Raw genomic sequence first — 230686 nt, 5'->3', positions numbered from 1 at the left:
GCTGAATTGGCGCGTGGTTTTGGTTCTTTGCATATTCATCCGATCTATCCATCGGTAGACAATGTTCCTGAAATCATTGTGCTCGATAGCTGGAAACAGGATTTGCGTGACAATGAACTCTGGCACACTGATGTGACTTTTAGCCAGAAACCGCCATTGGGCTGTGTATTGCAAGCCATCAAGATTCCACCTGTAGGCGGTGATACCCTGTGGTCGAGCGGCGCGGCGGCATTTGCTGCCTTGGATCAAGACTTGCAGCAAAAGTTAAAAGGTTTAACCGCAACCCATGACATCCGTCAGTCTTTCCCGATTGAACGTTTTGCGCATAATGATGTTGAACGTCAAAAACTGGAAGAAACCTTTAAGCGTAATCCTCCTGTTGTTCATCCTGTGGTGAGAACGCATCCGGTCACGGGGCAACCGATTTTGTTTGTGAGTGAAGGTTTTACTACCCGTATCAATGAGTTGGATGAAACTGAAAGCACTGAATTGCTACAGTATTTATTTGCGCATGCCACCAATGAGCAGTTCCATTTGCGTTGGCAGTGGCAGGCAGGCGATGTGGCGATTTGGGATAATCGTTGTACACAGCATAAGGCTTTATTTGATTATGGTGATGCGCATCGGATTATGCATCGTGCCACGATTAACGGTGATGTACCATTTTATCAGGCAGCGAGTTAAGGTTTGATTTAGATGAGAAAGCTTGGGTAAAATCCTGAGCTTTTTTATTCTTGGGGCTGAGGTTATTTCCAGTATTTGATACTCGGTAATCTCATCCACAACCTGCGTGGTTTTTATAAAGTATAGTTTCTGCGAAAGATTTAAAAAGATTACAAGAAGTGGACAGGTTTTGTGGATGAGGATGCTTTTGGTTACTTTGGGCGAAACCAAAGTAACTCCAGTTGAAGGCTTATCCTTAAATTGGATGAGAGCACGGCACGACTCCGTTAAAGCCTATCCTTCAATAAATAACGGTCTTTAGTGGCTGATTTCACAGGTCTGCTTGTAAACCGAAGGCGCTTGTCCGGTCCAGCGTTTAAAGGCACGTCGGAATTCACGTAATTCGCTAAAACCCAGTTGCAGGCTAATCTCACTCATCGACAGGTTCTGTTCAATAAGTTGCTTGGCCTTGCGTTCCAGTACATTTTGCCGGATTTGTTGAAAACTCAAGCCCTCTGCTAATAATTGCCGTCGTAAATGGCGTTCGCTGATCCGTAAATGTTCGGCAGCGTGTTGCATCTCAAAACGCTCAGGTAAATGCTGTTCAATCAAATGATCAAGTAAATGCACATAGCCAACCTGATTGAGTCGGTCGATTTCTTTTAGGGCTTGTTCGCAGATCTGGATGGCAGTTGCATAGTTAGCGGGGCTGTAATTTTTTAAGCTGCGTTGCAACAGGCGGTGACTAAAACGCATGACATTTTTATCACGGTTAAACTGGATGGGGCAGCCAAACAGATCGTGATATTGTTGTTGATAGTCGCTTGGGAAATAGCTGAGTTCAAGGCTGATGACATCCTCATGATCGCCCAGCATCGCGTTTAAACAGGTGATGATACTGCTAAATAATTCATCATAGAAAAAGGCTTTGAGTGCATTACAGGAGTAGGATTCAGTGACTTCCAATTCACAAAGATCAGCGTGGATAGAAAAGTCGATATTCAAGACACTGCCAGAAATCCGATGGTAGCGCAGTGCAATGTCCAAAGCATCTGCCACGGTTTTACAGGACTGCATGGCAAAGCCCAAAATTCCCATCGAAATCAGACCTTCACTACTGCCAAGTTTTAAACCGAGGTCGGGTTGCTGATAGGCTGCAATGGCTTGCCGAACCACATCACAAAGCTGGGTGAAACGAACTACCCCTTGGGTTTGCTGTATTTGTACAGCGTCTAAACCTGAATTCTCAAACCATGCAGCATAATCCCACTGTTGCTGCTCTGCATAATGGATCAGGCTCGCCAGAATGGTGGGTAGAATAAACTGTTGTTGCTCATTTTTATCGCTGCTGTGTATAGGCATAAGTCCGTTTAGCCCCCCAAAGAAAAGTGTCTTTAACCCTGTTGGGTATCGCATAATTTTGATTAACTTTCAACATGCTTTAAGACAGTTAGAAAAAGAATCGAAAGGAAGTTGTAATGTATCAGGTGGGTTGGGACAAGCAGAAAATCAAAATCACAGCCAAAGGCTATGCCATGTTTGGTTATGGACAATGGTCACATCGGGCCTATGAGCAGCGCACAGCTTTATTTGCCAGAAGTGTCAGTATTGTCGATCAACAACGTAACCGATTAGTCATCTGTTGTTTGGACGTAGGTTGTATTACCCATGCCATACGCAGCCAAACGGTAGCGCGACTCACGCAAATCCTAGGCTCACAATTTGATGAAAATCAACTGCTTCTCATGGCAACTCATACCCATTCTGGTCCTGGCGGTTGTGGCTATGAAGCTTTATACAATATGCCGACCCCTGGTTTTGTACCTGAACATTTAAACGCAATAGTAGAGGCGATTGTACAGAGTATTCAAAATGCAATTGCATCTGAACAAGATACCGAGATTTTTTTAGCGACTCAGCATTTCCCGGAACAGACAGCTGTGGCATGGAATCGTTCAATCAAAGCCTATAATCGTAATCCAGAAGTTCAGTCACGGACCGAAGCTGAAACGCATTTGGCCTTGAATCGTGAAATGCAGTTGATTGGTTTCTATCGGGAACAAAAACTACAGTCCTTTATTTCCTTATTTGGAGTCCATGCAACCTGTTTGGGAAATTCTTTAAAGGCCTATGATGGCGATAATAAAGGTTATGCAGCCGCATTTTCCGAGCAGGCTTTAACTGAGCAAGGGATTCAAAATCCAGTCACGATTTTTGCTCAGGCAACTGCAGGGGATGTATCACCGCATTTTCATGGCAAAGACCAACTCAAGATTCGCAAAAAGATCAAAGGCGAGCAGGAATATCAGTACGCGCAACAAAATGGTCGTTATCAAAGTGAACTGGCTCTGAATGGCTTACAGCAGAATATCCCTAAAAATTTGCAAAAAGTTGAAGGCAAGATCGATGCTGTTTTGTCCTATGTCGATCTGAGTAATATTGAAATTCCAGATGAGTTCGCAGCGGGGCAAAAGCATGCCAAGACCAGTCAGCCTTGTCACGGTACCGCATTTTTTGCAGGTACGCCTGTCGATGGCTTAGGGGCGCCCAAACCCTTAATTATGGGGATGCAGTTTTTAGCCGATCAATTTCGCAAACAGAAAACCAGGTATTCCAATGCAGCTGATTTTGTAGCGTATCAGCAACTGTATGCCTCTCAAGGGCCGAAACAGATTGTACTGGAAGCGGGTGCCAAAAAGATTTTAGGTCAACCGATTGGTTTTCCGCCCGGTATTCTTGATCCGTTGATAGCAGAAATGAATCGACAAGTGAAAGCTGGGGCGATTCAGCACAGCCCTTTAGTTCCAAGTGTAGTTCCCTTACAGATCGTGCGATTAGGTCAATTGGCTTTGATTTGTTGTCCAGGAGAATTTACCACCATCGCAGGACAGCGTGTGGTTGATACGGTTAAACAGACGCTTGCCGCACAGGCTTCAATTGAAAGCGTCTGGTTAGCATCCTACTGCAATGATTATATGGGCTATGTCACCACCTATGAAGAATACCAAACGCAAGCCTATGAAGGGGGACACACCTTATTTGGTCAATGGACACTGGCTGCCTGTCAGAGCAAATTCAAAGCATTAGCAGAACAATTAGGATTAGAAAAAAACAAACGTCATTACGATGAAATGACAAGACCACAATCGATTCCAGCACAGGAACTCGCAAAACGCAGCAATCATGGCAATGTAAAAACTGCCGTTAGCCAGGGAGAGGCAGTATGAGTAATCTAAAACAAGGCATCTGGTCAAACTGGTCCGGTTTTCAACAATCCGAACCGCAACAGGTTTTGCACCCTGCCAATATTCAAGAACTACAGAGCATCGTTGCTCAGCAACAAAAAATACGGGTAGTGGGTGCAGGACATTCTTTTACGCCGTTGGTGTGTACTGATGCCACCTTATTGTCTTTGGATCAGATTGCAGGCATTGCATCGACGGATCTTGAACGATGCCAGAGTAGTATTTATGCGGGGACCCGTTTATATGATCTAGATCAGCACCTCCAGCAGCAATCGATTAATCAGGCCTTGATGAATCAGGGTGATATTGATCAGCAAAGTCTTGCGGGAGCTGTCTCTACGGGCACACATGGCACAGGTGCAGATTTACATTGTATTTCGGCCTATGTTGAAGCTTTTGAGTTATTGACGGCTTCTGGTGAAATCCTGCAATGTAGCCGCACAGAGCATCCTGAAATCTTTGCCGCAGGACGAGTGTCTTTGGGGAGTTTGGGCATCCTGACTCAGATTACCATGCAGAATCGCCCGCGCTATAAACTGAAAGAGCATATTCAATTGTGTCCGGTAGAAGACATGATGCAGCATATTCAGCAATGGAAGCAGCAGCATCGGCATATCGAATGTTTTGTGTTTTCCCATGAAAAGCAGTTGATGCTAAAAACCTTGAATGAGACCGATGAAGCGGTTTTGCCGCGTAAGGAAAATTTCCCGTCTGACGATACGCTACTGACCCTTTGTTCCGAGTTAACCAGAAGCTTTCCTGCACTGAATCCGTATTTACAGAAGCTATTAGGTATTTTTGTTAAACCGACCACCTATGTGGATTGGTCGAGTAAAATCTTTCCAACGCCGCGTAATACCAAGTTCAATGAAATGGAGTATCAGATTCCTGTTGATCGCGGAATTGAATGTCTGGATGAAATACTGCATGCCTTAAGAAAATATAAAGTGGCTACCTTTTTTCCACTCGAATTTCGCGTTGTGAAAGGGGATGATATCTGGCTCAGTCCCTTTTATCAGCAAGATTCCATTTCAATTTCAGTGCATCAATATCACAAACAAGACCCGAAGTTGATTTTTGAGGTGGTTGAGCCGATTTTGCAGAAATATCGGGGTCGTCCGCATTGGGGGAAAATGCATACCCTGACAGCGGCTCAATTACGGACTTTATATCCAAAGTGGAATGATTTTATGGCGTTGCGTCAGCAGCTTGACCCGGAAGCCAAGTTTTTAAATCCCTATCTGGAAAAGCTGTTTTTAGGTTAAATCGAATGTTTATGAGTTGAAAGTGCTTAACGGCGTTATATCGGGCTTGCATCCAATTAAGGGTTAAGCTTTTAGCTGAAGTTACCTTGTTTTCACCCTGAGCAGCGTTTCAAGCCTCGTAAGATGTATTTTTCTTGCGCTTTGCCAAAGCTTTAGCCGCTTTGGCTTGCTCAGGTTGTAGATGACTTTTTCGCGTATCAAATTACATGTAAATTTTCTTGGATTGAAAAAGGTATAGCCATGTTGGATCATTATTTTAAACAACTCAATCTGGACCTGAAAAAACAGGGGATTGCGACTCCACAACTGATTGTCGATGAAGCCGCGTTAAAACAAAATATCCAGCATGTTCAGATTCGCCTTGCTCACGCCAAACATTTAAAAGCACGCCTGGTGGTGAAATCATTAGCCAGTCTGGATTTACTCAAGTTGTTATCTGCCCAGATCAACACCCAGCGTTTTATGGTATTTCATCAACCGCATATTATTTCGATATTAGAAAATTTTGCCGAAGCCGATATTTTGTTGGGCAAACCGATGCCGGCTCAAGCGGTAGACCATTTTTTTCAACAACATGCAGCATGGTCGAATGCCAATATCCAGTGGCTGGTGGATACTCAGCAACGTGTGCAGCAATATCTTGAGATTGCCCAGACCTATTCGCGCTGTCTAAAGCTGAATATCGAGATTGATGTCGGTTTACATCGTGGCGGAGTTCAGTCGACCCAACAACTGATCGAAATATTAAAGCTGATTGAGCGAAATCCACAGTATTTAAAACTTTCTGGCTTGATGGGCTATGATGCGCATGTCACCAAAATCCCTGCCATCATTAAAAAACCTGAACTGGCTTATCATAGCTCCCAACAGACTTATGCGCATTATCAACAGCTGATTCAAAAACAGTTCCCAACCTTGTGGAATGAGGCGTTGTGTTTTAATGGCGGTGGCAGTCCAACCTTTAGTTTGCATACCAATGCAAGTGTCTGCAATGACTTGTCTTTTGGTTCCATGTTGTTAAAACCGAGTGATTTTGAGAGTGATTTTTTACAGGCATTGCAACCTGCATTATGGATCGCTGCACCTGTGCTCAAGGTATTGCCATTTACCCAACTGCCTTCAATGTCGTTACTGGATAAATTGCCGCATAAATGCAAGGCGCTGTTTATTTATGGCGGCTACTGGCTGGCTGATTATGTTTATCCTGATCAGTGTCATACCCATGCCTTGTATGGGCGCAGTAGTAATCAGGAGCTGGTCAATGTACCGAAGAATTGTGATATTCAGGTCGATGATTTTGTGTTTTTAAGACCCACACAGAGTGAGGCAATTATTCCTCAATTTTCCGAGTTAAAACTGTATCGCACACATGCTTTTGAGACATGGCAAACTTTTAGTGAGTGACGATGAGTAACCAAGCTTTGCTCATTAATATTCGAGCTAAAAGCTTGTCGTGTACTCGGAGCTTTAAAACAAATCGGCCAAATGACAGCTTTTTGCTTCAGTCAGGTTTTCAATAGAATCGACCAATAGAATATTGATATCTTTTTCACTTTTATACGCCGCGATCACTTCTGCATAAATCGGCTGTTTTAGTTTGGTGGCGTTTGAGAGAAAATCTGATACCGCCTTTTGCTTAGACCAGTCGGCATCTTTTAACACATATTCATTCTGCGCAATATCGCATCGCGTTAACATGGCTTTATTATCCTGAATAGTTAAGGTGCCCATAAAAATATCCATACTTTCTTTAGGATCTGGTGAATTGGCAAAAGTGGTAAAAGGAAAAACCAAGCCAGATATACATATTGCAAAGACAAGAGCGATTTTTTTCATTGGATTTTCCTGAAGATGACATTCATTATTAAAGTAATACTTTGAGATTTTAATCTCATAGGTGGATTGAATGCCAGAAAATAGCCAAGTAGGCGCAGGAATTAAACTGGATCATGCGCCTACTTGGCTGATAAGACTGAATGACTAAAAGCGATAACCCATCTTCAAACCATAGCCAATGGCGCTGTTATCTTTAAAATCGGCTTGTTCAGCAACCGGTTTGATTCCCGGTACAGGAATGTAATAGGTACCGTCTTCGGCCACCACATCGCCTAACCAGAAGTATTTAACGCCTGCGGCGATAAAGTAGTTCGGGGCAGGATTAAACTGGGCACCTAAGCCAATCCCCCAAGATCCTTTGGTGGGGTTCAAGGTGGAGGCCGGATCGCCGGTACCCGAGTCCCAACTGACTTCTGTGGAGGCACTCCATTTTTCAGTAAATTGATGTCCAAGTCCGAGATTGACCGTCCATTGATCTTTTTGGTAGCTATCCAGATCAAAACCACCGCTATAGCTGCCTTCGCTGATCAAGTCAGTCAGGTATTCGGTGACTGCGCCAAACTGGGTCGGGCGGATGTGAAAATCTTTCCAGTTGACCCAACGTAGATTGCTATAGAGTAGTGTGTCTTTATACACACCCGTCTGAAAATCAATATTCACGGATTGTGGTGTACTAATTTTAGTCTTGCCCGGTGTGGTGACTTCCAGAGGTTCACCAAACATGGTCTCAGTTACCTGCATATCGTGGTCGATCTTGGAGCGATAGGTCACTGCGGCTTTTAAGGCAATATCCGGGATTTGATAACTCAGGCCTGCCAGCCAACCGACTGCATGATCCTGTTTAAATTTGGCATCATAGCCATTAAAGGCTTCACTGTATGAATTACCACGTAGTGCGACATCCCCTTTGACCGATTGATACACAGCACCGCCATAGAGTTGAAAGTTGCTAAATGGACTGACACCCAAAATCATGCTAATGCTTTCAGTATCAACATTGACCGATGTGCCTTGATGGGTGAATTCATTGTCCGAGAAGGTATTATTGGACTGCATCGGATAAGTAATGTCCGCACCAAAAGGCTGGTCATAGAGCAAGCCAAAGCTGATCCGGTCGGTTAGTTGCAGCTTGAGCGCAGCAGCATAATATTGAAAGCTGTTGCCCATATTGCCTGAGTTCAGGTTCTGCGGATCATTGACCAGTTCAGGACGATTACGGATTTTTCCTGAAATATCAGGATCGACTGCTGTGGCACCAACCTCGACATAATTGCCATTTTCCAGAAAGGGTAAAATGGATTGGCCGGATTGATCCAGTGCCGCAGCATGATTGAGCGTGGTGGCAAATAGGCTACAGATGCCGATTAAAATTGGGTTGCGTTTCATAGTGATCATCCTTGGAAAACCGTGTCTTATTTTTAGCGCTGATATTTTTATTAACGGTCATTTTTTCTATTAGCAGTAAATTGATTTCACTCAATATTTTTAAATAGAAAAGCAATGTCCATGCTTGTAGTGAAGCATCTTTTCAAGAGCGGTAATAGGGTTGTAAATGTTCAGGATGGGGGGCTAAGCGGTCAATTCTTTTTATTCTGATAAGAAAAAAACCTTGTGATCGGGCACAAGGTTTATGAAACACATTGGGGGGATTATTGCTTGACGATGAGTACAGGAATATGTGATTCAGTTAAAACTGCACGGGCCACACTACCGAGCAATAAACGTTTGACGCCTGTACGTCCATGTGAGCCCATCACAATCAGGTCGGCACCGACTTCGTCGGCAACAAAAATAATGCCTTCACTGGCGGAACCATGATGGATTTTGGTCTCGACCTGAATACCGTCGCGGACAAAGGACTGGGCAATATCCTGTAACTGGGTTTTGGCGTGTGCTTCAGCCTGCATAAAATAATCGGTTACTGCAGGAGCCAACTGGTAAAAATCAACGCCAACAAAAGGGTCAACCACAACCACACTCAGAATGGTCACTTTCGCTCCGGATAGTTTGGCTAAAGACAGTGCATGTTGAACCGCTGCATAAGAAATTGGAGAATCGTCGACCGGGACTAATATATTTTGATAGGACATCTTATAGTGCTCCTTTATGGTTATAAAAAAATAAAAAGCATAAGATGTTGATAACATATTGAGCTGGCGCGAGCAAATCAGCGTAGACTGAATCTGTATGATAAAACTGAAAATAATCTAGAAAAACAGCAGAATCCCCCGCAAAATAGAGCGATAAGAAAATCACTGTATTTTTGTAAGTCAGCTTAAGATGAACCTGAGAGCCAGCGACAACCTTTAAACTGTATTTGAATGAATAAGGAACTTTTGTGTTATTGAGTCTAGAGGCATTTAAGCAACAAAAATTTGACCAGATGGCTGCGAAAATCATGGCTGATCCAGACGTGTACCTGGATTTTGATTCGGTTTCAGATTTTTATAAAGCGGCATGGTTAAATGAGTTTCCGCAAGGCACCACTGGTCAGCCACGGGGCTGGATGACGGGGCCGAACAATTTTATGCAGTGATCGAATATGGGGATCATTATCTGTATATCAGCCGAATGGAACGTGTTACGGTCAAATTAGGCATACGTCATCATTACAATAAAAATAACTAATCCGAGCAGTCATCTGTTTTTAACGGCTCAGACTTTGAGATATCGCCTTGAATGTTATACTTTTGCGCAATGATGAAATCCTAATAAAACAAAATGGACATTTAAAAATGGCACATCAATTTACGGTGAATGAAACAATTCATGGTGTTTCAATTGAAGACTTTTCTAGACTGGTAGCAGATACGTCATTGCATGAAGCGGTGTGTAAACGTATTCCTGGGGAAAACCTGGAAATTATTGAATCTGCGGTAAATGGCGATATTTATACCTTGCGCCGTGAATATAATCTGGATGTGAATATTCCAGATGTGGCAAAAAAATTATTAAAAAATGCATTCCGTTTAAAACGTGCTGATGTGACCCATTTAAAGAACTTAACTTCTACGGTTGAACTGGGTGCAAACCTGCCTTTGGAAGCCAAAGGTGAACGTAGTGTGACTGGCGACAGTGAAAAAGTGAATATCTCTTTAACATGGACGGTTAAAGTCAAAGTGCCATTGATTGGTGGCATGTTAGAGAAGCATGCGGAGGGTGAAATCCGTAAATTCAGCAATCTTGAAATCGAAATTGTTGCTGATGAATTAAAGAAACATCTTTAATTTTTCAATGAATAGAAGACTCTCCAATCGGGGAGTTTTTTGTTTTTAGAAGCGCAGAAAATAGGGAATAACCGAAAGGATGATCCCCATGATGCTGATCAGCGCGGTACTTTCAATCAAGTAGGTGAAAAACATCAGGACCAGACCACAGACCAAAGGCACGGTCATCTTCTGCTTTTTGCCATACAAAAAATAGCCTAAGCCAATCGAGCTAAAGATCACACCTAAAAACAGTTGCGTTGCATTCATTGGGATTTGCCCGTGTTATTTTTTTCGCAAATATATTATGACAAGATTCTTAAATGAAAATTATGGTAACTCGATAAAATATCCAATACGATAATATCCACTATTTGGTCAAAACAATTATAAGGGCGTGGGATGAGCGTAATTCTACCTGTAGCACAACGTGGTGAAGAGATTTTAAAAATTAAAGCGGCGGCAGTCGCGAACGGGGAATTCAATAGTGAATGGTTATTGCAACTGGCGTCTGCCATGCATGCGACCATGCTGGAACGCAATGGTGTTGGTATTGCAGCACCTCAAGTCTATATTTCTAAAAGATTAATTATTGTGGCATCACGCCCGAATCCACGTTATCCCGATGCACCTGAAATGGATGCGGTGGTGATGGTCAATCCTGAAATTTTAGCGTTTTCTGAAACTACCTGTTTCGGGGAAGAAGGCTGTCTAAGCGTGCCGAATGAACGGGGACAGGTCGAACGGGCACAAGCGATCAAAGTCCGTTATTACACCTTACAGGGTGAAGTGATTGAAACCGCGTTTGAAGGTTTTCCTGCACGTATTGTGCAGCATGAAGTTGATCACCTAAACGGGATTTTATTTGTTGAAAGAATAAATGAGTAGCTATAACCGGTAGCAAACGGATTGTAGTTGCAGCAATGCCGTCAGAGCTAAAATCATTACAAAAGCTATAATTTCAATATTATCAGTGTTCTGTATTATAAATTTTCACAAGATTAAAATTCGACTGTTGTAAGGCGACTGAACATGAAAACTCCGCTTCCTGATTATTTGGCTCATGTGATTGAAGCCTGCGATACAGATAACAGCGGTCATCTCGCCGATTATATTCCTGAACTGGCCAATGCCAATCCAGACCGTCTGGCGCTGGCATTATCGACTGGTGATGGTGAAATCTATTCCGTAGGAGATGCTGAGATTGAATTCACCATTCAATCGATGTCTAAACCATTTACTTATGCCTATGTGCTGCAACAGTTGGGTATTGATGCCGTATTGGAAAAAGTCGGGGTTGAACCTTCAGGGGAAGCCTTTAATGAAATTTCATTGGGAAAAGATCGCCGTCCCAAGAATCCGATGATTAATTCGGGTGCCATCACCACACATTCCTTGATTCCAAGCAAAGACGATCTGTCCGGCGCAGAAATTTTACGTCAGTTTATGAGTGAGCTGGCTGGTCGTGAACTACAATTTGATGATGCGGTATATGAATCAGAAGTAAAAACCGCTTATCGCAATCTCTCGATCGGTTATATGTTGCGAACCGTGGGGATTTTGGAATCCGATCCTGTTGATATTGTGAATGGTTATATTCGTCAATGCGCGATCTTGGTCACGGTCAAAGATCTGGTACGCATGGGCAGTGTTTTTGCCAATGGCGGAGTTGATCCTAAAACTGGAAAGCGTTTATTGAATCGTGCTGTGGTTCGCCAAGTCCTGAGTGTGATGATGAGCTGTGGGATGTACGATGCAGCGGGGGATTGGCTCACGACGGTTGGCATTCCGGCTAAAAGTGGTGTTGCAGGTGGAATCTTGGGTGTGTTGCCAGGTCAGGTCAGCATAGCGGCTTTTTCTCCTAGACTCGATGAACATGGCAATAGTGTACGTGGCATCGATATCATGGAAAGACTCTCACGTGATATGGGCTTGCATTTGATGGAAGGCACACCTTCCGCACAAACCATTGTGCAGAGTCATTATCGAACCGGAAAAGATGCGTCTTTAAGTGTCTACGTACTGCGTGGTGTATTGAAATTTACTGAAGCGGAAATGTTGTTACGGACGTTGCAATGTGAGCCAGTCGATAACAGTAGCATCGTGATTGATTTATCCCAGATTTCCCTCATTCATGATGTCGGAAAACGGATGTTTCTGGAAGGGATTGATCGCTTGATTGATGATGGTCACACCTTGTTGTTGGTTGATCCTGAGCAGCGTCTGGATAACGCAAGAACGCATAAAGATCGGGTCTTGCATGTTTATCAGAATCTTGAAGATTTGATTGAGAAGCATAAAGAGTTGTAAATGCAAAGAGCCTATATTGAAATGATATAGATTCTAAATAGCGTTTATATATTATGCTCAATATCGTTGGATGGATTTTCTTTTATGGGGGGAGAATTTAATTTAAATTGTATTTATAATGAGCCAATTAGTTTTTTGAAGAATATTTAAAATGAAAAATAAAATCCTTAGTTTAGCTTTGATGTGTGTGATTTCATCTCCACTCCTCGCTGCTCCATTTGTGCAACCTGTCATTCAGGGCAAAACTTATAGTAATGGGGAAGTACCGATACGTTCGTTGGGTAAACCGAAAAGCATTATTAAAGGTAAACCGGATGAATGTAATGGAGGTAATTTTCCTGATGAATATGATTATGGCAGTTTTAAGCTTTTAGATACGGGTGTCATTAAAGAGGTTTATTTAAGCCAGAACAATGGGCTCCTGTTCCACGGACAAAAAATTCGTAGTGGGATAGATCAAAAGAGTTTTATGCAACAATTTAAAAAATATGAATTGTGGGGAGACTCTGAAAACAAGAATATTGTTTATAGTGGGCTTGCCGAGAGTGGGAATGATTCAATAGAGTTCATGTTTAAAAATGGAAAACTTCTAAAATATAAATTGTTCTTTGATGATTGTTAATTTTTGAGAATGGCGAGTTAAAAGATCAACTAAAGGCTAAAATATAAGTGTTTTAGCCAATTTAAAAGTATTTTAGGAACTACAGAAACAATTCAAACTGAGTCGAGTCTTTTTAAAATAGATTTATAAATATGACCCCAAAGGATTATAAACAAACCTCCACAAGTGAAAGCTAAGAAGATAGCTATCGTTACATAAGAGGTTTTACTATTCGCTTCATATATTTCCAAGAGTTGGTGATCTTTCAATGTATGTTGAAATTGCCTTTTGGCAACGGAATCCACCCAAATCATATTTTTAATTATAAATTTATCGTTTATTTTTATAATATCTGCTGTTTTTATTTGGTGGTTTAAAGCTTTGTCGCGATCATGCGTACAGATAGTTTCCAAATAATTTGAACAGTCAAAAAGATAGATTCTTTTTTGATTTTCAATGATGAATATCGTATCTGACTTATTAAATTTTTTAATCCTGAATTCATAAGTGATCTGCTTATCTGTTTCCAGATGCTGATACGGTATTGGTCTAATTATCTTCTTTGGTGAGAGCAGTTTGTGAATGCTCAGGGCTATTATAAAAAGAAGAAATGCTGTAAAGATTAAAGCAAGAGTAATCGCTAATTTGTTTTTATCTTCTTGATTTAATTTGGAATATTTGATCATTTAAAGCTGGGTGCAGACGAATTTTATGAATATCAAATTTTACTACAATTCCTCAAATTTAAAAAATTAAGCTGGCGATTTTTAATGGTTAAATCTATTTAGAAACTGATATCCTAGCTATATAACTTCTATAATATTTAATTATAAGTAATAAAAAATCCCCTTGATGAGGGGATTTTTCTTTTAAAACTTACGCAATCGAATCATCTAAATTCGGTGCTAACCAACGCTTCGCTTCATCCAGTGTCCAGCCTTTACGTTTGGCATAATCCTCAAGCTGATCTTGAGAAATCTTACCTACGTTAAAATATTCACTTTCTGGATGTGAATAATAGAAACCACTGACAGAAGAAGGTGGCATCATCGCAAAGTGTTCAGTCAATTTGGTACCGATCTTCGCTTCCGAACCTAACCAGTCAAATAACACCGCCTTTTCAGAATGCTCTGGGCAAGCAGGGTAACCTGGTGCTGGACGAATACCGACATATTTCTCTTTGATCAATTCTTCATTGTTCAAAGTCTCATCGGCTTTATAGCCCCAGAACTCTTTACGGATACGCTCATGCAAATGCTCAGCAAAAGCTTCGGCAAAACGATCGGCCAATGACTGAACCAGAATGGCTGAATAATCATCACCTTTGGCTTTATATTCATTGGCCAATTCTTCCGCACCAAAGATTGATACAGTGAAACCACCGAGATAATCGGTATGGTCTTTAGAGGTGCTAATAAAGTCTGCTAGAGATAAGTTCGGTTTACCTGTCACTTTGTCAGATTGCTGACGAATATGCTCAAAGGTATGGGTAACCTTTTGACCGGCTTCATCAAACACGCTGACCGTATCCGCACCGGTACGCTGTGCAGGGTATAAACCAAATACAGCACGGGCATCGAAACGATTATTCTCGATAATGTCTTTCAGCATCGCTTGCGCTTGGTTATACAAATCAGTAGCTGCTTCACCGACCACTTCATCTGTCAGGATTTTCGGAAATTTACCCGCCAAGCTCCAAGAGATAAAGAACGGCGTCCAGTCAAAATATTCAACCAGTGTTGCCAATGGATAGTTGGTAATGACTTGCGTACCTAAGGTATTTGGAATCGGTGGCACATAGTTATCATCCACCTTGAAACCATTTTCAATCGATTCCGCATAGCTGAGTTTGGCGGCTTTCGGTTGCTTGTTAGCTAGACGCTCACGAATCTTGGCATATTCAGCACGATGCTCGGCAATAAAGTTGCCACGCATTTCTTTCGACAGCAGGGTGGTTGCAACACCGACTGCACGTGAAGCATCCGCTACATAGATCACCGCATCATTTTGATATTGTGGATCGATTTTGACGGCAGTATGTGCTTTCGACGTGGTTGCCCCACCAATCAGTAAAGGAATGTTAAAGCCTTTACGTTGCATTTCTTTGGCAACAAACACCATTTCATCCAAAGATGGGGTGATCAAACCGGAAAGGCCGATGATGTCGCATTTCTCATCAATCGCGGTTTGCAGGATTTTTTCTGCTGGTACCATCACGCCAAGGTCAACGATGTCATAACCGTTACAACCCAAGACCACACCCACGATATTTTTACCAATATCATGTACGTCACCTTTTACCGTCGCCATCAACACTTTACCTTTAGACTGGCTACCGGTTTTTTCAGCTTCGATGTACGGGTTCAGCCATGCCACGGCTTGTTTCATCACACGTGCAGATTTCACCACTTGTGGCAGGAACATTTTACCTGAACCGAACAGGTCACCGACCACGTTCATACCATCCATCAAGGCGCCTTCAATCACATCGAGTGGACGTTTGGCTTTTAAACGGGCTTCTTCGGTATCTTCATCAATATACGTGGTGATACCTTTGACTAAGGCATATTCCAGACGTTTTTCAACCGACTCGTTACGCCATTCAAGGTTCTCAGCTTCGCGTTGCGCGCCACTATGACCACGGTATTTCTCAGCCACTTCAAGCAGTTTTTCTGTGGCGTTTTGACCCGATTCACCTTGGTTCTGGTTTAGAACGACATCTTCAACAGCTTCTTTCAGTTCTTTTGGAATATCGTCATAAATTGCCATTTGACCTGCGTTGACGATGCCCATGGTCATGCCTTGCTTGATGGCATGGTACAGGAATACCGAGTGAATCGCTTCACGCACCGGTTCATTACCACGGAAAGAGAACGAAACGTTCGATACACCGCCAGAAATCATGGCATGTGGCAAGTTCTGTTTGATCCAGCCCGTAGCCTCAATAAAGTCAACGCCATAGTTGTTGTGCTCTTCGATCCCGGTTGCCACGGCAAACACGTTCGGGTCAAAAATAATATCTTCAGCAGGGAAGCCGACATCATTGACTAACACATCATAAGAACGTTTACAGATTTCACGCTTACGTGCCGCGGTATCAGCCTGACCAGCTTCATCAAAAGCCATCACAATAATGGCAGCGCCATATTGACGGCACAGGCGTGCTTTTTCGACAAACTCGTCATAACCCTCTTTTAGGGAAATCGAGTTCACCACAGGTTTACCTTGTACGCACTTCAAGCCCGCTTCAATGATTTCCCATTTTGATGAGTCAATCATGATCGGCACGCGAGAGATATCCGGTTCAGACGCCACCAGATTGAGGAAATGTACCATCGCAGTTTGCGAATCGAGCATTCCTTCATCCATGTTGATATCGATGATCTGTGCACCCGCTTCAACCTGTTGCTGAGCCACTTCCAAAGCTTCGGCAAAGTTTTCTTCACGAATCAGGCGCAGGAATTTTTTTGAACCGGTGACGTTGGTACGTTCACCAACGTTAACGAACAAAGAGTTTTCATCAATGTTAAATGGCTCTAAACCACTTAAACGGCAAGCAGGAACGGTTTCCGGCACTTGGCGTGGCTGAATATCTTTGACCGCATTATAAATGGCACGGATGTGGTCGGGTGTAGTCCCACAGCAACCACCGGTAATATTGATCAAACCGCTTTCAGCAAATTCTTTAATGAAGGCTGCGGTTTGTTCCGGGGTTTCATCATATTCACCGAAAGCATTAGGCAAGCCAGCATTCGGATGGGCAGAAATAAAGGTATCTGCAACATCAGCAATGGTTTTGATGTGTGGACGCATCGCGTCTGCACCCAAGGCACAGTTAAAACCGATCGAGAGTAAATCACCGTGACGTACCGAGTTCCAGAATGCTTCTGCAGTCTGGCCGGTTAAGGTACGCCCTGAGGCATCGGTAATGGTGCCTGAAATCATCAGTGGCAGTTCATGACCGATTTGCTTGAAGACCTCTTTTACTGCAAAGATCGCGGCTTTACAGTTCAAGGTATCGAACACGGTTTCAATCAGCAGGATGTCTGCTCCACCTTCGATCAAGGCGTGAGCAGCTTCAATATAGTTTTCTTTTAGTTCGTCAAAGGTAATGTTACGAAAGGCCGGATCATTAACATTTGGTGAAATCGAACAGGTACGTGATGTCGGACCAAGCACACCGGCAACAAAACGCGGTTTGTCTGGGGTCGAATATTTGTCACAGGCTGCACGTGCCAAGCGTGCTGCTTCACGGTTGATCTCTGGTACCAGATCTTCCATGTGATAATCCGACATGGAAACGCGGGTGCCGTTAAAGCTATTGGTTTCAATAATGTCCGCGCCAGCATCTAGGTAGGCTTCATGAATGCCCTGAATAATCTGTGGTTGTGTCAGAACTAATAAATCATTATTGCCTTTCAGGTCTGATGCCCAGTCTGCAAAGCGTTCACCACGATAATCTGCTTCTTCTAGTTTATGGCGTTGAATCATGGTTCCCATTGCACCATCAATAATCAGGATGCGTTGGGCAAGAAGTGATTGTAGGGTGGTAAGCGTGGACATTCAGAAACCCCGGTCGATGATGAAGATAAAAAGCAGGGGCATTGTAACAGAAGCTAGGTCAAAGCGCGTATTTTCAACAACTCAGAACAGTGATTCATCGGGTCATTTCGAAAATGTCATAAAATGTTCATTCAATTGTCATAATCGAACGGAATAATGCTTAAAAAGCCAACAAATTAATCAGAATGTGACAAAAATATGTCATCTTTCGTAGCATTTGTTGCAAAATCAGACAAACAGTTTGGTTGGATGTGATATCTTTGTAAGCTATTGTTTTTATTTTATTAAATTTTAAAACAGGATAAAATTATCGTAAAAAAAACCTTAAAAACGCTATAAAAATATGAAATTTTGGCTTTATATGACAGTCCTTTGTCATATAATTGTCATAATTTAATTAAACAATACAGAGGATTTTATTATCCTCTCACCGTCTACATGAATTCTAATCTTCCTCCTGTTTCGGATTCACCGCTTGCCAGTTCTCAGGCAAAATCGACGAATGTACATGTACCTACACCGAAATTTTTTATGCCGGTGTTTTTGACAATTATTGTTGCAACACTGGTTTATATCGGTTTTCAGTTAAGTGCTGATCTGGCACATGTACCGCCGTTAAGCTTATATTCAGTTATTCTTTTATCGACGGCACTTTTCATCGCTTTAGGCTTTGAATTTGTAAATGGTTTTCACGATACGGCAAATGCTGTAGCGACGGTTATTTATACCAATGCTTTGCCTGCACCGGCAGCAGTGATGTGGGCTGGCTTCTGTAACTTCCTTGGGGTTATGGTGGCGAGTGGTGCGGTTGCATACGGTATTATTGCATTACTTCCTGTAGAAATGATCATGAATGTCGGCAGTGGTGCTGGCTTCGCGATGGTTTTTGCATTGTTAATCGCGGCGATTCTGTGGAATCTGGGCACGTGGTTCTTGGGAATTCCTGCATCAAGTTCACATACTTTAATCGGTTCGATTTTAGGTGTGGGCATCATGAATCATATCTTGAATGCGTCTGCTGGAGCGACCAGTAGTGGCATTGATATTGATCAGGTGATTAAGGTGGGTAAGGCGTTATTATTCTCGCCATTGATCGGTTTTGCTTTTGCAGCCGTTCTATTCTTACTGGTGAAGAAGGTCTTTAAACGTCAAATGGAGCTGTTTCAGCCACCAGAAGGCAATAAGCCACCACCTCCACTGATTCGTGCAATCCTGATTTTTACCTGTACTGGCGTAAGTTTTGCGCATGGTTCAAACGACGGTCAAAAAGGCATGGGTTTAATCATGTTGATCCTGATCGGCTTGGTACCATTGGCTTACTCATTGAACAAAAATCTGGATGCACAACATTTACAGTCTTTTGAGCAACTTTCTACTCAGACTGCGGTCGTTTTGAATGTGAATCAAAACGAGCTGACCGATGAAAAAGCACGTGATGTATTAACCAAATATATCCAGACCAAAGAGCAAACCGCTGAAGTTGTTCCTGCACTTGCAAGCATGACTTCTCATATCGGTACACGTGTTGCAGGCTATGGTGATCTTAAATTGATTCCAGAAGCGGCAGTCAGTGAAATCCGTAATGACATGTATTTGAGCACCACGACATTCAAACGTTTAGACAAGGCTGAAGCTTTACCAGCAATGGATGAAAGTCAGGCCAAAGTGGTCAAAGAATATCGTAATAGCCTGGATTCATTCCTGCAGTACATTCCAAACTGGGTTAAAGTTGCAGTAGCACTGGCACTGGGTCTGGGTACAATGGTGGGCTGGAAACGTATTGTAGTGACAGTGGGTGAACGTATTGGTAAGAACCATATGACGTATGGTCAGGGCATGTCTGCTGAACTTGTGGCAATGAGTACCATTGCTGCGGCTGATGGTTTAGGTATGCCGGTATCAACCACTCACGTATTAAACAGTGCAGTTGCAGGTACCATGGTCGCGAATAAGTCCGGTTTAAACTTCAATACTGTGAAAACCATTCTTTCTGCATGGGTGTTCACTTTACCGGCAACGATTGCATTGTCTGGTGGTCTGTACTGGTTGTTCTTACAGTTTGTCTAATGATGCTGAATCATTAGATTCGAATAAAATTTAAAGGCTTTGCTATGGCAAGGCCTTTTTTTATGGGTGTTGATTGATGATATAGACAAACATGTGCTTCTGAAGGCTCTATCAAAGCCTACAAGGCGATTTAACCTTAGCAGTACAAAAGGGATGGTGATCTGGTGAAATGGCGTAGGAGCGGCTTTAGGTGGGGATGTTGCAGGTAAAAATTCACTACCGTCTAGGTTTCGACGGCTATTCTTGAAGATGGCCCCAATAAAAGCGTTTTATTCCCCAAAAGAGGAATATTTTTTAAAGCATTTATCCGTTAGTATCAATAGACAGATCGTGCCAGGTTGTGCTGACCTATCTCAATAAGAGCGATAATTTTGTTGTTTTACACTCCGCCATTCTCTAGGGAATGGCTTTTTTTGTTCCTGTTAAAATAAGAGCCATAAAAAAAGAGCTATCGAAATAGCTCTTTTTTTATGGCTCAAGACAATTAAGCTTGTTGAATTCCCGCAACCACCCAGTCTTGTTGTGAACCGGCAGGTTTTACAAAATGCCAGATTTCAGTAAAGGGTTGTGGCAAGCTATTCAAATCTTCACTTACTGTGCCGGTAAAGCGTACGCTCACCACATATTGACCATTTTCCGTAGTACTTTCGACCACCATCGCATTCAGATTGCTAAACTCGGCAACATCCTGATCCTGATTGGCCATGATATCGCTGTGCATTGAACTATAAAGCTCAGGGGTTAAATAACGACGGATTTCCTCAATATTGCTGGCGCTGTTAACCGATTGAATATGGTTAAAACGTTGACGGGCAATACGTAAGAATGCAGCAGGTTCAGTCCCATCTGGTAATTGATTGCCACTGCTCATAGACGCACCGCCAAATGGCGCTTGAGGCGCAGCGCTACCACCAGCGACAGACTGACCAAAGATATTGGTATTATCCGCTGATTGACGTGGTGCTGCTTGAGGTGGAACCTGACGGCCAAAGTTGTTTTGACCGCCATTGTTAGGCGCGTAAGGGTTATTGCTGACTAATTTTTTTTTTGCGCCCAATTTGCGAAACACAAAGAAGGCGATGGCAGCAGCAAGAAGGACCCAGATCCAGCCAGGAATTCCACCTTTTTCTTCCTGTTGCTGTTGTGCTTGCTGAGCAGCTTGTTCTTGCTCAGTCGTAGTCGGGTTATGTTGTTTGTCATCCGCCAATGCATTGGCAGCTACAGCACCAACGGCTGCACCTGCGACACCCGCAGCAACCATAGAGCCCACACCTGGACCTGATCGTTGAGGCGCAGTCTGTTGTTGAGGCGCTGGCGCTGCTTGACGTGACGGCTGGTAAGATTGGCTAGATGAACTAGATCTGCTCATGCCATGGCTTTTACCGCCACCTGCACGTTTTGCTTCCGCAAGCGGTGCAGCGACCAAAGTTGCCATCAAAAGAGCTGCCATCAAGCCACGCTGGTGTACTTGCATCGAAATTTCCTATTTAAATTCAATTTGTAAATGTATTTATGAAGGTATTTACATCGAATTTCAACTAGAAAAGTATGTTTTTTTATGTCAGACGCGGGTTATAGCTCATCACTGAGCTGCATGGCTTCGGTTAAGGCTTCATGCAAACGTGCCACAGCAATGATTTGGACCCCATCAACTGGTTTTTGTGGTGCATTACCTCGCGGTAAAATCACATACTTAAAGCCATGTTTGGCGGCTTCTTTTAGGCGTTCCTGACCATTCGGTACAGGACGAATTTCACCTGAAAGACCGACTTCACCAAAGACCGCCAATTGCTGTGGTAAGGCTTTGCCTCTTAGGCTGGACGCACAGGCCAGTAGTACCGCTAAGTCAGAACCGGTCTCGGTAATTTTTAAACCACCGACCACATTGACATATACATCTTGTCCTGAAGTTTGAACTCCACCATGTCGGTGCATCACCGCCAAGAGCATGTTTAAGCGGTTTTGCTCCAAACCGAGTGCCACGCGACGTGGCTGCCCATGGGCATCATCCACCAGTGCCTGAACTTCGACCAGAAGTGGACGAGTACCTTCACGGCTAATCATCACGATTGAACCCGGAATGGCTTCATCATAACGGCTCAGGAAAATCGCGGATGGATTGGCAACTTCACGTAGGCCTTTATCGGTCATGCCGAATACGCCCAGTTCATTGACTGCACCAAAACGGTTCTTGACCGCACGGATCATACGGTAGCGCGAATCGGATTGGCCTTCAAAATACAGCACACAATCGACCATATGTTCTAAAACACGTGGACCTGCCAGCGCGCCTTCTTTGGTCACGTGACCCACAAGGAATAAAGCCGTGCCGCTATTTTTGGCAAAACGGGTCAGTAACGCTGCAGATTCACGAATTTGCGATACGCCGCCTGGCGCTGACTGTAAGGTTTCGGTATACAGCGTCTGAATCGAATCCAGAATTGCAACAGCAGGGCGTTCTTGAGCCAGTACTTCACAAATGCGTTCGACACAGGTTTCAGCCATGACTTTCAGCGAATCGGTCGGCAGGTCGAGGCGCTGGGCACGCAAGGCAACCTGTGACAGGGATTCCTCACCGGTGACATATAACGCAGAACTTTTCTTGCTGGCCATATGGGTTGCGGTTTGCAACAGGATAGTTGACTTACCAATCCCTGGGTCACCGCCAATCAAGACCACTGAACCCGTCACCAGTCCGCCACCCAAGACCCGGTCAAACTCGCTAATCCCGGTTTGCAGACGGGTTTCCTGTGAAACCGAGATCTGGTTAAGTGTAGTCAGATTCGCCACTTGCCCGGCATAACCTCCGCCCATCTTAGGCTGGCCACGATGTGTCACCACCGGTTCAACACGGACTTCGAGCAGGCTATTCCATTCACCACACTCTGAACATTGACCTGCCCATTTCGGATGATCTGCACCACATTGTTCACATCTGTAAACGGATTTAATTTTTGCCATAAGATAAAATTGAAAACTTTCTTAAAATTAGATAAAAAAGAATCAGGACGAAAAATTTCTAAACATGTCCATCGTTGTTTAAGGAATAACAAAACGAAGACGGCATGATTTCGTCGCAGATTGGTTAAAGGGAAGTGCTCAGAAAAATAACATGATATACGACTTTTACAAGTTATAGACCGTGTGTTTTTAGCAATCGCTTTTTTTGTTCAATTCACTTTTTCCATGGATGGTGTTGGTGTATTTGCTTATTTGTTGTCAGGAGATTTTGATCGAATGGCATAGATATTGCTCATGCTCAGACGAATGAAAAATTCAACAGTGACTATCTTTTCAAAATATATAATAAAGGTTGATGTCTATGAGTGCAGCAGAGATTGTAAATTGGGTAAATGGAATTATCTGGAGTCCAGCGCTAATCTATTTATGCCTCGGTGCTGGTTTATTTTTTTCTATTTTAACTCGGTTTGTACAGGTTCGTCAGATCAAGGAAATGGCGAAACTGTTAATTAATGGTTCCTCCTCCGCACAGGGAATTTCTTCATTTCAGGCCTTGTCGGTCTCTTTATCGGGACGTGTCGGGGTGGGTAATATTGCCGGTGTGGCAGCAGCGATTGGCTTCGGTGGCCCAGGCGCGGTGTTCTGGATGTGGCTGGTGGCATTTCTCGGTGCCAGTACGGCCTATGTCGAATCCACCCTCGGTCAAATTTACAAGGTTGAATATCAGGGGCAATATCGTGGTGGTCCTGCTTTTTACTTTGACCGGGGTTTAGGCCAGCGTTGGTTAGGGATTCTGTTTGCGATTGCTGCCATTGTTTCTTGTGGTCTGTTTTTGCCGGGAATTCAGGCCAATGCCGTCGGGAACGCCTTTACCCAGATTACCGGACAGGGTGCCATTGTTTTTGGCGATATCGGTGTATTCAAATTGCTGGCGCTGATTGTGGTAGTGTCTCTGCTGTCGATCATTATTTTTGGCGGCATTAAGCGGATTGCCCGCTTCGCAGAGCTGGTGGTACCTTTTATGGCGCTGGGTTATATCCTGATGGCGGTGATTATTGTAGTCATGAACATTCAGGAATTGCCTGGGGTAATCAAGCTCATTTTTACAGATGCTTTTTCACCGATGGCAGGGATTGGTGCTGCAATTGGTTGGGGAGTAAAACGTGGTGTTTATTCCAATGAAGCGGGGCAAGGCACAGGGCCACATGCTGCTGCAGCTGCAGAAGTGCAACATCCGGCACAGCAAGGCTTTGTACAGGCTTTCTCGATTTATGTAGATACCCTGTTTGTATGTTCGGCAACGGCCTTTATGATCCTGATTACAGGCATGTATAACGTACAAGGCACTTTAGAAGCCGGGCAGTTTATTGTGCAGCATGTTTCGCCGGCAACCGAAATCGGTTCACCTGCATTTACCCAAATAGCAGTCAGCACAGTTTTTGGAGGTTTTGGTCAAATCTTTGTAGCGCTGGCTGTATTCTTCTTCGCATTTACCACGATTGTAGCTTATTACTATATTGCAGAAACCAATATTACCTATCTGAGCTATATCACCAAAACACCTTCACTGCTGTTTATTACCAAGTGTTTTATTATTCTTTCAGTTGCCTACGGCATTATCAGTGCAACCGGTTATATCTGGGGTATCGGTGATATTGGGGTAGGCCTCATGGCCTGGATCAATATTATTGGCATTATCGTGACCTATTTTGTGTGGAAACCGACCATCAAAGCCTTGAAGGATTACGAAGAGCAACAGAAAGCAGGGGTTAAGGAGTTCGTCTTCGATCCGGTGAAACTCGGCATCCGTAATGCAACCTTCTGGGAAGAGCGTCTTAAACGTAAACAGCAGTCAAGATCTGATGATTAAGTTATAAATTCATTTTTGTATAGCCAAGAAGTGGCCTTGATCGCCACTTCTTTTTTTATTTCTGCTTGTTTTCAGGATGACTAAGTTGCCCGCACAAGTTCATTGTATTGTTTTGGCCTTGTGCGTATGATCGAATTCAATTGTATTTTGACAAATACAGGTACAACATTACTTAGCTAAAACAAGCCCAAGCATGGATAGCGAAAAAAGATACTGAAAAGGGTATGTATCGTTATAAACAGCTGGTTTTAGCTAAGGGATTAAAAACACTGGAGAGTTTTTGTAAAATGTCGAATCAAAATCTGAGTGAGGCTGCTGAGCAAAGCGGACTTCACCGTAGTCTATCTAATCGACATCTACAGTTGATTGCGATTGGCGGTGCAATCGGAACAGGATTGTTCATGGGGTCTGGTAAAACCATCAGTTTGGCTGGGCCATCTATCCTGTTTATTTATATGACCATTGGTTTGATGGTGTTCTTCGTAATGCGTGCATTAGGGGAACTGTTACTGTCTAACCTGAACTACAAATCTTTTATCGATTTATCGACCGATCTGATCGGCCCTTGGGCGGGTTATTTTGTCGGCTGGACCTACTGGCTCTGTTGGGTCACCATCGGTATCGCTGATTTATCGGCCATTATTTACTATCTGGAGTTCTTTAATGGCGGAGAGTCGTTTACACCATTAGGCGGGTTGCTGATTAGTACGGTCGCGATCATGTTTGTACTGGGCCTGAATCTGGTCACCGTTAAATTATTCGGTGAAATGGAGTTCTGGTTTGCAATGGTGAAGATTACTGCAATTATTGTGTTGATTGCGGTGGGCCTATGGATGATCTTTACCGGCTTTACCAATGCTTCAGGAACAGTCGCAAGTGTTTCAAATCTCTGGACTCATGGCGGCATGTTCCCGAAAGGTCTGGAAGGGTTTTTAGCAGGCTTCCAGATTGCAATTTTCGCCTTTGTCGGGGTGGAACTGGTCGGTACCACGGCTGCTGAAACGCAAGATCCAAAACGTAACTTACCAAAAGCGATTAACTCGATTCCGATCCGTATCATTATTTTCTATGTATTGGCCTTGTTTGTGGTGATGTGTGTGACGCCTTGGGATCAGATCAATCCTAAAGTCAGCCCATTCGTTAATATCTTCTCACAAGCAGGTATTGCATCTGCTGCGATTATCATGAATTTGGTGGTGTTGTCTTCGGTGATGTCATCCATGAACAGTGGTGTTTTCTCGACCAGTCGTATGTTGTTTGGTCTATCTACAGATCAACAAGCGCCTAAACTGTTTGGAAAACTGTCTAAATCGGCTGTTCCGTCTAAAGCATTGATCTTCTCGTCAATCTGTATCTTTATCGGTGCATTTGTGCAGTTTGTTTATAAGTTGCAGACCGGTACCAATGATGAAGTAACAGCATTTACGCTTGCAACAACGCTATCAACCATTCTGTTCATCTGCGTATGGATCATTATCATGTGGAGTTATATTAACTACCGCAGAAATCGTCCAGAGTTGCATGCGCAATCAAGCTTTAAACTTCCAGGTGGCGTGTTCACTTGCTGGGTCGTGATTTTATTCTTCCTTGCAACAATTTACTTCCTTGCACTAGATGAAACCACATTAGAATCGCTCAAAGTCAGCCCGATCTGGTTTGTCATTCTGGCGATTGGTTATTTCTTCTATAGAAAAAAATAAGCATTAACCATGTTGATTGCTAAAAACGCCGACCTCGAGGTCGGCGTTTTTTTAGGGTTATTGCCTGATTCATTCAAGTTTAGACTTTAGCCAATCCAATGATCACGCTATACTGCTCCGAATTGTAAAAGTTAGGTGCTCAGATGCTTAAAGTCATTTGTTCGATCAGTTTATTATTAAGCAGTATTGTTTTAACTGCCTGTGGCCAGACGGGTGAATTGCATTTGCCATCTGATCCAAATCAAGACAAACGCGCAAAATATCTGCTTTATAAAAATGAAGCATCTCCGGCTAAAACCTCATCTGATGTAAACATTGATGAAGTAGAACAGGACAGCCAGGTAACATCATTGCCGCAATCACAGACCATCTCACCTTAAGTTTGTAAATAAGGACATCTTCATGAGTTTCACTCGCATTAATGGAGTATTGCACGCTGAGCAATGTTCACTGGATCAGCTCGCGCAGCAATATGGCACGCCTTTATATGTGTATTCAAAAGCCACTTTTGAAAAGCATTATTTGGATATGCATCGTGCTTTTGATTTTATTGATCATCAAATCTGTTTTGCAGTGAAGTCAAACTCAAATCTGGCTGTTCTTCGTGTATTGGCAAAAGTGGGTGCGGGTTTTGACATCGTGACAGGTGGCGAATTGGCACGGGTACTGGCAGCCGGTGGTGAACCTGCAAAAATTGTTTTCTCCGGTTTGGGTAAATCTGAAGCCGATATCGAAAAAGCTTTAAATGTTGGGATTGCCTGCTTCAATGTGGAGTCGCATGCCGAACTGGACCGCATTCAGAAAGTCGCAGCAAAACTTGGCAAAAAAGCACCGATTTCGTTACGTGTAAATCCTGATGTGGATGCCAATACGCATCCTTATATCTCAACCGGTTTGAAAGAAAACAAGTTTGGTATTCCAAGCGATACGGTCAATGAAACCTATCAATATGCAGCGTCATTACCGAATCTGGAGATTGTCGGAATCGATTGCCATATCGGTTCGCAGTTGACGGAAACGCAACCCTTTGTCGATGCACTGGATCGTGTCATTTTAATGATCGAGCAGTTGAAAAGTCTGGGGATCAACCTCAAACATATTGATATTGGCGGTGGTTTGGGCGTGCGTTATAAAGATGAAACGCCGCCAAGTGTTGAAGAATATGCCAATGCCATGCGTCCTGCTTTAGAAAAGCTGGGCCTCAAAGTCTATATGGAGCCGGGGCGTAGTATTTCTGCCAATGCGGGCGCATTATTAACCAAAGTGGATTTACTCAAACCAACCAGTCACCGTAACTTTGCCATTATTGATGCGGCGATGAATGATTTAATTCGTCCTGCCTTATATGAAGCATGGATGGATATTCAATCGGTGAATCCGAGTGCTGATGTTGAAGTGAAAACATGGGATTTGGTCGGTGCCATCTGTGAAACAGGCGATTTCCTCGGTAAAGAGCGTGATTTGGCGCTTCAGGAAAATGATGTACTGGCGGTGCTGGGTGCCGGTGCATACGGTTTTGTGATGAGCTCTAATTATAATACCCGTGGCCGAGCTGCCGAAGTGATGGTCAGTGGTGATCAAGCCTATTTAATTCGTGAGCGTGAAACCATAGAATCACTTTGGGAAAAAGAACATTTATTGCCTGAGGAATAAGTTGAGATGTATTTAGAATTTACCAAAATGCATGGTTTGGGCAATGATTTTATGGTCGTTGATCTCGTTACCCAGCGCGCTTATTTAGATACAGTCACGATTCAGCGTTTGGCAGATCGTCATTTTGGGGTGGGTTTTGATCAGCTATTGATTGTTGAACCACCCGATTTACCGGACGTTGATTTTAAATATCGAATTTTCAATGCCGATGGCTCGGAAGTTGAGCAATGCGGTAATGGGGTGCGTTGTTTTGCCCGTTTTGTTCATGAGCGTCAATTGACCACCAAAACCAAAATTCGTGTGCAAACCAAAGCGGGGATTGTTGAACCTGAATTGGGTGCCAACGGTTGGGTACGCGTCAATATGGGGCAACCGAAGTTTCTTCCCGAAGAAATTCCGTTTGTGACGCAAGCGCATGAAGATATTGAAGGCTTATATGCACTTGCATTGGCAGACAATCAAAGCATTAATATTGATGTGGTGAACATGGGAAATCCGCATGCGGTAACCATCGTGCCTGATGTATTAACGGCAGATGTAGAACGTATGGGGCCACAAGTGGAATCACATGCGCGTTTCCCTGCACGTGTCAATGCGGGGTTTATGCAAATTCTGGATGAAAAGCATATCCGTTTACGTGTGTATGAACGAGGTGTTGGCGAGACGTTGGCCTGTGGTACAGGGGCTTGCGCAGCCGCAGTCAGTGGGATGCGCCGTGGCTTACTTGCCAATGAAGTTGAAGTTCAACTTGCGGGCGGTAAATTACACATTGCTTGGCGTGAAGGGGATGTGGTGTGGATGACAGGTCCAACCACGCATGTCTATGATGCCCGTCTGGATTTAAGATATTTTCAGGGGTGATCAACCCAGATAAAAAAAGCGCGTTTTTAAAATGCGCTTTTTTTATGCTTTATCGTTTACTCAATGCCAGCTTGAGAGCAAACAGGATAAATACACTGCCTGTGATCCGATCCATATATTGAATAAATTTGGGTTGTTTTAAATAGGCTGAAATGGACTGCATTGCAACAGTCAGGAATATCGACCAGAACAACCCAATCACCACATGAATCATCACCAAGCCCATGGTCCAGATGATTGGAGATGAGGACTGGGGAATAAACTGCGGTAAAAAGGAAATATAAAAAATACCGACTTTAGGATTAAGCAAATTGCCCCAAAAACCTTTGATAAACCAGTTTTGCGCCGTCGTAGAATCATTCAGACCAGCGAGTTGGCTACGAGGTTTTAAGATCAGATTGAGTCCTAACCAGGCCAGATAAATGGCGCCCATCCATTTTAAAAGATTAAAGGCCAGATCCGAGGTCATCAATAAGGCGCCCAATCCACAGGCCACAATAACTCCCCACACGATACAACCCAGATTAATCCCCAAGGCCGCTTGAAATGCTTTGGCCTTACCTTCAAGCGTTGCGGTACGGATAATCAGCGTGGTATCAAGCCCGGGGGTAATGGTCAGCAGGGTAATTGCGATCAGATAGGGAATAAGCATTGTTGTCATGATGAGGCCACCACTTAAAACTTGAAAAATGATTGTAGTACAGTGCACTACATTGTTCGAGCAGGTTTAGCAGGAATCGAGGGAAAAATTTGCTAGACTGTCGCTAGGTCTTGTTTTCAGCATGGAGCGTTATTTGGAAACCCCTGCAAAACTTCTATCGATGTGGTTAAAAGAACGGATGATTCAAAATCAGTCGGAACATACCATTGCGGCCTATCAACGCGATTTGACTGATTTTTTCCGGTTTTGTGAACAAAAGCAATTACAGCTCCAGGATATTGAAGCTTCAGACCTGAGAGAATATTTGGCTGCCCGGGTTGAGCGGGATCAATTGAGTTCCAGCACTTTACAGCGACATTTGACTTCTATTCGCCAATTTATGAAGTGGGCGGAGCAAGGACAATATCTGGAGCAGAATCCATCTGAAGATTTTAAATTAAAGCGCCAGCCACGTCCCTTACCGGGCATGATTGATATTGAGACGGTTCATCAAATTCTAGATCAGGCTGCCCCCGAAAAACCTGTTGAGCAGCAATTATGGCTACGCGATAAAGCCATGCTGGAACTGCTATATTCCAGTGGTTTGCGTCTGGCAGAATTGCAAGGCTTAAGCATCAAGGATATTGATTTCAATCGGCAGTTATTACGTATCACAGGTAAAGGCAATAAAACCCGCATAGTCCCATTTGGAAGCAAAGCTAAAGACAGTCTGGTGGAATGGCTAAAAATCTATCGGATCTGGCAAGGTGGCTTTCATGCGGATTCTGCGGTTTTTATCTCGCAACGCGGCAATGCCTTAACACCACGACAAATTGAAAATCGGGTCAAGCTACAAGCGCAACGTGCAGGTGTCAATGTCGACCTGCATCCGCATTTATTACGGCATTGTTTTGCCAGTCATATGCTTTCTGCCAGTGGCGATTTACGTTCTGTGCAGGAAATGTTGGGACATAGCAATCTTTCCACCACCCAGATCTATACCCATGTCGACTTTGATCAGTTGGCAAAAGTGTATGATCAAACCCATCCACGGGCGCAAAAGGCGAGTTCCTGATATATTATGTTGCAAATTTGAACGATTAATCGTCGTCTACTTTTCCCGTTTATTCCGTACATTTGTTGAATTGATGTTATTACTTAATTGCCACGTTTTTATAAAAGCGAAAAGGCAACCAAATTTGCAGGAAACGATCCGTTACAGATCGTTGCAATCCTGATGAAAAATGCTGGTTTAGATCGTTGAATTTTATAAAATATTAAAAAAATCAAAGTTTAATATTCATCATCTTGATGAGCTAAATAAATAGAATGAATCATTATTTTCAATTTGTGAACTGAGCGTTTCATGTTTTTTATAGCTGTAGCGGAAATTGTGACTTGACCGAAATGCCAAATACATTGCAAGATAGGGCACCTAAAAAGTTTCAATCGAAGAGTTAGAATACTCTTCATTACATTTACTTGCTTAGAACAGCCGAGGATTACATGAAGGCTCTTGTCGCTGTAAAACGTGTGGTTGATGCCAACGTTAAAGTTCGTGTTAAGCCGGACAATAGTGGGGTTGACCTTACCAACGTTAAGATGTCAATCAACCCATTCTGTGAAATCGCAGTGGAAGAAGCGGTTCGCTTAAAAGAAAAAGGAACAGTTTCTGAAATCGTTGTGGTTTCAGTGGGTGCTAAAGAAGCTCAAGAACAAATTCGTTCTGCAATGGCGCTAGGTGCTGACCGTGGTATTTTAGTTGAAACTGCTGATGAAGTTGGCGCTCTTGAAGTTGCTAAAATCTTGAAAGGCGTAGTTGATGCTGAAAAACCGGAACTTATTCTTCTTGGTAAACAGGCAATTGATGACGACTCTAACCAGGTAGGTCAGATGCTTGGTGCTTTACTGGGTGCAGGTCAAGGTACTTTCGCATCTGAAGTTAAAGTTGACGGCGGTAAAGTTCAGGTAACTCGTGAAATCGACGGTGGTTTACAAACTGTTGAGCTTGCACTTCCTGCAATCATCACGACTGACTTACGTTTGAATGAGCCACGTTATGCTGCTCTTCCAAACATCATGAAAGCGCGTAAAAAGCCACTTGATACCAAATCACCTGCTGATTATGGCGTTGCAACAGGTACTAAGCTTAAAACAATTAAAGTTGAAGCTCCTGCTGAACGTAAAGCTGGCGTACAAGTGAAGTCTGTAGACGAGCTTGTTGAAAAATTGAAAAACGAAGCGAAAGTGATCTAATACAGAAGGATAAAATCATGAGTATTTTAGTTATCGCTGATCACAACAACCAGACACTTAACGGTGCAACTTTAAACGTTGTTGCGGCAGCTCAAAAAATCGGTGGTGATATTACTGTATTGGTTGCTGGTTCTGGCGCTCAAGCAGTTGCAGACGCTGCTGCTAAAGTTGCTGGTGTGAGCAAAGTATTACTTGCTGACAATGCTGCTTATGCAAACCAATTGGCTGAAAACGTTGCTGGCTTAGTTGCCGACATCGCGAAAGGCGGTTACAAATACGTATTAGCTGCATCTACAACAACGGGTAAGAACATTCTTCCACGTGTTGCTGCACTTCTTGACGTTAGCATGATTTCAGACATCATCGCTGTTGAATCTGCAAATACATTCAAGCGTCCGATCTATGCGGGTAACGCGATTGCAACTGTTCAATCTGACGAAGCAATCATCGTGGGTACCGTTCGCGGTACAGCATTTGATGCAGTTGCTGCTGAAGGTGGTTCTGCTGCGGTTGAAGCGGTTGCTGAAGCAAAAGACGCTGGTATTTCTACCTTTGTAAACGAAGAAATCGTGAAACTTGATCGTCCAGAGTTAACTGCTGCACGTATCGTGGTTTCTGGTGGTCGTGGTGTAGGTTCTGGTGAGAACTATCACAAAGTCCTTGATCCATTAGCTGACAAGCTTGGTGCTGCTCAAGGTGCTTCACGTGCTGCGGTAGATGCTGGCTTCGTACCAAACGATTTCCAGGTTGGTCAAACGGGTAAAATCGTTGCGCCTGATCTTTATATGGCGATTGGTATCTCTGGTGCGATTCAGCACTTGGCAGGTATGAAAGACTCTAAAGTGATTGTTGCAATCAACAAAGACGAAGAAGCGCCGATCAACAGCGTTGCTGACTACTGGTTAGTCGGTGATTTAAACACTGTTGTTCCAGAATTGGTAAGCAAACTGTAATTTATAGTCTGCTACTTATTCAAGAAAACGCCCTTGTGCTATACATTGCACAAGGGCGTTTTTTATTGGATAGATGATGAATATTGATTCTGCTGCTACGATGGATGCACAGCATTTGCATGGTTCGCTGGTCAGCTTGGCACGTGCAGATATGGCGCGGGATTACTTATGTATTCGGGCGAAAAACCAGCATGGGCTAGCGAATATTCAAGTGAACCAGTTGCATATGGGCATGATTCTGCATGGGCAGAAACAATTAACGCTGCATCATCAACAGGTGAATCTCAGTGCGGGTGACCTGTTTATTATCAAGCCCGATACTGTTGCCGATACCGTCAATATTCCAGATCCGGAAACGGGCGAATATCTAACCATTCTGGTGCCGATGTGTGAAGAGGTGATTCAGGCTGCACAGATGATCTGGGCCAAGCCGATTACCGATAAAACAGAAGCAATCTTACGGTTTTCAATCCATGATTTTGCCCCTCATCTTCTAAGCTGGCAAACCGCTTTATTTGAACAGGATCTGGTTAAGGCACGTTTGTCGATTGCAGCGATACTGGTGCAGCTATGTCAACAGCAGTGTTCCGATGTATTGATTGTTCCTGCTCCACAACTCTCCAAACGAATTTACCAGTGGGTGCTGGAGCAACCACAACATGCATGGCAATCCAGTGAAATTGAGGCGCGCCTAGGTTTAAGCAGTGCCACATTGCGGCGTAAACTCAGTCACGAACAGACGTCTTTAAGAGAAATCATTACCCGTGCCCGGCTTGCCTATGCACTAGAGTTGTTGTATTCAAACAAACTGCCGATGAAAACGATTGCAGCGAAGTCCGGTTATCAATCGGTTGCGACGTTCCGTGCCCGATTTATGCAGCGTTATCAGATTGATCCTAACGTTTTAGCTTTGTAATTCTCTAAATTGAGCGATTCACGTCGATGATTGAGCGATTTTGATCATTAGGAATGATTAGATTTAAATCAATCCAATATCGAGGTGATGGACGTGAAATTATTAAAACCGATCCTGATTGCATTATTGTTTAGTGCAGCTACTGTTCATGCTGAATCCAGTCCCCAGCTCAAGCAGGTCGCAGGATATTTTTTACAACCGATTGGAAATCTGAAAGTGACGGCGCTGTTTGATGGCGAACTTGGCTTGCCTCGTAGCGATTTGCTGGGAATTTCATCGGAAAAAGCCAACCGGTTATTTGCACAGAATTTTGTACCTGTCGATGAGCACAATCAGATCATGACTGACTTTTCGGCTTATCTGGTCCAAACTCCGACCCAGAATATTTTAATTGATGCGGGCACGTCCCAATGCTTTGGCCCAAGCTTGGGACATGTCCCGGAAAACCTGAAAAATGCAGGGGTACAGCCCGAGCAGATTGATACGATTTTGATTACCCATGCTCATCCTGATCATTTATGTGGCATTAGCCTAAACGGAAAAATGCTCTACCCAAATGCCAAGGTATATCTGGCCAAAGCGGATGTCGACTATTGGACATCAGCAGAGAACGAAGCAAAAGCCACTGATTTCTTCAAACCTTTATTTAAAATGACCCGCGATGCATTACAACCTTATCAGCAGGCAGGACAGTTGAATGCCTTTACCAAAACCTCTTTCCATGTGCCGAATGTTGAACTGATCATCACGCAGGGACATACCGAAGGCCACTCCTCTTATCTGGTAGATGGAAAAAATGGACAAAAATTTTTGGGACTGGGGGACGTGGTGCATTATGCTGCGGTGCAATTTCCGTATCCCGAAGCCAGCTATAAACCGGATACGGATTCCCGAAGTGCTATTGCAGTGCGTAAACATATCTTTGAACAAGCCTCTCAACATCAATGGTGGATTGGCGCTGCACATGTGGCTTTTCCCGGTATTGGTCATATCGGCAAGAATGCGCACGGCTATCAATGGATTCCAGCCCAATATCGCCCAGAACAGTGATGGGTGGCTTTGATTTTTTCTTCGCTGATAGCAGGTTCAAGCTTATGAGACAGAGCGTTTCCTTTATGCAACGATACTGTTGCTAATTTAACATACTGATTTAAATCGTATTAATTTAAGTTTTTCTTAATGGTTAATTTCAATTAAGCTAAAAGTGTACTGATTAGTACACTTTTGTTAGACTTTTATTTTCGCTGGTTTTTTTGTTGAATAATGAAGTTTGATTTCCGCTTAAATGGCGTTGTATTGTTTTTATTCTCCCTTTTAACTCTCACCACATTTCTAGCCATTGCCCAAAGTGCTGTACTGTTGACATGGAATGTCCATGTTCTGGAAGCTTTTCAGGCCATTGTGTTATTGGCTTGTGTTCCGTTCACCTGGTTCTATGTCAAACCCAAGACCTTAACTGAGCAGAAGAAATGGTTCTGGATCTGGGCCATGGCGTGGTGGTTGATGTTCTTTGGACGAAGCATTAGTTGGGGGCGTGATTTTTTTCCTGAAGTTCCGCATGTCTATTATCGGATCATTTCAATTTTTGTGATTGCACCTGTGGTTCTGATGCTGTTTTCTCCGCACTTAAGAGCTGAAATCAAGTATAAGTGGCAACAGCTCAAGTTGCCGTTCTGGTATTTACTGATTGCGATTTTGTCATTATTTCTGGCGGATAGTATCGAGCATCATCGCTTTATTGACACCTTGTTGCTCAGTAATTATGCCAATCAGGATATCGTGGAAGAGCTCTACGAAAATCCATTTATTCTGGCGCTGTTCTGTTCTGCTTTTTATTTTATGCAGCAGGATCGGGTGACTGAACAGGACAAGCTTATGCTGGCGATGCAATCAGAGCTTTCACCCAAGCCCTATCAATAAAAATAGAGACTTTTTAAACGGTTTAGCTCGGGGCTTAACCGATACAGAATTGCGCTCAATCAGCGACTTTTGCAACAGGTTTTGCTGCTTTTTTATCCAAACCGCTGAGCAAAGTATTTTTATCGGCGCTTTTCTGTTTTTAGTAATTTTAAGTCATTCATTTATATATCCTTTTTATTGTAAAAAAATGCTATTTTTGCAGGCTTAAACTTACCGTTATTTTGTGCTTTATGCTATAATTTTTCGCTGTATTTTTTATTTTAGTTCAAGTCTTTGAGCTGAATTTTTGCAAGATTGAAGACATAAAAACAGGTACAACTCTCTACCTGTAAACAAGGAGTATGCATGAGCGTATCGGAAATCAGACCGATTGCCATTGAGGACGAACTCAAGCATTCATATCTAGATTACGCGATGAGCGTAATCGTATCTCGTGCATTGCCAGATGTGAGAGACGGTCTAAAACCTGTTCATCGTCGCGTATTATATGCGATGCACGAATTGGGCAATGATTATAACAAAGCGTACAAAAAGTCTGCTCGTGTTGTCGGTGACGTAATCGGTAAATATCACCCGCATGGTGATAGCGCAGTATATGAAACAATCGTTCGTATGGCGCAGGACTTTAGTTTGCGTTACATGCTGGTGGATGGTCAGGGTAACTTCGGTTCGGTCGATGGGGATAGCGCGGCAGCAATGCGTTATACCGAAGTTCGTATGCAAAAGCTTACCCATGAAATTTTGGCCGATCTGGAAAAGGATACAGTTGACTGGGAAGATAACTACGACGGTTCCGAGCGTATTCCTCAGGTGATGCCAACACGTATTCCAAATCTACTGATTAACGGTACGACGGGTATTGCAGTGGGTATGGCGACCAACATGGCGCCACACAACATGACCGAAGTGGTCAATGCGTGTCTGGCGTATGCCAATAATCCGAATATTTCTGTAGAAGGGTTGATGGAGCACATCACGGGCCCGGATTTCCCTACAGGCGGTATTATTTACGGTAAGTCTGGTATTGTGGATGCTTACCGTACCGGTAAGGGCCGTTTGCATATTCGTGGTAAATATCACTTCGAAGAAGACCAGAAAACAGGTCGTACCACGATCGTCTTTACTGAAATTCCTTATCAGGTCAACAAGGCAAAAACCATTGAGCGTATTGCCGAGTTAGTCAAAGAAAAGAAAATTGAAGGTATTTCTGAGCTTCGTGACGAGTCTGATAAAGAAGGGATGCGTATCGCCATCGACTTGAAACGTGGCGAAAATGCAGAAGTTGCAGTGAATAACCTGTTCTTGCATACCCAACTTCAAAACTCGTTCAGTATCAACATGGTCTGCCTGGATAATGGTCAGCCGAAGTTGATGAACCTGAAAGATATTATTGCGGCATTTATCCGTCACCGCCAAGAAGTTGTGACGCGTCGTACCATGTACGAACTGCGCAAGGCGCGTGAGCGTGGTCATATCTTGGAAGGTTTGACCGTTGCCTTGGCTAATATTGATGCCATTATTGAGACTATCAAGACTTCTGCCAATCCGGCTGAGGCGCGTGAGCGTTTACAGGCTGGCGAATGGGCAGGTGGCGGTGTGGTTGCCTTACTGGAAAAAGCAGGCGCGATTTCTGTTCGTCCAGACGAGATTGAAGGCGAAGATCCGGCACGTCCATTTGGCTTGTCAGGTGATATTTATCGCTTGTCACCAACTCAGGTTGGCGCGATTCTAGAATTGCGTTTACACCGTTTAACGGGCTTGGAACAAGACAAGTTACACGCTGAATATACTGAAATCTTAGGCCAAATTGCTGAATTAACAGCGATTCTGAATGACTTCAATTTGTTGATGAACGTAATTCGTGAAGAGCTGGCGTTGATCTTGCAACAATATGGTGATGGCCGCCGTACTGAGATTGTCGAGTCTGGTGTTGATTTCTGTCGTGAAGACCTGATTCCTGAAGAGCAAGTTGTATTGACTGTGTCTCAAACCGGTTATGCGAAAACCCAACCGCTTTCTGATTATCAGGCGCAACGTCGTGGTGGTCGTGGTAAGTCTGCCACTGCTATGAAAGATGATGACATCATCCAGCATTTAATTGTGGCGTCGAACCATGCAACCGTGCTGTGCTTTACCGATGTCGGCAAGGTATATCGCTTACGCGTATTTGAAGTACCACAGGCATCTCGTGGTGCCAAAGGTCGTCCAATTATCAATTTACTTCCTCTCGAAGCGAATGAAACCGTTACTGCTATTTTACCGTTGACTGAATTCCCTGAGAACCATTACGTATTCATGGCGACTGCATCAGGTACGGTAAAACGTGTTGAACTGGCACAATTTAGCAATGTCCGTTCAAACGGTTTACGCGCAATTGAGCTGAATGAAGAAGATACCTTGATCGGTGTTGCGATTACCGACGGTAACCAGCAGATCATGCTGTTCTCGAATGAAGGTAAGGCGATCCGTTTTGCTGAAACTGATGTTCGTGCGATGGGTCGTACCGCCAAAGGTGTACGTGGTATGCGCGTCAGCTTTGCAAGCAACAGTATCGAAGCTGAAGATGCTGACGTTGAAAATGATGACAGCGATGACAATGATGATTCATCAGATTCAAATGTCATCAGCCGTATCGTTTCGCTTGTAGTTGTACCTGAAACGGGTGAAGTGCTGTGTGCATGTGCCAACGGTTATGGTAAACGTACTCCAGTAGATGACTTCCCGACCAAGAAACGTGGTGGTAAGGGTGTAATTGCGATCAAGACCAGCGAACGTAATGGTGAGCTAGTGGGTGCAGTATCGATTGATGAAAGCAAAGAACTGATGTTGATTTCTGACGGCGGTACATTAGTACGTACCCGCGCTGCTGAAGTGGCAACAACGGGCCGTAATGCGCAAGGTGTACGCTTGATCCGCTTAAGCGATGCTGAAACCCTTGTGGGCGTGGTTTCGATTGAAGCTGTAGAAGATGACGAAGAGTTAGATGCTATAGATGAAGTTGAAAATACCGAAGCTGAAACAGTGACTTCTGAAGAAGTGGTTGCTGAGCCAAAAGATGATGCGCCTGAAGCGTAATCATTGAGGTAATAAAAAAGGAAGCTTATGAGCTTCCTTTTTTTATGGGTTGCATCATTACTAAACGGTAATAAGAAATTGCCAGTAAAATTGCAGCGACAGTAGCTAGATAAATTAGTTTTGGTACCACAATTGAGGTCGGGACACCCATTTGATTGAGCTGGACAAACATCTGGACACCATGCGTTGAAGGAAATATCCAGGCCAACCATTGCATCCAGTGCGGCATGGCTTCGTGAGGCCACGCTGTGCCAGTCAGTAAGAACAATGGAACAGAAGTCACCACAATCAGATGCCCAACCCGTTCCGGCATATCGACCAGTGAACCGAGTAGCATGCCCAAGCCAATCACACAGCTGACATAGATTGGAACGGCCAGGAGCATACCCCAGAAGTTGCCACCGTGTGGAAATTCATACAACCAGAAGGTAAAGCCGAATAAATATAGACAGCTCAGGCAGCCAGTGGTAAAAATGGCGGCGAATGTGGCCCAGAATTCAACCGGTTTTGCGACCCAGCCCTGTTCACGGTAACTGGCAATCAGCATGGCAAGACCCAACACAATAGTCTGATGAATGATCAGGCTGGCCACAGCAGGGAAGATATAACTGCCATAACCTGACATGGTATTGAACAAGGGAATCTGATGAATCGAAAGTTCTGGCTCGAAAGCAGAGGCATTACCGAATTTCTCTAAATGTTCTTTCAGGGTGTATTCGATTGAGCTTGCCAAACCCACGCCAACCTCTTTGGTCCGAATAAAATAGGCTGTACTCAAGTACAGGCCAATGCCGCCCATTTCCCCGCGTTTCAAGCTATTAGTGAGGTTCTCAGGCAGTAACAAGATACCTTCCGCTTGCTGGTTCTGCACCATGCGCTGTGCTTCCAGAAAATTATCCGTCACCGTGGTGATCTTGATATGCGGACTATTCGAGGCCTGACTAATGATCTTTGAAGTCAAAATGCTTTGTTCTTCATCCACAATCACAATCGGAATATCTTCTGCGGTTTGTGCTTTATAAGCGGTTGGGTAGAAAAAGCTATACAGCAGGGTTGCTGCAATCAGGGTGGTAAACACCGAATTGTTGGCAAAAATATTCTTAAAGGTCTGTAGGTAATAGCTGAAAAATGACTTCATGCGCTCAGCTCCTGAGTATTTTTCTTCAACAGACGCACGCTTAACGCAAAGAATAAGCTCGCGAAGACCAGCAAAATAGCAAAGGGAACCATCGAGACATGCAGATCGCTGCCGATAATCCACTGTTCGGTTTGCAGCTTGGCATAAGGGGTATAGGGAATAATCATTGACCAGAACTGGGTAAATGCAGGCGCATTGTTCAAGGGTAAGGTAATTCCTGAGAAGCTGGGTGAAGAACCGCCATAAAGAGCAATAAAGCCAAAGGTCTTTGGAAGATTCTGAGTTGCAAGAACCACAGTACTACTGATCACGGCATAGGAAAAGTACAATAAAAATTGTGCTACTAAAATCAGCGTGAGTGAACCTGCAATGAAGTAACCGCGGATCTGGGCTAACCAGAACATCCAGCACCAGGTCCAGGCACAGAAAATAAAGACATAGAGCAATATTTTACCGAGTAGGCTGGAAACGACTTGTTTGGAACTGACCCATTCACCCACTGTTTTGCGCTTAAACTCTTGCCCTATGGCAAAAGCCACGCAGCAACAGAGCAATAAGTGTAAAACGGCTGGCACCATAAACGGCTCAAGAAATAACTCATAACTCATGCTGGGGTTATATAGGGTCGAGATCTTGATATGTGGGGTGGGCATGTCCAGATAGGGGATTGTATTGGACAGATAGTTTTGTCCCATATATTCCGCCATACCATTCAGGGTGCTGATGAGCATGGCTGAGGAAATGGTATTCCCGATACTAAAAAAAGACTGGTTATAGGCGATACTGATTTGTGCATCTTGGGCTTTGACCAGCCGTTGTTCAGCACCTTCGGGGATTATCACGAATCCCCAGGCTTCGGTTTTGTTGATCAGGTGTTCGGCTTCATCCTGACTGGCGGTAATGGTCTTGACCTGTAACGTATGGTTCAGACTTAAGCTGCGAATCACCTTACGGCTCATTTCACTCTGGTCCTGGTCAATCACTACAATGGGCAGATGCTCAGCCTTACCAGCTGAAAACATACTGCCAAACAGCAGAATCACCAGCAATGGGGCGATAACTGCCATAAACAGATCGACTTTATGGCGTTTGAGATAGCGTAATTCCCGAAGCATGACAGCAAACATCGGTTATTTGGCCTCTTCGATTTTGAAGAGTACGCTCATGCCGACTTTTAAATCTGGAATACGTTGCTCGGGCACCAAGTGGAATTTAAAGCTGCGGATGTCATAACCACCAGTTTGACGCGTGGTTTTAATGGTTGCAAAATCACCTTCGGCATCAATGTTTTTGACTTTAAAACTGACTTTCTGATTTAAAGCCGGAATAAAACCTTCAATGGTTTTCATTTGATACACAGCACTGTACATGTCTTCGCGAACATTTAAGCTGACCCACAAATCGTGATCTTCAATAATACTGACCACAGGCACGCCTGTTGCGACTAACTCAGTCGGTTTACCATAAGTTTTTGATACGGTTCCGTCTGTTGGTGAATACAGTTTGGTTTCTGCTGTCAATGCGTTGGCTTCTTTGACTGCTGCTTGTGCCATCGCAACTTGTGCATCCGCAGTTGATTTCTGTTGTTCGGTACTACCACGTTTGGCACGGGCATACTGTTGATAAGAAGCTTCGGCAGTTTCACGTGCAGAGGTCTGTGCAGCCCGCATTTCATCGCGACGTTGACGAGAAATCACCCCTTGCTGATAAAGGGTTTCACCACGCTTATAAGTGGTTGCTGCCAATTCTGCCTGGGTTTTCATGGCTTGCCAGTTGGCATACAGGGTCTCAATATTTTCTTGTTGAGCACCACGATACACAGTGGAATGGAATGCAGTTGCACTTTGTAAAGCTGCTTGAGCCTGTTCTTTTTTCGCTTCAAGTTCCGGGCTGACAAAACGAACCAGTGCCTGACCTTTCTTAACCGGCTGGCCTTCAGAAACATAGAACTCTTCGATACGACTTGGCACTTTGGTACTGATATGCACGGTTTCTGACTCAACCCGACCTTGCAATTCAATGGCTTGCGGTTGATAGGCTTTCCACAAGCCAAAAGCGATTAAACCCAAAAGTAGAATCAAAATAATCAGGCCGATGATTTTTGCCTTGCCTTTTTTAGCGGGCTCGTTCGGTGGCTGCTGGGTATTGGAATTTGATGTCTCAGGTTGTGGCTGTGCAACTTGCTCAGTCGCGCTCACCTGTGCTTGAGCAGATTCAGACGCTTGCGTTTCAGTCTTGTTGTCCACTTGATTTTTATCGCGTTCTGAATTGGATGATGATTGATCTTGGCTCATAAAATTCTCCAATTAACGGATATAGTCAGTACGTGGTTGATGAACATACAGCTTGAACTCATCAATCGAGCCATAGCTTTGTAAAAGTGTTGCTAAAGATAAAATGTATTTATATGAATTAAGCGCCATTTCACTTTTTAATGCGCTGAGGGCGTTTTGTGCATCAATCACTTGTGTCGCCGTGCCCATACCTTCCTTAAAGGAAAGCTGCTGGATACGTAAGTTTTCTTGTGCCGCTTTGGTGTTTTGAACCAGCAATTGATGGCTATTCTGTGAGGAACTTAATTCGCTATAAGACTTATACAACACATTTTCGACTTCCTGCTTGGTGCGTTCGGTCATCAGTTCGGCTGCATACTTTTTAAGTTCGGCTGCACGGATGTTTTTATTGTTATCGATACCCGAAAATAAATTGTATTTTGCCATGACGCCGACAATCCAGTTCTCTTTGCTGTCTAGTCCATATTCACCAAAGGCAAAAACACTCGGTTTTTTGGCTGACTGCTGAACCTTGACATTTTCATTGGCCAGTTGGGTATCCATTTGCAGCTTTTTAATCAGACTGGAATTCTGATCATAATTTGCCAGCATTTTATCCAGCGAATGGTTTTGTACGTTATTCACAAACAGAGGGGTGGTGAGATTTAAACTTTCTCTAGTTTTAAGCAAATTTTGCAGGCTAAACTGACTGGCTTGTAAGTTTGATTGAGCATTTTGATAGCTACGTTGCGCATTATTACGTGCTACCTCAAATTGCATGCGCTGGCCCTTATTAATAAAGCCTTGCTTCTCCAGTTTAAGGGCATTGTCATAATGTTCCTGCATGGCATTTAAATTAAACAGGCTGGCATTCAGTAATTGCTGCTGTAATTGCACATTAAAATAGGACTGGATCATCTCAAAACGTTGCGAGTCTTGTTGTTGTTTTTCGCTAATGTTTGAGCGTTGTGCCTGAATGGTGGCAATCTGTTTGGCGTTGCTAATTTTACCGCCGGTATAGAGCGGCATCACCATGGAAACTGAGGTACGCACATCATGGTCTTTAACCGTAACATCGACATTGTTCGGCACCTGATTCAGACCTTCACTTACGGTTTGATCAAATCCCTGACTAACCTGATCAATCACTTCAGGCGGTAATACATTTTCCCATTGCGATAATTTGTCATCAAAACCACGGGTCAACGAATTTTCCAGTCGTCGTTTACTTGAGCCTAAAGGTACGCTGGTTTCACTATGAAATGAATAAGCGCGTGCATTTAAATCAATACGGGGAAGGCCCAGGTTTTTAACCGCCTCCATCTCAAGTTGTGAAGCTTGTTGCAGAGCTTGTTGGGCTTGGGAGGCATAGGCATTTTCGACCACATACTGTTCAGCCTCGCTATAGCTAAAAGTCTGGGCCCATACAGAAGATGAAAATAAGGCACAGCTGATCAGGCTTATACTCAAGCTTAACATTTTGGGAAAGCGCTTGACCTTGAAATCCGGTCGGTCATGTTGTTTCAACATCAGGTTATGTCGCAATTTAATAATATCCTGCGTTAGTCTAAATTCTTTTTATAAAATTAAAATATTATGTTTTTAATTAAATAGTTATATGGCTCAGATTGGTGTAGTGAATTTGTAAAAAGTAGAGTTTTTAATCTAAATAAAATGGTGAAAAAGCGGGACGTTTTAGGTTCGGGAAAAGGGCTAGCAAGTTTGGCCTAAAATAATTGTAATGACAAAACATGATTGAAAAATTAATACTTTTTTTGCAGTCAAATTGAAATATTTACTGCATAAGCTGCTGCAAGCTTCGCCAATCTATGATTAAATTCCCATTCCAATTTGTTCCACTTTAACAAGGGAAAACTCATGCGTGCTTATAATTTCTGCGCTGGTCCTGCTGCATTACCTACTGCCGTTTTAGAAAAAGCTCAACAAGAATTGTTGAATTGGCAGGGCAAAGGTCTGTCGATCATGGAAATGAGTCATCGTAGCAATGACTATGTTGCCGTGGCAGAGAAGGCTGAAGCTGACTTACGTAAGCTCATGAACATTCCAGAAAACTATAAAGTACTGTTTTTACAAGGTGGGGCATCCTTGCAGTTCTCGGCGATTCCGCTGAACCTGTTAGGTAAAAATAACAAGGCAGACTATATCCATACTGGCATCTGGTCTGAAAAAGCACTAAAAGAAGCGAAACGCTATGGCGATATTAATATCGTTGAAGCGGGTACGCTTATTGATGGTAAACATGCGATCACTGAACAGAGTACTTGGAATCTGTCGAATGATGCAGCCTATGTGCATTATGCAGATAATGAAACCATTGGTGGTTTGCAATTCGCGGCTATTCCAGATGTGAATGCACCGTTGGTCTGTGATTATTCATCGAGCATTTTGTCTGCACCATTGGATGTCAGCAAGTTTGGTCTGATTTATGCCGGTGCGCAAAAAAATATCGGCCCGGCAGGTTTGACCATTGTTATTATTCGCGATGATTTACTTGACCAAGCCAAGCCGGAAATTCCAAGCATCTTGAAATATGCAGACCAAGCCAAGAATGGTTCAATGGTCAATACCCCGGCGACCTACGCATGGTATTTATCAGGTCTGGTATTTGAATGGTTGCTTGAGCAGGGTGGAGTAGATGCCATCTATAAAGTGAATCAGGAAAAAGCCAAGTTATTATACGGTTATATTGATTCGAGCGATTTTTATAACAATCCGATCGCAGTGCCGAACCGTTCAATGATGAATGTACCATTTACCTTGGCGGATGAAGCACTTGAAAAGACTTTCTTGCAAGAAGCTGAACAGCATCACTTATTGAACTTGGCAGGCCACCGTTCAGTGGGAGGCATGCGTGCAAGTATTTATAATGCAGTCCCGTTAGAAGGTGTACAGGCCCTTGTTAACTTTATGGATGATTTTGCGAAACGTCATGGTTAAGCCATAAACAACAGTTAAAATAAAAGCCCTCATCATTGAGGGCTTTTATATATATGAATAAGGGTATGGGCAAAAATCAGAAAAAGCCAATTTGATGAAAAATAAGTGCTGCTAAGAACATACCGAGTAAGAAAAAGCAAAAAGCACCAACATCAAGTTTAAGACCTTGATCACTCGAATGAATCAGACTGGTGGTTGTTTGTTCTGGTATAATTTTCATTAGAACGCCTAAAATGCCATTTATGTGATTTTTTGTCACTCAAGAGCAGTTTTAGCATAAATATTGGCCTGAATCCATAGGTTGCCACGAATATATTGGCCAATGTTAAAGTTTCTATACAATTCGTTTTTAGTAGCAATACGAATCAGGATTGCCGGTAAATCATCTTCTAAAACCAGAGTTACGTCATACAGGGTATATTCATCCTGCATAAACTGCATTTGAGTTTTACCAACAATATTACCCTGGAACCAGGCTTCATCTTCCTGACCTAAAGTTTCACCAAATAAATAAGCCACCATTTTAGAAAAGTCGACCGTGACAGGTTCTTGATCTTCTGGTGTTTTTGGCTGCCACTCATTAATCAGTTCCTGTAAATTTTCAGGCGCTACACCATTATGTTCTGCCAAAATTGCATTTAAAGCGCGATGATGTTTAATCGAAGCAGGATCATCTACAATGATTTTCTCATCTGCAGCCACTGCTTCCAATTCATAGGCCCAAGCATTAAATTGAACTTTATAGCTTTGATTTTTGTCATATTGACAGCTATTTACACTGAATAGATTATCAAAGGCATAAATGGTGGTATCTTTATTTAAATTTAACCGTAATACGGCCTGAGTGGCAGAATCACAGGTAATAATTCGCTCAATTTTAGCATCATATTTATACGGGCTTTCGAAACTTGGAAAAGCAGTTTTTAATGCACGTGGTTTCTGGTCTTCCACCGCGATGATCTGGTTAATCGAAACAGATTCACCGCTTGGGCCCTGAATCAACCAGAATGCCTGATCCATCTCATGTTCATCTTCACATAGCCCCATTGGCATAACCGGTGCATCAAGGGCCAGTCCTAACCATTTGGGAACATCAGTTTCGGGTGTATCTGTCAATAAGTTCCAATGCTCGACATGATTACCGAAATTTTGATCTTGAATTTTAATGATTTCTGGACTGTTTTGATTTTTCATAAAGCGAGAGGCTAAAAAGATTGAACTTATTCTATTAAATCGAGGGTAACCGGGATATTTCAAGTCTGAATCTGTAATTCTCTAAAATTTATTTTAATTTTTAATCTGATAACAACCTCTACTCCAGTCGAAGCAAATGGAAAAATGCATGGGATGACCGCCGCTTTGTTAACTCTACTTTTCCCGTAATCTGCTACACTAGTCTTTTCTTCTCAAGAGTTTTCGTCAACGTGCTGCCATTTAAATTATGGGTAGATGCTGATGCTTTACCTAAAATTTTACGTGAAGTGATTTTACGCGCATCCGATCGTTATCAACTTGAAGTGACCTTTGTTGCCAACCAGAATGTCGGTATCACCCCATCCGTGCGGATTAAATCCATTCAGGTGATGAGCGGGGCAGATCAGGCTGATCAGGAAATTGTGGAACGTATGCAAGAAAATGACATTGTCATTACACAAGATATTCCGCTGGCGGCGCAAGTAATTGAAAAAGGGGGAATTGCCATTCACCCCCGTGGTGAGATCTATACCACGGCTAACGTAAAAGCACGTCTTCATCTACGTGATTTTATGGATACCTTACGTGGGGCTGGGGTGCAGACTGGTGGGCCACCACCAATTTCAGAACGAGATAAACGTGAATTTTCCAGTTCTCTGGATCAGACCATTTTAAAACAAAAACGAAAAACAGCATCTTGAGTTGAGTATGCCATCACGTATTAATCTCATGCTCACTTATGGACTACTGGTCTTTATCTGGGCAACCACGCCGCTTGCAATTGTGTGGAGTGTTTCGGACCTACATCCGATGTGGGCATTGCTGATCCGCTTCTTTATTGCGTTGCCTCTGGCGGTAACCGTATTATTGCTGTTAAAGGTGAAATTTCCCACTCATAAAATTGCCTTATTGAGTTATGCCGCAGGCTCATTGAGTCTGATTGGTTCGCAAATCTTTACCTATGCGGCCACGGCTTATCTGAGTTCGGGGCTGATCGCCTTAATGTTTGGTCTGGCACCGATTATGGCGGGATTGATTGGCCGTTTTGGTTTTCAGCAAAAACTGGCAGGCTTGCAATGGCTGGGAATGGCAACCTCAATTATCGGCTTGGCCATGATTTGCTTGAGTGGTAGTCAGCAGCATGTACAGCCGATTGGCATTATTTTAATGCTGATCAGTGTTTTTTCTTATTCTTTGTCGATTTTTCTGGTCAAGAAAATTAATGCAGATTTGCCGGTTATGGCGCAGGCCACCGGTTCAATTCTGGTCTCAACCTTATTGGCTACATTATTGATACCGTGGATCTGGCAATATGCCCCAACGCATTTTCCTTCTGCGAAGTCTTTGTTTGCACTGACCTATACCATCGTGATGGCTTCGTTAATTGCCATGTTCTGTTATTTTAAGCTGGTGCAGAACTTACAGGCGACCACATTATCACTAACGACTGTCATGACACCGATGCTGGCGATTCTGATCGGCGCTTATCTGAACCATGAACAGATATCAGCTCAGGTCTTTGTGGGCGCGAGTATTATCCTGTTCGGTTTAGTGCTGTACTTCTTCAGGGATTTAAGGGCATATCGCCGTTTGAAATCTTAAAGATGAGAGCAGATTAGCTGGCTTCACTTTGTTGAGCCTGTCGAATACTGGCAGCCAATTTGGCACGATCTTGCGGATTGAGCGTAATAAAATAGGCACCGATACGGAATTTTCCCTGTTCTTCCGCGGTGCTATGGGCGACTTGCGCAATGGCTGCGATATGGAAGAAATTTTCAGGGTGGCTCAGGGTAATGTGGATATAGGTGCCTTGATTAATATCTTGAGAACTAAAGAAACTTAATCCATTCTCGGAAACATTGACCTGCTCAGGAACTGGCAATAAGGATTGTACGATATTGTCATAATAAGACCCCGTAATCAGGTTTAATTTCTGGTTAAAAAGGGATAAGATGCGAGCAATTTGTTGATCTTTTTCATTTAATTGTTCTAATTCGTAGCGAAACGCATGATCAAATTGATCTAATTCTGCAAGTAGTAGAAAATAGCGGGGCAAAACGAAATGGGAATCATACGGGTCATTCAGCGCTACATCATCGGGAATGATTTGATAGTTGATTCTCAACACGGCATCAATACGAGACATCACACGACGTTCAGTGTTGTCGTCAACAAGATGATGTTGTGAATTTTCCATAATAAATCACCTCGGACTAGATGGTATGTTTAAGCCAATTTCGCTGTATATAGGGTTGAGATACACTCGTGCTCAGCGGAGTAATCATTTTATTTCTTTTGTCGCCTTAGTTTCCATGATCGGCTTGACGCTTGGTGTTGCTGTGCTGATTACAGTGCTATCGGTCATGAATGGTTTCGATCGCGAATTAAAAAATCGTGTCCTTGGAATGGTTCCACAAGCCACTGTTTCTTCTAATCAAATTCTAACAGATTGGCCTGAGCTTGTAAAAAAAGTTGAGCATCACCCGCATGTCACAGGCGCTGCGCCTTTTACCCAATTGCAAGGGATGTTGACTGGGCAAGGGCAAGTCGCTGGTATTATGGTGACGGGGATTGAGCCAAAATATGAAAGCAAGGTGTCGATTATCCAGAACCATATGGTTGCAGGTGATTTAAATGCATTAAAAAAAGGCGAGTTCGGGATTGTGCTCGGTAAAGATATGACCGATGCGTTGGGGTTGAGTCTGAATGATAATGTGACCTTGGTGCTGCCTGAAGCGACGCCGTCTCCAGCAGGTGTGGTGCCACGATTTAAACGCTTTAAAATTGTCGGCATTTTTAGTGTCGGTGCAGAAGTGGATTCTACAGTTGGCTACATTGCCTTGAATGATGCCTCGACCTTATTACGTTTGCCGGATGGTGCCCAAGGTGTACGTCTTAAAGTGGATGACATTTTTGCGGCCCCGAATGTGGTGAACCAGATTGTTAAACAATTACCAGATAATTTTTATGCAACCAGCTGGAAAGAAACGCATGGGAGTCTGTTTGGTGCGGTGCGAATGGAAAAGAATCTGGTAGGTTTACTACTGTTTCTGATTATTGTGGTGGCTGCATTTAATATCGTTTCGTCACTGGTTATGGTGGTCACCGATAAAAAGGCAGATATTGCAATTCTGCGTACCTTAGGTGCCTCACCAAGATTTATTACGTCTGTCTTTATTGTACAAGGGACCATTATTGGGGTGGTGGGTACGGTGACAGGAGTGATTTTAGGCAGTGCTTTTGCCTTAACCATCAGTGATCTGGTGGGCTGGTTAAATCACACCTTTGGACTTAATTTATTTAGTGGTTATGTCATTGGCTATTTACCTTCTTATTTACGCTGGCAAGATGTCCTGATTGTTGTGACCGCATCTTTATCTATCAGTTTTTTAGCAACAATTTACCCTGCTATCCGTGCAGCGAAAACGCAACCAGCCGAGGCATTACGTTATGAGTAAGATCGTTCTAGAATCAAAAAATATCTTTAAGCATTTCGATGATGGCAAAAGCAAAGTTGAAGTGATCAAAGGCTTATCCCTGCAAGTCAATGCCGGCGAGTTCGTTTCGATTGTGGGCTCAAGCGGTTCAGGTAAAAGTACTTTGTTACATGTGTTAGGCGGTTTGGAGCAACCTTCGGAAGGACAAGTCTTCTTGCAAGGTCAACGCTTTGATAATTTAGACGAGGCGGAGCGTGGTTACAAGCGTAACCAATATCTGGGTTTTGTTTATCAGTTCCATCATTTATTGCCAGAATTTACTGCATTGGAAAATGTGGCAATGCCATTAATGTTGCGCAGTGAGAGCAATTTTAAGGACGTAAAAAAGCAGGCAGAATATCTGCTGGATCGTGTTGGCCTGTCTCATCGTATGGATCATAAACCGGGTGAATTGTCCGGTGGTGAACGGCAACGTGTGGCTTTGGCGCGTGCTCTAGTGACCAAACCTGCGGTGGTGCTGGCAGATGAACCGACCGGAAATCTGGATCGTAAAACTGCGCTCAGTATTTTCGAGCTGCTCACCGATTTGAAAAAAGAACTCAATATGGCCATGTTGATCGTGACCCATGATGAGCAACTGGCTCAGTCGGCGGATTCAATTTTGCATATGCAAGATGGTATATGGGTGGGTGAGCATGTTTAAACCCATTTCATTTTATATTGGGCTGAAATATACACAGGCAAGAAAAAAAAGCCGTCTGGTGTCGTTTATTTCATTGATGACCATGATTGGTCTCACTGTGGGTGTTGCGGTACTGATTACGGTTTTGTCGGTGATCAATGGTTTTGACCGGGAATTGAAAAACCGTATTTTAGGAATCGTGCCACAAGCGACGATTGCCTCCACTCAGATTATGACCAACTGGCAAGACCTGGCTCAAGATATCGCTAAACAGCCCCATGTGGCTGCTGTTGCGCCGTATACACAGTTACAGGGGATGTTAACTGCACATGGCGAAGTGACAGGGATTATGATCTCAGGCATTGAACCGGAATATGAAAAACAGGTCTCTATTGTTCATAACTATATGCAAGCCGGTAGTCTGGAGGCCTTGAAGAAAGGCAAATATGGCATTGTTATCGGTCAGGATCTGGCAGACAGTCTAGGCTTGAAGCTGAATGATCCGGTGACGCTTGTGTTACCTGAAGCCACTAATTCATCCGCAGGGGTAGTGCCTCGATTTAAACGTTTCGAAGTGGTGGGTATATTTAAAATTGGTACTCAGGTCGATTCGATGGTGGGATATGTGGCATTAAATGATGCTTCGACATTACTACGCTTGCCGGAAGGTGCTCAAGGCATTCGCTTAAAGCTGGATGATATTTTTGCTGCACCGGAGATTTCCGAGAGTATTATCAAAAAATTACCAAGTAATTTTTATGCTTCGAACTGGACCTATACGCAAGGTAACCTATTTAGTGCCATTCAAATGGCAAAAAATATGGTCGGGTTATTACTGCTCCTTATTATTATTGTTGCAACCTTTAATATTATCTCATCCCTGATGATGTTGGTGACAGATAAAAAATCCGATATCGCCATCTTACGTACTTTAGGTGCATCGCCCTTATTGATTACTCAAATCTTTATGGTGCAGGGGACAATTATTGGTGTGATTGGCACTGGATTGGGTACGGTTTTAGGGATTATTTTATCGTTAAGCATTGGTAATATTGTGTCTTGGGTGAATACCACTTTTGGCTTAAATTTATTAGATGCCTATTTTGTGCATTATCTGCCTTCATATTTACGTTGGCAAGATGTATTGCTGGTGGTAAGTGTTTCATTGTTATTAAGTTTACTGGCAACAATTTATCCTGCCTTACGTGCAGCAAAAGTTCAGCCGGCAGAAGCATTGCGCTATGAATAATGCATAAATATTGAATAAGACCTCTTGTTAAAGCTCCGAAAAGGGGCTTTAATTTTGTCTTTAGAAAAACTAAATCCAATGTTAAGAAATGTTGAAGATTATTTTGTTCGGCTGGATTGCCGGTATTACTTTGATGGGGCAGGATTTCCATTTTATAGGACAAACATGGTGGATATGGCTGATTTTAGCAAGTCTGATATTCGCTTTAGGACAATATAAAAAGCAGCGCTATTTTCAGCGGGCTTGGTATAAGGCGCTCCTTTTAAGCAGTTGCAGCTGGGCATTGTGCTGTACCGGTTATCATTATGCTGATGTGGCTTTAGAACAGCGCTTAAGCTTACGGGAACTTCAGGTTCAACCATTTGAAGCCATTGTTTATATTAAAAAAATAAATGAACTAACAGATGAAGGGCAAAAACAGATTGCTGAAGTCCTCAATCGACATAGCCAGCCAGTAGACTGGCTACTGTATCTGAATAAAGCATCTGAGCAATCCATGCAGCAGCCGAGCTTACAATTGGGTCGCTATTATCGGATCAACGGGATGATCAGGCCTGCGCATAGTTATGCTGTAGCAGGAGCATTTGATCAGGAAAAATGGTTTTTAAAGCAGAATATTCTCTCTACATTTTCGGTCAGACAAATTCAGCCGTTAAGCTCTGATGAGATTTATCGTTTGGGTTATCAGCAACACGATAAGCAACAACGTACGCTCAAAGCCAGGTTGCTGTTAAAAATTGAAGGCATGCGGCTGGACTTCCGGCAAATGCTGCAAACAAGCTCTCTGCAACATCCAGGTTTGCTGCTAGCTTTGCTGACTGGCGATGAAAGCCTGTTGTCGAGCGCGCTAAAACAGCAATTCCAGTTGCTGGGAATATCCCATTTACTGGCTATTTCAGGGCCTCATGTACTGATCTTTGCCTTGATGCTGACCTGGTTGTGCCAAAGGCTGATACAGCGTTATTGCCCGAAATTATATTTATGGAAACCCAGACAGATTCTGGTCATTTTTCCTTTTGTTGCCAGTGTTGTACTTTATGTAGCTTTTGTCGGCTTTGAGATTCCGGCCATCAGAACGCTGTTCACAGTGCTGATTGCCAGTCTTTTCCTGATCTTGCGACAGTCTATCCAACCTCTGGCCTTGCTGGTTTATAGTGCTAGCTTACTGCTGATTTATGATCCATTTAGCATCTTGTCGGCAGCATTCTGGTTATCTTATGGGGCCTGTTTTATTCTGCTACGGATCTATCAAACGACAGCACACTTGCCTCAAGATCAAATGCAGACCTCAATACAAAAGATGGTACTAGCAATTAAAGTGTTGATTGATGCCCAATGGAAAGTTTTTATTGCCTTATTGCCACTGGTGATTATTTTCTTTCAGCAGATTTCTTGGGCCGCTCCATTGAGTAACCTGATTGCAATTCCGCTATTAAGTGGTGTGGTGGTGCCGCTAGATATTCTTGCTGCTTGTCTGTGGCTAATCATTCCTGCATTGGGTCTATTGTTGTTTCAGCTGAATGATCAGTTGCTTGCATTCTTGTTGTGGGGCTTAAACGGTTTACAGCACCTGTTCCCAGCGTTATACGGGGTCAGTTATACACCTGGCATGATGCTGAGCTTGATCTTGGGATTGGTCATTTTATTTATGCCTAGAGGTAGCGTACCCAGGCTTTGGGCTGGTGTCTGCTTTTTACCCATGCTTATCGGTGTAAAAACTCAATCTACGACTTTAACTATTCTCGATGTAGGACAAGGGCAGGCTATCTTTTTACAGCACCCGCAACAGACATTAATGATTGATACGGGCGGGAATTATGACGAGCGAAAATTTGGTATCGGTGAGCGAGTCGACATCCCGTTCCTAAGACAGCAGGGTGTTCGTAGCCTGGATCACGTCATTCTATCGCATCTGGATCAGGATCATAGCGGTGCATTTCCGGCTATACAAAATGCCTTTGCGATTACTCAGGTGCAGTCAAGTGAACGAAGTGAAAAGCTCCCGTTTAAGGACAATTTCTCCTATTGCCAACAGGATCAGCATTGGTCATATAGCAATCTTAAAATTGAGATTTTGTCGCCTACGCAAGATGGCCTGAATTTTGCCAAACATCAACAGAATGAACAATCTTGTGTGGTCTACTTACAGTTTCTCAATGCTCAACCTTATCAAAACTTTCTGATTATGGGCGATGCAGGCTGGGAAACCGAGTTTAAATTGCTACAGAAATATCCAGATTTAAAAGTAGATGTTCTGGTTTTAGGTCATCATGGCAGTAAAAATAGTTCTGCTTATGATTTTTTAAAAGTTTTAAAACCCAAGCTGACGATTGCTTCAGCTGGCTTTAATAATCGTTATGGGCATCCGAGCCGGGAAGTCCAAAAGCGTCTGCAAGCTCTGAATATTCCGTTACTTAATACTACACGCACAGGGTCGGTGAATTTCCTGTTTGAGCATGGCAAAGTTGAGATAAAGCTGCAACGGCAGCAAAGGAAATGGTTACAACGAGAATAGCCTAAGCAAACTCTTCTTGGGCTTGCTGACGAACTGTGGCCACCTGAGCCAGTGCCTCCTGTTCATCAATATCATAAATTTTCTTCAGTACGGGATTGGCACGAAAGCGTTTATAGCTCCAGTGATAATGTTCCGGGTAGCGTTGAATCAGTTGTTCTAAAGTTTGATGAATGATCAGGGTACCTTGTTCGGCACTGCCTTCATAAATTTGAGGATTGACTGGCTCAATGAACATATCAAAGCCATCTTGCTCATTTCTTTTGGTGTAAAGCAACAGGGCTTTGGCCTTGGTTTTCTGGATCAGCTTGGCACTTAAACTGCTGGAAGCTAAAGGAATACCAAAATAATTCACCATGTCTCCGCCATGATCGGGGGTATGATCAGGCAAAATGGCGGTAGTACCGCCTTGTTTTAAGGCTTTGAAAACTTGTCGTACACCACTTTCATCGGTCGGAACCAGATGCGCCTGTTCACGGCTACGTGCATCACGGACAAATTGGTCAGCATCAGGATTCTTAACGGGCTTATATAAGATGGTCATTTGGGTATATTGCGCTAACCATGCATTCATCACTTCCCAAGTGCCAAAATGAGGAACAACCAAGACCACGCCTTTTTTTTCTGCCAGCGCTTCATGCAGGTAGTGTTCGCCCTGAACGGTATCAATACGCTGAATATTTTTCTGATTAGATGCCCCCCAGATACTCAAAAACTCGAAATAAGAGGTGAGTTCATTCTGAATGGCGTGTTTGGTTAATAATTGTCTTTGTTGCGGTTCCATATCTGGAAACGCGATCTTTATATTCAGGCGAATAATTTTTGAAAGTTTAGATACTTGAAAAGTATTGACCAGTCCAGCAACCAGACGTGCCAAAAAACGACCTAATTGAATCGGCTGACGACTTAGGAGCTTGATGAGACGGTAATTTGAGCTGATCGTTCTGGAATGGGTCATGGAGGCGGTATGAGAAAAATTACAAAGGAAAAGTATAATGTAAAAAATAATTATAAGTTAAAACAAGTTATTTAAACAGTTTTGTTGAAATCAGCGTATATAATAAAGCCACTTTAAAACATATTGGATTGGAATCTTATGTCCGATTGGCCACCAAAACCAAAAAATGAATCAACAAATAGTGACAATGTTACGGGCAAAGAATGGCAGATTTTAGAAAAAGCCGTTCTTGCCTCTGTAGAGGAACAGCGACGTAGCCGTCGTTGGAGTATCTTTTTTAAATGTTTAGGTTTCGCTTATTTACTCATTGTCCTGATTGCAATGACCAAGAGTTGCTCGACATCGACAGAGAAATCAACTACCAATATCAGCAGCGACCATCTGGCCGTGATTGATATTATAGGGACAATCGACTCATCTGCGGGTCAGTCGACTGTTAACAGTGAAGATACCAATAAAGCGCTTAAACGAGCGTTTGAGGCGAGTGGCAGTAAAGCAATTGTTTTAAATATTAACTCTCCTGGTGGTTCGCCGGTACAGTCAGATGAAATCTGGCAGGAAATTCGCTACCAGAAAAAACAGCATCCAGACAAGAAAGTCTATGCAGTGATTGGTGATATGGGGGCGTCAGGTGCATATTATATTGCGTCTGCTGCTGACGAAATCATTGTCAATCCATCGAGTTTGGTGGGTTCCATTGGCGTGATCATGCCAAACTATGGATTAAGCGGGCTGGCACAAAAGTTAGGAATTGAAGACCGGACTTTAACTGCGGGAAGTAATAAAGATATCTTAAGCATGACCAAGCCATTAGATCCGGCACAAAAACAACATGTGCAATCTGTACTGGATAATGTTCATACTCACTTTATCAATGCGGTAAAAGAAGGTCGTGGCAAACGTTTGAAGACTAACGATCCGGCGGTATTCTCTGGTTTATTCTGGACAGGTGAACAGGCGATTGCTTTAGGTATTGCAGATCGTAGCGGTAGCATTACCACACTGATGCGTGATCTTAAAGTTGAACAAAAAGTGGATTATACCGTTCAACGTAATCCTTTTGAGTCGATTTTAGGCCGTATGGGCGCCAAGATTGGTGAAGGAATTAGCAGTTCGCTTGCGTCACAGCTGGAAACTCAGCAGAACGCGAAAATTCAATAACAGGTCAAATTGTTCCAACTTTATTAAAGCGATGCTTTTGCTGGAATAGATTCTTCATACTCAGGCTGTGGTTTTCACAGCCTTTTTTATTGTAAAAATAACTGGGCAGTTCTTGTTTTGATTTGCAATACATGTGTAGAGCAGGATAATTGAACGATCAGTGAAAACAAATAAAGAACCCTTTATGAAACCCTTGATTCATTTTGCCCATGCCAACGGTGTCCCTTCTAAAGTTTATCAAAAGCTGTTTGATCAGTTGAAAGATCAATATGACATTATTTATCTGGCTGAAATTGGCAATGACAAACGTTATCCGATTACGGATGGCTGGACACATCTGGTCGATCAGGTCATTGTTAATATTGTTCAGCAAGCCCAAGGACGCCAAGTGATTGGTGTAGGACACTCTTTGGGTTCGGTTCTGACTTTAATGGCTGCCTATCGTCGCCCCGAGTTATTTTCCCAAGTGATTATGCTGGATCCTCCCCTAATCATTGGTAAGGCATCTTTTGTGTTTCATTTGGCTAAACTCTTTAAACCTAAGCTGGTGGATAAAATTACCCCTGCGGGTTTATCTGCACGCCGTCGTGACCATTGGGAGTCGCGTGAGCAAGCGGCTGAGTTGCTCGGTTCGCGTGGTTTTTACCAACATTTCGATGCCGACTGTTTTCAGGCCTACATTGATCATGCCTTAACCGTTGATCCACAGCGGGGCGGTGTTACTTTAACCATTCCTAAGCAAGATGAGGTGAAGCTGTTTAGAACAACCCCATCGATGTGGTGGTTACCAATGCCAAAACCACCCGTTCCTGTACAGTTAGTAGTAGGCCAAGATAGTGTGTTTTTAAAAGAGAAATTTCCGCAGGTTGCACAAAAGAAACTGGATATTCCATTTTCTATTGTTGAAGGAGGACATATGTTCCCATTGGAGCATCCACTGGATACCGTTGAGAAAATTAAAAGCTTGGTGCTTTGATTGTTTCGATGAGAAATACTGAGATTATTCTAAATGCACTGGGCTTGCTGGGTTATGGGCAAGAAAGTTGCCAAGCAAGCATACTGATTTTTTTTGATGCTTATCAACAACGGGTTGAATATATCAGCAATTTTTTAGATATATTTGGCCTAGCGTTAAACAATGTGCAAGCACAAGAGCAGCTTATAAGCGTATTTGATCGATTCAATCATAAAAACTGGCAAGAAATTGATCAGTATTCATTTCAAGAAGGTGAGTATTACTGCTTTCTTCGCATCAAAGTTTTTCTATTGCATTTAGCTGATGAACATGACGCAGATGAAAGCGTGGAGTGGTTAAATATTTTTCAAGAAAAATATTTAACCTATCTTTTAAAGTCATAAAAAACGCATCCTCAGATGCGTTTTATTTTTTAGTATTGAGCAAACTGAATCGGTCGTTCTAAAGGCTTCTGGTTAAAATAGGCTTGGCCATTTTGCCAGCGCAGTTGTCCTGTACAAAACCATTGCGCGACTTGAGGATAAATAAAATGCTCAAGTTCATGCACGCGTTGCGCCAAAGTCTCTACCGTATCATGTAAACCCACCTGAATGGCAGATTGCGCAATACTTTGTCCGGCATCCAGTTCAGCTGTCACAAAGTGAACGGTACAACCATGCAGACGGTCTCCGGTATTTAATACCCGTTGATGGGTATTAACGCCTTTATATACAGGCAACAGAGAAGGGTGGATATTTAACATTTTACCTTGCCATTGCAGCACAAAGCCTGATGTTAAAATCCGCATAAAACCTGCAAGGATCACCAGATCCACTTGCCATGCTAGCAGTTGCTGGTGCATGGCTGCATCAAAGCTTTCGCGATTCGGGTAATCTTTATGTGAAATAACAGCGGTTGCAATATTGGCATCTTTCGCACGTTGTAATGCATAAGCATCAGCTTTATTTGATAACACGCCAATGATTTGCCCTGACAGATTTGCATCTATCAGGGCCTGTAAGTTACTACCGCTGCCTGAAACAAGGACAGCAATTCTCATTATGCAAAGATCACGCGAATTTTTTCGTCAGCGCCTTCAACTGATTCTGCATTTTCCTGAATGTGACCAATTTTCCAGGCTTTTTCACCTTGAGCATTCAAGACCTCAATGGCTTTGTCCGCTTCACTTGGATCAACTGCAATCACCATACCAACGCCACAGTTAAAGGTACGATACATTTCAAAGCGTTCTACGTTACCTTCGCGTTGTAACAACTGGAACAACTCAGACCATTCCCAGCTTGATTCATCAATCACTGCTTGCGCGCCGTTTGGAAGAACACGCGGTAAGTTACCTGGTAAACCACCACCGGTGATGTGAGCCATAGCATGTACATCAACTTGTTTGCAAAGTTCGAGGACCGGTTTTACATAAATACGCGTCGGTTCCATTGCAACATCGGCAAGTGGTCGACCATCAACGATTTGGGTTAGGTCTACATTTTTAACATCTAAGATTTTGCGTAGTAATGAGTAACCATTTGAATGCGCACCGCTTGATGCCACACCGATGAGTACATCACCAGACTTCACTTTTGTTCCATCAATAATTTTACTGTGTTCAACTACACCCACAGCAAAACCGGCAAGATCGTAATCTTCGCCTTCATACATGCCAGGCATTTCGGCAGTTTCCCCACCAACCAATGCACAACCAGCAAGTTCACAACCTGTACCAATACCTGTCACTACATTGGCTGCCACATCAACATTTAGATGACCTGTTGCATAGTAGTCGAGGAAGAAAAGTGGTTCAGCACCACAAACAAGCAAATCGTTAACACACATTGCCACAAGATCTTGACCAATCGTGTCATGACGATTGAGATTGAGTGCCAGGCGTAATTTGGTGCCTACGCCATCTGTGCCTGAAACCAATACAGGTTCTTCATAACCTTTTGGAATTTTGCATAGCGCGCCAAAACCACCAAGACCGCCCATTACTTCAGGACGAGTGGTGCGTTTCGCGACAGATTTGATACGATCGACCAGTGCGTCGCCCGCTTCAATGTCGACGCCCGCATCTTTATAGCTTAAACCAGTGTTTGGGGTAGAAGTTGAGTTGCTCATAGTGAAGTCTCCGCATTGGCGGCAGATTATAACCTGAATATACGAAACTCTTATGTTATTTATGCTCGAAAATGCTATCTTTAATTAAAATTTTTTTTATTTATAACGAATATACAATAAAAGGCTAGATTTTATGCAAGATCAGGTACTACGTCGTATCTTTATCCTCGCTGGGCTCGCATTACTGCTTTGGGTGCTCTATCTGCTAAAGCCCATCGTCATTCCTTTCGTAGGCGCTTTTTTTATTGCCTACCTGTTTAGTCCACTGGTGGATGTCCTTGTCAAAATCAAATTACCGCGTTGGTTAGCCATCAGTATCGTCTTTATTGGAATTGGTGTGACCCTGACCATGGTGTTGTGGTTCCTGGTGCCTTTGATCTGGAAACAGCTGATGTATGCCCGGGATAGTATTCCTGCGGGTATCCACTGGATTAATGCCACTTTCCTACCGTGGGTATCACATACCTTTAATGTTGTACCTATGGAAATTGACACTGAACAGATTTCAAAAGCCGTAATGGATTATATCCAGACCAATTACAGCGCTGACAGCATCCAGACCATGGCATTACGAGTCGCCCAATCAGGATTGAACTTTATTCAGATTGGTGGGGTGGTTATCCTTATTCCAATTATCTCGTTCTACTTCCTGCTGGACTGGGAGAGAATGCTGCAAAGTTTAAGACGTTTAATTCCACGTCCATATGAAGCTTCAACCTTAACCATCGTGCGTGAATGCCATAGCGTCTTAGGCGCCTTTGTCAAAGGGCAGTTCCTTGTCATGCTTTTGTTGGGAATCGTTTACGCCGTCGGGTTACAGCTGATTGGGCTGGAAGTCGGTTTAATTATTGGCATGATTGCTGGTTTGGCAAGTATCATTCCTTATCTTGGATTTGGTGTCGGGATTATTGCTGCTGTGGTTGCGACACTTTTCCAGTTTGGACTGGACTGGACCCAATTGCTACTTGTCGGTGTGGTGTTCATGATCGGGCAAATGGTCGAGGGATATATTCTGCAACCTTTCTTGCTGGGTGATAAGATTGGTCTGTCACCTGTGGCTGTTGTTTTCGCGGTATTGGCAGGGGCACAACTGGGCGGATTCCTGGGTATGCTGATTGCTTTACCTGTGGCTGCGGTGATTGTGGTGCTGCTTAAACATGCACGTGATAATTATGAAAGAAGCCGCTTCTATGGTTCTACCACAGAAGTTGTACTGGTACAGGGTGAAACTCAGCACATAAATGTGGATTCAGAGCAAGTAGAGCTTGATATTCAAATTAAAAACTCTCAAGATACAGAGACTTCAAACCCGAAAGATTTAAAGTAATTGAGGAACATATTAAATATATGCGTCAACTACAACTGGATATAGAACCACAACTCGATGCTCGAATCAGTGATTTTTCGGGGCCGGGTTGGGGGCCTGTGGTTGATGCAGTCAGACAATTACATGCGGGTTTGGTCAGCCGATTCTATGTCTATGGCGGAGCTGGAACAGGTAAAAGTCATTTGCTTTCTGCAATCTGTGATTCTTATCTGGAGCTAGGCCGGCCTGCAATTAAAGTCTCGCTACTCGAATTATTAGATGCACCGATCGAAGCAATTACTTCTTTAGAGTTTTATGATCTGGTTGCACTGGATGATATTGATGCGATTAGCGGTGTACCGCATTGGCAAAAAGCGGTTTTCCATTTGATGAATAATCATGAAGGTCAGTTGGTGTTTTCCTCTCGGGTTGCGCCGATTGAATTAAAACTGGAACTGCCTGACCTTCAGTCAAGATTAACCCAAGCAGTCAGTGTTAAAGTCCCGAATGGCAGTTCCTATATTGACCGTCAAGCCTTACTTCAATCGGTAATGACCCGCCGCGGTATTCATTTTGACCAGCAGATTGTCGATTATTTATTAAGTAATGGTCCACATCAGGCCTCAATATTATTACAAACATTAGCCCAACTTGAAAAAATGTTAAAAGGCGAAAAAACCAAGCTATCCAATACCACTCTTAAGCAAATTTATGCCTTGATAGATGAATATCGCCAATAGTATAAAATTTCTTGAGTAATTTTGAGAGCTATGACAAAGTACGCACAAAGGAATGTGGTTGCAAACACCTAGTTTGTAAAATTAAAAAAATGAAAAACATGAAAGGAGATCGGTATGCTCAAACGGACGCTTGCCTGTACTTTATTGGTGATGACTGGGCACGCTTATTCTGCGGATATCCAAGTCAACACATTAGCTGATGACGAGAATTATACCGGTTGTTCTCTGCGCAACGCCGTAGAGTTTTTAAATAAAAGAAGTCAAAAAGAATTCGAGAATGGTTATCGCGGCTGTGGTGATAAAGATTCAAGCAGTACAATTATTCTGCAAAGAGATAAAGAATATACATTAAATTCGGCAATTCATATTAAAGCAGGCATGGCTATCATGACTGCTCCAAGTACTGACTTTAATAATAATCAGAAAGGTCTGCATAATGCCACCATTAAAATGGCAGGGAACGATCGTTTATTTGTCATTAATGATGAGAATGTTGAAGAAACCTTGGTACCTGTAATTTTTATGGAGATAAATTTAAAGGGTTCTGGTTATAAAATGATCGATGGTGGGTTGATTTTTAATAGAGAGGCACTCAGCCTTCAGTATTCTCGTTTAATGGGAGGAAATGCAGTTCGAGGTGGCGCAATTTATAATGCAGGTACTGTAATAGATGAACAAAGAACAGCAAGTATCTTGAATATCAGTAATAGTTTGCTACAAGGTAATAAGGGGGATCAAGGCGCAGTCATTTATAGCGAAATGCCTTTATATTTAATTACGCAATCTGTGATTCGTGATAATGAAGGTGCAAAAGGGGAAACTGGCGCCTTACTTTACTCACAAACAGCATTTACAGATAAGACAACAGCGCAGGTGCTGGCTTCCCGTGTATCAGGTCTGCGCAATAGTACTGTTTTTCATAATAAAGGTGGCTATATAGCGAATATTCGTGGTGGGATGTTGTTAAATAACGTCACAGTGATTAAAAATGCTGCAGGATTATTTTTACAGGCACCGATGAGAGAGGTTTCAACCACGACAGATGGTAAAACCACGACAAAACCGGAACCAAGTGCTTATATTTCCAATAGTATTATTGTTGCAAATGAAGCAAATAACTGTGCCAGTTCTGCCGATGATGAAGCGGTTATACAAAGTAATTTAATTACCCCGGAATGTGATCGTAATGCGCCAAGTGGTAGCCCTAACTTTTTCATAGGAAATAATAAACTCATCGCAGGTGGCACTAATGATGAAGGCGAATGTGCTGCACCTCCTGCAGATGGCCTGTTATGCCCATATTACACACCAAAAGATCAAATGTTAGGTTATTTTAAGCCACGTTTATTGATGTCATATACCAAGCTCTCAGACTCTTTAATTGTGAACAAAGGGCGCATTTATAGTGATGGAACAACTGCTGGTTTTGCAAAAAGTTGTGAAGGTTCGGATCAGCGCGGTAAAAGCCGCAGTGGCTATGATGAATTGTGTGATCTGGGAGCAATTGAGCTAGTGATTAACCGTGCTGAAGTTCCTATTGCCGGGGAGGATATTTTATATGGAGAGATTGCCAAATTTAGTATTACTGATAGCTTGTTAGATGGAGAACTGCTTGATCCTGTTTCATGTGAAAAAGTTCTGGGTAAGCGTCAGGATGGTCTACCATGGCAACCAGGTTGTCTGGATATTCAGCAAAGACAAACACCATCCAAAGGTAAGTTAAGCATTGATCAGCAGGGCAATATTACATATGTACCCAATGGAAATTGGCACGGGTCTGATGAATTTAATATGCGGGTGATGACGACAACAACCCGTTTTAATGACATCTCAAATTATTACATTACGATCCCAACCACGATTGTTCAAGCTCCACCTAATAATTTTCAAAGTAAAACTGTCAATGTTGGTGGAGGCAGTTTTGGCATAGGTGCAATTTTTGCATTATTCGGGCTAATTGGATTACGTCGCTTTAAATCATAATCAGGGATGATGAGATGAAAAACTATAAAAAAACTTTGCTTGCGACCTTGGTGCTTGCGACGATGCCGCTTTTTGCAGCAACAAGTAGCGCGCCAATTCAGGTCACAACTTTTGTAGATGAAGATGGTGAAAATAACTCTGCCTGTTCATTACGAGAAGCACTTAAAACGGCAGCGGACAGAAAGTCTTATGGTGGATGTCAAGTCACAGATACTTCACCCGCTACCACTAAATCAATTCAATTAGATGCAGGTACTTATGTACTCGATAGAGAATTGACCCCAAAGATTGATATTGTGATTTTGGGTAAAAGTCCTGTTGATTGGGAAAAAAGAAGTATTATTACTAATGATTATCCTGCACAAACAGCATTAAAGACCACAATCGATGTAAAAGGAAAAGGCCGGATTTTCAATACCACAGGTAATAATAGTTCATTAACCTTGAATGATATCATTTTGAAAAATGGCAAAACCTCAGATCGTGGGGGAGCGATTTATGCAGGGGGCAATGTCAATTTACAAAACACTCAAATCCTAGATGGTCAGGCAGCGATCAGTGGAGGGGCAATCTTCTTGGCTGGGCCATCTTCCTCATTAAATATTAACAGTGGTCTACTGAAAAATAATAAGGCACCATTAGGTAGCCTACTTGCGATGAGTTGTATTAATGATAACGTGTATTCCAAACGGAATATTGAAGTAAAGGCGAGTAGCCTTATTGCAAATGGTGCAGCTAATTCAAGTAGTATGCTGGAGTTTTGTGGAGAACCTGTAGCTTCATTGAGCGCAAACACGATCGCTCAGAATACGGCTAGCTTATCAAATGGTAGCTTGATTAAGTTTACAGGTGATACTCAGGCAGGTACTACGCCTACAAATACTTCTAGTATTTTAAGTAACTTAAGTAGTATCAATTTACTTAGTAATACTATTGTGGAGAATAATGCTTACTCAGCTTTTCTATATGATAAGTTGGGATTGAAAGTCTTAAGCTTCAATGTGCTGGCCTATAATAATGGAGGTTATTCTTGCCGTTATTTGTTAGGAAACGTCACTGAAGAAAAGGATGTAGATATCGTCCCACTTTATAATGCAATCCCTTTGAGCGGAGCGAGTAAGTGTGATTTACCGACGCTGGCATTACCTGATAAGCATACCAATAAGGATATTAGTAATTTTAACATCCGTACGCTTTTAACTACCTTACAACCCGAATCAGAGTCTACAGCTTTCTTATCCTTATATTATCCGGTAGATACCAAGTCGAACACAGATTTGCTGAATACAGGTGTTACTGGTTGTAGTGCAAAAGATCAGCGCAATATTGCGCGTATTACGGATGGAACTTTACATTATGACCCGGACTCACGAAATTCCTGCGATATCGGTTCCGTAGAGTTGATGAAATTGACGGCGGGGGATGTCACTGATGTCTCCAATATTTCATTAACGACATTAGTCGCAAATTATAAGAACCAGCTAGACTTCTTTAACGATCTTGTTAAGCAGCCAAATAATCCTGATTTCTTAACTTATTATAAGGTGCGTGCTCAAGAGTACAAAAACCTGTATGAGAAGACCAAGAGTACTTTAAAATATAGAGCGATCTATATTGATTTAAAAAATTATCAGTTGCCGATTCCCCAAGAAACTCAGCAAGCTGATGGCACTTCTAAATTAGCATTCTTTAATAAACAAAATTATATTGTTACAACCAAGCCTTTAGGGAAAGGGCAAATCAATGCTGATGTTGAAAATATAGATGAGAGTGACGCTAAAAATCTGGTTTGTGAATGGAATGAAGATTTAGAGCAAATTATTTTCTATCGTAAAGATGATGGTATTACGCAAGCAGGTGATAAAATTTTCTGCAAATATACCATTCAATATCGAGCAGATTCTTCAATTCACTCATCTGGATTGATCAGTGCAGCATTTTTAAATATCGCCCCAGAGGCAAAAGATACCTCAGTCACGTTAAAGTATCAGAAGAAAGAAAAAGTTGCAGTTAATTTGCTGAACTTTGCCAATGATTATGGGGATATGGGAGAGGGTGGAAAAGGTCCGGAAAGTAACCCGAATAAGCCGCAATTCTGGAGAAATGCAGATGGGATTGAATTACCAATACGATTGTCCAATGTCCCATCAGAAAATATTAGTGTTACTGCTGATCGTAAAGGCCCTTGTCCCGAGCCTGATCAGCAGGAAACCTGCTATGGCGGCAATATCTATGTTCAGGAAATAAATATTTTTAACCCCTTCAATTATTCATTTAATTATCAGGTTTATGATGCGGAAGGTTTAATTTCAAATACAGCGAATGTGAAAATTATAAGTACAGGTACGACCTCAGATGATACGCGTAAAGCTGGTGGGGGAGGCGGTAGCTTTGGTTTCTACTCACTGCTGGGTTTGTTTGGTCTATTAACTTATCGTCGATTGAAAAAGTAAGTCAAAAAAAGAGCGCCAAATTAGGCGCTCTTTTTTTAGAAAAGAAATTAAAAATCAATGTTCAGCATACTTACTTAAATATTCTTCGCGGATATTGACGCGTTCTTCGGTACTCGCATTTTGCATGCGTTTACGCAAGGTGGTGCGTTCCTGAGTACTCATTTTCTGCCAGACATCACGCATTTTCTGTTTTTCATCTTCCGGCAGTTGAGTAAACCATTCCATTCTTTGCTGGAGCTGTGAACTTTGTGTGGTTGGAATTTCCTTTAACGACTGATAGCGTTTAATTAAAACGCGTTGTTCTTCAGGGGTTAAATCATCCCATGCTTCTTCAGTCGTCGGTTTATTCTGTTTGGAAAAAATCCAGAAACGTTCTGAACCTGCAAAACTGGTTTGCAATAATCCAAGCGTACACACAACAAGTGCTAATCTTTTAGCTGCCATGTGGAACTTTATCCTCACCTAGAACCAGTAACATTTCCATATCTTCAACCATCTGAGGTGAAAGTTTGGGATTCACCACCACCTGATTCTGTGGTTTATCGATTAACTGTAAAGAACTTGGCAATACGGCAATGCCCATAATCGCGGCTGCAAAGGCAAAACCTGTCATTTTCCAGATACTGTAATAAGAGGTTGGTTTCTTTTGTACGGTATCTAAAACATGATTCATCACCCGCATTTTATTGTGGTGCTGCTCTCTTGCAAGTTGATCAAGTTTGGAAGTCACTTGTTTAGCGAACTCATCTTTTTTCATCTGATGATCCTCCCGTATGTGGATTTAAGTGCTCTAAGGCAATTCTGAGTCCCTGAATTGCACGGTGATAATGTGTTTTTACACTACCTTCACTACAATCCATAATTTGCGCTGTCGTCATCGTATCAAAGCCTTCCCATGCTCTTAACATGAACGCTTGTTGCTGACGGACCGGTAGTTGATTGATTGCGGCCTGAATTTCCTCCATAGTCACTTCCTGATCAAGGAACTCAAATGGATTTGGAGTTGATTCATCGACTACATCAATGATTTCTTCGTCATCGTCTAAACTGATCTTTTTAAATAATGAGAATGGACTTGCCCGACGAGCCTCCTTTCTTCTCCAGTCCTGGAGCTTATTATTCAATATGGTATAGAACAGGGGGTACCATTCATCGGTACTTTTATCGGCATAGGATTTATGCAATGAAATAAAGGCTTCCTGAACCAGATCCATTGCAATACCTTGTTGTCCCTGTGTCGCACTTTCCATCATCACAAGCGCACGACCAGTCACGTCTTGCATAAAGAAACGCAGACGTTGTTCAACCGTACTACGATCAGTACCGTTTTCTGTTCGAGCCTGTTTAGGTGCTAAATCCATAGAGATGGAAAATCCTGTCATGGATACCCACCATTATTATTTCAATTCATTAATCATATAACGTTGAAAATGGTGGGCGCGTTGACAACTTAAGCAATTATTTTTAGTAGTGTAATAGATTTTCCCAGTAAAAAACGCGTATTTAAAATAAAATAACGTTTTACTGACGTTGGCGCACCATTTCAAAGAAGCAGACTGAACCCGCAATTGCAACATTTAAAGACTCTTGACCACCCGGCTGAGGAATTGTAACCGCCTGGGCATGTTTTAGAGCGTAGTCACTTGCACCTTGGCCTTCATTACCCAGGATCCATACACAAGGTTGGGTTAAATCTTGGGTGTATAAACTGGTTGAACGATGTGAGCTGGTTACAAATACAGAAATTTGAAACTTTGGCAATAGGTCGTTGAGTTGGAAATTTTCAAAACAAGTCAGACTGAAGTGTGCTCCCATACCCGCACGTAACACACGCGGTGACCATAATGAAGCCGAGCCTTGCGTACAAATTACCTGTTTAATATTGGCAGCTGCCGCAGAACGCAACAGTGTACCGACATTTCCTGGATCCTGAACATTTTCAAGAATGAGTGTATCTGCTTTAAAATCAATGGTCACTGAGCTTTTTGGAAGATCAATAATGGCCAAGCAGGGCAAGGTTGTGCCTAGAGTACTCAAATCTTTATAGAGTACTTCGCTAATGACAAAAATATGCCCTTGGTGTAATTCAATCACCTGTTGTAACTCTGGGTGATTGAGAGCCTGTTCAGTGGTAAAGAGAGAAAAGATTTTTTTCTGCTGTTGTAACCAAGCCAGGCAAAGATGAGTACCTTCCAGAACCGTTTGCTGATGTTTTTTTCGGGCGCTGTTCAGCTCGATCAGCCCACGCAAATGTTTGATCTTTGCATTGTCTTTTGATTCTAAAAAAATAACCGCCATAAGATAAACATCCAAAAGGGCATTATAAATGGATGATAATGCCCTGATTTTAAAATTAATTAGTGATAGCTGGTAACGCGTTCAACTTCATTTTTCGAACCAATAATCACTGGAACACGTTGGTGGAGTTCGGTTGGTTGAATATCCAGAATACGAACACGGCCTGTTGTAGAGGCACCACCAGCCTGTTCAATCAACATGCTCATCGGATTTGCTTCATACATCAAACGTAAACGACCTGCTTTTTTAGGGTCTTTCAAGTCATAAGGATAAAGGAAGATACCGCCACGGCATAAGATACGGTGAATGTCACCCACCATGCATGCAACCCAACGCATGTTGAAGTCTTTTTCACGCACCGAAGTTTTACCCGCAAGTAACTCATCAATATAACGTTTTACCGGATTTTCCCAATGACGTTGATTAGACGAGTTAATGGCAAATTCTTGTGTATCTGCTGAAACCTGAACTTTTTCAGAAGTTAACAAGAAGCTTTGTGTCGTCGGGTCAAAAGTAAAGAATACAACACCAGCACCAACAGTCAGTGCGAGCATGGTTGAAGGCCCATAAAGTACATAACCGGCAGCAACTTGCTCAGTCCCTGCCTGCATAAAATCAGCAGCTTGGGTGACTGCATTTTTTGCTGGAAGGATAGAGAAAATGGTACCCACACACATATTGATGTCGATATTGCTTGAACCATCTAATGGGTCAAATAACACCAGATATTTACCATTTTCTTGAGCAGGGGTGAAGTCATCCAGCTCTTCTGAAGCCAAGCCACCTACCTGTGGATGTGCTTTCAATGCATCAATCAGGTAATCATTTGAAATGACATCTAATTTTTTCTGGGTTTCACCTTGGACATTTTCGTTGCCCGCGCTGCCTAAAATACCTGCTAAAGCACCTTTTTGTAAGGCTTGGTCAATGGTCTGGCAGGTTGCTGCAATTGTTTCAATGACTTGTGCCAACTCTGGAGTCAAATTCCCGTTTTGTTGTTCTAGGTATTGGGTCAAAGTAAGGTTTGACATATTGAATAGCTCCGATTTAGCCGTGTCAAAAATTGATAAAAATGAATGTGGCTATTCTAGATGAGATCGTCCAAAAATAAAAATTATCTTACTTTATTTATGTTGCTTTTATGATTACAACTAGGCCATTACATGCTATGTTGCATAGATACTAAACAGGATGTTTGGAGGCTAAAGATGACAACCAAAAATTTTGAGGCAACGCCCACGCCAAGTGAACCCATTAACCTAGATACGATTTCCAAAGAAAATGTGAAGGATGCATGGAAAGAGTATGAGGCCAAGCCAGAATATAAAGAGTTTAATAAGCATGATTTGATTGAGTCGATGCAAAATAAGCCTGACGCTCAATCCTCATCTTAAGCAATGAAATAAAAATGCTCACATGAAGTGAGCATTTTTATTTACAGCGAAACCACAATTATTTTAATAGTGGTGGAACTGCTTCGTAGTTAATTTCTACACGGCGGTTTTCTTTCCATGCAGCTTCGTCATGACCTGCATTTACTGGAGATTCTTTACCGTAACTAACTGCTTCAAGCTGTTGCGGATTCACACCATTGGTGATCAAGAAGCTTTCAACGGCTTTGGCACGACGCTCACCAAGTGCCATGTTGTATTCACGTGTACCGCGTTCATCAGTATGACCTGTAAGGGCAACACGAGAGTTCGCATTTGCAACCAGGAACTGGGCATGGGCTTGTAATGTTTGATAATCTTCGTTTGATAAATCACTGCTGTCATAGTTGAAGTGAACAACACGTTTTGCCAAGAATGCTTTATTGGCAGCAGTTACGCCTTTTGAAGAAGCGCCAGCAAGGTTTTGTGCATTTAAAGCAGCATCTTCACTTAAACCGTCAGTGCTGACTGATGATGCGCCATTCGGATTTGTGCCTGTGGTAATTTCAGCAGCAGGTTTACGGCTTGCACAACCCGTGAAAACCAGTGTCGCAGCAATCAATGGCAGCGTTAGATATTTAATGTTCATATGATTCTCCAATCAATTAAATTTATTTTGGTGCCCAAGCAGGTTCACGAACTTCACCTTGTTCGCTTGGTAAATTCATGCGGAAACGACCATCAGTAGACATGACTGATAAAAGACCACGGTTTCCTTCACGCGTTGCGTAAACCACCATTTGACCATTTGGCGAGAAGCTCGGTGATTCATCTAAACTGGTTGGCGTGAGAATATTGGTGATGCCTGTATTAATATCCTGAATCGCAACTTTGTAGTTACTGCCACTTGGACGATGCACCAGGGCAATCTTTTTACCGTCCGCGCTTAAGGTACCGCGCGCATTGAATGCACCTTTAAAGGTAAGACGCTTGACTGAACTGTCATCGAAGCTATAGCGGTAAATCTGTGGTGAACCGCCACGATCCGAGGTAAAGATGAAAGATTTGCCATCTGGTGAGTAGCGCGCCTCAGTATCAATCGCAGAGTCATTGGTCATGCGTTGTACTTGGCGGGTACTTAAATCCATTTGATAGACTTCAGGGTTGCCATGCATCGATGCAGTAAATAGCATTGATTTACCATCTGGCGAGAAACTCGGTGCACCGTTTAAACCACGGAAGCTGGCTAGCACTTCGCGCTGGCCAGTCGCTAAATCCTGTAGATAAATTGCAGGTCGTTTGGTTTCAAAAGACACATAGGCAATTTTCTTGGCATCAGGTGTCCAGGCCGGAGAAAGGATCGGATCACGTGATGACAGAACTGTTTTAGGTTGTTCGCCATCCGTATCTGCAATTTGCAGGGTATAACGTTGTGCAGGAGTCGCCTGATTACGTAATACATAGGCAATACGACCGCTAAAGTCACCCGCGATACCGGTTAAGGCCTGATAAATCGTATCACTGATCAGGTGGCCTGCCTGACGCACACGTGAACGAGGCACAGTCAGGACTTCATTTAATAGATATTGTTGTTTTTGTACGTCGTACAACTGGTAGTGAATTTCAAATGTATTGGCATCCACAGCCTTCATTTGGCCCACGACGACATAAGGCACACCCGCAGTTTGCCAATCGCCTGCCTGTACCTGATTAAGGCTGGCAGTTGCAGGTAGGTTTTGAGATGCACTGGTAAAACGGCCTGAACGATTCAAGTCGCTTTCCACAATTGGATAGATCGCATTGTCATTAGCAAATGGAATGATCGCGATTTTTGGTGCTTGTTCAGGTGCTTTGGCAATTTCTAGATGTAATTGAGCAAAAGTTGCAGTAGGAACAACTGTGCTAATTGCAGCGAAAACTGCTAAAGAGAGGAGGTGTTTACGAGTCTTGTCCATAGTTACAATTACTTGCGTCGTATTTTTGTGGCTGTTGATTATTTAACACAGTTATAGGCTTTGTGCTATTAAAAGCCTATAACGTTAACTATTCATTACTATTTTGCAGTAAAACTTGAAGTAAAGCTTCTTGCCTCACGGCGTGCAACAGGATCATCTGGCATTGGATAAGGTGCAGCAGCACGAACCGCAGCTTCTACACTTGCTTTCACGTCTGGATCGCTTGCAGAAACAACAACAGATAATACAGCACCGCTATCGCTCAAGGTAACACGTGCGCTGGCACGCTGACCTGATGAACCCGATGGCATATTCCAGGCACGATAGATTTTTTGTTCAAAATCACGTTTGGCTGTTGACGCAATACGTTTTGCATCGGCTTTTTTCTGAGCTGCATCCTGTTCCGCTTTTTTAGCAGCAGCGGCTTTTGCATCGGCTTCTGCCTCAGCTTTACGTTTCGCGTCTGCCTCAGCTTTGGCTTTTGCATCGGCGTCGGTCTTGCGTTTGGCATCGGCATCAGCTTTTGCTTTGGCATCTGCATCAGCTTTACGTTTGGCGTCGGCCTCAGCTTTACGTTTGGCGTCTGTATCAGCTTTGCGTTTGGCATCGGCATCCGCTTTACGTTTCGCGTCTGCATCAGCTTTGCGTTTGGCATCGGCGTCAGCTTTTGCTTTTGCATCGGCATCAGCTCTGCGTTTGGCATCGGCGTCAGCTTTGCGTTTGGCATTTGCGTCAGCTTTTGCTTTCGCATCGGCATCTGCTTTACGTTTCGCATCTGCGTCGGCTTTGCGTTTCGCATCCGCGTCAGCTTTACGTTTCGCATCTGTATCAGCTTTGCGTTTAGCATCTGCATCCGCTTTGGCTTTTGCATCTGCGTCGGCCTTGCGTTTGGCATCTGCCTCAGCTTTACGTTTCGCGTCCTGCTGAGCTTGAAGCTTGGCATTTTCAGCCGCTTTCTGCTGTTTGAACTTGGCATCTTGCTCTGCTTTCTGACGAGCTTTAGCGTCTGCTTCAGCTTTCGCATTTTGTTCAGCTCTGCGTTTTGCTTCAGCTTCATTTTTAGCTTTTGCATCGGCTTGGCGTTTTGCTTCAGCTTCATTTTTTGCTTTCGTATCGGCCTGACGTTTTGCTTCAGCATCTGCACGTTGTTTTTGTGCTTGTGCTTCTGCAAGTTTACGTTGTTGTTCCTCTTGCTGAGCGCGAGCAGCTTCTTCAGCTTTACGTTTTTGTTCAGCTAATTTTGCCTGCTGTGCTTGTGCTGCCTTTTGCTTCTCGGCTGCAAGTTGTTGAGCCGTTGGTGGTGGAGGGGCTACAGGAATATTTTCAGGTAGGCTCGGATCTACATTCGGACTGACCACTTCTGGTGCCTGTTTGTCAGCCGTGACCTGTTGTTCAGGCTGCTGTATCGATGAAGGTAAATCTTCTGGCTTCACCAAAATAGTGGTGAGTTTTTTAGGCTCTTCTGGTGGTTTACTCAAGCCTAAAAACAGTAAGCCAACAATCGCGATTGCATGCACACCGAGTGTGAAACCCAATGCAATCGCATTTTGTTTAAAAGGCGGCTCTTGAAATTTTTTCATAGCTTATTTTAACGGCTCAGTCAGTAAGCCAACTTGAGTTAGGCCAGCTTCTTGTAGACTCGCCATCAGTGAAACCACTTCACCATAAGGACGAGATTTATCACCATTCACCAGAACAGTCAGTTGCTTATTTTCTTGCTCGGCTTGAGTTTGTGCCTCACTTAAAAGGGTTTCAAGCTGGGTAAGTGATAGCGGTTCGCTACCTTTGTGCTCTTGATATTGCAAAAAGATATCACCATCTTTACCAATCGTGACCATTGCTGGCATGTCTTTAGATTCAATAGGGTGATTATTGGCTTGAGGTAAATCCACTTTGATACCACTGGTGATCATGGGTGCGGTTACCATAAAAATGACCAGTAGCACCAACATGACGTCGATATAAGGAACCACGTTCATATCGCTTTTTAGTGGTTTCTTAATCCGCTCAAAACGTCCAGATCGTTGAATCGCCATTATGCATCTTCCTGTGTCGTTCCAATTGCTTGACGCTGTAAAAGAGCAACCATTTCTTCTGCAAATAAGGCACGGTCTGAATAGATTGATTCACCTTTGGCGGTATAGTGGTTAAACGCAAGTACCGCTGGAATAGCTGCAAATAAGCCGATTGCGGTGGCGATAAGAGCCTCGGCAATACCCGGTGCAACGGTGGCTAAAGTGACTTGATCAACTGCAGCCAGACCGATGAAGGCATTCATGATACCCCAGACAGTACCGAATAAACCGATATAAGGTGCAACCGAACCAATGCTGGCCAACGCACCTAAACCTTGCTCCAAACCACCTTGATCACGGCTTAAACCGACACGAAGAATACGTTCAGTTCCTTCGATAGTCTGGTTAGTATCTGCTTTACGTTTTTGTAATTTAAAAAACTCACCCAACCCTTGATAGAAGATATCTTCCAAACCACGACGTTTAGAGTTGAGTTGAGCATTGTTATAAAGGGTATTTAATTCGGCACCTGACCAGAACATCTTTTGAAAATGCTCATCATCTTGTCCTGCTTTTTTGAAGCCCATATGTAATTTTGCAATCAGATACCAGCTGTAAATTGAAGCAAGTAATAAGATCAGCATGACCAGCTGTACAACAGGACTTGCTTGTAAAATAAGGTCGGAGATGTGTAGAGAAGATTCTAAATTAGTTGCCATAAGTTACTGTGCCGAAAGTTTATTTTAGTCCTGTGCCAATTCTTTTTGAATCAGGTCACGAATTTCATCAGGAAGTCGACGTGGCATTAACTCTTTGTTTAAACATGCCAACACAACCTCACCTGAAGCCAGCAAGATTTCACCACGATAAATATTTTGTTGCAACACAAATGATGCGGCTTTACACGAAATAACACGTGCTGTAACGGTAATTAAATCATCCATTAATATAGGTCGTACATATTTGACCTGAATCTGGTGCACTACAAAGTTGTAATCTTGTTGATGCCAGTAATGATCTACACCCGCAGCACGTAACCATTCAGTGCGCGCACGTTCCATAAAACGGATATGGTTGGCGTGATAGACGATACCACCTGCATCTGTATCTTCGATGTAAACGCGAATTTTAAATTCAAAATGATTAGCCATGTTTTTACCTATTTCCATGCTCAGTCGGCAGCAATCAGGGAATGATAGGGGGTCAATTCGAAGATGGAAATAGTAATAAATAACATATTGTTGAGTCGGGCAAAAAAATAAGCCCTCAGTCAGGGCTTATAGATAGGAATAAAGTACTTAAAAATCATTCCAGTCTTGAGAAAAGCTTTGTACTAGTTTTCCATCAGCATAAGTATTAACTAATGCGGCGCCATTAGTTGCTTGACGAATTGAGATAGTATTTTTTTGATTATATTGGTCGGTAATTTCGACATTTGCTGAATTAGGTTTAAAATCAAAAAGATCTTCAGCCGTTGAGAAATTGAAGTTAGAAGCAAAATTCACTGAAAAGACCTTACCATTGAACTCTCCGTTTATTTTTCCTTTTGCAAAATCTTCTATACGATCATTTAATATATAGTACTTAGAAATAAATTGATAATTATTTAGTGTGTATAGATAATAATCTTTATTGTTAATTTTTTCTACGTATTTAAGCGTAGACTGTTCCGTTTCATATGTGTCACTGAGAAGGCCGCTATTTGGTAATGTGGAAGTATGTATTATTTTTCCATTAAAAAGGAGTGTATCTTCAGTCAAATCAATATTAAGGTTCGACAAGTTTAATTCATTTTTCTTTACAGCAGTCGTGTTATTGTTATTAGATTGAATCGTACCTGAAACTATACCTGAGAATTGTGTGCCTTGAGATGGAATCTTGAAGTTTTTACAGTTATTAAGTGTAACACTCTTGTCACTATTAATTTTTACCGTTCCTGTTTCACACAAAAAATCAGATTGGCTGGTACTCTCATAAATACCTTGTGCCAGCATATCTATATAAAATAATAGATTTTCTGAAGAATTGGACAGGTTGACGACAGGCTCGGTAATAATGTGAGTCGTTTCTAGTTTTTTATAATCTAGTTTTTCTTTACCATTAAAGCTGGGCTGGTTGTCATCATCACCACCTCCACAGGCGGTTAATAATAGCGCCCCAGAGCATATAGTAGAAATTAATAATTTGTTTGACATTTCTTTCACCCTTTATATTGGATTTTGATTAGTTTAAATATGTGGTGTAATTTTAAGATGAAAAATTATAACAGGAAATTTTATTTTAATATCCATATATTTTATTTTTAAAATGATTGAACTAGTTAATAGAATAAATATCGCATTAATACGATATTTATTCTATTCAGTATTTATTCAGGCGGTGTCATACCAAATTGCAAATACGCCATATTGGTTGCAATACGACCGCGTGCAGTCCGCATCACATATCCTTGCTGAATTAAATACGGTTCAATCACATCTTCCAGCGTTCCACTGTCTTCTGCCATTGCTGCGGCTAATGCTTCGACACCGGTCGGTCGTCCTTCAAAACGTTCCAGCAACATACTGAGATAACGTCGATCGAGCGTATCTAAACCAGCTTTATCCACATTAAGCATGTCTAAAGCACGTTGTGCCATGTCTTGAGTTACCTCACCTGTGCCTTTGACTTGGGCATAATCACGAACACGACGTAATAAACGGTTGGCAATACGTGGGGTACCGCGTGCACGGCGGGCGATTTCGGTTGAACCCTCATGAGTAATCGGCACGTCCATTAGATTGGCAGAACGTGTCACGATATGGGTCAAATCCTCAACCGAATAGAACTCTAAGCGTTGCACAATCCCGAAACGGTCACGTAATGGCGAAGTTAACAAACCTGCACGTGTTGTGGCTGCAACTAAAGTAAACGCAGGTAGATCGAGCTTGATTGAGCGGGCAGCAGGGCCTTCACCGATCATGATATCCAGCTGATAATCTTCCATCGCCGGATACAGAATTTCTTCAATTACGGGTGAAAGACGATGGATTTCGTCAATAAACAGAACATCACCTTCTTCCAGATTGGTCAGCATGGCAGCCAAATCTCCAGCACGCTCTAACACTGGACCAGAAGTCGATTTTAAATTACCGCCCATTTCACGCGCGATAATATTCGCCAAGGTGGTTTTACCCAAGCCAGGTGGGCCAAAGATCAGGGTATGATCAAGTGCCTCACCACGACCACGGGCTGCGCCAATGAAGATTTCCATTTGCTCACGCACTACAGGTTGACCGATATAATCAGCCAATGAAGTTGGGCGAATGGCACGATCAAAATGATCTTCAGGTTTTTCTGTTCCGCTAATAAGACGATCTTGCATATATCTATTACTTCATCATGGATTTAAGCGCAGCACGGATAATGTCGGCTGACTCAGTATAATCTGCTTTGACGGCAGCAACGGCTTTTTGTGCTTCAGCCGGCTTATAACCGAGTGATTGTAATGCGGCCTCGGCTTCGGCAACAGGTGAGTTTGACATGAACTGGATTTGCGTTGCCGCAGCATTGCTTGAGCCACCTGCAGGATGGGCCAATGCTTTAAAGCGGTCACGTAATTCAATCATTAAGCGTTCAGCAGTTTTTTTACCTACACCCGGAACTTTAATCAGGGTATTCACATCATCATGTTCAATGGTATGTATCAGTAATTCAACACTCAAGGTTGAAAGAATACCGAGTGCCATTTTAGGCCCTACACCGTTGACTTTGAGCAGTGTGCGGAAAATGGTTTTTTCCTGAGCATCGCTAAAACCATACAGTTGCTGCGCATCTTCACGGACCACTAAATGGGTCCATAACGTAACTTTTTGTCCTTTTTGTAATTGGCAAAATGTCGAAAGTGGGGTGTCAATTTCATAACCTACACCATTTACATTGAGTAATACGGTTGGGGCTTCCAGGGCAAACACTTCGCCAATCAAACATCCGATCATTGAATCTTTCACTTATTTGTTAATAGTTGAATAGTAGTAGCCATTTGTTCTAAACGCAAAATAGCTTTCAGGATTTCTTTGCGATTTCGTGCGGATTTTATCCAGGCAGGCAATCGGCTTAAGTAAGCTTTATTCTTATTGGTATAGGTTCTCTGTCTTAGCTCAGCAGAGATATAAGCCTTCAAATCATTTAACTGCACCATGTTATATACGAAAATAAGACCATGCCTAGTTTCTGTGGTGAGATACAGTCGATAACCAAAGAAAGGATCTTTATTGATTTTAAATCCTGATTTTCTCGGGATTTTATACGTCAATAACGTATAAGGGGAATTATACACTTGCTCTTTTTGGCAGAAAGTACAATTCAGTTTTATAAATGGGGGAAGAGTACTGGGCCGAGCATAAGATTGGGAAAAGTAATATTTCCCACGTTTACAATTGCAGGTTTGATTAATTTCTACGTTGATCTCGTCAAAATAGCCTAAGTTGTTTTGTTGCTGCTGGTCTTGATCAAAAGTTTTACAACAGGATAAGCAGCTAAAAACAAGGCTTTTTTTAGGCTGATCAGGTAATTCTTGTTGAAAGACCTGGGCTTTATTCTGACAAAATGGACATACCACTAAAACAGGAGCATGGGTAAAACTATCCCAAGTCTTACCTTCATCAATAAATCGCTTCATTAAAAAAAGCCTATTTTATTGCCTTGCAACTCTTGCGCCAGACTATAAGCCTGATGGTCTGAGAACTTGCTAATAATATCAAGCACTTGCATGATATTATTATAATGGTTGTTTTGCAGATTTACGCCTGAATGTTGCAAAATTGACATCAATCGCTGCTCTTTAAAGCTGAGTGCCTTATGTGGCATGGTCAGGGGAATAAAAGCATCCAGAATGGTTTGCAAACTTTGATGTGCAATAATTTCTAAACCGGATTTTTGAGGGTGTTCAAAGATACGGTCTCTGGCAAGATTCTTGGCGGTTTGAATACCGGCTTCAATATCCGGCGAACAATATTGTAACAGGCTACCTTTGAGTTGGCCTGTCAGAATTTCAAAGTGGTGCTTGGCAAAAGCAGTGGTGACTTCATCGACCAAACGCTTCATGACACGACCGCGTAAAGCTGCAATTTTTTGTTGCCAGGTGGTATGCGGTAAATGGAGTTCCTCGGGATAACCGTAATCGGCGATCAGATTCAAAAAAATCGGCTCAACTTCGGCATAATTCAACATATTCAAAATAATGCCATCTTCCAGATCAATCAGCGCATAACACATGTCATCAGCAGCTTCTAATAAATAGGTCAGGGGATGACGGCAATAATGATATTCACCGAGTTGAATCAGGCCGAGCTGTTCAGCCAGTTGTTTTAAAATTTCTTTTTCAGATTGATAGCAACCAAATTTTGCCCGTTGATGGGAAGGCGTATCACCTTGTTCTTCAATGGTTTTGGATAGCCATGGATATTTTAAATAGGCGCCTAGCGTGGCACAGGTCAGGCGCATTCCGCCATCATCTGGATGATAATCAATCCGGCTAAGCAGGCGAAGTCCCTGGGCATTGCCCTCGAATTGACGCACATCGGCTTCTTCTTCAGGTGTCAGTTTGGTGAGGAAGTCCCGATGAGAGGCATCATCAAACCATTCACGAATGGCATATTCACCGGCATGACCGAAGGGTGGATTGCCAATATCATGTGCCAGACACGCCGCCTGAATGATCGCCCCGACATCGGCAGGTGAGATCCACATGGGTAATTCATCTTTAATTTTTTCAGCCGCAAGCATGCCGAGTGAGCGGCCGATACAAGACACTTCTAGCGAGTGTGTGAGGCGGGTATGAATCCCATCATGTTGAGTCAGTGGGTGAACCTGGGTTTTTCTATTGAGTTGGCGAAAGCTTTGGGAAAATATAATTCTGTCATAATCTTTATGGAATGGGCTTCGAGCCAATTCTGTACTGCTTTTTTTACTACCTAAACGAATTGCAGAAAGCAATTCTAACCAACGCATTTGTTCCATTTATCATTATTCACTATGAATTCAGTTTCATCATGCCAAAAAAAAGATTAAAGCACTAGAGTAGGGCGACATAAATTGTCTTGCTGCTTGTTTTAGGGGCTTAAGGCTATCGAAGCGACTGCTATGCTGTGCAATAAATAGCCTACAAGCAGCAGGCTTATCGCAGAACGTCCTAGCAAGTCAGACAAAAGATCTGACTTATTCATACATGAAATAAAAACCTATAAATAAGTCAGAGCAAAGATATTGAATTGAGCTTAAAAAAATCTGGAGAAGAAGCCCGGTTTTTTCCATGACTTCTTGTAGTGGGCGGCAATAGGGATATGGTCGCTATATGACAGGATGTGATCCAGATGTTGGTGCGCCTGTTTGATCTGACCGCTGTTATAGTATGCTTCAGCTTCAAGCAGATAGATGTTTTCCATAAGATCATTATAGGCCCAGGCTTGCTGTTCATAAATCATTCGAGACTGTTCCGCCAGCTGATGTACCATTGCAAAATCACCCAATCTGAGAAAGCTTTTCATGAGATATTGATTGAGCAACGGATAATCTTCTGGATCAAATTCCTGCTCTATTCTGGCTGCATGGTGCTGATAAAACTGGATCGCTTGCTCATGTTGTTCAAGTAAGCAGTAACTTTTAATGATCAGGTAAATCGTCTTGTCCCAGTCCTGTTGTGCCATCATAAAACTGCGTTTCAACTTTAAATAACGATAAGCGGATGCATTTATATTTTCATAATCCTCTAACTCATTATAGACCTGCATTAACACATAATGGGGTTGAGACGCGAGAGGGAAGCGCGTAGTAACACCTTCATAATAGTCTTTGCGAATCAATGCATCCTGATCTTCATACAGTTCATAAATCAGATTCTCTACTGCACATTCTGCCACCTGTAGGTTGCGATAATCTTCATCATGCAGATGAGGTTTCTTCGCAGCATATTGATATAGCTGAAACAGGACTTTTTCAGCTTCTTCCTGAATATTGTCGATTTTGCCTAATTTTGCTTGGCAGGCCACATACTCTGCCACCCGAATTTGATGTTCAGTAAATGGCACACAGCTTTCATCATATTTTTCAAAATATTCTGCTAAGGCATGCTCCATGTCTTGGTAATTTTGCGCCTCTTTATAAGCCCAGATTCGGGTAAAATGTAACTCCATAAACTCGGAGTAATTTAATCCTTCTGTAGCAATAGCAGCTGCCTGATCATAGTGTCCGGTTCTGATCAGCTTGATGGCATAGTTATTACAACACATCGCAAAATAATGGTAATTACCGTGATAGTCGCTTGGGTATTGATTATGCTCATAGTACTGTTTAAAGGCGTGATAAGACTGACGATAAATTTCACAATTTAAATGAGTCAGCTCGGATGTGATCTGATCATCGAAATCATAATTTTCCTCATAAAACTCGTTCAGACTCACCCCCGCAGCATAGAGATCTCTGGGGAGGGTTTCGCTGAATACCGGCACATCCAGATTGATGGGGTGTTGCAGCAGATATTTTGATTCCAGCCATCTACGCCAGGTCACAACATCCGGTTTTAAGGCTTGGGCTTTTTCCAGATAAGTGAATGCTTGCTGATATTGTTCGTTTTCATACAGATAAGTTCCAGCAAAATGCAAAGCAGAAGCTTCATCTGGATATTTTTCAATAGTGGCTAAGCTGCGTTGATAATAGGCAGATTCTGTCTTATTGAGTTGTTCATAATAGTTCCGCTCAATAATGATTTGGTAATAGCGCACTTCCGGATGCTCATAACCGTTGTTAATCAGCTCTTCAAAGCGGTGATACCAGCGGACTAATCCAGCCGGAACCTCGGGTTGGTAATTTAATCCTTTAATCAGTTTTAATAATATTTTTTGCGCCAGCGTGATTTCTTGATGCTCATACGCAATTTCTGCCAAATGCAAATACTCGGTTTCATCTTCAACAGAGAGCAGATCAATACCATTTTCGATTTGCGTGATTAAGCCAGGATGTTGTTGTGACGCTAAAAAATACACTTTGTCGAGCCAGAGCTGTGAAATCATGATATCGCGACATTCACGGTTATGAGCATACTGCTGTTGATAAAGTTCAGTATATTCAGCATCATATTTTAAGAAATCGTTTACATCTTTCTGTTGTTTGGCGAGCAATAAATAATAACGCAGGGCTGCTTCTTTCTCATTTTCCTGCTGATAAAGGCGTTGTATCAGCGCTTTATATTGATCTGCATGCTCACTATTCAGCAAGGAGAGAGGTTGAGTTGTACTTTCTAAAGAGGCTACATGCTCAAACAGATAGTCCAGCATGATCTTGAGGGTATCCAGGTCGTTGGGATGTTCTGTTAAATATTCTTCAGCAGCTTCAATACATTGGGAAATTTTCTTTTGTTTAAATAGTTGCTCGATTATTTGCTTATTCATTAAAGCTCTCTAGGCCGTTCTAAGTTGTTAGGAAGACAGGTCTGTATTATATATTTTTTCAGGCAAGTTACTATCAAGCTATTGATCTGATCCAGGTCATGACAAATAGAGCTAAGAAAATTAAAGCTTAGCTATTGAGATAAACAGGAGATGGGCGCTGGTGTAGGGGTAAAGCGATACACCCATTCCACCGTATTTATTTAGTGGCTGAGCTTGTTGTGATCTCTGCTGAGATGTACCGGAGAGTCAGCATATAGAAAAGTCGTTTTATGGTCGGCTTGACTGGGTGAGTGGTATTTGCAGCCGGATCAGGAAACCAAATTTGGAATGTACCGATATTTTGTCCCTTGCAGTAAATGAATTGTTACGAATAAAGTAAAATGGATAAAGCTACAATAAATTAAGTCATTTGAAGCAGAAAACTCTGATTTTTAAGATGGATATGGCTAGCTGAAAAGCGCCTTTCACAGTAGAATATGCGCTCTCTCATAAGTCACATGGTGGTAGGATCGTTAGACCTGCCCGTGGAGCCAAAGTCAACATGTTTATCGTGGCCGGTGCATCAGCACATTCTTCTTTCAAGAAAGCTCAACTCTTAAACCGTTTAGCGTCAATGAGTTCTGTTCAATCTTTTGACAGCCAGTGGGTTTATTTGTTTGATCAAGCGCTCAGCGAGCAGCAACATCAATCGGCATTACAACTTTTAAACGATGGTCAATCTTTTCAACTTCGCCAAGCTGCGAGTGATGAAATCCAGATTTTGGTGACACCACGTGTCGGCACAATCTCGCCGTGGTCATCCAAGGCAACAGATATTTTCAAGAACTGTAATACGCCGGTGCACCGTTTGGAACGTGGAATCCTGTTTACCTTAAAAGGGATAAAAGAAATTTCCAATGAGGTCAAACTGGCGTTACATGACCGTATGACAGAGAATGTTTTTGCCCAAATTGAAGATGCAAAAGCATTATTTTCGGAAACCGCCCCGAAACCGTTGAACTCAATTGATATTCTGGGTCAGGGTAAAGCAGCATTAGTCAAAGCCAACAATGAGTTTGGCTTTGCTTTATCTGAACAGGAAATTGATTACCTTACCGAAGCCTTTACCAAGCTGGGACGTAATCCAAACGACATCGAGCTGATGATGTTTGCACAGGCAAACTCTGAACACTGCCGTCACAAAATCTTTGGTTCGGAATGGACGATCGATGGCGAGAAACAGCCATTATCCTTGTTCCAGATGATCAAGAATACCTATAAAGAATCGCCAACCGATGTGTTATCGGCATATAAAGATAATGCCTCTGTGATCGTGGGATATGACACCATGCGTTTTTATCCGAAAGCGGATGAAAACGGTCACTTTGTTTATAAATACAAGAGCCAGGCTGCTCACATTTTAATGAAGGTGGAAACCCATAACCATCCAACAGCCATTTCTCCATTTGCAGGGGCGGCAACCGGTTCGGGCGGTGAAATCCGTGATGAAGGTGCAACCGGCCGTGGTGGTAAACCAAAAGCAGGCTTAACCGGCTTTACCGTTTCTAACCTGAATATTCCTGGCTTTGAACAGCCTTGGGAAGAAAACTACGGTAAACCTTCACGTATGGCATCACCATTACAGATCATGATTGAAGGTCCATTGGGTGGCGCTGCGTTTAACAACGAATTCGGTCGTCCTGCATTAAATGGTTATTTCCGTACTTTTGAACAGAATGTCAATGGTGAAGTGAAAGGCTTCCATAAGCCAATCATGATTGCAGGCGGTTACGGTAACATTCGTCCTGACCATGTCGAAAAAGATGCAATCCAGCCGGGTGATCTGCTCATTGTATTGGGTGGTCCGGCCATGTTGATCGGCCTTGGTGGTGGCGCAGCGTCTTCTGTAGACAGCGGTACCATGGGCGAAAGCTTGGATTTTGCTTCTGTACAACGTGAAAACCCGGAAATGGAACGTCGTTGTCAGGAAGTGATTGATACCTGCTGGCGTCTGGAAGACTTTAACCCGATTGTCTCTATTCATGACGTGGGTGCAGGCGGTTTATCCAATGCCATGCCTGAGCTTGTAAACGATCATGAGCTGGGTGCGGTTCTTAACCTGCGTAAGATTCCATCTTTAGAGCCGGGTATGAGCCCGATGGAAATCTGGTCAAACGAAGCACAAGAGCGTTATGTTCTTGCAATCCGTCCAGAATCTTTAGAACAGTTTGAAGAAATCTGTGCACGTGAGCGTTGTCCGTTTGCAGTACTGGGTGAAGCGACTGAAGCACGTCATTTGACTGTTGAAGATCCATTGTTTGACAACAATGCAGTCGACATTCCGATGCAGGTGATGTTGGGTGGTACGCCACGTATGCAACGTTCGTATGAAACGATTGAACGTACTGGCAATGACTTTGATGCAGCAAAAGTTGATTTGAAAGATGCGATCTTCCGTGTATTGAAAAATCCGACTGTTGCATCTAAATCGTTCCTGATCACTATTGGTGACCGTTCGATTACCGGTATGGTTGCACGTGACCAGATGGTGGGCCGCTGGCAGGTACCTGTTGCCGATGCAGCAGTGACGACTACCAGCTTACAAGGTTTCACAGGTGAAGCCATGGCAATGGGTGAACGTCCACCAGTGGCTTTGTTGAATCCTGCTGCATCTGCACGTTTAGCGGTTGCGGAAGCGATTACCAACATTGCCTGTGCCAACATCGAACAAATCAGCGATATCAAGCTTTCGGCAAACTGGATGGCAGCGGCAGGTCAAAAAGGTGAAGACCAAGCCCTGTTTGAAGGTGTCAAAGCGATTGGTATGGAAATGTGTCCTGCTCTAGGCATCGCAATTCCAGTCGGTAAAGATTCACTTTCAATGCGTACAACGTGGAACGATGGTGAAGAGAAAGCAGTAACTTCACCAATGACCGGTGTCATTACCGCTTTTGCGCCTGTACTGGATGTACGTAAAACCTTAACGCCTGAATTGAAAAATCTGGCTGACTCTGTGCTGGTGCGTATTGACCTATCTAAAGGACAGTTCCGTTTAGGTGGTTCGATCTTGGCGCAGGTATATAAAGCCATTGGTTCAGTGACACCTGATGTCGATAGTTTTGATGACTTCAAAGCATTCTTTGCCTTGATTCAAGACTGGAACAACCGTGGTGTGATCAAGGCTTACCATGACATTGGTGATGGTGGTTTACTGGCGACTGTTGCTGAAATGATGTTTGCTTCACGCTTGGGTGTCGCTTTAGAAAACCAAACCACTGAAAGCTTGTTTGCTGAAGAAATTGGTGCTGTACTGCAAATCACAGCGACGGATTGGGCACAGTTAGAAGTTGAAGTTGCAGCTTCTAGTCTGAAAGATGCCATTAAAGTGGTCGGTCGTGTCAATACTTCAGATCAATTGGCAGTCAATGGTTTAACGCTAGAGCGTGCTGAATTGCAACAAGCATGGGCAGAAGTGTCACATCAGATCCAACGCTTACGTGATAACGTAGAAACTGCGGATCAAGAGTTTGCATTAATCGCAGATAAAAACCATAAAGGTTTGATTGCCCAAGCAACTTATGATTTAAATGAACCGGTTGAAGCGCCGTTTATCAATACACGTCGTCCAAACATGGCGATCTTGCGTGAGCAGGGTGTCAATGGTCATGTCGAAATGGCGGCGGCGTTTGACAAGGTCGGCTTCAATACCATCGACGTACACATGAGTGACTTGCTTGCCGGTCGTGTCAGCTTGAGCGATTTTGAAGGTTTAGTGGCATGTGGTGGCTTCTCGTATGGTGATGTCATGGGTGCTGGCGGTGGCTGGGCAAAATCGGTATTGTTCAATGCCAAGTTACGTGACCAGTTTGAGCAGTTCTTCCATCGTCAAAATACATTCAGCTTGGGCGTATGTAATGGCTGTCAAATGATGTCGCAACTTGCACCATTGATTCCGGGTGCAGAACACTGGGGCCGTTTCCACCGTAATACCTCGGAAGTGTTTGAAGCACGTGCTGTGAACGTTCGTGTAGAAAAATCAGTGTCGGTATTGCTTGAAGATATGCAAGGTTCGATTTTACCAATCGCGGTTGCGCATGGTGAAGGCCGTCTGGTTGCAACTGAACAGCAACTTGCTGCTTTAAATGCCGAGAATCAGGTGATCTTGCGTTATGTAGATAGCTTGGGTAACCCAACTCAGCACTATCCGTTGAACCCGAACGGCTCACCTGAAGCAATTACAGGCTTAACCTCTAAAGATGGTCGTGCAACGGTCATGATGCCGCATCCGGAACGTAATTTCCGTGCTTTACAGCATTCATGGAAGCCGGAAGACTGGGCTGAAGATGGTGCCTGGTTACGTATGTTCCGTAACGCACGTAAATTTATTGGTTAATCAATCCATGCAATAAGCCACCGTCAGGTGGCTTATTTAATTCCAAATACAATAACCATCAATGGACAACAAAAATGAAATCAAAAATCCATTTCCATGAATTTGCACTATTGATGGCATTACTGATGTCCATCGTCTCTTTCTCGATTGATGCGGTTTTACCTGCACTGGGTGAAATTGGAAAAGTATTTACGTTAACGAACAATAATCAGGCACAGTGGGTCATTATCAGTATTTTCTCAGGCATAACCCTTGGACAACTGATTGCAGGGCCATTGTCCGATGCGATTGGACGGAAACGGATTTTATTCACAGGTATTGTGATCTACTTTTTAGGAAGCTTATTGTGCTATTCCACCCAAAGCTTTGAATGGTTCTTGGTCGGACGTTTTATTCAGGGTGTAGGTGTTTCTGGGCCTTATGTCGCTTCGATTTCGATTGTGCGTGATAAGTATAGCGGCCCACAAATGGCACGCATCATGTCTCTGATCATGATGGTATTTATGGTCGCACCTGCGATTGCGCCGAGTTTGGGACAACTGATTATTCATTTCTTTGGCTGGCGCGATATTTTTGTATTGTATATGGTCTATGCCACGGTTGTGGGAGCATGGGTTGCTTTGCGCTTGGAAGAGACCTTAGCGCCTGAGAATCGTCTACCAATGCGGGTACAAGCTTTTAAGGATGGCTTTAAAGAAGTGGTGAGCAATAAAACCACCATGAGTTATCTGCTCTGTGCAGGTTTCTGTTTTGGCGGTTTTATTGGCTATCTGGGCACTTCACAACAAATCTTTATGCAGCAATTTGGCAAAACAGGACAGGAGTTTAGTGCCTACTTTGCACTATTGGCAGGCGTAATGGGGATTGCATCTTTTACCAATTCTCGAATTGTGATGAAGTTTGGCATGCGTCCCATCTGTATCTATGGCTTTCTTGGCCTGTGTTTAATTTCATTGGTATTTTTAATCATCCAACTTGCGGGTGTGTCCGTTTCATTCTGGATGTTTATGCTATATGCCTGCATCTTGTTCTTATTATTTGGTACGTTGTTTGGCAATCTGAATGCCATTGCCATGGAACCGATGGGGCATGTCGCAGGTATGGCTTCGGCGATTATAGGGGCATCTTCATCTGTACTGTCTTTAATACTCGCTTCGATTATTGGGCAGTTATATGATGGTACTTTGATTCCGATGACCAGTGGTTTTGTGATTTTGTGTGGTTTGGCATTTGCGATGACACTGTATGAGAAAAGACAGTTGAAAAATTCTAAGGTTATAGGTCATTAAGTGATTAATAATAGTGTAAGTCTTTACTCTAGACTAGTAGTGTTGGGAAAATGAAAAAAAGACTTTTAGATACAGCAACAGTATTGTTAGACAAATTTATTAATCGTTATCATGATTATGAAGATTTTTGGGGTATAGGTGTTTTATACACTTATTGCCAGTCTTTAGATCAATCCTTCTTAACATTTAATCTCATAGATCAGGACTGCTTTGGAAATGATGAGTTCTTGACGCAAGTTAATATTAAATTTTCGGACTATTTTGATAAGTATTTAGCTATTCATAAGAAAAAGAGAGGAGATTTAACTGAGGCAACAATAAAAATTGCATTTGATAAAGATCATAAAATATTGCCAGAAACTTTATTTGGTGATTATTTTCAAGTTAGAGTGAAACTAATTGATTCGTATGGTAGGAGTTTCATGCGATATAGTGATGGATTCTGCATGTCACATGCGTTGTGGATAGAACAACGTAATTACATAGATTCATTATCAATAGAAAGCCATCACATGATGGGGAGTATTCATTTTCCTTTAACACGACCTATAAAATCACTAACAGATACTGATATTTTATTTAGTCCATAGTAAGAAACTATACCTTATCAGTGGTTGTGGGAAATTTATCTTTGTATTGGATGTTTAGTTCATTTCAGTGGCTCAATTCTTGCTTCTTATATTTTCACAATGAATAACATAGACGAGAACCGCATGATGAAAAATGAAAACTATTTAAGAACAAGCTATTCAAAAGACAAAGGCTGGTTTTGGTTTGGCTTAACTGTAATCATTCAACTGCTATTTATCGTCGTGAGTTATCTCATGATTAATCTTCCACTTTGATTGTTTAGCTCTTATACCGTTATGATTAAACCCAGATTGATTTCAATTTGAGCCATTTTACGATGTTAAAACTGATTTATTACGTGCCTGAATCTCATCTGGCAGCGACCAAACAGGCGATTTTTGATGCCGGGGCAGGTGGTATTGGAAACTATGAACACTGTGCTTGGCAAGTCAAAGGCATCGGGCAATTTAAGCCCGTTAAAGGTGCCAATCCGTTCTTAGGACAACTGGATGAGTTAGAGCAGCTCGACGAATGGCGAGTTGAAACCATTGTTGCAGAAGAGAAGGCCAGTGCGGTGGCAAAAGCATTAAAGACAAGCCATCCCTATGAAGAACCGGCCTTTGAGTTTATCCAGATTTTAGATATTCAATAAGCTTTATTATTTATCAGGCATTGTGCTTTGAATTAAACGGGCGATATCGGTTGTGCGTGCGCGGATCAGCTCTGCTGCATTTTGACAGGCTTGCTCTAGACTGCTTGGGCCGGAAGTCAAAGAAAAGGCAGCGGTAATACCATGTTGGTATAAAGCCTGATAGTTTTGCCCAAGTGTTCCTGCAATCACAATCACAGGGATATTGGCTGCTTGTGCGATTTTGGCGACACCGAAAGGGGTTTTGCCATTTAAGGTCTGTTGGTCAAGTTTACCTTCGCCTGTAATTACCCAATCTGCCCCCTGAACTTTATCAGCAAGCTGGTTCAGTTCTGCAATGACTTCAACACCTGATCGAAACCCGGCCTTTAAGAAGGTTTTAGCTGCAAAGCCTACTCCACCCGCAGCACCGGCACCCGCCTCATGGCGTTGATCACAGCCAAAGTGTTGAGCGGTAATGTCGGCAAAATTTGATAATGCCTGATCGAGTTCAAGGACCTGACTGGGTGAAGCGCCTTTTTGCGGGCCAAAGATATGTGAAGCACCATTTATTCCGCAAAGTGGATTGGTGACATCTGCGGCCAATAAGAATTGAGTTTGGTGAATACGTGGGTCAAAATTTTCCAGATCAATCTGTGCCAGGTTTTGCAGGGCAAGACCACCAGCAGGTAGGACTTGATGATCTGCATCCAGAAATCTGGCACCTAATGCATTGAGTAAGCCAGTACCTGCATCATTGGTTGCGCTACCACCAATCGTCAGAATAATTTGCTTGGCGCCCGCATCCAAAGCAGCAAGGATTAGCTCACCTGTACCAAAAGTACTGCTGATACAGGCATTACGTTGAGAAGGTTTGAGTAACTGGATACCACTGGCTTGTGCCATTTCAATAATGGCGGTCTTTTTAGCTTCTATCCAGCCCCATTTTGCCAGTACCGATTCACCAAGTGGGCCTTGTACTATTTGCTCACGCCATTGACCCGAACATGCCGCCAAAACTGCGTCAATGGTTCCTTCACCACCATCTGCCATCGGGCATTGAATGATTTCTGCATCAGGAAAGACCTGTTGCCAGCCCGAAGCAATCGCTTCTGCTACATGCTGGGCAGACAAGCTGTCTTTAAATGAATCAGGGGCAATGACGACTTTCATAGTTTTAAAATTTGGTTTTAATCTGAGTCGAGCTTAGACGGTCTGCCCGTAAATATCCAGATTGGAAAAATAAAAAACCACTTAACTTTTGGGGTTAAGTGGTTTTTGAATGATTTACAGCATGATTAATTGAACTGGGAAAAATCAGGCTTACGCTTTTGCATAAAGGCTTGTACCGCTTCCATCATTTCAGGAGAGCGTACACGTTGCATAAAAATTTCAGCTTCATCATCAACACACTGAATGATTTCAGCCAAGTCCTGTTTCATCAGTGCTTTAGTTTGTTTGATTGACGCCAATGGCAGCGCAGCTAAATGTTGCGCAGTTTGCTGTGCAGTGGCATAGACATCTTCAACCACATCATTGACCAGATTGGCTTTTACCGCCGTTGCTGCATCAAATTTCTTCGCCGTGAATAATAACTCGGCGGCTTTCTGGTAACCTGCCTGTTTGACCAGTAAACGGCTAGCTGCACCTTCCGGAGATAGGCCAAGGCTGACAAATGGAATCTGGAACAGGGCCGTATTGTCTGCAAACACCAGATCGGCATGTAATAAAATCGTAACCCCAATACCAATTGCAACCCCTTTGACTGCAATAATTAGCGGTTTTGAAAAACGGGCAGCTGCTTTTAATAACACAAATGGCGGTTGGTCGCCCGCTTTACCTTCATGCGGCTTTTGAATAAAGCCCATAAAGTCTTTCATGTCATTGCCCGCAGTAAAGTCTTGTTCTGCACCACGGAAGATCACCACACGAACGTCTTTATCCGCATCGGCTTCATCCAAAGCTTTTGCGATCCAAAGATAAAGTTCACCATAGAGTGCATTTTTTGCTTCTGAACGGTTAATGGCTAAGGTGAGTACGCCATCTTCTAAATTTGCTTGCAAATGTTGATGAGGTTGTTGAATACAGCTAAGTGTCATCGTACTATCCTTGCTTTAATCCAGATTGTTGTTAAGTGCACTCATTATGTCGCATATTTACCAGAATGGCACAACTGATGAGTTCACAAAAAAGTGAAATTAAGCCTATGTACACATTTGACTATCTCGTTTTTATTGGACGCTTCCAGCCATTTCATCTGGCACATATGCAAACCATTGAAATTGCGTTACAACAAAGTCAAAACGTGATCTTGGCTTTAGGTTCGGCTCAATCGGAACGTAACATCAAAAATCCTTTTCTGGCGGTTGAGCGTGAGCAAATGATCTTGTCGAACTTTTCTGAACAAGATCAAAAGCGGATTCATTTTGTCCATGTGGTTGATGTGTATAACGATGAAAAATGGGTCAAGCAGGTCAAAGATTTGGTCAACGGGATCATTCAACCGGATGCAAAAGTCGGTCTGATTGGTCATTTTAAGGATGAATCTTCCTATTATTTAAGTTTATTTCCTGAGTGGCAGATGGTGGAACTGGAGAGTTTGAAAGATTCAATTTCAGCAACGCCCATGCGTGAAGCGTACTATCGTGGGGAGATTCAAACCGATTTTTTCCCTGAAGGCACCATTCAGTTTTTAAATGACTTTCAGCAATCGGCTGTTTATCCAAAACTACAGCAAAAATTTAAGGATAATGATCGTTCCAATATTGATGAAGCTTGATCGCTTGGGGAGACTAGGCATCTTCCCAAAAGATAATTCGATTTGAAAATGGATCGGTGATACTCAGTTCCAAGGTTTCCCAATCGGTCTTCTCAATTTGAGGTTTGGCAAATTTATAATCTTTTGCATCCAGTTCCGCATGAAGCAAACTGAGATTTTCCCAGTAAATACGAATGGCACTGTGCGGGCTGGCATCTCCAAAATGCTCTGTTAAATGAATGATGCAATCTTCTTTGGAAATCTGTAGATAAAGTGGGAAGTTATCCCCAAAGCTATGCTGCCAGTCGAGTTGGAAGCCCAAATAGTCCAGATAAAATGATTGGGCAAGTTCGACATCGAAAATACGGAGAATGGGGGTAATTGATCCAGATTGCATGCTTATTCCTTTTTATCGAACACCAAATTGTTGAGTCCAATACGTTTTTTGCTTCGCGGATTGATCAACTGTACAGGCGATCGCATAGTCTGTAAATTTTGGATGCATCAAATTGCGACAATGCACTGGACTGGCCAGCCATGTTGCCATCACTTCATTCAAGCTATTTTGTCCACGTGCCACATTTTCCCCACCGCCGTGGCCTTTAAATTGTGTCTTTAAGCGGTTTCTAAAATCCTGACCTGTGCTGCTGGTGTGTCCGAGCATACTGTGTTGAGCCATATCCTGTGCATGCGCAAACGCACTTTGGGATAAAGCATGACTCCATTTTAAGGGAGCTACGGCAGGGAAATGCTGACCACCACATTGCTGGGGATGCTGTCGAATTTCATTGATTGCATTCAGAATAGCCTGCTGATAGGCAGGGTTTTGTATATCCTGACAGCGTATTGAGGCGGTCGGCTGATTGATTTGTGCGACACTAAAGGACTGTTGTTGAGATGTTGCAGGTGTACTTGTACTACAAGCGGATAAGAACATGAGACAGCTAAGGCTACAAAGTGGTTTTAGAGGATTCATTTTCAGTATCTTTTAATTATTTTTAATGTTCTTATCATACGCTAAGCAGCAAGTGAACAGCAATTTGCCTGAATAAAAAAAGGCGGATATGGAATCCGCCTTTTTATAGAATCGTCTTAAGCTGTTTGCAGGGCTTTTAAGTCTTCTAATACTTGTTCAGCATGTCCAGCCGATTTGACTTTGCGATAGCTTTTCACTAACTGCTGGTTATGGAAAATAAAGGTTGAGCGTTCGATGCCCATGACTTGTTTGCCATACATGTTTTTTTCTTTAATCACATCAAAATGTTTACACAGCACTTCTTCTTTATCGCTGATTAAATCAATACTGAGCGATTGCTTTTCGGTAAAGTTCTGATGTGCCTTCACTGAATCACGAGATACCCCGATAATCTGGCAGTTTAAGGCATCAAACTGATCTTTCAAGCAAGAAAAGCCTACTGCTTGAGTGGTACAACCTGGCGTTGAATCCTTAGGATAGAAATAGAGCACTAACCATTCACTGCCAGTTTCGGCCAGATTGATTTCACCTTGTGTGGTTGGGAATACATGATTTGGTAATTGAATATTCTCAGACATTGTTCATCCTTCGATAAAATTAGTTTTGCTCAAGTTCAAGCGGTAAAAAAGCATATTCTTCATGATAAACAATATCGCCGTGACGTACAGGAATAGCTTTGTTAAAAATTGGTCCGTCAATCACGGTGGTGTGAAATTCTCCACCTTCACCGCATGGATCAATACCGCGATCTTCCAACTCTTGGATGTATTCCAGGGTGAGAATTTTACCCAGATCTTCGACTTGCATACCCAGTTTCAGATTGATGGTGACGATGACACTTTTAAACCCCAGCTGAATAAATTCTTCGACCACCTCACGGTGAGGGCGTAACCAAAGTGGCATGCCCAGTTTCAGTCCCACTTGCTGGGTGACCCGATCATGCCAGCAACCATGCTCCGGCATATCCAGATCACCCGTTACCAATACTTCTGCACCATGTTGTTTGGCTTGATCGAGCAGGGCAATGAACCTTGTTTCATAATCAGCCCAACTGGAAGAGGTCATAAACACGGGTAAAGCAACCGCATCTGCTTGTGCGCGGATAATATCCAGTGGCATGGCATGGGAACGAGAACGCTGACCTTGTTCTTCCAGCATGACAATGAGCCCAATCACAGTGCCTGTTTGCATGGCATGGTATAGGGCGAGGGAACTGTCTTTACCACCACTGAACGAGACAATAGATTGTCGTTGCTCGGCATTGGCTTTCCATTGATCTTGCATGGTGTTATTCAACTGATTCTAGATAAAGGGGATTTTAACAAAACCCAATAAAAAAGCCTGCATAAATGCAGGCTTTGTTTTCAACAATACAGGCTTATTTTTTTGGAGCCTGTTGCTGTTGTTGAGCAGCTTTCATTGCTTCTTCAGTCAGTTTCTCTAACTTGCTGACAAGTGGAGCACCTAAACATGCTTGTAGGTCTTTATTTTGCTGTTGCACAAAACCTAAAGAGCTTGGGCTTTTCTTGGCATTAATCGCGCTCTGGATTTCCCATTTTTGCGCTTCAGTTACTTTACCTTGAGCATCAATCTGGCAACCACAGAACTTGCTAACTTCAGCCGCTGTTAATTTACCGCCTTTTGCAGTCTGGTCTTTACATACGTTGACCAATGCTGCTTTTACATTGGTACTTTTATACGCAGTTTGTAATGGATTATCAGCTGCGTGAGTTGCTGTCGCAAAAAGTGCAGCAGCTGACATCATTGTAGAAAGAATAAGATTTGATTTAGAAAACTTCATATAATGTACCTAATTTTTTACCCTAATATCGATTATTCAGCGTAACGCGTAGGATCCGCAATACCTGCTTCGATAAAACCTTGTTGACGTAAACGACAACTGTCGCATTTGCCACATGCACGTCCTTGAGCATCTGCCTGATAGCAGGATACCGTTTGACTGTAGTCTACGCCATGTTCGATGCCTAAGCGTATAATATTCGCTTTGGATAAATGTAACAAAGGTGTTTCTATTTTAAGAGGTTTTCCTTCAACGCCCGCTTTGGTTGCTAAATGCGCAAGATTGGCAAAAGCGTCAATAAATTCAGGTCGACAATCTGGATATCCTGAATAATCAACGGCATTGATACCAATTACAATGGCAGCAGCGTCAAAAACTTCGGCCACAGCAAGGGCATAAGATAAGAAAATTGTGTTACGTGCTGGAACATAAGTTACAGGAATCCCTTCTTGTAATTGTTCTGGGACTTCAATGTTATGATCTGTAAGCGCGGAACCGCCTAAATTGCCTAAATCAATATTAATGATACGGTGTTCAACGCCTGCACGTTGAGCGAGTGCTTTTGCTGCATCAAGTTCAGTGGTTGAACGTTGACCGTACATAAAGCTGAGGGCGATACATTCATAATTTGCCTGTGCCCAGGCCAGACACGTTGTTGAGTCTAAGCCGCCAGACAATAATACGATGGCACGAGAACGCATATTATTTTCCATTATTCAACCTAAAATAAATTTGAGAAAACCATTTCTGTGGGAGATATGGTTTTCATAAGCTTTTAACGACCGGATTCATCATTCCATAACAGTTTGTGCAACTGTAGCTGGAAGCGAACAGGGAGATGGTCTTCTAAAATCCACTGGGCCAAGTCGCGTGCCAATGCTGGCAGGGCAACTGCACCTTTTTCCACTGCAAAAGCAGGTGAGAACCAAACCGTACTCACTTGGTCTTGCAATTGGAACTGTTCCAGCTGTTGTTTTGACCATTCATAGTCTTCACGATTACAGATCACAAATTTAATCTGGTCATGCGGGGTGAGATGGTCAAGATTGCTGAACAAATTACGGTGATCTTCTTTCGAGGTGGGGGTTTTTAAATCCAGCACTTTGGAAACACGTGGGTCAACCTTGGAAACATCCAAAGCACCACTGGTTTCAAGAGATACCTGAAAACCAAGATCACAAAGACGTTGTAACAGGATCAGACAGTTTGGTTGTGCAAGCGGTTCGCCACCTGTGACACAAATATAAGGTGTTTTATGCTGGCTTGCGGTTTCGATAATCTGTTCCAGCGATAAACGCTCGCCGCCTTCAAAAGAATAGGTGGTATCACAATAACTGCAACGTAACGGACAACCTGTTAAGCGAATAAACACCGTCGGTAGACCAAAGGTATTCGCTTCGCCTTGCAAAGAGTAAAAGATCTCCGTAATGCGTAAACCAGCCGCAGGATCAGAGACAGGAATTGCAGAAGAACGTAAGGAAGCCATAAATAGTTACCACAGACAGGTGCCACACAAGCAGCATGCTACATAAAAAACAAAATCTCTACGACCATGACTGATCGTAGAGACGAGGAACCATTAAGTTCCGTATATATTACAAATTAGTCAGCGCGTAATAAATCGTTCAAGCTGGTTTTTGCACGTGTTTTTGCATCCACTTTTTTCACGATGATGGCTGCATATAAGCTGTAAGTACCGCATTTTGATGGAAGGCTACCCGCAACAACTACAGAACCTGCTGGTACACGGCCGTAGTGAATTTCACCTGTTTCACGATCAAAGATTTTGGTAGATTGACCGATGAAAACGCCCATTGAAATAACAGAACCTTCTTCAACAATTACGCCTTCAACGATTTCAGAACGTGCACCGATGAAGCAGTTATCTTCAATAATGGTCGGGTTTGCTTGTAAAGGTTCTAAAACACCACCGATACCAACGCCACCAGACAAGTGAACATTTTTACCGATTTGTGCACATGAACCTACAGTTGCCCAGGTATCAACCATTGTGCCTTCATCTACATAAGCTCCAATGTTGACATAAGAAGGCATTAACACCACATTTTTAGCCTGGAAGCTACCACGACGGGCAACCGCAGGCGGTACCACACGTACACCTGCAGCTTTGAACTGTTCTTCAGTCCAGCCAGAATGTTTGGTATCTACTTTGTCATAGAAACGAAGATCACATGATTCGATCGGTTTGTTATCATTGAGTTTGAATGAAAGCAAAACGGCTTTTTTCAGCCACTGGTGAACAACCCATTCACCATCGATTTTTTCGGCAACACGTAGTGTACCGTTATCTAAACCGGCCAATGCTTGTTCTACAGCTTGACGGATTTCAGTTGGGCAGTCCGCTGCACTATAGTTGGCACGGTCTTCAAATGCTTGCTCAATGATTGTAGAAAGCTGAGACATGATCTTCCTTCTTCCAAAAAAATTTTGAAGATTTTACACTAATTTTGTAGGGTCTGTTGCCATTTTATAAATAGGTTGCGTTATAAGCTAAAATTTTATCAGACGAGGCATGAAACGCAGGGAATGGCTATTCCCTTGCCAAGTTTCATAACGAAGTATGAGGGAGTTTTAGCTATAACCCTTTGGGACAAGGAGTTTTTTTGTCGCTACATCGTTATGTCTTGTTCATTTAGAAAGCCTAAACTTCACAAGCCATGCCTTGTAGCGCCTAAAAAATCTCCATTGTCGCAACCATAGATAAAGTGGCAGCAGACCCTCAGAATCTTTGAAAAAAGTAGTTACAATATTTTGTTTTAAAATTGAGCAACAAAACTGTCATAAAAATGGAGCTTATTGTTTTTTATCTATAATTTATAAATACATAATTCCTTCGAATTTGTATCAAAAAATAACAAAAAATAATCAGTTTCTGTATAAAAAAATAGCGCTATTTATTTTATGCTGTGTCCACAGTAACAATTATACTTTAAATAAGAGCATTTTTGAGGAGACTTCAATGAAAGCTTTGCGTGTTATGTTAGCAGCAGGTGCATTAACAGCGATTGCAGGTACTGCATTTGCGGCAGATGAACAAGTTGTGCAGGAATCTGTTTACGCTTTTCCTTCATACTTAGATCCAGTTTCAGTTCGTGCTGAAGTGGGTACTACTGGTTACGGTGGGGCAATTTCATACAAAGTCAACCCATACGTTAGCTTAAGCCTTGGTTACAATGGTGGCGATATTTCTTGGTCAGACAGTTTAAAAATTGATGGCACGAAATATGATATGGATATGGATAACAAAAATGCATATTTAAATGCTGAAATTTATCCATGGGGAACGAATCAAAATGCATTTGCGCGTGCGTTATACGTAGCGGCAGGTGTTGGTTATCTTGATAATAGCTATGATTTGAAAAAATCAGTATCTAACTCAAATGACACCATTAAAATTGATGGTTCTAACTATAACGCCCCAAGCGGAAATGGTTCGGTTAAAGGCCATTTAAATTATGATAACCAACTTGCTCCATACCTAGGTTTTGGTTTAAATACTCCAGTTTATAAAAACGTTGGTGTGTTTGGTGAAGTCGGTGCTTACTATACTGGTAACCCTGAAGTTGATTTAAAATCTGAAGGACTGGTAAAAGTAGGTGGTACTGAGTCTGGTCAAGCGGCAGCTGATCGTGAAGCAGACAAAATTGCCAACAAAAACAAATATGAATGGATGCCAGTTGCGAAAGTGGGTGTGAGCTTCAAGTTCTAATCCATGCATCCAGCATAAAAAAACGAGCGTTATGCTCGTTTTTTTTATGTCTGTGAAATAGACAATATAAAAGGCGCATCATGCGCCTTTTATGTTCAGGATCATTTATTCTTCGGGATAAGCCACTTTTTTCAAAGCTTTAATATCTGTTTCTGGGGAGCATAAGGAAATGAATTCATAACCGTAGCCACGTAGTAGATGGCCTTTACGCACTGCGATCCAGGTGGTATTCACACCAAACACATCGGTTTTGATCTGTTGTAGGCGATAATCACGTTCAGCATCATAAGCGACATCATTGACAATCCCGACGCCCATATTCAGTTCAACATAGGTTTTAATGACATCGGCATCAAGTGCTGACATTACGATGTCTGCATGAAGTTGTGCATCTTCAAAAGCTTTATCAATTTTTGAACGACCCGTGAAACCGCCGTGGTAAGTAATCAGCGGATAGTCAGCCAATACATCCAGGCTGATTTTATCTAGTTTTGCCAATGGATGGTCTTTCGGGGTAATAATGCTATGATGCCATTCATAATACGGCACACTGGCTAGATTTTCTTCTGTGGTTAATGATTCGGTTGCGATCCCGATATCGGCTTCACCCTGAAGCAGCATTTCTGCAATTTCAACAGGACTGGCTTGTTGTAAAACCAAATGAACTTTAGGAAATAGTTTCTTAAATTGATTCACAATCGGTGGCAGCACATAACGCGCTTGGGTATGTGTGGTGGCAATGGTCAGTGTGCCTTCATCAACTTTATTAAAATCATCGGCGAGACGTTTAATATTATCGGCATCGACCAACATGCGTTCCACGATGCTGAGTAAAGACTGACCTGGCTCGGTCAGACCCAGTAAGCGTTTGCCTTTACGTACAAATAACTGTACGCCCAGTTCATCTTCTAAATCTTTAATGTGTTTGCTGACGCCAGATTGAGAGGTATAAAGAGCCGCAGATGCTTCGGTTAAATTAAAGTTTTGGCGAACAGTTTCTCGAATAATTCTGAGTTGTTGAAAGTTCATAGTCTTTTTTCCACATAAGGTGAGAAACGGCTAAAGTCCTGCAAGGATAGTTTAACCGCCCTCAAAGTATTCTTCTAAGCAACTTGCGTTGATTGATCTGCAAATAAATGAAGTTGAGCCGCGCTGATCCAAACGGTTTGATTTGGTTTGAATTGATGTAAGTTCGCCTCTTCTACACTTAATAAAATTTCAATGGTTCGTCCACTACGATCTTGTAATTCAGCGACAACCCGGCCAGCAATCCATACTTCACGTAAGAAGGTTGCCTCAATGGTGTTGGCTTGAGGCTGGGTATGAATATGTAATTCATTTGGTCGTGCAAATGCAATGACTTTGCCTTGCGGGGCCTCAAGGCTGGTTGGTAACTGAATACGATCATCGCCGATACGGATAATACCGCCTGTATGCTCACCTTCAAAACGATTTGCTTGACCAAGGAAATCAAAAACAAAAGGCGTTGCCGGTTTTTCGTACACTTCGCGTGGTGAACCGATTTGTTCAACATCGCCTTTGTTCATGACAATAATTTGATCTGCAACTTCCAAAGCTTCTTCCTGATCATGGGTGACAAAGATCGAGGTAATATGCAGTTCATCATGTAAGGTACGTAGCCAGCGGCGTAATTCCTTACGGACTTTGGCATCCAGTGCACCAAATGGTTCATCCAGCAGCAAAACACGTGGTTCAACTGCAAGCGCGCGGGCTAAGGCAATACGTTGACGTTGGCCACCAGAAAGCTGGGCCGGGTAACGATCTGCCAAGAAGCCAAGTTGCACCAGATCCAGCAAGCGTGTCACGCGTTTCTTAATTTCAGCTTCCGATGGACGTGTGGCACGCGGACGCACACGTAAGCCAAAGGCAATATTGTCAAAAACGCTCATGTGACGGAACAGGGCATAATGCTGGAATACAAAACCGACCTGACGTTCACGCACATGGATATCGGTTGCATCTTCACCTTCAAGTAAAACCTGTCCGCCATCGGCAGATTCCAGACCTGCAATAATCCGTAATAAGGTAGTTTTGCCACAGCCTGAAGGACCCAGTAGGGCAACCAATTCACCTTCAGGAAAATCTAAAGAGATATTTTTTAGCGCATGGAATGCACCAAAGTGTTTTTCAATATTTTTAACTTGAATACTCATGTGTTTATTCCTTAGTGGCTAGGTTGATCTTGAGTGGGCTGATGTTGATTTGCTTGTTCTTGGCGGACTTCGAGCCACGTTTTCAAGATCAAAGTGAGAATCGCTAAAAATGCCAGTAACGATGACACAGCAAATGCAGCACTAAAGGTATATTCGTTATAAAGAATCTCGACGTGGAGCGGTAAGGTATTGGTTTGACCACGAATATGGCCAGAAACCACGGATACTGCACCAAACTCACCCATGGCACGTGCATTACACAAAATCACGCCGTAAATCAGACCCCATTTGATATTGGGTAAAGTGACTCTCCAGAAGGTTTGCCAGCCTGAAGCACCAAGTACAATTGCGGCTTCTTCTTCCTCGGTACCTTGTGCTTCCATCAACGGAATCAATTCACGTGCAACAAAAGGAACGGTAATAAAAATGGTGGCTAATACAATCGCAGGTACGGCATACAGGATTTTGATATCGTTATCCATTAACCAGCCACCCATCCAGCCTTGTGCACCAAAAATCAGCACCAGCATTAGACCCGCAATCACAGGAGAGACCGAGAATGGTATGTCTATAATCGTGGTGAGAATGGCTTTACCTCGGAACTGGAATTTGGCAACAGCCCATGCCGCTGCTACACCAAATACCACATTAATCGGAACCGCAATTGCTGCCGTGATTAAGGTGAGTTTGACTGCGGATAAGGTGTCCGAATCGGTCAGAGCATTGATATAGACTTCAATGCCTTGCTTGAACGCTTCAACAAACACTAGAATCAGGGGTAACAGTAAGCAGCTTAAAAAGAAGATTAAAGCCACAGCAATTAAGCTATAACGTACCCAGATCGGTTCACGGGTGGCGTCTCTGCTTTGCAGTTTGAGTGCCAAAGCATTGCTATTGGTATTTAAGCTCATTGCGCAACTCTCCCTGTACGGCGGCTTGCCCATGCTTGTACTAAATTAATTAAAAATAAGATGGCAAATGACAGAACAAGCATAACGACCGCAATCGTGGTTGCACCTGCATAATCATATTCTTCTAAACGAGAGATAATCATCAGCGGCGCGATTTCGGTTTTATAAGGCTGGTTACCGGCAATAAAAATCACCGAGCCATATTCTCCGACACCACGGGCAAAGGCCAAGGCAAAACCGGTAAGTACCGCTGGAAACAAGATCGGCAAAATGATTTTAGTGATCGTCTGCCAACGATTTGCACCCAGGGCAGAAGCCGCTTCTTCCAGCTCGGTTTCAATATCGCTCAATACGGGCTGTACGGTACGAACCACGAAGGGTAACCCAATAAAGATTAAGGCAAGAGTAATCCCGATTGGCGTATACGCTACTTCAATTCCAAGAGGAGAAAGATACTGTCCGATCCAGCCTGTTGGTGCATATAAAGAGGTAAGTGCGATACCTGCAACCGCCGTCGGTAATGCAAAAGGTAAATCGACTAAAGCATCGATAATACGTTTACCTGGAAAGCTATAGCGAACCAGACACCAAGCCAGTAACAAACCAAAAATAACATTTACTAATGCAGCAATCAGGGCTGCACTAAAACTAAGTTGCAAGGATTTTAAAATTCGTTCTGAGGTTAAGATTTCCCATAAGCCATCCCATCCAATCCCTAAAGATTTGATAAATACAGCAGATAAAGGAATAAGCACAATCAAAGACACGTAAGCGAGGGTGAAGCCTAATGAGAGACCAAACCCAGGCAGCACTCGGGAACGCTGCGACATGATATTTCCTCAAAGAGAAAGGTTTGCTAAAACCAGCAAATAAATAATGCGATAACTAAAAATATGGGGCGGAACTTAGGCAAACTTCAGATTAAAGTTTGCCTGACTCATTCGGGCAACGAACTGCGTCTTTTTTTCAGGTAACAGATAATTCAGGATTTCCGGAAAAGGGCCGAATCCGGAAGCAACATTGACATGACCCACAGCGCCTAAATTAATCGGTGTCAGTTTCCATGCCTGGGCCAGTTGTAATGCATCGACATATCCCAGCCAAGGATCATTTTCACTAATCAATAAGGTAGTAGGTACCTCAATATTGAGCTGCTGAAAATACTGTTGATAGTCTGTCAAGCTATGACGTGCAAAGCCGGCTTCACCAAAACGTGCTGGATTGGCAGGCGCAACCAGAAGCAGGTTTTTAACTTTGGTCCGGAGTTCTGGATGCTCAGCAAGTGCAGCTACGCTGGTCAAGCAGCCAAAGCTATGTGCCACGATTTGCACTGGCGCAGGCGCGGCTGCAACTGTTTTTACAAACTGGGCGATCCATTCACTTAATACGGGACGATCCCAATGTTTCTGTTCAACGCGAGAGCTAGACACGAGTTGCTGTTGTAACCAAGACTGCCAATGCTGCGCTTCGCTACCACCTACACCTGGAACAATTACCGTATGAATCATGTCCGCTCTCCCTATTTACCCGTCAAGTAAATTATTTGCCTGTGCTGTTCTGTTTGACGATTTGGTCAAACACACCGCCATTATCAAAGTGAGTTTTTTGCACTTTGGTCCAGCCACCAAATTCCTGATCAATTGTCACTAGTTTCAACGGCTTAAACACATTGCTATATTTCTTTAATACCGCTGCATTACGTGGGCGGTAGAAGTTACGTGCAGCAATCTCTTGTCCTGCCGGTGAATACAGGTAGTTCAAGTAACCACGAGCGATTTGTAGATTGCCTTTTTTCTCGGCATTCTTTTCAACCACAGCAACTGGCGGTTCTGCAAGAATAGAAAGAGAAGGTGTGACAATTTCGAATTTGCCTGGTTGCTCACGTACGGCTAGGTAGGCCTCATTTTCCCAAGCCAGCAATACGTCACCGATACCGCGTTCAGCAAAGGTTGTAGTTGCGCCACGTGCACCTGAATCAAGTACTTTGGTTTGTTTATAAATTTGACGAACAAATTCTTGAGCTTTGGCGTCGTTACCGCCTTTCTGGTGTTTTGCCCATGCCCAGGCACCTAAGTAGTTCCAGCGCGCACCACCAGAGGTTTTCGGGTTTGGTGTAATGATTTCTACACCTGGTTTAACCAAGTCACCCCAATCTTTGATTTGTTTTGGATTTCCTTTACGAACCAGGAAAACAATGGTTGATGTGTATGGCGTAGAGTTATTCGGTAATTTCTTTTGCCAGTCTGCTGGGAGTAACTTTGCATTTTGAGCAATCTCATCGATATCTGCTGCTAGTGCAAGTGTAACTACATCTGCATTTAAGCCATCAATCACGGAACGGGCCTGTTTACCTGAGCCGCCATGTGACTGTTTAAAATCGATATCCTGACCGGTACGCTGTTTCCAGAAGGTACCGAACTGTTTGTTAAAATCTGTATAGAGTTCACGAGTTGGGTCATAAGAGACATTTAAGAACTCTTGTGCCGCAAATGAAGAAACTGAGAGTAATGCAGCAATGACGCCGACTTTAACTTGAGAAAAACGCATGACAAACCCCTTAAAACTAAATCACTGTTTGGAATATGTACGCAGCATAACGCCAGTTTTTTTGCAAAAAAAATAATTAAAATCGAATTTGTTATGAAAAATATAGAAATATATAAAACAGATAAGCTTTGCTGAATTATTGATATATAACACATTTTTAATTCACTCTTTTACTTGTTATAATTGTTTAAAATCAAATGTTTATTTGTCTTTGGTCGTGCGGTCTTGTTGAGTGAGTAGGTGCTTAGATCATGCAGTGTTATAAAAATGGACAGTTAATTGATGCCATTCCTTTATTAGACCGTGCTTTTCATTATGGTGATGGTTGCTTTACCACAGCACGTATTTTTCACGGAAATTTTGAGCTAAAAGAGTTGCACTTTGCACGTTTAAAACTGGCCTGTAATAGCCTAAGCCTCGATGCCGATTTATCCTTGATTGAAAAGTCACTTGTACATTTACAGCAGCAATATGCCATGCTCAATGGTACTTTAAAAGTGGTGATTAGCCGCGGTGAGGGAGATCGTGGCTATAGTCTACCGCTACATGCAGCCGATATTTATGTCTGGTATTACCCGAGAGTGACGCAGGTTTTTCAACCTGAATGGATTGAAAGTGGCCTGTTAAATCATGCCTTGGGGCTGAATATGCCACATCTGGTTGGACTGAAAACATTGAACAGATTAGAGCAGGTCTTACTCAAGCAAGAGGCAGATCAGCATGGCTGGCTGGAAGCATTGGTCAGTGATGTGCAGGGGGCTATTGTTGAAGGGGTGAGCAGTAATTGTTTTATTCGTATAAATGATCGGTGGATTACGCCTGAACTTCGCTATAATGGCGTCCACGGTGTGATGCGGGCCAAAATTCTATCGAGAATGCAGCAATATCAGGTTAAATGTGAGCAGCGTTGTATTGAGATGAACGAAATTGGCCGTATTCAGAGTTTATTCTTCTGCAATGCATTGCACCCAATGAAAGCGGTGATTCGATTTCATGACCGTTGTTTAGAGCAACAACCTTATCTTGATTTATTTGAAACGTTAAAACTTAGCCAGATTGATTAATATGCCAAAGCCGCCTAGTTCCAGCAAAAGTAAGAAAAAGCCAAAAGCGAAACCGAAATCCAGTTTTTCTTTTTTTAAAGCCTTTTTGATCGCCATTGTGGTTTTTGTTTTGGTGATCTTTGGTATTGTATGGTCAAGCCTATTCAAAGCTTATCCGGTAGAAGGCAAGAAACAACTTCTGGTCATTTCTTCTGGCGATACTTATTCACGTTTTATTGATCGTTTAGCCAAAGAAAATAATGTGAACTTTCCGATAGTTTTAAAGCTCTATCAGAAGTTTATGATTCATGACACCATGAAAGCAGGTGTTTATGAAATTACGCAAGGCATGACGGTCCGTCAGGTCATGGATATGCTTTCAGATGCAGATAATGCGCAGATGAACCGTATTCTGGTGATTGAGGGAACGACCTTTTCTCAGTTGATTCAGAATTTAAGAAAAGATTCGAATGTCACCAATACCTTGCTTGACCTTCCTCAATCTGAACTGTTAAAGCAATTAGACATTCCATATACGCATCCAGAAGGTCTATTTGCACCAGATACTTATTTCTTTGCCAAAGGTGAAACGGACAAGAAAATCTTAACTGATTTATATCGCCGTCAAATGAAATCATTAGATGAAGCCTGGGCCAAGAAAGCACCGAACTTACCGTACAAAGATAAGTATGAAGCTTTAATCATGGCTTCAATTATTGAGAAAGAAACCAGTCTGGATAGTGAGCTACAGCAGGTTTCAGGTGTGTTCGTCCGTCGTCTGAAAATAGGCATGCGCTTACAAACCGATCCAACCGTGATTTATGGCATGGGCGACAACTATAAAGGCAATATCACGCGTAATGACTTACGTACGCCAACGGCCTATAACACTTACACCATTAATGGATTACCGCCAACACCTATTGCTTTGCCAAGTAAGAAAGCGATTGAAGCAGCGATGCATCCAGACGATGCCAAAAATATCTATTTTGTTGCTACAGGCAATGGTGGACATAAATTTACCGCGTCTTTAGAAGACCATAATCGTGCAGTGCAAGAATATTTAACTGTACTACGTTCAAAGAAAAAGCAGGGCGAATAATGTTTATTAGTTTTGAAGGGACGGAAGGCGTAGGGAAGACTACGCTGATTCGTAAAATTCATCAGTACTTTGAACAGCAAGGTAAAGAAGTGGTGTTGACCCGTGAACCGGGCGGTACCCCATTGGCTGAGCAGATTCGTTCATTATTATTAGCAGTAAATCATGAAGAGCAAATGAGTCATGATACTGAGCTGTTATTGATTTATGCAGCACGTGCACAGCATTTACAGCAAGTGGTTTTACCTGCATTAGAGGCAGGTAAAATTGTGCTGAGTGATCGTTTTACCGATGCCAGCTTTGCTTATCAATGTTCTGGACGTGGTTTAAGTCAGGAAAAGCTGCAACTGTTAAATCAAACTTTTGTGGCGAAAATGCCGAATATTACTTTTTGGTTAGATGCGCCGATTGAGTTGGGCATGACCCGTGCGCGAGAGCGCGGGGCATTGGATCGTTTTGAGCAAGAGAAATTAAGTTTCTTTGCTAAAGTTCGTGCGGGTTATGAGACCTTGTGGCAAGCAGAGCCTGAGCGGATCAAACGTTTGGATGCAACACAAAATGCGGGTGTTGTGTTTGAAGAAGCGCTGCAATATTTGAAATAGGCTTTAAACAATAGCTAATCTGAAAATAGTCTGATTTTTAGTATTTGAATCCAAGTTGTTATTTACTATCGAGATCGGCGGCATGGATGCCGCCAGTTGGACAGGGGTACCAAGGATGTACCCTCTGTCCAACAAGGGATTTTGATTACTTTGATCCTTCAAAGTAATGTATTGCCTATACAAACGAGATCTAATGATTCTGTTTATATGAGGCCATGCCAATCAAAAAATAATAGCTAAAATAAATTGAGTGTTATTCATTCACCAACGGCTGTTCCACTTTGAAATTTGGCGGTGTGAGCACCGTCTTACGAATCTCATTGGAGAGTTCAGGATAATCTAGTGTATAGTGCAAACCACGTGATTCCTTACGTTCCATTGCACAACGTACAATCATCTCAGAAACCAGAACCAAATTACGTAACTCAATCAAGTTCTTACTGACACGATAATCCTGATAATACTCGGTGATTTCATGCTTGAGCATTTCAATACGGTGTAAGGCACGTTGTAAGCGTTTAGTGGTACGGACAATACCCACATAGTTCCACATGGTGGAACGTAGCTCATCCCAGTTTTGCAGGATCACCACATCTTCATCGGCATCGGTAACTTGCGTTTCATCCCAAGTTGGGACATCTGGAAATTGAAACTCAGCATCAAACTTCTGTTCAATATCTTCTGCTGCACTCATGCCATAAACGAAACATTCAAGGAGTGAGTTACTGGCCATACGGTTGGCGCCGTGTAGACCTGTATAAGAGGTTTCACCAATCGCATATAAACCATCGAGATCAGTCTGACTATGTTCATCGACCACTACACCACCACAGGTATAGTGTGCTGCTGGAACTACAGGAATCATATCTTTGGTGATATCAATGCCGAGTTCAAGCAGACGGGCATACAGTGTCGGAAAATGTTCAATAATAAACTCTGGCGATTTATGGGTGATGTCTAACCAGACATGACGAATCCCGAGACGCTTGATTTCATGGTCGATGGTACGTGCCACAATATCACGCGGTGCAAGTTCTGCGCGTTCATCAAAACGCAGCATAAAACGTTCCCCATCGGGGAGGCGCAAATAAGCACCTTCACCGCGCATCGCTTCAGTAATTAAGAACGAGCGTGCTTTCGGGTGATATAAACAGGTCGGATGGAACTGGTTAAATTCCATATTGGCGACACGACAACCGGCACGATAGGCCATGGCAATACCATCACCAGTCGCAATATCAGGATTTGAGGTGTAGAGATAGGCTTTCATTGCACCGCCACAGGCAAGTGCAGTAAATGGAGCCAGGAAGGTATGCACCTGTTCGTGAGTCTCATCTAAAGCATAGAGGCCGATCGCACGATTAGCTTGGTTTTGATGCCCAAGCTTGTGTAGGGTAATCAGATCAATCGCAATATAATTTTCAAAAATTGTAATATTTTTTCGTTCTTTAGCGCGTTCAACCAGCGTGGTTGAAATGGCTTTGCCGGTTGCATCGGCAGAGTGAATGATACGACGTTGTGAGTGACCACCTTCACGGGTGAGATGCAGTTGCTCGTCTTCATCTAGCGTAAATTGCACGCCTTGCTTGAGCAGGAAATCAACGGATGGTTTGCCACCTTCGACAGTATGTTTGACGGCATCTAATTCACAAAGATGGCCGCCTGCAATCATGGTGTCATTAATATGTTGTTGAATCGAATCTGTTTCGTCTAAGACTGCCGCAACACCGCCTTGTGCATAGAAGGTACTGGCTTCTGTCAGCGCCGCCTTTGCCAGAATTGCAATGTTATAATGACTTGGTAAAGAGAGTGCGAGGCTCAAACCTGCACCGCCACTGCCCACAATAATCACATCAAAATGGTGAATTGTTTTTAAATCAGGCATGTCAATCTGCTTCAGTTTTAAACGTTCGCTAATGACACCGCTTTTTTGTCAAAAAGGCAAGGGCCAATCTGCCTGAAATTGAGTGAATTTTTAGCGAATGCGATTTATTTATTGATTAATTTGGCCTCATCTGTATGAATGAGAAAACGATTAACTTTCAGTACATGGTTTTAATTTAGCCTTAAGCTGTCCAAGCTAAAACCTTAATTGAAAGGTGAACATCTGGAAAAGGCTCCATAATTTATTCACATTTCATTGTTCTATTTGGTTGTATGCATTGAAAATATAAACATTTTTTTACGAAAAGAATGCTAGGGTTATGCTACAAACATAGATCATAACTTTTATTTTAATCAACAGTATGTAGGTTCTTGCTTCATGAAAAGTCGCTATTTACAACAAGGAATGTATGCTGCGGTATTTACGGTAGCAGCTGCTCAAGTCAATGCTGCATCGCCAGTAGATTTTTCAAATCTCGTTGAGCAGGTCAGTCCTGCTGTGGTGAGTGTCAATGTGGTCAAGAAAATGACTCAGGAAGAGTTATTACAACAACAGGTTCCGGAAATTTTGCGTCGTTTTTTTGGTAATCAGGTGATTATCCCGCAACAACAGGGACCACAGGAAAAGACCGGCTACGGCAGTGCTTTTTTTATTGGCAAGGACGGGTACTTGTTAACCAATCGTCATGTGGTTGAAAATGCTTCCCGCATCAGTATCATCCTGAATGACCGCCGTGAAATTGACGCAACACTTGTTGGTAGCGATGAACGTACGGATATTGCATTACTTAAAGTCAATGGAAGCAATTTCCCGGAATTAAAAATTGGTAATGTTAACCAGCTTCGCGTTGGTGAACCTGTACTTGCGATTGGTTCGCCATTTGGCTTTGATTATTCTGCATCAGCGGGGATTGTCAGTGCCAAATCACGTAATATGAGTGGTGAAACTTCAGTACCGTTTATCCAAACAGACGCCGCATTGAATCCAGGTAACTCAGGTGGTCCATTGTTTAACCAGCGTGGTGAAGTGGTGGGGGTTAACTCGCGGATCTTCAGCGGTACCGGCGGTTATATGGGATTGTCTTTTTCGATTCCAATCGATGTTGCAATGGATGTAGTACAACAGTTAAAGACTACAGGTAAAGTAACACGTTCATATCTTGGTATCATGCTACAAGACATTGATCGGAACTTGGCCGAAGCTTATAAATTACCGAAACCAGAAGGTTCTTTGATCACGCAGGTTGCACCGAAATCACCTGCTGAAAAAGCAGGATTAAAATCAGGCGATGTGATTTTAAAAGCCAATGGTGTGCCAATTTCACGTACAGGCGATTTACTTTATTCATTGAATCGCATTGCGCCAAATCAAACCGTTCAGTTAGAAATTTTACGTGATGATAAAACACGCACCATTTCTGCAACACTGGGGACGGCACCAGACGATACGGCTGCGGATGCTGAGAAAAATAATCCAACCAGCGGTTTAGGTATGAGTATTCGAGACCTGACTGCGGCTGAGCAAGCGCGTTTGGATATCCGTAGTGGTATTCTGATTCAGGATGTGAAACGTGGCGGCCTTGCATCATTATCAAATCTGGTCGCAGGGGATGTGATTGTTCAGGTTAATGGTATAGCGATTACCAACAGTCAGATGTTCGCTAAAACGGTGGGTGCCTTGCCGAAGAATAGTGTTGCCCGTGTGACCATTATCCGTCAGGGACAACGTGCAATTCTAGGTTTACGTCTACCTTAAACCTGTTATGGTTGCTCAAAACCACTCTGAAAAGGGTGGTTTTTATTTTGTAATACACTGCAGTTTAGACTAGTGTATCTAGCTGAGTTTTGATTGATGAAAGAAGCCAGATAAATGAGTACGATTTTTGATTTGGAATTACAAGTTCAACCTGAGCATATCGATGTATTGGGCCATGTCAATAACGTGATGTATATCCAATGGATGCAGGATGTCGCTGCAGCACATATCGAAACATTAGGATTGGGACTTGCTCAATATCTGGAACTTAAACATGCAATGGTCGCGGTTGAACATCATGTGCAGTATCGCAAAGCCGCTCTGGAAGGTGAACACATCATCTTGCGTACATGGCTGGATGATATAAATGCCTTATATTCTTTCCGTCAGTATGCATTTTATCGTCCGAAAGACCAAAGTGTTCTGTTTATGGGAAATACCAAATGGGCCTGTATTGAAATTGAAACAGGACGCCCAAAACGGATGTCACCGAGTTTTACTCAGGCTTACCAACCGATTTCACCAGATTTAAATCCAATGGACTTTTCAATTTCATATACGCAGTCTGAATAAATTCAGAAATCAGCAGCAAATGAATGATCCGAGGGCGGCATTTTACGATCAATTCATCAAACTAAGTTTAAAAATAGTGAATCAATTAACCTAAACTCGGATTAAACACTTAAAAAAACGTTTAATAACGTTGGCTTATGCGAAAAATTCAATAGATTAAGCTAATTGTGTAATTTTTGTATATTGGTTATTTTGTAGCCTCTTAAATTGTGTTTTGGGGAACATGATGAATGACAACGTGGGGGTTGTTGTTTTTTATTTGCTGTGCTTGTTTGCAGGCATTGTCTTTGTGATCGGAAGTGTTGTTTTTGATATGACACTCCTGTTTGTGGGGTTAGGTCTGATTGCTTGCGCTTTTTTAATTAAATCCGAGTTTAATTTAACCGTAATGTTCTGGCATAAAATTGAATAATTAAAAAAAGATGATGAAAAAGCCGTACTAATCAAGTACGGCTTTTTTATTGGAGAAAATTTATCGCGATAGCTCAGCCATTCATTTTTGCCTTGAAGGCTGACATTGAAACCGAAATTTACGCGATTGAGCATTTTTGATAGCTCTCACCGTGAATGTTTAATATCAAAAGGTGTGTAAAACCGAGCTAAAAAGCTGGTCGGATTAATTGATGCTTTTATCGGCGGTTATTTCACTGTTTTGAGTAAAATCTGTGATAATGGTCACAATGTTTTTAAAAATCATGAAGTATGGATATTTTAAAATTCGTAAAAAGCTTTAATACCGTGGGATGCTATTTAACCCTTGCCAGCATTTTGCTCGCGATTCTGATTTTTTATTTCTATTATGTAAACCCAAATTAATTTTAAAAATTAAATGGTTAAATAGGCTTTAAGTATTCTAGAAGGGGGCTCATCCTGCTACTTTTAAGTGGTTTAGTTTGTTCATTATCAGCATTTGGAAGCATAAACCAAACATCAGGCGGAGAAGAAAATTCTTCCCAGGCTCGATATGCGCTTGTTGAATATATATTGTGAAGTATCCTGTTGCTGTTTCGGATCATGCTCAACTCGTCATACAAGCTCTGCATTATCAAAATAAGGATGGAATGGCACGGCACCAAGACAGGTCATCCATTCTTAGCCTTATACAACTCACAAACTCTGCAGCATTTTTTAAAGCGATTGTCAGGTTCTGGTGGGGGAAATTAATTTCTCGCTTAAATATTGCTTTCAGCATCACGATGTAGTCTCGGTCACATATACTTTTAACACTATATTTTTAACATTGTTGTGCTTATACTGTGCCGAACTTTTTAAACATTATTTTTCGCAGCAATAGGCAATTATTTAATTGATTAGATTGCTGTGTACATATTCTTAAGGTAACCCATGGCGCAAGCTAAAAAATCCGTAGATATCAAAAATATACGCAATTTCTCGATCATTGCACACATTGACCATGGCAAGTCGACGCTGGCTGACCGTTTCATTCAAATGTGCGGGGGTTTACAAGATCGTGAGATGCAAGCTCAAGTATTAGACTCTATGGAGCTTGAGCGTGAGCGTGGGATTACAATTAAAGCCGCTTCGGTGACGTTGTATTACACCCATCCGAATGGTCAGGAATATCAATTAAACTTCATTGATACCCCAGGGCACGTTGACTTCTCTTATGAAGTGTCACGTTCTTTGGCTGCGTGTGAAGGCGCCTTGCTGGTTGTCGATGCTGCACAAGGGGTTGAGGCACAGTCGGTTGCTAACTGCTATACCGCAATTGAGCAGGGTCTGGAAGTTCTGCCAATTTTGAACAAGATTGACTTGCCTCAGGCCGAGCCTGAACGTGTCATTCACGAAATTGAAGAAATTATCGGGATTGAAGCGACTGATGCACCCACCTGTTCTGCAAAAACCGGTCTAGGTGTGGAAGGTGTGCTAGAGCGTCTGGTTGATGTTATTCCAGCACCTGAAGGCGACCGTGATGCTCCCTTACAGGCCTTAATTATTGACTCATGGTTTGACAACTATTTAGGGGTTGTTTCCCTGGTCCGTATCAAGCAAGGTCGTATCCGTAAGGGCGACAAGATGCTGGTTAAATCGACAGGTCAAACTCATCCGGTCACTTCAGTGGGCGTGTTCAATCCGAAACATACTGAAACCGACATCCTCGAAGCAGGTGAAGTTGGCTTCGTGATTGCGGGTATTAAAGATATTTTTGGTGCGCCAGTCGGTGATACCATCACACTTTCATCTACGCCTGAAGTGGAAACTTTGCCTGGTTTTAAAAAGGTAAAACCACAGGTATATGCCGGACTTTTCCCGATTGATTCAAGTGACTTTGAACCGTTCCGTGAAGCGCTACAAAAACTACAGATCAACGATTCAGCTTTATTCTTTGAACCGGAAAGTTCAGATGCATTAGGCTTTGGTTTCCGTTGTGGCTTCTTGGGCATGCTCCACATGGAGATCGTACAAGAGCGTTTAGAGCGTGAATACGATCTGGATCTGATCAGTTCTGCGCCAACGGTCATTTACGAAGCTTTGACCAAGAAAGGCGATATCATTTATATCGACAGTCCATCAAAAATGCCGGATGGTTCTACAGTTGAAGATTTGCGTGAACCGATTGCCGAATGTCATATCCTTGTGCCACAAGAATATTTAGGTAACGTCATGACGCTGTGTATCGAACGTCGTGGTGTTCAAAAAGACATGAAATTCCTGGGGAATCAGGTTTCCATTACTTTTGAAATTCCAATGGCTGAAGTGGTCATGGATTTCTTTGACAAATTAAAATCATGTTCACGTGGTTTTGCATCACTCGACTATAACTTTGTTCGTTTCGAAAGTTCAGCTTTGGTTAAGGTAGATGTATTAATTAATAGCGAGAAGGTCGATGCCTTGGCGATGATTTGCCACCGTCAGGATGCACGTCATCGTGGTATTGCATTGGTAGAGAAGATGAAAGATCTGATTCCTCGCCAAATGTATGATGTTGCGATTCAGGCTGCGATTGGAGCTCAGATCATTGCCCGTTCTACTGTGAAAGCGATGCGTAAAAACGTACTGGCCAAATGTTATGGTGGTGACGTTTCACGTAAGAAGAAACTTCTTGCGAAGCAGAAAGAAGGTAAGAAACGTATGAAGCAAGTGGGAAGTGTTGAAATTCCACAAGAAGCGTTCTTGGCTGTATTGAAAGTCGATAGATAAAGAAATGAGGCTGGGGAAACCTCTGGTTTTACCCAGCTGCAAAACGAGCAGTGAGACTGCAAGAGAGGGTTTGTGGATTTTGATTTTAATTTGATTCTGGTACCAGCGACACTGATTTTCTTTCTGGTGTGGTTGCTTGATAAATTTGTATTTAAACAACGTGCAAATAAAGGGCGGAATCAGGAAAACTTTCTTATCACATGGGCATATGACTTCTGGCCAGTGTTAGCGGTCGTGCTGATCCTACGCTCTTTCTTATATGAACCGTTTAATATTCCTTCTGACTCGATGGTACCGACCCTGGAGACAGGTGATTTTATTCTGGTGAATAAATTTGATTATGGTTTACGTCTACCTGTGGTCAATACCAAAGTGGTTAATGTTGGCGAGCCGAAACGTGGCGAAGTAATTGTGTTCCGTTATCCGCCACAACCTACGATTAGCTACATTAAGCGTGTTGTTGGCTTGCCGGGTGACCATATCCAGTTTAAAGCGGGTGAGTTGACGATTAATGGTCAGCAAATTGCAAAAGTTGCCACACAATTTTCACGTGTAAAAGACCAGCAAGATACGCCAACTGCTCTGTATTTTAAAGAAACCTTGGGTGAGCATCAGCATCTGATCCGCTATCTGGAAGGGCGTAACCCACTGGTTGAACAGTTCCAGTTTGCGCAGTTAAAAGGTGCTGAAGCCTTGGTGCCATTTGTTGCTAAAGCCAATGATGTCTTTATCAAAAGCAATGGACAAGATTGGGAAGTCACCGTACCTGAAGGTCAATATTTCGCAATGGGCGATAACCGTGACCAAAGTGCGGACAGCCGTTTTTGGGGCTTTGTACCTGAAGCGAATTTAACGGGTCGAGCTTTTTATATATGGATGCATAAAGAGCCAGGCTTTAATCTTCCAAGTTTCAACCGAAATGGTAAGATTGATTGATAAAAACATAAAGGAAATATAAAGATGCGTAAATCTCAACTTGGGACTTCGTATATTGCAATTTTATTTGGGGTGGTTTTATTTGCAGTTGCTGTGAAAGCAGCAATTGCAATTTGGCCAGCATACTGGGATGACAAGCTGATTAATAATCAGATTGAAGGCTTATTAAAAGATAGCCCAGCAAACATTACACCAAGTAAGTTTGCCTCTCAGATGGATCAACGTTTTGATATGAACGGGATCCGTGATCTACATTTTAAAGATATTGCACAAGTGACTTATAAAGATGATCTTGTCGTAGTAAAGAAGTATGAAATCCGTAAGCCTTTCATGCTAAATATTAGTCTAGTTATGACCTTTGAGAAGACTTTTGACCAAAAATCTGCAAAACAAGCTCAATGATACTCGGTTGCAAGGACGAATTGGTCACCAGTTTAAACAGATTGATTTGTTAAAACTGGCCTTAACCCATCGTTCTGTCAGCCATAAACACAATTATGAACGCCTAGAATTTCTAGGCGATTCGTTATTGGGAATGATCGTTGCGAATTATTTGTATAATGCCTATCCGCTGGAAAATGAAGGCCGCTTAACGCGAATGCGTGCGACGCTGGTTCGACAGGAAGCCTTAGGAAAAATTGCAAATGATTTACAACTGAGTCGGTCATTAATTTTAAGCACTGGCGAGCTAAAATCAGGTGGTCATCACCGTGAATCGATTTTGGCGGATACAGTAGAGGCAATTATTGGTGCTATTTATTTAGACTGTAATGATCTCAACCTGCTGGAACGCATTGTGTTAAAATGGTATGAACCATATCTTGATCATATCGAACCGACAGATCAACTGAAAGACCCGAAATCACGTTTGCAAGAGTATTTACAAGCACGTAAAAAACCTCTCCCAGTTTACGAGGTTGTAGATATTCAGGGCGATGCACCGAATCAGCATTTCAAAGTGGAATGTTTAGTCGATGGATTGCCAAAAATTCAAGGCGAGGGCTCAAGTCGTCGTTTTGCCGAACAAACGGCAGCGGCAGAGATTTTAAAATTATTGGAGCAATAACCTGATGTCCCATTCAGAAGAAAATAAGCCAGAAGCAGCAGCTGAGCAGCAAGACGGCAATAACTTGATTGATCAATTTTTTAGTTCTCAAGGAACCACGATTCCTTCAGATTTTAAAAGCGGTTTTGTTGCGATCGTTGGTCGTCCAAACGTAGGTAAGTCGACCTTAATGAACCATTTATTGGGTCAAAAACTGTCAATTACTTCACGTAAGCCACAAACCACACGTCATAAGATTGTCGGTATTGATTCTCGTGAAAAATCACAGGCAGTATTTGTGGATACGCCCGGGATGCACAAGAAAGAAGTCCGTGCCATCAACAAGATGATGAACCGTGCTGCTCACTCGGCTTTGCGTGATGTAAACCTGGTTTTATTTGTGGTGGATGCACAAAAGTGGACTCAAAACGACGAACTGGTTTTGGAAAAGCTGAAAAATGCAGATATGCCTGTGATCCTCGTGATCAATAAGCTGGATACCTTCGAGAACAAAAACGAAGCATTACCATTGATTCGTGAACGTGCCAAGTTAATGAACTTTGCCGAGATTGTTCCGGTATCGGCATTACGTGGCGCCAATCTTGAGCATCTGCGTGATACCATTGAAAAGTATTTACCTTATCAGCCACCGTTGTATTCACTGGACCAGATTACCGATCGTTCGGAACGCTTCCTTGCGAGTGAAATTATTCGCGAGAAAATCATGCGCCAGTTGGGTGAAGAGCTGCCATACGATTTGACTGTACAGATTGAATCTTTTAAAACAGAAGAAGCGACTGTCAATGAAAAAACCGGTCGTTTAAAACCACCTTGTACTTATATTGATGCAACCATCTTTGTTGAGCGCCAAGGGCAAAAAGCCATTGTCATTGGTGATAAAGGCGCGAAGCTGAAAAGTATCGGTATGGATGCACGTGCAGACATGGAAAAAATGTTTGAACAAAAAATCATGCTCACGCTTTGGGTGAAAGTCAAAGGCGGCTGGTCTGATGATGAGCGTGCTTTAAAGAGCTTGGGCTATAGCGATATTTAAGCAATGGAAACAGGTATGAAAACAACAATTCGTGTATTCGCAATCGTGACATGTATTTTCATGTTACAGGGCTGTATTCATAAACTTGTGACCGTACCTGTTAAAGTGGCTTATAAGACAACCAAAGGGGTGGTCAAAGGCACGGCTGCTGTGGTCGGTGCGGTTATTCCTGATGGCGATGATGAAGAAAAGGATGACAAGAAGAAGGACTAATCTCGTTCCATGATGCGTAATGAAGTCCTGCATGGTTATTTGATTCATCATCGTAAATATCGTGAAAAAAGCCATATTGTGCATTTATTTACACAAGAATATGGTCGAGTGGATGGAATCTTGAGACAGATTCCTCCACCGCAGTATCAACCTATTTGCTTGCAAGCGACAGGCAAATCCGAGCTTAAAAATTTCATTAAACTGGAAATTCTGAACCAGCCTGTTTTCTTTCATGGCGATGCTTTTTTTGCTGGGTTCTATCTCAATGAAATTGTGTTGCGGCTTTGCCCTCTGGAAGAAGCAATGCCTCAGACATTTGAGCAATATCAGTTGACCTTGTTGCAATTGCAGCAACTCGCCTCACATGAGCAAGCGTCCTTATTCTTGCGTCAAATCCTGCGTCAATTCGAGCATGTCTTATTGCAAGAGCTGGGCTATGCCATCGATTTTTCGGTGGATGCCAATCAGCAGCAAATCCTGCCACTTCGGCATTACCAGTTTCAGTTGAATGATGGCTTTTTGCCGGTTGCACAAGCGTCACGTTCGACACTTTCTGGTACCTTGATTGCGTCTATGCAAAACCATGAAGATGGTCAGGATTTTTCTCACGAACAATTGCAATTATTGGGTAAACTATACCGTCAAATGATTAGCTCATTGCTGGGTGACCGGCCACTTAAAAGCCGTCAACTCTGGATTCAAAGTACACAAACTTGATATTCCTGATGTATTGAAAATTATTATTCAGGGCTCAACCGATAGGATATTTTTTATGGCTGCAATCTTGGGTGTAAACATTGATCATGTTGCAACATTAAGACAGGCACGTGGTACAACTTACCCTGATCCAGTTCAGGCTGCTTTGGTTTGTGAGCAAGCGGGTGCAGAGGGGATTACCTTACATTTACGTGAAGATCGTCGTCATATACAGGATGATGATGTACGTCGTATGCGTCCGTTGCTGAAAACTCGAATGAATCTTGAGTTGGCGGTGACAGACGAAATGGTTGCATTTGCCAAAGAGATTCAGCCTCAGCATGTGTGCTTCGTGCCAGAACGTCGCCAGGAAGTGACAACCGAAGGTGGTCTGGATGTTGTAGGGCACTTTGAAAAAGTCAAGGCGGCAACGGCAGCACTGACCGCAATTGGTAGTGATGTGTCGTTATTTATCGATGCAGATCTGGCACAGATTGATGCGGCTGTCGCATGTGGTGCGCCGACGATTGAAATTCATACCGGTGCTTATGCAGATGCAGAAACTGACGAACAGCAACAAGCCGAATTGGCGCGTATTATCAAAGGTGCTGAGTACGCAGCTGCCAAAGGTTTGGTGGTCAATGCAGGACATGGTTTAAATCTGGACAATGTTGCTGCGATTGCAGCGATCCCACAAATTCATGAGCTGAATATTGGGCATTCAATTATTGCCGATAGCGTATTCGTTGGACTGGCCCAAGCGGTAAAAGATATGAAAGCAGCAATTCAGGCTGCTGCGAGATAAATTGATGAGTAGTGTAAATTATGATGAGCTGATGCAACCCGTCATTGCATTCTTGGGTTGTACAACGCCTCAGGCATGGTTAGATGAAGCGGTGAATAACCTTGATATCTTGATGCAAGACCATGCCAACTGTGAGAAGAAAGCAGCAAGTACAGCCATGAACCTGATGTTCCGCTATAGCTTCTTTACCGATTTGCAAGTGAAATTGGCACAATTGGTGCGTGAAGAAATGCTGCATTATGAGCAGGTGCTGGAATTCATGAACAAGCGTGGCCAAGAATGGAAGGGCTTGAGTGCAGGGCGTTATGCAGGCGGGTTACGTAAAGAAATCCGTACTTATGAGCCTGAAGCATTGATTGATGTCATGATTATTGGTGCATTTGTAGAGGCGCGTTCATGTGAGCGTTTCTATGCGCTGGCACCGATTGTTGATGATGAGCTGGGGCGTTACTACCGTTATTTGCTTAAATCGGAATCTCGTCATTTTGAGGACTATTTAGCGTTGGCTTTAGATGTTGCAAAATCAGCGAAACTCAAAGACCCGGAAGAAGATATTCAGCAGCGTATTGAATATATCCGTGAAGTGGAAAAAAATCTGATTTTAACTCCAGATGATACCTTCCGTTTTCATAGTGGTGTACCTGCAACAGTGGCAGCTTAATCTGAATCTGAAAGAAAAAACCTCTGATCAGCAGAGGTTTTTTTATGGGAGTTTAATTTTATTATGTCATAAAAAAAGCCCCAATCAATGATCAGGGCTTTTTAGAATCTTGGCTCTCCCACCTGGGCTCGAACCAGGGACCTGCGGATTAACAGTCCGTCGCTCTACCGACTGAGCTATGGGAGAATAGTAGATTGGCTCTCCAACCTGGGCTCGAACCAGGGACCTGCGGATTAACAGTCCGTCGCTCTACCGACTGAGCTATTGGAGAATCTGATGCGCATTTTAGGCATGAAAAGCAGATGCGTCAACAACAATAGTAAATAAAATTAATCGTTTGCTTGATTAATAATCTTTTCAGCGTAAACCGAGCAAAAAATGTGGAAAAAAGATCTTATTTACTTAAAAATTAATCAGTTAATGTGCTGTTCCTTGAACTTTGCCAATGCATCAATTCGATATTGAATCAGCATTTCTCCAATTTCAGGGCCGCTGACATGTTCGGGCAAATCCTGCGCACGTATATTTCTGACGATTTGCATTGCATCTAACATATATTGGGCTTGCGGATAAGGACGTTGCTCTAAACCTAAACGACCTTTGGCATCACATTCACAGGCCTGTACAAAAGCTTCCACTTTCTCTGGCCGGCGCAGCACATCCAAACGTTGTAACAAGCGCCATAAGGTACCCGGTTTCAGATTCTTTACCTGATGACATTTTAAATGCTCTTTACATACGATCAGGGCCAGATTTTTAAGCGCAGTCGGTACCTTCAAGCGGTCACAGATCTCGGTAACGGGTGGGATACCACGTTCTTCATGCATAATATGCCGTGGTAACTCGTCTACAGGGGTGAGTGCTTTCCCGAGGTCGTGTACCAGCACTGCAAAGCGCACTTCAAGCGCATAATTTGCTAAACAGGCCTGTTTTAGTGCCATCAGGGTGTGAATGCCGCAATCAATTTCAGGATGATATTCTGGACGTTGAGGAACGCCGAATAATGCATTGATTTCCGGGAATAAGACTTCCAAGGCATCACAGTCTTTTAAGATCTGGAAATACACATCTGCATGATCTTCCATTAAGGCACGAGAGGTTTCTTTCCAGACGCGTTCGGGCGTTAATGCACTTAATTCACCTGACTGGGCAATTTTCCGCATCAATTGCAGGGTTTCTTCTGCAACAGTAAAGCCGTAAGTGGCATAACGCGCTGCAAAACGTGCTACGCGAAGTACACGTAATGGATCTTCGGTAAATGCATCTGAAACATGACGTAGAATTTTGTGTTGCAAGTCCTGCTGACCACCATAGGGATCATAGACTGTGCCATTTTCATCCATTGCCATTGCATTAATGGTCAGGTCACGACGAACCAGATCGTCTTCTAATTTTACGCTGGTATCAGTGAAAAACTGGAAGCCATGATAACCCACACCAGATTTGCGTTCAGTACGTGCCAGTGCATATTCTTCTTTTGTTTTTGGATGTAGGAATACAGGAAAATCTTTACCGACAGGTTGATAACCTTCGGCCAATAATTGTTCGGGTGTTGCTCCAACCACCACATAATCTTTTTCGTGATAGGGATGGCCGAGTAAATGATCCCGGACTGCACCGCCTACTAAATAAACTTGCATGAAAAAACCTCGATTCTTCACACAATCATGCTACAGAATAGAGGTTTTCTCAAGCGTAAAGCGAAGCTTTTCCAGAAAAGCTTCGCTTTAGTGAACTTAGTTCTGGCTTTGTTGAATTTCAGCAACTGTTAATGCTGTCATATTGACCAGACGGCGAGTCGTTGCTGTAGGTGTCAGAATATGAACAGGTTTTGCAGCACCAAGTAAAATAGGACCAATGGTCACATTATTCCCCGAAGTTGCTTTTAACAGGTTGAATGAAATGTTTGCCGAATCGAGGTTAGGCATAATCAACAAGTTTGCCGAGCCTTTGAAGCGTGAATTCGGGAATGCAAAATGACGAATATTTTCATCTAATGCAGCATCACCGTGCATCTCGCCTTCCACTTCAAGTTCAGGAGCCTGTTCAGACAACAAACGGTAAACTTCACGCATTTTTTGTGCGCTTGGATCGGTTTGATCGCTACCAAAGCTCGAGTGTGAAAGCAGGGCAACACGCGGTGTAATACCAAAACGGCGAACTTCTTCTGCTGCCAAAATGGTCATTTCAGCAAGCTGAGCTGCAGTTGGGTTAGTGTTTACATAGGTATCGGCAATAAATAAATTGCGATCTTCAAGCATCAAGGCGTTCAAGGTAAAGAATGTGCTGCGACCTTCTTTCAAGCCAATGATATTTTTCACGAAATCTAAGTGAATGTCATAGCTTGAATAAGTACCACATAGCATGCCATCTGCTTGACCAAACTTCACCAACATGGCTGCAATGAGTGTAGAACGACGGCGTGCTTCACGTTGAGCGTATTCAACCGTAACGCCTTTGCGTTGCATGATCTGGTGATATTCTTTAGAGAACTCTTCGTACTGAGGATTTTTTTCCTGATCGACGATTTCAATGTTTACACCATGTTGTAAACGTAAACCAAGCTTTTTGATATTCTCTTCGATTACCGCGGTACGACCAACAAGAATCGGTTTTGCCAAGCCTTCATCAACAGCAATCTGAACCGCACGTAATACGCGTAGATCTTCACCTTCAGCATAAGCAATACGTTTAGGGTCGGTCTTCGCCTGTGCAAAGATCGGTTTCATCAAGAATGCCGAGTTATAAACAAACTCAGAAAGACGTTGACGATATGCAGAGAAATCTTCGATTGGACGGGTTGCGACGCCAGAATCCATTGCTGCTTTGGCAACGGCTGGTGCAATTTCCAGAATCAAACGTTGATCAAGTGGGCGAGGGATCAGGTAGTCACGACCAAATGAAGCTGATTTTTCACCATAAGTTGCAGCATCTGCTTCTACATGTGCCATACGTGCAATCGCGTGGACACAGGCAATTTTCATTTCTTCATTAATGGTTGTGGCACCAACATCCAGCGCACCACGGAAGATATAAGGGAAACAAAGTGCATTGTTCACTTGGTTCGGATAGTCAGAACGACCTGTTGCCATAATCACATCTGGGCGAACTTCGTGTGCATGTTCAGGTAAAATTTCCGGATCAGGGTTTGCCAAGGCAAAAATGATCGGGTTCTCAGCCATTTCCTTAACCATTTCTTTGGTCAAGATGCCTGCTGCTGAAAGACCGAGGAACATGTCTGCGCCTGCCATGACTTCATGCAACTGGCTGGCTTGAATGTCTTGAACATAACGTTTTTTAGACTCGTCCAGACCTTCACGGGCAGTGGTTAAAAGACCGCGAGAGTCGGCAACAACGATGTTGTTTTTATTTACGCCTAATGCGCAAAGTAAATCTAGGCAAGAAAGTGCAGCAGCACCTGCGCCTGAGGCAACAATTTTAATTTCATCAATTTTCTTATTTACGATCTGTAAAGCATTGAGCAATGCTGAACCGACAATAATACTGGTTCCATGTTGGTCATCATGGAATACCGGAATTTTCATGCGTTCGCGAAGTTTCTTTTCGATATAGAAACATTCTGGCGCTTTGATATCTTCAAGGTTGATACCACCAAAAGTTGGCTCTAGGGCCGCAACGATATCAACGATTTTGTCTGGATCATTTTCATCAATTTCGATATCGAAGACATCAACACCAGCGAACTTTTTAAATAGAACGCCTTTACCTTCCATAACCGGCTTAGAAGCAAGAGGACCAATATTTCCCAAACCAAGCACGGCAGTACCATTACTCACGACGGCGACCAGATTACCACGTGCTGTATATTTTGCAGCGGTAGAAGGGTCACGTTCGATTTCTAAACATGGAGCTGCAACACCAGGGGAATAAGCAAGCGCTAGATCTCGTTGGTTAACGAGCTGCTTGTTTGGCGTCACACTGATTTTTCCAGGTGTAGGAAATTCATGGTAATACAAAGCGGCTTGTTTTAAAGATTGATCGTCCATCTGAGTCTCATTTGTTCCGATAATAATCAGACATATACAAGTCCAATTACTATATTAAGATAAGTGCACAAGAATATAGCACTAGTTCATGCTTTCGCACAGTCAAAAAAGCTTATTTTCACTCAACGTTACAGCGATTCACAGGCTAGATTTGCTTCAAAGAAAAGGACCAAAAAGCTTAAAATTCACGTTTAAATGGAATATCTTGCCGTTGACAGCTGTAGGTGCTGTTGCAGGTACTCCGTTGCAGCGGTCGCAGTTAATGGTTTCGAGAACAGGTAACCCTGCAATATGTCGCAGTTTTGTTTTTTGAGATAGTCACGTTGCTGTTCGGTTTCCACACCTTCGGCCACAACTTTTAAGCCAATGGTTTTACCCATGGCGATCATGGCATTAACGATCGCATCCTGTTTCGGATTGCCAATTTTCAAAATAAAAGCACGATCAATTTTTAAAATGTCAATTGGATATTCGGTTAAGTAGGCCAGAGAAGAATAGCCGGTACCAAAGTCATCCAGTGCGATACAAATCTGACGTTGTTTCAGGGCATTGAGAATGGTTTTAACATTTTCGGTATTTTCCAGAAACGCGGATTCAGTAATTTCCAGTTCCAGATTTTTGCCAGAAATGCCATACGTCATCAGGACATCATCAATATCATGCAGTAATTGACCACGTAAAATCTGTTGGGCCACAATATTGACGGCAATATTGATATTATTAAAGCCAAATTGCTGCCAGGCCTGTAACTGCTTGGCTGCTTCATGTAATACAAACTGTCCGATATCAGAGATTAAACTGGTACTTTCTGCCAAAGGAATAAAAATGCTTGGCATAATTAATCCTTTGCTTGGATGTTTCCAGCGAATCAAGGCTTCAAAACCATTGATCTGGTCATCGATTGCGCTGATCTTCGGTTGATAGTAAACCACCAGTTCCTTGTTCTGAATGGCCTTCCGCAGATCAAGTTCCAGATCACTGTATTTGGCAACAAAATTGGCTCTTTCATTGGAATAATAATGGATGGTGTTACCACCTAAACGTTTGGCTTCATTCAGTGCTTGTTCAGCATGGGTATTTAAATTGTCCACCTGACGGCCATGCTCTGGATAAATGGCCACGCCAATGGAAATGCTGACAAAATACTCCTGATCGGCAATATAAAAAGCCTTGCTAAAAGCTTCTACAATATTATTGCAGAGTTGGTGAATAGGCGGATGCAGATGGGATATCTCATAAATAATGGCAAAATCATCTGCACTTAAATGCGCCACCAGCAGGGCATCAATATTACTGATGCGTAGACGTTGTGCCACCTGTTTGAGCAACTCGTTTCCTGCCTTATTGCTGATGATTTCATTGAGTGCGCGGAAACGGTCAATGTTTAGACGGATAACAGCCAAATGTTGAATGGCAGGTTCATTGACCAGATATTGATGCAGTTGCTGCTGATAATAAAAACGGTTGGGCAGGTCGGTTAGCGTATCGTAATTGGTCAAATACGATAAGCGCTGTTCCTGATGCTTACGTTCAGTCTGATCCGAAACAATACCGATATAATTAATAACGCGATCCTGTTCATCCTTGACCGCATTGATATGAATCCAGAGGAAACATGACTTATCTGAGATATAGGTTTCCTGAAATTCACCTTCATATTCCTGCGCTTCACGCAGGGTATCCAAGATGGAGAGATGGAAATTATGATGATGCTGTTTATTTTGTCTGGTAATTTCAAACAGCTGTTTGCCTACAACAGCTTGCTTATCCAGACCAGTCAGCTGTTCGTATTTAGGATTGATCTCAACATAATTAAAGTGTTCATCCAGAATGAAAATACCTTCGGAGGCCTGTTCAAACACATTGGCAGCCAATTTCAGCCGTTCCTGATCTTTCTTTTCCTGATTGATATCACGATGCACGCCCACCATACGTAAGGCGTTGCCATTTTTCGGATCTCTTAAAATTACCTGACCGACAGCGTGAATCCAGGTCCAGTCGCCATTTCCATATTTAACACGAAAGGTTTCTTCATAACGTGGGGTTTGGCCGGATAAGTGTTGATGGAGCGTGTTTTTTACCCGTTCAACATCATTAGGGTGGGCAACCTCATTGAGCAGGCTATAAAGGTTCTGGGCATTATGCTCAACTTCATGCGGTGGAGTTATATTATGAATGGTATTTTCAAGATTCCAGTCCCAATGCTGAATACCTGCAGTTTCGTGTGCCAAGGCCAGACTCTGACGATTTTCCTCTAGACTTTCGTTCATCTGGGTCAGGTCAAAAGTACGCTCACGAACTTTTTGTTCGAGCAAATGATTATTGAACTGCAACTGGGCTTCGATATCTTTAGACTTGTTCACCTCATGCTGCAGTTGCTGGCATAGTTCCTCTGTCCAGTGGTTGTGCTGTTCTGCGACATCAATCAGCTGTTTATTTTTTTCAAGCACCAGTGCCAGATGCTTGTGAATCTTGTAGGTGGCCTGGGCACAAAGTACGGTTGCGAAAAAAGATGAATAATAGGCCAGATAGAATAGATTATGTTCATGATCCCGTTGTATAAGCTGGGAAATAAATAATGGCGTGATACTCGGGATAAAAAATAAGAAAAAATAACGAATATGTTGGGTTAAAAAAGTCAGCGCAATAATATGAGAGGCAGTCAGTAATAACGCGGTAAGTGTTAAAACATGCGTGCCGATTAAATTCGGAACATCATTGCCTAAATAATCATTAATAATGACCGTATTGGCACCAATCAATAAACCGGTAAAAAAACAGATCAGTTGAAAGATAAGATGGGTGGTGTGGCTATAGCGAACTGCAGAGTAACGTTTTAATAAAAAATGACAAATACAGGAAAAACCAAACAGGATGACAAGGGTGATACTCATCCAGGTGGTAAAAATATTGGATTCAAATGTATAAAAAGCGCCAAACAGCGCATAATCTAACAGACAAATACCAAACACACTTATGACAAATAAGCGGACATGATTCGGATAACTAATTTGATCCGTATAGATAAACTGTGGCAAGCGTTTGTCCTGTACCCCTAACATATAAAGCATAATCCTTTTCATTTTTTATCTATGTGCACAGTCTTTGTTTTTTTGTAAACATAGTCGATTTGCGCTTTAAATTAGCGCTAAATAAAATGGAAAGCAATGCTCAGGCATGATTAGGGAGCAAAGTGATAATTCAAAATGGATAAAGCCACAACCGGCGCGGTTTCTGTTCTCAAAACCCGATCTCCAATACACCAGTTTTTAAAATTATTTTGATTAGCAATGTTAATTTCTGCTTCACTTAGGCCACCTTCGGGACCAATCAGTAAGGCTAGATCCGGTGAACTATTTAACAGCACATTTTCCTGATCTTTATTTGGGGCAAGTACAAAACGTGAGGCAGGTAAATCGGACTCAACCCAGTCGCTGAGTGAAATTGGCGCAAGAATTTCCGGTACACGGTTCATGCCGCATTGTTCACATGCTGCAATCGCAACAGACTGCCAGTGATCCAGTTTCTTTTGGTCACGATCATACTTTAAACGCATTTCGCAACGTTCACTGGTCAAAAGCTGAATGGTGCTCACGCCGAGTTCAGTGGCCTTCTGGATCGCATAATCCATACGATCCCCTTTACTCATGACTTGTCCTAAGATCACTTTAAAAGGGGCAGTACGATCTGCTGCATCAAATTGATCGACTGAAACAAAGGCATTTTTTTTGTTGATCTGAGTCAGTGTGACCACATATTCGCCACCTTTTCCATTGAAAAAGATGGCCTGTTCTTGTTCTTTGGCACGAAGCACGCGTACCCAGTGATGAAATACCGATTCTGTTAATTCAATGGTATGGCCAGTATTTAATTCGGTTTCGATATAAAAACGATTCATGCTTGGGTAGGGCTCGTACAAATTAGTTTAAACCAAGATCAACAACCAGTTGTCGAGTCGGTTCGGTTTGGTTCATTGAGTAGAAGTGCAGGGTTGGTGCGCCACCCGCGATCAGTCGCTCGCACAGATTCACAATCACTTCGTGACCGAAAGCTTTGATGCTTGCGCTATCATCACCATAGGCAGCCAGTTGCTTACGGATCCAGCGTGGAATTTCGGCACCTGTACCATCAGCGAAGCGGATCAGGTTACTGGCATTGGTGATCGGCATGATACCTGGTGCAACTGGAATATTCACGCCTGCTTTGGCAATTCGTTCAATAAAGTAGAAATACGCATCTGGATTGAAGAAAAATTGGGTAATGCCCGCGTTGGCACCCGCATTGACTTTCTCTACAAAACGCTGGATATCACCATCAAAACTGTCTGCTTGTGGATGCATTTCAGGATAAGCAGCGACTTCAATGTGGAAATGGTCACCTGAATGTTCGCGAATAAAACGAACCAGATCCTGTGCATAAGGGAGTTCACCCAGGCCGACCTGACCTGACGGTAAATCACCACGCAATGCCACAATGCGATCGATGCCTTGAGATTTATATAAGTCTAATAGCTCAGCGATACGTGCCTTATCATCCCCGATACAAGACAAGTGCGGTGCAACAGGGGTGCCTTGACCATTAAAGTCATTAATCGCCGCTAAGGTACGTTCACGGGTAGAACCGCCAGCGCCATAGGTAATGGAGAAAAACTCTGGATTTAACAGTTGTAGTTCTTGGTGAACAACACGTAACTTTTCCGCACCCGCATCAGTTTTTGGTGGGAAAAATTCAAAAGAAATAGGAACACGCTTGGTCATTTCAAATCCTTTTTAACTCGCCTGGAAAATTTTAGAAAAAAGGGCAGTCCGTAAAACGTCTGCCCTGATGTTCTTAGTATTTATAAGCGTCAGATTTGAACGGGCCTTCTACAGGAACGCCTAAGTAATCTGCCTGTACTTGCGTCAACTGTGTAAGCACACCACCGAAGCCAACAACCATTGCAGCAGCAACTTCTTCGTCTAATTTCTTAGGCAGTACTTCTACGCGAATCGCCGCTTGTTTTTGATCGGCAGGCAAATCAGCAAATTTCTCAGCGAATAAATGCATTTGACCTAAAACCTGGTTGGCGAAAGAACCATCCATGACACGTGACGGGTGACCTGTGGCGTTACCAAGGTTGACTAGGCGACCTTCTGAAAGAAGGATCAAATAGTTGTTTTCATCTTCTGAACGATATACTTGGTGGACTTGTGGTTTTACTTCAACCCACTTGTAACCACGGAGGTAAGCTGTATCGATTTCAGTGTCAAAGTGACCGATGTTACATACAACCGCACCCGCTTTTAAGCTATCTAACATGGCTGAATCACATACGTGATAGTTACCAGTCGTTGTTACAACAAGGTCAGTATTGCCGAGTAGGTCGTGATTGATGTCTTCTTTCTTGCCAGTTTGTACGCCATTTTTGTATGGAGAAACAACTTCGTAGCCATCCATACATGCCTGCATTGCACAAATCGGGTCCACTTCAGTCACACGTACGATCATGCCTTCCTGACGTAAAGATTGCGCCGAACCTTTACCCACATCACCATAACCGATCACAAGTGCACGACGACCAGAAAGCAACATATCAGTTGCACGTTTGATCGCATCATTTAATGAATGACGGCAACCGTATTTGTTGTCGTTTTTCGATTTAGTGATCGAATCATTCACGTTGATGGCAGGAACTTTAAGTGAACCGTCTTTCCACATTTCCAATAGACGTTGTACGCCTGTTGTGGTTTCTTCGGTAATGCCGTGGATGCGTTCTAACAGCGCAGGGTATTTTTCGTGAACAAGTGCAGTCAAGTCACCGCCATCGTCCAGAATCATGTTGGCATCCCAAGGCTGACCATTTACATTGATCTGTTGCTCTAGGCACCATACATATTCTTCTTCTGTTTCACCTTTCCAGGCAAATACAGGCACGCCGCTTGCAGCAATGGCAGCAGCAGCATGGTCTTGAGTCGAGAAGATGTTGCATGAAGTCCAACGTACTTCTGCGCCAAGTTCAACCAATGTTTCAATTAAAACAGCAGTCTGGATGGTCATATGGATACAACCCAGAATTTTTGCGCCAGCAAGTGGTTTAGCAGCAGAATAACGCTTACGTAAGCCGATCAAAGCTGGCATTTCTGCTTCAGCAAGTTTGATCTCTTTACGACCGTAGTCAGCAAGGGAAATATCGGCAACTTTATAATCTGTAAATGAAGCATTCACCGCGTTCATCAGGATCTCCTAGAAAAAATAGTATGGATCATTCTGTTCGCGGATGCCGTTGTTGGCTAAAGCGAATGTTTAACCGATCGTCGAGCCTGGCAAATTGATCTTTAGTGCCGATCAATTGTCGCAGCATCCCTCGACTGGGCAATATGATACTTGGAAATTGGTTGCGTTCCAATGAAATTTTTATTGGAAATGGCTAGAAAATGAAGAATTAAAAAGGGAGATAAAGTTGGAACTATGCTTATCTTTATAAATCAAGGATTCCAAATCCCTTTGGAACCCTCGTGTTTTGGAAATTTTATCATTAGGCTTTTAAATGATCTTCGAATTCTTCACCCAACTGCATTGCTAAAGCATTACCAGAGAGATCGCCTGTCACCAAACCATATTCTTTTTTAAAGCTGAAGGTAAAACCACGGTTATCTGTAAGATTTTTAACTGAATATCCCAATTTTTCTAACCAAATACGGAAAGCCAATACGTTTTTTGCTTTAACAACTCTGTTTTTCATGCCAGAGATCTCCTTGTGAACATGTATTTATTAATAAGGGTCAGCCAAATTTTTTTAAAGGGGCAATACATAGAATTATTTTGCCACGTGTAAGTAATGTAAAATTAGCGTAATTTTTCTAAGTATAATTTTATCTAGTGTTTTTATATCTATTTGAATTTAAATACTAAACTATTTTTAATTTTTGGGATTTAAAAATTATTTTTTAAATAAATATTTCATGACAAATGTAAAAAATGATTTCATTTTCTAGCTTAAAGGAAGCGTAGAAAATGAATCGCTTAAATTAACATCAATCATTAAAACTGATCTTTCAGGCTACGGATGCGCGCGAACTCCTCAGCACTATCAGTACGTAAAAATGGATTGGTTGCAAGTTCCAGTTCAATGCTACTCGGCAAGGTAATTTGCTCTGCATCACGTAATGCTTTGACCTGTCGCATCCGTTCTTGCAAGGCGACATTATGTGGCTCGACAGTCAAGGCAAACTCGCCATTGGCAAGGGTATATTCATGGGTGCAATACACTTTGGTCTGGATAGGTAATGCGGCCAGTCGATTTAAGGAATGGTACATTTGTTCGGCTGTGCCTTCGAATAAACGCCCGCAGCCCATTGCAAACAGGGTATCACCACTGAACAGGCTATCCATTTCTTCAATAAAATAAGTGATATGACCTAAGGTATGGCCTGGGGTTGCGATCACCTCAATTTTCAGATCATTAAATTGAAAATGATCATTATTCTGTAGCGGATTTGAGATGAGAGAGATTTTGCTCAATTCATCCCGCGGGCCAAAGACTTCAATATTCTGATTGGCCAATAAGCCAGGGACACCAGCGGTATGGTCTGGATGCCAATGGGTTAGCCAGACCTGTTTCAGCGTGAGTTGATGCTGCTGGCAAAAGGCAGTGACCAGATCGGCTTCTGTGGGATCGACCGCAACAACTTCTTTGCTGCGGGTATCTTCCAATAACCAGATATAATTTTTTAAGGCATTTTTGACGTCAATGACATGGATCTTATAGTGCATGACCGAATCCTGAATCTTTATTGCATGTGGTTATTGTGGGTGGGGTACTAAATATTTAGTGCCTGTCTCTAGTTTAAGTGCAAATGTCATTCAGTGCAAAAAAGCGCTGCATTTGTACAGTAATACTGACTTTTTAAGGCAGATTCTGACGTCGATATCCACGCAATTTATTAATAGTTGACAAGTGTTGTATTTTCAATAAAGATGAAAGAAAAGTTTTATAAGTGAATGATTTATATTCATCTTTGATCCTATAAGAAATACTTTATTAAAGCTAAACTATTTAAAAATTAGATTTAACAAAATAAGGATGAGGTCGTTGTAAATCATCATAACAAAGCAGGGGGAGCTTATGTCTGATGTGGCTGATCACGAAGTGGTCATGATTTTTAAAAAATATTTATATCCGCTCTCTGCCAAACTGACAGAAATGTTAAATGAACACTTTAGCCATCAAACAGAGCGCAGAGGTTGTGGCTATACACAAGCAACGCGGGTGATTGCAGATTTTGTTTCGCAGGTGCGTGATCCGGTCGGGTTTCAGGATTTACGCATTTTTGAAGATTATGAAAGCAAAGCGCTGAAAAATATTCTTAATCAATCTGCTTCTTATGGCCTGTCACTGCAAACATGGCGTAATCTGGATATGAATGCGGATGTCCAGCAATGTTTACAGCGTTTGGTTGCGCAAGAACCATTTACTCAATATTTGCAACAGGAAGTGGAATTCCAAGCCAAACTTAGAAATATTCATCAATATGCCCAGCTCGAAGAAAGCAAACTGATCTGTCAGTTGCTTGCCGATATTATCCTTCCTCATACAGCGCAGGATTTCGACATGATTGAATGTCAGGCTTTGGCTGAAAAGCCTAAGGTGGGTTCTTGTCCCATGGCGGAAAAATTCTTTTTGCGTATCGCCCATCACCGTTTATTACGGCAGGGCGAAATCAATATTTTTGTGGATCAACAGGATCAACCGGTTATGATGGAAAAGCTGAATATGGGGGATAACCATTCCTGTATCAGTCTGGTTCCTTTAATGATGAATGGAGTACGATTACCGGCAGGCAGTTTATTCTCTACACATTATGAGATTGAACAACTCGAAAAGCATAAAAACAAGCAATATAAAGGTTATGTGATCCCGATTGCCAAAATGAATGGTTTCTGGTTTTTACGTCTAACCACCTTGGCTGTTTCGCCACAACATCGTGCGCGGGCATTTGGTTATCATTTTAAACAACAGGTCGATAATGGATTATTCAGACCGGATAGCACTGAGTTAAGTCAGCTGATGGATATTGCCAAAGATCAGATTTATGTAGGACATCCATGCTAAAGGCTTGTTACTCTCCGCGATATTTTGCACAGACGCATACCAATAGTATGGAAAAACTCACCGCTGTTGCCGATGTGCTGCGTACGCATCAAATGGCAGAGCTGGTTGATCCAGGGCTGATTGATATTGAGATCTTAAGAAAACTACATCATCCACACTACGTCGATGCTTTTCTATCAGGGCAATCGGCATTCGCCACCATTCAAGGTTTTAAGCCATGGAACGAGCAGTTGAGAGATGCGATTTTATCGGTTCAGGCGGGACAATTGCGAGGCGCTGAGATTGCCTTGAAAGAAGGAATCGCTGCCAATATTGCTCAGGGATTTCATCACGCCAGTTATGAATCGGGTGCCGCGTATTGCACTTTTAATGGTCTGGCACTGGTCGCCAAGCAATATCCTGAGAAACGGATCTTCATTTTGGATTGTGATCAACATGGGGGTGATGGTACGGCTATTTTTACCAACCGTATGACCAACCTGATTAATTTTGGCATTTTTGGCATCCGTTTTGGCTGCAAGGCGGGTGAACGTAGTCTGACCCGATATATTCATCCAAAACAGGGAAATTTTGATTTGTATCGAGAGGCGATCTTTGAGGCTTTTCAATATGCATCACGCTGGGAAGCGGATCTGATGATTTATCAGGCCGGGATGGACTGTCATCAACATGATAAATACGGTTCTAAATGGTTGACCACTGAGTTGCTATTTGAACGGGATCGTATTGTCTTTGACATGGCCAAGAAAATGAAAATTCCGCTCTTGTTTGTATTGGCAGGAGGATATCAGGCGCTGGATGATTTGGTGCCTTTACATGTCAATACATTCAAGGCCGCCAATGAAATCTATTTTTCCAACTAAAAAACAAAAAACGCTCAAGTTGAGCGTTTTTTTTTGAAGTAATTGATTAGCGCAATTTAGCCAACCAATCCCCAAGCATCTGTACCATTTGCACCAGTAGCAATAACACGATTACGGTTAAAATCACCACGCTGGTGTCGAAACGTTGATAACCATACGAAATTGCCAAGTCACCGATACCACCTGCACCGACTGCACCTGCCATTGCTGTTGCGCCGATCAGGGAAATCGTGCCTGTGGTCAGGTTAAGAATCAGGGAGCTACGTGCTTCAGGAATAATAAACTTGAAGATGATCTGCCATGGTGACGCGCCCATAGCCTGAGCGGACTCCACAATACCTTCATTGACTTCGAGCAGAGAGGTTTCAATCAAACGACCTAAGTATGGCCCAACATAGATAGTGAGCGGTACAATCGCAGCCCATGTGCCAATCGATGTACCCACCAGCATTTTAGTGAGTGGAATCACAGCGATCAAAAGAATAATGAAGGGTAGGGAGCGCAGGGCATTCACAATCGGATTGAGGAAATAATAAATCGCACGATTTTGTAAGATGCCACCAGTACGGGTTACGACCAGGGTAATACCCTGAATCAAGCCCCAAATACAACCAAATAGCAAAGAGAAGAAGACCATCTGGAAAGTTTCTTGCAGCGCCGTTACAAACTGGTCGATCGAGAGCGAGCTATGCCAAAAAGGAGCAGTGACTTGCGTGAGCCATTGTACAATTAAATCTCTCATTGGCTGACCACTCCAGATTGTTCTACTTTCACGCCTTGAAGTTCAAGGAACTTTACGGTTTCTTGAATGATCAACGGATCGCCCAGCAGTTGAATAAACATTTGTCCGATCACGGTGCCATTAATCTCGGTCATGTTGGCAAACAGAATATTTAAACTGACATCAAACTGTTTAATCGCAGCCTGAATCACGGTTTCCTGTGCAGAAGTGCCGAGGAACTGCAGGCTATAGATACTATTATGATGCTGGTGTTCAAGATTGCTCAAAATATTGACAGGCAATTGTTGCTGTAAAACCGTTTGAATAAAGGTTTTGGTGGTTGGGTGTTGCGGCTGGCTGAAAATATCCAAGGTTGGACCAGTTTCAATCACATGACCTGATTCCATTACGGCTACATAGTCACATACCGATTCGATCACATCCATTTCATGGGTGACCATGACAATGGTAATGTTCTGTTCCTGATTGATCTTTTTTAAGAGTTCCAGAACTGATTTGGTGGTTTGTGGGTCAAGTGCCGAGGTTGCTTCGTCACAGAGTAGAATCTTAGGATGATTGGCCAGCGCACGTGCGATACCAACACGTTGTTTTTGACCACCTGAAAGTTCATCAGGGTAGGCATCTTTTTTATGTTTTAGATCGATAAAATCGAGCAATTCAGCCAGACGTTTATCCCGTTCAGCTTTACTGTGCCCCAATAATTTAAGCGGCATCTCAATATTTTCAGACACGGTTTTGGTCTGAAGAAGATTGAAGTGCTGAAAGATCATGCCAATATTTGCACGTTCTTGACGAAGTGTTCGTGCGTCCATCGCAGTAAAGTCTTTTTGATTGATAATGACTTGTCCCTGCGTCGGGCGTTCAAGCAAATTAATCAAACGGATCAGTGTACTTTTACCTGCACCACTATAGCCGATAATGCCAAAGATACTGCCGTCCGGGATCTCTAAATTGATCTGGTCCAGTGCATTGATCGTTTGACCTTTCAACTGATAGTGTTTCGAAATGTTTTTAAATTGGATCATGTTCGTCAGTACTATGGCAGAAAAGAAAAAACAGGCAAAATCACTTTGCCTGTTTTATTTGAGAGCATTATATTACGAATTTGCTTCGGTGAGGTAGCTTGTTGGTTTGTTCACGTCAACTTTCGTACCCGCGAAGTGTTCTTGCACATATTTCTTCACCGCTTCAGTGTGGTAAAGCGTGCCAACTTTTTGCAATACAGGATCGTCTTTACGCGATTCAGCAGTGGCTAAAACGTTTACATTCAGCTTGGTACTTTGATCTACAGGCTCATAGAAGATTGCATCTTTCAGAACGTTTAAACCACCTTCCATTGCAAGCGTATTACCTAATAAAATCGCATCAACTTCGTCTTTAACACGTACAGCTGTTGCCATTTGAATTGGTTTGATCACAATTTTTTTCGGGTTTTCAGTAATGTCAGCAGGTGTGCCTTTTACCGGATCAAAGTCAGCTTTTAACTTGATTAAGCCCGCGCTTTGTAAAAGTAATAATGCACGTGATTCATTTGCGCCGTCATTTGGAATGGCAATGGTGGCACCTTCAGCAAACTCTTCAACTTTCTTGACTTTGCTTGAGTAGATCCCCATTGGCTCTAAATAGGTGGTTGAAACAGGTGCAATCTTATCTTTATTGGCAGCATTAAATGCCACAAGGTAAGCGTAAGACTGGAACGCATTCAGATCAACTTCTTTGTTTGCTGCTGCAGTATTCATTGCAACATAATCAGTGAAGTTTTTAATTTCAAGTTTTAGACCTGCAGCTTTAGTTTCAGGTAAAGTTGCAATATAACGCCAGATATCGGCGTCAGAACCTGTCGAAGCGATTACAACAGTTTGTAATGCAGCAGCATCACCTTTTTGCTCGGTAGATGCGGTATCCGGTTGTTTACTGCAAGCTGCAAGTAATAACACCGATACACTTAAAAAAAGACTAATCAGCTTTTTCATGTATAAATCCTAATCGGAATAATGTCGAGAAAATCAGCCTTTCTCGAGCATTAATGATTGCAATAGGTTTGTATGTTGTAAATTGGCATCGTCCTCAAACAATCACGTGAATTATTCTTGAGGTTTTCAGTAGAGTCCTTTCCACAACACGCGAAAAATAAATGAATATTCATGTTCCCATTCAGTATATATACAGCGGGAAATAAGGTATTCATATCTTTTTCTAATCAAATTTGGATTTAGCTGCAATTTGTTTTGTTAGGCTAAATATTCTAATCATTTGAAATCAATGAAAAAGAATACTGATTTAACATAAAAACAACATCTAAAATTTCGGCAATCATAGCAATAAATTAGTGCAGGGGACAGAGCAACAGCGTGGACTATGAGGTATAAGACTATGATTATTTAAGAGAAATTTCAGCATAAGTAAATATAAATTGATGATAGTTTTATGGTTTTTTTAAAAAAAGGCTGTAGCAAGTTGAATTAAAACATAAATATATATTTTTCTGAATTTTATATTTAAATAATGAATATAGAAGTGGAAATTATGCAATTTAAGGAATAAAAAAAGCCTTCCGAAGAAGGCTTTTTAACAGGATTTACTTATTCTGCTTTTTCACGGGCGATGGCGCGATAGCCAATGTCGCTACGGTATTGCATGCCAGTGAAAGTGACCTGACCACACACCTCTAGTGCATTGATTTGTGCTTCAAGTACCGTATCACCTAATGCCGTAACGCAGAGTACGCGACCCCCTGCAGTAATCACATGACCATCAGCACTCATTGCTGTACCGGCATGGAAAATTTTGGTGTCTTCTGGAGATTGACCAAGACCTGAAATGACATCGCCTTTGCGTACAGTTTCAGGATAACCACCAGCAGCAAGCACGATACCAATCGATTTACGCTCATCCCATTCAGCTTCAGCTGGCAAGTTACCTGCAATACCTGCTTCTACCAAATCAACCAAAGATGATTTTAAGCGCATCATGATCGGTTGGGTTTCTGGATCACCAAAACGGCAGTTGAATTCGATTACACGTGGTTGACCTTGTTCATCAATCATCAAGCCCGCGTATAAGAAACCTGTATAAACGTGACCATCTGCTGCCATACCATCCACTGTTGGACGCATCACTTCATTCATGACACGTTCAAAGACTTCCGCAGTGACCACAGGTGCAGGAGAGTAAGCACCCATACCACCTGTGTTTGGACCTTCATCGCCTTCAAAAATGCGTTTATGGTCTTGTGATGTCGCCATTGGCAAAATGTTGTTGCCATCGATCATGCAAATAAAGCTTGCTTCTTCGCCTGCAAGGAATTGTTCAATCACCACACGTGAACCTGCATCGCCAAATTTGTTGCCTGCAAGCATATCGTCAATCGCAGCGAAAGCTTCTTCGTTGGTCATGGCCACGATCACGCCTTTACCCGCCGCAAGACCATCTGCCTTGATAACGATAGGTGCGCCATTTTGCTCTACATAAGCTTTAGCGGCATCGACTTCAGTAAAGACATCATAAAAAGCGGTTGGAATGTTGTGGCGCTTTAAGAAGTGTTTTGCAAATGCTTTAGAACCTTCTAGCTGCGCTGCATATTGGGTTGGTCCCCAGATTTTTAAACCAGCTTCGCGTGCTGCATCCACCACACCATTCACTAAAGGTGCTTCAGGGCCAACAATGACTAATGCCACATCATTTTCTTTGGCAAAAGCAATAATGGCTGGATTGTCTAAAATATCGAGTTCAACGTTCTTGCATTTGTCTTCAGTTGCAGTGCCTGCATTACCTGGCGCCACAAAAACCTGAGTGACTTTTGCATCTTGTGCGATTTTCCATGCAAGTGCATGTTCACGGCCACCGCTACCCAAAACTAAAATATTCATTATAAAGTTATTTCCCTTTTTCCGTATCTAAGAATATACCTGTTCAGAATAAAAAAGTCCCTCTGAATCTACCCCAAACCCCTCTTTGCGAAAGAGGGGAGCAAGCTTACTTATTCGAGTGAAAAAGTAAGTCCCCCTTTTTTAAAGGGGGATTTAGGGGGATTGCGTTGAGACTCAGATCATTTAGTGACGGAAGTGACGCATACCCGTGAACACCATGGCAATACCAGCTTCATCTGCTGCTGCAATGGTTTCTTCGTCACGCATTGAACCGCCTGGCTGGATAATGCATTTAATGCCAGCTTTGGCAGCATTATCAATACCATCACGGAACGGGAAGAATGCATCAGAGGCCATGACTGCACCTTCAACCACTAAACCAGCATGTTCAGCCTTAATCGCAGCAATACGTGCCGAGTTGACGCGGCTCATTTGACCTGCGCCTACACCAATGGTTTGGCGGTTTTTCGCATACACGATTGCATTTGATTTCACATATTTTGCAACTTTCCATGCAAAGATAAGATCATCAATTTCCTGTTCAGTCGGTGCGCGGTTAGTCACAACTTTCAGGTCATCTTTAGTGATCATGCCCAAGTCTTGGTCTTGAACCAATAAACCGCCATTAACGCGTTTATAGTCAAGCTGTGGCGCACGTGCCTCAATGGCCGGAAGTTCACCACAGACCAGTACGCGTACATTCTTTTTCGCACCGGTGATTTCAAGTACACCATCCGCAATGCTTGGTGCAATAATCACTTCAACAAATTGACGATCAACGATTGCTTGTGCTGTCGCAGTGTCTAATTCGCGGTTGAATGCAATGATGCCGCCAAATGCTGATTCAGGATCGGTTGCATAAGCAAGGTCATAAGCTGCCTTGATGCCATCCAGTGAAACTGCAACACCGCAAGGGTTAGCATGTTTAACGATCACACAAGCAGGTTTCGCAAATGATTTCACACATTCAAGTGCTGCATCGGTATCTGCAATATTGTTATAAGAGAGTTCTTTACCTTGTAATTGCTTGGCAGTAGAAACAGAGGCTTCTTTTGCATTTTCTTCTACATAGAAGGCTGCGTTCTGATGCGGGTTTTCACCATAACGTAAATCTTGTGCTTTATTCAGTTGCGTATTGAAGGTACGCGGGAAGAGATCCGCTTCGCCTTCTGCTTTACCCACGCGTGCACCTAAATAAGAAGCAATCATGCCATCGTATTGTGCTGTATGCTCAAATGCTTTAACTGCTAAATCGAAACGTGTTTCATAAGACAGCGTACCATTTGCTTTTAGCTCGGCTACGACTGTGTCGTAGTCTGCTGCATTAACGATAATACCCACTGAAGCGTGGTTTTTCGCTGCTGCACGAACCATGGTCGGACCACCGATGTCGATGTTCTCGATTGCATCTGCAAGTGAACAGTTTGGCTTTGCCACAGTTGCCGCAAATGGATACAGGTTAACAATCACCAGATCAATCGGATCAATGTTGTGTTCTTGCATCACCGCTTCGTCCAGACCACGACGCGCCAAGATGCCTCCATGAATTTTTGGATGCAGTGTTTTAACACGGCCATCCATCATTTCAGGAAAACCTGTATGTTCAGAAACTTCTACTACGGCAATATTGTTGTCTTTAAGCAACTTATAGGTACCGCCCGTAGATAAAATTTCTACCCCTAGCGCTACAAGATTTTGAGCGAATTCAACGATTCCGGTTTTGTCGGATACAGAGATTAAAGCACGTTTGATAGTCATGATTTTAGTCAACAGTTTGAAGTCTACAGATTAAAACAAAGGCAAAAAAAATGCCCACGAGAACGTGAGCATTTTATCAATTATTCACTCATTAAACCGTGAGCTTTTAACTTTTTGCGTAAAGTTCCGCGGTTAAGGCCTAAAATCTCAGCAGCACGCGTTTGGTTGCCACGAGTATATTCTAAGACCACAGATAAAAGAGGTTTCTCCATTTCTGCTAAAACCATGTCATAAACTTGAGATGGTTGCTCACCTTGCAATTGTGCAAAATAATGACGAACTGCGCGATCTACATGGATGCGAAGAGCGACATCAGATTGAGCCGTAAAAATAGGAGATTTGCTATTCATGCGTGTTAATCCGAAAAATCAAAATATCACTTGGGTAAAGTGATATAAATGTGGTCTAAATTACTGAGCCCCGTTTTAGATCCTAAAACAGTGACTCTAAAACAAAAGGACTATTAGCTTGCCACAAATCCTCGAGTTGTGTAAAAAATAAGCGTAACAATAGTTAAATATTTGTTACCGCCTACTTTCAAAAACAAAAAAACCAACAATGCGCTTATTGGGTAAAAGCACAGTTCGTTTAACGATTTTATTGTCTGTAAATTACGAGGAGTAAGTGGGTCAAAGCATTCGTGGCGCGTATCATACCACTGTCAGCGAAAAAGTGAGCAAATTAACTGCACTTTTTTTTGTTTTTTTGTCACTTTTTTGAGCTTTTAGGGCTGTACAAATTCTAAACTATAGTCATTGAAGCTATTTTTGCTTTTCGGAATGATAAATTCGAAGCGAAAAGGGCTATTGGATGGAATGCGTTGAATCGTTTTTAAACTGTCAACTAAATAGTCTTGTGGTTTTAAAACCGTAGATGAAATCGCTTCACCATTTTGTTTAAGTACCACTTTTATTGGAGGCAACACAACGCTATTGGCATCCTGATTAAGCAATACGCCTGAAAAACCTGTGGCATCCTGCTCAACCCGTTTCAATTTTACTTTCTCAAATGACAGCGACTGGTATTGCTCATTGCTGATCTTGCACTTGAAAACACCACAGACATAATTAAACATCTGATTTAATGCCGGGCTTTCATGCATGAGTTTCGGGTTAAACCATAAAATCTGGAAAGCAAACACCAGAATCAGGGCAATATTACCGATACCCCAAAGGGTGTAATACAGCCAGCCATGTTGTTTGTCATTATTTTCTTGCTCAATTAAAAGTGCATCTTCTGAAAGATTCAGGTTGGGCAGGGCGGTAACCGGTTCGGTATTAAAATAATTCAGGTTATTTAAATAAGTGAGTAGGTCAATATTGGAATTTTCAATTTTCTGGTCGAAGATGCGTAGGATCTGCATCTGTTTTTCTGCAAATGAGCTATCTGGCTGGATCGAGGAAAACAGTGAGCGATTGACGGGTGCTGGTGTCGCCTCACTGTCTGTTTCGAGCAAATTGGTTAATGCATTAAAGTTAATCACGCATTTTGGGCAACAAACCATGCCCTGTGCAACACTGAGTTGTGAAAGGGTCACTTTGTACACAGTTGAACATTTAGGGCAGCGGGTTTGTTTTTCACTCATAATTTATAAAATTCTCAGCTTGTTTTTCGTTTTCCTGAAATGCGGCACCAGTTTTCTTCACGCTTTTCAATTTCTAATATATCAAAAAACTCGGCGTAAACGCTAGAAACATCAGCAACTTGCTCTTCAATCACACCTGCTAGTGCGAACTCTCCCTCATTTTTTAATAAAGTTGAGAATTCAGGCGCAAGTGCCATCAGTGGGGCTGCAAGAATATTGGCAACCAGAATATCAGCCTGTTGAGGTTTGAATTCTTGATCAAACTCTTCAGGCAAGCCGACATATAGACGGTCAAGCACGCCATTTAACTCGGCATTCTGTTTGGTTGCGAGTACAGCTTGCGGGTCGATATCTGTTGCATAGACTTTTTTAGCACCTAATAAAAGGGCAGCAACGCCTAAAATACCTGAGCCACAGCCATAGTCGATGACAACTTTATCTTTAACATCGGTTTTGCCTAACCATTGTAAGCATAAGAAAGTGCTGGCATGGTTACCTGTACCAAAAGCCAGACCTGGATCAAGCTTGATGTTGGTCGCATCGGCTTCAGGCGGTTCTAACCATTCAGGGACAATCCAGAATTTTTCACTGATTTGAATCGGTTCGTAATAATCCATCCAGGCACGTTCCCATACCTGATTTTCAAGGTATTCATGGCGCATCGGCACATCTGGAAGTTGAGCTTTAAGGAAAGTTTCCAAAGCATCTACATCAATCGGGTCATCTTCTTCTTGTTGGTAAATACCTGTAACGATGACTTTATTCCACAAAGGTGTTTCACCTGGTAACGGCTCAAGCAGGGCCTGATCTTCTGCATCATCTAAAGTAACACTCACCGCACCCAATGAAAGAAGCAATGTTTCGGTCAGTTCAACTTGATTTTGATCAACAGTAATATGAATTTGTAGCCAGTTCACAGGAAAACCTAAATAAATGTATTTGTGGGTATTGTAATAGATTAAAACTTATTAAAGGGATTATAAAATAGACAGATTACAATTTTAACAGCAAATATTTGACAGCGTGAGCGCTATTACATTGTTTTTAGATTTTATAGACAAAAAAAGAAGGTCATGAAGACCTTCTTTATTCTTGCTGCAATTATGGCGCAGTCTGTTCAACATCAGGAGCAACTGGCGGCGCAGGTGTCGCTGCCGGTGCACTCATCGCAGGCGCAGCTTCCATAGGAGCACTGCTCACTGGACGTGGAGCGGACTGGGTTTCAGAGAGACGACTTTGTGTGTCTACAGCAGCATTAGAAGCTGGCATTGGCGGTTGGAATGCGAGTTTACCTGCTTCATTAGGTTCGCACGAACCGTTGAAAACAACGCCTTTATACGCAAATGAAACTGGGTCACCTTGTTTTTTGCCTTTACAAACCTGTTGATACTTTTTGGCTTGTGGGTCTTGGGTAGCTTTGGTATCCGCCGCATGTGCAGCTACGCTAAAACATAGGCTACAAATAAGAGATGAAAATAAAAGCTTTGTGTTCATATCATTTTCCTAAAGTATTTGTTATGCACTTTTTAGGATAAGAAATTCATCAAATAAAACAGTGGTGTTCGAGTTAATAGTTTAAGTAGCTCTGTTAAGTATAAGATGAAAATGCAACAGAACGTTTCTTTTTGTATGTTTTGTCAGCATAACTGCGGCTTAGAATCCAGCAGAATGTTGACGGTTTTTGCCAATTTGCTGCAAAACTCCTATATAATACTCTGTCATTTTTTGAATACATATTTACCACTATGCACTATCCTAAAGTTTACGACGTTATCGTAATTGGTGGCGGTCACGCTGGTACGGAAGCGGCACTTGCTGCGGCACGTATGGGAAGACAAACATTATTGTTGACGCATAATATTGAAACTTTGGGTCAGATGAGCTGTAACCCGGCAATTGGTGGTATTGGTAAATCGCATCTGGTCCGTGAGATTGATGCCCTGGGTGGTGCCATGGCGCTTGCGGCGGATAAAGGTGGTATTCAATTCCGTATTCTTAATTCGCGTAAAGGCGCTGCCGTTCGTGCAACACGTGCACAGGCAGATCGCGTACGTTATAAGGCTGCAATTCGCGATACGCTGGAAAATCAGGCCAATCTGGACATCTTCCAGCAAGCAGCAGATGACTTAATTGTTGAAGGCGATGCGGTTAAAGGTGTTGTGACCCAGATGGGTATCCGTTTTGATGCCAAAACTGTGGTACTGACAACTGGTACTTTCCTCGGTGGTGTGATCCATGTCGGTTTACAAAACTCGAGTGGCGGCCGTGCAGGAGATCCACCATCAATTGCACTGGCTCATCGTTTACGTGAACTTAAACTTCCTGTGGGACGTTTAAAAACAGGTACACCGCCACGTATTGATGCTCGCTCAGTTGATTTCTCGGTCATGACGCCACAACCAGGTGATTTCCCATCTCCTGTCATGTCATTTATGGGTGATGCCTCAATGCACCCTGAGCAAGTCAATTGCTATATCACCCATACCAGTGAAAAAACCCACGAAATTATCCGTGGCGGTTTAGACCGTTCACCAATGTACACGGGTGTGATTGAAGGTGTGGGTCCACGCTATTGCCCATCGATTGAAGATAAAATTCATCGTTTTGCCGATAAAGATTCACATCAGGTATTCCTTGAGCCAGAAGGCTTAGATACCCATGAGCTTTATCCAAATGGTATTTCGACTTCATTGCCATTCGATGTACAGTTCAATTTGGTACGTTCGATCCGTGGTATGGAAAATGCGCATATCCTACGTCCGGGTTATGCGATTGAATATGATTATTTCAATCCACAAGCCTTGAAATTCACACTTGAAACCAAAGCGATTCAAAACCTGTATTTTGCTGGTCAAATTAACGGTACCACAGGCTATGAAGAGGCGGGAGCGCAAGGTTTACTTGCAGGCTTAAATGCTGCACGCCGTGCTTGGGAACAAGAAGAATGGACACCAAAACGCGATCAGGCTTACATGGGCGTGTTGGTCGATGACCTGATTACATTAGGCACCAAAGAGCCGTACCGTATGTTTACCTCACGTGCGGAATATCGTTTGATGCTGCGTGAAGATAATGCAGATCAACGTTTAACCACGATTGGTCGTGAGCTGGGTCTGGTGGATGATGAGCGTTGGGCGGCTTATAGCGAAAAAATGGAAGCTGTTGAGCGCGAAACATCTCGTTTACAACATTTGTGGGCTGCACCAAACAACCCAATGGGTAAAAAATTCGTTGAAATGACGGGTGCCGATCTCAGCAAAGAATGTAGTGCGGTTGATTTGTTGAAACGTCCAAATATCAATTTCAGTCAAATTGCGGAATTAACCGGTTCGGAAGTTTCACAGCAAGTCGGTGAGCAAATTGAAATTGCGGTGAAATATGAAGGCTATATCAATCGTCAGCATGAAGATGTGGCGCAATTGAAGCGTCTCGAAGAAACCAAGATTCCTGCTGATTTTGAATATGATGGTATTTCAGGTTTATCACGTGAAATTACCTTGAAGTTAAAGACAGTTCGTCCAGAAACCTTAGCGCAGGCAAGCCGTATTCCAGGTGTAACACCAGCCGCTGTACAATTACTGATGATTACCATCCGTAAAAACAATATGGCCAAGAAGTCAGCCTAAGCTTTCAATTCGACTTGTTTAATTAGACACTAAAAACACCCTTTGACAGAAGGGTGTTTTTTTCTCTGAGTATTTTACTCTTATCATCATAAATATAGACCTGCTGAGGTGCGGTGAAATGAAAAACTGGATTATTTTATTTATCGCAATTATCGCGGAAGTGATTGCCACTTCAGCATTGAAAAGCAGTGAAGGTTTTACCAAACCAATCGCTTCAATTGTCGTTGTCTTGGGTTACGTGATTGCATTTTACGGTCTCTCTTTGACGCTTAAAACCATACCAGTCGGGATTGCCTATGCGATCTGGTCAGGTGTCGGGATTGTTTTAATTACCATAGTAGCCTGGTTCGTGTTTGATCAAAAACTGGATATATGGGGGATTATTGGAATTGCGCTGATTATGAGTGGTGTATTGATCTTGAATCTATTGTCAAAATCCAGTTCGCATTAATCTTTTAATAATAAAAAAACCGAACTGGTTGAGTTCGGCCTTTTAGAGAGAATTTGTAGTTTTAGGTTATCGGCCTGCAAAATCAAATACACCATTTAAGGTAATATGATTGTTAACTTCATTTGCTGGAGATTTTTTAGAGGTTAGTTTCGTATTGTCAAAACTGATCTTGTTTTTCTCGATGTCATAACTAAGCCCTGTACATGCTTCAGTATAACCGCAGTTATATTGGTATTCAGTATAATCTACCAATAAGCCCGTTGTAGGATTTTTACCTATACGTGTATCTTTGAAATCAATTTTCTCAATTTGATTGTTGCGAATTTTGACTTGTAATGCATTATTTCCAAACTGCTGTCTATCATGGTTGATGACATCAAAATATAGTGCAGGCTGAACCAAAGAGAAGCTACTTTCATTTTTAAGAATTGGTGAGATTTGAAGCTGTGTACTCGGTATATTGACCGTTACTGAACCATCGAGTTGTAGCTGTGCCTGGGCACATTCTGGCTGAATTGGAAAATTAGGAAATAATGGAGGTAGGTCTTTTTTATCCTTATATATTGCTTGATTAAATGTTAAAGAGATATTGTCCGTATTTTTGTTTGATTGAAGGGTTGCTACATCTTCAACAGGGAAGGTTAGTGTCATCGCACTACACATACCAGACATATAAAATGAGGTTTCGGTTGAGAGTAGCGAGTATTGAATCAGGTTATTTTCAATCCCAGTACTAAACTGGGCTAATTTTAAACTGCTGTCTATGCCGTTATTTGCATGAGTACCAAATAAGATTACTTTAGTTTTTGGATCATAAACGGCTCCCATTAATGAGACCGGTTTTTGATTGGAAAGTAGGCTGGATTGACTGGTTTTTCTGATATTGTTAAAAGTCTGTGGCGGTCTAGATAAAGAACCAGTAATTTGCCCATTCAACGTGATGTAGCTTTTTTCAGTAGAAAGCTGATTATCTGGATTTTCTATGGGTGAGAGACGAACAGTTGGCAAGTTTGAGAGTTTTGTATTATCAAAATTAATTTTGCTAAAACCTGTCTGCTCATCAAAAACAATCTGAATATTTTTGCATGGCTCAAATAGAACCGTGTTTGAACAAGAGAAAATGTCTTCTTTTGAAAAACTAAAAATATCAGGTTTTAAATAATTTTCTCCAATCGAGATATTTAGTACTTTTTTGAGAATTGGATCGTAATTAACATGAAGTGTCTTATTGATATCATTTTTATCAAAATTGTAGCTCAAAATAATTGAGCTACTTCCACTATCAAAATGATGCGTAACTGAATACGCATTTATTTCATCATTCTGATTACTCTTGCTACTCGATATCTGAATGGCTGGTTCAGCATCCTTTTGCAAGCTTAAACTGCTTTGAAACTCAGTGGTAAACGCAATAGGCTGAGTTGTATGATCTTGCAGCGTTTTACTGTCATTTCCACCCCCACAAGCTGAAATTATCATTGCTGTGGTTAAAATAGTAATACCAGATTTAATCTTTAACATTTTTAGTTTTCTACATGGATTATTTTAGAAAAGAATAATATCTATTCATCACGCTATTTCAAAGTATTTTAAATAATATTTGCGATAAACGATCGATCGACAGGATTAGGTGGAGTAGGAGTGATAGATAATTTATTAGGTCATTTCTAATCTTTTGCTTTTCATTGTGCTGCTCAATATTTTTTTTGGTTGAATCTGGTTATAAGCTTCTATTAGCAGAAAACGTGCTGCTGAATAAACGCCTTGTTCCTTGAATTTGTCATCACCATGACCCATGCATTTCTCATGACTCATTTTTTAAGTAGATTCACTTAAAATTAAGGCCTTAATTTTGGTAGCTTTCTCAAAATGATTAAGCTGATGTTTTATGATCCACCAGTGAGCAGCTTCCATTAGACGTTCAGGATCATCATTTTTATTGGCAAAGAAAGCATAAAAAGAAAGCCCGACATCACTGCCTTTTTTGGCAATTTTTTCATTGCAGACCTGAATGATTTTAGTTTGAAGTTCTTTTCTCATTTTTTATAAAAACAATTGATGCTAGATGGGCTGATTCTAGCACTTTCGAGCTAAGTCTTTATTGAATATTTGGGTAATTTCTCCTGTAGCTACAGTCAGATGGTTCATGTTTTTTTAAGTGCAGACTAGAGGGATTTGCGTCTGATTTAGGTTGAGTAGTACCTTGGTAATTGACTAGGTTGTTTAAGAAAACATCTAAAAAATCGAATTGGTAGAAAATATAGTGAAAATGAGAATGATTTTTATTAAAATTGTAATGTTTTATATTTTTTAATTTGTTTTTAATTTTTCGTCTGAATTTTCTGAGAGTTTTATGAGTAATTTTCACTTGGGTGGGAACAGCAAATCTGCTTTTAAGCTGAGTTTGTTAACCGTGATGATGTTGCAAGCGCACTATGCATTTGCAGATGAAGCAACAACGCCAACGGCAGTGATGCCTACCATTAAAATTGAAGCGATGAGTGAGCTTGATCCAGTCAAGAGCTATATTGATTATGAGCAGGCAAGTGTAACGCGTAATGGTTTGAAGAAAAAAGATATTCCGCAGACCATCGATACGATTGATGTGCAAAAATACAAAATCTATGGTGCCAATGATCTGAGTGTCATGTTGCAAGGTACGCCAGGTGTAACCACAACTTATGATACACGTGGTGACGGTATTATGATTCGTGGTTTTAGTGCTGACACCAGTGATATTTATCGCAATGGCGTACGAGAGGGCGGGCAGGTACGCCGTAGTACTGCAAACGTTGAACGAATTGAGATTCTAAAAGGTCCTGCTTCTGTACTCTATGGACGTGGTGCAGGCGGTGGAGTTGTGAATATGGTGACCAAGTTTGCCAATTTTGACTCTAAAAGTTCTGTGGGCATCTTTGGTGGTTCTTATGACAACATTGGCGGAAACTTAGATATTAATCAGGTTGTGAATGATAATTGGGCGATACGTTTGGTTGGTGAGAAATCTGATACCAATAGTTTCCGTTCAGGTATTGGCACAAAACAATCGATGTTCTCCCCAAGCGTGACCTATCGTAGTGATGATGAAAAGTTGTTATGGACAACGGAATATACCTACGACAAATTAGATCGTACACCTGATCGTGGTCCATCATTTTCAGTATTAAAGCGTTTTCCTGAAAATATTTTAAGAGAGACGGGCTTTGCAACTCCATCGGATTTCATTGTCGATGAATTGCAAACGGTACGTACCGATCTGAAATATGAATTTGCGCCGGACTGGAAATTTCATTGGGCGTTGAGCTATCGCCAAGCCAATCAAGATTTCGATAATTTCTTTGGTGGAAGTTATTGTACTGATGATACGAAAGGATGCAAATCTGGCTACATCAAGCAATCTTATGCCTGGCAAGAAACCATGAATAAGACCACGACAAATACATTTGATATTACGGGCAAATTTAATACGGGTAAATTAGAACACCAGCTCATGGTTGGCGCCGATTGGTCACATGAAGATCGTGAACCTAAACTAGGTAATTATTCAAGTGGAGATAAGGCTGGATTATATTATCAATTAATTAATCCATATAATGTAAAAGATTATCAGACTTCTTTTGATCGTAATCATGGTCGGCCAAAAGCAACCTCTTATACCCATCAAAATAATGACAGCTTGGCATTTTTTGTACAGGATCTAGTCTCTTTAACACCGAAATTAAAAATGATGTTGGGTGCCCGTTATGATCAATATGAAGTAAAAACTCGTGATACTTTAATTGATTCAAAAACCTATGGGCAGTCAGTGACAATGAATGCTGAAACTTTTAGTCCAAATGTGGGCTTTGTCTGGCAGCCAGTTGATAACCAGAGTTTTTATACATCTTATAGTAAAAGCTTTGCGCCATTTGGTGGTAGTGCGGGCGTTTCGCCATTTACCAATGGTACAGTTGATTTGAGAACCGTAAATGCAGAGCCACAATATAATGAGCAGTATGAGATTGGTGTAAAAAGTGATTGGTTTGATGACCGTTTGAATACTCAATTTTCTGTGTTTGATATCCGTAAGAAAAATATTCGTTATCGTCCTGATCCAGATAATCGCCCTTTTGATTATGTCGTAGGTGGTGAACATCAGTCTAAAGGAGCTGAATTCAGCTTTATCGGGCGAGTGCTTGATAATGTGTTTGTTCGTGGTGGATATGGATATACAGATGCAAAAGTAAAAGATGATAAAGATCCCAAATCTGCCAGTGCTGGTCATTATTTAGCAAATGTTGCGAAAAATACAGGAAACTTGTTTGTCCGCTATCTACCAGTAGAAAATATCTATACTGAGGTTGGTGCGACCTATAATGGGTCTTTCTATACCAATTTATCCAATGCTCCAGATACGAAACTCGATGGCTGGACACGTCTAGACGCTGCGTTGGGCTATAAGGGGAAGCACTGGGGAGCGACCTTCGCGGTAAGTAATCTTACCGATAAAGTTTATTGGAGATCAAATACCATGCCTGGTACGCCACGCAACTTCTTGGTGCGTTTAAATTACCAGTTCTAAATCAGTGGGTTGCTTTTCTTTTAAGCATCTCTGTGATAGCAGAGGTGCTTTTTTATTGTTCGTCAATAAAATAGACTATGTAAATAAAGATGTAATTCATATCTATCTTATTGAATTATATAAAATGCTATTGCTTAAATTACGGTAATATTCTAATATCTAATTGTATGAAAAATAAGCAATAAAACTTGAAAATAACTGTATAATTGTGATGTGGTTCTCATTTTTGGTTTTATTATGCTTGTTTGTACCTGGTTTAATACTTTTTTGCTAGTATTAAAGAAAACATTAAAATAGAGATAATAATAATGAAGATTACACTTAGTTTGCTTGTGAGCTTTGCCATTGTCATTTTAGGCTATGTTGCCTATGTCGATGCACAAACCAAAAAGCGCCAAGAACTCATGAAGATTGTACAGGATGCAGAGCATAGCCTGGATACGATTCAACACGATCCCCGCAACCAACTGTCTTCATATAAGCCAAGTAATTAGTAGGCGTTGATCAGGTATGGGGCTGGTAATGCAGTGGTTTACTTGGGATCGTCGATTAAATGGTCTTTTTTTGCTTGGCGATGCGCAAGTTTTAAATAGAATCTGTTAAAATATTTACCACTAAATAAAAAGCTGCATCAAGATATGCGGCTTTTTACGTTTTGATAGCGAAATTAAATTTATACATGTTGTCTATGTAACAAGTACCAAGCTGGCATATAGATTGCTTTCTAGCTTCGAGTACTCTTTTGTGCAAATTCAAAAAAGATTGCCGCACAAGAGTATAGATTTCACGTCCTACGATCTTAGATTTTAACAGGTGCTATGTTATGACAACGCCTAATGCTTCAGCTGGTTTGTTAGAACGCTTATTTAAATTAAGCGATAACAAAACTAACTTTAGAACAGAAGTTTTGGCAGGTGTAACCACATTCTTAACCATGTGCTACATCATTATTGTAAATCCGCTCATTCTTTCTGAAACGGGGATGGATCACGGAGCGGTGTTTGTTGCGACCTGTCTGGCTGCTGCAATCGGCTGTTTGGTCATGGGGATTATTGCGAACTATCCAATCGCACTGGCACCTGGTATGGGCTTGAATGCTTACTTTACCTATTCTGTCTGTTTGGGCATGGGTGTGCCTTGGCAAACAGCACTCGCTGCGGTTTTTGTTTCAGGGATTATTTTCCTTGCGATCAGCTTCTTTAAAATCCGGGAAGCAATTGTCAATGCGATACCTATGTCACTTAAATTTGCCATTGGTGGCGGTATTGGCCTGTTCCTGGCTTTGGTCGCATTAAAGAACTCAGGCATTATTGTTGCCAATCAGGCAACTTTGGTTGGGCTGGGTGATATTAAACAGCCAACCGTCTTGCTTGCCTTATTCGGTTTCCTGCTCATTGTGGTGTTGCATCAGTTTAAGGTACGTGGCGCTATCATTATCAGTATCTTGGCGGTGACTGCGATTGCAACCTTAATGGGCTTAAATGAATTTAAGGGCGTGGTTGGCGAGATTCCTTCGATTGCACCGACCTTTATGCAAATGGACTTTGAAGGTCTGTTTACAGCCAGTATGGTCGGCGTCATCTTTGTTTTCTTTATTGTCGATCTATTTGATAGTACAGGGACACTGGTAGGGGTTTCGCATCGTGCAGGTTTATTGCAGGATGGTAAATTGCCACGTTTGAAAAAAGCCTTATTTGCCGATTCAACTGCGATTGTTGCGGGTGCTGCTTTAGGTACCTCATCAACGACACCTTATATTGAATCTGCGTCAGGTGTAGCTGCAGGTGGTCGTACAGGTTTGACCGCTGTTGTGGTCGCATTCTTGTTTGTAAGCTGTTTATTCCTTGCGCCATTGGCTCAATCTGTACCAGGTTTTGCAACCGCACCTGCTTTATTGTTCATTGGTGTGTTGATGATCCAGGGGATCACCAATATTGACTGGGATGATATTACTGAAGCAGTACCTGCATTTTTAACCATTGTATTTATGCCATTTGCCTACTCAATTGCTGATGGTATTGCCATGGGCTTTATTAGCTACGCATTGGTGAAATTATTTACAGGTAAAGCGAAAACTGTACCGTATATGGTCTGGATCATCGCAGCACTTTGGGTATTTAAATTTGCTGCTTTTGGCGGCTAATCCAAGATTTATCATTTTTACATTATTCTTTGCTGCTATTGTTATTCCAGCAAAGAACCCGAAAAGGGTGTCCGTTTGGTAACACCCTTTTTTCTTTAGACGTGGAGTTTATATGAATCAAATCGAGCTGATTCGTGCCTTACCCAAAGCCGAATTGCATGTGCATATTGAAGGGACTTTTGAGCCGGAACTGATGTTTGCAATTGCACAGCGTAATCAGATTCAGATTCCTTATCAATCTGTTGAAGAAGTGAAGCAGGCGTATAACTTTCACAATCTTCAATCTTTTCTAGATATCTACTATGCCGGCGCGAATGTGCTGGTGCATGAGCAGGATTTTTATGACCTTGCTTGGGCATATTTTGAAAAATGTGCTGAAGATCGTGTCGTACATACTGAAATGTTCTTCGATCCGCAAACGCATACCGAGCGTGGCGTGGCGTTTGCAACGGTACTTGCGGGTCTGAAACGTGCCTGTGAAGATGCCAAAGCGAAATTAGGCATTAGCTCTCAATTGATCATGTGCTTCCTACGCCATTTAAGCGAAGAGAAAGCATTTGAAACGCTTGAACAGGCCTTACCTTTCAAAGATGACATTATTGCCATTGGCTTAGATTCAAGTGAGGTGGGACATCCGCCTTCGAAATTTGAGCGTGTTTTTGCCAAAGCGCGTGAAGCAGGTTTCCTGATTGTGGCGCACGCAGGTGAAGAAGGTCCACCAGAATACATCTGGGAAGCGCTAGATTTGCTTAAAGTCAATCGTATTGACCATGGTGTACGTTCGGAAGAAGATGAACAACTTATGACACGTCTGATTGCAGAAAAGATGCCTTTGACCGTTTGTCCGCTCAGTAATTTAAAGCTTTGTGTTGTGAATGACATGGCTGATCACAACATTCGCCGTTTATTACAGAAAGGCGTTCACGTGACGGTTAATTCAGATGATCCTTCGTACTTCGGTGGTTATATGAATGATAACTTTATTGCCATTCAGCAGGCGCTGGATCTGAGCAATGAAGAATTAAAGCAGCTTGCAATCAACTCTTTTGAGGCTTCATTCATCTCTGATGAAGAAAAGCAAAAGTGGATTACTGAAGTCAACATGCTCTAATTGTTTTCGTATAATAAAAAAACCGCTTTAAGCGGTTTTTTTATTATCTGGACATTTTATTTTTTAGGCTGGCGTAACATGCTGAGTAGCACATTATCTTTATCAACTACATGATGTTTGATGGCCGCTAAAGCATGACCAGCAACCAATAAACCCGCAAACCATGAAAGATAAATATGGATGGGTTTAACAATGGCCATCAGATCGGGGTTGTCCTGTACTAAGCGTGGAATTTCGAATAAATACAGAACCGGTGCAGGGTGTCCGGCACTCCAGCTAAATAAACAGCCAGTAATAGGTAAAGCTAATAACATTAAATACAGCAAGAAATGTCCGACATGGGCCAAGTTTTTCATCATGGGTGACATGGTATCTGGCAGTTGCGGAACAGGGTGGGTATAGCGCCAGAAAATCCGGATCACCACCAAGAAAATAATAGTCGTGGCAATATTCTTATGTAGGGTGATGACATCGCCTTTAAAGCTGCCATCAACCTCATAGCTCAGAAAATTACCACTGTAAAAACCAATCAGCCAGGCAATGATAAAAATTGCAGCCATGAGCCAATGAATAACTTGCGCCGTACGGGTGTAATATTGTGATGAGGTTGACATTGCAACATCCTGGCATTTTTATAAATGGATTTTTTTATTCTAATAACACCTTGTTATTTCTCATACAATGGAAATGTAACGGAGCGTTTTATGCTTAGAACGGTGGTACAAAAGCTTGCTTAGTTATAATTGTTATATTATGTAAAGTTTGCGCTGAGTCATATCATAAAGCCACTCATTTAGGCACAATACGCCTGCCAAAAATTTAGATACAGGTAAGAAATCATGAAAAAGTTGGTACTTATTGTTGCCCCTGTTGTTTTAACCCTAACAGGATGTGTAACACCAGATGGCAGCAACTCGGCTGGCGCGACTTCTCAGCAATTGGGTATGGCGGCATTAAAAGTTGCGGTAAATGCAAAATGCATTAATGAGATTAATACATTACCGGCTTGGAAAACTGCAACACGTGTAATGACTGCTGAACAACGTGAAAATATCCAGACTGAAGTCTGTGGTTGTGTTAGTGAAAAAGCACCAAACAGCGTAACAGCGGTTGAATTAGCGACAGCTGCAATTGATCCTACTGCTCGTGCAACCATTGTGACTCAAGTGGTTTCACAAACTGTAAATGCATGTGTGGCGGAAACGTTTAAAAAAGCAGGTTAATAAGATCAGGCTGAGTCATCAGCCTATTTTGAGAGAAGTAGTATGACAATTGCGGGTGTAGATGAAGCGGGACGTGGGCCTTTGGTGGGTTCTGTGGTTGCCGCTGCCGTCATTTTAGATCCAAATAATCCGATTCAAGGTTTGAATGATTCTAAAAAACTAACAGAGAAGAAGCGCGAAAAATTATTCTTGGAAATTCAGGAAAAGGCATTGGCATGGTCAATTGCTGAAGCAACCCATGCTGAAATTGATGAGTTTAATATTTTACAGGCGACTTTTCTGGCAATGCGTCGTGCGGTAGAAGGCTTGCATACCCAGCCGTTAAAAGTGATTGTGGATGGTAATCAGATTCCAAAAGGAATAACGATTGCGTGTGAAGCAATTGTCGGGGGAGATGCAAGTCATGCCGAGATCAGTGCAGCCAGTATTCTGGCCAAGGTCACACGTGATCGCCAGATGCAGGTGCTTGATCAGCAATATCCGGACTATGGCTTTGCCAAACATAAAGGATATCCAACCAAGGCTCATTTTGAAGCGATCGCGGCCCATGGTGTAATTGATCAACACCGCCGCAGTTATGGACCTGTGAAAAAAGCACTAGGTCTATAAACAATTAAAGCGACTATAAATAGTCGCTTTAATTGTTCAGAAAAGAATTCTGTACATTAACGGTTGAAGTTATTATGACGAGGGAACTCGTTATTATCTTCTTCATAAGAATGTTGATAATCTTGATCAAGATGTTGCAGATGCTCATGCATGGCACGTTCATGTTGGATACGTTGGTAAATTTCCTCACGATGCACAGAAACTTCTTTTGGAGCATTTACACCAATACGCACCTGATTGCCTTTTACGCCAAGCACAGTAACACTGACTTGATCCCCAATCATTAATGTTTCTCCGACACGACGGGTCAGAATCAGCATGTTTATCTCCTTGCTAAACGCTTAAACTTGCGACAGGGAATTCATTGTTCGAAAGCACAGCCTAATATACAGAAAATTCTAACAGAAATATGTAAAAAACATTCTTTTTCGTAAGTTCTGTGAGAATCTTCTTAAAAACCTCAGGGCTAATATAACAGAGCCACTATAAAAAAAACTATAGTGGCTCTGTTTTTTTTCTTATTTACTCACAAGTAAATATGTTTAAGCAGCTATTAATTAAGCACGAGCGCTGCTTTCGCCGTGTTCACGGTCTAGGCCGAAAGCTGTATGTAAACAACGAACTGCCAACTCAAGGTAGTTTTCTTCGATGATCACAGAAACCTTAATTTCTGATGTAGAAATCATGAGAATATTAATGCTTTCTTCAGCCAGTGCAGTGAACATTTTGCTCGCTACGCCCGCATGAGACCGCATACCTACACCCACGATTGAGACTTTTACGATGTCATCACGGGTTACAACTTCACAACCTTCAATGCTGTTAGCAGTTTGGTCTAAAATCGCTTTTGCTTTCGCCAAGTCGTTACGGTTGACCGTGAAAGTGAAATCAGTCGTACCATCTTCTTCAACATTCTGGATGATCATATCCACTTCAATGTTGGCATTACTGATAGGTGACAAGATTTTAGAAGCAATACCTGGCTCGTCAGGAACACCCAAAATAGTTAATTTTGCTTCGTCACGGTTAAATGCAATACCTGCAATGATTGGTTGTTCCATGTCGTCTTCTGCCTCAGTCGTAATTAGTGTGCCTACGTTTTGTTTGAAATCTTCATCAAATGCGCCATCATCTTCATTATCAAAGCTTGATAATACGCGTAATGGCACTTGATATTTGCCTGCGAATTCAACAGAGCGAATTTGTAAAACTTTTGAACCTAAAGATGCCATTTCAAGCATTTCTTCAAAAGAGATACGGTCGACTTTTTTCGCTTTTGGCGCTACACGTGGGTCAGTAGTATAAACACCGTCCACATCAGTATAGATTTGGCATTCATCTGCTTTTAATGCTGCTGCAAGTGCAACACCAGAAGTATCAGAACCACCACGGCCCAGCGTTGTGATATTGCCATTGGCATCATAACCCTGGAAGCCAGCAACAACGATTACACGGCCTGCATCTAGGTCAGCCGTCATCACATCAGTATCAATCGATTCAATACGTGCTTTGGTAAACGCGCTATCGGTTTTGATCCCAACCTGACGACCTGTATATGATTTAGCTTCTACACCAATTGAATTCAGTGCCATAGCTAACATGGAAATCGTTACTTGTTCACCCGTTGACACCATTTGATCTAATTCACGTGGGTCAGGGGTGCTGGTAATGGCTTTGGCAAGCGCAAGTAAGCGGTTGGTTTCACCACTCATTGCAGATACGACCACGACCACCTTGTGACCATGATCATGCCAGCGCTTGACACGACGAGCAACATTTAAAATGCGCTCAGGAGTACCCATAGAGGTACCGCCATATTTTTGAACGATTAATGCCATAGTTGTTCCATATAAGCCATGACCCTGAGAGGCATCAGGGTCAGTTACACAAAAGTGAAGTTCTGTTTATTGCTCAAGCCAGGCTGGTAATGCTGCCATCACTTGATCAAACTTCTCGTTAAGTGGCGCGCCACCTTGTGCTAAGTCAGGTTTACCACCACCTTTACCACCCAGCTCTTGAGCCAAGTGTTTGATGATGTCACCTGCTTTTAGAGTTGCAGCATATTGTTTAGCGACAGAGGCGATTAAACTCACTTTATCACCATCAACACCAGCTAAAATAATGACTGCATCTTCCAATTTTGATTTTACGCTGTCATGTAGATTGCGTAATGATTTGGCATCCAAACCTTGTACAGTGGTAATCAGTGTTTGACGACCCGCAATGTCTTTTACTTGATCCAGTAAGTCAGCCGCCTGGAAGCTGGCTAATTTTTGGTTAAGTTGCTCGATTTGCTTTTGCAGGCTAGACGCGGTTTCGACAATCGCTTCAACTTTTTCAACTGTTTGATCTTTTTGTGCTTTTAATAAGCCATTGATGGTTTGGATATCAGTTTCAGCTTTTTGAACCACTTCAACTGCTTTGGTACCCGTCACGGCTTCAATACGACGAACGCCCGCAGCTACGCCACCTTCAGAAGTGATTTTGAACAAGCCAATATCACCCGTGCGTTTTACGTGAATACCGCCACACAGTTCGATCGAGAAGTTTTTCTCATCAATCACTGAACCCATCGACAATACACGAACTTCTTCGCCATACTTTTCACCGAACAGCATCATTGCACCTTTGGCTTTTGCTGTATCGATATCAAGCAGTTCAGTGCTTACCGCAGTATTTGCAATTACTTCAGCATTAACTAAGCGCTCGATCTGTTGCAACTGTTCAAATGAAACAGGTTGATCGTTGGCAAAGTCAAAACGTAAAACGTCACTTGCGACCAAAGAACCTTTTTGTTGAACATGCTCACCAAGAATCTGGCGTAAAGCGGCATGAAGAAGGTGAGTCGCTGAGTGGTTACGTGCTGTTGCAGCACGGATGTCGGCTTTAACGGTTGCTTCAACACTTTGAGTGGCTTTGAGGCTACCCATGGTCACGATACCTTGGTGTACAAAAGCACCACCCGATTTTTTGGTATCTTGAACTTCAAAGATACCGGTATCGTTTTTGAAGATACCAGTGTCACCGATTTGACCACCGCTTTCTGCATAGAAAGGGGTTTGGTTCAATACGATAAGCGCTTCATCACCTTCGTTGATTTCATCAACCTGAACGCCATCTTTGTAGATCGCAACAATTTGACCTTGGCCTTGAGTTGCATCGTAGCCATCAAACTGAGTTTCGCCTTCAACTTTGACAATGCTGTTGTAGTCAACTGCGAATTTACCTGCATCACGTGCGCGTTGACGCTGTGCAGCCATTTCAACTTCGAAACCAGCTTCATCAATGGTCAGGTTACGCTCACGTGCGATATCAGCGGTTAAATCGGTTGGGAAACCATAAGTATCGTAAAGTTTAAATACAGTTTCACCAGGAATGACATTGCCTTTCAGTTGAGCCAATTCACCTTCAAGTAATTTCAGACCTTGCTCAAGTGTTTTTGCAAATTGTTCTTCTTCTTTCAGCAGTTGTGCTTCGATGCGTGATTGCTGTGCAGCAAGTTCTGGATAAGCATCGCCCATCACTTCAATTAGAGGTTGCAACATCTTGTAGAAGAATGAACCGGTTGCACCGAGCTTGTTACCGTGACGGACTGCACGACGAATAATACGACGCAACACATAACCACGTCCTTCATTTGAAGGGTTAACACCGTCAGCAATCAAGAATGAACATGAACGCGCATGGTCTGCAATCACTTTTAAAGAAGCAGGGTATTCAACCGGTTTATTTTGAGCTTTCGCTTCTGCTTCAATGGCAGTGGTATCCAAACCAATGATTTCAGCCGCTGCTTTTAATAAGTGCTGGAACAGGTCAATTTCATAGTTTGAATTAACGTGTTGCAATACTGCAGAAATACGCTCCAAGCCCATACCTGTATCGACAGAAGGTGCAGGAAGAGGGTGCATCACACCATCCGCAGTACGGTTGAACTGCATGAAAACGTTGTTCCAGATTTCGATGAAACGGTCACCATCTTCTTCTGGTGAGCCCGGTAAGCCACCCCAGATATGATCGCCATGGTCATAGAAAATTTCAGAACATGGTCCACATGGACCTGTATCACCCATTGCCCAGAAGTTATCTGATGCGTACTGTCCGCCTTTATTGTCTCCAATACGGATAATACGATCTGCATCTAGGCCGATTTCTTTATTCCAGATATCAAAGGCTTCATCATCAGTATGATAAACCGTGACATATAAACGATCTTTCGGTAAACCTAACCATTGTTCGCTGGTCAAGAATTCCCAGGCAAATTTAAGCGCGTTTTGTTTGAAGTAATCACCGAAAGAGAAGTTACCTAACATTTCAAAGAAGGTATGGTGACGTGCGGTGTAACCTACGTTATCGAGGTCATTATGCTTACCGCCTGCGCGGACACATTTTTGTGATGAAACGGCACGCACATAATCGCGCTTTTCTAGACCTAAGAAACAGTCTTTAAACTGGTTCATACCAGCATTGGTAAATAGCAACGTTGGGTCGTTGGCGGGAACGAGAGAACTCGACGCGACGCGTGTATGCCCTTGCGATTCGAAATAACGCAAAAATGCTTCACGGATTTCAGCTGATGTCATAAAGCGAGTACTCACAACCAAGACACTCCATAATTTTGAATTTGGCTATATGCAACAAGGTACGTTGTTTTAAAGTTTTACAATCGAACCCGGTGCGTGGCATAGATTTTAAAAGTGCTAAATTATAACGGAAAATACCCGCCTCACCAACGATTTTACAAGCAATATCATATAAAACTGTGTTTAAGCTAAAAATCTATATTCAATAGGGCAACTGATGTTTTACCATATAGCACAGAAAAGATGATGTTTTGATGAATAAGGACGCTACATGCAACGTATCGCTATCAATGGATTTGGTCGAATTGGTCGGAATGTATTACGTGCATGGTTTGAAAGTCCAAAACAGTTTCAATTTGAAATCGTTGCGATTAATGATGTGGCCGATGTTCAGACGCTGGTGCATTTATTTAAGTACGATACCACGCACGGACGCTTTGCCGGGCAAGTTGAAATTCTGATTGAAAATGAATGTATTTTTCTGAACATTCAGTCCAATCAACGCCAATTAAAACTACAAGTTCTGAAGCAAGAGCAACCTGAATTATTGCCTTGGGCAGATTTAAATATTGATGTAGTACTGGAATGTACCGGTCTATTCCGTTCACGTGTCGATGCAACCCGTCATGTCGAGGCAGGTGCGAAGCGTGTCATTATTGGGGCGGCGCCTTTTGACTCTGTAGATGCTGCGATTGTCTATGGTGTCAATCACAACGAGGTCAAAGCAAGCGATCAGATCATTTCCAGCGTATCGTGTACCACGCAAGCTTTAGTGCCGCTGGTTAAGATTATTGATGATGCCTTTGGTATTGATACCGCGTTAATGACAGAAATTCATGCGGTTACAGCCGACCAGTCAGTGCTGGATCATGCGCATCGGGATTTGCGTCGCGCACGTGCGTCTGGGCAAAATATTATTCCAACAACGTCGAGTGCATTAGGTGCGCTAAAACAGGTCATGCCAAAAATGGAAGACCGGATTGACGGTTACTCTATTCGTGTACCGACCATTAATGTGGCAGCGATTGATTTAAGCTTTGTCTCGCATGCACCGATTACCGTGCATAAAGTCAATGAAGTTCTCAGCAAAGCGGCTCAGTTTGATTATGCGCAGATTATGCAAGTGACAGATGAGGATCTGGTGTCGAGTGACTTTAATCATTCACCGTATTCTTTAATTGTGGATTTAACCCAAACCATGGTGGTGGGTCACCAAGCAAAAGTTTTTGCGTGGTATGATAATGAGTGGGGCTATGCAAATCGTTTACTGGATTTGTGTGAATCTTTTTGTACTTAATATTTTAAATAAGATATAAAAAATAATGTGGGGTATTCAATGACATTGATATTGATTTGGGGATTTATTGTTATTTTATTGGTGGCGGTGGCTTTTTTATTCTGGTTGCAGTTTAAAAATGTAGACGTACAAAACCAAGACCTTCAAGTTTTGCATCTTGAAGAAAAAGTTGTGCATTTAGAGTTGCATCTTAAAAAGAGTCTGGAAATTATGCAGGACCTTGCCAAAAAAATGCATGTGCAACAGGAAGTGCTGGATCGGACCGTGGCAAATATGGCGGCATTGGAAAAGCAAAATGTTGAAATGGTCAATGTGTTAGAAATAATGGTTAAAGGTAGTAACAAGAGCCATTAAAATACATTTTGTATGATGTGGTTGATTTATATAATATGATTTTTATAAAAAATAAGATGAAGTGATTTTATGAAGTCGAATTTTAAAAACAAGGGTATCTGTATTCTCGCAACCAGTCTGCTGCTATCGGCATGTGGTGGTGGAGGCTCTGGTCATAATGACCAATCTAAAGTTGAAGAAAAACCTATTCAGGAAGATGTGCTTTACCAAGTTTATTATCAGGAACCCAAACCTACTGACAATATTGTTGAAGACTATTTTGAGATAACAAACTATTCTATTAAGAATAATCAGATTAATTTTAATAAGTCACATAATGAACCTTTAGACCAAAAGATATTGACTGAAACAAAAGTGATAGAAAAAGGTACGCCACAATCGAATGTCGTTAAACGGCTATCTTCTACGCAATGGCTTTATGAACGCACACCTGAACTTAAGCAGAATTTAAACTTTGAATGGGTAAAATTAGAAGGTCAAAATATTTTTGATCGGATAATGCCAGGTTATAGAGAGCATTTTGATTTAACAGCCAACCCAGAGCGACTTGACCAGAATTTAATTAAATTTTATTCGACCTATAAAGATGCTGTATTTCCTAAAGGAAGTTACTGTTATCGGCTAAAACAGAGCGAGTGGAACCAAGCTTATCTGGAGTCTTTTTTTTCCTTCTCTGATTCTTCAACTTTTAATGAGCAGAAGCGGCAAATTATAGACCGATATAATAATCTGGGCGAGGATAAGAAGTATTTCAGACTTTTAGATACACAGTGGCATGGTTATAAACTGATTGGATTGGAAAACTTAGAGACGGCTGAAACAGACAGTAGATTAGGAAATAGTGAAAATCAAAGTACCAATAGCCAATTTTTTTCTAGTCATATATGGGATGCAGACAAGCATTTAGCCTATGAAAAAAGTCATCCTTATCAAGGTGGAGATAGCCCAATTGATTTATGGATGAAGCAAAATCAACGATTGAATAATGCCAAATTAGAGCACGGCTGTTTTGCATTCAATACTCAGGCAGCCAACACAATCAAAAAACTGAATCTGATCAACTGGAAGCAAGGCGATAGTTCAGATGTTGGGCAGTTCTTAGGGATAAGAACAACGACGAGACTTTCAAATGTAAACACTCAATCTGTTGAATCTACTCATTAATTTTATATTCGAGTTGAGATAGACGGATTATAAAACTATAAAGATTTATGCAAATTCGAAGGTGCATCACATAAATCTTCGTGCTACACTACGCTGAATCGGGCATTCACCCGATTTTTTTATGTGGTTGCTTTTTGTGTGGATGCCTCCACATTGAACAGATTTTAGGTTTGGAACATGACCATTTCAGAGACGTGGTTGCTCCCTGACGGGGTAGCAGATGTATTGCCCGAACAAGCGCAAGTTGTTGAAACATTGCGTAGAGAAGCGCTAGATTTCCTCGCAGTTCGAGGTTATCAATTGGTGTATACACCATTTATTGAATACATTGAATCGTTGTCTTTACTTTCAGAATCGAATCAAGATTTAGATTTAGTTACGTTCAAGGTCATTGACCAGCTGTCAGGCCGTTTGCTTGGCGTTCGTGCGGATATGACACCGCAAGTTGCACGTATTGACGCCCATGTACGTCCAGTCGAAGGCGTGGCGCGTTATTGCTATGCAGGTTCAGTCTTGCATACCAAACCACAGAATTTTAATGCAACGCGTGCGCCTTTACAGTTAGGTGCAGAGTTGTATGGTCATGACAGCATCGAAGCTGATGTAGAAATGGTCAATGTAATGCTCGCTTTGATTGAGCACACACATACGCTTGAAGGAGCGCATCTAGATCTGGGGCACGTCGGTTTATTCCGTAGTCTGGTGAAGCATGCGGGCCTGAATAAAAATACCGAAAGTGAACTTTCTGACTTATATCAGCGTAAAGCCTTGCCGGAGCTGGAAGAATTTACCCAGAGTTTGGCGATGGGTGCAGATTTTTATGCTTTAGGTCGTTATGCAAGTGATCTGGATGCATTGCAGGCACATTTAAGCCAGGAAATTTTAAATGATGTTGATTTCAAGATTGCCTTTGATGCATTGAAAACAACATTAGCGCAAATTCAGTCAAGCTGGCCGAATCTGAATGTAGGTGTCGACGTGGTTGAATTACGTAGTTACCACTATCACACGGGCTTGATGTATGCCATTTATGCACCAAATCGTGCTGCGCCACTGGCTCAAGGTGGGCGATATGACGGTATTGGCGAACATTTTGGCCGTGCGCGTCCAGCAACCGGTTTTAGCTGTGACTTATATGCGCTAGGTGCAACACAGTTTGTCGACATCGAAACTGTTGTCGCGCCAAAAGGTAATCAACAAGATTTATTCAATGCAATTGTAGATGCGCGTAGCCAAGGTTTACGTGTGGTGCAATTGTTAGGTAATGATGATTTAAGCTCAGTGCCTTATGCGACCCATCAGATGGTGTCTCAAAATGGTCAGTGGGTGATTGAAAAGATTTAATTGCCGGGTTTTAAGACTTGGTTTCCAATTTTAACAGCATGATGTAATGAGGCTATTATGGGCAAAAATGTTGTGGTACTTGGTACCCAATGGGGCGACGAAGGAAAAGGTAAAATCGTCGACCTGCTCACAGATCAAGCGGCTGCGGTAGTACGCTATCAAGGCGGTCACAACGCAGGACATACTCTTGTCGTAGGTGGTAAGAAGACTGTATTACACCTCATTCCATCAGGTATCTTACGTGAAAACGTATTGTGCTTAATCGGGAATGGTGTAGTTCTTTCTCCTGAAGCATTAATCAAGGAAATGGCCATTCTGGAACAAGAAGGCGTACCTGTTAAAGAACGTTTACGTATTTCTCCAAACTGTCCATTAATCTTGCCGAACCATATCGCGCTAGACCAGGCACGTGAGAAAAAACGTGGTAATGCCAAGATTGGTACTACAGGTCGTGGTATTGGTCCAGCTTATGAAGATAAAGTTGCACGTCGTGCAGTACGCGTCGCTGACTTGATCCGTGGTGGTGCGTTGCTTGAAGAAAAACTTCAGGAAATGCTTGAGTTGCATAACTTCCAGCTTTCTCAATTCTATGGCGTTGAAGAAGTTAAGTTTGAAGATGTACTTGCGCTTTGCAATGAATGGCGTGAAGTGCTTGAACCATTAGTGATTGACGTGACTAAAGTGTTACATGATTACCGTAAAGAAGGTAAGGCAATCATGTTCGAAGGCGCGCAAGGTTCATTACTTGACATCGATCACGGTACTTATCCATACGTAACAAGCTCGAATACTACTGCAGGTGGCGTAAGCTCTGGTTCAGGTATGGGACCACTGCATTTAGACTATGTCCTGGGTATTACCAAAGCTTATACAACACGTGTAGGTGCTGGTCCATTCCCAACTGAACTACACTACAATGCAGCAACCGATACTGGTGATGCGATTGGTCGTCACTTAGGTACAGTCGGTCATGAGTTTGGCGCGTCTACTGGCCGTCAACGTCGTTGTGGCTGGTTCGATGCAGAAATTCTACGTCGTTCAGTTGAAGTGAACTCATTGTCTGGTATTTGCTTGACTAAACTTGATGTATTAGATGGTTTAGAAGAAGTGAAAATCTGTGTAGGCTATGAAGATGTAGATTCAGGCTGTGCTGGTTCTTCTGATGCGATTTCATTCGAAAGCTTGAAGCCGATCTATGAAACCATGCCGGGTTGGAGCGAGTCGACTGTTGGTTTAACTCAAATCGATCAACTTCCTGCCAATGCATTAGCTTATGTACGCCGTATCGAAACGTTAATTGGTTGCCCAATTGATATCGTTTCAACAGGTCCTGACCGTGCAGAAACAATCGTATTACGTCATCCATTTTCAGCATAAGCTGAATAGATGACAAAAAAGCTCTCATGAATTTGAGAGCTTTTTTTATGCAAAAATTTCAGAAAAATAAGAGCCAATATGACCTTAAAGCTGATTGCAGAAGACTTTATTCAACCCGAATACATTGAGATGGTTTTACCGCTTTATCAAGAGCTTGTTGAAAAAACCAGATCTGAAGCAGGATGTATCGCTTATGACCTTTACCATGATCATAAGCAGAAAGGGCATTTTGTTTTTATTGAAGAATGGGATGATCGGGCTGCACTGGATTTACATGTACAGTCTGAGCATTTTCAGCGCTTGGTGCCGCAAATTGATCAATATCAAACACAAGCTGGACGTTTTACGCATCTACATCGTTTTGAGACCTTGTTTGAGAATCAAAATGATCAGTAATATGGCTTTGATTTAGCAAATGGTGATAGCAAAAAAACAGCTTTGGATTCCAATCTTTGTTATTTCACAGCTTCAAAAATCCTCGTTATATTAGCTTTACGTTCAAACCAAGAGGGCTTTTAACTATGACGAAAAAGAGAATCCGTTACAATGGCTATGAATTGGCGTGCCGATGTTGATTTACATTACAGCGCTAGAAAAGGTGCAAACCAATTTTGATCAAGGCGGGGAGAGAGGTTGGTTTGACATTTAAAACAAGAAGAATAATATTGAGTGATTAATAAGAAAAGCTATAAAAAATCGAAGAGAACCGAAAGGTTCTCTTTTTTATTTATAATCCTGTTGAGCCATTGAGATAAAGATCGCCAAAAAAAATGCCATTTATTTTCGTATTATGGAAAGTTACCTCATAATTTAGAGGGTTATAAGTTCCATTCTGGCATTTAAGTGTGAAAACTCCACAATAAAGTGGATAAATAATTAAGTTGGGAAACGTAAGATTCACATATTGAACTTGATTATTTTGAATACCTATACTTAATTCATCAAGTTGAAAAGCTGCTTGATTATGATTGGTAAATGAAAGTTGTTTATATTGAGTTGATAAAGATGATATTTGGTCCTGTTCTGATAGAAGAAATGAAACATTCAGAGTACGTGATTGACTCTCTGGCAACTGAACTTTAGTCGGTGCTTCTGTTAGCTTCCCTTCAACAGAGCCTGCAAGCGTAATGGTATTGATTTGTCCATCTACCGAATATTGTTTAGTTAATAGCAGGTTATTAAAATCAAGCTTAGCTTGGCCTGTTTTCATATTGACAGAATTGACAATATTAGCGCATGGATTGTTATTTTCTGAACATTGAAATTCTTTTTTTAAGGTTATTTGCTTACCATCTTTTTCAAATTCCATTAATTTGACTGAATTTGGGACAGCATTAATTAATGTATCATAATCGGCTTGTAAGCGGTAAAGCGTATTTGCCTTCATATCAAAATCAAACTCTAAACGATAGCTTGTTTTGAACTGACCATTTTCTTTACTGAAGATTTGAGTGTAGCGATAGACAGGAGTATCTACATTGGTCGATTGAGTGGAAGGTAAATTTTTTCCTAAAAATTTTAAATCTGTTTTAACTTCACTCATAACCTTGGGCGGAATATAAGTATTATCTGAATTGGAGGAGTCACCACCACATGCAGATAATAAGATAAGACTTGAAATCATCCCAACAGAAAGAAATATTTTTTTATAGCTGTGCATTTTGATTTTACCGATAGCATTATTATTACCATGGCTAATTATATTTAGCCAATTTCGGTCAAATTCTATCATGCAAAATGCTAGATATATATCGCTATTTATGACTCTTCAATTTCTTTCACTGCATTATAAACAGCAGCAGGTTCGATATTCAGAATCTTTTTACCAAAACTTCTGAGCCACCACACCAGTTGTGAAGTAAAGGGAACAGTTGCAGAAACTTCAACAATATTCTCTTCCAGAGCCTGGATGACCTGATCTTTGCTAAGCTGACTTTCGTAGAAGCTTTTGGCGGTACTCTCGCTCATGGTCAGTTTTAACTGAATCTGTTCAGTTGGCTTGTTATAGTCCACCCGGAAACCAAGAGCACCTGATTCAATATAATTATCAATATCAAAATTCACAGGATGTAAGGCACGATTGTCCAGCACGGTTGCTGATTTAAAACGATGTAAGGCGAAGGTCTGGACTTCGGTTTTATCATTACGGGTACAGATCAGGTAAATCACGGCACCTTTTTGCACCAATGCCAATGGATTCAGGATATAGGTCTTATCTTCACCCTGATGGGTTCTGGCACGGTAAATACATTCAATCTGTTTATCTTGTAATAAACCTTCATAAATCGCCTGTTGGGCATGTTTGTCCACCACAGGCGGGATTAAAGGCTGCGTCGCAGGTACAATACGGACACGGTTAATCCATTGTCTTACGTTGTTCTGGGTTGAAAGGCTGCGCTTGGCAAGATCAAACCAGGGCATCATCTCTTCTAGCAAACTGGGTGGCAGAAGGTGACGTAAATGTTCTTCTACCATCATGAAGGTCACCGCTTGTGAACTGGTCATGTGCGGCAAGCTTTGAATAGGCGCGTCAGAACGCCAGCGCCAGCCTTGAGGGACGGTTTTATTACTCTCGATAGGGAAGCGTTGCGCAATCTGATTTAGATCGCGCTGAATCGTTCTCAGGCTAATATCAATGCCTTCTCGTTCTAAAATTTCTTGTAATTCTCGGGTCCCCATCCATTTTCCGGTCGAAAGGCGGGATAAAATCTGCCACTGGCGATAAAGGCTATTTGAAGTTTCTTTTTCTTGTACGGATGACATAAGCGTAATACGTAATTCAATGGTCTGAAGCACACACAATAAAAAAACTATACCTATTTAGCAAGTCCATCCGATCCAGATTACGTATTTACGACTGAAATGAACACGCTTTTGCTTAAATATTTCAAATAAGGACAAAAAATATTCATTTATAAGGTGTCTACGCTTCAGGTTTGGGCTTGTTAAATGTAGAGAGAAAAAGATGACCTATTGTTGTGCTTTAAGACTGGAACAAGGCTTGGTACTAATCAGTGATACCCGCACCAATGCCGGGGTAGACCATATTTCCGTTTTTCGAAAGCTTCACACCTTTGGGGTAGATGGAGAGCGGTTTATTGCTTTGCAAACCTCCGGTAATCTGGCGACGACTCAGGCGGTGATTGGGCATTTGCAAAATGCGCTGACCTTACGGCAGGAACCGAATCTGAATACCGTCAATACCATGTTTGAAGTGGCTGAACTGATTGGTAAAACGTTACGTAAGGTGCTGGCAGATATTACTTCAGATCCGCATGAGCAGATGAATTACTCTTGCAGTATTCTGGTGGCCGGGCAAATTCAGGGCGATAAAATGCAGTTGTATAATGTCTATCCGCAGGGTAATTTTATTTGTGCGACCACAGATACGCCTTATTTCCAGATTGGTGAAAGTAAATACGGGAAACCGATTCTGGACCGAGCCTTGTATTATAAAATGCCTTTGGATGATGCATTGCGTTGTGCACTGATTTCATTTGATTCGACCTTGCGTTCCAATGTCTCGGTCGGCTTGCCACTCGATGCACTGGTTTATCACAAAGATAGCTTTAAGATTCCAACCGGTAAACGGATCAGTGAAAATGATCTTTATTTTACCCAGATCAGTAAGCAGTGGTCGGAAACTTTAAGACGTGGTTTACAAGAATTGCCGAAGCCGACGGCAGATTATGATTTATAAATCTAGGAAAATAAAAAATCCAGACATTAGCCTGGATTTTCGGTGTACTTAAATGACTTTACGCAGTGGCCGACTGCTTAAACGACACAATAACTCATAGCCAATGGTACCGTTTGCAGTAGCAACATCATCCACGAGACGATGGGCGCCCCAAAGCTCTACTTTGGTACCAATCTCGGCTGTAATATTCGTTACATCAATCGCCATCATATCCATACTGACACGTCCAACAACCGGGACTAATTGTTGGTCAATGGCCACAAAATTCTGCTGGGTATAGGCACGTGGATAACCATCACCATAGCCAATCGAAACAATGGCAATTTTTGAAGGGCAGGTTGCGGCATAAGTGGAACCATAGCCGACACATTCACCTTGTTGAATCTGGTTCAAAGCCATGATTTCTGCGCTAAAAGTCATCACCGGTTTTAGATCGAGCTCATGCACATTCTTGTCAGCAAAGGGAGAGGCGCCGTATAACATGATTCCCGGACGGACAAAATCAAAATGCAGTTCCGGATATTTATAAATCGCTGCTGAATTACAGCATGAGGCTAAAATCGGTGCGCAGGCCTGTTTAACCTGCAAAAATTGTTCTATTTGTTGTTCGTTCAATGGATGAACGACATCTGCATTGGCAAAATGCATGGCAAGGACACAGGTAAAACCTTCTGCTTTTAAACGCTGGATGACCTCGATAATTTCGGTCACTTTAAAGCCTAAACGGTTCATTCCGCTATTCAGTTTGACCCAGACCTTTAATCCTAAAGCATTGTAAGCTTGCTTGTGCTGGATTAGCCATTCGACTTGCTGGCTATGGTGAACGATACATTCAAGTTTCTGTTCAATCACCTGTGCCATTTCATCTTCAGAAAATATGCCTTCAATCAGCGTGATAGGTTGGGTGTATCCCAGTTGCCTGATCTCTAGCGCTTCTTCTAGGCAGGCGACGCCAAAGGCGTCTGTGGCGTCCAAGGCGGCTAAGCAATCTTTAACTCCGTGTCCGTAAGCATTAGATTTCACCATGCTGACAATTTTTGAATGTGGAGCAAGTTGTTTAACGCGGTTGAAATTATATTGTAGTGCATCACTATCAATATAAACTGTTGCTTGGCGCACCCTGATTTCTCCTTTGGGACGACTTGGAAAGTAGATAAAGCAGCTAAATAGGGGAAGAATTATTCCTCATCATCATACTGGGCATAGAACTCAGGTGAGAGGTTGCTAAAACGGGTATATTGACCTTCGAAAGCAAGACGCACACTACCAATTGGACCGTTACGCTGTTTACCAATAATGATCTCAGCGGTGCCTGCTTCCTTGGATTCCTTGTTATAGACTTCATCACGATAAATAAACATGATCAAGTCGGCATCCTGCTCGATCGCACCGGATTCACGTAAGTCGGACATCACGGGACGTTTGTTGGGACGGTTCTCCAAACTACGGTTTAGCTGTGATAGTGCGATAACAGGACATTGCATTTCTTTGGCAAGTGCTTTCAGGCTTCGGGAAATTTCCGAGATCTCGCCGACACGGTTATCGCCCATACCGGGTACTTTCATCAATTGCAAGTAATCGACCATGATACAACCGATTTTACCATCATGCATTTTGGCTACACGACGCGCACGGGCACGAAGTTCGGTTGGCGGTAGGGCCGATGAATCATCGATATAGAGATGCATTTCCTGTAATTGCAGAATGGTCCCGGTGACTTTGGTCCATTCATCCGCATCCAGATTACCCGAACGTAAATGTCCTTGATGGACTTTACCCATGGCAGAAATCAAACGCATGGCAATCGAGTCGGCTGGCATCTCCATGGAGAATACCAGCGCTGGTAAGCGGTTATATTGCAACACACTTTCAACCAGGTTCATCGCGAAAGTGGTTTTACCCATCGATGGACGTGCTGCGACAATAATTAAGTCACCCGGTTGCATGCCTGAGGTTTTATTATCCAGTTCTAGAAAGCCCGTAGTTAAACCGGTAATGTTGCCATCTAGTTTAGACAGTTCATCTAATTTGGTGATAACGTCCGCAGTCACAGAACTGATTGATTTTGGCCCAGAATCTTTTTTATTGTTGTTGTGCTGTTCCGCCAAAGAGAAAATACTGGTTTCTGCTAAATCAAGAATTTCACTGACTGGACGACCTTTGGTGTCATAGGCATTTTGTAAAATATCACTGCTGATCTTGATCATGTTACGCAGTGTTGAGAATTCCTTGATTTTATTGGCATAAATTTCAAGGTTGTAGAAGCTTGATGGGGAGTCTGCCATCAATTGCATCAAATATTCTTCACCACCAATGGCATCAAGCAGGTTTTGTTTGAGCAACCAGTCATTGACCAAAACCGCATCGTATGGCGAGTTTTCTTGAGCCAGTTTTTCAATGGCACGATAGATATATTTGTGACGCGTTGCATAGAAATCATTTTCTTTGAGTAAGTCACTGACTTGTTCAAAAGATTCAGCCACTGTCATTAAGGCTGCTAAGACCGCCTGCTCGATAGCGAGATTGTGTGGCGGGGTACGGAATTCTTTTAGCTGACCTGAGTCACTCACTTTACTCTCTGTGTTTGGAGAATTTTTTGTAAAATTGGCATTCGCCTGTGACATAACAAGACCTAATAAAAAAGATGAAACAATACCGAGTGACTATCTTAATCCAAATGAAGCTGATCTGGACAATTTAATTCAGGGAAAATTGTGTAAGTGGTGCAATAGCATAATAGATAGTCATTTCTGCTATTGCAGCTTGATGGGCCAGATCGATGTAGGAAAAAAGGGCCGTTTTACTTTAAGGTTGTGCAAACCAGTCTTGTACGAATTTTCCATTTTTTAAGCGATAAGCTGAAAGACCGTAGCGAAGATCATTCCTTTGCGCATCTTTAACAAAGCCGGTGTCTTTGCCCAAAGAGTAGAGGAAGGCATCCAGTAATAGCAGGGTAGCATCAATAAACCACCACAACCCCAAGCCACCAAAGGTGATTAATTTTAAAACGCCACTGGTCTTTTTACCGAGATAGAAACGATCTATTCCAAAAAAACCTAAAAACATGGCAAGTACCAAAGCAATGATACGATTCTTTTTTTGCATATCTGTGGCCCTATAGCGTGAGAATTATAAAATTTAAAACTTAATTTGAAGTCTTTTTGTATTTTTTAGACATAAAAAAAGAGCATGTAAAACATGCTCTTTTTCTTTGCAGAAATTACTCAGATACGATAGTAACGAGAACTTCAGCAACAACATCATGGTGCAATTGGATTGCGATGTTGAATTCACCAGTGTGACGAAGCGCACCGTTTGGTAAACGAACTTCTGCACGGTCTACAGTAAGACCAGCATTCGTTAAAGCATCAGCGATGTCACGAGTACCGATAGAACCGAAGAGTTTACCTTCATCACCAGCTTTCGCAGTGATAACGATGTTTACTTCGTTCAATTGTTCAGCACGTGCATTCGCAGCAGCTAATACTTCAGCTTCTTGCTTCTCAAGTTCAGCACGACGAGCTTCAAAAGCAGCAGTGTTTGCTTCAGTTGCAGCTACAGCTTTACCTTGAGGGATCAAGAAGTTACGACCGTAACCAGCTTTAACTGATACTTTGTCGCCTAATTTACCAAGGTTTTTAATGCGTTGTAATAAGATAACGTCCACAGCTCACCTCACTTACTTATGGTTGTCAGTGTACGGAATCAAAGACAAATAGCGAGCTTGTTTGATAGCTAACGCTAATTGACGTTGATAACGAGCTTTAGTACCTGTAATACGGCTAGGAACAATCTTGCCGTTTTCAGTGATGTACTGTTTTAAAGTGTCGATATCTTTGTAGTCGATGTACGCAACATTCTCAGCTGTAAAGCGGCAGAACTTGCGACGACGGTAAAAACGTGCCATTGATGTTCTCCTTATTCAGCTTCTTGAACTGCTTGTTGTGCTTCTTCACGTTGAGCTTTACGCGCACGTTTTTCTTCAGCACTCTTAGCAAGTAAAGATTCTTCAGTAATTGCGTGTTCACGACGGATGATGATGTTACGAATGATCGCGTCGTTATAACGGAACAATTCTTCTAATTCATCAAGAGTCGTTTGACCACATTCAACATTCATAAGAATGTAGTGTGCTTTGTGAATTTTGTTAATCGGGTAAGCCAATTGGCGGCGGCCCCAATCTTCTAAACGGTGAATTTGACCTTCAGCTTCTTTGATCTGAGAGATATAGCGTTCAACCATACCTACAACTTGATCGCTTTGGTCTGGATGTACCAATAGTACGATTTCGTAGTGACGCATTGTCAGCTCCTTACGGTTTAAGCAGCCCCTGATTATAAAAATCAGAAGCAAGGAGTCATAACTTAAAAAGTTATGTCGCAAATTGCGAAGCGGGGATTATAGTCAAATCAGCGTGATAAAGCAAATTTAGTGGGATTGTGTTTTTTAATTTTTTGTAGGGTCAGCAAAAAAGTAACGGCAATTTGTTTTGGAGATGAAATACAGTTTATGGAATTACAGCAAGGTGCAGGTAGGGTGAGAATCTTGGCTTAAATCAAGTGCAGAACAATTGAGGAGGGAGGATAAAAGAGAGTTCATTTAGGCAATAAAGAAGCGAATGTTTTTATTGCACGAAATGATTACAGCGAGGGAGAATAAAAAGATAGAGCGTTCTCTATCTTTTTAAAAAATAGGGAAGAATGGTGCAGGGCTTTTGAAGCTAAAGCTAAAGCTTAAACTGATGACAGTAATCAGAATTACTGAAAAAAGGAAAAAGCGTTTTGCCCAAAGCTGATCGTCTTTAGCCTTAAATCCTAAAATACCAATATAGAACCAGTAAATACAAAGTGCATTACAGATCACCAGGAAAATCATGTTGGTGTATCCATAAACATACAGTGCATTCATTGCAACAGTAAATAAAACCACATAAATCAGTGATTCAATCTTGGTTCTTAAAATCGAACGCGCTACAGGTAAAATCGGAACGCCTGCATTTTTGTAATCGTCAAAACGATAAATTGCAATCGCCCATGAATGTGGCATTTGCCATAAAGCATATGCAACAAAAATCAATAAGGCCGCCATATCGAACTGATGACTTACAGCCGTATAACCAATAACAGGAGGACTCGCTCCGGAAATACTACCAATGACGGTTTGATGGATTGTGGTGCGTTTGGTCCACAAACTATAAAAACCGACATAGACCACAAAACCAATGACAGCGAATAAAAATGCATAAGCATTGACATAGAACCAGAGAATGCTAAAACCAATAATACCTAAGACCAAGGCATAGCACATGGCAACAGTAGGGGAAATGGTTTTAGTCACAAGCGCGCGGTTCATGGTGCGTTGCATTTTTTGATCGATGTCTTGATCAATTACATTATTGACGACACAACCCGAAGCAACCACAAAAGTTGTTCCAAGCAAGGTCAATAATAATAAGAGGAAGTCTATAGAGCCTTGGGCGGCTAAGAAGAAGCCGCCCAAGGTGGTAATAAAATTACCGAAGAGAATTCCTGGTTTAGTCAGGAATAAATACTTTTTCCACATGACAATCAGTTTAGATCATCATGTTGTAGTGTAGGTAATTCATAATCCACACAGAGCCGACTAACAGTACAGCGATACATAAAATTGTGTAGATAAATGCAATAAGGTTCCAACGTTGGTCAGATGATGTATTCATGTGTAAGAAGTACACAAGTTGTACAAGCACCTGAGCAACGGCAGTGATTGCGATTACTGTAACTAAGACGCCACGACTGAAACCACCCGCCATCACCATCCCGAACGGGATGATGGTGAGGATAACAGAGAGGATAAATCCAACAGTGTATTGTTTAAAGTTACCGTGTGACGCACCTGCAGCATTATGCTCATGACTACTCATTAGAGAACTCCCAGTAAGTAAACGACGCTGAATACACAGATCCAAACGATGTCAAGGAAGTGCCAGAACAAGCTTAAGCAAGCAAGACGACGTGTATTCGGTAAAGTCAAACCATTCTTTTTGATCTGATACATCAATACCAGCATCCACACTAAACCAGAAGTTACGTGGATACCGTGTGTACCAACCAAGGTAAAGAACGATGATAAGAATGCACTGTGAGTTGGACCATGGCCTTCATGTACAAGGTGACGGAATTCGTAGATTTCCATCCCGATGAACGATGCACCAAAAAGGAATGTAATTAATAACCAAGTGATCACCTGATTTACATTCTTTTTATAAGATGCCAGTACAGCAAAACCAAATGTTACCGATGAAATCAATAAGGCAAATGTTTCAGTTAACACGAAGCCTAATGAATCATGGAACAGGTCATATGCACTTGGGGTTCCTGGTGGGATATGACTGCTTAATACAGCGAACGCGATGAAGAGTGATCCGAAAAGAATCAAGTCACTCATCAAGTATGTCCAGAAACCAAAGACCGTCAAGTCTGTATCATCATGCTCATGATGACCATCGTGGCCGTGGTTGTCGTGATGAAGTACTTCAGCCATTTCCTTAGTCCTTCTTCAAGTGTTTTTCAAGTAAAGCATAGCGTTCGTTTTCAATACGCTCAACTTCAGCAGCAGGAACATAGTAATCCACATTCTTGGTGAATGAGCTTACGATCAAGCTAACAACAGCTGAAACAAATGAAACAACAACGAGCCACCAAATATGCCAGATCAGTGCAAAACCAAGAATGGTGATGAACATGGCAATAACGAAGCCAGCAGCACGATCAGTCGGCATGTGGATGTCTTCATATTTAGTGTTACGTGCGTATGCTACACCATTTTCTTTGTCAGTCCAGAAACGGTCAATGCCGCTTGCATCTGGTTCATGCGCAAAGTTATAGAATGGAGCAGGGGAAGAAGTCGCCCATTCAAGGGTACGGCCATCCCATGGATCGCCAGTGTGGTCCATGTTGTCCTTACGTTGTAAGAAACCAACAATGATTTGCATCAAGAAGCATGCAATACCGATTGCAACAAGAACAGCACCGAATAACGCGATAGCCAAGTATGGATCCCATTCAGGGTTGTCATATGTATTCAAACGACGTGTCATACCCATGAAACCAAGGATATAAAGTGGCATGAATGCAAAATAGAAACCGAAGAACCAGAACCAGAACGCAGCTTTACCCCATGCTTCATTGAGCTTCCAACCAAACATTTTCGGCCAGTAGAAGATGATGCCGGCAAACATACCAAACACCACACCACCGATAATTACGTTATGGAAGTGAGCGATCAAGAATAATGAGTTGTGTACCAGGAAGTCCGCAGGTGGAACAGCCATAAGTACACCAGTTAAACCACCGATACCGAATGTTACGAGGAAGCCAAGCGTCCATAACATAGGCGTAGTAAAGGTGATGCGACCTTTATACATGGTGAATAACCAAGAGAAGATTTTCACACCCGTCGGAATCGCAATAACCATGGTCATGATACCGAAGAACGCATTCACGTTCGCACCAGCACCCATGGTGAAGAAGTGGTGAAGCCATACAACGAACGCAAGAACAGTAATCGCGATGGTTGCATACACCATAGACTTATAACCGAACAACGCTTTACGAGAGAAGGTTGCCACGATTTCTGAGTATAGACCAAATGCTGGTAATACCAAGATATATACTTCAGGGTGACCCCAGGTCCAGATCAAGTTCACGTAAAGCATTGGGCTACCGCCAAGCTCATTAGTGAAGAAATGGAAACCGAAGTAACGGTCAAGTGTCAACATTGCAAGGGTACCTGTTAATACAGGGAATGATGCAATGATGAGTACAGCCGTACACAGTGAAGTCCACGTGAAAATAGGCATGTCCATGAGTTTCATGCCAGGTGCACGCATTTTGATGATGGTAACAAAGAAGTTAACACCAGATAACAGCGTACCTAGACCAGAAACCTGAAGCGCCCAGATATAGTAGTCAACACCTACACCAGGAGAATATTGAATGCCAGATAGAGGAGGATAAGCCATCCAACCAGTCGCAGCAAACTCACCCAATACCAGTGAAAGCATCATCAAACCAGCAGCACCGGCGAATAACCAGAAGCTTAAAGAGTTCAATAATGGGAACGCAACGTCACGAGCACCGATCTGTAAAGGTACAGAGATGTTCATCATACCAACAACGAGACCCATGGCTACGAAGAAGATCATGATCACACCGTGTGCGGTGAAGATCTGGTCGTAGTGGTCAGGATGCAGGTAACCTTCACCGCCGCCTTTCGCGAGGAAAAGTTGTAGACGCATCATGATCGCATCGGCGAAACCACGCAACAGCATGACCACAGATACGATGATATACATGATACCAATCTTTTTATGGTCTACCGTAATAAACCACTCATTCCACAAATATCCCCATTTTTTGAAATAGGTGATACCGCCTAAAACAGCAATTGCACCAAGTGCCATAAAGACCATGGTGACAAGTACAAGGGGTTCTGTCGGGATCGAATCCCACCCAAGTTTACCAAAAATCATATCCATGTCTTATTCCCCTTGAGCAGCGTGTTCTGCTGCAGCATGAGTTTCTGCTGTTGCATGTCCAGCAGAATGGTCAGCACCGTGATAGTTACTCATATAATGGTTGATAATCGTTTCAAACAATTTTGGTTCAACTGATGAGTAATAAGTCACTGGGTGTGGCTTAGTCGGGAACGGTTTCATCGCTTCAGCTTTAGCAAGCGCTTCTTCATCACCAGCAGCTTTAGCACGGTTGACTAAATGCTCGATCTGATGCTTAGAACGATCGCCATCTTTCAAAGTTGCTAATTCAGCTTGGTCAAGTGTACCTTTTTGAATTGCTTCAGGGTTAATACTTGTACCATTACCAGCTTTAACTGCTTCTACCCATTGCGCAAATTCCGGCTCAGTCACGCTGTGTGCTTTAAAGCGCATTTGTGAGAAACCATAACCTGAATAGTTTGCTGAGAAACCACGGAAAACACCTGGTTCATCTGCTAACAGGTGCAGGTGAGTTTGCATACCAGCCATTGCATAGATCTGGCCGCCTAACTGCGGGATGAAGAACGAGTTCATCGTAAAGTTAGAAGTGATCTTAAAGCTTACTGGTGTTTGCTCTGGGAAGCGTACTTCGTTTACCGTTGCAATGTTTTGCTCAGGATAGATAAAAATCCACTTGAACTGTTCAGCGACAGCTTGAATAGTTAATGGTGCTTTATCAGATTCTAACGGACGGTAAGGGTCGTACTTGTGGGAACCCCACCAAGTTAACCAAGCTAAAATACCAATAATAATGACAGGAACACCCCAAACAACGATCTCAATTGTCGTAGAGTGTGCCCAAGTAGGTTTATAGTCTGCATCTTTATTCGACGCGCGATATTTCCAACCAAACCACAATGCCATAATAATTGATGGAATTACCACCAATAGCATTAAATAGATCGCAGTCATCATCAAGTTACTTTGACCTTGACCAACTGGACCTTTATTGTTTAGAAGTACCATATCACCGCCACACCCAGTTAAGAGCGCGGCCATCGCAGATAAAGACAATACAGCTAAAATCGTTTGTCTCATTTTACAACCTCGGTGAAGAGTCCCATTCCCTAATTAAATTATGGGATAGCGATTAAAGTGTCGCGTGATTGATAAGAATTGTTTAAAAAATGCTTAGCAATCACGCGACACCGCTACGTTGTTGGGCATTATGCCTCATATTGAAGAACTAAGCTACTGATAAAGTGGCCTGAAATGCTTGTTTTAAAACCCGATTTATCTTGTAGGAATTAAGGTTGAGTTAAGTTCTTTTTGTATAGATATCAATTTAATATAAAAGAAAAGAGGATTAAATCCTCTTTTCTTTATCGAATTGTGACTACTGTTTAATTACCTTAGTTTTAGCCAATTTATCGTGCAGGGTTTGACGATTTTTGTTCAATGCGAAGAAAGCATAATCAACAATTGTAATAAATGGCATAAACAGTAAATTGAGAATAATAAAGAGAATGCTGCGCAACCAGAAAGCCCGGATTGAGCTGACCTGGGTCAATGTTTCAGCATCGACAATTTTAATTTTTGCAATTTTCTTACCAATACTCTGGCCTGATTTTGCAATAAAAAAAGCCTGAATCATTAACATGATAATCAAGTAGGCAAAAATACTCATCCAAGCTTCATTGGGGATGAGCTGCATCAGCTGTTGTTGTAATTCAACCGCTTTACTCGACGCAACTTGCGCTGTCTGTAATTGCTTTTGAATTTCAAATAATTCTTTATATTGAGCTTCATTAAAAAAGAATGAAGGAATGGCTGCCATTGGCAACCAAAGCATCAAGTCCAGGACTTTTGCCAGCGCCCGCGAGTGAAAAGGCGCCAATTCAGGTTTGGCTTTTTGCTCCACCTTGATTTTAAAAGAAGACTCATTGCTTTCGGTTGCAACGGGGGCAGCAAAAGCTGAGTAACCTACAGGTTCGTATACAAGTTTACCTTGAGTAAGTTCACCAAGTGTTTTCCATTCAGCCATACCTTCGTGCCAAGCCAGATCCGTCAATAAAACTTGTTGACTGGCAAGCATTTGGTTCACTTGTTCTAAACTATAGGGACCAGCTTGTTGATTGTTACGAGCCAAGTAAATTTGCATAAATAAAAATTCTCTATTCTAAAGATGAAAAAAGACCCTGCCAGAGAGGGTCTTTTTCTAAAAAAGATTAGGCTTTCTTGATTTGCTCTTCAGCAAGGAAGAACCAGGTGTCAAGGACTGAGTCAGGATTCAATGATACAGATTCAATTCCTTGTTCCATGAGCCATTTTGCAAGATCAGGATGATCCGAAGGACCTTGACCACAAATACCGACATATTTGCCTGCTTTACGGCACGCATGAATTGCCATAGAAAGAAGCGCTTTCACTGCAGGATCACGTTCGTCGAACAGGTGCGACACGATACCCGAGTCACGATCCAGACCAAGTGTTAACTGGGTCAAGTCGTTTGAACCGATCGAGAAACCATCGAAGTGCTCAAGGAACTGTTCAGCCAATAATGCATTGGTAGGAAGTTCACACATCATGATCACTTTGAGACCGTTCTCACCACGTTTTAGGCCGTTTTGAGCAAGTAATTCGATCACACGTTTAGCTTCAGAAACCGTACGTACGAATGGGATCATGATTTGAATATTGGTTAGACCCATTTCATCACGAACTTTTTTCAAGGCACGGCATTCAAGTTCAAAGCAGTCACGGAAGTTATCTGAAACATAACGACTTGCACCACGGAAACCCAACATCGGGTTTTCTTCTTCTGGCTCGTACAGTTTACCGCCGATCAGGTTGGCATATTCGTTTGACTTGAAGTCAGACATACGCACGATCACAGGCTTGTCTGCAAATGCGGCTGCAAGGGTAGAAATACCTTCAACCAGTTTCTCGACATAGAATTCGATTGGAGAAGAGTAGCCCGCAGTACGCGCCATCACTGCTGCACGGGTTTCACGTGGCAAGCTGTCAATGTTCAACAATGCTTTCGGATGCACGCCGATCATACGGTTAATGATGAACTCAAGACGTGCAAGGCCGATCCCTTCATTCGGGATTTGGGCAAAGTCAAATGCACGGTCAGGATTACCGACGTTCATCATGATTTTGAACGGTAATTGTGGCATAGAGTGAATTGAGTTGCGTTGCACTTCAAAGTCAAGCGCACCTTCGTAAATGAAGCCAGTATCACCTTCAGCACATGAAACAGTCACTTCCTGACCATCAGCAAGTACTTCTGTGGCATTACCACAACCGACAATCGCTGGCACACCTAATTCACGTGCAATAATCGCTGCGTGACAGGTACGACCGCCACGGTTGGTCACAATAGCCGCGGCACGCTTCATCACTGGTTCCCAGTCCGGGTCAGTCATGTCAGATACCAGTACGTCACCGTCCTGAACCTTATCCATTTCTTTAATCGAAGTCACAACACGAACTTTACCTGAACCAATGCGTTGCCCGATTGAACGGCCTTCACAAATTACAGTACCACGTTGTTTTAACAGGTAGCGTTCCATTGTGCCGACATTCTGGCGGCTTTTTACTGTTTCCGGACGTGCCTGAACGATATAGATTTGGCCGTCATCGCCATCTTTCGCCCATTCGATGTCCATTGGAGAACCATAATGCTGTTCAATGATCAGGGCCTGCTTCGCTAATTCGTGAAGCTCGTGATCATTTAAGGCAAACTGTTGACGTTCCTGTTTTTCAACATCAACGATCACCACTGATTTACCCGCTGCACCTTCTTCACCATAAATCATTTTCTGGTGTTTAGAACCGAGATTACGACGTAACACAGAATGTTTACCCGCATTTAGTAGCGGTTTTGATAAATAGAATTCGTCAGGGTTAACCGCACCTTGTACGACCATTTCGCCCAAGCCATAAGATGCAGTAATGAACACCACATCACGGAAACCAGATTCGGTATCAAGCGTAAACATAACACCAGCAGCACCAGTTTCAGAACGAACCATACGTTGTACGCCAGCAGAAAGGGCAACAACACTATGTTCAAAACCTTGGTGTACACGGTAAGCAATGGCACGGTCATTATAAAGCGATGCAAATACTTCTTTAATTGCGATAAGAATGTTATCAATACCGCGGATATTTAAGAAAGTTTCTTGTTGCCCTGCAAATGAAGCGTCAGGTAAGTCTTCAGCAGTTGCCGAAGAACGTACAGCAACGGCAATGTCTGGGTTACCGTTTGAAAGTGCTGCAAAGGCATCACGAATTTCTTGTTCTAATGTCGCAGTAAGCGGAGTGTCAACAATCCATTTACGGATTTTTGCACCAGTCTCAGCAAGTGCAATGACATCATCAACATTGAGTTGGGTAAGTTCAGCCTGAATTCGAGCATTTAAGCCGCTTTGATCCAAGAACTCACGATAGGCAGCAGCAGTTGTTGCAAAACCACCTGGTACCGATACACCAGCATTGGATAAATGGCTGATCATTTCACCCAGAGATGAGTTTTTCCCACCTACGAGTTCGACATCGTGTTTTCCTAATTTTTCCAGACCGATTACGCGCGCTTCCAAAGTATTTACTCCACTTTTTTTGCAGTATGAATGACCATCATTGGTATGAAATTATACAAAAGTGCCTAGATTTAGTATTTTACTAAGCGACAGTCATGTTAGATGAGTTTACTATAAAGATTATAGAGCACTAAGACAAATGTTTAAGGAGAATTTTGATGCCCGTAAGTAAAGAAATTAAACGGAGCGTTTTTTTTATTTCGGATGGCACCGCAATTACTGCAGAAACCCTTGGACATTCACTACTTGCGCAATTTCCGAACGTGGATTTTGACATCCATATCATGCCTTATATCGCGACCGAAGAGGCCGCAATGGTGGCTGTGGCAGAGATCAATGCCTGCCAGTCTCGGGATGGCTCTTTGCCGCTGGTTTTTGATACCTTGGTTGATCCGAACGTCCGTGAAATCATTAATACGGCCAAAGCGGTTAATCTGGATGTATTTGAAGGCCTGATCAGTAAATTAGAACAAGAAATCGGGGTGCCACCTACCACTTTGGTCGGGCAAACGCATGCGGTTACCGATTCTGAATATTATAAAGCCCGTATCGATGCAGTGCATTTTGCGCTGGATAATGATGATGGTGCCAGAACACGTCATTATGATAAAGCCGATATCATTTTGATTGGGGTATCGCGCTCTGGTAAAACCCCAACCTCGATTTATTTGTCATTACAATTCGGGATTCGTGTAGCAAACTACCCTTTAACCGAGGAAGACCTGGATGACAACCGTTTGCCAAAAGTGCTGCGTGAACATAAGAATAAACTGTTTGGCCTGATGATTGATGCCGAGCGTCTGGTCGCGATTCGTAATGAACGTAAGGCCAATAGTCGTTATTCAAGTTTTAGTCAGTGCCAGATGGAGCTCCGTGCAGTTGAAGGCATCTATATCTCGGAAGGAATTAAATATCTCAATGTCACAGAGATGTCGATTGAAGAAATCTCAACCCGTGTTTTACAAATGACCGGTTTAAAACGTCGTATTGGTTAAAGATGATATTTAATAGAAAAAGCGTGGTCGATGTGCTGCGCTTTTTTCTATTTTGGCAATAATAAAAACAGGACAATAGAATGAAAAGATATATAGTTCTTTTGGCTCTACTGATGATTTCGCAAACGCATGCGGAAACCTTGGCGCAGTTTGAAAAAAAGCTCATTCAGAAATATGCAAATAAAGACTTTTATCAGGTCAATCACGTAATCGAGTCGGAAATCGTCGAGAAAATCGAGCATGATCCAGCTAGCTTTAAATATTCCTTTCCTGTTTTGCAAGACCATTACCATATGCATATCCAGTTTTCACCGGATCAGCAGTTAAAGTTTTATACTTTTGATGTCGGTGGTGGTGGAACAATGGGCGAATACGCCTCTTATGTGCAAACTCAAAATGATGGCAAAACGCACTTAACTGCAGTTGAAACAGGATTCATTTTTGATGTGAAGCAAACGATATTGGCGAAACAACCGGTTTATCTGGTTGAGAGCTATTATAAAGGTAGCAGTTGTGTCGGTGCTTATGCTATTGCTGCATTTCAGCCGACTAAAACGGGAGCGGTGCGGCCAATAAAGCTATTCCAGACCAAAACAAAGCTGCTGGATCATATTCAGGTTGATTTTGACTGTAACAATCATGAAAGCCCGACTGATGTGCCTGACTATATTCGCAGTGATAAAAAATTAGAAACCATTGATATTATGCTGCTGGATCAAAATTCAAAACCACAGGCCAAGTATTTGCGTTATCGCAAAAACAATACGATTTATCAGTATATAGGCGTCGTGAAGTAAGCATCATTTATGAAAAATAATGCTTACTTTCAGATAGCCATTTAGCTGTTTTTAAGGTCCATCAACAGGCTAAAGTTTTCTAACCGTTTCTGGGTGTCGTAAATATCACAGGTGAAAATAAACTCATCTACTTCATATTGTCTGGCAATTTTATTTAAACCCGCTTTCACTGTTTCTGCTGAACCGATTTGTGCCATGGCATAGAAATTCTGAATGGCAAGTTGCTCAGAACTGTTTGCCAGACCTTGAGTCGATGCAATGGGTGGTTTGAGTTTCAGGCTGTGGCCCCGGATCAGGTTCAAGATCCGTTGATAAGAACTGGTTGCCAGATGTTGAGCTTCTTCATTGGTTTCGGCAACCACGGTCGGGACACCCATCGATACATAAGGTTGATCCAGGTATTCAGAAGGCTGGAAATTATCCCGATAGATATCGATGGCCTGACCTAACATTCTTGGGGCAAAGTGCGAAGCAAATGAGTAGGGCAGTCCCAGCTTAGCTGCCAGTTGCGCACTAAATAAACTTGAACCGAGTAACCAGACTGGTACATGGGTATTTTGCCCAGGCGTTGCAATAATTCGTTGACCCGGTTGCGGTGCTTTAAAATATTGTAAAATTTCCTGCACATCTTGCGGAAATTGATCCTCTGTTTCCTGACGTCCTCGACGTAACGCACGCATGGTCATCTGGTCGGTACCCGGTGCACGGCCCAGACCCAGTTCAAAACGATCTGGATAAAGTGTTGCCAAAGTGCCGAATTGTTCTGCCACCACCAACGGTGCATGATTGGGCAGCATGATCCCGCCTGAACCCAAACGGATATTTTGGGTGTTTGCCGCAATAAAACCTAATAAAACCGCTGTGGCAGAACTGGCAATCCCATCCATATTGTGATGTTCTGCCAACCAAAAGCGTTCATAGCCTAACTTTTCAGCATGCTGTGCAAGCTCTAAAGCATGGCGTAGTGAAAATTCAATACTCTTATCATCTCTGACAGGAGCTAATTCCAGAATAGAGAACTTTATATCTTGTAGTGTTTTCATCATTACATCTCAAAACCATATATCGAAATACTACGATATAAGTTTGAGTTTGTATATCGAATTTGTTCGATATATTGTTTCAGCCCATAAAAAAAGCACCCGAAGGTGCTATAAAGGGTAAAACGAACAAGAAACCAATCGGATTAACGATTTTTGTACCAGCCGCGATGGCGTCCATTGTCATGACGATAGTTATGACGTGAATTATAGTAACGGCGATCATCATAAGAACGGCGATTGTCATAACGACGGTCATAGCGACTGTCTTCATCACGATCTTGGCCAACTTTTTGACCGAGCGCTGCGCCACCAGCGGCACCTAAGGCTGCACCAATATAACCACCGTTGGAACCACCCATGTTACGACCTACAGTATAACCACCGACGCCACCTAACCCACCACCAATGGCAGCTTCGGTACGGTTACGTTTATTACTGGATGCAGCTGCACCACCAGCACCACCAATAGCCGAGCCAATCATGGCACCAGTATCACCACCAAATTGTTTACCTAATGCGGTACCGACCACACTGCCTAACGCTGAAGTTGCCGCAACGCGGGTTGCATTGTCTGCATGTGCCACAGTCACCATTGACGAGGTTGCCAAGATAACGCTACATAACCACATATTTGCTTTCATGATGAAACTCCTTATCCATTCTTTTGGACAGTATTCTTTTTGCTTGGGACAAATGTAACAAGAGTTTTTAGTGAAATTATGGAGTGCAATATCTGGATTGAGAGTGTTTCACGAGGGTTTTGTATGGGTTCTATTACAAGTGAAGAAATTGTGAATAAATTATAAAAATAAAGAATGAATAAGCAATGAACAACGGGCTGTGTGCTAATCAGGTACAATAGAAAAAGTTTGGTTTAGGATGTAGATATGCTGCTGGAAAAAATTTTGCAATCTCAAGGCTTTGGTTCACGTAAGTATTGCCAGCAGTTAATTAAAAATGGTTCTGTCCAGATCGATCAACAGATGTGTGATAATCCCAAACAGAATATCAATACCGATCAGTTGCTGTTTCAGGTGTTTGGTGAAGAATATCAATATCGTGAGCATGTTTATCTGGTTTTGAATAAACCGCAGGGCTATGAATGCTCACATCAGGCCACACATCATAAAAGTGTATTCAGTTTATTTCCTGAAATTTTACTGCATCGAGGTATTCAATGTGTGGGGCGGCTGGATCAGGACACGACAGGTCTGTTACTTTTGACTGATGATGGGCAATATTTACAAGCCTTGACTCATCCGCGCAAACATGTGCCTAAGGTGTATCATGTCACTACTGCAGATCCGATCACACCTGAGCAAATTCAGGGTTTGCAGCAGGGTGTGGAACTTCGAAATGAAAAAGGAATCTTTGCTGCAACGGATGTTAAATTATTTTCGGGACATCAGTTGAGCATGACCATTCATCAAGGCGTTTATCATCAAGTCAAACGAATGCTGGCTGCCGTAGGGAATAAGGTTGAAGCATTACACCGACATCAAGTGGGTTTACTTGAACTGCCTGAGCTGCCTGAAGGTGAATGGATGTATTTAAGTGCTGAGCAAAAACAGTTGAGTCAAAATATCGTGGTAGAAGATTAATTACTTCAAGAAGCAGTGATAAGTCTTAAATTCGCTGTCCTGAATAAATCCCATGTGTTCATAGAGACGATGGGATTGGTAGTTATTTTTTTGAGTTTCCAGACTAATCCGTAGCGCATTTTCATGGCGTGCAAAAAGGATGGCAGTATCAATCAGCTGTTTGGCGGAACCCTGTTTGCGATAGCTTGGGGTGACATAGACATCATCTAATATGTAATAGGTTTCACAGGCCACCGAAGAAAAAGCAAGATAGAGTAGAACAAAACCTGTAATAACATCGTCTTTTACATGAATGAAAATGACACTTTCTTTATTGTCAAAACGTTGCTTGAGAAATTGATAAGATTGTTCAAAATTTGATGATGCACCGTAGAATTGACGGTATTCGTCAAACAAGACAGCAAGTTGATGAAGATCTTCCTTTGTGGCTCGCTTAACAATCATTCCAGCCCATCCTTACAGTTATAATTTTATTTGGACTGTCAGAATAGCGAAAAAAATTCAGCTTAAAAAATAAAAACTTGTTTATAAATGCAACATTGTTAAGTTTTGTCACTTTCACCCAATAGTGCATTTAGCTCTTCGAATAGATCTTCATGATCATCCTCAAGCTCGATCGCAGACGGATTTTCGGCAGATGTAGCAGCTTTGGATTTACGTAACTTAAGCAATTGTTCCATATTGATGTTCTGGTTTTCAATTGCGAAAGGAATCGATTTGGTCAGGACAACCTGTTTAAAGAAAAGACGAACGGCTTGAGCAGGGGAGATACCCAACTGCTTAAAAACGGCAAAAGCCTGTTTCTTTTCCTGAGAATCGAGGCGAACCTGATAAACTTCTGTTTTACGCATAAAAAATGTAACCACATATTTTTAGTTATCGTCATGTATTTTAAACCATTGCAATGTAATTTCAATATTTTTGAGGTGAAAAAATAGAATTTTTGTCATTACGGTGTATCTACAATGTCAGTTCGAAATTGGATTTGAAGTGCATTTGCTGTTGTAACACCGGATCAACAAAATGAATCTCCTTGGCCAACAACTGTAATGGATGGCTGAAATCATCATCTGTTTTATGTTCGACTACTGGATAAAACGGATCATTCAAGATGGGAATGCCCAGAGAGTTGAGATGGACGCGTAACTGGTGTTGCTTTCCTGTCGTCGGTTTGAGCAGATATTTTGCAAGATGCTGGTTATGTTCCAGCAACTCGACCAGTGTTTCCGTATTCGGGGGTTTATCGGGATTAATTTGCATGGTGTAAAAAGGATTGCCTTTTTCCAGATGCAATTGCAAGCTTTGTGGAAAGTTGAGTTCTGCTCGATAGGCAGCAATCGCGTGATAGGTCTTTTGAACTTGGCGTTCGGCAAAAAGCTGCTGATAAATGCCGCGGGTTGCGGGTGTTTTGCAGAATAAAACCACACCCGCCGTTTCGCGATCTAGTCGGTGAATAGGCGTGAGCTCAGCATAACCGGTCTGCTTTTTTAATCTTACCAAAAGTGTTTCCTGAACATATTGTCCAGTTGGCGTCATAGTGAGGAAGTGCGGTTTATCGACCACCAGCAAATCTTCATTTTCAAATAAGATTTCATGCTGAAAGGGTACATGAATTTCGTGTACGAGAAATCGATAATAAAAAATGTGGGTATTGGGCGTGTAAATACTGTCGATACCGAGTTTTGTGCCATCTGCTGCGTAGATTAGCCCATCGGCAAAGCGTTGTTGCCATTCTTCCGGCTGGATATGAGGAAAATGCTGGCAGAGAGAGTCAAAAATGGTATTTGCACAACCATCATGAGGTAAAAAGACTTTACTCGCGCTGACGCCATTAATGAGAGGTGGAGTGAAAGTTTTCATCAGATTGCATTTTTATATAAAAATAGAGGTGTTAAAGCACTTAAATTTTTGTTTCGATTCAATTGCTAATTTGAGTGTGTCAAAAGAAGAATAAATTAACTGTCTCGTTTGTACTTAATCAGAACACGGTCAAGATATGCTTCATCAGTAACGACATTTACGGTTCGAACTAGATATTCTCCTACACGTCTTAGATGGTCGGTGATTTTTGTATCTCCATCGTCATAACGGAGTACACAAGCACCATAGGCTTCTTCAATTGGAGTTGCCCATTCATTGATATCTGTAGGTTTGAGGTAAAACCCTTGTTCGGTCTCTACTAGTACGCCATTAAAAGGAGTGACATCTACTAAGCAACCTTCGTCATTAAACCAATAAACATTAGGGTTTCCTGTCACTTCTTCAGTAAAACTGCCATCTTGTTTTATACATAGAACTAAACCCGAAGTTTCTTGAGCTTCTTCTATAAGTTTGTCATCAAAGCCATTTAACCAGTTTGAAATGCCAGTATGATCGGGGCCATCTTTAAGAAATTCCAGATGTGATTCAGGTTGGATTGAGGTGCTTGCAACAAGATGCCATTCACCTGTGATATTTTGATCTGTCATGTGCGTTTTTAACTCTGTTATTGGTTATTGAGGTAAATAGTCGATGGCTTTGATTAGGCTTTGAAGCAGGGCAATGTTATCATAGCCAGCATCCCAATTTTGTTCTATTTGCCATGTCATATTCAGTGAAATTTAACTTAAATCATGAACAAGACACCCAACAGTTTGCACGCATCCTGTCTCAGCATGTGCACTCAGGCATTATTTACTTGATTGGTGATCTGGGCGCTGGCAAGACGACCTTTACCCGTTATTTTTTACAAAATCTCGGCCATAAAGGGTCAGTAAAAAGTCCGACCTATACGCTGGTTGAACCCTATACCATTCAGGGTAAAGAAATTTTCCATTTCGATCTTTATCGCCTGGATGATCCTTATGAATTGGAGTTGATGGGAATTCGTGATTATCTGGAAACGCCTGACGCCTTATTTCTGTTTGAATGGCCATCCAAAGGTGGCGATGAGATTCCAAAGCCGGATATCGTGATTGATATTCAAAAATCAGAGGATGAGTTGACCCGGTCTGTCACCTTAACTACAGAATCAGAATCTTTAATTCAAATTTTGCAGGAACAATTGAATGGCGCATGATTCAACCCGTCGTATTCATACCCTTGATGCTGCATTAGCCAACCAGATTGCAGCGGGTGAGGTTATTGAACGTCCTTCATCAGTAGTCAAAGAATTATTAGAAAACTCGATTGATGCGGGCGCAACTGAACTGATTATCCGGATTGCCCAGGGTGGTTCAACCCTGATTGAAATCATTGATAATGGTAACGGGATTCATCCGGAAGATTTACCTTTAGCCGTGATGCGACACGCCACCAGCAAAATTCAGACTGCAGATGATTTACACGCGATTGTGAGTCTGGGCTTTCGTGGTGAGGCCTTGGCTTCGATTGCAGCTGTATCGCGTTTGACCTTGACCAGCAGTCAGGATGAGCAGGGTGTTGGCTATCAGGTTGAAGTGAACGGGACAGCGTTTGATCATCAGCAGATTCAGGCGGTGGCAGCCCAGAAAGGGACGCATATTCGGGTGCAGGATTTATTTTTTAATGTGCCTGCACGCCGTAAATTCTTAAAAAAACCGACCACAGAATTCAATCATATTGAAGAAATTGTGCGTCGTCTGGCTTTAACCCATTTCGATATTCGATTTGTACTGGAACATAACGATAATATCCGTTTAAACCTGCCGATCGCGGATAGTGGCGAACTACGATATCAGCGGGTGCAGCAATTATTGGGACAGCAATTTATCCAGAATGCCTACTGGATTGATTCGGATAGTATTAATATGCGTTTGTCTGGCTGGCTAGGACATCCATCCGATGCGCGGGCACAGGCCGATTTGCAATATGTCTATGTGAATGGTCGTATTGTGAAGGACAAGACCATTTCGCATGCCTTACGTATGGCCTATGACGGTATTTTGCATGGTCATCAACATTCATCCTATCTGTTATTTTTGGAAGTTGATCCTGAAAATATTGATGTCAATGTGCATCCGACCAAGCACGAAATCCGTTTTCTGAACCAGCGTGAAGTGCATGAGTTCGTACGGCATTATGCCAAAGCAACTTTGTCGCAATTTCAGACGGCAACCGCTGATCTGGCACAGGCCATGAAAACAGATGGGGCAGAGAATAACTTCAGTGCTCCAGCACAGCCAAAATATCAGGAACAATTTAATCTGCATCGTGCCGCTGTAGAAGCTGCACCACAGGCCGCTCAGCCTGCCGAGGTGTCGACCGATTTATTGACCGACTTTCATCAGAGTCGCCCGCAGGCGGTACAGTACAATTCAGCCCAAACTCAGCAACCCAAATATAACGGTTCGGCACAATTGAATAATGCCTTGAAAACCTATCTGGCACCTTTGCGTGATGAGTCTGAAACTGCGACTGAGGAAGACAATACACCGTCTCGAGTAGATGAGTTTCCGTTAGGTATTGCGATTGCACAGCTACATGGCATCTACATTCTGGCTCAAAATACGGAAGGCCTGATTATTGTGGATATGCATGCTGCACATGAGCGGATTCTGTTACAACAGATGAAATCGGCATGGGATAAACCCGAATTCTGGACCTCACAGCAATTGCTGATTCCGAAGGTGGTGTCTATCACGCGTATGCAGGCGACACGGATCGAAGATCTACAGCCGCAATTGCAACGTTTAGGTCTGGAAATAGATCAATATGGCGATGAGCAGGTAATTGTACGTGGTGTACCTGCGATTTTGCACAAGGCAGACTTTGCTAATCTGATTCCAGAATTATTAAATGACCTTGATCCTAATGATGAGGCGAGAGGTTTATTGCAAAAACGTGATGAGCTTTTGGCGGGCATGGCCTGTCATGGAGCAGTACGTGCCCATCGACAATTAAGCCTCTCAGAAATGAATGCCTTATTACGCCAAATGGAACAGACCGAATTTGCCAGTCAATGTAATCATGGTCGTCCAACCTGGCGCGCGTTTCCATTACATCAACTAGATAAATTATTTGCTCGAGGAGAGTAGTTTTACATGTCAAATCAATTGCCCGTGATCAATTTAATGGGACCTACCGCAAGTGGTAAAACCGCATTGGCATGTGAACTTTACGAGCGTGGTAATTATGAGCTGATTTCCGTGGACTCGGCTTTAGTTTATAAAGATATGGACATTGGTACTGCCAAGCCGACCAAGCAAGAGCAGGAGCAGTATCCACATCATTTAATCGATATTATTACGCCATTAGAAGTATATTCGGCAGCACAATTTGTGGAAGATGTCTGTCCACTGATTGATGATATGCATGTGCGTGGCAAGACCCCGATTTTGGTGGGTGGAACCATGCTGTACTTTAAGTCTTTGCTGGAAGGGCTAGCTGATAATCTACCGAATGCAGATCAAAGTATACGCGATGCAATCAGTTCTAAAGCAGAGCAGGAAGGCTGGCAGGCGGTTTATGATGAGCTGGTTGCAGTCGATCCTGTGGCGGGACAAAAGTTTAAAGTATCAGATAAACAGCGGATTATTCGGGCACTGGAAGTGTATCGAATTACTGGTCAACCCATAACAAAATTACAAGCTGAACAACCTAAAAATCAACCATATCGTTACACATTTCATAACTACGCATTGATGCCAGATCGGTTAGAATTACATCAACGCATTGAGCAAAGATTGCGCAAGATGTGGGATATGGGTTTTTTGAATGAAGTAGAGGGGTTGATTGAAAAATACGATTTAAATGATGATTTACCATCGATGCGGTCTGTCGGTTATCGTCAAGCTTTAGAATTTTTATTAAAAAGTGACTTGAGTCTCGAAAATAAAGTAGAAATGGAGAACAAAGCGCTATTTGCTACAAGGCAATTAGCAAAACGTCAATACACTTGGTTACGTTCTTTGCAAGAAATACACGATTTTAAAACTTACGTGACGATAAAGCAGGCGAAAGAAGACTTGCGAAACTTCTTTGGATAAAGCAAAATTCGCAAGCTGTCTTTTTAATAATTTTTAGTTGAAAAATAAAGATAGTTTTTTTGCGCTGATTTAAAAATTTTTTGGAGTTAAAAATGTCTAAAGGTCAAACTTTACAAGATCCGTTCTTAAATTCTCTCCGTAAAGAACGTATTCCAGTTTCTATTTTCCTTGTAAACGGTATCAAATTGCAGGGGCACATTGAGTCATTTGACCAATATGTCGTTTTATTGAAAAACACTGTAAGCCAAATGGTTTATAAACACGCGATTTCTACAGTTGTTCCTGCGCGTAACCCTCGTCCAGCTGGTGCTCAAGGCGCTGCAGGTGGCTTCCCGGCTCAAGGCGCTACTGGTGGCTTCGGTGGTCAAGGTTCTACTGGCGGCTTCGGTGGTCAAGGTGGCTTCGGTGGTCAAGGTGGCTTCGGTGGTCAAGGTGGCTTCGGCGGTCAAGGTGGCTTCGGTGGTCAAGGTGGCTTCGGTGGCGGTCAAAGCGGCTTCGGTGGTCAAGGTGGCTTCGGTGGTCAAGGCGGCTTCGGCGGCGGTCATCAAGGTGGCTTCGATGGCGAAACTAAATTTGAAGATGGTCAAGAAGACGAAAATAATCGTTAATTGATCGATGATCTTTAAGAAAATGCCAGTCTTTTAATCGACTGGCATTTTTTTGTGTTTTAAAAAGCTAGAATAAATATTATGGAAATGATTGTTGCTGCGGCATGTTGTAGTGTTCTCGTCTCGATTGTATTGAAATACCTGAAAGCCAAGGGATTCGATGTTTTTCAAATGATTGCATGGAATTATTTAAGTGCAAGCATTTTATGTTATTACTGGTTTAAAACTGATCTTACCCATATTTCTTTCAATCACACACCTTGGTGGCTGATTTTAGTGCTTGCTGTGCTATTGCCGAGTATTTTTCTATGTCTGGCAAAATCATTGCAGTTCGCAGGGATTCTTAAAACAGAAATTGCGCAGCGACTTGCGGTGATTTTGTCCTTACTCGCCGCTTATTTTATTTTTGGGGAGCATTTTAGTCAGATCAAATTGATTGGTGTGGTTCTGGGGATCATTGCAATTTTAGCCATTATTATTGGTCAGGCTACGGAGCAGGCCAGTAAAGGTATCAATTTAAAATCTGCGTTGTTTTTATTCAGTGTCTGGGCGGGTTATGCTGCGATTGATGTGCTGCTTAAATACAGCAGTAGTTTGGGGCTTCAATCGGCTGTTACGCTTAACTTGGCCTTTATTGGTGCTTTTATCCTTTCAATTGCATATATCGCGATTACACAGCCGAATTGGCAGCCTAAAAATATTTTCACGGGTTTAGTGCTCGGTGTACTGAATTTTGCCAATATCGCTTTATATGTCAAGGCACATATGCTGTTCAAGGAAACGCCTGCCATTGTTTTTGCGGGTATGAATATTCTGGTGGTGGTATTAGGTGTATTGAGTGGTGTGATCTTCTTTAGAGAACGTTTACAGGCTTATACCTGGATTGGTTTGGTCAGTGGTATTGTCGCGGTACTTTGCTTGGCAAAAGCCATGATGTAAAAAGGGAGGAAAGATACTCCCTTTTTTGAATGCTTATAAACGCGTGAAAATCACGTCATCAGGGAGACGTGATTTAGGCAGTTTGGCATTAAAATCACTGTCACTGCGATAACCCAACGCCACGATGACCGAGGCTTTTAGCCCCTTTTCAGTTAATCCAAATTCCTGATTGATAGTATCACGGTCAAAGCCTTCCATTGGGGTGGCGTCGATGCCTTCCAGACCTGCAGCAAAAAGTAATTGTCCTAATGCCAGATAGGTCTGATTTTCCATCCAGGCAGGCAGATTTTTCAGTTCATTACGATAAAACTCGACATAGCCTTCGCGTGTGGTACGTTGACCCTGTTTGGCTGTTTCATCTTTAAAACGGCCACTGAGATCATCCTGTTGTAATAACTGTTCTAAATACTCAGCCGAGATATCGGTACGGGTACAAAAGATTAAAGTATGTGAGGAATGAAGCACTTTGGCCGCGTTATATACATAATTGCCCGTCAAGCCTGATGCGATACGTTGTTTGGCTTCCTCTGTCTCAGCAATCAGGAAATGCCACGGCTGGATATTCACAGAAGAAGGGCTGAAACGTAAAATTTCTAAAAGCTTTTCAAACTGCTGTTTTGGAATTTTTTTCTCTGCATCATAAGCTTTGGTTGCATAACGTGTTTTTGCTGTAGCTAAGGTATCCATCCGTCATTCACTCAATTAAAAGTTTCATTTATTTTACTTGATCTCACTGCCGCTGAAAGTAGCTAAATGTGATTTTGATATCGATTTAAGTCGTATATGCGCTTGATCAGAATGACTAAAATGCTGATCAAGCGTAAGAAGATTAAAGCCTAATATCACGAGAGGAGTGAAATCAATTTAAACATTAAAAAGTACAGAAATAAGAAATAGGTATTTTAGTAACCAAGCTAGTTAAATACTTAATAATTCCACTGTTTAAAATCTAATTGATAATTTTCTTGTGGATTGAGCTCTAAGATCCAGGCTGTATCTTCACGCCAGTCGCCTAATACAATACGCTGCTTATTTTGCAGTTGATGGATGTCAGGACGATGCGTATGCCCATGAATTAAATAATCAACCTGTTCAATCACGGATTCTACGGCTTGAGCATTCACATCCATGATGTCGTAACTTTTGAGCTGTTTGGTTGCACTACTTTTTTTACGGAAACCATTAGCAAGTTTTTGTCTGAAACTGAGCGGCGTTCGTTTTATTAGTCCTAATAACACTGGATTACGAATCACTTTGCGGAAACGCTGGTAAGCCACATCATCGGTACATAAGGCATCGCCATGTTCAAGTCGAAATTTGGTGTGATGAATTTCAAGGGTATAAACATCGGGCAGTAAAATAGCGTTGAATTGGTCCAAGAATTTTTGGCCTAAGGCAAAATCACGATTACCGACTTGGAAGTAAATCTGATTACCAGCAGCAGAAAAGGATTGTAGGGCAGTGACAATTTCATCCAGCCACGGAGCAGCGTAATCATCGCCAATCCAGGCATTAAACCAGTCACCTAAAATATAGAGCTGGGTATTTTTATTCTTGTATTCGTCCAGTAAAGCCAAAAACCCTCGAACAAGTCGAGGGTGATCAGGTGACAAGTGTAAATCTGAGATAAACAGATAGGTCACATTTTTATCCTTTTTAATCTCCCTAAATCCCTCTTTAACAAAGAGGGACCTGCGTAGCGAAGCTACTCAGGAGAGATTATTATTCAGAAATAATTTTAGCAGATTCAATCACAACGTTTTCTAAAGGAACGTCAGCGTGGTAACCACGGTTACCTGTACGAACGCCTTTAATTGCTTCAACAACGTCCATGCCTTCAACGACTTTACCGAATACAGCGTAACCCCAGCCTTGAGCTGTTTTACCCGTGTGGTTCAAGAACGAGTTGTTTTTAACATTAATGAAGAATTGAGCAGAAGCAGAGTGCGGAGCTTGAGTACGCGCCATTGCAATTGTGCCTTCATCGTTGCTTAAGCCGTTGTCAGCTTCGTTTTCGATTGAATCACGCGTTGCTTTCTCTTTGAAGTTTTCGTCCATGCCACCGCCCTGGATCATAAAACCATCAATCACACGGTGGAAAATTACGCCGTCATAGAAACCGTCACGTACATATTCTAAGAAATTTGCAACCGTTTTTGGTGCTTTTTCAGCGTTAAGCTCAAGAACAATACGACCTTTGTTGGTGTTTAATTCGACTTGAGGAAAACTCATTACATTAATCTCCTAAACATGGGCAAATTGACCATGGGTTTTTGGTTGAGAGAAGCATAAGCAAACTGTAAACTACAAGGCAAGTAAAAAACGTTAAAATCTTTCATAAATAGTAAAGATTGCGTTTTTATTTCCCATTTTTAACTGTAAGAAGTGATTTACACCCTATGAAGCCAAATGATGTTGTTTCAGAACTGCCAAAGACCCCGACGCCGAATACTCAAGCCTCTGTCGATGCTGCGCAGCAAGAACAACAGGCAGGCTTAGATTTTGTTCGTCAAGTCATTACTGATGATTTAAAAGAAGGTCGTACCCAAAAAGTTGTAACTCGTTTCCCGCCTGAGCCAAATGGTTACTTGCATATTGGTCATGTGAAAGCGATCTGTTTGAACTTTGGGATTGCCGAAGAATTCGATGGCTTATGTAATTTGCGTTTTGACGATACCAACCCGGATGCTGAAGAACAAGAATATGTTGATGGTATTGCCAACGACGTAAAATGGTTAGGCTTTAACTGGGATGGCGAGCCACGTTATGCATCTGGTTATTTTGATCAGTTATATGCATGGGCGGTTCAGTTAATTGAACAAGGTGATGCCTATGTGGATTTGCAAACTCCAGAGGAAATCAAGCTAAACCGCGGTAATTTCGTTGAGCCAGGTAAAAACTCACCTTACCGTGATGCAACAGTTGCTGAGAACCTGGCACGCTTTGAACAAATGCGTAATGGTGAAATCCAAGAGGGCGGCGCTGTACTCCGTGCCAAAATTGATATGGCCAGCCCGAATGTGCATATGCGTGATCCGATTCTTTATCGTGTATTGCATTCAGAGCATCACCAAACCGGTGATAAATGGAAAATGTATCCAATGTATGACTATGCTCACCCATTGTCAGACGCAATTGAGGGCATTACCCATTCACTCTGTACCCTAGAGTTCCAGGACCACCGTCCATTCTATGACTGGATTGTCGAGAAAGTTCATTCGCAAGCAGTACCTCGTCAATACGAGTCTTCTCGTTTAAATGTCGACTATACCATTACCTCGAAACGTAAATTGCGTAAACTGGTTGAAGGCAACTATGTACACGGCTGGGATGACCCACGTATGCCAACCGTGGTGGGGATGCGTCGCCGTGGTTTCACCCCTGAAGGCTTGCGTGATTTCTGTAAGCGTGTTGGCGTTTCAAAAACCGATGGTATCGTCGATGTGGCGATGCTTGAGTTCTGTATCCGTCAGTCATTGGAAAATGCTGCAGCACGTGGCATGGCCGTACTCAATCCGCTAAAAGTGACACTGACCAATTTACCTGAGGAATTGGAACTCACTCATGCACGTCATCCAAATGTGGATATGGGCGAACGCATTATTCCGTTAACGCGTGAACTTTATATTGATCGTAAAGATTTTGAAGAAGTACCGCCTAAAGGCTTTAAGCGTCTGATTCCTGAGGGTGAGGTGCGTTTACGCCATGCTTATGTGATCAAATGTGATGAAGTGATTAAAGATGCCAATGGTGAAGTGGTTGAGCTTAAATGTTCAATTGATCCGGAGACTTTAGGTAAAAATCCTGAAGGTCGTAAGGTGAAAGGTGTGGTTCATTGGGTTTCTGCGACCAAAGGTGTGCCGGCTGAAGTACGCATTTATGATCGTTTATTTAATGAAGCGGCACCAGATGCAGATGATGACTTCTTGGCTCATCTGAATCCAGAATCATTAAAAGTGGTTCAGGCGGTGATTGAACCTGCTTTAGCACAAGCAAAACCTGAAGATCGTTTCCAGTTTGAACGTGAAGGTTACTTTGTGGCGGATCAGCATGATCATCAAGCAGAAAAACCGGTGTTTAACCGTATTCTTGATCTGAAAGACAGCTTTAAAGCCGACAAGAATTAACAGTAAAAGGGCCTAAATAGATTAGGCCCTTTTTAATTGGAAATGATTAAAGCGGATTGACTTGGTAAAAATAAACCAGCAGCACAATAAATAAAATGGAAGCCAAGACCAAATACGTATTTAGCGTATGAAAACTTTTGATGAATTTTAAAAGAGCCATTTTTCTCCAACACAAAAATATTACTTATCGTTTGGCAATGACTGCCTAATCATTCAACACTAGAATGAATTGCTCTTTCTTGCAATATTTCAGCCTTCAAATGACGATATTTGTCCTAAAGGGTATTTATTTTCTGTCTAAGATGTATTTATTTCTTTATTTTTATTCAGGTGGGCATTTGGAGGTGAGGGGGAGAAGTGCTTTAAAATTAAAGCACTTGAAATGAGTGTGATTAGGCAGATTTTGAAAATTATGTGTTTGCTAAGTTATTCAAAAAGTGTTGCACGACTTTTGCAGTCTGTTGTTCCAGTTGCATGGCATAGGTCAAATTATCTGCTCTGAGCTGAGGGATAGACAGGCCCGCATGACGTATTTCACAGGTATGGCCAATCAGCCATTTTTCAAAGTTCTGTCCGACCACTTCAAGATGGAACTGTAAGGCCAGAATATTATTACCGACAGAAAAGGCTTGATTCGGATAGATTGCCGAACTTGCCAATAAGGTCGCATGTTCTGGTAAATCAAAAGTATCGCCATGCCAGTGCAATACTTCTACATGCTCAAGTGATGCTAATGGATTATTTGCAACCGCTTTGATCTCTAGCTGACTCCAGCCAATTTCCTTTTGCTGCCCTGCATAAACTTTTGCACCTAATGCATGTGCAATCAATTGTGCGCCTAAGCAAATGCCGATGGTTGGTTTATTGGCTTTCAGGCGTTGTTTAAGTCCAGCAATTTCATCGAGCAGAAAAGGATAGTCCTCGGTTTCATATACCCCAATTGGTCCTCCCAAGATTACAGTGAGGCCTTCATAATTCAGGGCTGGGCTGAGATCATCGACACCTGCTTCAAAATAACGTACCCGAAAACCGAGTTGATAAAAGACATCTTCTAAAGAACCCAGATCTTCAAAGGCAAGATGTTGAATCACATTCACGGTTTTCATAAAGGTGGACTTTGTCATTATCGCGTACCAATGATAGATAGAGGAGATTTAGGCATCTTAAAGCATTTATACCGCAGATGTCCTCATCCTGTCTCAAGTTACAGCAAGAAGGGCAGATTATTATTTAAAAAGTATGTCAAAATAGTAGCTTACGATTATAAGTCTCTTCCATTACAGGGACGACATGCTCATCTTTGAGATCAACGCCAGAACGTCCCAGCTGTCTGGAGTTATGCATCAAAGCCAGTAGGCGTTGTGTTGCAATAGGAATACTTAAACCCGCAGGGCGAATATTTGAAATACAGTTACGCTGTGAATCCAGACAGCCACTATGTGCTTCCCAAGTGTAATAAAGGCCCATACTGTCCGGAGAGCTAAGGCCGGGACGTTCCCCGATCAGCATAATGAGCATACGTGCTTGAAAAATTTCGGCAATTTCATCTCCTAAGGCGACGCGACTGCCAGTGGCTATGGCAATAGGGGCTAAAGACCAGCGTTGTTCAGAAAAAGGCTGAATAAGTGCCTGAATAAAAGGAAGAGCATTTTCTTCAATGGCACGCGCAGATAAACCATCACCAATTACAATACAGATATCATAAGACTGGCCATCTGACTTTACTTGCTGCAGTTGCTCAATAGAGTGGCTACAAAGCAACCGCCCCAAATCCGGTCGTTTTAAGTAGAGTTCTTTATGCTCAGCCTGACTTTTTACATGTATTGGATTTAATCCCAGTTGCTGAAGTTGCTCAGAAAGTAATTCGACATTTAAGCACTGAAAAACTGCATCTTTGGCTTGCGCATGGCTCAATTGAAAATCGAGTAAGGCACGAGTTGGTATACTACATCCAGCACGTCCAATCGCAATCCGGGCATCGGTAAATTGTTTTAATGTTTCCCATTGATCTTGATGAGACTGGGCTGGATATTGGATATCTTTTGAAAGTTTCATTTTTGCTCTTCCTTAATGCATGAACAGTTTGGAAAATTGAGCGGGGACTTGCTCTGCCCAATGAATCTGGTGCTGCTGTTGCCTCAAGATTCCTTGTTGTTCTAACCAATGAGAAAATTCAGGTGCAGGTTTGAGTCCAAGTAATTGCCTGAGATAAAGTGCATCATGGAAGGAAGTAGTTTGATAATTCAGCATGACATCATCTGAACCAGGGATCCCCATAATAAAGTTAATGCCTGCTGTCCCGAATAGGGTTAAAAGTACATCCATATCATTTTGATCAGCATCGGCATGGTTGGTATAACAAATATCGCAGCCCATCGGAACGCCAAGTAATTTGCCACAAAAATGATCTTCTAAGCCTGCACGAATAATCTGTTTACCATCATAAAGATATTCAGGACCAATAAAGCCGACGACCGTATTTACCAGTAAGGGATTATATTTACGCGCAACGGCGTAGGCTCGCGTCTCGATGGTCTGCTGATCAACGCCATGATGTGCATTGCTGGACAGGGCACTGCCTTGACCGGTTTCAAAATACATCACATTGTGACCTACCGTACCGCGATTTAGCGCAAGTGTCGCCTCATAACCTTCTTGCAACATGGCAAGAGAGATACCAAAACCCTCATTGGCTTTTTGTGTACCTGCAATGGATTGAAACATTAGATCAATCGGGACATTTCTTTCAGCCAGTTGAATACCTGAACTGATATGGGTCAAAACACAAGACTGGGTTGGAATCTGATATTCCTGAATGACATGATCGATTAGTTTCAGTAATTCAGATAAATTATGCAGATTATCTGTTGCTGGATTAATTCCGATCACGGCATCACCGTTGCCATACATCAAACCATCTAAAATACTGGCAGAAATACCCAATACATCATCGGTTGGGTGGTTGGGCTGCAAACGTGTGGATAGGTGACCTTTTAAACCGATGGTATTTCGGAATTGAGTAATCACCTCACATTTGCTTGCGACATAGATGAGATCCTGATTGCGCATGATTTTACTGACAGCAGCTACCATTTCGGGTGTTAAACCAGCAGCAAGCTGTTGCAGTTTTTCGGTCGTGGCATTTTCACTTAATAACCAGTTACGAAAATCGCCCACAGTAAAATGTGCAATCGGGGCAAACAGGTCTGCCCGATGTTCATCCATAATCAGTCGGGTAATCTCATCTGTTTCATAGTCCACAACTGTTTCGTGTAAAAAGTTTTTGAGTGGAACTTCTGCAAGTGTCATTTGTGCAGCAACGCGTTCTGTGGCGTCTTGGGCTGCCACACCCGCCAACTGATCACCAGAACGTAAAGGAGTGGCTTTAGCCATCAAGGTTTTCAAGTCGGCAAAATTGTATTGTTGTTGAGCCACGATTTGACGATAGCGCATGTGATTCTCCTTAATCTGCTGATTTATTCCTGTTCATTGCTTTTGAGATGAGCAAACTCTTCCTCTGGTGTACCTTGTATTAAATGATGGCGACTGTAGAACATGAAATAGCCAATAAATAGTACGTAGATTGTAGCCGCAATACACCAGACTTTTGGGTTGACCAGAAAGCCCGCAATCACAGCAATAGCAGCAAGAATTAAAGCAATACCAGAGGTAAAAATGCCACCAGGCGTTTTATAGGGGCGGTGCATAAGTGGACGGGATAGACGTAATTTAATATGCGAAAGCATCATCAGCACGTAGGAGATGGTTGCTCCAAATACAGCAATTAAAATCAGTAAATCACCTTCTTTGGTTAAAGACAGTAAGAAACCAATAATGCCTGGAATAATAATCGCTAAATAAGGGGCTTTATTCTGATTGGTGAGGGAAAGTGAGGTTGGCAAATATCCTGCACGGGATAAGGCAAAGATCTGTCTTGAATAAGCATAGATAATTGAGAAGAAGCTGGCAACCAGTCCTGCCAGTCCTACAAAGTTTACAAAATTGGCCAGCCATGTACCTTGTCCGTAGACTTTCACTAAAGCATCAACTAGTGGTGCACCAGAATGTTGCAAAGCGCTTGCACCAGCAGCACCTGCACCCAAGAATAAAATCAGCATGGCAAAGGCGGTTAAAATTAACATGGCTCCGATTAGCCCGCGAGGTAATGACTTGGCCGGATCTTTGGCTTCTTCGGCCGCAAGAGGAACACCTTCAACGGCCAAGAAAAACCAGATTGCATAGGGAACGGCAGCCCAGATTCCTAAATAACCATAAGGTAGAAACGAACTGGCACCGCGTTGTTGACCTGCCGGAATATCAAACAGGTTATGCATACTAAAATGAGGGAACATGGCAAAAATAAAAACAGCCAAAGCAATTGCAGCAACCAGTGTAATGGCAAAGATAATTTTGAGGGCTTCTCCAGCACCTTTAAGATGAATACCCATAAAAATGAGATAACAGGCCAGATAGACTTGCCAGCCACCAATACCAAATAATGACTCACAATAAGCGCCAATAAAGGTGGCGATTGCAGCAGGAGCAATTGCATATTCGATCAAAATGGCCGTGCCAGTTAAATAGCCCCCTAGAGGCCCAAAAGCCGTACGGGCAAAACTATAACCACCACCCGCAGTTGGCAGCATGGTTGCCATTTCTGACATGGAAAGGCATAAGCATAAATACATAAAGGCGACAATTGTGGTGGCGACAAACATTCCGCCCCAACCGCCTTGGGCGATACCGAAATTCCAGCCGGCAAAATCTCCAGAAATGACATAGGCCACGCCCAGACCAATGAGTAATAACCAGCCTACAGCGCCTTGTTTAAGCTGTCTTTGTGCAAAATAATCCTCAGAAGAGCTTGGGGATACTGACAATGTAGACGTGTGTTCTTGATTGTTCATACAAAACTCCATGTATTCGATTTATCAGCAAGATGCAAAAGCAATGCCGATATTGCACACCTTGTGCAAATCTTGATTGTGAATATCGATGTTTTAATCTGTTGTCATAGCAATAAAAGGGAAATCACGGTTGTAAAAATGCTTTTTGTCTAAAAAACTGCCAATAATGCTGTGTGAAGTGAATTTTCATTTTAGAAGCCAGCGTAGATTTTTAAAAAGAAACTTACGCTGGCTTGTTATAGATGCCTTGAATATCGGACTTAGAAAAAGCCCATTGCTTTTGTGGAATAACTGACAAGCAAGTTTTTGGTTTGCTGATAATGATCAAGCATCATTTTGTGATTTTCACGGCCTACACCTGATTTTTTATAGCCGCCAAAAGCAGCATGGGCAGGATAGATGTGGTAGCAGTTGGTCCAGACGCGACCAGCTTCAATTGCACGTCCAGCACGATAGGCGGTATGGGTAGAGCGTGACCAAACACCAGCACCTAAACCGTACATGGTGTCATTGGCAATCTGGATCGCTTCATCAAAGTCTTTAAAGGTTGTGACCGACAAGACGGGACCAAAAATCTCTTCCTGAAAGACTTGCATGTTGTTATGGCCTTTAAAGATCGTCGGTTCAATGTAGTAACCATTACCTACTGCTTTACGTTCATGACCACCTAGCAGTACCTCGGCACCTTCCTGTCGGCCTGTATCTATACAGCGTAAGATTTTTTGTTGTTGTTCCAGTGAAGCTTGTGCACCCACCATCGTTTCTGTATCAAGCGGGTGTCCCAGCTTAATGCGTTTTACCCGTTCAATTGCTTTTTCCATAAACTGATCTGCAATACTTTCCTGAATCAAGGCACGGGATGGGCAGGTACACACTTCGCCCTGATTCAAGGCAAACATGGCGAAACCTTCCAGAGTTTTATCGAGAAAGTCATCGTCCTGATCCATGACATCAGCAAAGAACAGATTCGGTGATTTTCCGCCGAGCTCGAGCGTCACAGGAATGATGTTCTCTGTCGCATAACGCATGATCAGTTGCCCGACCTGAGTTGAACCTGTGAAAGCAATTTTGGCAATACGTGGACTGGTTGCAAGGGGTTGACCAACCTCAGCGCCATAGCCATTGACGATATTCAGGACTCCCGGCGGGAGTAAATCCTGAATTAACTCTGCCACCAATAAAATCCCAACCGGTGTTTGCTCAGCAGGTTTGATTACGACACAGTTGCCTGCTGCTAAAGCAGGTGCCAGTTTCCAGGCAGCCATGAGGATCGGGAAGTTCCACGGGATGATCTGACCCACTACACCCAGCGGTTCATGAAAATGATAGGCAATGGTGTCTTCATCTATTTCAGAAATACCGCCTTCTTGTGCACGAATACAACCCGCAAAGTAACGGAAATGATCAATGGCTAACGGAATATCCGCTGCAAGTGTTTCGCGGACTGGTTTGCCATTGTCCCAGGTTTCAGCAACAGCCAGCATTTCCAGATGAGCTTCCATCCGGTCTGCAATTTTTAGCAGTAAATTAGAACGCGTAGTTGGAGAAGATTTATTCCATTCCTTTTTGGCTTGGTGGGCGGCATCAAGTGCCAGTTCAATATCTTCTGCACTTGAACGAGGGATACGTGTAAAACTTTTGCCATCGACAGGGGAAATATTGTCAAAGTACACTCCTTTGACTGGTGCTATCCATTTTCCACCAATAAAGTTTTCATATTGGGCTTTAAATTGTATTTTGGAATCAGGTTGATTAGGATCGATATAGCGCATAAACATATTCCTTTATGTGTAAGTTCATTTGAATAAAGTACCGAGTACGTTATTGAACAAAGATTAAATTGCCCAAGGTTGGGAAAAGGTTGGAACTGCCTGTGAATGGACAAGGAAATTACAAATGTTCACAAAGAAAGAGCTACTTCAGCAAAGGATGCTGGTCGAGCAATGTCGTACCCAAAGTGTTTTAAATCCAAAACATGCGGAGAAACTTGGACAGAGCATTGCGAGTTCATGGGAACGTTCCACGCAAGCCAATATTCCGAAAGAGCGCGATGCTGCGCCTTTACAAGATCAAAGTACTGAAAGTAAAAGTTCGTTGATGCAGGCATTGGAGTATTGCAAAGAAGACTTGAAGCATATTGCAGAACAATCTTCGATGGTGTTGGCGGTTGGAGATGTGGGAAGCACCATTATCTGGACAGCAACTAGTGCGCAAATGCGTAATGCAGCAGAACGGGTGCATTTTGTTGCAGGAGGACAGTGGCAGGAAGAGCTGGTTGGAACCAATGCGCTGGCTTTGTCACTAAAAACCCGGCAATCCAGTTGCGTGTTTTCTAATGAACATTACATGGCTTCGGTACATGACTGGGTTTGTTATGCGGCTCCTGTAGTTGATCCTCACTCCAAACGGATTTTAGGGGTGGTAGATTTATCAACGACCTGGAAAAATCATAATAGTCTGGGGGTGCTGGCTGTTGAGCGATGTGCTTCAATTATTCAAATGGCAATACAAGAGTTACAACAACAATCGCTATATTTAAGAACCTTTTCGGCTCCTCAGGCTTCATTCAATGGTAAAAATCTGCTGCTGACCCCGCGACAGATTGAAATCATGACGATATTAGCGTTATGTCCGCAGGGGATGAGCCTCGATCACCTGCATCAAGCACTGTATGGGGAACGCAAAGTCAGTATCGGAACTTTAAAGGCGGAGATGTCCCATTTGAGAGAGCGATTAGGAAATGCCTTGGGCTCACGACCTTATCAACTGAACGTTCCAGTCGAAGCGGATTTTCTGCAACTGGAACAAGCACTGGATGCGGGCTATTTAAATACCGCTTTACAATGTTATACCGGTATCTTTCTGGCGAAAACCGAGAGTCCATTTTTGTGTACATGGCGTGACTGCATCGAATCGCGGTTAAGTCATGCGATTTTTCAGGCGCAGGAAAGTGATATTTTATTCAAGCATCTGGCATACAATCCTGAAGCGATTGACGTTGTGGAAAGATTGATGGAATTATTACCTATAGATCATCCTGCAAAGCAGATGCTCAGACGCTATCGTGACTGCTGAGCATCGTAAACTCATGTGATTATTTAAGTTTTTCTGCCAGCCAGTCAAACAGCGCTTGATAGACTTTTTCCCGTACCGGTGGGGCTGAAAGCACAAGATCATGTAAACCATTGTGAATCGCTAAAGTTTGTACATCACCTTTCATTTTCTTGGCATTCTGTGTCATATCTTTGACATCCAGAATGACATCACTTTGCTGTGCATCAATACCCCATTTTCTTGGATTGTTAGATTGATGTGAGTGCATGATCAAGGTGGGCACACTTAAGCTCACGCCTTGATGAATTTCTTTTTGTGCTTCATGAATTGCCGTCACAAAACTTAAATTCACAAATGGCATGGTTTTCGGTTTCCAGTCTAAATTGAAATCCCATTCCCCATAGAAATCTTGATGTAAGCTTGGGGTGTACCATGGATTGAGACCACTTGGGAACTTTGCCTTAGGTAATCGTTTACCAACTTCACTGAGCAAGGGAATGCCGAGTTTTTTCTCGATGGTACTTTTGTAGAAATCATAAAATGGACTGTTGGCCCAGACTGCTTTAATCAGACGATGATCCGGATAATGTGCCGCATAAAGTGTCGCAATCAAACCGCCAGTCGAATGCCCAGCCAGTACCACCTGTTGATGATTTTCCTGACCAATGATTTCTAAGGCTTTGCTGATTTCGGCATCGTATTCGCGTAAATCAAGGACATAATAGAATTTCTGATGGGGCAGTCTGGAACGACCGTATTTTCTCAGATCCAGTGCATAAAAATCATAACCATGCTGGTTAAACTGTTCTGCCATTTCTTTCTGGAAGAAATAATCGGCAAATCCATGAATATATAAAACTGCTTTTTTTGTGGTTTGAGCAGCTTTCTTGCGTACCAGAGTGGCTACAACTTTCCCATCATAATCATCAGCGAAATTTAAGGTCAGTTGCTGATAATCTTCACCTAGTATATCTGGCTGATAAGTATAAAGATTTGAAGTCGTCATTTTTATAGATCAAGTCTGAATTCATTAATAAATACCTTAAATGAAAACATCTGGATGTCAACGTAAATATACGATCTCAGCAGTTGGGTCACGGATCGCCATTTCATGTTAGAGCGCAGATTGGTACTGGATTGCATTTTTATTTTTGCCAAAAAATCGTTAAGCTATGTGCTGTTGTTTTTGACTGAAGAAATTATGAAACAAGAGACTGCACTGAAGTTACTTAAAGCTGGGGAAAATGTTTTTTTGACGGGTTCAGCTGGTGCAGGAAAAACCTATACGCTTAATCAGTACATTCATTATTTAAAAGCACGTAAAGTTCCGGTTGCGATTACCGCATCGACCGGTATTGCGGCAACGCATATGAACGGGATGACGATTCATACCTGGGCGGGTATCGGGATTAAAGATAGCTTGAGTGATGATGATCTCAAGCGAATGAAAGAGCGTAAATATTTAAAAGAGCATTTGGAAAATGCCCAAGTTCTGATTATTGACGAGATTTCCATGTTGCATGCCAAGCAACTGAATCTGGTGAATCAGGTCTTAAAATACTTTAAAGAAAGTGATGAAGCCTTTGGGGGCATTCAGGTGATTGTGGCTGGGGATTTCTTCCAGTTACCACCTGTGGGCAGAAAAGATGAAAACAATCGTGATAAATTCTGTTTTATGTCCGATGCCTGGGTCGAAGCCAAATTCCGGGTCTGTTATTTAACTGAACAACATCGTCAGGATGACGAGATTCTTAACCAGATTTTGAATGCGATTCGGGCGCAAAGTATTCAGGACAATCATATCTCGGCCTTACATCAGTCACGCCAGCATGATATTGGGGAAACCTTTACCCGGTTGTACACCCATAATATGGATGTGGATAATATTAATTATCAGCATCTCAATGAAATCGACAATGAAAGTCATCAATTTAATGCAGTGCTGGACGGTAATGAAAAGTTAATTGAAACCCTGAAATCCTCAGTCCGTGCGCCAGAAGAATTGACCCTTAAAAAACATGCCAAAGTAATGTTTGTCAAAAATAACTTTGATATGGGTTATATCAATGGCAGCTTGGGCGAAGTCATTGGCTTTGAAGAAGATGATAAGCAAGGCATTTTACCGAAAGTCAAATTGACCGATGGCACCACTTTTCTGGTTGAGCCAGAAACATGGTCAATCGAAAATGAAGCAGGTAAGGTGATTGCCAGTTATCAGCAGATTCCTTTACGTCTGGCTTGGGCCATTACCATTCATAAAAGCCAAGGCATGACGCTGGAGGCGGCAGAAATCAATTTAAGCCATACCTTTGAGAAAGGTCAGGGCTATGTGGCTTTATCCCGTTTAAAGTCACTGACAGGTTTGAAATTATTGGGCTTTAATGAGCAGGCACTGGAACTGGATAGTCTGGCTATTAAAGCCGATCGCCGTTTTCAGGAACTGTCTGCCGAAGCGGAAGCCAACTTTGAAAATATTGATCTCACCACCCAGCACAATGCCTTTATTCGTCATTGTGGCGGTACGCTGAACGCGACTGAAATCGCACGCAATGAGAAGAAAATTGCCAAAGGTGGCAAGCAGAACTACGCTGCAGCGACTTTGGATGAAACCCGTGCTTTATTTGAAGGCGGTTATGAAATTGAAGATATTGCCCATGAGCGTGGTTTAACACCTGCCACCATTATCAATCATCTGGCGCGACTGCATAAGGAGCAGGGGCTGGATATTTCGGTGGCCAATCCTGGTGATGAAGTGGTTGAAGAAGTGCGCAAGATTTATAAACGCTTGCATAAGCGTAAAAATCCGGAACATTTTACCGACGATGGTGCAATCAAGTTGCGCCCCATTGTGGAAGCAACCAGCCCGCGTATGGCCTATGATCAGGTTCGTCTGGCTTTACTGTTTATTGAATAGGACAAATCAAACATGCCTCATCTCGTTGCCAATTATTCAGCCAATCTGACTGAACTGGATCAGCATACATTACTTAGTAGTGTCAATTCGGCATTAATTGCAACCCATCTGTTTAGTCCGAATGATGTAAAGTCACGCATTTTTAAAGATGAGATGTTCCTGATTGGAATGGGTGAAACGCAAGATGCCTATATCCATTTAAAGCTGTATTTGCTCAGCGGTAGAACTGCGGCACAAAAGCAGGATTTAGGCAGCGTATTATTGGCGATACTGGAACAAAAAAACTATCTGCTGGTAGAAAATCAATCACCGTTACAGCTATGTGTGGAAGTAATTGATATGCCAAGCGAATATTATTTTAAGGCAAGCATTTAATTTTATTTGAATCAACTGCACTTGAGTGCAGAGGTGAAGTTGATTCATTTTTGAATAAAAAATTCCTGATTTTTAGACTTATCCGTACAGTGAGCTATGTTTTTATTTTCTCAGATGATTTTGTTCATGTGCAGAAAAGCTGATAAGGGCGTAACATTAAAAATATAGACAAGTATGTATGCTGTTTATAAAATGCGCGAAATTTTATTAAATAATCTATAAAAAGATGCTGAAAAATATCTTTCAAGCTTTAGAGACTTTAGGGCTGAACGCGCAAAAACGTGCGATCCATGCTCAGTTCTCCAACTCATCTTTAAATGATCAAGTATTCTTACAATATGTAGAAGGCACTCATCAGCTTAATCAGGGTATTGAGCTTCAACTGCTCTGTCTTTCGACCAGTGCCGTCATCCCATTAAAAAGCTTTATTGGCAGTCAGGTTGCCATTGATATTGTGACTGATCGGGCTGAACTGACCCGTATCACCGGTATCGTGACCCAGGCTGATGTTGGTGCGAGCGATGGTTCGCTCACCCTGTATAAACTCGGCGTACAAGACCCGACAGCTTTATGGAAGCATCGACGTAATAGCCGTGTGTTTATGGCCAAATCAGTTCCAGATGTCATCCAGACCATCTTTCAGGAATGGCAGTCTAAAAGTCCGTTATTTGCAGCCAGTTTGACTCTGGATGTCAGCGGACTTAGCAAAGACTATGATGTCCGTCCTTTTATTATGCAGAGCAATGAAAGCGATTATGACTTTCTGACCCGTTTGATGCGGAGTGAAGGGATTAACTGGCTGATTGATGAAGCCCAGTTAAAAGTTGCCAGCTCAAGTGAGCAGATTCAGGCCCAGAAACTCAGACTGATTGATGATAATAGTCATTATAACGCTTTGGATCGCCGTCATATCCGTTTTCATCGCAGTAGCGCCACGGAAACACAGGACAGTATCACCGCATTCGTCGCCCAGCGTACATTACAACCTGGCGCGGTACATATACAGCGTTGGCAGGCCGATGCTTTGGAACAGGAAGAAGGTGCGGGTAGTGTTCAGAGCAAGCATCAACATAGTGACCAGCATGATAACCAGCAACTGGCGCTGGAACAGGCATGGCATTTTTCACCGGCCTGGATTCAGGACCTGAATGGTGAAGATGGTACCACCAAAGCAGGCAATGCCCAGATCGAAAAACTGAATCAGAACTTAGGACAATACTACGATGCTCAGGCCAAGCAGTTTATTGCAAATTCGACAGTTCGGGATGCACAGGTGGGTTACTGGTTTGAATTGAATGAACATCCTGAAATTGATCAGCATCAGGGTGCAGACAAAGAATTTTTAATTACCTCAAAACACTTTTATAACCAGAATAATTTACCTAAGGACCTGACGGATCAGGTGCATACCTTACTTCAGCACAGTCATTGGCAATTAAAAGGCTTGAGTGCAGCACAGGCCGACGAACGCCAGGCGAATCAGCTGATGCTACAACGCCGTAATATGGCATTGGTGCCAGAATACAACCCCTTGCAGCATCGACCAGCAGCCCATCCACAACGCGCTCGCGTGGTGGGACCGAGTGGTGATGAGATCCATGTGGACGAATGGGGGCGCATTAAAGTCCGCTTCCTGTTTACCCGTACAGAGGACCATAGCCACGATGGTGGTGCAGGTGCCAATGACAACGACACCGATTCAGCCTGGATCGATGTGCTGACGCCGTGGGCAGGTGAAGGTTATGGTGCACGGTTCTTGCCCCGTATCGGTGAGATTGTTGTGATCAACTTCTTTGACGGCAATATTGATCGTCCCTATGTGGTGGGACGAATTCATGAAGCACAGCGTAGCCCAACCAAGTTTGATAATGCTGGCAAGCTGCCGGATACCAAGAAACTGGCAGGGATCAAGTCTAAAGAATACCAAGGCGAAGGCTTTAACCAACTGCGTTTTGATGACACCACAGGCCAGATCAGTGCACAACTACAAAGTAGTCATGCCGCCAGCCAACTGAATCTCGGTAAACTGAGCCACCCAAAGGACAAGGCTGAGAGTGAGGACCGTGGTGAAGGTTTTGAACTGCGTACAGACCAATGGGGTGCTGTGCGTGCAGGACAAGGTTTGTTGCTGAGTACGCAGAAACACGATCAGGCCCAAGGCGAGCATCTGGATGCACAGCCTGCCAAACAGCAGCTCGAAGGCACCCAAAGCAATGCCAAAGCATTAAGCGAAGTGGCCAAGAACCAACAGACTGACGAAATTGAATCCGTTGAACAATTGAAAGCATTTGCTGAACAGATTGAAGCAAAAATTGCCAGATTTAATAAAGCGTTATTGCTACTGAGTTCACCGGCGGGGATTGGCCTGAGTACCAATGAAGATATTCATCTTTCAGCAGATGGACAGATTAATCAGCTGGCAGGCGATAGCATTAACTTGAGTACGCAAAAGAACCTGATTACGCATGCGCAAAATCGAATCAGTCTGTTTGCGGCACAGAATGGGATCAAGCAGGTCGCTGCCAAAGGTAAATTTGAGGTACATGCTCAATCCGATGGTATGGATTTACTGGCTAAGCAAGGCATCCAGATTATCTCGACCGAAGATCGTATAGAAATCACCAGTCCAAAAGAAATTGTAATTACAGCGGGTGGTTCTCAAATCAAGCTCAATGGCTCAGGGATTTTTCCGACCACAGGTGGCAAGTTTGAGGTGAAAGCAGGGCAGCATTTATTTATGGGCGGGGCAAATGTTCAGTTAACACCAATAACTTTACCAGGCGCTGATATAAAAAATTGGATTGAATTAGATTATCTTGACCCTGAAACAAGAAAGGGTATCGCACATAATGGCTATAAAATTTTCTTTAAAAATGGAGCAACATTAGCAGGAAAACTAGATGCTAATGGATTTGCTAGGCATGAAAATGTACCACCTGAAACTATAAAAAAAGTAGTATATGAAACTCAAGAAGGTAAAGAAAAAATTGCCAATCCATTAGAAGAGTTATTAGAAATTGAAGACGACTCATCAATCCGTAGTTATGGGGATGTAAATAATGGCGAATAGTATTCCTAATGCTACGCAAGCTAGAGATGCATTGGCTTGGATGACTGGTGAACAAAAAGATATTCAAGAGGAAAAAAGTATATGGGAGTGGATGGTAGAAGCCATTGAAGGAGACTTCAATGATAATCGTAGTACAGGACAAATTGTATTTGATGCTGCAATTTCCATGATCCCATTTGTGGATCAGATATGTGATGTCCGTGATTTAGTGGCAAATTGTAAGAAGTTAAATGAAGATATTTCAGATCAGTGGGCTTGGGTCGCTTTGGCACTTACTTTAATTGGTTTATTTCCAAGCCTAGGGAGTTTGGTTAAAGGGGTCCTAAAAATCTTCTTCTTGTTTGTAAGGCGAAGCGGGGGAAAAGCCGTTGTTAAAGCTGTCGATTCAGCTATGACATGGGTTATTACTTTTTTAAGAAAAAAACAAGTACAAGATTATATTAAAAAATATCTACCGAACGTGGATATTCTTATTTATTTAAAGAATGAAATTATAAAAGTAAAAAATAAGCTTAGTGCAAAGGAGTTGTTGGCTGCTTTTGACCGAGGAATTCAGCTATTGGATAACTTAACAAATAAGGCCAAATATATTCCTGGTCTAAAAGATAAAATTAGAAATACTGTCGCTATTGTGAGAAAAATTCGAAATGCTGCAGATGCCCCATTGGCAAAAGCTTTGGCACCACTTAATGATGCTTTAGCAAGAGTTATTTATAGATTAGATATGGAGTCATATCTACAAAGAACAGCAGTGAGAAATACTACTAATGTTCACTTTAGAGGTACATTGCCGGAAGCACGTGCCATTACTTTAATGCGTACTAAAAAGCCACGGCCGACTTGGTTAAGTAATGGTGATTTAAAACATGCACCATTAGAGCCGGCTAGTAAAAGAAAGATGGTTAATGAAATGGTAAAGGATGGCTATCCTCCTTTGGCTGATTATAATATTGCTTCATTTAGTAGGTTGTCAGCAGATATTATTAATGGACCTGCCAGATTATACCGTGTAACTTCACCTGCAAATGGTGCGTTTGGCGAGTGTTGGGTCACAGAAGAAGTCTTTATTAAAATTAAAAATAGTCCTGATCCGAAAGCGGCTTGGCGTAAATATCTGGCGGTATGGCCAGATTGGAATGCAAATGGTCAGTTTGTAATTTATGATATTCCTGCTGGTCAATCAATTAAGGTGTGGCGTGGCCCTGCCTCAAGCCAAACAAAAGATGCTTTAGGAGATAGTTATCATTTATCAGGTGGTTGGGAACAAGTTATTTTCAAAGAAGGAAAGTTCGACAATACCATTTATTATCCCGTGGATACTTATGGACGTTTATCGCTTAAATCTCCCATAAGACGGGATGCTTATAATAGTCTGTCTCCAGCTGACAAAGCTAAATATCAGGCAGTACGAAGCAAAATTAAAGAACCGAATATTCGTGGTCCTTATGATACAAATTGGGGAATGACTGATTTTGATGAGCAGCTAAAAGATGTCAGAATTGGTCTTCCAAATATACCTGGACAAGTTATTAATAGATAAAACTGAGAGATGCTCATAATGCAGAATATAGAACAGCAATTGACTCGTTTTCAAAAGCAATCAGTTGCTCTCATCTATTATGTTACTTCACGATCTTATTTAGAGATGTTACTAACCAAACTGGATGATTTGATTCAATATACTGGTGGAGTAATTGATCTCGCTGATCAACAATATCGAGATCGTGTCCTATTGCAAGAAGGTTGGGAAATGGGGGATACATCAGCCAATTGGAGCACTTATGCTTACCCGTCTTTACTCGATTTCAGACTAGGTTTGATTCGAATTATAGAACAGACTAAACAGGAAAAATATGGCTGGACACCTGCATATAACACAGCACGTATGTTAGGTGAGTTTCAACCCAACTGGATGTCAGAAGAAGAAGAAACAGATTTTAAAATGCGTTTTGATGAATTATACAGATTATGTAGTTATTACGATTCTTGTGTTAAGCCTCCAAGATCATGGAGTTTATATAGTTTATTTGAAGTGATTAAAGAACTTGAAATTTTTGATCATAAAGTACCTAAATTTACAATTCGTACAGATATACGAGTAAATAGTGGGGAACTTATCTCAAAAACAGGTGTATATATCCCAGTGGGTGATCAATATGGTGTACCACAATTTGCTTGGACTTATCAGGAGTCTGATACATTTGAAAGAGGATGGTTAGAAAAGTGCCGTACAATAAATGCTTTAGGCAAGCAATTGTTTTCTAAGTTTAATGAATATACAGCATGGACTCCATCTGAAGAACTAAGAACATTCGCAATTGAAAATATTAAAAAAAAGAAAATAGATGACGATTTTGGTTATGTAAAATTAAATTATGATAGCCAATTAAGATTGGCCCCAGAGCTGATTGCAAATAATGTTTTTTCTAAGGCTGATTGTAGTTGGTATTTTGTTGAATTAGTAGAAGGTGAGTTTGAGGATATTGGTGGAGAGGAGATAGATGTTTTTGCTACACCTGATTTAAAAGTTATAGGTGGCGAGCTATGCCCAAGAACAGGTTATTGGATTTTATCTAGCCAAAAGGAGAAGCGTTTGTATTTTACTAAGGGAACATTAATTCCGAAATATAATAAAGACTGGGGTGAGGAATATTGGATCTTTGATGGTGAAAAATAACTAATATGCCCTTCGGGGCGTTTAAAATTTTGAGATTTATATAATTAAAATGATTGAATTAAAGGAACTAGAGTTGTTTTAAGAAGGATTTTTTTGTGGAAGCGATTTTTAATTATTTTTTGTACTCTTAAAGTTATAGGTTTTTTTAATAAATATATTTTGCAAAGAGTGTCTTTAAGCTTGCTTAACTCATATATTAATTAGACATTATTTTAATGTGAGGTAAAACTATGCGATTTAGTTTTTTTAACCGTAAAAATAAACAAATAGAAAATAAACATTCTAGGCCATATCTGACTAAAGAATTGATATGGGATGATGAAAAAATAATAGCGAATCGTTTCAATGGTACACAAAGAATTATGTATTATAAAAACATTATACGAGTTGATATTGTTTTTGATGATTTCTATCTGCCAGTACCTAAGTGGACTCTACAGGATGATAGTTTAGAGGATACAATAGGAATAGATTTTTATAATGATCTACAGCCTAATCTTACTGATCTAGTAGTTGATATGTTCAGTAAAAAGTTAGAAGGTTATGATAATGAGAAGGTACATCATACGATTGTAGAAGCCATGGGCGCTTCTATGGGCCTATTTCATCTATGGAGTCGAGATGATCTAAATCAAGTGCTAAAACTTATAAGAGAGGCTAATAAACCTAGAATAGATGCAGAAATTGATAGATTTATAGAAGAGAACCAGCAGCAAAAAACTAATAGATGGTGGAAAAATATTTTTTGAATCTTTTAATCTACGAAGATAAAGGTTATTTAGATGGAACCATTCCAGAAGAAGAGAATACTTATATCTTTGATATTGAAAATATTGGTATCAAAGATACCTAGATTAATGTTGAGTCTATTGAAAATTTGAGTATATGTGCAAGTCAGATTTATCCTAAAAAAGGCTCTTTGTTTACAGTTGCACAAAAGAATCCTCGTCAATATTTTAAGGAAGGTGAAATTCTACCTGAGATCAAATCTGATTGGGATGAGGGGGCAGTTTGATGGTGTGTAAATGTTGAATAATCAAACTAATTTACCAGTAGAGATACAAGAAGCACGAGCTAGGGCATTTTATTTAATTAAGAAGTACACAAGTTATACTTTTTTAAATCAAGCACGTAACTTATATCAGCAATTTTTAGATGCTTTTGAAAGGCAGTTAAGAAATCCACCGAAAGAAGTACTGCAACACCCATATGCTGAGTATTTACAAAAAAGACATGAGAGTGAGTATGTTCATTATCTGAATAAAATAGTTGAGTTAGAGAATGGTTTGACACTACTTAGAGCGACTCAACATAAAAGAGACGCATATAATAGTTTTTGTAATGTCGATTTTACTGATTGGTTATTTGATCGATATGCTGATGAAAATATAATATATGAAGATCCATTTTATATCTTATTAGGTCTAGGTATTTCCAGATCAACTGATATTTTTGATCCAGTAAATTATAAGGCTGATCCACTAGGGCGAAAAGTAGAACATACAGGTTCTATACGCTTAATATTAATTGCATTAGCGTATCGTAATATTTGTATGCAGAGTTACTTAGCAGGCAAGGTAAGTGAGCCATTTGCATATATTGATAAAAATACAATACGAAAATCTCAAAAATGGTCCTATGAGACTATCTTTTTCTCTAAAGAATGGCCACCTTTAAGAATTTATCCTGAACCGATTCCAATATGTCCACCTTTTAACCAAAATCCAATTGGGCAAATAACTACAGGTGAAGAAGTAACAGTTACGGGTATTTATGAGCCATGGTTGCCGATTAATGGAAAAGTGGGTTGTCCTAACTATTTCTTAGATGGCTCGAGAGCAACAGATTATCAACTAGAAGGCACTGATGAGTGGGTAGATGTCAAATGGCGTTTAATCTGGGAAGATAAACGTTATTTGGATGGAACAATTCCAGAAGAAGAGAAAACTTATATATTTGATATTGAAAATATTGGTATTAAGGATACTTATTGCTATGCGAGTTCTCCTGAGAAACTGAGTGTACGGGCAGGTCAGATTTGTCCTAAAACAGGCTATTGGTTTACAGTTGCACAAGAGAATTCTCGTCAATACTTTAAAGAAGGTGAAATTTTACCTGAGATCAAATCTGACTGGGGTGAAGTGTATTGGCAGTTTAATGGAGAAGAATAATCTATCCCATAAAAAGAACGCACTCTTCAGTGCGTTTTATCTCGTCCATATGTTGTTTCAAACAACCTCAATATCAACATACTGCTGAATTAAATTATCATCAAGCATATGAACATAATCTAAAAATGCGATATTAAAACTACCGACAGTCTGCGCATGCTCAAAGGCCAGTTTTCCAGCAATGGCAAAATGAATATGTGCAGCCAGCGCTGCAATCGTAGCTGGAGCAACGGCATGATAGGCCGCGGTTAAAGCCCCTAAGGCACAGCCAGTGGCGGTAATTTTAGGCTGTAAATGACAACCACCATTGACCTGAATAACCGCATTGAGCTGTTTGGATATGATGAAATCAGACTCGCCAGAGATCGCCACACACTCGGTATGTTGCAATAAGCTTTTTGCCTGTGCATATACATCCTGACTGTTTAAGGTACTGTCTACACCTTTAGACTGAATCTGGTTGCCTGCTAATGTACTGATTTCAGAAGCATTGCCACGAATAATACTGGGGTGGAAATGCAGAAGCTGATCAACGGTTTCACTACGCCATTTCAAAACTGCGCCATAACCTACCGGATCAAGCACCCAAGGCACCTGATGCTGCTGTGCTGTTTTCGCCGAAATTAACATGGCTTGGGTTTGCTCAGTGGTGGGTGTACCGACATTTAGACTGAGTGCTGCACTGATTCTGGTGAAATCTTCAGCTTCAAAAGGATTATCAATCATGGCAGGCGAAGCACCTGCAGCCAGCAAAATGTTGGCAACATAATTATTGGCAACGCTGTTGGTCATACATTGCACTAAAGGAGCCTGTTGTTGTAACGCACGCCAAGCTTCAATGACTTGATCAATCAGTTGTTGTTTTAGTGACATGACATATCCTTTATAGCAGCTTTAAACAGGGCGTTAATGGGTGAAATAGTGATCTTGATGCTTACATTTACGGCAGATCAATGAGACATAATCCTGCGCATCATAATCTACGATCAGATCATTGGAACCACAATACATGCAACGTTTAACCGAATAAAAATTTAATCGGGGCTCGATTTTTCGCCAAGATTTCCAGACCGGCTGGATAAAAACACTTTCGTCATAACCCAGAAATTTAAACAATAATATTTCACTCATTTTACTGAATGGAATGGTGTAAGGGCGTGGCAAGGTGGTGGTTTCCCAACGTTCAGACAAAGCACGTTGACGATATTGTTCCAGCGTCTTTTTCAGCAAATTGGTATTGATAAACTTGTCATTTCTCGGCTGTAAGGCTTTCTGTTTGTGCAGATATTCCAGTGCTGTCTGGATCAGATAGAAAATCTGCCCGACCGCAAGACCTTCCATCAAGCGGTAACAGAATGCCTGAAAAGGGCGGTTCCCCGCAATTTGAATACCCCAGGTGCGGCAAGAGAACTGCATGAATTGTACAATCTCTTGGTAGAGTACCAGGTACAGCACATCTTTGACTTCATCTGTACTTTTAAAGGGAATACCCAAACTCAGGTTTTCATAAAACCATTGACGTAATTGTTGAGCAATGCTGAACAGGCTTGGGTCCGCGTAGCCATCCAGCCGGATATTCAGATAAAAATGTTCAGTTTCGATATGGCTATCTTGCGATTTCAAGATCCCGGATTTCAGTAGTTCCTGGACAAGCTGGTGCTGAAACAGATAATTGGGAGTAAAGTCATGATATTTAATGTTTTGCCAATGAATCAGTTCATCATGCTGTACGTCTTCACGCGCGTAACCATCGAGCACACTCAGCAAAAATAGTTTATGCAAGAAACTCAGTTGATTAAGACCATAGACCACTTCATCTTTGACTTTATGTTTACGTTGTTCTTGTAAAATGGTTTGTTGGGTCTGTTTCTTACGGCTAGCAGTACATTGGGCACAATGACAATTGAGTTTACTATCGCTTTTAAACACCCGATGCTGGCAATGACTACATTCATGAAACTGAAATTCTTGTGCGTATTGTTCAGCTTCGATCCAGTTCATCGAGGCTTGGCACAAAGGGCAATGGCTACTTTCATCTAACTGTTTTTGTAGAATCTGTAAATCCATTGATGTTAAACCTATGACCATTTAAAAGGGAATTATACATACTCTGTAGACAGAGTGATGCAAAGTTTATAGACAGTTAAGCTCTGGTATTCACATCACGATGACGTTGCTGGATAGTGTCGTAATGACTGAATTCAGCCAAATGTATAAAAATCAGAGTTAATGCCTTTATACGTTTATTGGCATTCTCCACGATGGAGCAAAATCTTAACACTGTGCCAATCTGGCATCACTAATTCAAGAATGTGTGAATTGATTAAAATTTTCTTTTATTTTAATGGATTAAATAATCATGTGTTGTGTTGACTGTGTGTAAACGATGGCATAAAAATGAAGTTATAGATGGATCTATTTTGCATTACGGAGATTATTATGCAAAAAAATACACTCATGAAAGGAATCATGGGGAGTTGCTTGGCAGTATTCGCCAGCATGAGCTTTGCCGCAACACCAGAAGGTTTCTGGAAAAGTATTGATGACCGCACAGGTGAGCAACTTTCAATCGTTGAAATCAAGAAAAAAGCAGATAATACCTATACTGGCACAATCGTATACCGTTATCCGGTGCCTGGCGGTACGGTCTTGACCCATTGTGTAAAATGTCCTGAACCATTCAAAAACAAACCTATTTTAGGGTTGCAAATTGCATGGGGATTGAAAGAAGATCCGAAAAACCCGAATCAATATATCGATGGACGGGTGTTAGAACCGAAAAGTGGCAATGTTTATAAAGGCAAAGCCCAACTCAGTGCTGATGGTAAGCGTTTACGTATGCGTGGGTATATGGGCGTTTCTGCACTGGGGCGGACACAAGTCTGGCTGCGTACCGATAGTGCAAATCCATAACCGAGCCTGATTTTTAAGAAAGCCTAAACGACTGCTTTGGGCTTTTTTATTTGCCTAAAGAGTATTCATTCTCTTATGAAATTAATGCATAAAATCCGTTATTTCTTATACAAATGAACTCTGGCGTACAGTGTAACTTTATGAAAATTGTGATAATTTTCGTGCTTTAAACCTAGCTCTTTGGATAGGTTGTTTTTTAGACGGGGTGAATATGCTAAATCGTATGCTCATGAAAGGAATCATGGGACTCACATTTGCTTGCGCGAGCGCAGCATCATTTTCAGCTTCAATTGAAGGTTATTGGAAAAGTATCGAAGAACGAACCGGCGAGCAACTTTCTATTGTCGAAATCCGTAAAGGCAATGACGGTCGTTATCATGGAAAGATTATTTATCGTTATCCAAATTCGCATGGAATTGCATTAACAAACTGTACCAAATGTGCGGCACCGAATACCAATAAACCGATTCTAGGATTGGAAATTTTGTCGGGTTTTAGAGAAGATCCAAATAAACCAGATTCTTATATAGATGGGCGTGTATTAGAGCCAACATCGGGTCGTGTCTATAAAGGTAAAGGTGTGGTCACGGGTGAAGGAAAGCGTTTACGTATGCGGGGTTATATGGGCGTTTCCGCACTGGGACGTACTGTGGTCTGGCTGCGTACCGATAGCGCCACGCCTTAAATGTAATAAAAAAACCTCGAATCGATTTCGAGGTTTTTTATGGTTAAAGTGAATGGTTAAACAGGGCATGGTAAGTTTTCGTCCTCCTGTCCAATTTTTTTAGCGGCAATCAATGCCTGTACTTTTTTACTTGGCAGCTTTTCTTTGCCAAGCGCATCATAGGTATTCACAATATTGGTGACTTCTAGTGTGCTCAGCTCGATTCCTTCTGCAGTTAAAAAAACGGAAATGACATGATGATCCACACCTGCTTTTGCGAGATCATGGATCGCCTTGATATTTTCTAAACGGTAAAGATGTGCTTTTACTTCCATCGTCATCACCCTCTGTTATTTTATTGACCTAGGTTGGCATAATTGATTAAGCAATAACCATGCACAAAATGTAAAACCCAATCAAAAAATGTAAGTTAGGCGATATAACGCAACCAGTTCTGTAGTTTTTATTTAAGAATAGAAATCTGTGTTGTAATTCTGTCTAAACGTCTAGGTTCTATCCGCATTCAGTTTGAAAAGCGCGAGATCAAGCCCAATAAAACTGTTAAAACCAATGTATGCGTCTAAAGACAGGTTGTTCAAGTTGGCGTATGATCGATTGATCAAGAAGTCTTGCCAACAAGACCATCTAAACGACATGATGAAAGATAAGGAATACTGATGAATATTGCGGCACAGCCTCCTGTACAAGCAGATCAAACCATTTATTTAAAAGATTATCAAAAGCCAGCTTTTTTAGTTGAATCGATCAACCTGGATATTCAGGTTTATGATGAGCATACCCTTGTAGACTCTACATTGGTGATGAAGCGCCAGACTGCAGGTGATTTAGTCCTGCTGGGGCGTGATCTGGAATTAAAATCGATCCAGTTAAATGGTCAGGTGCTCAATGCGGATCAGTATCGTCTGGACAGTGAACAATTGGTGATCACCGATGCACCAGATGAGGTCATTATTCAAACTCAGGTAGTGATTCATCCAGAATCAAATACCCAGCTTGAAGGTCTATATCAGGCGGGTGACTTGTTTGTGACCCAGAACGAACCTGAAGGTTTCCGTAAAATTACCTTCTATCCCGATCGTCCAGATGTACTTGCTGAATTCACCACCCGGGTAGAAGCAGATAAGAAATATCCAGTATTGCTCGCAAACGGGAACTTATTGGAAACAGGTGATGCAGGTAATGGCCGTCACTTTGCCATCTGGCAAGATCCAACCAAAAAGCCTAGCTATTTATTCGCCTGCGTGATTGGTGATCTGGCGGTATTGAAAGATCGTTACACCACGTCTGAAGGTCGTGATGTGGCATTGGAAATCTATGCAATTGAAAAAGATATTCCTAAATGTCACATTGCCATGGAAGCTTTAAAACATTCAATGCGTTGGGATGAAGAACATTATGGTCGCCCTTACGATCTTGATAACTACATGATTGTTGCGGTGAGTCAGTTCAACATGGGCGCAATGGAAAATAAAGGTTTAAATATCTTTAATACCTCATGCGTGCTGGCCGATGAAGAATACACCACCGATGCTGCGATTATGCGTGTTCAATCGGTGATTGCCCATGAATATTTCCATAACTGGACCGGTAACCGGATTACCTGTCGTGACTGGTTCCAACTGTGCCTAAAAGAAGGTTTAACTGTTTTCCGTGATCAGTCTTTCTCCGAAGATTTACAATCTGCTGCGGTACAACGGATTGATGATGTGGCGGTATTAAAATCGCACCAGTTCCCTGAAGATGCAGGTCCATTGTCACATCCGCCACGTCCGGATCATTTTGTCGAGATTAATAACTTCTATACGGCGACGGTGTATGAGAAAGGTGCGGAAATTAACCGCATGATGGCGACCTTACTGGGTAAGGAAAAATATCGTCAGGGTACAGATGAATACTTCCGCCGTCATGACGGACAAGCGGTTACGGTTGAAGATTGGGTTGCTGCATTGAGCGCAGGTTCAGGTGTCGATCTCTCTAATTTTCTGACCTGGTACAACCAGCCAGGTACGCCAAAGCTAGAGGCCAAAGGTGAGTATGATGCAGCTGCACAAACTTATCGCCTCAGCTTTAAACAAAGTCTAAAAGCGCATCCTAAATATCCGGACTTGAAGGCAGTGCCAATTCCTGTAGCTCTGGCGTTATTCAATGCCCATAGCGGTGAGCAATATACCTTGCACAGCGCAGATCTGTTTGTGAATGATGTCAAAGATGGCGTGTATTTATTTGACCAGAATGAAGCCACGATTGAATTTAAAGGCGTGACTGAACAACCTGTCGTATCGTTATTGCGTAATTTCTCTGCACCTGTGAATCTGGTATTTGATTATTCCGATAATGATCTGGCTTTCCTGATTCAGCATGAAACCAATGGCTTTAACCAGTGGCAAGCCACTCAAACCTTGTTGGAACGGATTTTATTAGACGATCATAAAGCCGATATTTATATTCAGGCTATTCAAAACACCTTGCCTGAGCTGGTCAATAAAGATCCTCTATTGGCATCACGTTTATTTGATGTGCCAAGCGAAAATTATTTAGGTAGCCGTATCGATCAGGACTATGAACCTGAGCTGGTGCTGGAAAAGCGTGAAGCCGTGTTGAATCGTTTAGCACGTGAGTTAGGCTCATTCTGGAAAGACACGTATCTGGCTCTAGATCCTGAATTGCAAAAAGAGTTTTCTCTGGCAATGGGGGTGCGTGCGCTGAAAAATATCATGTTAAATATGCTGGCGCGTCAGGGTGATGATGCGGTATTTGAGCTGGCTTATGCGCAATACCAGAACACGGGCAACATGTCTGAGCGTTTAGGCGCATTACGTGTTTTGGTCTGGAATGATGCACCGCAGGCGCAAGCTGCATTAGCGGATTTTTATAACCGTTTTAAAGATGAAGCCTTGTCTCTGGATCAATGGTTTACCATTCAGGCCTCTAATCCAAATGCGACAGCGGAAACCATTGAATATCTCACCAAGCATGTGGACTATGATCTCGGTACACCCAACCGTATCCGTTCGGTTAGCGGCGGTCTGGCAGCCAATCCAGTGAATACCTGGAGCTTTGGTGTTGATCATTTTATCAGCTTGGCAGCTTATCTGGATGAAAAGAATCCAATCTTGGGCTCTCGTTTACTACAGGTGCTTTCTCGCTGGTACACATTGGCTGAACCACAACGCACTCAAGTCCAGCAAGCGCTTCAGGCCTTGCAACCGAAAGTAAAATCTAAAAATGTAGCTGAGACATTAAATAGCTTGTTAAGTATTTAATTCAAGTTTCAATTCCATTGCAAAAAGGATGTCGTCAGGCATCCTTTTTTATTTGACAATAATAATTGTCATAAATAGTATGAAAACGATTCGAATGCAATGGATGACTGCAATGGAAATAAAAATAATCACATTACCGACACGTCAAATTGAAGTAGAAGTGTATGCACCTGCACAGACTGTTGAAAAAGCACCTGCAATTTTATTGCTACACGAGTTATTTGGCATACTCGATGTCTATCGGGAAGATGCCCAAGACTTAGCCGATCGCGGTTATCTGGTCTATGTGCCAAATCTGTTTAGTGGCGGTGCAGTGAAATACTGTATTCGCGCCATGGTAAGCAAAGCAGGGCGAAGTAATGCAGCTGATAGCGAGGTCAATCAGGAAATCCATGTATTGCTGGATGCGCTTAAAGCAGACCCAAGATCGAATGGTCGTTTAGGAATGTTGGGACAGTGCCTGACCGGGGGATACGTGATTCAGATGGCAAAACGTGACGATATGCTGGCGCCTGTAGTTTATCACCATTCTTTAGGGATTGAAGGGGCTGGCATTCCGAAAAAAGAATCTCTGGATGAGGTGCGTATTTTACAAGGGCATTGGTCAAGCATCGATCCATTTTGTCCGGCAAGCAAACGCAATAAACTGATCCAGCAACTGGGAGATCGGGTAGAAGCCTATACTTATAACATGCCACATGGTTTCCGGAGTGTCAGTCGTGGTCTACCTGAAGCCAAACTGGTATGGCAGCGAACCGTTGACTTTTTTGATCGGGAATTAAAACAAAACATAATATAAATCATTGGAACAACAGGTTATTATTGCTAAATATTAACTTTTACAAATAAAAAGTGAGGGGAAAATGTCTGAGAAATACGAGTATGCCGGCTTCTGGATTCGTGTTGGTGCAGCAATTATCGATTCAATTATCGTACTGGTGGCCTTGATTCCATTAACCATGATTTTTGGCGGTGGAGAGACCACGGTCGCTTCTGATGGATTTTCATCGTTCCAGTTTATGTCTACTTCAGACTGGATATGGCAAATCATCAGCGCCATATTTTATATTTTCTGCTGGATCAAGTTTGCTGGTACACCGGGTAAGCGTTTACTGCGTTTGAAAGTGCTGGATGAAAAAACTGGAGAAAATATTAGCGTTGGGCAAGGGGTAATTCGTTATATTGGTTATATTCCTGCAACGCTGGTGTTTTTTATTGGCTTGATCTGGGTGGCTTTCGATGCCAAGAAACAAGGCTGGCACGACAAAATGGCAAAAACAGTCGTGGTAAGAGAGCTTTAATTTAGCCTGAAATTTTATCATGTAATAAAAAATTCATGGGATAGGGCTTGTGAATCAGTTCGCATGTCCTATAATGCCTTTGAATTTATTCACGGAGATCCTAAATGGGTAGTTGTTCGAGGTTCGGGTTGATCAATCGATTAAACCAAAGCGAATACTGAGCAAGATCGCCTGTTAGGTCGGCTGTCTTGCAATGAGATAGCTTTGAGATAAATTTTAACCCTTCTGTATAATTTTGCTGTATTCACAAAATTTATTCTATTGACTGCAACCTGTTTAGTTTCTCACCTAAAATGGGGAGAAGCCTATGTTCTTTCATGCGTCCATTCAATGGCTTGCTGTTATTCATGTATTTGTTTTATCTGGTTTATTGCTGACACAAAAAACGAAGGCTGGCCCGCTGATCAATACCGATGATGTCTCGATTACAACGGCACAGCATTGTCAGTTGGAAAGTACCTATACGCGTAATAAAGATGGCAGTTGGGGCTATCAAGTTGTGCCTGCCTGTAATCTTAATGAAAATTTAGAAATATCATTAGGTTATCATTCCAGCAAGGATATTGATCAGATTCATGGTTTTTCAGCTCAGGCCAAAACCATATTAAAACCGATGGAAAATGATTGGGCTGTTGGCTCTAGTTTGTTGCTCTCACGGGATGATGTTTCACATCATGGTGGCCAGCTGGACTGGTTTTTCAATGTACCTGTAAGTTTTGAATTTTTAGATCAACGTTTAGCTCTAGATACCAATATTGGTTATCAACATGCCGATGAGCATCTGGTACGTTGGGGTGTGGCTTCAACCTATAATGTGACGGATCGGCTGGGGTTAATCCTTGAAACCTATAATCAGGATCGTCAGGCACCGTTCTTTCAGACCGCAGTGCAGTACAGTATTATTCCCAATGTGTTAAGTCTGGAAGCATCCTTTGGTGATCGCTTGCGTGCAGAGAAACAGCACTGGTTCGGCTTGGGACTGAGTTTTACGCCGTCATCATAATTGCAGCTTTTCATAATATCCTTCATTCAAAATCATGAATAATAAAGAGGTGGAATATGCAATTAAAATTTCTGCAACATACCGATTTTTCTAATATTCTGGATACTTTAATCAGTCTTTCTGTCGCATTTATTTTAGGTGCGCTGATTGGTTTTGAACGTCAATACCGGCAGCGTACTGCAGGTTTACGGACCAATGTACTGGTAGCAGTCGGGGCTGCCATTTTTGTGGATATTGCGATTAATCTGACGGGCGCTGATGGGGCGGTTCGGGTGATTGCCTATGTAGTTTCAGGGATTGGCTTCTTGGGTGCAGGTGTGATTATGCGTCAGGAAGGCAATATTCATGGTCTCAATACTGCGGCAACATTATGGTGTTCAGCAGCAGTCGGGGCGTCTGCGGGTGCAGATCTGGTGATTGAAGCGATATTGGCGACCTTATTTATTCTAGCGGCAAATACCTTGCTAAGACCGATAGTTCATGCGATTGACCGCCGTCCGCTGGATGATGATACTGAGGTCATGCATGTGATATATATTATTTGTGATCGTAGTCACAGCAAAGCAGTCATGAATGAGCTGAATCTGACCTTGATGCATCATCATTATCCTGCCAAAGATATTGAGGTCACGCCCTTTGGTGAAAAAGAGGTCGAGATTGAAGTGACACTGATTGCCACCTCGATTGAAGCAGAAGAAGCGCAGCATATCATTAACCACCTGAATGCCATGCCGCAGGTTCGTCAGGCCTTTTGGGACAAAAATACCATTAATTAAGTTTAGGAAAATCTTCCCCTAAAGCATCGAATTGGGATGCATTGTCCTATAAATGATATATATGGCCTGTATTGTTTCATTTAAAATGAAACACACATGATAACAATGAGAACAGTATGAGTTCAGAAGCACATTCTATCAGTTTAATTGCACCAGTGGTTTTGCTGGCTGCCGCTGTCGTTGCCGTCCCGATATTTAAGCGGATCGGGTTAGGTTCGGTGCTGGGATATTTGATTGCCGGATTAATTATTGGGCCATTTGGGTTCGCATTTTTCCATGATTCCGCCTCGATTCTGCATATTGCGGAACTGGGGATCGTGATGTACCTGTTTGTGATCGGGCTAGAAATGCAGCCTTCTCATCTGTGGAGCCTAAGACGGGAAATTTTTGGTCTGGGCACTTTACAGATCGTGGCATGTGGTCTGGCATTAACTGGGGTAGGGCTGCTGTTTGGCTTTAGCTGGCAGGTGGCTTTCATCGGGGCAGCTGGATTTGTACTGACCTCCACTGCGATTGTGATGCAACTGTTGGGAGATCGGGGTGATATTACCCAGCCTCATGGGCAAAAGATTGTCGCTATTTTATTATTTGAAGACTTGCTGATTGTTCCTTTACTAGCCATTGTCGCCTTTATGGCACCAAATCACGTGGTTGAAAGTACCTCTACACGTCTTGAAAGTATCGGTATCAGTTTAATTGCCATTGCCGGACTGATAGCTGCGGGTTACTGGCTATTAAATCCTTTATTCAGGTTGCTTGCTGCTGCAAAAGCCCGTGAAGTCATGACAGCCGCTGCGCTTCTGGTGGTTTTAGGCGCAGCCTTGTTGATGCAGGTCAGCGGACTGTCTATGGCGATGGGGGCTTTCCTGGCAGGGGTATTATTATCGGAATCTACCTTTAGACATCAGATTGAAGCCGATATTGAGCCTTTCCGTGGATTATTGCTGGGCCTGTTTTTCCTGGGCGTCGGCATGTCGCTTGATTTATCTGTGGTTGCACAAAACTGGCAACTGATTCTGAGTGGCGTCATCGCCATGATGTTTGCCAAGGCGCTGATGATTTATATCGTGGCGCGTGTAACCAAAAGCCCGCATACCGAAGCTTTAGATCGTGCGTTGCTGATGGCACAAGGCGGTGAGTTTGCTTTTGTACTGTTTGCCGCTGCAGTCAGTGCCCAGGTGATTGATAACACGGTCAAGTCTAATCTGACCGCGATTGTCGTGCTTTCTATGGTGTTGACCCCGATCGTGGGAATTCTGTTTAAACGCTTCACTGAAAGCAAAGACCCGATTAATCTGGATAATGTCACGGTTGCCGAAGGTTTGAGTGGCAGTATTTTAATGATTGGTTTTGGTCGTTTTGGTCAGGTTACCAGTCAGCTGTTACTGGCACGTGGTGTTGATGTCACCATTATTGATAATGATATCGACATGATACAAAACGCAGAGAAATTCGGTTTTAAAATTTATTATGGTGATGGTTGCCGTCTGGATATCTTGCATGCCTCTGGTGCTGCGACAGCACAAGCCATTGTTGTCTGCGTGGATAGTAAGGAAACCACCAACCGCATTGTGGAACTGGTCACACATGAATTTCCATTGGCAAAGTTACTGGTTCGCTCTTATGACCGTGAACATTCGCTCTATCTCGTGAAACAGAAAGTGGATTATATGATTCGCGAAACCTTCGAGTCTGCAATCAAGTTTGGTGGTGTGATCTTGCAAGAGTTAGGGGTAGAGCAAGATGAAGTACAACGGATTACCGATGAAATTCGTGACCGTGACGAAGAGCGTTTTGAAACAGAAATTGCGGCTGATGATGTATATGCAGGTGTCGGATTGCAATATACCCATGCGCATCCACGTCCGACTGCTCCGTTGATTCGTCCTAAACAGGCGGCCAGAATTTTAAATGACCAAGAAGCACAAAAGGATTTAGACGAAAAGTAGTCCTCAATATGAGCTAGGTTGAGCCCTCATCCTGATGAGGGCTTTTTTATATTAGAGATAAATTAAATGAAATATCTCGAATAATGACCAGTGCTATGGGACTTCGATTTGAATATGTTTTGACTTAGCAACCCAATAGAGATCAGACTAAATCGGTTAAGACAGGGTTGAGGTAGCCAGTCTTAAACCAAAACCAAAGAACAGAATGCCGACCAGAAAAATACCTGCGGCTGCAATTTTATAATTATGTTTAAAGAAATTTGCCAGTTTAATACCTGAAAAAATTAATGCCGTCAGATAACTGAAACTGACCAGTTGCAGAATGATCGCCAGAATTAAAAAGCTTAAAGCTGGATAGGCATAACTTGGCTCAACAAACTGAACAAAGAAGGACAGGAAAAACAAGATTGCTTTCGGGTTAAGCAGGCTAATGCTTAACGCGGTACGGTAGGGATGAACCTGGTCTAAATTGGGTAAAGCCGCCAGCTCAGCATGATGCGGCGGCTTGTTCCATGTCTGGTAAGCGCCTTGTAGCAATTTGAAACCCAAATAGGCCAGATAAGCCGCTCCAGTGATTTTTAAAATCACAAACAGGATTGGGAAGGCTTTTAATAAGGAGGCTGCGCCCAGAACGGTACAGAGAATTAAAATAAAATCACCGGTAAATACGCCACAGGCTGCCGCATAGCCAGTACGGATGCCATAACGCGAGGCGACCGACATCACATATAATGAGTTGGGGCCAGGTAATAACACAATTAAGATTGTCCCAATTATATAAGTGGTTAAATCTGTTATACCGAACACGATGAAAACTCATTAAAAAACCGATTTTCGCTAATATAGCAAAAATCGGTTTTTATGGGTGAAAATTCGACTAATTATGGCTTGATTTCAGCATCAATTCCAAAAGATTGACGCAGCAATAAACTCAGTTGATCACGGGCCTTGATAAAGCCGTCGATACCGCCTTGCAGTAACTGGAATGCCATCAAATCCTGCTCAAGTTCAGCCTTAAAGCTTTCTTTGGTTTGCGCTGGACGCTCAATTTTTTCAGCTTGCTGGGCTGACTCAACGCTCAATTGGGCTTCAACCTTTTGCTGATCCTGTTCAAGTTGAGCCAACAGGTTTGGTGCAATTGTCAGTAAATCGCAACCTGCCAGACCCAATACCTGAGCGGTACTGCGGAAGCTTGCACCCATGACTTGGGTCTGAATACCTTGCTGTTTGTAATAATTGTAGATTTTCTTGACTGAAAGTACACCTGGATCTTTGGCAATTGGATATTGCTCAACACCTTCTGCTTTTTTATACCAGTCAAGAATACGACCCACGAAAGGTGAGATCAGGGTAACTTTTGCATCTGCACAGGCTTGTGCCTGATGTAAACCAAACAGCAGGGTGAGGTTACACGGAATACCTTCTGCTTCGAGTACTTTAGCCGCCTGAATACCTTCCCATGTTGAAGCAATCTTGATCAGAATACGCGATTGCTCGATACCATAACCTTGATATAGCTTAGACAATTCGCGTGCTTTGGCAATGGTGGCGTCGGTATCATAAGACAAAGAAGCATCTACTTCAGTTGAAACCCGGCCTTCAATCAGTTTTAAAATTTCCACACCGAATTTTACGGTCAAGATATCAATGGTACGCTCGATTAACTCGTCGCTTTGATAACCTTCCTGTTTTGCTTGGGTATAGGCATCTTCAATCAGTGCACGGCTTTCGGGTAACTCCGCGGCAGCCGTGATCAATGAAGGGTTGGTTGTTGCGTCGAGTGGACGAAATTTCTCAATTGCTTCCAAGTCACTACTATCGGCAACAACAGTGGTTAAATCTTTTAATTGGTATAAGGCATTCTGAGTCATTGATATAGCGTTCTTACTTAAACATATTATTGGTAATTTCTTTTATAACATAATCCAGACCAAAGCAAAGCATCGCTTTTGTTGGCAGAGTTATTCCTTAAGGTTATCTTTTATTACCGGTATGT

The 230686-nt window shown here is 42.2% G+C and carries 213 protein-coding genes, 2 tRNA genes and 2 pseudogenes (2 of these 217 running past the window's edge); 101 read left to right on the top strand and 116 right to left on the bottom strand.

All coding sequences use genetic code 11. The features are described 5' to 3' along the window. A protein-coding gene (gene tauD / locus JO943_RS04860; protein ID WP_202740129.1) for a taurine dioxygenase crosses the window boundary here: on the top strand, nucleotides 1-684 show its 3' portion. Its footprint begins 162 nt before the window's first position; only the last 684 of its 846 coding nucleotides appear in the window; its start codon lies off the left edge, out of view; its stop codon occupies nucleotides 682-684. A gap of 297 nt (nucleotides 685-981) precedes the next feature. On the opposite strand, the gene JO943_RS04855 is transcribed toward tauD, so the two are convergent. Further along, entirely contained in the window at nucleotides 982-2079 is a 1098-nt protein-coding gene (locus JO943_RS04855) for an AraC family transcriptional regulator (RefSeq protein ID WP_202740128.1), read from the bottom strand. A gap of 62 nt (nucleotides 2080-2141) precedes the next feature. Here JO943_RS04855 and JO943_RS04850 point away from each other — a divergent pair, with 62 nt between their 5' ends. The 3 genes from JO943_RS04850 to JO943_RS04840 all read left to right on the top strand — a co-directional run bounded on the left by JO943_RS04850 (nucleotide 2142) and on the right by JO943_RS04840 (nucleotide 6577). Further along, entirely contained in the window at nucleotides 2142-3890 is a 1749-nt protein-coding gene (locus JO943_RS04850) for a neutral/alkaline non-lysosomal ceramidase N-terminal domain-containing protein (RefSeq protein WP_202740127.1), read from the top strand. Continuing rightward, nucleotides 3887-5173, top strand: coding sequence for a D-arabinono-1,4-lactone oxidase (locus tag JO943_RS04845; protein WP_202740126.1), 1287 nt, complete (start codon nucleotides 3887-3889; stop codon nucleotides 5171-5173). Before JO943_RS04850 ends, JO943_RS04845 begins: the two co-directional genes overlap by 4 nt. 240 nt (nucleotides 5174-5413) lie before the next feature. After that, nucleotides 5414-6577, top strand: coding sequence for an alanine racemase (locus JO943_RS04840; RefSeq protein ID WP_202740125.1), 1164 nt, complete (start codon nucleotides 5414-5416; stop codon nucleotides 6575-6577). 63 nt (nucleotides 6578-6640) lie between these two features. On the opposite strand, the gene JO943_RS04835 is transcribed toward JO943_RS04840, so the two are convergent. The 3 genes from JO943_RS04835 to JO943_RS04825 all read right to left on the bottom strand — a co-directional run bounded on the left by JO943_RS04835 (nucleotide 6641) and on the right by JO943_RS04825 (nucleotide 9099). Beyond that, nucleotides 6641-7009 carry a hypothetical protein gene (locus tag JO943_RS04835; RefSeq protein WP_202740124.1) on the bottom strand — a complete coding sequence of 123 codons (369 nt, stop codon included), beginning with the start codon at nucleotides 7007-7009 and terminating at the stop codon, nucleotides 6641-6643. A gap of 144 nt (nucleotides 7010-7153) precedes the next feature. Beyond that, the gene (locus tag JO943_RS04830) at nucleotides 7154-8395 is read right to left on the bottom strand and encodes an OmpP1/FadL family transporter (RefSeq protein WP_202740123.1); all 1242 of its coding nucleotides are present in this window, start codon (nucleotides 8393-8395) and stop codon (nucleotides 7154-7156) included. A gap of 263 nt (nucleotides 8396-8658) precedes the next feature. Then, entirely contained in the window at nucleotides 8659-9099 is a 441-nt protein-coding gene (locus tag JO943_RS04825) for a universal stress protein (protein ID WP_005229332.1), read from the bottom strand. Nucleotides 9100-9347: 248 nt separating this feature from the next. Between JO943_RS04825 and JO943_RS04820 the strand changes: the two are divergent. Together JO943_RS04820 and JO943_RS04815 are read left to right on the top strand one after the other, a co-directional pair. Beyond that, a pseudogene (locus JO943_RS04820) lies at nucleotides 9348-9637 on the top strand (hypothetical protein). A gap of 107 nt (nucleotides 9638-9744) precedes the next feature. Continuing rightward, nucleotides 9745-10236 carry a DUF2505 domain-containing protein gene (locus JO943_RS04815; protein WP_005229336.1) on the top strand — a complete coding sequence of 164 codons (492 nt, stop codon included), beginning with the start codon at nucleotides 9745-9747 and terminating at the stop codon, nucleotides 10234-10236. 45 nt (nucleotides 10237-10281) lie between these two features. On the opposite strand, the gene JO943_RS04810 is transcribed toward JO943_RS04815, so the two are convergent. Continuing rightward, nucleotides 10282-10485: a hypothetical protein gene (locus JO943_RS04810; protein ID WP_005229337.1), complete on the bottom strand. Its 204-nt coding sequence runs from the start codon at nucleotides 10483-10485 to the stop codon at nucleotides 10282-10284. A 132-nt stretch (nucleotides 10486-10617) separates the two neighbouring features. On the opposite strand from JO943_RS04810, the gene def reads away from it, so the two are divergent. From def to JO943_RS04795, 3 genes are all read left to right on the top strand, one after another. Further along, nucleotides 10618-11103 carry a peptide deformylase gene (def, locus tag JO943_RS04805; RefSeq protein ID WP_005229338.1) on the top strand — a complete coding sequence of 162 codons (486 nt, stop codon included), beginning with the start codon at nucleotides 10618-10620 and terminating at the stop codon, nucleotides 11101-11103. Nucleotides 11104-11247: 144 nt separating this feature from the next. Then, nucleotides 11248-12525 (top strand): glutaminase, encoded by a 1278-nt coding sequence (locus JO943_RS04800; RefSeq protein WP_202740122.1) that lies wholly within the window; start codon nucleotides 11248-11250, stop codon nucleotides 12523-12525. Nucleotides 12526-12676: 151 nt separating this feature from the next. Beyond that, on the top strand, nucleotides 12677-13147 hold the full coding sequence (locus JO943_RS04795) for a hypothetical protein (protein WP_202740121.1): 471 nt from the start codon (nucleotides 12677-12679) through the stop codon (nucleotides 13145-13147). 92 nt (nucleotides 13148-13239) lie between these two features. Here the strand turns inward: JO943_RS04795 and JO943_RS04790 are convergent, their stop codons facing one another. Both JO943_RS04790 and metH read right to left on the bottom strand, forming a co-directional pair. Further along, nucleotides 13240-13812 (bottom strand): hypothetical protein, encoded by a 573-nt coding sequence (locus JO943_RS04790; RefSeq protein WP_202740120.1) that lies wholly within the window; start codon nucleotides 13810-13812, stop codon nucleotides 13240-13242. A 190-nt stretch (nucleotides 13813-14002) separates the two neighbouring features. After that, nucleotides 14003-17689: a methionine synthase gene (gene metH / locus JO943_RS04785; RefSeq protein ID WP_202740119.1), complete on the bottom strand. Its 3687-nt coding sequence runs from the start codon at nucleotides 17687-17689 to the stop codon at nucleotides 14003-14005. Nucleotides 17690-18127: 438 nt separating this feature from the next. Between metH and JO943_RS04780 the strand changes: the two genes are divergently transcribed. After that, the gene (locus tag JO943_RS04780) at nucleotides 18128-19756 is read left to right on the top strand and encodes an inorganic phosphate transporter (protein ID WP_032871924.1); all 1629 of its coding nucleotides are present in this window, start codon (nucleotides 18128-18130) and stop codon (nucleotides 19754-19756) included. Between the two features lie 484 nt (nucleotides 19757-20240). Here JO943_RS04780 and JO943_RS04775 read toward each other — a convergent pair whose 3' ends face one another. Both JO943_RS04775 and radA read right to left on the bottom strand, forming a co-directional pair. After that, the gene (locus JO943_RS04775; RefSeq protein WP_202740118.1) at nucleotides 20241-21230 is read right to left on the bottom strand and encodes a Tim44 domain-containing protein; all 990 of its coding nucleotides are present in this window, start codon (nucleotides 21228-21230) and stop codon (nucleotides 20241-20243) included. A gap of 98 nt (nucleotides 21231-21328) precedes the next feature. After that, nucleotides 21329-22717 carry a DNA repair protein RadA gene (radA, locus tag JO943_RS04770; RefSeq protein WP_005229351.1) on the bottom strand — a complete coding sequence of 463 codons (1389 nt, stop codon included), beginning with the start codon at nucleotides 22715-22717 and terminating at the stop codon, nucleotides 21329-21331. 361 nt (nucleotides 22718-23078) lie between these two features. On the opposite strand from radA, the gene JO943_RS04765 reads away from it, so the two are divergent. The 5 genes from JO943_RS04765 to dapF all read left to right on the top strand — a co-directional run bounded on the left by JO943_RS04765 (nucleotide 23079) and on the right by dapF (nucleotide 28801). After that, the gene (locus tag JO943_RS04765) at nucleotides 23079-24587 is read left to right on the top strand and encodes an alanine/glycine:cation symporter family protein (protein ID WP_202740117.1); all 1509 of its coding nucleotides are present in this window, start codon (nucleotides 23079-23081) and stop codon (nucleotides 24585-24587) included. A 287-nt stretch (nucleotides 24588-24874) separates the two neighbouring features. After that, nucleotides 24875-26287, top strand: a complete 1413-nt coding sequence (locus JO943_RS04760; RefSeq protein WP_032871928.1) for an amino acid permease — start codon at nucleotides 24875-24877, stop codon at nucleotides 26285-26287. 143 nt (nucleotides 26288-26430) lie between these two features. Continuing rightward, nucleotides 26431-26667 carry an LPS translocon maturation chaperone LptM gene (gene lptM / locus JO943_RS04755; protein WP_202740116.1) on the top strand — a complete coding sequence of 79 codons (237 nt, stop codon included), beginning with the start codon at nucleotides 26431-26433 and terminating at the stop codon, nucleotides 26665-26667. 22 nt (nucleotides 26668-26689) lie between these two features. Next, on the top strand, nucleotides 26690-27940 hold the full coding sequence (lysA, locus tag JO943_RS04750) for a diaminopimelate decarboxylase (protein ID WP_202740115.1): 1251 nt from the start codon (nucleotides 26690-26692) through the stop codon (nucleotides 27938-27940). A 6-nt stretch (nucleotides 27941-27946) separates the two neighbouring features. Then, the gene (dapF, locus tag JO943_RS04745; protein ID WP_202740114.1) at nucleotides 27947-28801 is read left to right on the top strand and encodes a diaminopimelate epimerase; all 855 of its coding nucleotides are present in this window, start codon (nucleotides 27947-27949) and stop codon (nucleotides 28799-28801) included. A 49-nt stretch (nucleotides 28802-28850) separates the two neighbouring features. On the opposite strand, the gene JO943_RS04740 is transcribed toward dapF, so the two are convergent. Then, a complete protein-coding gene (locus JO943_RS04740; protein WP_202740113.1) occupies nucleotides 28851-29462 on the bottom strand; it encodes a LysE family translocator in 612 nt (203 codons plus the stop codon). A gap of 160 nt (nucleotides 29463-29622) precedes the next feature. Between JO943_RS04740 and xerA the strand changes: the two genes are divergently transcribed. From xerA to gyrA, 7 genes are all read left to right on the top strand, one after another. Further along, entirely contained in the window at nucleotides 29623-30516 is an 894-nt protein-coding gene (gene xerA, locus JO943_RS04735) for a site-specific tyrosine recombinase/integron integrase (RefSeq protein WP_162137922.1), read from the top strand. 431 nt (nucleotides 30517-30947) lie between these two features. Then, entirely contained in the window at nucleotides 30948-31697 is a 750-nt protein-coding gene (locus JO943_RS04730) for an electron transfer flavoprotein subunit beta/FixA family protein (RefSeq protein ID WP_004771287.1), read from the top strand. A 17-nt stretch (nucleotides 31698-31714) separates the two neighbouring features. Continuing rightward, nucleotides 31715-32650 carry an FAD-binding protein gene (locus JO943_RS04725; RefSeq protein WP_004771288.1) on the top strand — a complete coding sequence of 312 codons (936 nt, stop codon included), beginning with the start codon at nucleotides 31715-31717 and terminating at the stop codon, nucleotides 32648-32650. A gap of 76 nt (nucleotides 32651-32726) precedes the next feature. Continuing rightward, complete coding sequence (locus tag JO943_RS04720; RefSeq protein WP_202740112.1) at nucleotides 32727-33566, top strand: helix-turn-helix domain-containing protein; 840 nt, start codon at nucleotides 32727-32729, stop codon at nucleotides 33564-33566. A gap of 87 nt (nucleotides 33567-33653) precedes the next feature. Then, complete coding sequence (locus JO943_RS04715) at nucleotides 33654-34616, top strand: MBL fold metallo-hydrolase (RefSeq protein WP_413814524.1); 963 nt, start codon at nucleotides 33654-33656, stop codon at nucleotides 34614-34616. Between the two features lie 213 nt (nucleotides 34617-34829). Further along, nucleotides 34830-35486 (top strand): hypothetical protein, encoded by a 657-nt coding sequence (locus tag JO943_RS04710; protein ID WP_202740110.1) that lies wholly within the window; start codon nucleotides 34830-34832, stop codon nucleotides 35484-35486. Nucleotides 35487-35831: 345 nt separating this feature from the next. Continuing rightward, entirely contained in the window at nucleotides 35832-38561 is a 2730-nt protein-coding gene (gene gyrA, locus JO943_RS04705) for a DNA gyrase subunit A (protein ID WP_005284510.1), read from the top strand. Between the two features lie 25 nt (nucleotides 38562-38586). Here gyrA and JO943_RS04700 read toward each other — a convergent pair whose 3' ends face one another. From JO943_RS04700 to JO943_RS04685, 4 genes are read right to left on the bottom strand one after another with little or no spacing between them, the layout of a single operon-like run. Next, nucleotides 38587-39699 (bottom strand): ABC transporter permease, encoded by a 1113-nt coding sequence (locus tag JO943_RS04700; protein ID WP_202740109.1) that lies wholly within the window; start codon nucleotides 39697-39699, stop codon nucleotides 38587-38589. Further along, nucleotides 39696-40826 carry an ABC transporter permease gene (locus JO943_RS04695; RefSeq protein ID WP_202740108.1) on the bottom strand — a complete coding sequence of 377 codons (1131 nt, stop codon included), beginning with the start codon at nucleotides 40824-40826 and terminating at the stop codon, nucleotides 39696-39698. Before JO943_RS04695 ends, JO943_RS04700 begins: the two co-directional genes overlap by 4 nt. 3 nt (nucleotides 40827-40829) lie before the next feature. Further along, nucleotides 40830-41993 (bottom strand): HlyD family secretion protein, encoded by a 1164-nt coding sequence (locus tag JO943_RS04690; RefSeq protein WP_202740107.1) that lies wholly within the window; start codon nucleotides 41991-41993, stop codon nucleotides 40830-40832. 12 nt (nucleotides 41994-42005) lie between these two features. After that, nucleotides 42006-43502: a TolC family protein gene (locus JO943_RS04685; RefSeq protein WP_202740106.1), complete on the bottom strand. Its 1497-nt coding sequence runs from the start codon at nucleotides 43500-43502 to the stop codon at nucleotides 42006-42008. A 348-nt stretch (nucleotides 43503-43850) separates the two neighbouring features. Here JO943_RS04685 and serC point away from each other — a divergent pair, with 348 nt between their 5' ends. Then, complete coding sequence (gene serC, locus JO943_RS04680) at nucleotides 43851-44930, top strand: 3-phosphoserine/phosphohydroxythreonine transaminase (protein WP_032867493.1); 1080 nt, start codon at nucleotides 43851-43853, stop codon at nucleotides 44928-44930. A 76-nt stretch (nucleotides 44931-45006) separates the two neighbouring features. Here the strand turns inward: serC and JO943_RS04675 are convergent, their stop codons facing one another. Then, nucleotides 45007-45150, bottom strand: a complete 144-nt coding sequence (locus JO943_RS04675; RefSeq protein ID WP_004771301.1) for a hypothetical protein — start codon at nucleotides 45148-45150, stop codon at nucleotides 45007-45009. 35 nt (nucleotides 45151-45185) lie between these two features. After that, entirely contained in the window at nucleotides 45186-46124 is a 939-nt protein-coding gene (locus JO943_RS04670) for a hypothetical protein (RefSeq protein ID WP_005229387.1), read from the bottom strand. A 230-nt stretch (nucleotides 46125-46354) separates the two neighbouring features. On the opposite strand from JO943_RS04670, the gene JO943_RS04665 reads away from it, so the two are divergent. Continuing rightward, nucleotides 46355-46825, top strand: a complete 471-nt coding sequence (locus JO943_RS04665) for a YaiI/YqxD family protein (protein ID WP_202740105.1) — start codon at nucleotides 46355-46357, stop codon at nucleotides 46823-46825. 7 nt (nucleotides 46826-46832) lie between these two features. Then, complete coding sequence (locus tag JO943_RS04660; protein ID WP_005284533.1) at nucleotides 46833-47726, top strand: DMT family transporter; 894 nt, start codon at nucleotides 46833-46835, stop codon at nucleotides 47724-47726. 13 nt (nucleotides 47727-47739) lie between these two features. Here JO943_RS04660 and JO943_RS04655 read toward each other — a convergent pair whose 3' ends face one another. Then, nucleotides 47740-48321: a PilZ domain-containing protein gene (locus JO943_RS04655; RefSeq protein WP_005229403.1), complete on the bottom strand. Its 582-nt coding sequence runs from the start codon at nucleotides 48319-48321 to the stop codon at nucleotides 47740-47742. A gap of 25 nt (nucleotides 48322-48346) precedes the next feature. Between JO943_RS04655 and JO943_RS04650 the strand changes: the two genes are divergently transcribed. The 4 genes from JO943_RS04650 (at nucleotide 48347) to JO943_RS04635 (ending at nucleotide 54007) form a co-directional block, all read left to right on the top strand. Further along, nucleotides 48347-49582 carry a lipoprotein-releasing ABC transporter permease subunit gene (locus JO943_RS04650; protein ID WP_032867489.1) on the top strand — a complete coding sequence of 412 codons (1236 nt, stop codon included), beginning with the start codon at nucleotides 48347-48349 and terminating at the stop codon, nucleotides 49580-49582. Next, a complete protein-coding gene (gene lolD, locus JO943_RS04645) occupies nucleotides 49575-50264 on the top strand; it encodes a lipoprotein-releasing ABC transporter ATP-binding protein LolD (protein WP_202740104.1) in 690 nt (229 codons plus the stop codon). The genes JO943_RS04650 and lolD overlap by 8 nt, the downstream gene beginning before the upstream one ends. Next, nucleotides 50257-51492 carry a lipoprotein-releasing ABC transporter permease subunit gene (locus JO943_RS04640; RefSeq protein WP_005229407.1) on the top strand — a complete coding sequence of 412 codons (1236 nt, stop codon included), beginning with the start codon at nucleotides 50257-50259 and terminating at the stop codon, nucleotides 51490-51492. Before lolD ends, JO943_RS04640 begins: the two co-directional genes overlap by 8 nt. Before the next feature lie 88 nt (nucleotides 51493-51580). Further along, nucleotides 51581-54007 carry a DNA internalization-related competence protein ComEC/Rec2 gene (locus JO943_RS04635; protein ID WP_202740103.1) on the top strand — a complete coding sequence of 809 codons (2427 nt, stop codon included), beginning with the start codon at nucleotides 51581-51583 and terminating at the stop codon, nucleotides 54005-54007. 1 nt (nucleotide 54008) lies between these two features. Here the strand turns inward: JO943_RS04635 and JO943_RS04630 are convergent, their stop codons facing one another. Next, nucleotides 54009-54998 (bottom strand): lysophospholipid acyltransferase family protein, encoded by a 990-nt coding sequence (locus JO943_RS04630; protein ID WP_376746147.1) that lies wholly within the window; start codon nucleotides 54996-54998, stop codon nucleotides 54009-54011. 102 nt (nucleotides 54999-55100) lie between these two features. Between JO943_RS04630 and sppA the strand changes: the two genes are divergently transcribed. The 3 genes from sppA to JO943_RS04615 all read left to right on the top strand — a co-directional run bounded on the left by sppA (nucleotide 55101) and on the right by JO943_RS04615 (nucleotide 57482). Next, complete coding sequence (sppA, locus tag JO943_RS04625) at nucleotides 55101-56123, top strand: signal peptide peptidase SppA (protein WP_005284545.1); 1023 nt, start codon at nucleotides 55101-55103, stop codon at nucleotides 56121-56123. Between the two features lie 184 nt (nucleotides 56124-56307). Beyond that, the gene (locus JO943_RS04620) at nucleotides 56308-57099 is read left to right on the top strand and encodes an alpha/beta fold hydrolase (RefSeq protein ID WP_202740101.1); all 792 of its coding nucleotides are present in this window, start codon (nucleotides 56308-56310) and stop codon (nucleotides 57097-57099) included. An 8-nt stretch (nucleotides 57100-57107) separates the two neighbouring features. Next, on the top strand, nucleotides 57108-57482 hold the full coding sequence (locus JO943_RS04615) for a hypothetical protein (protein WP_199974781.1): 375 nt from the start codon (nucleotides 57108-57110) through the stop codon (nucleotides 57480-57482). A 29-nt stretch (nucleotides 57483-57511) separates the two neighbouring features. Here the strand turns inward: JO943_RS04615 and purN are convergent, their stop codons facing one another. Together purN and purM are read right to left on the bottom strand one after the other, a co-directional pair. Continuing rightward, nucleotides 57512-58141: a phosphoribosylglycinamide formyltransferase gene (gene purN, locus JO943_RS04610; protein WP_202740275.1), complete on the bottom strand. Its 630-nt coding sequence runs from the start codon at nucleotides 58139-58141 to the stop codon at nucleotides 57512-57514. Next, nucleotides 58138-59208, bottom strand: a complete 1071-nt coding sequence (purM, locus tag JO943_RS04605) for a phosphoribosylformylglycinamidine cyclo-ligase (RefSeq protein WP_005229415.1) — start codon at nucleotides 59206-59208, stop codon at nucleotides 58138-58140. Before purM ends, purN begins: the two co-directional genes overlap by 4 nt. 133 nt (nucleotides 59209-59341) lie before the next feature. On the opposite strand from purM, the gene cxpE reads away from it, so the two are divergent. The 4 genes from cxpE to JO943_RS04585 all read left to right on the top strand — a co-directional run bounded on the left by cxpE (nucleotide 59342) and on the right by JO943_RS04585 (nucleotide 65690). Next, on the top strand, nucleotides 59342-60535 hold the full coding sequence (gene cxpE, locus JO943_RS04600; RefSeq protein ID WP_009514801.1) for a chloramphenicol efflux transporter CxpE: 1194 nt from the start codon (nucleotides 59342-59344) through the stop codon (nucleotides 60533-60535). A gap of 20 nt (nucleotides 60536-60555) precedes the next feature. Further along, on the top strand, nucleotides 60556-61254 hold the full coding sequence (locus tag JO943_RS04595) for a DnaA regulatory inactivator Hda (protein ID WP_004771428.1): 699 nt from the start codon (nucleotides 60556-60558) through the stop codon (nucleotides 61252-61254). A 114-nt stretch (nucleotides 61255-61368) separates the two neighbouring features. After that, the gene (rbtA, locus tag JO943_RS04590; protein ID WP_202740100.1) at nucleotides 61369-63237 is read left to right on the top strand and encodes a rhombotarget A; all 1869 of its coding nucleotides are present in this window, start codon (nucleotides 61369-61371) and stop codon (nucleotides 63235-63237) included. 14 nt (nucleotides 63238-63251) lie between these two features. Next, the gene (locus tag JO943_RS04585) at nucleotides 63252-65690 is read left to right on the top strand and encodes a CSLREA domain-containing protein (protein ID WP_202740099.1); all 2439 of its coding nucleotides are present in this window, start codon (nucleotides 63252-63254) and stop codon (nucleotides 65688-65690) included. A gap of 54 nt (nucleotides 65691-65744) precedes the next feature. Here the strand turns inward: JO943_RS04585 and JO943_RS04580 are convergent, their stop codons facing one another. The 5 genes from JO943_RS04580 to JO943_RS04560 all read right to left on the bottom strand — a co-directional run bounded on the left by JO943_RS04580 (nucleotide 65745) and on the right by JO943_RS04560 (nucleotide 69019). Further along, nucleotides 65745-66134: a DUF3106 domain-containing protein gene (locus tag JO943_RS04580; protein WP_005284567.1), complete on the bottom strand. Its 390-nt coding sequence runs from the start codon at nucleotides 66132-66134 to the stop codon at nucleotides 65745-65747. Next, nucleotides 66124-66447: a hypothetical protein gene (locus JO943_RS04575; RefSeq protein ID WP_005229427.1), complete on the bottom strand. Its 324-nt coding sequence runs from the start codon at nucleotides 66445-66447 to the stop codon at nucleotides 66124-66126. Before JO943_RS04575 ends, JO943_RS04580 begins: the two co-directional genes overlap by 11 nt. Then, nucleotides 66434-67051: an RNA polymerase sigma factor gene (locus JO943_RS04570; protein WP_004771436.1), complete on the bottom strand. Its 618-nt coding sequence runs from the start codon at nucleotides 67049-67051 to the stop codon at nucleotides 66434-66436. The genes JO943_RS04575 and JO943_RS04570 overlap by 14 nt, the downstream gene beginning before the upstream one ends. 160 nt (nucleotides 67052-67211) lie before the next feature. Next, on the bottom strand, nucleotides 67212-67988 hold the full coding sequence (locus JO943_RS04565; protein ID WP_202740098.1) for a TrmH family RNA methyltransferase: 777 nt from the start codon (nucleotides 67986-67988) through the stop codon (nucleotides 67212-67214). Nucleotides 67989-68047: 59 nt separating this feature from the next. Next, nucleotides 68048-69019, bottom strand: coding sequence for a class 1 fructose-bisphosphatase (locus JO943_RS04560; RefSeq protein ID WP_005229430.1), 972 nt, complete (start codon nucleotides 69017-69019; stop codon nucleotides 68048-68050). Nucleotides 69020-69196: 177 nt separating this feature from the next. Between JO943_RS04560 and JO943_RS04555 the strand changes: the two genes are divergently transcribed. Further along, nucleotides 69197-69382, top strand: a complete 186-nt coding sequence (locus JO943_RS04555) for an NF038105 family protein (RefSeq protein WP_005229431.1) — start codon at nucleotides 69197-69199, stop codon at nucleotides 69380-69382. 58 nt (nucleotides 69383-69440) lie between these two features. Here JO943_RS04555 and pal read toward each other — a convergent pair whose 3' ends face one another. The 12 genes from pal to JO943_RS04495 all read right to left on the bottom strand — a co-directional run bounded on the left by pal (nucleotide 69441) and on the right by JO943_RS04495 (nucleotide 81754). Beyond that, nucleotides 69441-70007: a peptidoglycan-associated lipoprotein Pal gene (gene pal / locus JO943_RS04550; RefSeq protein ID WP_005229441.1), complete on the bottom strand. Its 567-nt coding sequence runs from the start codon at nucleotides 70005-70007 to the stop codon at nucleotides 69441-69443. A gap of 22 nt (nucleotides 70008-70029) precedes the next feature. Beyond that, nucleotides 70030-71313, bottom strand: coding sequence for a Tol-Pal system beta propeller repeat protein TolB (tolB, locus tag JO943_RS04545; protein WP_005229443.1), 1284 nt, complete (start codon nucleotides 71311-71313; stop codon nucleotides 70030-70032). Nucleotides 71314-71411: 98 nt separating this feature from the next. Further along, nucleotides 71412-72893 (bottom strand): cell envelope integrity protein TolA, encoded by a 1482-nt coding sequence (gene tolA, locus JO943_RS04540; RefSeq protein WP_202740097.1) that lies wholly within the window; start codon nucleotides 72891-72893, stop codon nucleotides 71412-71414. Between the two features lie 3 nt (nucleotides 72894-72896). Then, complete coding sequence (gene tolR / locus JO943_RS04535; RefSeq protein ID WP_005229449.1) at nucleotides 72897-73349, bottom strand: protein TolR; 453 nt, start codon at nucleotides 73347-73349, stop codon at nucleotides 72897-72899. After that, nucleotides 73349-74047: a protein TolQ gene (gene tolQ / locus JO943_RS04530; protein ID WP_004771450.1), complete on the bottom strand. Its 699-nt coding sequence runs from the start codon at nucleotides 74045-74047 to the stop codon at nucleotides 73349-73351. Before tolQ ends, tolR begins: the two co-directional genes overlap by 1 nt. 24 nt (nucleotides 74048-74071) lie before the next feature. Beyond that, complete coding sequence (gene ybgC, locus JO943_RS04525; protein ID WP_004771451.1) at nucleotides 74072-74479, bottom strand: tol-pal system-associated acyl-CoA thioesterase; 408 nt, start codon at nucleotides 74477-74479, stop codon at nucleotides 74072-74074. Nucleotides 74480-74626: 147 nt separating this feature from the next. Further along, nucleotides 74627-75523 carry a hypothetical protein gene (locus JO943_RS04520; protein ID WP_202740096.1) on the bottom strand — a complete coding sequence of 299 codons (897 nt, stop codon included), beginning with the start codon at nucleotides 75521-75523 and terminating at the stop codon, nucleotides 74627-74629. Between the two features lie 173 nt (nucleotides 75524-75696). After that, entirely contained in the window at nucleotides 75697-76692 is a 996-nt protein-coding gene (gene ruvB / locus JO943_RS04515; RefSeq protein ID WP_005229454.1) for a Holliday junction branch migration DNA helicase RuvB, read from the bottom strand. Nucleotides 76693-76699: 7 nt separating this feature from the next. Further along, nucleotides 76700-77305, bottom strand: a complete 606-nt coding sequence (gene ruvA / locus JO943_RS04510; protein ID WP_005284596.1) for a Holliday junction branch migration protein RuvA — start codon at nucleotides 77303-77305, stop codon at nucleotides 76700-76702. 8 nt (nucleotides 77306-77313) lie between these two features. Next, complete coding sequence (locus JO943_RS04505) at nucleotides 77314-77988, bottom strand: hypothetical protein (RefSeq protein WP_202740095.1); 675 nt, start codon at nucleotides 77986-77988, stop codon at nucleotides 77314-77316. Beyond that, nucleotides 77988-79328: a deoxyguanosinetriphosphate triphosphohydrolase gene (locus JO943_RS04500; RefSeq protein WP_202740094.1), complete on the bottom strand. Its 1341-nt coding sequence runs from the start codon at nucleotides 79326-79328 to the stop codon at nucleotides 77988-77990. The genes JO943_RS04505 and JO943_RS04500 overlap by 1 nt, the downstream gene beginning before the upstream one ends. A 257-nt stretch (nucleotides 79329-79585) precedes the next feature. Then, the gene (locus JO943_RS04495; protein ID WP_202740093.1) at nucleotides 79586-81754 is read right to left on the bottom strand and encodes a tetratricopeptide repeat protein; all 2169 of its coding nucleotides are present in this window, start codon (nucleotides 81752-81754) and stop codon (nucleotides 79586-79588) included. 541 nt (nucleotides 81755-82295) lie between these two features. Between JO943_RS04495 and purL the strand changes: the two genes are divergently transcribed. From purL to JO943_RS04475, 5 genes are all read left to right on the top strand, one after another. Next, nucleotides 82296-86126: a phosphoribosylformylglycinamidine synthase gene (gene purL / locus JO943_RS04490; protein WP_202740092.1), complete on the top strand. Its 3831-nt coding sequence runs from the start codon at nucleotides 82296-82298 to the stop codon at nucleotides 86124-86126. Nucleotides 86127-86200: 74 nt separating this feature from the next. Then, on the top strand, nucleotides 86201-87415 hold the full coding sequence (locus tag JO943_RS04485; protein WP_202740091.1) for a multidrug effflux MFS transporter: 1215 nt from the start codon (nucleotides 86201-86203) through the stop codon (nucleotides 87413-87415). A gap of 50 nt (nucleotides 87416-87465) precedes the next feature. Further along, entirely contained in the window at nucleotides 87466-88005 is a 540-nt protein-coding gene (locus JO943_RS04480; protein WP_202740090.1) for a hypothetical protein, read from the top strand. A gap of 123 nt (nucleotides 88006-88128) precedes the next feature. Continuing rightward, on the top strand, nucleotides 88129-88260 hold the full coding sequence (locus JO943_RS18605) for a KGW motif small protein (RefSeq protein ID WP_262754516.1): 132 nt from the start codon (nucleotides 88129-88131) through the stop codon (nucleotides 88258-88260). Nucleotides 88261-88322: 62 nt separating this feature from the next. Beyond that, on the top strand, nucleotides 88323-88637 hold the full coding sequence (locus JO943_RS04475; protein ID WP_202740089.1) for an NGG1p interacting factor NIF3: 315 nt from the start codon (nucleotides 88323-88325) through the stop codon (nucleotides 88635-88637). Nucleotides 88638-88643: 6 nt separating this feature from the next. Here the strand turns inward: JO943_RS04475 and JO943_RS04470 are convergent, their stop codons facing one another. Beyond that, nucleotides 88644-89786, bottom strand: coding sequence for a glycerate kinase (locus JO943_RS04470; RefSeq protein ID WP_202740088.1), 1143 nt, complete (start codon nucleotides 89784-89786; stop codon nucleotides 88644-88646). A 125-nt stretch (nucleotides 89787-89911) separates the two neighbouring features. Then, nucleotides 89912-90712 (bottom strand): enoyl-CoA hydratase-related protein, encoded by an 801-nt coding sequence (locus JO943_RS04465; RefSeq protein ID WP_005229485.1) that lies wholly within the window; start codon nucleotides 90710-90712, stop codon nucleotides 89912-89914. Nucleotides 90713-90819: 107 nt separating this feature from the next. On the opposite strand from JO943_RS04465, the gene JO943_RS04460 reads away from it, so the two are divergent. Next, nucleotides 90820-91392 (top strand): nicotinate-nicotinamide nucleotide adenylyltransferase, encoded by a 573-nt coding sequence (locus JO943_RS04460; RefSeq protein ID WP_202740274.1) that lies wholly within the window; start codon nucleotides 90820-90822, stop codon nucleotides 91390-91392. Nucleotides 91393-91405: 13 nt separating this feature from the next. Here JO943_RS04460 and JO943_RS04455 read toward each other — a convergent pair whose 3' ends face one another. The 8 genes from JO943_RS04455 to dapD all read right to left on the bottom strand — a co-directional run bounded on the left by JO943_RS04455 (nucleotide 91406) and on the right by dapD (nucleotide 96572). After that, nucleotides 91406-91768, bottom strand: a complete 363-nt coding sequence (locus JO943_RS04455) for a glyoxalase superfamily protein (RefSeq protein ID WP_202740087.1) — start codon at nucleotides 91766-91768, stop codon at nucleotides 91406-91408. A 12-nt stretch (nucleotides 91769-91780) separates the two neighbouring features. After that, nucleotides 91781-92347, bottom strand: a complete 567-nt coding sequence (locus JO943_RS04450; protein ID WP_202740086.1) for a CAP domain-containing protein — start codon at nucleotides 92345-92347, stop codon at nucleotides 91781-91783. 116 nt (nucleotides 92348-92463) lie between these two features. After that, nucleotides 92464-92925, bottom strand: coding sequence for a peroxiredoxin (locus JO943_RS04445; RefSeq protein ID WP_202740085.1), 462 nt, complete (start codon nucleotides 92923-92925; stop codon nucleotides 92464-92466). 19 nt (nucleotides 92926-92944) lie between these two features. Beyond that, on the bottom strand, nucleotides 92945-93631 hold the full coding sequence (locus tag JO943_RS04440; RefSeq protein WP_202740084.1) for a diphthine--ammonia ligase: 687 nt from the start codon (nucleotides 93629-93631) through the stop codon (nucleotides 92945-92947). Nucleotides 93632-93725: 94 nt separating this feature from the next. Then, nucleotides 93726-94148: a hypothetical protein gene (locus JO943_RS04435; RefSeq protein ID WP_005229494.1), complete on the bottom strand. Its 423-nt coding sequence runs from the start codon at nucleotides 94146-94148 to the stop codon at nucleotides 93726-93728. A 32-nt stretch (nucleotides 94149-94180) separates the two neighbouring features. Further along, nucleotides 94181-94849 (bottom strand): 7-cyano-7-deazaguanine synthase QueC, encoded by a 669-nt coding sequence (gene queC, locus JO943_RS04430; protein WP_202740273.1) that lies wholly within the window; start codon nucleotides 94847-94849, stop codon nucleotides 94181-94183. Nucleotides 94850-94923: 74 nt separating this feature from the next. Next, entirely contained in the window at nucleotides 94924-95634 is a 711-nt protein-coding gene (queE, locus tag JO943_RS04425) for a 7-carboxy-7-deazaguanine synthase QueE (protein WP_202740083.1), read from the bottom strand. 116 nt (nucleotides 95635-95750) lie between these two features. Further along, complete coding sequence (gene dapD, locus JO943_RS04420) at nucleotides 95751-96572, bottom strand: 2,3,4,5-tetrahydropyridine-2,6-dicarboxylate N-succinyltransferase (protein WP_005229497.1); 822 nt, start codon at nucleotides 96570-96572, stop codon at nucleotides 95751-95753. Nucleotides 96573-97128: 556 nt separating this feature from the next. Between dapD and carO the strand changes: the two genes are divergently transcribed. Then, the gene (carO, locus tag JO943_RS04415; protein ID WP_005229499.1) at nucleotides 97129-97878 is read left to right on the top strand and encodes an ornithine uptake porin CarO; all 750 of its coding nucleotides are present in this window, start codon (nucleotides 97129-97131) and stop codon (nucleotides 97876-97878) included. Between the two features lie 105 nt (nucleotides 97879-97983). Here carO and JO943_RS04410 read toward each other — a convergent pair whose 3' ends face one another. The 6 genes from JO943_RS04410 to JO943_RS04385 form a co-directional block, all read right to left on the bottom strand. Then, nucleotides 97984-98907, bottom strand: a complete 924-nt coding sequence (locus JO943_RS04410; protein ID WP_005229503.1) for a CysB family HTH-type transcriptional regulator — start codon at nucleotides 98905-98907, stop codon at nucleotides 97984-97986. Nucleotides 98908-98981: 74 nt separating this feature from the next. Beyond that, the gene (locus JO943_RS04405) at nucleotides 98982-100052 is read right to left on the bottom strand and encodes a sulfate/molybdate ABC transporter ATP-binding protein (RefSeq protein WP_005229505.1); all 1071 of its coding nucleotides are present in this window, start codon (nucleotides 100050-100052) and stop codon (nucleotides 98982-98984) included. An 11-nt stretch (nucleotides 100053-100063) separates the two neighbouring features. Then, on the bottom strand, nucleotides 100064-100963 hold the full coding sequence (gene cysW, locus JO943_RS04400; RefSeq protein ID WP_005229507.1) for a sulfate ABC transporter permease subunit CysW: 900 nt from the start codon (nucleotides 100961-100963) through the stop codon (nucleotides 100064-100066). Continuing rightward, complete coding sequence (cysT, locus tag JO943_RS04395; RefSeq protein ID WP_005229508.1) at nucleotides 100960-101793, bottom strand: sulfate ABC transporter permease subunit CysT; 834 nt, start codon at nucleotides 101791-101793, stop codon at nucleotides 100960-100962. The genes cysW and cysT overlap by 4 nt, the downstream gene beginning before the upstream one ends. Nucleotides 101794-101868: 75 nt before the next feature. Next, on the bottom strand, nucleotides 101869-102471 hold the full coding sequence (locus JO943_RS04390; RefSeq protein ID WP_005229510.1) for an RBBP9/YdeN family alpha/beta hydrolase: 603 nt from the start codon (nucleotides 102469-102471) through the stop codon (nucleotides 101869-101871). Between the two features lie 31 nt (nucleotides 102472-102502). Next, nucleotides 102503-103510 (bottom strand): sulfate ABC transporter substrate-binding protein, encoded by a 1008-nt coding sequence (locus JO943_RS04385; RefSeq protein WP_005229512.1) that lies wholly within the window; start codon nucleotides 103508-103510, stop codon nucleotides 102503-102505. A gap of 251 nt (nucleotides 103511-103761) precedes the next feature. On the opposite strand from JO943_RS04385, the gene pabC reads away from it, so the two are divergent. Genes pabC through tmk form a run of 3 tightly spaced genes read left to right on the top strand, consistent with a single transcriptional unit; the run spans nucleotide 103762 to nucleotide 106254 of the window. Continuing rightward, the gene (gene pabC, locus JO943_RS04380; protein WP_005229514.1) at nucleotides 103762-104574 is read left to right on the top strand and encodes an aminodeoxychorismate lyase; all 813 of its coding nucleotides are present in this window, start codon (nucleotides 103762-103764) and stop codon (nucleotides 104572-104574) included. Between the two features lies 1 nt (nucleotide 104575). Then, nucleotides 104576-105655 carry an endolytic transglycosylase MltG gene (gene mltG / locus JO943_RS04375; RefSeq protein ID WP_202740082.1) on the top strand — a complete coding sequence of 360 codons (1080 nt, stop codon included), beginning with the start codon at nucleotides 104576-104578 and terminating at the stop codon, nucleotides 105653-105655. Further along, nucleotides 105655-106254, top strand: a complete 600-nt coding sequence (tmk, locus tag JO943_RS04370; RefSeq protein WP_202740081.1) for a dTMP kinase — start codon at nucleotides 105655-105657, stop codon at nucleotides 106252-106254. The genes mltG and tmk overlap by 1 nt, the downstream gene beginning before the upstream one ends. Nucleotides 106255-106507: 253 nt before the next feature. On the opposite strand, the gene nadB is transcribed toward tmk, so the two are convergent. Continuing rightward, nucleotides 106508-108145, bottom strand: coding sequence for an L-aspartate oxidase (nadB, locus tag JO943_RS04365; protein ID WP_171070944.1), 1638 nt, complete (start codon nucleotides 108143-108145; stop codon nucleotides 106508-106510). Nucleotides 108146-108517: 372 nt separating this feature from the next. Between nadB and JO943_RS04360 the strand changes: the two genes are divergently transcribed. The 12 genes from JO943_RS04360 to JO943_RS04305 all read left to right on the top strand — a co-directional run bounded on the left by JO943_RS04360 (nucleotide 108518) and on the right by JO943_RS04305 (nucleotide 119039). Then, complete coding sequence (locus JO943_RS04360) at nucleotides 108518-109894, top strand: Do family serine endopeptidase (protein ID WP_005229523.1); 1377 nt, start codon at nucleotides 108518-108520, stop codon at nucleotides 109892-109894. 114 nt (nucleotides 109895-110008) lie between these two features. Next, entirely contained in the window at nucleotides 110009-110467 is a 459-nt protein-coding gene (locus JO943_RS04355; protein WP_005229525.1) for an acyl-CoA thioesterase, read from the top strand. A gap of 226 nt (nucleotides 110468-110693) precedes the next feature. Beyond that, nucleotides 110694-110879, top strand: a complete 186-nt coding sequence (locus JO943_RS04350) for a hypothetical protein (RefSeq protein ID WP_202740272.1) — start codon at nucleotides 110694-110696, stop codon at nucleotides 110877-110879. 932 nt (nucleotides 110880-111811) lie between these two features. Then, nucleotides 111812-113629: a translation elongation factor 4 gene (gene lepA, locus JO943_RS04345; RefSeq protein WP_005229528.1), complete on the top strand. Its 1818-nt coding sequence runs from the start codon at nucleotides 111812-111814 to the stop codon at nucleotides 113627-113629. 72 nt (nucleotides 113630-113701) lie between these two features. Further along, nucleotides 113702-114565: a signal peptidase I gene (lepB, locus tag JO943_RS04340; RefSeq protein WP_005284675.1), complete on the top strand. Its 864-nt coding sequence runs from the start codon at nucleotides 113702-113704 to the stop codon at nucleotides 114563-114565. 24 nt (nucleotides 114566-114589) lie between these two features. After that, on the top strand, nucleotides 114590-114967 hold the full coding sequence (locus JO943_RS04335; protein WP_202740080.1) for a DUF4845 domain-containing protein: 378 nt from the start codon (nucleotides 114590-114592) through the stop codon (nucleotides 114965-114967). Then, nucleotides 114936-115631: a ribonuclease III gene (gene rnc, locus JO943_RS04330; protein WP_004771512.1), complete on the top strand. Its 696-nt coding sequence runs from the start codon at nucleotides 114936-114938 to the stop codon at nucleotides 115629-115631. The genes JO943_RS04335 and rnc overlap by 32 nt, the downstream gene beginning before the upstream one ends. 4 nt (nucleotides 115632-115635) lie before the next feature. Continuing rightward, on the top strand, nucleotides 115636-116664 hold the full coding sequence (gene era, locus JO943_RS04325) for a GTPase Era (RefSeq protein ID WP_005229533.1): 1029 nt from the start codon (nucleotides 115636-115638) through the stop codon (nucleotides 116662-116664). Between the two features lie 15 nt (nucleotides 116665-116679). Beyond that, nucleotides 116680-116877 carry an NF038104 family lipoprotein gene (locus tag JO943_RS04320; RefSeq protein ID WP_005284684.1) on the top strand — a complete coding sequence of 66 codons (198 nt, stop codon included), beginning with the start codon at nucleotides 116680-116682 and terminating at the stop codon, nucleotides 116875-116877. A gap of 9 nt (nucleotides 116878-116886) precedes the next feature. Beyond that, nucleotides 116887-117594 carry a DNA repair protein RecO gene (recO, locus tag JO943_RS04315; RefSeq protein ID WP_202740079.1) on the top strand — a complete coding sequence of 236 codons (708 nt, stop codon included), beginning with the start codon at nucleotides 116887-116889 and terminating at the stop codon, nucleotides 117592-117594. A gap of 55 nt (nucleotides 117595-117649) precedes the next feature. Continuing rightward, complete coding sequence (pdxJ, locus tag JO943_RS04310; RefSeq protein ID WP_009514627.1) at nucleotides 117650-118378, top strand: pyridoxine 5'-phosphate synthase; 729 nt, start codon at nucleotides 117650-117652, stop codon at nucleotides 118376-118378. A gap of 4 nt (nucleotides 118379-118382) precedes the next feature. Continuing rightward, nucleotides 118383-119039 (top strand): tRNA-(ms[2]io[6]A)-hydroxylase, encoded by a 657-nt coding sequence (locus JO943_RS04305; protein WP_032871971.1) that lies wholly within the window; start codon nucleotides 118383-118385, stop codon nucleotides 119037-119039. A 110-nt stretch (nucleotides 119040-119149) separates the two neighbouring features. Here JO943_RS04305 and JO943_RS04300 read toward each other — a convergent pair. The 10 genes from JO943_RS04300 to gloB form a co-directional block, all read right to left on the bottom strand. Further along, nucleotides 119150-119225, bottom strand: a tRNA-Asn gene (locus tag JO943_RS04300). A gap of 9 nt (nucleotides 119226-119234) precedes the next feature. Beyond that, nucleotides 119235-119310, bottom strand: a tRNA-Asn gene (locus JO943_RS04295). 142 nt (nucleotides 119311-119452) lie between these two features. After that, nucleotides 119453-120679, bottom strand: a complete 1227-nt coding sequence (locus JO943_RS04290; RefSeq protein WP_202740078.1) for a multifunctional CCA addition/repair protein — start codon at nucleotides 120677-120679, stop codon at nucleotides 119453-119455. Nucleotides 120680-120775: 96 nt separating this feature from the next. Then, a complete protein-coding gene (locus JO943_RS04285) occupies nucleotides 120776-123046 on the bottom strand; it encodes an NADP-dependent malic enzyme (protein WP_005229544.1) in 2271 nt (756 codons plus the stop codon). A 191-nt stretch (nucleotides 123047-123237) separates the two neighbouring features. Continuing rightward, on the bottom strand, nucleotides 123238-126108 hold the full coding sequence (locus JO943_RS04280) for an EAL domain-containing protein (protein WP_202740271.1): 2871 nt from the start codon (nucleotides 126106-126108) through the stop codon (nucleotides 123238-123240). Between the two features lie 119 nt (nucleotides 126109-126227). Further along, nucleotides 126228-126944, bottom strand: a complete 717-nt coding sequence (locus tag JO943_RS04275; RefSeq protein ID WP_150953362.1) for a 16S rRNA (uracil(1498)-N(3))-methyltransferase — start codon at nucleotides 126942-126944, stop codon at nucleotides 126228-126230. A gap of 22 nt (nucleotides 126945-126966) precedes the next feature. Then, complete coding sequence (metF, locus tag JO943_RS04270) at nucleotides 126967-127803, bottom strand: methylenetetrahydrofolate reductase [NAD(P)H] (RefSeq protein ID WP_005229551.1); 837 nt, start codon at nucleotides 127801-127803, stop codon at nucleotides 126967-126969. A gap of 73 nt (nucleotides 127804-127876) precedes the next feature. Then, a complete protein-coding gene (ahcY, locus tag JO943_RS04265) occupies nucleotides 127877-129259 on the bottom strand; it encodes an adenosylhomocysteinase (protein WP_004771530.1) in 1383 nt (460 codons plus the stop codon). A 301-nt stretch (nucleotides 129260-129560) separates the two neighbouring features. Next, the gene (locus JO943_RS04260; protein ID WP_004771531.1) at nucleotides 129561-129767 is read right to left on the bottom strand and encodes a hypothetical protein; all 207 of its coding nucleotides are present in this window, start codon (nucleotides 129765-129767) and stop codon (nucleotides 129561-129563) included. 299 nt (nucleotides 129768-130066) lie between these two features. Then, a complete protein-coding gene (gene gloB / locus JO943_RS04255) occupies nucleotides 130067-130798 on the bottom strand; it encodes a hydroxyacylglutathione hydrolase (RefSeq protein WP_202740077.1) in 732 nt (243 codons plus the stop codon). Between the two features lie 352 nt (nucleotides 130799-131150). On the opposite strand from gloB, the gene JO943_RS04250 reads away from it, so the two are divergent. Further along, the gene (locus JO943_RS04250; RefSeq protein ID WP_202740076.1) at nucleotides 131151-132137 is read left to right on the top strand and encodes a hypothetical protein; all 987 of its coding nucleotides are present in this window, start codon (nucleotides 131151-131153) and stop codon (nucleotides 132135-132137) included. Continuing rightward, the gene (locus tag JO943_RS04245; RefSeq protein WP_032867391.1) at nucleotides 132131-133000 is read left to right on the top strand and encodes a histone deacetylase; all 870 of its coding nucleotides are present in this window, start codon (nucleotides 132131-132133) and stop codon (nucleotides 132998-133000) included. The genes JO943_RS04250 and JO943_RS04245 overlap by 7 nt, the downstream gene beginning before the upstream one ends. 46 nt (nucleotides 133001-133046) lie before the next feature. Here the strand turns inward: JO943_RS04245 and JO943_RS04240 are convergent, their stop codons facing one another. From JO943_RS04240 to JO943_RS04200, 9 genes are all read right to left on the bottom strand, one after another. Next, nucleotides 133047-133742 carry a methionine ABC transporter permease gene (locus JO943_RS04240; protein WP_004654491.1) on the bottom strand — a complete coding sequence of 232 codons (696 nt, stop codon included), beginning with the start codon at nucleotides 133740-133742 and terminating at the stop codon, nucleotides 133047-133049. Next, nucleotides 133739-134767 (bottom strand): methionine ABC transporter ATP-binding protein, encoded by a 1029-nt coding sequence (locus tag JO943_RS04235; protein WP_202740075.1) that lies wholly within the window; start codon nucleotides 134765-134767, stop codon nucleotides 133739-133741. Before JO943_RS04235 ends, JO943_RS04240 begins: the two co-directional genes overlap by 4 nt. A gap of 72 nt (nucleotides 134768-134839) precedes the next feature. Beyond that, nucleotides 134840-135715, bottom strand: coding sequence for a MetQ/NlpA family ABC transporter substrate-binding protein (locus tag JO943_RS04230; RefSeq protein ID WP_009514678.1), 876 nt, complete (start codon nucleotides 135713-135715; stop codon nucleotides 134840-134842). Nucleotides 135716-136324: 609 nt separating this feature from the next. After that, complete coding sequence (purD, locus tag JO943_RS04225; protein ID WP_005229564.1) at nucleotides 136325-137611, bottom strand: phosphoribosylamine--glycine ligase; 1287 nt, start codon at nucleotides 137609-137611, stop codon at nucleotides 136325-136327. A gap of 183 nt (nucleotides 137612-137794) precedes the next feature. Continuing rightward, nucleotides 137795-139369 carry a bifunctional phosphoribosylaminoimidazolecarboxamide formyltransferase/IMP cyclohydrolase gene (gene purH / locus JO943_RS04220; protein ID WP_202740074.1) on the bottom strand — a complete coding sequence of 525 codons (1575 nt, stop codon included), beginning with the start codon at nucleotides 139367-139369 and terminating at the stop codon, nucleotides 137795-137797. An 80-nt stretch (nucleotides 139370-139449) separates the two neighbouring features. Beyond that, on the bottom strand, nucleotides 139450-139719 hold the full coding sequence (gene fis, locus JO943_RS04215; RefSeq protein ID WP_001086304.1) for a DNA-binding transcriptional regulator Fis: 270 nt from the start codon (nucleotides 139717-139719) through the stop codon (nucleotides 139450-139452). 374 nt (nucleotides 139720-140093) lie between these two features. Continuing rightward, nucleotides 140094-140954 carry a DUF3426 domain-containing protein gene (locus JO943_RS04210; RefSeq protein ID WP_202740073.1) on the bottom strand — a complete coding sequence of 287 codons (861 nt, stop codon included), beginning with the start codon at nucleotides 140952-140954 and terminating at the stop codon, nucleotides 140094-140096. A 14-nt stretch (nucleotides 140955-140968) separates the two neighbouring features. Next, nucleotides 140969-141871 (bottom strand): 50S ribosomal protein L11 methyltransferase, encoded by a 903-nt coding sequence (prmA, locus tag JO943_RS04205; protein WP_005229571.1) that lies wholly within the window; start codon nucleotides 141869-141871, stop codon nucleotides 140969-140971. Nucleotides 141872-142055: 184 nt separating this feature from the next. After that, nucleotides 142056-142448 carry a hypothetical protein gene (locus JO943_RS04200; RefSeq protein WP_032871982.1) on the bottom strand — a complete coding sequence of 131 codons (393 nt, stop codon included), beginning with the start codon at nucleotides 142446-142448 and terminating at the stop codon, nucleotides 142056-142058. 251 nt (nucleotides 142449-142699) lie between these two features. On the opposite strand from JO943_RS04200, the gene mnmG reads away from it, so the two are divergent. Then, nucleotides 142700-144580, top strand: coding sequence for a tRNA uridine-5-carboxymethylaminomethyl(34) synthesis enzyme MnmG (mnmG, locus tag JO943_RS04195; protein ID WP_009514640.1), 1881 nt, complete (start codon nucleotides 142700-142702; stop codon nucleotides 144578-144580). A 118-nt stretch (nucleotides 144581-144698) separates the two neighbouring features. After that, complete coding sequence (locus tag JO943_RS04190) at nucleotides 144699-145031, top strand: DMT family transporter (protein ID WP_202740072.1); 333 nt, start codon at nucleotides 144699-144701, stop codon at nucleotides 145029-145031. A gap of 66 nt (nucleotides 145032-145097) precedes the next feature. Here JO943_RS04190 and JO943_RS04185 read toward each other — a convergent pair whose 3' ends face one another. From JO943_RS04185 to JO943_RS04175, 3 genes are all read right to left on the bottom strand, one after another. Continuing rightward, on the bottom strand, nucleotides 145098-146552 hold the full coding sequence (locus tag JO943_RS04185; protein WP_202740071.1) for a hypothetical protein: 1455 nt from the start codon (nucleotides 146550-146552) through the stop codon (nucleotides 145098-145100). A 135-nt stretch (nucleotides 146553-146687) separates the two neighbouring features. Beyond that, nucleotides 146688-146828, bottom strand: a complete 141-nt coding sequence (locus JO943_RS04180; RefSeq protein WP_202740070.1) for a hypothetical protein — start codon at nucleotides 146826-146828, stop codon at nucleotides 146688-146690. Between the two features lie 21 nt (nucleotides 146829-146849). Continuing rightward, nucleotides 146850-147071 (bottom strand): DUF6500 family protein, encoded by a 222-nt coding sequence (locus JO943_RS04175; protein ID WP_202740069.1) that lies wholly within the window; start codon nucleotides 147069-147071, stop codon nucleotides 146850-146852. A 313-nt stretch (nucleotides 147072-147384) separates the two neighbouring features. Between JO943_RS04175 and JO943_RS04170 the strand changes: the two genes are divergently transcribed. The 4 genes from JO943_RS04170 (at nucleotide 147385) to JO943_RS04155 (ending at nucleotide 152846) form a co-directional block, all read left to right on the top strand. Continuing rightward, nucleotides 147385-149592: a TonB-dependent receptor gene (locus JO943_RS04170; protein ID WP_202740068.1), complete on the top strand. Its 2208-nt coding sequence runs from the start codon at nucleotides 147385-147387 to the stop codon at nucleotides 149590-149592. Nucleotides 149593-149900: 308 nt separating this feature from the next. Continuing rightward, nucleotides 149901-150086 (top strand): hypothetical protein, encoded by a 186-nt coding sequence (locus JO943_RS04165; RefSeq protein WP_005229587.1) that lies wholly within the window; start codon nucleotides 149901-149903, stop codon nucleotides 150084-150086. 329 nt (nucleotides 150087-150415) lie between these two features. Further along, on the top strand, nucleotides 150416-151735 hold the full coding sequence (locus JO943_RS04160) for an NCS2 family permease (RefSeq protein WP_005229589.1): 1320 nt from the start codon (nucleotides 150416-150418) through the stop codon (nucleotides 151733-151735). A 112-nt stretch (nucleotides 151736-151847) separates the two neighbouring features. Further along, nucleotides 151848-152846, top strand: a complete 999-nt coding sequence (locus JO943_RS04155; RefSeq protein ID WP_202740067.1) for an adenosine deaminase — start codon at nucleotides 151848-151850, stop codon at nucleotides 152844-152846. Nucleotides 152847-152902: 56 nt separating this feature from the next. Here the strand turns inward: JO943_RS04155 and JO943_RS04150 are convergent, their stop codons facing one another. Further along, on the bottom strand, nucleotides 152903-153460 hold the full coding sequence (locus tag JO943_RS04150; RefSeq protein ID WP_202740066.1) for a cytochrome b: 558 nt from the start codon (nucleotides 153458-153460) through the stop codon (nucleotides 152903-152905). A 225-nt stretch (nucleotides 153461-153685) separates the two neighbouring features. Between JO943_RS04150 and JO943_RS04145 the strand changes: the two genes are divergently transcribed. Beyond that, on the top strand, nucleotides 153686-154069 hold the full coding sequence (locus JO943_RS04145; protein ID WP_005229597.1) for a hypothetical protein: 384 nt from the start codon (nucleotides 153686-153688) through the stop codon (nucleotides 154067-154069). Nucleotides 154070-154105: 36 nt separating this feature from the next. Then, nucleotides 154106-154678: pseudogene (rnhB, locus tag JO943_RS04140) on the top strand (ribonuclease HII); the annotation flags it as partial. Nucleotides 154679-154734: 56 nt separating this feature from the next. Here rnhB and csrA read toward each other — a convergent pair. The 3 genes from csrA to alaS form a co-directional block, all read right to left on the bottom strand. Next, nucleotides 154735-154998 (bottom strand): carbon storage regulator CsrA, encoded by a 264-nt coding sequence (gene csrA / locus JO943_RS04135; protein ID WP_004771563.1) that lies wholly within the window; start codon nucleotides 154996-154998, stop codon nucleotides 154735-154737. A 237-nt stretch (nucleotides 154999-155235) separates the two neighbouring features. After that, nucleotides 155236-156516 carry an aspartate kinase gene (locus JO943_RS04130; protein WP_005229607.1) on the bottom strand — a complete coding sequence of 427 codons (1281 nt, stop codon included), beginning with the start codon at nucleotides 156514-156516 and terminating at the stop codon, nucleotides 155236-155238. Nucleotides 156517-156582: 66 nt separating this feature from the next. Further along, a complete protein-coding gene (alaS, locus tag JO943_RS04125) occupies nucleotides 156583-159273 on the bottom strand; it encodes an alanine--tRNA ligase (protein WP_202740065.1) in 2691 nt (896 codons plus the stop codon). A 256-nt stretch (nucleotides 159274-159529) separates the two neighbouring features. Between alaS and JO943_RS04120 the strand changes: the two genes are divergently transcribed. The 6 genes from JO943_RS04120 (at nucleotide 159530) to JO943_RS04095 (ending at nucleotide 165190) form a co-directional block, all read left to right on the top strand. Beyond that, on the top strand, nucleotides 159530-160555 hold the full coding sequence (locus tag JO943_RS04120) for a type I glyceraldehyde-3-phosphate dehydrogenase (protein WP_005229609.1): 1026 nt from the start codon (nucleotides 159530-159532) through the stop codon (nucleotides 160553-160555). Nucleotides 160556-160594: 39 nt separating this feature from the next. After that, nucleotides 160595-160909: a hypothetical protein gene (locus JO943_RS04115; protein ID WP_005229610.1), complete on the top strand. Its 315-nt coding sequence runs from the start codon at nucleotides 160595-160597 to the stop codon at nucleotides 160907-160909. Between the two features lie 69 nt (nucleotides 160910-160978). Next, nucleotides 160979-162073 carry a hypothetical protein gene (locus JO943_RS04110; protein WP_202740064.1) on the top strand — a complete coding sequence of 365 codons (1095 nt, stop codon included), beginning with the start codon at nucleotides 160979-160981 and terminating at the stop codon, nucleotides 162071-162073. Between the two features lie 177 nt (nucleotides 162074-162250). Next, the gene (locus tag JO943_RS04105; protein WP_005229612.1) at nucleotides 162251-163417 is read left to right on the top strand and encodes an ATP phosphoribosyltransferase regulatory subunit; all 1167 of its coding nucleotides are present in this window, start codon (nucleotides 162251-162253) and stop codon (nucleotides 163415-163417) included. A 57-nt stretch (nucleotides 163418-163474) separates the two neighbouring features. Beyond that, entirely contained in the window at nucleotides 163475-164794 is a 1320-nt protein-coding gene (locus JO943_RS04100) for an adenylosuccinate synthase (RefSeq protein ID WP_005229615.1), read from the top strand. Between the two features lie 78 nt (nucleotides 164795-164872). Continuing rightward, entirely contained in the window at nucleotides 164873-165190 is a 318-nt protein-coding gene (locus tag JO943_RS04095) for a putative quinol monooxygenase (protein WP_202740063.1), read from the top strand. Nucleotides 165191-165521: 331 nt separating this feature from the next. Here JO943_RS04095 and JO943_RS04090 read toward each other — a convergent pair whose 3' ends face one another. Both JO943_RS04090 and JO943_RS04085 read right to left on the bottom strand, forming a co-directional pair. Further along, on the bottom strand, nucleotides 165522-166526 hold the full coding sequence (locus tag JO943_RS04090; protein WP_227614408.1) for a hypothetical protein: 1005 nt from the start codon (nucleotides 166524-166526) through the stop codon (nucleotides 165522-165524). Nucleotides 166527-166552: 26 nt separating this feature from the next. Further along, complete coding sequence (locus JO943_RS04085) at nucleotides 166553-167557, bottom strand: helix-turn-helix transcriptional regulator (protein WP_032880419.1); 1005 nt, start codon at nucleotides 167555-167557, stop codon at nucleotides 166553-166555. Nucleotides 167558-167759: 202 nt separating this feature from the next. Between JO943_RS04085 and JO943_RS04080 the strand changes: the two genes are divergently transcribed. Next, entirely contained in the window at nucleotides 167760-168494 is a 735-nt protein-coding gene (locus JO943_RS04080; protein WP_005229623.1) for a proteasome-type protease, read from the top strand. 48 nt (nucleotides 168495-168542) lie between these two features. Here the strand turns inward: JO943_RS04080 and alr are convergent, their stop codons facing one another. The 13 genes from alr to ppsA all read right to left on the bottom strand — a co-directional run bounded on the left by alr (nucleotide 168543) and on the right by ppsA (nucleotide 181577). Beyond that, a complete protein-coding gene (gene alr / locus JO943_RS04075) occupies nucleotides 168543-169613 on the bottom strand; it encodes an alanine racemase (protein WP_202740062.1) in 1071 nt (356 codons plus the stop codon). Nucleotides 169614-169672: 59 nt separating this feature from the next. Then, a complete protein-coding gene (gene dnaB / locus JO943_RS04070) occupies nucleotides 169673-171118 on the bottom strand; it encodes a replicative DNA helicase (protein WP_004771579.1) in 1446 nt (481 codons plus the stop codon). A gap of 181 nt (nucleotides 171119-171299) precedes the next feature. Next, nucleotides 171300-171599 carry a TM2 domain-containing protein gene (locus tag JO943_RS04065; RefSeq protein WP_199949398.1) on the bottom strand — a complete coding sequence of 100 codons (300 nt, stop codon included), beginning with the start codon at nucleotides 171597-171599 and terminating at the stop codon, nucleotides 171300-171302. 115 nt (nucleotides 171600-171714) lie between these two features. Then, the gene (gene rplI / locus JO943_RS04060) at nucleotides 171715-172161 is read right to left on the bottom strand and encodes a 50S ribosomal protein L9 (protein WP_005229629.1); all 447 of its coding nucleotides are present in this window, start codon (nucleotides 172159-172161) and stop codon (nucleotides 171715-171717) included. Nucleotides 172162-172173: 12 nt separating this feature from the next. Beyond that, nucleotides 172174-172401, bottom strand: a complete 228-nt coding sequence (gene rpsR, locus JO943_RS04055; protein WP_000090661.1) for a 30S ribosomal protein S18 — start codon at nucleotides 172399-172401, stop codon at nucleotides 172174-172176. 11 nt (nucleotides 172402-172412) lie between these two features. Further along, nucleotides 172413-172796 carry a 30S ribosomal protein S6 gene (rpsF, locus tag JO943_RS04050; protein ID WP_004638540.1) on the bottom strand — a complete coding sequence of 128 codons (384 nt, stop codon included), beginning with the start codon at nucleotides 172794-172796 and terminating at the stop codon, nucleotides 172413-172415. Between the two features lie 381 nt (nucleotides 172797-173177). Continuing rightward, nucleotides 173178-174056, bottom strand: coding sequence for a heme o synthase (cyoE, locus tag JO943_RS04045; RefSeq protein WP_009514438.1), 879 nt, complete (start codon nucleotides 174054-174056; stop codon nucleotides 173178-173180). 10 nt (nucleotides 174057-174066) lie between these two features. Further along, entirely contained in the window at nucleotides 174067-174396 is a 330-nt protein-coding gene (locus JO943_RS04040) for a cytochrome o ubiquinol oxidase subunit IV (protein WP_005229635.1), read from the bottom strand. After that, nucleotides 174396-175016, bottom strand: a complete 621-nt coding sequence (gene cyoC / locus JO943_RS04035; RefSeq protein ID WP_005229636.1) for a cytochrome o ubiquinol oxidase subunit III — start codon at nucleotides 175014-175016, stop codon at nucleotides 174396-174398. The genes JO943_RS04040 and cyoC overlap by 1 nt, the downstream gene beginning before the upstream one ends. A 4-nt stretch (nucleotides 175017-175020) precedes the next feature. Further along, a complete protein-coding gene (gene cyoB, locus JO943_RS04030) occupies nucleotides 175021-177012 on the bottom strand; it encodes a cytochrome o ubiquinol oxidase subunit I (RefSeq protein WP_005229638.1) in 1992 nt (663 codons plus the stop codon). 3 nt (nucleotides 177013-177015) lie between these two features. Further along, complete coding sequence (gene cyoA / locus JO943_RS04025; protein WP_005229642.1) at nucleotides 177016-178068, bottom strand: ubiquinol oxidase subunit II; 1053 nt, start codon at nucleotides 178066-178068, stop codon at nucleotides 177016-177018. 298 nt (nucleotides 178069-178366) lie between these two features. Further along, nucleotides 178367-179131 carry an RDD family protein gene (locus JO943_RS04020; RefSeq protein WP_199972491.1) on the bottom strand — a complete coding sequence of 255 codons (765 nt, stop codon included), beginning with the start codon at nucleotides 179129-179131 and terminating at the stop codon, nucleotides 178367-178369. 67 nt (nucleotides 179132-179198) lie between these two features. Continuing rightward, entirely contained in the window at nucleotides 179199-181577 is a 2379-nt protein-coding gene (gene ppsA / locus JO943_RS04015; protein WP_004771590.1) for a phosphoenolpyruvate synthase, read from the bottom strand. Between the two features lie 158 nt (nucleotides 181578-181735). On the opposite strand from ppsA, the gene JO943_RS04010 reads away from it, so the two are divergent. Together JO943_RS04010 and JO943_RS04005 are read left to right on the top strand one after the other, a co-directional pair. Next, a complete protein-coding gene (locus JO943_RS04010) occupies nucleotides 181736-182572 on the top strand; it encodes a pyruvate, water dikinase regulatory protein (RefSeq protein ID WP_005229647.1) in 837 nt (278 codons plus the stop codon). Between the two features lie 80 nt (nucleotides 182573-182652). Further along, the gene (locus JO943_RS04005) at nucleotides 182653-183369 is read left to right on the top strand and encodes a hypothetical protein (RefSeq protein ID WP_202740061.1); all 717 of its coding nucleotides are present in this window, start codon (nucleotides 182653-182655) and stop codon (nucleotides 183367-183369) included. 41 nt (nucleotides 183370-183410) lie between these two features. On the opposite strand, the gene JO943_RS04000 is transcribed toward JO943_RS04005, so the two are convergent. Then, on the bottom strand, nucleotides 183411-184412 hold the full coding sequence (locus JO943_RS04000; RefSeq protein WP_202740269.1) for an LLM class flavin-dependent oxidoreductase: 1002 nt from the start codon (nucleotides 184410-184412) through the stop codon (nucleotides 183411-183413). 143 nt (nucleotides 184413-184555) lie between these two features. Next, nucleotides 184556-185053, bottom strand: coding sequence for a glycine zipper 2TM domain-containing protein (locus JO943_RS03995; RefSeq protein WP_005229653.1), 498 nt, complete (start codon nucleotides 185051-185053; stop codon nucleotides 184556-184558). A 246-nt stretch (nucleotides 185054-185299) separates the two neighbouring features. Here JO943_RS03995 and JO943_RS03990 point away from each other — a divergent pair, with 246 nt between their 5' ends. Beyond that, complete coding sequence (locus JO943_RS03990) at nucleotides 185300-186013, top strand: pseudouridine synthase (protein WP_202740060.1); 714 nt, start codon at nucleotides 185300-185302, stop codon at nucleotides 186011-186013. Here the strand turns inward: JO943_RS03990 and JO943_RS03985 are convergent, their stop codons facing one another. The 4 genes from JO943_RS03985 to JO943_RS03970 all read right to left on the bottom strand — a co-directional run bounded on the left by JO943_RS03985 (nucleotide 186014) and on the right by JO943_RS03970 (nucleotide 188481). Further along, the gene (locus JO943_RS03985) at nucleotides 186014-186457 is read right to left on the bottom strand and encodes a GNAT family N-acetyltransferase (RefSeq protein ID WP_202740059.1); all 444 of its coding nucleotides are present in this window, start codon (nucleotides 186455-186457) and stop codon (nucleotides 186014-186016) included. Between the two features lie 98 nt (nucleotides 186458-186555). Continuing rightward, entirely contained in the window at nucleotides 186556-186864 is a 309-nt protein-coding gene (locus JO943_RS03980; protein WP_202740058.1) for a type II toxin-antitoxin system RelB/DinJ family antitoxin, read from the bottom strand. Nucleotides 186865-186973: 109 nt separating this feature from the next. Beyond that, on the bottom strand, nucleotides 186974-187873 hold the full coding sequence (locus JO943_RS03975; protein WP_202740057.1) for a pseudouridine synthase: 900 nt from the start codon (nucleotides 187871-187873) through the stop codon (nucleotides 186974-186976). A gap of 95 nt (nucleotides 187874-187968) precedes the next feature. Beyond that, nucleotides 187969-188481, bottom strand: coding sequence for a hypothetical protein (locus JO943_RS03970; RefSeq protein WP_202740056.1), 513 nt, complete (start codon nucleotides 188479-188481; stop codon nucleotides 187969-187971). A 113-nt stretch (nucleotides 188482-188594) separates the two neighbouring features. Between JO943_RS03970 and tsaE the strand changes: the two genes are divergently transcribed. From tsaE to JO943_RS03945, 5 genes are all read left to right on the top strand, one after another. Further along, nucleotides 188595-189071: a tRNA (adenosine(37)-N6)-threonylcarbamoyltransferase complex ATPase subunit type 1 TsaE gene (gene tsaE, locus JO943_RS03965; protein WP_009514745.1), complete on the top strand. Its 477-nt coding sequence runs from the start codon at nucleotides 188595-188597 to the stop codon at nucleotides 189069-189071. After that, the gene (mutL, locus tag JO943_RS03960; protein WP_202740055.1) at nucleotides 189061-191007 is read left to right on the top strand and encodes a DNA mismatch repair endonuclease MutL; all 1947 of its coding nucleotides are present in this window, start codon (nucleotides 189061-189063) and stop codon (nucleotides 191005-191007) included. The genes tsaE and mutL overlap by 11 nt, the downstream gene beginning before the upstream one ends. A 6-nt stretch (nucleotides 191008-191013) precedes the next feature. Beyond that, nucleotides 191014-191958 (top strand): tRNA (adenosine(37)-N6)-dimethylallyltransferase MiaA, encoded by a 945-nt coding sequence (gene miaA / locus JO943_RS03955; protein ID WP_202740054.1) that lies wholly within the window; start codon nucleotides 191014-191016, stop codon nucleotides 191956-191958. A gap of 92 nt (nucleotides 191959-192050) precedes the next feature. Then, nucleotides 192051-192566, top strand: coding sequence for an RNA chaperone Hfq (gene hfq, locus JO943_RS03950; protein ID WP_005229674.1), 516 nt, complete (start codon nucleotides 192051-192053; stop codon nucleotides 192564-192566). A gap of 81 nt (nucleotides 192567-192647) precedes the next feature. Next, nucleotides 192648-193505 carry an EamA family transporter gene (locus tag JO943_RS03945; RefSeq protein ID WP_202740053.1) on the top strand — a complete coding sequence of 286 codons (858 nt, stop codon included), beginning with the start codon at nucleotides 192648-192650 and terminating at the stop codon, nucleotides 193503-193505. 33 nt (nucleotides 193506-193538) lie between these two features. On the opposite strand, the gene nfsB is transcribed toward JO943_RS03945, so the two are convergent. The 3 genes from nfsB to JO943_RS03930 form a co-directional block, all read right to left on the bottom strand. Continuing rightward, nucleotides 193539-194192: an oxygen-insensitive NAD(P)H nitroreductase gene (nfsB, locus tag JO943_RS03940; protein WP_202740052.1), complete on the bottom strand. Its 654-nt coding sequence runs from the start codon at nucleotides 194190-194192 to the stop codon at nucleotides 193539-193541. Between the two features lie 239 nt (nucleotides 194193-194431). Then, entirely contained in the window at nucleotides 194432-195148 is a 717-nt protein-coding gene (locus JO943_RS03935; RefSeq protein ID WP_202740051.1) for a UDP-2,3-diacylglucosamine diphosphatase, read from the bottom strand. Nucleotides 195149-195227: 79 nt separating this feature from the next. After that, the gene (locus JO943_RS03930; RefSeq protein WP_005229682.1) at nucleotides 195228-195737 is read right to left on the bottom strand and encodes a peptidylprolyl isomerase; all 510 of its coding nucleotides are present in this window, start codon (nucleotides 195735-195737) and stop codon (nucleotides 195228-195230) included. A gap of 167 nt (nucleotides 195738-195904) precedes the next feature. Between JO943_RS03930 and JO943_RS03925 the strand changes: the two genes are divergently transcribed. After that, nucleotides 195905-197632, top strand: coding sequence for a glutamine--tRNA ligase/YqeY domain fusion protein (locus JO943_RS03925; RefSeq protein ID WP_202740050.1), 1728 nt, complete (start codon nucleotides 195905-195907; stop codon nucleotides 197630-197632). Nucleotides 197633-198042: 410 nt separating this feature from the next. On the opposite strand, the gene JO943_RS03920 is transcribed toward JO943_RS03925, so the two are convergent. The 5 genes from JO943_RS03920 to JO943_RS03900 form a co-directional block, all read right to left on the bottom strand. Beyond that, on the bottom strand, nucleotides 198043-198756 hold the full coding sequence (locus JO943_RS03920; RefSeq protein WP_202740049.1) for a glutamine amidotransferase: 714 nt from the start codon (nucleotides 198754-198756) through the stop codon (nucleotides 198043-198045). 118 nt (nucleotides 198757-198874) lie between these two features. Then, nucleotides 198875-199687 (bottom strand): ethanolamine ammonia-lyase subunit EutC, encoded by an 813-nt coding sequence (gene eutC / locus JO943_RS03915; protein WP_199972527.1) that lies wholly within the window; start codon nucleotides 199685-199687, stop codon nucleotides 198875-198877. Nucleotides 199688-199699: 12 nt separating this feature from the next. Continuing rightward, the gene (locus JO943_RS03910; RefSeq protein ID WP_005229691.1) at nucleotides 199700-201085 is read right to left on the bottom strand and encodes an ethanolamine ammonia-lyase subunit EutB; all 1386 of its coding nucleotides are present in this window, start codon (nucleotides 201083-201085) and stop codon (nucleotides 199700-199702) included. A 23-nt stretch (nucleotides 201086-201108) separates the two neighbouring features. Next, the gene (gene eat / locus JO943_RS03905) at nucleotides 201109-202539 is read right to left on the bottom strand and encodes an ethanolamine permease (protein WP_202740048.1); all 1431 of its coding nucleotides are present in this window, start codon (nucleotides 202537-202539) and stop codon (nucleotides 201109-201111) included. Between the two features lie 260 nt (nucleotides 202540-202799). Then, on the bottom strand, nucleotides 202800-204311 hold the full coding sequence (locus JO943_RS03900) for an aldehyde dehydrogenase family protein (RefSeq protein WP_005229695.1): 1512 nt from the start codon (nucleotides 204309-204311) through the stop codon (nucleotides 202800-202802). Nucleotides 204312-204435: 124 nt separating this feature from the next. Here JO943_RS03900 and JO943_RS03895 point away from each other — a divergent pair, with 124 nt between their 5' ends. Further along, on the top strand, nucleotides 204436-205614 hold the full coding sequence (locus JO943_RS03895; protein ID WP_005229697.1) for a transcriptional regulator: 1179 nt from the start codon (nucleotides 204436-204438) through the stop codon (nucleotides 205612-205614). Nucleotides 205615-205633: 19 nt separating this feature from the next. Here JO943_RS03895 and JO943_RS03890 read toward each other — a convergent pair whose 3' ends face one another. Beyond that, nucleotides 205634-206599, bottom strand: a complete 966-nt coding sequence (locus JO943_RS03890; protein WP_202740047.1) for an alpha/beta hydrolase — start codon at nucleotides 206597-206599, stop codon at nucleotides 205634-205636. Nucleotides 206600-206794: 195 nt separating this feature from the next. Between JO943_RS03890 and JO943_RS03885 the strand changes: the two genes are divergently transcribed. From JO943_RS03885 to JO943_RS03855, 7 genes are all read left to right on the top strand, one after another. After that, nucleotides 206795-208507: an AAA family ATPase gene (locus JO943_RS03885; RefSeq protein ID WP_005229701.1), complete on the top strand. Its 1713-nt coding sequence runs from the start codon at nucleotides 206795-206797 to the stop codon at nucleotides 208505-208507. Nucleotides 208508-208519: 12 nt separating this feature from the next. Further along, nucleotides 208520-208882, top strand: a complete 363-nt coding sequence (locus JO943_RS03880; protein WP_202740046.1) for a 5-carboxymethyl-2-hydroxymuconate Delta-isomerase — start codon at nucleotides 208520-208522, stop codon at nucleotides 208880-208882. A 226-nt stretch (nucleotides 208883-209108) separates the two neighbouring features. Next, the gene (locus JO943_RS03875) at nucleotides 209109-211952 is read left to right on the top strand and encodes a type VI secretion system Vgr family protein (protein WP_202740045.1); all 2844 of its coding nucleotides are present in this window, start codon (nucleotides 209109-209111) and stop codon (nucleotides 211950-211952) included. After that, on the top strand, nucleotides 211942-213492 hold the full coding sequence (locus JO943_RS03870; RefSeq protein WP_032867308.1) for a hypothetical protein: 1551 nt from the start codon (nucleotides 211942-211944) through the stop codon (nucleotides 213490-213492). The genes JO943_RS03875 and JO943_RS03870 overlap by 11 nt, the downstream gene beginning before the upstream one ends. Before the next feature lie 18 nt (nucleotides 213493-213510). Then, nucleotides 213511-214629: a hypothetical protein gene (locus JO943_RS03865; RefSeq protein WP_202740044.1), complete on the top strand. Its 1119-nt coding sequence runs from the start codon at nucleotides 213511-213513 to the stop codon at nucleotides 214627-214629. A 230-nt stretch (nucleotides 214630-214859) separates the two neighbouring features. Beyond that, nucleotides 214860-215378, top strand: coding sequence for a hypothetical protein (locus tag JO943_RS03860; protein ID WP_202740043.1), 519 nt, complete (start codon nucleotides 214860-214862; stop codon nucleotides 215376-215378). A gap of 276 nt (nucleotides 215379-215654) precedes the next feature. Next, the gene (locus tag JO943_RS03855; protein ID WP_202740042.1) at nucleotides 215655-216800 is read left to right on the top strand and encodes an Imm72 family immunity protein; all 1146 of its coding nucleotides are present in this window, start codon (nucleotides 215655-215657) and stop codon (nucleotides 216798-216800) included. Between the two features lie 57 nt (nucleotides 216801-216857). Here JO943_RS03855 and thiM read toward each other — a convergent pair whose 3' ends face one another. After that, nucleotides 216858-217673, bottom strand: coding sequence for a hydroxyethylthiazole kinase (thiM, locus tag JO943_RS03850; protein WP_005229719.1), 816 nt, complete (start codon nucleotides 217671-217673; stop codon nucleotides 216858-216860). A 33-nt stretch (nucleotides 217674-217706) separates the two neighbouring features. Beyond that, the gene (locus JO943_RS03845; RefSeq protein WP_202740041.1) at nucleotides 217707-218867 is read right to left on the bottom strand and encodes a hypothetical protein; all 1161 of its coding nucleotides are present in this window, start codon (nucleotides 218865-218867) and stop codon (nucleotides 217707-217709) included. 372 nt (nucleotides 218868-219239) lie between these two features. Here JO943_RS03845 and JO943_RS03840 point away from each other — a divergent pair, with 372 nt between their 5' ends. After that, entirely contained in the window at nucleotides 219240-219713 is a 474-nt protein-coding gene (locus tag JO943_RS03840) for a DUF2147 domain-containing protein (RefSeq protein WP_150953465.1), read from the top strand. A 211-nt stretch (nucleotides 219714-219924) separates the two neighbouring features. Beyond that, nucleotides 219925-220398, top strand: coding sequence for a DUF2147 domain-containing protein (locus tag JO943_RS03835; protein ID WP_005284914.1), 474 nt, complete (start codon nucleotides 219925-219927; stop codon nucleotides 220396-220398). A gap of 56 nt (nucleotides 220399-220454) precedes the next feature. Here JO943_RS03835 and JO943_RS03830 read toward each other — a convergent pair whose 3' ends face one another. Next, the gene (locus JO943_RS03830) at nucleotides 220455-220712 is read right to left on the bottom strand and encodes a hypothetical protein (protein ID WP_005284917.1); all 258 of its coding nucleotides are present in this window, start codon (nucleotides 220710-220712) and stop codon (nucleotides 220455-220457) included. A 342-nt stretch (nucleotides 220713-221054) separates the two neighbouring features. On the opposite strand from JO943_RS03830, the gene pepN reads away from it, so the two are divergent. The 6 genes from pepN to JO943_RS03800 all read left to right on the top strand — a co-directional run bounded on the left by pepN (nucleotide 221055) and on the right by JO943_RS03800 (nucleotide 228690). Then, entirely contained in the window at nucleotides 221055-223661 is a 2607-nt protein-coding gene (gene pepN, locus JO943_RS03825; protein WP_202740040.1) for an aminopeptidase N, read from the top strand. Between the two features lie 112 nt (nucleotides 223662-223773). Beyond that, entirely contained in the window at nucleotides 223774-224460 is a 687-nt protein-coding gene (locus JO943_RS03820) for a dienelactone hydrolase family protein (protein ID WP_202740039.1), read from the top strand. Nucleotides 224461-224524: 64 nt separating this feature from the next. Continuing rightward, nucleotides 224525-224962: an RDD family protein gene (locus JO943_RS03815; RefSeq protein WP_005284927.1), complete on the top strand. Its 438-nt coding sequence runs from the start codon at nucleotides 224525-224527 to the stop codon at nucleotides 224960-224962. A 307-nt stretch (nucleotides 224963-225269) separates the two neighbouring features. Further along, on the top strand, nucleotides 225270-225965 hold the full coding sequence (locus JO943_RS03810; RefSeq protein WP_202740038.1) for a hypothetical protein: 696 nt from the start codon (nucleotides 225270-225272) through the stop codon (nucleotides 225963-225965). Nucleotides 225966-226021: 56 nt separating this feature from the next. Beyond that, nucleotides 226022-226741 carry an MgtC/SapB family protein gene (locus JO943_RS03805; RefSeq protein ID WP_202740037.1) on the top strand — a complete coding sequence of 240 codons (720 nt, stop codon included), beginning with the start codon at nucleotides 226022-226024 and terminating at the stop codon, nucleotides 226739-226741. A 116-nt stretch (nucleotides 226742-226857) separates the two neighbouring features. Then, complete coding sequence (locus JO943_RS03800; RefSeq protein ID WP_202740036.1) at nucleotides 226858-228690, top strand: monovalent cation:proton antiporter-2 (CPA2) family protein; 1833 nt, start codon at nucleotides 226858-226860, stop codon at nucleotides 228688-228690. A gap of 156 nt (nucleotides 228691-228846) precedes the next feature. Here JO943_RS03800 and leuE read toward each other — a convergent pair whose 3' ends face one another. The 3 genes from leuE to JO943_RS03785 all read right to left on the bottom strand — a co-directional run. Beyond that, nucleotides 228847-229497, bottom strand: a complete 651-nt coding sequence (leuE, locus tag JO943_RS03795; RefSeq protein WP_032867283.1) for a leucine efflux protein LeuE — start codon at nucleotides 229495-229497, stop codon at nucleotides 228847-228849. A 74-nt stretch (nucleotides 229498-229571) separates the two neighbouring features. Continuing rightward, nucleotides 229572-230561, bottom strand: coding sequence for a transaldolase (gene tal / locus JO943_RS03790; RefSeq protein ID WP_202740035.1), 990 nt, complete (start codon nucleotides 230559-230561; stop codon nucleotides 229572-229574). 103 nt (nucleotides 230562-230664) lie between these two features. Further along, nucleotides 230665-230686: the end of a LysR family transcriptional regulator gene (locus JO943_RS03785; RefSeq protein WP_199950317.1), read on the bottom strand. 878 nt of this gene lie beyond the right edge of the window; 22 of the gene's 900 nt are visible here — the last part of the coding sequence; its start codon lies off the right edge, out of view; the stop codon is at nucleotides 230665-230667.

This window comes from Acinetobacter sp. 'aerobic (ED)' (assembly GCF_904886855.1).
In the GTDB taxonomy this organism is placed as follows: domain Bacteria; phylum Pseudomonadota; class Gammaproteobacteria; order Pseudomonadales; family Moraxellaceae; genus Acinetobacter; species Acinetobacter courvalinii.
Note: the sequence above shows the minus strand (reverse complement) of the source record. Positions and strands in the feature narration are given on the sequence as shown.

What these genes read in the sequence shown, in the direction of transcription:
- JO943_RS04855 (WP_202740128.1), bottom strand. Translation starts at nt 2,079, where the DNA reads ATGCGATACCCAACAGGGTTAAAGACACTTTTCTTTGGGGGGCTAAAC.
- JO943_RS04850 (WP_202740127.1), top strand. Translation starts at nt 2,142, where the DNA reads ATGTATCAGGTGGGTTGGGACAAGCAGAAAATCAAAATCACAGCCAAA.
- JO943_RS04845 (WP_202740126.1), top strand. Translation starts at nt 3,887, where the DNA reads ATGAGTAATCTAAAACAAGGCATCTGGTCAAACTGGTCCGGTTTTCAA.
- JO943_RS04840 (WP_202740125.1), top strand. Translation starts at nt 5,414, where the DNA reads ATGTTGGATCATTATTTTAAACAACTCAATCTGGACCTGAAAAAACAG.
- JO943_RS04835 (WP_202740124.1), bottom strand. Translation starts at nt 7,009, where the DNA reads ATGAAAAAAATCGCTCTTGTCTTTGCAATATGTATATCTGGCTTGGTT.
- JO943_RS04830 (WP_202740123.1), bottom strand. Translation starts at nt 8,395, where the DNA reads ATGAAACGCAACCCAATTTTAATCGGCATCTGTAGCCTATTTGCCACC.
- JO943_RS04825 (WP_005229332.1), bottom strand. Translation starts at nt 9,099, where the DNA reads ATGTCCTATCAAAATATATTAGTCCCGGTCGACGATTCTCCAATTTCT.
- JO943_RS04815 (WP_005229336.1), top strand. Translation starts at nt 9,745, where the DNA reads ATGGCACATCAATTTACGGTGAATGAAACAATTCATGGTGTTTCAATT.
- JO943_RS04810 (WP_005229337.1), bottom strand. Translation starts at nt 10,485, where the DNA reads ATGAATGCAACGCAACTGTTTTTAGGTGTGATCTTTAGCTCGATTGGC.
- def (WP_005229338.1), top strand. Translation starts at nt 10,618, where the DNA reads ATGAGCGTAATTCTACCTGTAGCACAACGTGGTGAAGAGATTTTAAAA.
- JO943_RS04800 (WP_202740122.1), top strand. Translation starts at nt 11,248, where the DNA reads ATGAAAACTCCGCTTCCTGATTATTTGGCTCATGTGATTGAAGCCTGC.
- JO943_RS04795 (WP_202740121.1), top strand. Translation starts at nt 12,677, where the DNA reads ATGAAAAATAAAATCCTTAGTTTAGCTTTGATGTGTGTGATTTCATCT.
- JO943_RS04790 (WP_202740120.1), bottom strand. Translation starts at nt 13,812, where the DNA reads ATGATCAAATATTCCAAATTAAATCAAGAAGATAAAAACAAATTAGCG.
- metH (WP_202740119.1), bottom strand. Translation starts at nt 17,689, where the DNA reads ATGTCCACGCTTACCACCCTACAATCACTTCTTGCCCAACGCATCCTG.
- JO943_RS04780 (WP_032871924.1), top strand. Translation starts at nt 18,128, where the DNA reads ATGAATTCTAATCTTCCTCCTGTTTCGGATTCACCGCTTGCCAGTTCT.
- JO943_RS04775 (WP_202740118.1), bottom strand. Translation starts at nt 21,230, where the DNA reads ATGCAAGTACACCAGCGTGGCTTGATGGCAGCTCTTTTGATGGCAACT.
- radA (WP_005229351.1), bottom strand. Translation starts at nt 22,717, where the DNA reads ATGGCAAAAATTAAATCCGTTTACAGATGTGAACAATGTGGTGCAGAT.
- JO943_RS04765 (WP_202740117.1), top strand. Translation starts at nt 23,079, where the DNA reads ATGAGTGCAGCAGAGATTGTAAATTGGGTAAATGGAATTATCTGGAGT.
- JO943_RS04760 (WP_032871928.1), top strand. Translation starts at nt 24,875, where the DNA reads ATGTCGAATCAAAATCTGAGTGAGGCTGCTGAGCAAAGCGGACTTCAC.
- lptM (WP_202740116.1), top strand. Translation starts at nt 26,431, where the DNA reads ATGCTTAAAGTCATTTGTTCGATCAGTTTATTATTAAGCAGTATTGTT.
- lysA (WP_202740115.1), top strand. Translation starts at nt 26,690, where the DNA reads ATGAGTTTCACTCGCATTAATGGAGTATTGCACGCTGAGCAATGTTCA.
- dapF (WP_202740114.1), top strand. Translation starts at nt 27,947, where the DNA reads ATGTATTTAGAATTTACCAAAATGCATGGTTTGGGCAATGATTTTATG.
- JO943_RS04740 (WP_202740113.1), bottom strand. Translation starts at nt 29,462, where the DNA reads ATGACAACAATGCTTATTCCCTATCTGATCGCAATTACCCTGCTGACC.
- xerA (WP_162137922.1), top strand. Translation starts at nt 29,623, where the DNA reads ATGTGGTTAAAAGAACGGATGATTCAAAATCAGTCGGAACATACCATT.
- JO943_RS04730 (WP_004771287.1), top strand. Translation starts at nt 30,948, where the DNA reads ATGAAGGCTCTTGTCGCTGTAAAACGTGTGGTTGATGCCAACGTTAAA.
- JO943_RS04725 (WP_004771288.1), top strand. Translation starts at nt 31,715, where the DNA reads ATGAGTATTTTAGTTATCGCTGATCACAACAACCAGACACTTAACGGT.
- JO943_RS04720 (WP_202740112.1), top strand. Translation starts at nt 32,727, where the DNA reads ATGAATATTGATTCTGCTGCTACGATGGATGCACAGCATTTGCATGGT.
- JO943_RS04715 (WP_413814524.1), top strand. Translation starts at nt 33,654, where the DNA reads ATGGACGTGAAATTATTAAAACCGATCCTGATTGCATTATTGTTTAGT.
- JO943_RS04710 (WP_202740110.1), top strand. Translation starts at nt 34,830, where the DNA reads ATGAAGTTTGATTTCCGCTTAAATGGCGTTGTATTGTTTTTATTCTCC.
- gyrA (WP_005284510.1), top strand. Translation starts at nt 35,832, where the DNA reads ATGAGCGTATCGGAAATCAGACCGATTGCCATTGAGGACGAACTCAAG.
- JO943_RS04700 (WP_202740109.1), bottom strand. Translation starts at nt 39,699, where the DNA reads ATGAAGTCATTTTTCAGCTATTACCTACAGACCTTTAAGAATATTTTT.
- JO943_RS04695 (WP_202740108.1), bottom strand. Translation starts at nt 40,826, where the DNA reads ATGTTTGCTGTCATGCTTCGGGAATTACGCTATCTCAAACGCCATAAA.
- JO943_RS04690 (WP_202740107.1), bottom strand. Translation starts at nt 41,993, where the DNA reads ATGAGCCAAGATCAATCATCATCCAATTCAGAACGCGATAAAAATCAA.
- JO943_RS04685 (WP_202740106.1), bottom strand. Translation starts at nt 43,502, where the DNA reads ATGTTGAAACAACATGACCGACCGGATTTCAAGGTCAAGCGCTTTCCC.
- serC (WP_032867493.1), top strand. Translation starts at nt 43,851, where the DNA reads ATGCGTGCTTATAATTTCTGCGCTGGTCCTGCTGCATTACCTACTGCC.
- JO943_RS04675 (WP_004771301.1), bottom strand. Translation starts at nt 45,150, where the DNA reads ATGAAAATTATACCAGAACAAACAACCACCAGTCTGATTCATTCGAGT.
- JO943_RS04670 (WP_005229387.1), bottom strand. Translation starts at nt 46,124, where the DNA reads ATGAAAAATCAAAACAGTCCAGAAATCATTAAAATTCAAGATCAAAAT.
- JO943_RS04660 (WP_005284533.1), top strand. Translation starts at nt 46,833, where the DNA reads ATGCCATCACGTATTAATCTCATGCTCACTTATGGACTACTGGTCTTT.
- JO943_RS04655 (WP_005229403.1), bottom strand. Translation starts at nt 48,321, where the DNA reads ATGGAAAATTCACAACATCATCTTGTTGACGACAACACTGAACGTCGT.
- JO943_RS04650 (WP_032867489.1), top strand. Translation starts at nt 48,347, where the DNA reads ATGTTTAAGCCAATTTCGCTGTATATAGGGTTGAGATACACTCGTGCT.
- lolD (WP_202740104.1), top strand. Translation starts at nt 49,575, where the DNA reads ATGAGTAAGATCGTTCTAGAATCAAAAAATATCTTTAAGCATTTCGAT.
- JO943_RS04640 (WP_005229407.1), top strand. Translation starts at nt 50,257, where the DNA reads ATGTTTAAACCCATTTCATTTTATATTGGGCTGAAATATACACAGGCA.
- JO943_RS04635 (WP_202740103.1), top strand. Translation starts at nt 51,581, where the DNA reads ATGTTGAAGATTATTTTGTTCGGCTGGATTGCCGGTATTACTTTGATG.
- sppA (WP_005284545.1), top strand. Translation starts at nt 55,101, where the DNA reads ATGTCCGATTGGCCACCAAAACCAAAAAATGAATCAACAAATAGTGAC.
- JO943_RS04620 (WP_202740101.1), top strand. Translation starts at nt 56,308, where the DNA reads ATGAAACCCTTGATTCATTTTGCCCATGCCAACGGTGTCCCTTCTAAA.
- JO943_RS04615 (WP_199974781.1), top strand. Translation starts at nt 57,108, where the DNA reads ATGAGAAATACTGAGATTATTCTAAATGCACTGGGCTTGCTGGGTTAT.
- purM (WP_005229415.1), bottom strand. Translation starts at nt 59,208, where the DNA reads ATGAGCAACTCAACTTCTACCCCAAACACTGGTTTAAGCTATAAAGAT.
- cxpE (WP_009514801.1), top strand. Translation starts at nt 59,342, where the DNA reads ATGCAAGATCAGGTACTACGTCGTATCTTTATCCTCGCTGGGCTCGCA.
- JO943_RS04595 (WP_004771428.1), top strand. Translation starts at nt 60,556, where the DNA reads ATGCGTCAACTACAACTGGATATAGAACCACAACTCGATGCTCGAATC.
- rbtA (WP_202740100.1), top strand. Translation starts at nt 61,369, where the DNA reads ATGCTCAAACGGACGCTTGCCTGTACTTTATTGGTGATGACTGGGCAC.
- JO943_RS04585 (WP_202740099.1), top strand. Translation starts at nt 63,252, where the DNA reads ATGAAAAACTATAAAAAAACTTTGCTTGCGACCTTGGTGCTTGCGACG.
- JO943_RS04580 (WP_005284567.1), bottom strand. Translation starts at nt 66,134, where the DNA reads ATGGCAGCTAAAAGATTAGCACTTGTTGTGTGTACGCTTGGATTATTG.
- JO943_RS04575 (WP_005229427.1), bottom strand. Translation starts at nt 66,447, where the DNA reads ATGAAAAAAGATGAGTTCGCTAAACAAGTGACTTCCAAACTTGATCAA.
- JO943_RS04570 (WP_004771436.1), bottom strand. Translation starts at nt 67,051, where the DNA reads ATGGATTTAGCACCTAAACAGGCTCGAACAGAAAACGGTACTGATCGT.
- JO943_RS04565 (WP_202740098.1), bottom strand. Translation starts at nt 67,988, where the DNA reads ATGGCGGTTATTTTTTTAGAATCAAAAGACAATGCAAAGATCAAACAT.
- JO943_RS04560 (WP_005229430.1), bottom strand. Translation starts at nt 69,019, where the DNA reads ATGTCAAACCTTACTTTGACCCAATACCTAGAACAACAAAACGGGAAT.
- JO943_RS04555 (WP_005229431.1), top strand. Translation starts at nt 69,197, where the DNA reads ATGACAACCAAAAATTTTGAGGCAACGCCCACGCCAAGTGAACCCATT.
- pal (WP_005229441.1), bottom strand. Translation starts at nt 70,007, where the DNA reads ATGAACATTAAATATCTAACGCTGCCATTGATTGCTGCGACACTGGTT.
- tolB (WP_005229443.1), bottom strand. Translation starts at nt 71,313, where the DNA reads ATGGACAAGACTCGTAAACACCTCCTCTCTTTAGCAGTTTTCGCTGCA.
- tolA (WP_202740097.1), bottom strand. Translation starts at nt 72,893, where the DNA reads ATGAAAAAATTTCAAGAGCCGCCTTTTAAACAAAATGCGATTGCATTG.
- tolR (WP_005229449.1), bottom strand. Translation starts at nt 73,349, where the DNA reads ATGGCGATTCAACGATCTGGACGTTTTGAGCGGATTAAGAAACCACTA.
- tolQ (WP_004771450.1), bottom strand. Translation starts at nt 74,047, where the DNA reads ATGGCAACTAATTTAGAATCTTCTCTACACATCTCCGACCTTATTTTA.
- ybgC (WP_004771451.1), bottom strand. Translation starts at nt 74,479, where the DNA reads ATGGCTAATCATTTTGAATTTAAAATTCGCGTTTACATCGAAGATACA.
- JO943_RS04520 (WP_202740096.1), bottom strand. Translation starts at nt 75,523, where the DNA reads ATGTCAAACAAATTATTAATTTCTACTATATGCTCTGGGGCGCTATTA.
- ruvB (WP_005229454.1), bottom strand. Translation starts at nt 76,692, where the DNA reads ATGCAAGATCGTCTTATTAGCGGAACAGAAAAACCTGAAGATCATTTT.
- ruvA (WP_005284596.1), bottom strand. Translation starts at nt 77,305, where the DNA reads ATGATCGGATGTTTGATTGGCGAAGTGTTTGCCCTGGAAGCCCCAACC.
- JO943_RS04505 (WP_202740095.1), bottom strand. Translation starts at nt 77,988, where the DNA reads ATGAAGCGATTTATTGATGAAGGTAAGACTTGGGATAGTTTTACCCAT.
- JO943_RS04500 (WP_202740094.1), bottom strand. Translation starts at nt 79,328, where the DNA reads ATGGAACAAATGCGTTGGTTAGAATTGCTTTCTGCAATTCGTTTAGGT.
- JO943_RS04495 (WP_202740093.1), bottom strand. Translation starts at nt 81,754, where the DNA reads ATGAATAAGCAAATAATCGAGCAACTATTTAAACAAAAGAAAATTTCC.
- purL (WP_202740092.1), top strand. Translation starts at nt 82,296, where the DNA reads ATGTTTATCGTGGCCGGTGCATCAGCACATTCTTCTTTCAAGAAAGCT.
- JO943_RS04485 (WP_202740091.1), top strand. Translation starts at nt 86,201, where the DNA reads ATGAAATCAAAAATCCATTTCCATGAATTTGCACTATTGATGGCATTA.
- JO943_RS04480 (WP_202740090.1), top strand. Translation starts at nt 87,466, where the DNA reads ATGAAAAAAAGACTTTTAGATACAGCAACAGTATTGTTAGACAAATTT.
- JO943_RS18605 (WP_262754516.1), top strand. Translation starts at nt 88,129, where the DNA reads ATGATGAAAAATGAAAACTATTTAAGAACAAGCTATTCAAAAGACAAA.
- JO943_RS04475 (WP_202740089.1), top strand. Translation starts at nt 88,323, where the DNA reads ATGTTAAAACTGATTTATTACGTGCCTGAATCTCATCTGGCAGCGACC.
- JO943_RS04470 (WP_202740088.1), bottom strand. Translation starts at nt 89,786, where the DNA reads ATGAAAGTCGTCATTGCCCCTGATTCATTTAAAGACAGCTTGTCTGCC.
- JO943_RS04465 (WP_005229485.1), bottom strand. Translation starts at nt 90,712, where the DNA reads ATGACACTTAGCTGTATTCAACAACCTCATCAACATTTGCAAGCAAAT.
- JO943_RS04460 (WP_202740274.1), top strand. Translation starts at nt 90,820, where the DNA reads ATGTACACATTTGACTATCTCGTTTTTATTGGACGCTTCCAGCCATTT.
- JO943_RS04455 (WP_202740087.1), bottom strand. Translation starts at nt 91,768, where the DNA reads ATGCAATCTGGATCAATTACCCCCATTCTCCGTATTTTCGATGTCGAA.
- JO943_RS04450 (WP_202740086.1), bottom strand. Translation starts at nt 92,347, where the DNA reads ATGAATCCTCTAAAACCACTTTGTAGCCTTAGCTGTCTCATGTTCTTA.
- JO943_RS04445 (WP_202740085.1), bottom strand. Translation starts at nt 92,925, where the DNA reads ATGTCTGAGAATATTCAATTACCAAATCATGTATTCCCAACCACACAA.
- JO943_RS04440 (WP_202740084.1), bottom strand. Translation starts at nt 93,631, where the DNA reads ATGCAAGATCAATGGAAAGCCAATGCCGAGCAACGACAATCTATTGTC.
- JO943_RS04435 (WP_005229494.1), bottom strand. Translation starts at nt 94,148, where the DNA reads ATGAAGTTTTCTAAATCAAATCTTATTCTTTCTACAATGATGTCAGCT.
- queC (WP_202740273.1), bottom strand. Translation starts at nt 94,849, where the DNA reads ATGCGTTCTCGTGCCATCGTATTATTGTCTGGCGGCTTAGACTCAACA.
- queE (WP_202740083.1), bottom strand. Translation starts at nt 95,634, where the DNA reads ATGGCTTCCTTACGTTCTTCTGCAATTCCTGTCTCTGATCCTGCGGCT.
- dapD (WP_005229497.1), bottom strand. Translation starts at nt 96,572, where the DNA reads ATGTCTCAGCTTTCTACAATCATTGAGCAAGCATTTGAAGACCGTGCC.
- carO (WP_005229499.1), top strand. Translation starts at nt 97,129, where the DNA reads ATGAAAGCTTTGCGTGTTATGTTAGCAGCAGGTGCATTAACAGCGATT.
- JO943_RS04410 (WP_005229503.1), bottom strand. Translation starts at nt 98,907, where the DNA reads ATGAACTTTCAACAACTCAGAATTATTCGAGAAACTGTTCGCCAAAAC.
- JO943_RS04405 (WP_005229505.1), bottom strand. Translation starts at nt 100,052, where the DNA reads ATGAGTATTCAAGTTAAAAATATTGAAAAACACTTTGGTGCATTCCAT.
- cysW (WP_005229507.1), bottom strand. Translation starts at nt 100,963, where the DNA reads ATGAGCTTAAATACCAATAGCAATGCTTTGGCACTCAAACTGCAAAGC.
- cysT (WP_005229508.1), bottom strand. Translation starts at nt 101,793, where the DNA reads ATGTCGCAGCGTTCCCGAGTGCTGCCTGGGTTTGGTCTCTCATTAGGC.
- JO943_RS04390 (WP_005229510.1), bottom strand. Translation starts at nt 102,471, where the DNA reads ATGATTCATACGGTAATTGTTCCAGGTGTAGGTGGTAGCGAAGCGCAG.
- JO943_RS04385 (WP_005229512.1), bottom strand. Translation starts at nt 103,510, where the DNA reads ATGCGTTTTTCTCAAGTTAAAGTCGGCGTCATTGCTGCATTACTCTCA.
- pabC (WP_005229514.1), top strand. Translation starts at nt 103,762, where the DNA reads ATGCAGTGTTATAAAAATGGACAGTTAATTGATGCCATTCCTTTATTA.
- mltG (WP_202740082.1), top strand. Translation starts at nt 104,576, where the DNA reads ATGCCAAAGCCGCCTAGTTCCAGCAAAAGTAAGAAAAAGCCAAAAGCG.
- tmk (WP_202740081.1), top strand. Translation starts at nt 105,655, where the DNA reads ATGTTTATTAGTTTTGAAGGGACGGAAGGCGTAGGGAAGACTACGCTG.
- JO943_RS04360 (WP_005229523.1), top strand. Translation starts at nt 108,518, where the DNA reads ATGAAAAGTCGCTATTTACAACAAGGAATGTATGCTGCGGTATTTACG.
- JO943_RS04355 (WP_005229525.1), top strand. Translation starts at nt 110,009, where the DNA reads ATGAGTACGATTTTTGATTTGGAATTACAAGTTCAACCTGAGCATATC.
- JO943_RS04350 (WP_202740272.1), top strand. Translation starts at nt 110,694, where the DNA reads ATGAATGACAACGTGGGGGTTGTTGTTTTTTATTTGCTGTGCTTGTTT.
- lepA (WP_005229528.1), top strand. Translation starts at nt 111,812, where the DNA reads ATGGCGCAAGCTAAAAAATCCGTAGATATCAAAAATATACGCAATTTC.
- JO943_RS04335 (WP_202740080.1), top strand. Translation starts at nt 114,590, where the DNA reads ATGCGTAAATCTCAACTTGGGACTTCGTATATTGCAATTTTATTTGGG.
- era (WP_005229533.1), top strand. Translation starts at nt 115,636, where the DNA reads ATGTCCCATTCAGAAGAAAATAAGCCAGAAGCAGCAGCTGAGCAGCAA.
- JO943_RS04320 (WP_005284684.1), top strand. Translation starts at nt 116,680, where the DNA reads ATGAAAACAACAATTCGTGTATTCGCAATCGTGACATGTATTTTCATG.
- recO (WP_202740079.1), top strand. Translation starts at nt 116,887, where the DNA reads ATGATGCGTAATGAAGTCCTGCATGGTTATTTGATTCATCATCGTAAA.
- pdxJ (WP_009514627.1), top strand. Translation starts at nt 117,650, where the DNA reads ATGGCTGCAATCTTGGGTGTAAACATTGATCATGTTGCAACATTAAGA.
- JO943_RS04305 (WP_032871971.1), top strand. Translation starts at nt 118,383, where the DNA reads ATGAGTAGTGTAAATTATGATGAGCTGATGCAACCCGTCATTGCATTC.
- JO943_RS04290 (WP_202740078.1), bottom strand. Translation starts at nt 120,679, where the DNA reads ATGCAAGTTTATTTAGTAGGCGGTGCAGTCCGGGATCATTTACTCGGC.
- JO943_RS04285 (WP_005229544.1), bottom strand. Translation starts at nt 123,046, where the DNA reads ATGGACGATCAATCTTTAAAACAAGCCGCTTTGTATTACCATGAATTT.
- JO943_RS04280 (WP_202740271.1), bottom strand. Translation starts at nt 126,108, where the DNA reads ATGTTAGGGGTACAGGACAAACGCTTGCCACAGTTTATCTATACGGAT.
- JO943_RS04275 (WP_150953362.1), bottom strand. Translation starts at nt 126,944, where the DNA reads ATGAATCGTTTTTATATCGAAACCGAATTAAATACTGGCCATACCATT.
- metF (WP_005229551.1), bottom strand. Translation starts at nt 127,803, where the DNA reads ATGACCAAGCGTGTTCCTATTTCTTTTGAATTTTTCCCACCAAAAACT.
- ahcY (WP_004771530.1), bottom strand. Translation starts at nt 129,259, where the DNA reads ATGAACGCGGTGAATGCTTCATTTACAGATTATAAAGTTGCCGATATT.
- JO943_RS04260 (WP_004771531.1), bottom strand. Translation starts at nt 129,767, where the DNA reads ATGAAAAACAGAGTTGTTAAAGCAAAAAACGTATTGGCTTTCCGTATT.
- gloB (WP_202740077.1), bottom strand. Translation starts at nt 130,798, where the DNA reads ATGCACTATAAGATCCATGTCATTGACGTCAAAAATGCCTTAAAAAAT.
- JO943_RS04250 (WP_202740076.1), top strand. Translation starts at nt 131,151, where the DNA reads ATGTCTGATGTGGCTGATCACGAAGTGGTCATGATTTTTAAAAAATAT.
- JO943_RS04245 (WP_032867391.1), top strand. Translation starts at nt 132,131, where the DNA reads ATGCTAAAGGCTTGTTACTCTCCGCGATATTTTGCACAGACGCATACC.
- JO943_RS04240 (WP_004654491.1), bottom strand. Translation starts at nt 133,742, where the DNA reads ATGAGAGATTTAATTGTACAATGGCTCACGCAAGTCACTGCTCCTTTT.
- JO943_RS04235 (WP_202740075.1), bottom strand. Translation starts at nt 134,767, where the DNA reads ATGATCCAATTTAAAAACATTTCGAAACACTATCAGTTGAAAGGTCAA.
- JO943_RS04230 (WP_009514678.1), bottom strand. Translation starts at nt 135,715, where the DNA reads ATGAAAAAGCTGATTAGTCTTTTTTTAAGTGTATCGGTGTTATTACTT.
- purD (WP_005229564.1), bottom strand. Translation starts at nt 137,611, where the DNA reads ATGAATATTTTAGTTTTGGGTAGCGGTGGCCGTGAACATGCACTTGCA.
- purH (WP_202740074.1), bottom strand. Translation starts at nt 139,369, where the DNA reads ATGACTATCAAACGTGCTTTAATCTCTGTATCCGACAAAACCGGAATC.
- fis (WP_001086304.1), bottom strand. Translation starts at nt 139,719, where the DNA reads ATGAATAGCAAATCTCCTATTTTTACGGCTCAATCTGATGTCGCTCTT.
- JO943_RS04210 (WP_202740073.1), bottom strand. Translation starts at nt 140,954, where the DNA reads ATGAGTGAAAAACAAACCCGCTGCCCTAAATGTTCAACTGTGTACAAA.
- JO943_RS04200 (WP_032871982.1), bottom strand. Translation starts at nt 142,448, where the DNA reads ATGAACACAAAGCTTTTATTTTCATCTCTTATTTGTAGCCTATGTTTT.
- mnmG (WP_009514640.1), top strand. Translation starts at nt 142,700, where the DNA reads ATGCACTATCCTAAAGTTTACGACGTTATCGTAATTGGTGGCGGTCAC.
- JO943_RS04190 (WP_202740072.1), top strand. Translation starts at nt 144,699, where the DNA reads ATGAAAAACTGGATTATTTTATTTATCGCAATTATCGCGGAAGTGATT.
- JO943_RS04185 (WP_202740071.1), bottom strand. Translation starts at nt 146,552, where the DNA reads ATGTTAAAGATTAAATCTGGTATTACTATTTTAACCACAGCAATGATA.
- JO943_RS04180 (WP_202740070.1), bottom strand. Translation starts at nt 146,828, where the DNA reads ATGGGTCATGGTGATGACAAATTCAAGGAACAAGGCGTTTATTCAGCA.
- JO943_RS04175 (WP_202740069.1), bottom strand. Translation starts at nt 147,071, where the DNA reads ATGAGAAAAGAACTTCAAACTAAAATCATTCAGGTCTGCAATGAAAAA.
- JO943_RS04170 (WP_202740068.1), top strand. Translation starts at nt 147,385, where the DNA reads ATGAGTAATTTTCACTTGGGTGGGAACAGCAAATCTGCTTTTAAGCTG.
- JO943_RS04165 (WP_005229587.1), top strand. Translation starts at nt 149,901, where the DNA reads ATGAAGATTACACTTAGTTTGCTTGTGAGCTTTGCCATTGTCATTTTA.
- JO943_RS04160 (WP_005229589.1), top strand. Translation starts at nt 150,416, where the DNA reads ATGACAACGCCTAATGCTTCAGCTGGTTTGTTAGAACGCTTATTTAAA.
- JO943_RS04155 (WP_202740067.1), top strand. Translation starts at nt 151,848, where the DNA reads ATGAATCAAATCGAGCTGATTCGTGCCTTACCCAAAGCCGAATTGCAT.
- JO943_RS04150 (WP_202740066.1), bottom strand. Translation starts at nt 153,460, where the DNA reads ATGTCAACCTCATCACAATATTACACCCGTACGGCGCAAGTTATTCAT.
- JO943_RS04145 (WP_005229597.1), top strand. Translation starts at nt 153,686, where the DNA reads ATGAAAAAGTTGGTACTTATTGTTGCCCCTGTTGTTTTAACCCTAACA.
- csrA (WP_004771563.1), bottom strand. Translation starts at nt 154,998, where the DNA reads ATGCTGATTCTGACCCGTCGTGTCGGAGAAACATTAATGATTGGGGAT.
- JO943_RS04130 (WP_005229607.1), bottom strand. Translation starts at nt 156,516, where the DNA reads ATGGCATTAATCGTTCAAAAATATGGCGGTACCTCTATGGGTACTCCT.
- JO943_RS04120 (WP_005229609.1), top strand. Translation starts at nt 159,530, where the DNA reads ATGCAACGTATCGCTATCAATGGATTTGGTCGAATTGGTCGGAATGTA.
- JO943_RS04115 (WP_005229610.1), top strand. Translation starts at nt 160,595, where the DNA reads ATGACATTGATATTGATTTGGGGATTTATTGTTATTTTATTGGTGGCG.
- JO943_RS04110 (WP_202740064.1), top strand. Translation starts at nt 160,979, where the DNA reads ATGAAGTCGAATTTTAAAAACAAGGGTATCTGTATTCTCGCAACCAGT.
- JO943_RS04105 (WP_005229612.1), top strand. Translation starts at nt 162,251, where the DNA reads ATGACCATTTCAGAGACGTGGTTGCTCCCTGACGGGGTAGCAGATGTA.
- JO943_RS04100 (WP_005229615.1), top strand. Translation starts at nt 163,475, where the DNA reads ATGGGCAAAAATGTTGTGGTACTTGGTACCCAATGGGGCGACGAAGGA.
- JO943_RS04095 (WP_202740063.1), top strand. Translation starts at nt 164,873, where the DNA reads ATGACCTTAAAGCTGATTGCAGAAGACTTTATTCAACCCGAATACATT.
- JO943_RS04090 (WP_227614408.1), bottom strand. Translation starts at nt 166,526, where the DNA reads ATGATAGAATTTGACCGAAATTGGCTAAATATAATTAGCCATGGTAAT.
- JO943_RS04085 (WP_032880419.1), bottom strand. Translation starts at nt 167,557, where the DNA reads ATGTCATCCGTACAAGAAAAAGAAACTTCAAATAGCCTTTATCGCCAG.
- JO943_RS04080 (WP_005229623.1), top strand. Translation starts at nt 167,760, where the DNA reads ATGACCTATTGTTGTGCTTTAAGACTGGAACAAGGCTTGGTACTAATC.
- dnaB (WP_004771579.1), bottom strand. Translation starts at nt 171,118, where the DNA reads ATGTCACAGGCGAATGCCAATTTTACAAAAAATTCTCCAAACACAGAG.
- JO943_RS04065 (WP_199949398.1), bottom strand. Translation starts at nt 171,599, where the DNA reads ATGCAAAAAAAGAATCGTATCATTGCTTTGGTACTTGCCATGTTTTTA.
- rpsR (WP_000090661.1), bottom strand. Translation starts at nt 172,401, where the DNA reads ATGGCACGTTTTTACCGTCGTCGCAAGTTCTGCCGCTTTACAGCTGAG.
- rpsF (WP_004638540.1), bottom strand. Translation starts at nt 172,796, where the DNA reads ATGCGTCACTACGAAATCGTACTATTGGTACATCCAGACCAAAGCGAT.
- cyoE (WP_009514438.1), bottom strand. Translation starts at nt 174,056, where the DNA reads ATGTGGAAAAAGTATTTATTCCTGACTAAACCAGGAATTCTCTTCGGT.
- JO943_RS04040 (WP_005229635.1), bottom strand. Translation starts at nt 174,396, where the DNA reads ATGAGTAGTCATGAGCATAATGCTGCAGGTGCGTCACACGGTAACTTT.
- cyoC (WP_005229636.1), bottom strand. Translation starts at nt 175,016, where the DNA reads ATGGCTGAAGTACTTCATCACGACAACCACGGCCACGATGGTCATCAT.
- cyoB (WP_005229638.1), bottom strand. Translation starts at nt 177,012, where the DNA reads ATGGATATGATTTTTGGTAAACTTGGGTGGGATTCGATCCCGACAGAA.
- cyoA (WP_005229642.1), bottom strand. Translation starts at nt 178,068, where the DNA reads ATGAGACAAACGATTTTAGCTGTATTGTCTTTATCTGCGATGGCCGCG.
- JO943_RS04020 (WP_199972491.1), bottom strand. Translation starts at nt 179,131, where the DNA reads ATGCAAATTTACTTGGCTCGTAACAATCAACAAGCTGGTCCCTATAGT.
- JO943_RS04010 (WP_005229647.1), top strand. Translation starts at nt 181,736, where the DNA reads ATGCCCGTAAGTAAAGAAATTAAACGGAGCGTTTTTTTTATTTCGGAT.
- JO943_RS04005 (WP_202740061.1), top strand. Translation starts at nt 182,653, where the DNA reads ATGAAAAGATATATAGTTCTTTTGGCTCTACTGATGATTTCGCAAACG.
- JO943_RS04000 (WP_202740269.1), bottom strand. Translation starts at nt 184,412, where the DNA reads ATGAAAACACTACAAGATATAAAGTTCTCTATTCTGGAATTAGCTCCT.
- JO943_RS03995 (WP_005229653.1), bottom strand. Translation starts at nt 185,053, where the DNA reads ATGAAAGCAAATATGTGGTTATGTAGCGTTATCTTGGCAACCTCGTCA.
- JO943_RS03990 (WP_202740060.1), top strand. Translation starts at nt 185,300, where the DNA reads ATGCTGCTGGAAAAAATTTTGCAATCTCAAGGCTTTGGTTCACGTAAG.
- JO943_RS03985 (WP_202740059.1), bottom strand. Translation starts at nt 186,457, where the DNA reads ATGATTGTTAAGCGAGCCACAAAGGAAGATCTTCATCAACTTGCTGTC.
- JO943_RS03980 (WP_202740058.1), bottom strand. Translation starts at nt 186,864, where the DNA reads ATGCGTAAAACAGAAGTTTATCAGGTTCGCCTCGATTCTCAGGAAAAG.
- JO943_RS03975 (WP_202740057.1), bottom strand. Translation starts at nt 187,873, where the DNA reads ATGAAAACTTTCACTCCACCTCTCATTAATGGCGTCAGCGCGAGTAAA.
- JO943_RS03970 (WP_202740056.1), bottom strand. Translation starts at nt 188,481, where the DNA reads ATGACAGATCAAAATATCACAGGTGAATGGCATCTTGTTGCAAGCACC.
- tsaE (WP_009514745.1), top strand. Translation starts at nt 188,595, where the DNA reads ATGTCATATTCAGTGAAATTTAACTTAAATCATGAACAAGACACCCAA.
- mutL (WP_202740055.1), top strand. Translation starts at nt 189,061, where the DNA reads ATGGCGCATGATTCAACCCGTCGTATTCATACCCTTGATGCTGCATTA.
- miaA (WP_202740054.1), top strand. Translation starts at nt 191,014, where the DNA reads ATGTCAAATCAATTGCCCGTGATCAATTTAATGGGACCTACCGCAAGT.
- hfq (WP_005229674.1), top strand. Translation starts at nt 192,051, where the DNA reads ATGTCTAAAGGTCAAACTTTACAAGATCCGTTCTTAAATTCTCTCCGT.
- JO943_RS03945 (WP_202740053.1), top strand. Translation starts at nt 192,648, where the DNA reads ATGGAAATGATTGTTGCTGCGGCATGTTGTAGTGTTCTCGTCTCGATT.
- nfsB (WP_202740052.1), bottom strand. Translation starts at nt 194,192, where the DNA reads ATGGATACCTTAGCTACAGCAAAAACACGTTATGCAACCAAAGCTTAT.
- JO943_RS03930 (WP_005229682.1), bottom strand. Translation starts at nt 195,737, where the DNA reads ATGAGTTTTCCTCAAGTCGAATTAAACACCAACAAAGGTCGTATTGTT.
- JO943_RS03925 (WP_202740050.1), top strand. Translation starts at nt 195,905, where the DNA reads ATGAAGCCAAATGATGTTGTTTCAGAACTGCCAAAGACCCCGACGCCG.
- JO943_RS03920 (WP_202740049.1), bottom strand. Translation starts at nt 198,756, where the DNA reads ATGACAAAGTCCACCTTTATGAAAACCGTGAATGTGATTCAACATCTT.
- eutC (WP_199972527.1), bottom strand. Translation starts at nt 199,687, where the DNA reads ATGAAACTTTCAAAAGATATCCAATATCCAGCCCAGTCTCATCAAGAT.
- JO943_RS03910 (WP_005229691.1), bottom strand. Translation starts at nt 201,085, where the DNA reads ATGCGCTATCGTCAAATCGTGGCTCAACAACAATACAATTTTGCCGAC.
- eat (WP_202740048.1), bottom strand. Translation starts at nt 202,539, where the DNA reads ATGAACAATCAAGAACACACGTCTACATTGTCAGTATCCCCAAGCTCT.
- JO943_RS03900 (WP_005229695.1), bottom strand. Translation starts at nt 204,311, where the DNA reads ATGCGCTATATCGATCCTAATCAACCTGATTCCAAAATACAATTTAAA.
- JO943_RS03895 (WP_005229697.1), top strand. Translation starts at nt 204,436, where the DNA reads ATGTTCACAAAGAAAGAGCTACTTCAGCAAAGGATGCTGGTCGAGCAA.
- JO943_RS03890 (WP_202740047.1), bottom strand. Translation starts at nt 206,599, where the DNA reads ATGACGACTTCAAATCTTTATACTTATCAGCCAGATATACTAGGTGAA.
- JO943_RS03885 (WP_005229701.1), top strand. Translation starts at nt 206,795, where the DNA reads ATGAAACAAGAGACTGCACTGAAGTTACTTAAAGCTGGGGAAAATGTT.
- JO943_RS03880 (WP_202740046.1), top strand. Translation starts at nt 208,520, where the DNA reads ATGCCTCATCTCGTTGCCAATTATTCAGCCAATCTGACTGAACTGGAT.
- JO943_RS03875 (WP_202740045.1), top strand. Translation starts at nt 209,109, where the DNA reads ATGCTGAAAAATATCTTTCAAGCTTTAGAGACTTTAGGGCTGAACGCG.
- JO943_RS03870 (WP_032867308.1), top strand. Translation starts at nt 211,942, where the DNA reads ATGGCGAATAGTATTCCTAATGCTACGCAAGCTAGAGATGCATTGGCT.
- JO943_RS03865 (WP_202740044.1), top strand. Translation starts at nt 213,511, where the DNA reads ATGCAGAATATAGAACAGCAATTGACTCGTTTTCAAAAGCAATCAGTT.
- JO943_RS03860 (WP_202740043.1), top strand. Translation starts at nt 214,860, where the DNA reads ATGCGATTTAGTTTTTTTAACCGTAAAAATAAACAAATAGAAAATAAA.
- JO943_RS03855 (WP_202740042.1), top strand. Translation starts at nt 215,655, where the DNA reads ATGTTGAATAATCAAACTAATTTACCAGTAGAGATACAAGAAGCACGA.
- thiM (WP_005229719.1), bottom strand. Translation starts at nt 217,673, where the DNA reads ATGTCACTAAAACAACAACTGATTGATCAAGTCATTGAAGCTTGGCGT.
- JO943_RS03845 (WP_202740041.1), bottom strand. Translation starts at nt 218,867, where the DNA reads ATGGATTTACAGATTCTACAAAAACAGTTAGATGAAAGTAGCCATTGC.
- JO943_RS03840 (WP_150953465.1), top strand. Translation starts at nt 219,240, where the DNA reads ATGCAAAAAAATACACTCATGAAAGGAATCATGGGGAGTTGCTTGGCA.
- JO943_RS03835 (WP_005284914.1), top strand. Translation starts at nt 219,925, where the DNA reads ATGCTAAATCGTATGCTCATGAAAGGAATCATGGGACTCACATTTGCT.
- JO943_RS03830 (WP_005284917.1), bottom strand. Translation starts at nt 220,712, where the DNA reads ATGGAAGTAAAAGCACATCTTTACCGTTTAGAAAATATCAAGGCGATC.
- pepN (WP_202740040.1), top strand. Translation starts at nt 221,055, where the DNA reads ATGAATATTGCGGCACAGCCTCCTGTACAAGCAGATCAAACCATTTAT.
- JO943_RS03820 (WP_202740039.1), top strand. Translation starts at nt 223,774, where the DNA reads ATGGAAATAAAAATAATCACATTACCGACACGTCAAATTGAAGTAGAA.
- JO943_RS03815 (WP_005284927.1), top strand. Translation starts at nt 224,525, where the DNA reads ATGTCTGAGAAATACGAGTATGCCGGCTTCTGGATTCGTGTTGGTGCA.
- JO943_RS03810 (WP_202740038.1), top strand. Translation starts at nt 225,270, where the DNA reads ATGTTCTTTCATGCGTCCATTCAATGGCTTGCTGTTATTCATGTATTT.
- JO943_RS03805 (WP_202740037.1), top strand. Translation starts at nt 226,022, where the DNA reads ATGCAATTAAAATTTCTGCAACATACCGATTTTTCTAATATTCTGGAT.
- JO943_RS03800 (WP_202740036.1), top strand. Translation starts at nt 226,858, where the DNA reads ATGAGTTCAGAAGCACATTCTATCAGTTTAATTGCACCAGTGGTTTTG.
- tal (WP_202740035.1), bottom strand. Translation starts at nt 230,561, where the DNA reads ATGACTCAGAATGCCTTATACCAATTAAAAGATTTAACCACTGTTGTT.